This is a genomic window from Actinocorallia herbida, assembly GCF_003751225.1.
In the GTDB taxonomy this organism is placed as follows: domain Bacteria; phylum Actinomycetota; class Actinomycetes; order Streptosporangiales; family Streptosporangiaceae; genus Actinocorallia; species Actinocorallia herbida.
Genome location: NZ_RJKE01000001.1, coordinates 7,598,274 through 7,828,959, shown reverse-complemented (window position 1 = coordinate 7,828,959; position 230,686 = coordinate 7,598,274). Strand labels below are relative to the sequence as shown.

Annotated in this window: 189 protein-coding genes, 4 tRNA genes, 3 rRNA genes, 2 pseudogenes and 1 riboswitch (2 of these 199 only partly in view); of the genes and pseudogenes, 126 read left to right on the top strand and 72 right to left on the bottom strand. The window is 71.7% G+C overall.

Features of this window, described 5'->3' with window-relative positions; translation table 11 throughout:
- On the top strand, positions 1-368 hold the 3' end of the coding sequence (locus EDD29_RS35605) for a serine/threonine-protein kinase (RefSeq protein ID WP_123668623.1). Its footprint begins 1,351 nt before the window's first position; 368 of the gene's 1,719 nt are visible here — the last part of the coding sequence; the start codon falls outside the window, past its left edge; the stop codon is at positions 366-368.
- A gap of 125 nt (positions 369-493) precedes the next feature.
- Here EDD29_RS35605 and EDD29_RS35600 read toward each other — a convergent pair whose 3' ends face one another.
- The 3 genes from EDD29_RS35600 to EDD29_RS35590 form a co-directional block, all read right to left on the bottom strand.
- A complete protein-coding gene (locus tag EDD29_RS35600) occupies positions 494-1,498 on the bottom strand; it encodes an LLM class F420-dependent oxidoreductase (RefSeq protein ID WP_123668622.1) in 1,005 nt (334 codons plus the stop codon).
- 61 nt (positions 1,499-1,559) lie between these two features.
- Entirely contained in the window at positions 1,560-1,736 is a 177-nt protein-coding gene (locus EDD29_RS35595; protein ID WP_123668621.1) for a DUF397 domain-containing protein, read from the bottom strand.
- A gap of 4 nt (positions 1,737-1,740) precedes the next feature.
- A complete protein-coding gene (locus EDD29_RS35590; RefSeq protein WP_123668620.1) occupies positions 1,741-2,571 on the bottom strand; it encodes a helix-turn-helix domain-containing protein in 831 nt (276 codons plus the stop codon).
- A 162-nt stretch (positions 2,572-2,733) separates the two neighbouring features.
- Here EDD29_RS35590 and EDD29_RS35585 point away from each other — a divergent pair, with 162 nt between their 5' ends.
- The 15 genes from EDD29_RS35585 to EDD29_RS35510 all read left to right on the top strand — a co-directional run bounded on the left by EDD29_RS35585 (position 2,734) and on the right by EDD29_RS35510 (position 22,455).
- Positions 2,734-3,156, top strand: a complete 423-nt coding sequence (locus tag EDD29_RS35585; protein WP_170201702.1) for an ATP-binding protein — start codon at positions 2,734-2,736, stop codon at positions 3,154-3,156.
- Between the two features lie 68 nt (positions 3,157-3,224).
- Positions 3,225-3,360: riboswitch (cobalamin riboswitch) on the top strand.
- 36 nt (positions 3,361-3,396) lie between these two features.
- Positions 3,397-5,436: a putative cobaltochelatase gene (locus EDD29_RS35580; protein WP_281280975.1), complete on the top strand. Its 2,040-nt coding sequence runs from the start codon at positions 3,397-3,399 to the stop codon at positions 5,434-5,436.
- Positions 5,437-5,470: 34 nt separating this feature from the next.
- Entirely contained in the window at positions 5,471-6,073 is a 603-nt protein-coding gene (gene cobO / locus EDD29_RS35575) for a cob(I)yrinic acid a,c-diamide adenosyltransferase (protein ID WP_123668618.1), read from the top strand.
- Positions 6,070-7,524, top strand: coding sequence for a cobyrinic acid a,c-diamide synthase CobB (locus EDD29_RS35570; RefSeq protein WP_123670881.1), 1,455 nt, complete (start codon positions 6,070-6,072; stop codon positions 7,522-7,524). The genes cobO and EDD29_RS35570 overlap by 4 nt, the downstream gene beginning before the upstream one ends.
- Positions 7,515-8,705, top strand: a complete 1,191-nt coding sequence (gene cbiE / locus EDD29_RS35565) for a precorrin-6y C5,15-methyltransferase (decarboxylating) subunit CbiE (protein WP_123668617.1) — start codon at positions 7,515-7,517, stop codon at positions 8,703-8,705. The genes EDD29_RS35570 and cbiE overlap by 10 nt, the downstream gene beginning before the upstream one ends.
- A 2-nt stretch (positions 8,706-8,707) precedes the next feature.
- Entirely contained in the window at positions 8,708-9,280 is a 573-nt protein-coding gene (locus EDD29_RS35560; protein WP_170201701.1) for a cobalamin biosynthesis protein, read from the top strand.
- Entirely contained in the window at positions 9,277-9,864 is a 588-nt protein-coding gene (locus tag EDD29_RS35555) for a precorrin-8X methylmutase (protein WP_123668615.1), read from the top strand. The genes EDD29_RS35560 and EDD29_RS35555 overlap by 4 nt, the downstream gene beginning before the upstream one ends.
- A 7-nt stretch (positions 9,865-9,871) precedes the next feature.
- Positions 9,872-11,026, top strand: a complete 1,155-nt coding sequence (gene cobC, locus EDD29_RS35550) for an Rv2231c family histidinol phosphate aminotransferase CobC (RefSeq protein WP_123668614.1) — start codon at positions 9,872-9,874, stop codon at positions 11,024-11,026.
- Between the two features lie 112 nt (positions 11,027-11,138).
- Positions 11,139-12,371 (top strand): uroporphyrinogen-III C-methyltransferase, encoded by a 1,233-nt coding sequence (gene cobA / locus EDD29_RS35545; RefSeq protein ID WP_123668613.1) that lies wholly within the window; start codon positions 11,139-11,141, stop codon positions 12,369-12,371.
- A complete protein-coding gene (locus EDD29_RS35540) occupies positions 12,368-14,125 on the top strand; it encodes an AAA family ATPase (protein ID WP_123668612.1) in 1,758 nt (585 codons plus the stop codon). The genes cobA and EDD29_RS35540 overlap by 4 nt, the downstream gene beginning before the upstream one ends.
- Positions 14,122-16,473 carry a GTPase gene (locus EDD29_RS35535; RefSeq protein ID WP_246053173.1) on the top strand — a complete coding sequence of 784 codons (2,352 nt, stop codon included), beginning with the start codon at positions 14,122-14,124 and terminating at the stop codon, positions 16,471-16,473. Before EDD29_RS35540 ends, EDD29_RS35535 begins: the two co-directional genes overlap by 4 nt.
- Before the next feature lie 132 nt (positions 16,474-16,605).
- Positions 16,606-17,055 carry a single-stranded DNA-binding protein gene (locus EDD29_RS35530; RefSeq protein ID WP_123668611.1) on the top strand — a complete coding sequence of 150 codons (450 nt, stop codon included), beginning with the start codon at positions 16,606-16,608 and terminating at the stop codon, positions 17,053-17,055.
- A 1,756-nt stretch (positions 17,056-18,811) separates the two neighbouring features.
- On the top strand, positions 18,812-20,101 hold the full coding sequence (locus EDD29_RS35520; RefSeq protein ID WP_123668609.1) for a GGDEF domain-containing protein: 1,290 nt from the start codon (positions 18,812-18,814) through the stop codon (positions 20,099-20,101).
- Positions 20,102-20,255: 154 nt separating this feature from the next.
- Entirely contained in the window at positions 20,256-21,917 is a 1,662-nt protein-coding gene (gene ettA, locus EDD29_RS35515) for an energy-dependent translational throttle protein EttA (protein WP_123668608.1), read from the top strand.
- Between the two features lie 88 nt (positions 21,918-22,005).
- On the top strand, positions 22,006-22,455 hold the full coding sequence (locus EDD29_RS35510; RefSeq protein WP_123668607.1) for an acyl-CoA thioesterase: 450 nt from the start codon (positions 22,006-22,008) through the stop codon (positions 22,453-22,455).
- Between the two features lie 6 nt (positions 22,456-22,461).
- Here the strand turns inward: EDD29_RS35510 and EDD29_RS35505 are convergent, their stop codons facing one another.
- Positions 22,462-23,568 carry a hypothetical protein gene (locus EDD29_RS35505; RefSeq protein ID WP_123668606.1) on the bottom strand — a complete coding sequence of 369 codons (1,107 nt, stop codon included), beginning with the start codon at positions 23,566-23,568 and terminating at the stop codon, positions 22,462-22,464.
- Positions 23,569-23,764: 196 nt separating this feature from the next.
- Between EDD29_RS35505 and EDD29_RS35500 the strand changes: the two genes are divergently transcribed.
- Positions 23,765-24,121 (top strand): hypothetical protein, encoded by a 357-nt coding sequence (locus EDD29_RS35500; RefSeq protein WP_123668605.1) that lies wholly within the window; start codon positions 23,765-23,767, stop codon positions 24,119-24,121.
- Positions 24,122-24,182: 61 nt separating this feature from the next.
- Here EDD29_RS35500 and EDD29_RS35495 read toward each other — a convergent pair whose 3' ends face one another.
- The 4 genes and pseudogenes from EDD29_RS35495 to EDD29_RS35480 form a co-directional block, all read right to left on the bottom strand.
- The gene (locus EDD29_RS35495; protein ID WP_123668604.1) at positions 24,183-25,676 is read right to left on the bottom strand and encodes a glycoside hydrolase family 13 protein; all 1,494 of its coding nucleotides are present in this window, start codon (positions 25,674-25,676) and stop codon (positions 24,183-24,185) included.
- Between the two features lie 30 nt (positions 25,677-25,706).
- Positions 25,707-26,066: pseudogene (locus EDD29_RS35490) on the bottom strand (globin); the annotation flags it as partial.
- Positions 26,067-26,088: 22 nt separating this feature from the next.
- Positions 26,089-27,024 carry a mechanosensitive ion channel family protein gene (locus EDD29_RS35485; protein ID WP_123668603.1) on the bottom strand — a complete coding sequence of 312 codons (936 nt, stop codon included), beginning with the start codon at positions 27,022-27,024 and terminating at the stop codon, positions 26,089-26,091.
- Between the two features lie 345 nt (positions 27,025-27,369).
- Positions 27,370-27,651 (bottom strand): hypothetical protein, encoded by a 282-nt coding sequence (locus tag EDD29_RS35480; protein ID WP_123668602.1) that lies wholly within the window; start codon positions 27,649-27,651, stop codon positions 27,370-27,372.
- 344 nt (positions 27,652-27,995) lie between these two features.
- Here EDD29_RS35480 and EDD29_RS35475 point away from each other — a divergent pair, with 344 nt between their 5' ends.
- Together EDD29_RS35475 and EDD29_RS35470 are read left to right on the top strand one after the other, a co-directional pair.
- Positions 27,996-29,615 (top strand): NsdA family TPR-like regulatory protein, encoded by a 1,620-nt coding sequence (locus EDD29_RS35475; RefSeq protein WP_246053171.1) that lies wholly within the window; start codon positions 27,996-27,998, stop codon positions 29,613-29,615.
- A 10-nt stretch (positions 29,616-29,625) separates the two neighbouring features.
- The gene (locus EDD29_RS35470; RefSeq protein ID WP_246053170.1) at positions 29,626-30,168 is read left to right on the top strand and encodes a GNAT family N-acetyltransferase; all 543 of its coding nucleotides are present in this window, start codon (positions 29,626-29,628) and stop codon (positions 30,166-30,168) included.
- Positions 30,169-30,229: 61 nt separating this feature from the next.
- Here the strand turns inward: EDD29_RS35470 and EDD29_RS35465 are convergent, their stop codons facing one another.
- The gene (locus EDD29_RS35465) at positions 30,230-32,302 is read right to left on the bottom strand and encodes a prolyl oligopeptidase family serine peptidase (protein WP_123668600.1); all 2,073 of its coding nucleotides are present in this window, start codon (positions 32,300-32,302) and stop codon (positions 30,230-30,232) included.
- Positions 32,303-32,572: 270 nt separating this feature from the next.
- On the opposite strand from EDD29_RS35465, the gene EDD29_RS35460 reads away from it, so the two are divergent.
- Positions 32,573-33,085: an HNH endonuclease gene (locus tag EDD29_RS35460; protein ID WP_123668599.1), complete on the top strand. Its 513-nt coding sequence runs from the start codon at positions 32,573-32,575 to the stop codon at positions 33,083-33,085.
- 41 nt (positions 33,086-33,126) lie between these two features.
- Entirely contained in the window at positions 33,127-33,345 is a 219-nt protein-coding gene (locus EDD29_RS35455; RefSeq protein WP_123668598.1) for an FmdB family zinc ribbon protein, read from the top strand.
- 175 nt (positions 33,346-33,520) lie between these two features.
- On the opposite strand, the gene ilvD is transcribed toward EDD29_RS35455, so the two are convergent.
- A complete protein-coding gene (gene ilvD, locus EDD29_RS35450) occupies positions 33,521-35,380 on the bottom strand; it encodes a dihydroxy-acid dehydratase (protein WP_123668597.1) in 1,860 nt (619 codons plus the stop codon).
- A gap of 125 nt (positions 35,381-35,505) precedes the next feature.
- The gene (locus EDD29_RS35445; protein ID WP_123668596.1) at positions 35,506-36,270 is read right to left on the bottom strand and encodes a nuclease-related domain-containing protein; all 765 of its coding nucleotides are present in this window, start codon (positions 36,268-36,270) and stop codon (positions 35,506-35,508) included.
- A gap of 139 nt (positions 36,271-36,409) precedes the next feature.
- Here EDD29_RS35445 and EDD29_RS35440 point away from each other — a divergent pair, with 139 nt between their 5' ends.
- A complete protein-coding gene (locus EDD29_RS35440; RefSeq protein ID WP_342774485.1) occupies positions 36,410-37,804 on the top strand; it encodes an amidase in 1,395 nt (464 codons plus the stop codon).
- Between the two features lie 17 nt (positions 37,805-37,821).
- Here the strand turns inward: EDD29_RS35440 and EDD29_RS35435 are convergent, their stop codons facing one another.
- Positions 37,822-38,772 (bottom strand): hypothetical protein, encoded by a 951-nt coding sequence (locus EDD29_RS35435; protein ID WP_123668594.1) that lies wholly within the window; start codon positions 38,770-38,772, stop codon positions 37,822-37,824.
- Between the two features lie 23 nt (positions 38,773-38,795).
- Positions 38,796-39,929 (bottom strand): PP2C family protein-serine/threonine phosphatase, encoded by a 1,134-nt coding sequence (locus EDD29_RS35430; RefSeq protein ID WP_123668593.1) that lies wholly within the window; start codon positions 39,927-39,929, stop codon positions 38,796-38,798.
- A 158-nt stretch (positions 39,930-40,087) separates the two neighbouring features.
- Here EDD29_RS35430 and EDD29_RS35425 point away from each other — a divergent pair, with 158 nt between their 5' ends.
- From EDD29_RS35425 to EDD29_RS35405, 6 genes are all read left to right on the top strand, one after another.
- Positions 40,088-40,786, top strand: coding sequence for an energy-coupling factor ABC transporter permease (locus EDD29_RS35425; protein WP_246053169.1), 699 nt, complete (start codon positions 40,088-40,090; stop codon positions 40,784-40,786).
- Complete coding sequence (locus EDD29_RS47385) at positions 40,783-41,118, top strand: PDGLE domain-containing protein (RefSeq protein WP_246053168.1); 336 nt, start codon at positions 40,783-40,785, stop codon at positions 41,116-41,118. The genes EDD29_RS35425 and EDD29_RS47385 overlap by 4 nt, the downstream gene beginning before the upstream one ends.
- A gap of 1 nt (position 41,119) precedes the next feature.
- Positions 41,120-41,896: a cobalt ECF transporter T component CbiQ gene (gene cbiQ, locus EDD29_RS35420; protein WP_123668592.1), complete on the top strand. Its 777-nt coding sequence runs from the start codon at positions 41,120-41,122 to the stop codon at positions 41,894-41,896.
- Positions 41,881-42,636 (top strand): energy-coupling factor ABC transporter ATP-binding protein, encoded by a 756-nt coding sequence (locus tag EDD29_RS35415; protein ID WP_246053167.1) that lies wholly within the window; start codon positions 41,881-41,883, stop codon positions 42,634-42,636. The genes cbiQ and EDD29_RS35415 overlap by 16 nt, the downstream gene beginning before the upstream one ends.
- Before the next feature lie 128 nt (positions 42,637-42,764).
- Entirely contained in the window at positions 42,765-43,700 is a 936-nt protein-coding gene (locus EDD29_RS35410) for an ATP-binding protein (RefSeq protein WP_123668590.1), read from the top strand.
- Between the two features lie 18 nt (positions 43,701-43,718).
- A complete protein-coding gene (locus tag EDD29_RS35405; RefSeq protein WP_123668589.1) occupies positions 43,719-44,186 on the top strand; it encodes a ribose-5-phosphate isomerase in 468 nt (155 codons plus the stop codon).
- 90 nt (positions 44,187-44,276) lie between these two features.
- Here the strand turns inward: EDD29_RS35405 and EDD29_RS35400 are convergent, their stop codons facing one another.
- Entirely contained in the window at positions 44,277-44,894 is a 618-nt protein-coding gene (locus EDD29_RS35400) for a mycothiol-dependent nitroreductase Rv2466c family protein (protein ID WP_123668588.1), read from the bottom strand.
- Between the two features lie 127 nt (positions 44,895-45,021).
- On the opposite strand from EDD29_RS35400, the gene pepN reads away from it, so the two are divergent.
- Together pepN and EDD29_RS35390 are read left to right on the top strand one after the other, a co-directional pair.
- Complete coding sequence (gene pepN, locus EDD29_RS35395; RefSeq protein ID WP_123668587.1) at positions 45,022-47,589, top strand: aminopeptidase N; 2,568 nt, start codon at positions 45,022-45,024, stop codon at positions 47,587-47,589.
- 125 nt (positions 47,590-47,714) lie between these two features.
- A complete protein-coding gene (locus tag EDD29_RS35390; protein ID WP_123668586.1) occupies positions 47,715-48,362 on the top strand; it encodes a TetR/AcrR family transcriptional regulator in 648 nt (215 codons plus the stop codon).
- A gap of 4 nt (positions 48,363-48,366) precedes the next feature.
- On the opposite strand, the gene EDD29_RS35385 is transcribed toward EDD29_RS35390, so the two are convergent.
- The gene (locus tag EDD29_RS35385) at positions 48,367-49,134 is read right to left on the bottom strand and encodes a hypothetical protein (RefSeq protein WP_148086203.1); all 768 of its coding nucleotides are present in this window, start codon (positions 49,132-49,134) and stop codon (positions 48,367-48,369) included.
- A 141-nt stretch (positions 49,135-49,275) separates the two neighbouring features.
- Between EDD29_RS35385 and EDD29_RS35380 the strand changes: the two genes are divergently transcribed.
- The 3 genes from EDD29_RS35380 to EDD29_RS35370 all read left to right on the top strand — a co-directional run bounded on the left by EDD29_RS35380 (position 49,276) and on the right by EDD29_RS35370 (position 52,959).
- Positions 49,276-49,968, top strand: coding sequence for a L,D-transpeptidase family protein (locus EDD29_RS35380; protein WP_123668584.1), 693 nt, complete (start codon positions 49,276-49,278; stop codon positions 49,966-49,968).
- A 469-nt stretch (positions 49,969-50,437) separates the two neighbouring features.
- Positions 50,438-51,460, top strand: coding sequence for a serine/threonine-protein kinase (locus EDD29_RS47380; RefSeq protein ID WP_123668583.1), 1,023 nt, complete (start codon positions 50,438-50,440; stop codon positions 51,458-51,460).
- Positions 51,461-51,510: 50 nt separating this feature from the next.
- A complete protein-coding gene (locus EDD29_RS35370; protein ID WP_246053166.1) occupies positions 51,511-52,959 on the top strand; it encodes a beta-N-acetylhexosaminidase in 1,449 nt (482 codons plus the stop codon).
- A gap of 15 nt (positions 52,960-52,974) precedes the next feature.
- Here EDD29_RS35370 and EDD29_RS35365 read toward each other — a convergent pair whose 3' ends face one another.
- Positions 52,975-53,724, bottom strand: a complete 750-nt coding sequence (locus EDD29_RS35365; protein WP_123668582.1) for a ZIP family metal transporter — start codon at positions 53,722-53,724, stop codon at positions 52,975-52,977.
- 330 nt (positions 53,725-54,054) lie between these two features.
- Here EDD29_RS35365 and EDD29_RS35360 point away from each other — a divergent pair, with 330 nt between their 5' ends.
- Complete coding sequence (locus tag EDD29_RS35360; RefSeq protein WP_123668581.1) at positions 54,055-54,708, top strand: CoA transferase; 654 nt, start codon at positions 54,055-54,057, stop codon at positions 54,706-54,708.
- A gap of 5 nt (positions 54,709-54,713) precedes the next feature.
- Here the strand turns inward: EDD29_RS35360 and pgfA (EDD29_RS35355) are convergent, their stop codons facing one another.
- The gene (pgfA, locus tag EDD29_RS35355) at positions 54,714-55,685 is read right to left on the bottom strand and encodes a cell envelope lipid trafficking protein PgfA (RefSeq protein ID WP_123668580.1); all 972 of its coding nucleotides are present in this window, start codon (positions 55,683-55,685) and stop codon (positions 54,714-54,716) included.
- Positions 55,686-55,827: 142 nt separating this feature from the next.
- Here pgfA (EDD29_RS35355) and EDD29_RS35350 point away from each other — a divergent pair, with 142 nt between their 5' ends.
- The 4 genes and pseudogenes from EDD29_RS35350 to EDD29_RS47375 all read left to right on the top strand — a co-directional run.
- Positions 55,828-56,910, top strand: coding sequence for a PucR family transcriptional regulator (locus EDD29_RS35350; RefSeq protein WP_123668579.1), 1,083 nt, complete (start codon positions 55,828-55,830; stop codon positions 56,908-56,910).
- 147 nt (positions 56,911-57,057) lie between these two features.
- Positions 57,058-57,186: a hypothetical protein gene (locus tag EDD29_RS47875; protein ID WP_281280974.1), complete on the top strand. Its 129-nt coding sequence runs from the start codon at positions 57,058-57,060 to the stop codon at positions 57,184-57,186.
- The gene (locus tag EDD29_RS35345) at positions 57,183-58,649 is read left to right on the top strand and encodes an MmpA family trehalose lipid delivery protein (RefSeq protein ID WP_483902885.1); all 1,467 of its coding nucleotides are present in this window, start codon (positions 57,183-57,185) and stop codon (positions 58,647-58,649) included. The genes EDD29_RS47875 and EDD29_RS35345 overlap by 4 nt, the downstream gene beginning before the upstream one ends.
- Before the next feature lie 8 nt (positions 58,650-58,657).
- Positions 58,658-60,661, top strand: a pseudogene (locus EDD29_RS47375) (alpha-(1->3)-arabinofuranosyltransferase domain-containing protein); the annotation flags it as partial.
- Between the two features lie 1,842 nt (positions 60,662-62,503).
- On the opposite strand, the gene EDD29_RS47370 reads toward EDD29_RS47375, so the two are convergent.
- Positions 62,504-63,820, bottom strand: coding sequence for an acyltransferase family protein (locus EDD29_RS47370; protein WP_246053165.1), 1,317 nt, complete (start codon positions 63,818-63,820; stop codon positions 62,504-62,506).
- 133 nt (positions 63,821-63,953) lie between these two features.
- Here EDD29_RS47370 and EDD29_RS35330 point away from each other — a divergent pair, with 133 nt between their 5' ends.
- Genes EDD29_RS35330 through EDD29_RS35320 form a run of 3 tightly spaced genes read left to right on the top strand, consistent with a single transcriptional unit; the run spans position 63,954 to position 66,653 of the window.
- Positions 63,954-64,742, top strand: a complete 789-nt coding sequence (locus tag EDD29_RS35330) for a glycosyltransferase (RefSeq protein WP_170201700.1) — start codon at positions 63,954-63,956, stop codon at positions 64,740-64,742.
- Positions 64,739-65,851, top strand: coding sequence for a glycosyltransferase family 4 protein (locus EDD29_RS35325; RefSeq protein WP_123670877.1), 1,113 nt, complete (start codon positions 64,739-64,741; stop codon positions 65,849-65,851). The genes EDD29_RS35330 and EDD29_RS35325 overlap by 4 nt, the downstream gene beginning before the upstream one ends.
- Positions 65,852-65,876: 25 nt before the next feature.
- The gene (locus EDD29_RS35320) at positions 65,877-66,653 is read left to right on the top strand and encodes an FkbM family methyltransferase (protein WP_123668575.1); all 777 of its coding nucleotides are present in this window, start codon (positions 65,877-65,879) and stop codon (positions 66,651-66,653) included.
- Here the strand turns inward: EDD29_RS35320 and EDD29_RS35315 are convergent.
- The 4 genes from EDD29_RS35315 to EDD29_RS35300 all read right to left on the bottom strand — a co-directional run bounded on the left by EDD29_RS35315 (position 66,617) and on the right by EDD29_RS35300 (position 72,028).
- Entirely contained in the window at positions 66,617-67,507 is an 891-nt protein-coding gene (locus tag EDD29_RS35315) for a lysylphosphatidylglycerol synthase domain-containing protein (protein ID WP_123668574.1), read from the bottom strand. The genes EDD29_RS35320 and EDD29_RS35315 overlap by 37 nt on opposite strands.
- Positions 67,504-68,463 carry a cell envelope lipid trafficking protein PgfA gene (pgfA, locus tag EDD29_RS35310; RefSeq protein ID WP_170201699.1) on the bottom strand — a complete coding sequence of 320 codons (960 nt, stop codon included), beginning with the start codon at positions 68,461-68,463 and terminating at the stop codon, positions 67,504-67,506. Before pgfA (EDD29_RS35310) ends, EDD29_RS35315 begins: the two co-directional genes overlap by 4 nt.
- Before the next feature lie 412 nt (positions 68,464-68,875).
- Entirely contained in the window at positions 68,876-71,017 is a 2,142-nt protein-coding gene (locus EDD29_RS35305; RefSeq protein ID WP_148086201.1) for a bifunctional serine/threonine-protein kinase/ABC transporter substrate-binding protein, read from the bottom strand.
- Positions 71,018-71,957: 940 nt separating this feature from the next.
- Positions 71,958-72,028 (bottom strand) — tRNA-Gly (locus EDD29_RS35300).
- A 334-nt stretch (positions 72,029-72,362) separates the two neighbouring features.
- Here EDD29_RS35300 and EDD29_RS35295 point away from each other — a divergent pair.
- A complete protein-coding gene (locus EDD29_RS35295; protein ID WP_148086200.1) occupies positions 72,363-73,334 on the top strand; it encodes a hypothetical protein in 972 nt (323 codons plus the stop codon).
- Here the strand turns inward: EDD29_RS35295 and EDD29_RS35290 are convergent.
- Positions 73,288-74,502, bottom strand: coding sequence for a cation:proton antiporter (locus EDD29_RS35290; RefSeq protein WP_123668570.1), 1,215 nt, complete (start codon positions 74,500-74,502; stop codon positions 73,288-73,290). The genes EDD29_RS35295 and EDD29_RS35290 overlap by 47 nt on opposite strands.
- Before the next feature lie 7 nt (positions 74,503-74,509).
- Entirely contained in the window at positions 74,510-74,986 is a 477-nt protein-coding gene (locus EDD29_RS35285; RefSeq protein ID WP_123668569.1) for a cation:proton antiporter regulatory subunit, read from the bottom strand.
- Between the two features lie 375 nt (positions 74,987-75,361).
- Here EDD29_RS35285 and EDD29_RS35280 point away from each other — a divergent pair, with 375 nt between their 5' ends.
- Entirely contained in the window at positions 75,362-76,741 is a 1,380-nt protein-coding gene (locus EDD29_RS35280) for an MFS transporter (protein ID WP_123668568.1), read from the top strand.
- 100 nt (positions 76,742-76,841) lie between these two features.
- On the opposite strand, the gene EDD29_RS35275 is transcribed toward EDD29_RS35280, so the two are convergent.
- A tRNA-Pro gene (locus EDD29_RS35275) sits at positions 76,842-76,915 on the bottom strand.
- 294 nt (positions 76,916-77,209) lie between these two features.
- Here EDD29_RS35275 and tig point away from each other — a divergent pair.
- The 6 genes from tig to EDD29_RS35245 all read left to right on the top strand — a co-directional run bounded on the left by tig (position 77,210) and on the right by EDD29_RS35245 (position 86,097).
- Complete coding sequence (gene tig / locus EDD29_RS35270) at positions 77,210-78,646, top strand: trigger factor (RefSeq protein ID WP_123668567.1); 1,437 nt, start codon at positions 77,210-77,212, stop codon at positions 78,644-78,646.
- A gap of 277 nt (positions 78,647-78,923) precedes the next feature.
- Positions 78,924-79,505: a ClpP family protease gene (locus tag EDD29_RS35265; RefSeq protein WP_123670876.1), complete on the top strand. Its 582-nt coding sequence runs from the start codon at positions 78,924-78,926 to the stop codon at positions 79,503-79,505.
- Positions 79,506-79,507: 2 nt separating this feature from the next.
- Positions 79,508-80,176 carry an ATP-dependent Clp protease proteolytic subunit gene (locus EDD29_RS35260; protein ID WP_425454995.1) on the top strand — a complete coding sequence of 223 codons (669 nt, stop codon included), beginning with the start codon at positions 79,508-79,510 and terminating at the stop codon, positions 80,174-80,176.
- Positions 80,177-80,349: 173 nt separating this feature from the next.
- Entirely contained in the window at positions 80,350-81,621 is a 1,272-nt protein-coding gene (clpX, locus tag EDD29_RS35255; protein ID WP_123668565.1) for an ATP-dependent Clp protease ATP-binding subunit ClpX, read from the top strand.
- A gap of 109 nt (positions 81,622-81,730) precedes the next feature.
- Positions 81,731-83,548, top strand: coding sequence for an HSP90 family protein (locus EDD29_RS35250; protein ID WP_123668564.1), 1,818 nt, complete (start codon positions 81,731-81,733; stop codon positions 83,546-83,548).
- On the top strand, positions 83,545-86,097 hold the full coding sequence (locus tag EDD29_RS35245) for a hypothetical protein (protein ID WP_123668563.1): 2,553 nt from the start codon (positions 83,545-83,547) through the stop codon (positions 86,095-86,097). Before EDD29_RS35250 ends, EDD29_RS35245 begins: the two co-directional genes overlap by 4 nt.
- Here EDD29_RS35245 and EDD29_RS47365 read toward each other — a convergent pair.
- The 4 genes from EDD29_RS47365 to EDD29_RS35225 are packed head-to-tail and all read right to left on the bottom strand — an operon-like array spanning position 86,069 to position 90,259.
- Positions 86,069-88,012, bottom strand: a complete 1,944-nt coding sequence (locus EDD29_RS47365; protein WP_246053164.1) for a sensor histidine kinase — start codon at positions 88,010-88,012, stop codon at positions 86,069-86,071. The genes EDD29_RS35245 and EDD29_RS47365 overlap by 29 nt on opposite strands.
- Positions 88,002-88,646, bottom strand: a complete 645-nt coding sequence (locus EDD29_RS35235) for a response regulator transcription factor (RefSeq protein ID WP_281280973.1) — start codon at positions 88,644-88,646, stop codon at positions 88,002-88,004. Before EDD29_RS35235 ends, EDD29_RS47365 begins: the two co-directional genes overlap by 11 nt.
- The gene (locus EDD29_RS35230; RefSeq protein ID WP_123668562.1) at positions 88,636-89,391 is read right to left on the bottom strand and encodes a sensor histidine kinase; all 756 of its coding nucleotides are present in this window, start codon (positions 89,389-89,391) and stop codon (positions 88,636-88,638) included. The genes EDD29_RS35235 and EDD29_RS35230 overlap by 11 nt, the downstream gene beginning before the upstream one ends.
- 52 nt (positions 89,392-89,443) lie before the next feature.
- Positions 89,444-90,259, bottom strand: a complete 816-nt coding sequence (locus tag EDD29_RS35225) for a hypothetical protein (protein WP_148086199.1) — start codon at positions 90,257-90,259, stop codon at positions 89,444-89,446.
- Between the two features lie 125 nt (positions 90,260-90,384).
- Between EDD29_RS35225 and EDD29_RS35220 the strand changes: the two genes are divergently transcribed.
- The 20 genes from EDD29_RS35220 (at position 90,385) to EDD29_RS35125 (ending at position 117,347) form a co-directional block, all read left to right on the top strand.
- Entirely contained in the window at positions 90,385-92,976 is a 2,592-nt protein-coding gene (locus EDD29_RS35220) for a valine--tRNA ligase (RefSeq protein WP_123668560.1), read from the top strand.
- A gap of 209 nt (positions 92,977-93,185) precedes the next feature.
- The gene (locus EDD29_RS35215; RefSeq protein WP_148086198.1) at positions 93,186-93,830 is read left to right on the top strand and encodes a hypothetical protein; all 645 of its coding nucleotides are present in this window, start codon (positions 93,186-93,188) and stop codon (positions 93,828-93,830) included.
- A gap of 56 nt (positions 93,831-93,886) precedes the next feature.
- Positions 93,887-95,281: a bifunctional folylpolyglutamate synthase/dihydrofolate synthase gene (locus tag EDD29_RS35210; RefSeq protein WP_123668558.1), complete on the top strand. Its 1,395-nt coding sequence runs from the start codon at positions 93,887-93,889 to the stop codon at positions 95,279-95,281.
- Complete coding sequence (locus tag EDD29_RS35205; protein ID WP_123668557.1) at positions 95,282-95,599, top strand: DUF4233 domain-containing protein; 318 nt, start codon at positions 95,282-95,284, stop codon at positions 95,597-95,599.
- A 132-nt stretch (positions 95,600-95,731) separates the two neighbouring features.
- Entirely contained in the window at positions 95,732-97,120 is a 1,389-nt protein-coding gene (locus EDD29_RS35200; RefSeq protein ID WP_148086197.1) for a hypothetical protein, read from the top strand.
- 26 nt (positions 97,121-97,146) lie between these two features.
- Positions 97,147-97,557, top strand: coding sequence for a nucleoside-diphosphate kinase (gene ndk, locus EDD29_RS35195; protein WP_211360105.1), 411 nt, complete (start codon positions 97,147-97,149; stop codon positions 97,555-97,557).
- 253 nt (positions 97,558-97,810) lie between these two features.
- On the top strand, positions 97,811-98,848 hold the full coding sequence (locus EDD29_RS35190) for a rod shape-determining protein (RefSeq protein ID WP_123668554.1): 1,038 nt from the start codon (positions 97,811-97,813) through the stop codon (positions 98,846-98,848).
- Positions 98,848-99,741: a rod shape-determining protein MreC gene (mreC, locus tag EDD29_RS35185; RefSeq protein ID WP_123668553.1), complete on the top strand. Its 894-nt coding sequence runs from the start codon at positions 98,848-98,850 to the stop codon at positions 99,739-99,741. The genes EDD29_RS35190 and mreC overlap by 1 nt, the downstream gene beginning before the upstream one ends.
- 25 nt (positions 99,742-99,766) lie before the next feature.
- Positions 99,767-100,345 carry a rod shape-determining protein MreD gene (gene mreD / locus EDD29_RS35180; protein ID WP_123668552.1) on the top strand — a complete coding sequence of 193 codons (579 nt, stop codon included), beginning with the start codon at positions 99,767-99,769 and terminating at the stop codon, positions 100,343-100,345.
- Positions 100,342-102,390 (top strand): penicillin-binding protein 2, encoded by a 2,049-nt coding sequence (gene mrdA / locus EDD29_RS35175; protein WP_123668551.1) that lies wholly within the window; start codon positions 100,342-100,344, stop codon positions 102,388-102,390. The genes mreD and mrdA overlap by 4 nt, the downstream gene beginning before the upstream one ends.
- Positions 102,387-103,550 carry a rod shape-determining protein RodA gene (gene rodA, locus EDD29_RS35170; protein ID WP_123668550.1) on the top strand — a complete coding sequence of 388 codons (1,164 nt, stop codon included), beginning with the start codon at positions 102,387-102,389 and terminating at the stop codon, positions 103,548-103,550. Before mrdA ends, rodA begins: the two co-directional genes overlap by 4 nt.
- A 96-nt stretch (positions 103,551-103,646) precedes the next feature.
- On the top strand, positions 103,647-105,578 hold the full coding sequence (locus EDD29_RS35165) for a TIGR03960 family B12-binding radical SAM protein (protein ID WP_123668549.1): 1,932 nt from the start codon (positions 103,647-103,649) through the stop codon (positions 105,576-105,578).
- 263 nt (positions 105,579-105,841) lie between these two features.
- Positions 105,842-106,624: a TIGR03936 family radical SAM-associated protein gene (locus EDD29_RS35160; protein ID WP_123668548.1), complete on the top strand. Its 783-nt coding sequence runs from the start codon at positions 105,842-105,844 to the stop codon at positions 106,622-106,624.
- A gap of 1,060 nt (positions 106,625-107,684) precedes the next feature.
- Positions 107,685-110,600, top strand: coding sequence for an Rne/Rng family ribonuclease (locus EDD29_RS35155; protein WP_246053566.1), 2,916 nt, complete (start codon positions 107,685-107,687; stop codon positions 110,598-110,600).
- 357 nt (positions 110,601-110,957) lie between these two features.
- Positions 110,958-111,269, top strand: coding sequence for a 50S ribosomal protein L21 (rplU, locus tag EDD29_RS35150; protein ID WP_123668546.1), 312 nt, complete (start codon positions 110,958-110,960; stop codon positions 111,267-111,269).
- Positions 111,270-111,281: 12 nt separating this feature from the next.
- The gene (gene rpmA, locus EDD29_RS35145) at positions 111,282-111,539 is read left to right on the top strand and encodes a 50S ribosomal protein L27 (RefSeq protein WP_123668545.1); all 258 of its coding nucleotides are present in this window, start codon (positions 111,282-111,284) and stop codon (positions 111,537-111,539) included.
- A gap of 101 nt (positions 111,540-111,640) precedes the next feature.
- Complete coding sequence (gene obgE / locus EDD29_RS35140; RefSeq protein ID WP_123668544.1) at positions 111,641-113,026, top strand: GTPase ObgE; 1,386 nt, start codon at positions 111,641-111,643, stop codon at positions 113,024-113,026.
- Between the two features lie 71 nt (positions 113,027-113,097).
- Positions 113,098-114,276: a glutamate 5-kinase gene (gene proB / locus EDD29_RS35135; protein WP_123668543.1), complete on the top strand. Its 1,179-nt coding sequence runs from the start codon at positions 113,098-113,100 to the stop codon at positions 114,274-114,276.
- On the top strand, positions 114,273-115,535 hold the full coding sequence (locus EDD29_RS35130; protein ID WP_123668542.1) for a glutamate-5-semialdehyde dehydrogenase: 1,263 nt from the start codon (positions 114,273-114,275) through the stop codon (positions 115,533-115,535). Before proB ends, EDD29_RS35130 begins: the two co-directional genes overlap by 4 nt.
- Before the next feature lie 69 nt (positions 115,536-115,604).
- Positions 115,605-117,347, top strand: coding sequence for a TIGR03767 family metallophosphoesterase (locus tag EDD29_RS35125; protein WP_246053163.1), 1,743 nt, complete (start codon positions 115,605-115,607; stop codon positions 117,345-117,347).
- A gap of 13 nt (positions 117,348-117,360) precedes the next feature.
- Here EDD29_RS35125 and EDD29_RS35120 read toward each other — a convergent pair whose 3' ends face one another.
- Entirely contained in the window at positions 117,361-118,377 is a 1,017-nt protein-coding gene (locus EDD29_RS35120) for a M48 family metallopeptidase (protein WP_123668541.1), read from the bottom strand.
- Positions 118,378-118,436: 59 nt separating this feature from the next.
- Here EDD29_RS35120 and nadD point away from each other — a divergent pair, with 59 nt between their 5' ends.
- Positions 118,437-119,027, top strand: coding sequence for a nicotinate-nucleotide adenylyltransferase (gene nadD / locus EDD29_RS35115; protein ID WP_123668540.1), 591 nt, complete (start codon positions 118,437-118,439; stop codon positions 119,025-119,027).
- A 12-nt stretch (positions 119,028-119,039) separates the two neighbouring features.
- Here nadD and EDD29_RS35110 read toward each other — a convergent pair whose 3' ends face one another.
- Together EDD29_RS35110 and EDD29_RS35105 are read right to left on the bottom strand one after the other, a co-directional pair.
- A complete protein-coding gene (locus EDD29_RS35110; protein ID WP_123668539.1) occupies positions 119,040-121,409 on the bottom strand; it encodes a glycoside hydrolase family 65 protein in 2,370 nt (789 codons plus the stop codon).
- Positions 121,406-122,140 carry a beta-phosphoglucomutase family hydrolase gene (locus tag EDD29_RS35105; protein ID WP_123670872.1) on the bottom strand — a complete coding sequence of 245 codons (735 nt, stop codon included), beginning with the start codon at positions 122,138-122,140 and terminating at the stop codon, positions 121,406-121,408. Before EDD29_RS35105 ends, EDD29_RS35110 begins: the two co-directional genes overlap by 4 nt.
- Positions 122,141-122,247: 107 nt before the next feature.
- On the opposite strand from EDD29_RS35105, the gene rsfS reads away from it, so the two are divergent.
- The 13 genes from rsfS to rrf all read left to right on the top strand — a co-directional run bounded on the left by rsfS (position 122,248) and on the right by rrf (position 136,828).
- Positions 122,248-122,649 (top strand): ribosome silencing factor, encoded by a 402-nt coding sequence (gene rsfS / locus EDD29_RS35100; RefSeq protein ID WP_123668538.1) that lies wholly within the window; start codon positions 122,248-122,250, stop codon positions 122,647-122,649.
- The gene (locus tag EDD29_RS35095; protein WP_123668537.1) at positions 122,646-123,281 is read left to right on the top strand and encodes a histidine phosphatase family protein; all 636 of its coding nucleotides are present in this window, start codon (positions 122,646-122,648) and stop codon (positions 123,279-123,281) included. The genes rsfS and EDD29_RS35095 overlap by 4 nt, the downstream gene beginning before the upstream one ends.
- An 85-nt stretch (positions 123,282-123,366) precedes the next feature.
- Positions 123,367-123,439: transfer RNA gene (locus EDD29_RS35090), tRNA-Ala, on the top strand.
- Between the two features lie 351 nt (positions 123,440-123,790).
- Positions 123,791-124,327, top strand: coding sequence for a DUF4365 domain-containing protein (locus EDD29_RS35085; protein ID WP_342774459.1), 537 nt, complete (start codon positions 123,791-123,793; stop codon positions 124,325-124,327).
- Positions 124,320-125,417 carry a hypothetical protein gene (locus EDD29_RS35080; protein WP_123668536.1) on the top strand — a complete coding sequence of 366 codons (1,098 nt, stop codon included), beginning with the start codon at positions 124,320-124,322 and terminating at the stop codon, positions 125,415-125,417. Before EDD29_RS35085 ends, EDD29_RS35080 begins: the two co-directional genes overlap by 8 nt.
- Before the next feature lie 10 nt (positions 125,418-125,427).
- Positions 125,428-126,108: a hypothetical protein gene (locus EDD29_RS35075; RefSeq protein WP_123668535.1), complete on the top strand. Its 681-nt coding sequence runs from the start codon at positions 125,428-125,430 to the stop codon at positions 126,106-126,108.
- Complete coding sequence (locus EDD29_RS35070) at positions 126,105-129,608, top strand: ATP-binding protein (RefSeq protein WP_123668534.1); 3,504 nt, start codon at positions 126,105-126,107, stop codon at positions 129,606-129,608. Before EDD29_RS35075 ends, EDD29_RS35070 begins: the two co-directional genes overlap by 4 nt.
- A gap of 127 nt (positions 129,609-129,735) precedes the next feature.
- Positions 129,736-130,092 carry an ArsR/SmtB family transcription factor gene (locus EDD29_RS35065; RefSeq protein ID WP_123668533.1) on the top strand — a complete coding sequence of 119 codons (357 nt, stop codon included), beginning with the start codon at positions 129,736-129,738 and terminating at the stop codon, positions 130,090-130,092.
- Complete coding sequence (locus EDD29_RS35060) at positions 130,089-130,580, top strand: SRPBCC family protein (RefSeq protein ID WP_123668532.1); 492 nt, start codon at positions 130,089-130,091, stop codon at positions 130,578-130,580. The genes EDD29_RS35065 and EDD29_RS35060 overlap by 4 nt, the downstream gene beginning before the upstream one ends.
- 82 nt (positions 130,581-130,662) lie before the next feature.
- A tRNA-Ala gene (locus EDD29_RS35055) sits at positions 130,663-130,735 on the top strand.
- An 819-nt stretch (positions 130,736-131,554) separates the two neighbouring features.
- A 16S ribosomal RNA gene (locus tag EDD29_RS35050) occupies positions 131,555-133,065 on the top strand.
- Positions 133,066-133,470: 405 nt separating this feature from the next.
- A 23S ribosomal RNA gene (locus EDD29_RS35045) occupies positions 133,471-136,579 on the top strand.
- A 132-nt stretch (positions 136,580-136,711) separates the two neighbouring features.
- Positions 136,712-136,828, top strand: a 5S ribosomal RNA gene (gene rrf / locus EDD29_RS35040).
- Together the 16S, 23S and 5S rRNA genes form the textbook arrangement of a ribosomal RNA operon.
- Before the next feature lie 118 nt (positions 136,829-136,946).
- Here the strand turns inward: rrf and EDD29_RS35035 are convergent.
- Both EDD29_RS35035 and EDD29_RS35030 read right to left on the bottom strand, forming a co-directional pair.
- A complete protein-coding gene (locus EDD29_RS35035) occupies positions 136,947-137,399 on the bottom strand; it encodes a 2-thiouracil desulfurase family protein (RefSeq protein ID WP_123668531.1) in 453 nt (150 codons plus the stop codon).
- A 59-nt stretch (positions 137,400-137,458) separates the two neighbouring features.
- A complete protein-coding gene (locus EDD29_RS35030) occupies positions 137,459-138,271 on the bottom strand; it encodes an SDR family NAD(P)-dependent oxidoreductase (RefSeq protein WP_123668530.1) in 813 nt (270 codons plus the stop codon).
- Positions 138,272-138,410: 139 nt separating this feature from the next.
- Between EDD29_RS35030 and EDD29_RS35025 the strand changes: the two genes are divergently transcribed.
- Both EDD29_RS35025 and EDD29_RS35020 read left to right on the top strand, forming a co-directional pair.
- On the top strand, positions 138,411-139,625 hold the full coding sequence (locus EDD29_RS35025) for a pyridoxal phosphate-dependent aminotransferase (RefSeq protein ID WP_123668529.1): 1,215 nt from the start codon (positions 138,411-138,413) through the stop codon (positions 139,623-139,625).
- Between the two features lie 131 nt (positions 139,626-139,756).
- Positions 139,757-141,745, top strand: a complete 1,989-nt coding sequence (locus EDD29_RS35020) for an ATP-dependent DNA helicase (protein WP_123670870.1) — start codon at positions 139,757-139,759, stop codon at positions 141,743-141,745.
- Positions 141,746-141,854: 109 nt separating this feature from the next.
- On the opposite strand, the gene EDD29_RS35015 is transcribed toward EDD29_RS35020, so the two are convergent.
- From EDD29_RS35015 to EDD29_RS35005, 3 genes are all read right to left on the bottom strand, one after another.
- Positions 141,855-144,344, bottom strand: a complete 2,490-nt coding sequence (locus EDD29_RS35015) for a penicillin acylase family protein (RefSeq protein WP_123670869.1) — start codon at positions 144,342-144,344, stop codon at positions 141,855-141,857.
- A gap of 72 nt (positions 144,345-144,416) precedes the next feature.
- Complete coding sequence (locus EDD29_RS35010; protein WP_170201698.1) at positions 144,417-145,421, bottom strand: DUF4192 domain-containing protein; 1,005 nt, start codon at positions 145,419-145,421, stop codon at positions 144,417-144,419.
- A gap of 75 nt (positions 145,422-145,496) precedes the next feature.
- Positions 145,497-145,841 (bottom strand): hypothetical protein, encoded by a 345-nt coding sequence (locus EDD29_RS35005; RefSeq protein WP_123668527.1) that lies wholly within the window; start codon positions 145,839-145,841, stop codon positions 145,497-145,499.
- A 123-nt stretch (positions 145,842-145,964) separates the two neighbouring features.
- On the opposite strand from EDD29_RS35005, the gene EDD29_RS35000 reads away from it, so the two are divergent.
- The 5 genes from EDD29_RS35000 to EDD29_RS34980 all read left to right on the top strand — a co-directional run bounded on the left by EDD29_RS35000 (position 145,965) and on the right by EDD29_RS34980 (position 150,957).
- The gene (locus tag EDD29_RS35000) at positions 145,965-146,768 is read left to right on the top strand and encodes a polysaccharide deacetylase family protein (RefSeq protein WP_148086196.1); all 804 of its coding nucleotides are present in this window, start codon (positions 145,965-145,967) and stop codon (positions 146,766-146,768) included.
- Between the two features lie 58 nt (positions 146,769-146,826).
- Positions 146,827-147,318, top strand: coding sequence for a DUF1707 and DUF4870 domain-containing protein (locus tag EDD29_RS34995; protein ID WP_246053161.1), 492 nt, complete (start codon positions 146,827-146,829; stop codon positions 147,316-147,318).
- A gap of 93 nt (positions 147,319-147,411) precedes the next feature.
- Positions 147,412-148,743, top strand: coding sequence for an FAD-binding oxidoreductase (locus EDD29_RS34990; RefSeq protein ID WP_123668525.1), 1,332 nt, complete (start codon positions 147,412-147,414; stop codon positions 148,741-148,743).
- Positions 148,740-150,002 carry an SAM-dependent methyltransferase gene (locus tag EDD29_RS34985; protein ID WP_123668524.1) on the top strand — a complete coding sequence of 421 codons (1,263 nt, stop codon included), beginning with the start codon at positions 148,740-148,742 and terminating at the stop codon, positions 150,000-150,002. The genes EDD29_RS34990 and EDD29_RS34985 overlap by 4 nt, the downstream gene beginning before the upstream one ends.
- Positions 150,003-150,093: 91 nt before the next feature.
- A complete protein-coding gene (locus EDD29_RS34980) occupies positions 150,094-150,957 on the top strand; it encodes a hypothetical protein (RefSeq protein WP_148086195.1) in 864 nt (287 codons plus the stop codon).
- A gap of 73 nt (positions 150,958-151,030) precedes the next feature.
- Here EDD29_RS34980 and EDD29_RS34975 read toward each other — a convergent pair whose 3' ends face one another.
- Positions 151,031-152,278 (bottom strand): cytochrome P450, encoded by a 1,248-nt coding sequence (locus EDD29_RS34975; RefSeq protein WP_123668522.1) that lies wholly within the window; start codon positions 152,276-152,278, stop codon positions 151,031-151,033.
- 79 nt (positions 152,279-152,357) lie between these two features.
- Positions 152,358-153,230: an alpha/beta fold hydrolase gene (locus EDD29_RS34970; RefSeq protein WP_123668521.1), complete on the bottom strand. Its 873-nt coding sequence runs from the start codon at positions 153,228-153,230 to the stop codon at positions 152,358-152,360.
- A 177-nt stretch (positions 153,231-153,407) separates the two neighbouring features.
- Between EDD29_RS34970 and EDD29_RS34965 the strand changes: the two genes are divergently transcribed.
- Positions 153,408-154,769, top strand: a complete 1,362-nt coding sequence (locus EDD29_RS34965; protein ID WP_123668520.1) for an aspartate aminotransferase family protein — start codon at positions 153,408-153,410, stop codon at positions 154,767-154,769.
- Positions 154,770-154,863: 94 nt separating this feature from the next.
- On the top strand, positions 154,864-156,411 hold the full coding sequence (locus EDD29_RS34960; protein WP_123668519.1) for a GMC family oxidoreductase: 1,548 nt from the start codon (positions 154,864-154,866) through the stop codon (positions 156,409-156,411).
- A 66-nt stretch (positions 156,412-156,477) separates the two neighbouring features.
- On the opposite strand, the gene EDD29_RS34955 is transcribed toward EDD29_RS34960, so the two are convergent.
- On the bottom strand, positions 156,478-158,022 hold the full coding sequence (locus EDD29_RS34955) for a long-chain-fatty-acid--CoA ligase (RefSeq protein WP_123670867.1): 1,545 nt from the start codon (positions 158,020-158,022) through the stop codon (positions 156,478-156,480).
- 301 nt (positions 158,023-158,323) lie between these two features.
- Between EDD29_RS34955 and leuS the strand changes: the two genes are divergently transcribed.
- Together leuS and EDD29_RS34945 are read left to right on the top strand one after the other, a co-directional pair.
- Entirely contained in the window at positions 158,324-160,795 is a 2,472-nt protein-coding gene (gene leuS, locus EDD29_RS34950) for a leucine--tRNA ligase (protein ID WP_123668518.1), read from the top strand.
- 96 nt (positions 160,796-160,891) lie between these two features.
- Positions 160,892-161,599: a nucleotidyltransferase family protein gene (locus EDD29_RS34945; protein ID WP_123668517.1), complete on the top strand. Its 708-nt coding sequence runs from the start codon at positions 160,892-160,894 to the stop codon at positions 161,597-161,599.
- A 99-nt stretch (positions 161,600-161,698) separates the two neighbouring features.
- Here EDD29_RS34945 and lexA read toward each other — a convergent pair whose 3' ends face one another.
- Positions 161,699-162,370 (bottom strand): transcriptional repressor LexA, encoded by a 672-nt coding sequence (gene lexA / locus EDD29_RS34940; RefSeq protein WP_123668516.1) that lies wholly within the window; start codon positions 162,368-162,370, stop codon positions 161,699-161,701.
- A gap of 366 nt (positions 162,371-162,736) precedes the next feature.
- On the opposite strand from lexA, the gene nrdR reads away from it, so the two are divergent.
- The 3 genes from nrdR (at position 162,737) to EDD29_RS34925 (ending at position 167,270) form a co-directional block, all read left to right on the top strand.
- On the top strand, positions 162,737-163,192 hold the full coding sequence (gene nrdR, locus EDD29_RS34935) for a transcriptional regulator NrdR (protein WP_123668515.1): 456 nt from the start codon (positions 162,737-162,739) through the stop codon (positions 163,190-163,192).
- A gap of 138 nt (positions 163,193-163,330) precedes the next feature.
- Positions 163,331-166,174 carry a vitamin B12-dependent ribonucleotide reductase gene (locus EDD29_RS34930; protein ID WP_123670866.1) on the top strand — a complete coding sequence of 948 codons (2,844 nt, stop codon included), beginning with the start codon at positions 163,331-163,333 and terminating at the stop codon, positions 166,172-166,174.
- Positions 166,175-166,385: 211 nt separating this feature from the next.
- On the top strand, positions 166,386-167,270 hold the full coding sequence (locus tag EDD29_RS34925; RefSeq protein ID WP_123668514.1) for a MerR family transcriptional regulator: 885 nt from the start codon (positions 166,386-166,388) through the stop codon (positions 167,268-167,270).
- Between the two features lie 77 nt (positions 167,271-167,347).
- Here EDD29_RS34925 and EDD29_RS34920 read toward each other — a convergent pair whose 3' ends face one another.
- Positions 167,348-168,211 carry an oxygenase MpaB family protein gene (locus tag EDD29_RS34920; protein WP_123668513.1) on the bottom strand — a complete coding sequence of 288 codons (864 nt, stop codon included), beginning with the start codon at positions 168,209-168,211 and terminating at the stop codon, positions 167,348-167,350.
- Between the two features lie 302 nt (positions 168,212-168,513).
- Here EDD29_RS34920 and EDD29_RS34915 point away from each other — a divergent pair, with 302 nt between their 5' ends.
- The 3 genes from EDD29_RS34915 (at position 168,514) to EDD29_RS34905 (ending at position 172,659) form a co-directional block, all read left to right on the top strand.
- Positions 168,514-169,218, top strand: a complete 705-nt coding sequence (locus EDD29_RS34915; RefSeq protein ID WP_246053159.1) for a ribonuclease HII — start codon at positions 168,514-168,516, stop codon at positions 169,216-169,218.
- Between the two features lie 264 nt (positions 169,219-169,482).
- Positions 169,483-171,762 carry an AAA family ATPase gene (locus EDD29_RS34910; protein ID WP_246053158.1) on the top strand — a complete coding sequence of 760 codons (2,280 nt, stop codon included), beginning with the start codon at positions 169,483-169,485 and terminating at the stop codon, positions 171,760-171,762.
- A gap of 45 nt (positions 171,763-171,807) precedes the next feature.
- Positions 171,808-172,659, top strand: coding sequence for a 5-oxoprolinase subunit C family protein (locus tag EDD29_RS34905; RefSeq protein ID WP_123668510.1), 852 nt, complete (start codon positions 171,808-171,810; stop codon positions 172,657-172,659).
- Between the two features lie 9 nt (positions 172,660-172,668).
- Here EDD29_RS34905 and EDD29_RS45040 read toward each other — a convergent pair whose 3' ends face one another.
- From EDD29_RS45040 to EDD29_RS34875, 7 genes are all read right to left on the bottom strand, one after another.
- A complete protein-coding gene (locus EDD29_RS45040) occupies positions 172,669-172,914 on the bottom strand; it encodes a hypothetical protein (protein ID WP_148086194.1) in 246 nt (81 codons plus the stop codon).
- Positions 172,915-172,924: 10 nt separating this feature from the next.
- On the bottom strand, positions 172,925-173,527 hold the full coding sequence (gene pxpB, locus EDD29_RS34900) for a 5-oxoprolinase subunit PxpB (protein ID WP_123668509.1): 603 nt from the start codon (positions 173,525-173,527) through the stop codon (positions 172,925-172,927).
- Positions 173,527-174,285 carry a LamB/YcsF family protein gene (locus EDD29_RS34895; protein ID WP_123670865.1) on the bottom strand — a complete coding sequence of 253 codons (759 nt, stop codon included), beginning with the start codon at positions 174,283-174,285 and terminating at the stop codon, positions 173,527-173,529. The genes pxpB and EDD29_RS34895 overlap by 1 nt, the downstream gene beginning before the upstream one ends.
- Positions 174,286-174,338: 53 nt before the next feature.
- Positions 174,339-174,704, bottom strand: a complete 366-nt coding sequence (locus EDD29_RS34890; protein WP_123668508.1) for a hypothetical protein — start codon at positions 174,702-174,704, stop codon at positions 174,339-174,341.
- Positions 174,705-177,056, bottom strand: a complete 2,352-nt coding sequence (locus tag EDD29_RS34885; RefSeq protein WP_123668507.1) for a TY-Chap domain-containing protein — start codon at positions 177,054-177,056, stop codon at positions 174,705-174,707.
- Between the two features lie 3 nt (positions 177,057-177,059).
- Complete coding sequence (locus tag EDD29_RS34880; protein ID WP_123668506.1) at positions 177,060-178,052, bottom strand: TY-Chap domain-containing protein; 993 nt, start codon at positions 178,050-178,052, stop codon at positions 177,060-177,062.
- A gap of 93 nt (positions 178,053-178,145) precedes the next feature.
- Positions 178,146-179,651, bottom strand: a complete 1,506-nt coding sequence (locus EDD29_RS34875) for a hypothetical protein (RefSeq protein WP_123668505.1) — start codon at positions 179,649-179,651, stop codon at positions 178,146-178,148.
- A gap of 127 nt (positions 179,652-179,778) precedes the next feature.
- On the opposite strand from EDD29_RS34875, the gene EDD29_RS34870 reads away from it, so the two are divergent.
- From EDD29_RS34870 to EDD29_RS34855, 4 genes are all read left to right on the top strand, one after another.
- A complete protein-coding gene (locus EDD29_RS34870; protein WP_281280971.1) occupies positions 179,779-180,357 on the top strand; it encodes an HhH-GPD-type base excision DNA repair protein in 579 nt (192 codons plus the stop codon).
- Between the two features lie 277 nt (positions 180,358-180,634).
- A complete protein-coding gene (locus EDD29_RS34865; protein WP_123670864.1) occupies positions 180,635-182,713 on the top strand; it encodes a SpoIIE family protein phosphatase in 2,079 nt (692 codons plus the stop codon).
- A 142-nt stretch (positions 182,714-182,855) separates the two neighbouring features.
- Complete coding sequence (locus EDD29_RS34860) at positions 182,856-184,478, top strand: RNA polymerase sigma factor (RefSeq protein ID WP_123668503.1); 1,623 nt, start codon at positions 182,856-182,858, stop codon at positions 184,476-184,478.
- Between the two features lie 164 nt (positions 184,479-184,642).
- Positions 184,643-185,632, top strand: a complete 990-nt coding sequence (locus EDD29_RS34855) for a hypothetical protein (RefSeq protein ID WP_246053157.1) — start codon at positions 184,643-184,645, stop codon at positions 185,630-185,632.
- 36 nt (positions 185,633-185,668) lie between these two features.
- Here EDD29_RS34855 and EDD29_RS34850 read toward each other — a convergent pair whose 3' ends face one another.
- The 3 genes from EDD29_RS34850 to EDD29_RS34840 form a co-directional block, all read right to left on the bottom strand.
- Positions 185,669-186,412 (bottom strand): YaaA family protein, encoded by a 744-nt coding sequence (locus EDD29_RS34850; RefSeq protein ID WP_123668501.1) that lies wholly within the window; start codon positions 186,410-186,412, stop codon positions 185,669-185,671.
- A gap of 75 nt (positions 186,413-186,487) precedes the next feature.
- A complete protein-coding gene (locus tag EDD29_RS47360; RefSeq protein ID WP_123668500.1) occupies positions 186,488-186,715 on the bottom strand; it encodes a DUF7455 domain-containing protein in 228 nt (75 codons plus the stop codon).
- Positions 186,716-186,863: 148 nt separating this feature from the next.
- Positions 186,864-187,520: a VOC family protein gene (locus EDD29_RS34840; protein WP_123668499.1), complete on the bottom strand. Its 657-nt coding sequence runs from the start codon at positions 187,518-187,520 to the stop codon at positions 186,864-186,866.
- A 230-nt stretch (positions 187,521-187,750) separates the two neighbouring features.
- Between EDD29_RS34840 and EDD29_RS34835 the strand changes: the two genes are divergently transcribed.
- On the top strand, positions 187,751-189,832 hold the full coding sequence (locus tag EDD29_RS34835; protein ID WP_123668498.1) for a DNA gyrase/topoisomerase IV subunit B: 2,082 nt from the start codon (positions 187,751-187,753) through the stop codon (positions 189,830-189,832).
- Positions 189,833-189,927: 95 nt separating this feature from the next.
- Positions 189,928-190,275, top strand: coding sequence for a hypothetical protein (locus tag EDD29_RS34830; RefSeq protein ID WP_211360104.1), 348 nt, complete (start codon positions 189,928-189,930; stop codon positions 190,273-190,275).
- A 135-nt stretch (positions 190,276-190,410) separates the two neighbouring features.
- Here the strand turns inward: EDD29_RS34830 and EDD29_RS34825 are convergent, their stop codons facing one another.
- Positions 190,411-190,968, bottom strand: coding sequence for a thioredoxin family protein (locus EDD29_RS34825; RefSeq protein WP_123668497.1), 558 nt, complete (start codon positions 190,966-190,968; stop codon positions 190,411-190,413).
- 87 nt (positions 190,969-191,055) lie between these two features.
- Between EDD29_RS34825 and EDD29_RS34820 the strand changes: the two genes are divergently transcribed.
- The gene (locus tag EDD29_RS34820) at positions 191,056-191,424 is read left to right on the top strand and encodes a nuclear transport factor 2 family protein (protein ID WP_123668496.1); all 369 of its coding nucleotides are present in this window, start codon (positions 191,056-191,058) and stop codon (positions 191,422-191,424) included.
- 188 nt (positions 191,425-191,612) lie between these two features.
- The gene (locus tag EDD29_RS34815) at positions 191,613-192,131 is read left to right on the top strand and encodes a hypothetical protein (protein ID WP_123668495.1); all 519 of its coding nucleotides are present in this window, start codon (positions 191,613-191,615) and stop codon (positions 192,129-192,131) included.
- A gap of 5 nt (positions 192,132-192,136) precedes the next feature.
- Here EDD29_RS34815 and EDD29_RS34810 read toward each other — a convergent pair whose 3' ends face one another.
- Positions 192,137-192,928: an SDR family oxidoreductase gene (locus EDD29_RS34810; RefSeq protein ID WP_211360103.1), complete on the bottom strand. Its 792-nt coding sequence runs from the start codon at positions 192,926-192,928 to the stop codon at positions 192,137-192,139.
- A 146-nt stretch (positions 192,929-193,074) separates the two neighbouring features.
- On the opposite strand from EDD29_RS34810, the gene EDD29_RS45925 reads away from it, so the two are divergent.
- Complete coding sequence (locus EDD29_RS45925) at positions 193,075-193,248, top strand: hypothetical protein (protein WP_170201697.1); 174 nt, start codon at positions 193,075-193,077, stop codon at positions 193,246-193,248.
- 74 nt (positions 193,249-193,322) lie between these two features.
- Here EDD29_RS45925 and EDD29_RS34800 read toward each other — a convergent pair whose 3' ends face one another.
- Positions 193,323-195,797, bottom strand: coding sequence for a DNA gyrase/topoisomerase IV subunit A (locus EDD29_RS34800; RefSeq protein ID WP_246053156.1), 2,475 nt, complete (start codon positions 195,795-195,797; stop codon positions 193,323-193,325).
- Positions 195,798-195,848: 51 nt separating this feature from the next.
- Between EDD29_RS34800 and EDD29_RS34795 the strand changes: the two genes are divergently transcribed.
- From EDD29_RS34795 to EDD29_RS34775, 5 genes are all read left to right on the top strand, one after another.
- Positions 195,849-196,997 (top strand): lactate 2-monooxygenase, encoded by a 1,149-nt coding sequence (locus tag EDD29_RS34795; protein WP_123668493.1) that lies wholly within the window; start codon positions 195,849-195,851, stop codon positions 196,995-196,997.
- Between the two features lie 53 nt (positions 196,998-197,050).
- Positions 197,051-197,644, top strand: a complete 594-nt coding sequence (locus EDD29_RS34790; protein ID WP_123668492.1) for a class I SAM-dependent methyltransferase — start codon at positions 197,051-197,053, stop codon at positions 197,642-197,644.
- A gap of 107 nt (positions 197,645-197,751) precedes the next feature.
- Positions 197,752-198,321: an ABC transporter gene (locus tag EDD29_RS34785; protein ID WP_123668491.1), complete on the top strand. Its 570-nt coding sequence runs from the start codon at positions 197,752-197,754 to the stop codon at positions 198,319-198,321.
- 486 nt (positions 198,322-198,807) lie between these two features.
- On the top strand, positions 198,808-199,932 hold the full coding sequence (locus tag EDD29_RS34780; protein ID WP_123668490.1) for a sensor histidine kinase: 1,125 nt from the start codon (positions 198,808-198,810) through the stop codon (positions 199,930-199,932).
- On the top strand, positions 199,929-200,534 hold the full coding sequence (locus tag EDD29_RS34775; RefSeq protein WP_123668489.1) for a response regulator transcription factor: 606 nt from the start codon (positions 199,929-199,931) through the stop codon (positions 200,532-200,534). The genes EDD29_RS34780 and EDD29_RS34775 overlap by 4 nt, the downstream gene beginning before the upstream one ends.
- Positions 200,535-200,898: 364 nt before the next feature.
- Here EDD29_RS34775 and EDD29_RS34770 read toward each other — a convergent pair whose 3' ends face one another.
- From EDD29_RS34770 to EDD29_RS34760, 3 genes are all read right to left on the bottom strand, one after another.
- Positions 200,899-201,684, bottom strand: coding sequence for an MBL fold metallo-hydrolase (locus tag EDD29_RS34770; RefSeq protein WP_123668488.1), 786 nt, complete (start codon positions 201,682-201,684; stop codon positions 200,899-200,901).
- Positions 201,685-201,831: 147 nt separating this feature from the next.
- On the bottom strand, positions 201,832-202,422 hold the full coding sequence (locus tag EDD29_RS34765) for a DUF2238 domain-containing protein (protein ID WP_148086193.1): 591 nt from the start codon (positions 202,420-202,422) through the stop codon (positions 201,832-201,834).
- 594 nt (positions 202,423-203,016) lie between these two features.
- Positions 203,017-205,077, bottom strand: coding sequence for a RecQ family ATP-dependent DNA helicase (locus EDD29_RS34760; protein ID WP_123668486.1), 2,061 nt, complete (start codon positions 205,075-205,077; stop codon positions 203,017-203,019).
- 176 nt (positions 205,078-205,253) lie between these two features.
- Between EDD29_RS34760 and EDD29_RS34755 the strand changes: the two genes are divergently transcribed.
- The 5 genes from EDD29_RS34755 to EDD29_RS34735 all read left to right on the top strand — a co-directional run bounded on the left by EDD29_RS34755 (position 205,254) and on the right by EDD29_RS34735 (position 210,207).
- Positions 205,254-206,186 (top strand): STM4015 family protein, encoded by a 933-nt coding sequence (locus EDD29_RS34755; RefSeq protein ID WP_123668485.1) that lies wholly within the window; start codon positions 205,254-205,256, stop codon positions 206,184-206,186.
- A 4-nt stretch (positions 206,187-206,190) separates the two neighbouring features.
- A complete protein-coding gene (locus EDD29_RS34750) occupies positions 206,191-207,243 on the top strand; it encodes an STM4014 family protein (RefSeq protein WP_123668484.1) in 1,053 nt (350 codons plus the stop codon).
- 62 nt (positions 207,244-207,305) lie between these two features.
- Complete coding sequence (locus EDD29_RS34745) at positions 207,306-208,073, top strand: STM4013/SEN3800 family hydrolase (protein WP_123670861.1); 768 nt, start codon at positions 207,306-207,308, stop codon at positions 208,071-208,073.
- Positions 208,070-209,368 (top strand): STM4012 family radical SAM protein, encoded by a 1,299-nt coding sequence (locus tag EDD29_RS34740; RefSeq protein WP_123668483.1) that lies wholly within the window; start codon positions 208,070-208,072, stop codon positions 209,366-209,368. Before EDD29_RS34745 ends, EDD29_RS34740 begins: the two co-directional genes overlap by 4 nt.
- Positions 209,368-210,207 (top strand): STM4011 family radical SAM protein, encoded by an 840-nt coding sequence (locus tag EDD29_RS34735; protein ID WP_211360102.1) that lies wholly within the window; start codon positions 209,368-209,370, stop codon positions 210,205-210,207. Before EDD29_RS34740 ends, EDD29_RS34735 begins: the two co-directional genes overlap by 1 nt.
- 90 nt (positions 210,208-210,297) lie before the next feature.
- Here the strand turns inward: EDD29_RS34735 and EDD29_RS34730 are convergent, their stop codons facing one another.
- The 6 genes from EDD29_RS34730 to EDD29_RS34705 all read right to left on the bottom strand — a co-directional run bounded on the left by EDD29_RS34730 (position 210,298) and on the right by EDD29_RS34705 (position 215,591).
- Positions 210,298-211,401 carry a DUF6745 domain-containing protein gene (locus tag EDD29_RS34730; RefSeq protein WP_123668482.1) on the bottom strand — a complete coding sequence of 368 codons (1,104 nt, stop codon included), beginning with the start codon at positions 211,399-211,401 and terminating at the stop codon, positions 210,298-210,300.
- A gap of 50 nt (positions 211,402-211,451) precedes the next feature.
- Positions 211,452-211,784 carry a hypothetical protein gene (locus EDD29_RS34725; protein WP_123668481.1) on the bottom strand — a complete coding sequence of 111 codons (333 nt, stop codon included), beginning with the start codon at positions 211,782-211,784 and terminating at the stop codon, positions 211,452-211,454.
- 157 nt (positions 211,785-211,941) lie between these two features.
- Positions 211,942-212,748 (bottom strand): MetQ/NlpA family ABC transporter substrate-binding protein, encoded by an 807-nt coding sequence (locus EDD29_RS34720; RefSeq protein WP_123668480.1) that lies wholly within the window; start codon positions 212,746-212,748, stop codon positions 211,942-211,944.
- A 21-nt stretch (positions 212,749-212,769) separates the two neighbouring features.
- Entirely contained in the window at positions 212,770-213,369 is a 600-nt protein-coding gene (locus EDD29_RS34715; RefSeq protein ID WP_123670859.1) for a methionine ABC transporter permease, read from the bottom strand.
- 38 nt (positions 213,370-213,407) lie between these two features.
- Positions 213,408-214,391: a methionine ABC transporter ATP-binding protein gene (locus EDD29_RS34710; RefSeq protein WP_123668479.1), complete on the bottom strand. Its 984-nt coding sequence runs from the start codon at positions 214,389-214,391 to the stop codon at positions 213,408-213,410.
- A gap of 306 nt (positions 214,392-214,697) precedes the next feature.
- Positions 214,698-215,591: a carbohydrate kinase family protein gene (locus EDD29_RS34705; protein WP_123668478.1), complete on the bottom strand. Its 894-nt coding sequence runs from the start codon at positions 215,589-215,591 to the stop codon at positions 214,698-214,700.
- A 257-nt stretch (positions 215,592-215,848) separates the two neighbouring features.
- Here EDD29_RS34705 and EDD29_RS34700 point away from each other — a divergent pair, with 257 nt between their 5' ends.
- The 4 genes from EDD29_RS34700 to EDD29_RS34685 are packed head-to-tail and all read left to right on the top strand — an operon-like array spanning position 215,849 to position 220,924.
- Entirely contained in the window at positions 215,849-218,299 is a 2,451-nt protein-coding gene (locus tag EDD29_RS34700) for a bifunctional acetate--CoA ligase family protein/GNAT family N-acetyltransferase (protein ID WP_123668477.1), read from the top strand.
- A gap of 53 nt (positions 218,300-218,352) precedes the next feature.
- Positions 218,353-218,937, top strand: a complete 585-nt coding sequence (locus EDD29_RS34695) for a DUF5998 family protein (protein ID WP_123668476.1) — start codon at positions 218,353-218,355, stop codon at positions 218,935-218,937.
- Positions 218,934-220,052, top strand: coding sequence for an alkaline phosphatase family protein (locus EDD29_RS34690; protein ID WP_123668475.1), 1,119 nt, complete (start codon positions 218,934-218,936; stop codon positions 220,050-220,052). The genes EDD29_RS34695 and EDD29_RS34690 overlap by 4 nt, the downstream gene beginning before the upstream one ends.
- Positions 220,049-220,924 (top strand): sulfurtransferase, encoded by an 876-nt coding sequence (locus EDD29_RS34685; RefSeq protein WP_123670858.1) that lies wholly within the window; start codon positions 220,049-220,051, stop codon positions 220,922-220,924. Before EDD29_RS34690 ends, EDD29_RS34685 begins: the two co-directional genes overlap by 4 nt.
- Before the next feature lie 78 nt (positions 220,925-221,002).
- On the opposite strand, the gene EDD29_RS34680 is transcribed toward EDD29_RS34685, so the two are convergent.
- The 5 genes from EDD29_RS34680 to EDD29_RS34660 all read right to left on the bottom strand — a co-directional run bounded on the left by EDD29_RS34680 (position 221,003) and on the right by EDD29_RS34660 (position 225,836).
- Entirely contained in the window at positions 221,003-223,210 is a 2,208-nt protein-coding gene (locus EDD29_RS34680; protein WP_123668474.1) for a CHAT domain-containing protein, read from the bottom strand.
- Positions 223,207-223,635, bottom strand: a complete 429-nt coding sequence (locus tag EDD29_RS34675) for a hypothetical protein (RefSeq protein ID WP_123668473.1) — start codon at positions 223,633-223,635, stop codon at positions 223,207-223,209. The genes EDD29_RS34680 and EDD29_RS34675 overlap by 4 nt, the downstream gene beginning before the upstream one ends.
- Before the next feature lie 90 nt (positions 223,636-223,725).
- Entirely contained in the window at positions 223,726-224,253 is a 528-nt protein-coding gene (locus tag EDD29_RS34670; RefSeq protein WP_123668472.1) for an RNA polymerase sigma factor, read from the bottom strand.
- Positions 224,250-225,338: a S8 family peptidase gene (locus tag EDD29_RS34665; protein WP_123668471.1), complete on the bottom strand. Its 1,089-nt coding sequence runs from the start codon at positions 225,336-225,338 to the stop codon at positions 224,250-224,252. The genes EDD29_RS34670 and EDD29_RS34665 overlap by 4 nt, the downstream gene beginning before the upstream one ends.
- Before the next feature lie 84 nt (positions 225,339-225,422).
- The gene (locus tag EDD29_RS34660) at positions 225,423-225,836 is read right to left on the bottom strand and encodes an organic hydroperoxide resistance protein (protein WP_123668470.1); all 414 of its coding nucleotides are present in this window, start codon (positions 225,834-225,836) and stop codon (positions 225,423-225,425) included.
- Positions 225,837-225,912: 76 nt separating this feature from the next.
- On the opposite strand from EDD29_RS34660, the gene EDD29_RS47870 reads away from it, so the two are divergent.
- The 3 genes from EDD29_RS47870 (at position 225,913) to EDD29_RS34645 (ending at position 228,178) form a co-directional block, all read left to right on the top strand.
- Complete coding sequence (locus EDD29_RS47870) at positions 225,913-226,464, top strand: TetR/AcrR family transcriptional regulator (RefSeq protein WP_123668469.1); 552 nt, start codon at positions 225,913-225,915, stop codon at positions 226,462-226,464.
- Positions 226,465-226,490: 26 nt separating this feature from the next.
- A complete protein-coding gene (locus EDD29_RS34650) occupies positions 226,491-227,519 on the top strand; it encodes an adenosine deaminase (protein WP_123668468.1) in 1,029 nt (342 codons plus the stop codon).
- Positions 227,520-227,683: 164 nt separating this feature from the next.
- On the top strand, positions 227,684-228,178 hold the full coding sequence (locus EDD29_RS34645; protein WP_123668467.1) for a DUF3145 domain-containing protein: 495 nt from the start codon (positions 227,684-227,686) through the stop codon (positions 228,176-228,178).
- 55 nt (positions 228,179-228,233) lie between these two features.
- Here the strand turns inward: EDD29_RS34645 and EDD29_RS34640 are convergent, their stop codons facing one another.
- The 3 genes from EDD29_RS34640 to EDD29_RS34630 form a co-directional block, all read right to left on the bottom strand.
- Positions 228,234-229,781, bottom strand: coding sequence for a vWA domain-containing protein (locus EDD29_RS34640; RefSeq protein WP_123668466.1), 1,548 nt, complete (start codon positions 229,779-229,781; stop codon positions 228,234-228,236).
- A gap of 121 nt (positions 229,782-229,902) precedes the next feature.
- Complete coding sequence (locus tag EDD29_RS34635) at positions 229,903-230,364, bottom strand: peroxiredoxin (protein ID WP_123668465.1); 462 nt, start codon at positions 230,362-230,364, stop codon at positions 229,903-229,905.
- An 84-nt stretch (positions 230,365-230,448) separates the two neighbouring features.
- A protein-coding gene (locus EDD29_RS34630; RefSeq protein WP_123668464.1) for a DUF3052 domain-containing protein crosses the window boundary here: on the bottom strand, positions 230,449-230,686 show its 3' portion. It continues 191 nt past the right edge of the window; only the last 238 of its 429 coding nucleotides appear in the window; the start codon falls outside the window, past its right edge — the gene reads right to left on this strand; its stop codon occupies positions 230,449-230,451.

The window sequence follows — 230,686 nt, the reverse complement described above, 5'->3', positions numbered from 1 at the left end:
ACGCCACCGAGATCGACGGCTACCAGTTCCTCCTGCGCACCGACGGCAACGGCGCCGTGCTGCGGCGCGTCGTCTTCCCCGAAGGCGCCACCGAGGAGAGCACCAAGGAACTGGCGGTCTCCGACTCCGTGCCCGGCTTCGACGCGGGCGAGACGAACCGGGTCCAGGCCGCGTGCGAGGCCGACCGGGAGGCGGGCACCATGCGGTTGCGCCTGTGGGTGGACGGCGACCTCGTCCTGGAGCACCTCGATCGGGAGACCCCGCTGCTGACCGGCCAGGCCGGCCTCATCGCCATGCAGGGCGATTGGGACGAGAAGGGGGTCGTCGCGGACTTCGACAACTTCGAGATCCGCGAGATCCGCGACTAGGCGCCGCCTCCCCGGCCGAGCCGCCTCCCCGAGTTCGGCGAAGCACCCGGGGAGGCCACCCGTCGTGTTCGGCGTCGGACGGGACGGGCGGCTCCCGTGCCTCGTCCTCCGCCACTCGTGCCGGGCTAGGCGTCCACGAGGTTGCGGATCGCCTTGAGGGTCGGCTCGTCCTTGACGCCCGCGACGAGCAGGGTCGTCACGGGGCTCGCCTTCCACAGTTCGAGGCGCTCGGCGATGCGCTCCAGCGGGCCGAGCAGCGAGATGGAGTCGGCGAGGGCGTCGGGCACCGCCTTGATCGCCTCGTCGCGGCGTCCGGCCATGAACAGCTCCTGGACGCGCGCGGCCTCCTCGGCGAAGCCGAGCCGGCCGATGAGGTCGAGGTGGAAGTTCTTGTCCTTGGCGCCCATGCCGCCGATGTAGAACGCCAGCGGCACCTTGGCCCACGTCAGGGCCTCTTCCAGCGGGGCCACCACGGTGGTGACCGTCGCGGTGATCTCGAATCCGGGCTTGCGGCCCGCCAGCGAGCCCCCGAAGACCTCCTCGATCTTCTCCGGGTCGCAGAACAGCGGAAGCCACCCGTCCGCCTGCTCGGCCGCCAGGGCGACGTTCTTGGGCCCCTCCGCCCCCAGGTAGACGGGGATGTCGGGGCGCAGCGGACGGGTGATCGACTTCAACGGCTTGCCGAGGCCCGCACCGCCCGGATAAGGAAGCGGGTAGTGCGGGCCGTCATTGACGACGGGCGCCTCGCGCGCCCAGATGTCGCGCACGATGCGCAGGTACTCGCGGGTCCGGGCCAGCGGCCGGGGGAACGGCACGCCGTACCATCCCTCCACGACCTGCGGGCCCGACGCCCCGAGGCCCAGGATCACCCGCCCGCCGGACAGCGCGTCCAGGGTGAGCGCGTGCATCGCCGTCGCGGCGGGGGTCCGGGCGGACATCTGCACCACCGCGGTGCCCAGTCTGATGCGCGACGTGCGCGCGCCGTACCAGGCCAGCGTGGTGAAGGCGTCCGATCCGTACGCCTCGGCGGTGAACACCGAGTCGTATCCCTGCCGCTCGGCGGCCAGCACCGTCTCGGTGGCGTCCTCCGGGTCGCGCTGCCAATAGCCGACGTTGATCCCGAGCTTCACGTGTCCCGCACCTCCAGATAACCCCAGACAACCGCAGTCTGGAGACTAGAACACGTTCCAGTTATTCTGAAACCCCCCGGAGGAGGTCGGTGAATCCGGCGGGGGAGAGCAGCACGGTCGGCAGGGAGGGGTTCTTGGAGTCGCGGATCGCGCACGCGCCACCGGGGAGCGCGGCGACCTCGACGCACTGGTCTCCACTGCCGCTGTACGAGGACTTGCGCCAGATGAGCTGAGCCACGAATTTACTCCTTAGCCGCCTCGGCCAGCAGCCGGACGGATTCTGCGGGGGAAAGCGCCTCGTCTTCGATGCGCTCGAACCGGGTTCTGTGTTGGGTTATTGCCTCTGCGCTCTCGACGTACACGTCGCCCATGGTGCCTTCTACGTAGGCGATATCAGGGTCGGCGGGGTCCTGGAACGACAGAATGGTGAACCGGCCGTCGAGTCCGGCATGGGCGCCGGACGCGTACGGCATCACCTGGATCGTCACGTTCGGCCGGTCCGCAGCCGTCACCAGGGCGAGCAACTGCTCCCGGATGACGGAATCGCCGCCGATCGGCCGGCGTACCGCGGACTCGTCAAGGATGACGTGCAGGTGTGGTGCGTCTTCGCGGTCGAGCAGGGCCTGGCGCTGTTTGCGCGCGTGGATCCTGCGGTCGATGTCGGCCTTCGACGGCAGGAACCGCCCGGCGGTGATCACCGCGCGGGCGTAGTCCTCGGTCTGGAGCAATCCGTGGACGAGCTGGGAGTCCCAGTTGCGGATCTCCGAGGACTCGTCCTCCAAACCGACATAGGAGCCGCTGAAGACGTCCACGTAAGCAGTCCACCAGCCCATCTGGCGGGCTTCGCGGGAAAGGGTGAGCAATGCGTCTCTGTCGGGGCTGGTGACCCCGTACAGGTCCAGGAGTTCGGCGACGTCGCGCGGCCGGGTCTGGCCGGTCTCCAGGCGGGACACGGTCGCGCGCGACCAGCCGAGCCGGTCGGCGACGTCTTGCAGGGTGAGGCCTTGGTTCTCACGAAGGCGTCGAAGCTCGCGCGCCAAGCGGCGCCCTCGTACGGTCGGACGGTAAGTCATAGGGACGAGTGTGCTGCCGTCTTGCGTTTACGTACATAAGAAACCAAGAATCTTCGCGAACTCTGTTGCACCGGTGAGATTCCCACGACAGCCTAACCATCGTGACTGTTCGGGAACGCCGCGTATTCGGCGGCCCGCTACGGCCCCGGCGAAAGGGCGGTTGTGGAGCTGGCAAGGGACCTTGGACGCACCTGGGCGTGGACGCTGCCGACGGACGCGACCTGCGCCCGGACGGCCCGCCGGCTGGTCCGGCAGACCCTGGCGGAGCTGGGCGTCGGCGACGAGGCGGTGGACGACGCGGGGCTCATGGTGAGCGAACTCGCGACCAACGCGCACCAGCACGCGGCCGCGCACGCGCCGCACGAGCTCTGGATCTCCTGTCTCGACGAGTTCGAGTTCTCCTGCGCGATCTTCGACGGCCTGCCGACCCGTGATCTGCCCCTGGAGTTCGGCCGCGGAGACTACGGCAGGGGGCTCAGCATCGTCGCCGAGCTGAGCAAAGGCCGCTGGGGCACCGAGGCGGCACACGCGCGGCTCGATCCCCGGGTCGCGGGGAAGGCGATCTGGTTCAGCTGCCCCCGTTAATGCGAACTTTCTACAGGTAAGGGAGAGTTCCGTCCTGAGTGGTGCACGCCGTCCGATTCGGTGCTGTCTCGTCACTGCGCGGCGCGTGTGGGATGCTCTTTCCGGCGTGTCTCTCCGGAGGAACCCGGTGTGAATCCGGGGCTGTCCCGCAACTGTGACCGGCGTGAGCCGGGAGTCAGGAACTCCGGCCGCCGTGCTCAGTTCACCCGATCGGGCGAGGAAACCCGAGGGAAGGACGCCGTGCCGTCACACCGGTTCGCCGCGTACCCGTTCAGCGCCGTCGTCGGCATGGCCGATCTCAAGCTCGCCCTGCTGCTCAACGCGGTCTCACCCGCCGTGGGAGGGGTCCTGGTCAGGGGGGAGAAGGGCACGGCCAAGTCGACCGTCGTGCGCGCGCTCGCCGCGCTGCTGCCCGACCTGCCCGTCGTCGAAGGCTGCCGCTTCTCCTGCGACCCCGCAGCACCCGACCCCGAATGCCCCGACGGCCCCCATGCCGCGCCCGCCGCCGCGGTCCGCCCGGCCCGGCTCGTGGAGCTGCCCGTCGGCGCCTCGGAGGACCGCCTCACCGGCTCCCTCGACCTGGAACGCGCGCTCACCGAGGGCGTCCGGGCCTATGAGCCCGGCCTCCTCGCCGCCGCGCACCGCGGCGTGCTGTATGTCGACGAGGTCAACCTGCTGCACGACCACCTCGTGGACCTGCTGCTGGACGCCGCGGCGATGGGCCGCGCGTTCGTCGAGCGGGAAGGCGTCTCGGTGCGGCACGCCGCCCGGTTCCTCCTGGTCGGCACCATGAACCCCGAAGAGGGGGAACTGCGCCCGCAGCTCCTCGACAGGTTCGGGCTGACCGTCGAGGCCGCGGCCACCCGTGACCCCGCGGAACGCGCCGACGTCGTGCGGCGCAGGCTCGCCTATGAGGCCGACCCCGAAGGCTTCGCGCTGTCTTACCTGGAGCAGGAGACGGCGCTCAGCGCGCGGATCACCGCCGCGCGTGCGCTGCTGCCCGAAGTGGTGCTCGGTGACGCCGCGCTCGGCGCGATCACCGCGATCTGCGCGGGCTTCGACGTGGACGGGCTGCGCGCCGACCTCGTCACGGCGAGGACCGCGCTCGCGCTCGCCGCCTGGCACGGCCGCCTCGACGTCACCGAGGAGGACGTGCGCCAGGCCGTCCGGCTCGCCCTGCCGCACCGCCGCCGCAGGGATCCGTTCGACGCCCCGGGCCTGGACGAGCAGCGGCTGGACGAACTCTTGGAGGAGAACTCCTTCACCCCCGACGACGACCCCGGCCCCTCGGGTGGAGGAGCGCCTCCGCAGGCCGACGGCGGGGAGTCCGATGGGCAGGACTCCCAGGAGTCCGATGGCCGGGGACCCGAAGGGCAGGCTCCGCAGGACGCCGAAGGGCAGGGCGGTAGAGGAGAGGGCGCCCCGACACCCGTCCCCCAGCAGTCCTCGGCGGGGCGGCCCTTCCGGCCAAGGCTCTTCACCGTGGACGGGGTCGGGGAGGGCGCGCCGGGACGCAGGTCCAAGGCGCGCGGCACCACCGGACGCGTGACGGGCGCCGCCACGGGGACTCAGGGGCCGGTCCATCTGACCGCCACCCTGCGGGCCGCCGCTCCGCACCAGAAGGCACGGGGCCGTAGCGGTCCCGGACTCGTGGTGTCGGGGCAGGACGTCAGGAGGGCGGTCCGGGAAGGCCGTGAAGGCAACCTCGTGCTCTTCGTCGTCGACGCGAGCGGCTCCATGGCGGCGCGCAAGCGGATGTCGGAGGTGAAGACCGCCGTGCTGTCCCTCCTGCTCGACGCCTACCAGCGGCGCGACAAGGTCGGCCTGGTGACCTTCCGGGGGACCGGCGCCGAGCTCGCGCTGCCGCCCACATCGTCGGTGGAGGCCGGGGCGCGGCGGCTGGAGCGGATGCCGACCGGCGGGCGCACCCCGCTGGCCGCCGGACTGCACCGGGCCGCGCGAGTGCTCAGGACCGAGGCCCTGCGCGACCCGTCTCGGCGGCCCCTGGTCGTCGTCGTCACCGACGGCCGCGCGACTCACGGCCCGGTGGTGGGCTCCCCGGCGAAGCCGGGTTCTTCAAGAGCCGACCATCGGGGCCCGGACCTGCTGACGGTCGCGTCGGCCTTCGCGGGCGTACGGACCGTCGTGGTCGACTGTGAGAGCGGCCCGGTAAGGCTCGGGCTCGCCTCGGACCTCGCCATGGCCCTGGGAGCCGAACTCGTGCCTCTGGCCGGCCTGGGCTCCCTCGCCGGAGTCGTCCGGGAGATGCGGGCGGCATGACGCACACCGAGCAGACGAAGGGCGGGGACCGCTGATGCCGCAGGGCAACCCGGAGAACGTGCCGGAAGACGGCCTCACCACCCGGCAGCGCCGCACGCAGCCGCTGCTGATCGTGCACACCGGCCCCGGCAAGGGCAAGTCGACGGCTGCGTTCGGGCTGGCGCTGCGCGCCTGGAACCAGGGCTGGCCGATCGGGGTGTTCCAGTTCGTGAAGTCCGCCAAGTGGCGGATCGGCGAGGAGAAGGCGCTGCTCGCCCTCGGCGCCTCGGGCGAAGGCGCCCCCGTCGACTGGTTCAAGATGGGCGAGGGCTGGTCGTGGATCCAGCGGCCGGGCCGGGAGGCCGACCACGCCGCCGACGCCCGCGAGGGCTGGGACCGGATCAAGGCCGACCTCGCCGCGGAGAAGTACGGCCTGTACGTCCTCGACGAGTTCACCTACCCGATGAAGTGGGGCTGGATCGACGTCGACGACGTCGTGGCGACCCTCGCCGCCAGGCCCGGCCGTCAGCACGTCGTCATCACCGGGCGGGACGCCGATCCGCGCCTGATCGGGGCCGCCGACCTCGTCACCGAGATGACGAAGGTCAAGCACCCGATGGACCGCGGCCAGAAGGGTCAGAGGGGCATCGAGTGGTGACGCCCCGGCTCGTCGTGGCCGCCGCCTCGTCGGGGGCGGGCAAGACGACGATCGCGACCGGCCTCATGGCCGCGCTCAGCGCGCGCGGGCTCGCCGTCTCCCCGCACAAGGTGGGCCCCGACTACATCGACCCCGGCTACCACGCCCTGGCGACGGGAAGGCCGGGCCGCAACCTCGACCCGTTCCTCACCTCCGAGGAAGCCGTCGCGCCCCTGTTCCGGCATGCCGCCGACGGCTGCGACGTGGCGGTCGTCGAGGGCGTCATGGGCCTGTTCGACGGGGTCACGGGAGGCGGCGACTTCGCCTCCACCGCGCACGTCGCGCGGCTCCTGAGCGCGCCCGTGGTGCTCGTGGTGGACTGCGCCTCGGCCGGGCGGTCCATCGCCGCGGTCGTGCACGGGTTCCTGACCTACGACCCGAACGGGCACGGCCCGGTCGGGATCGGCGGGGTGATCCTCAACCGGGTCGGCAGCGACCGGCACGAGGAGATCTGCCGGGAGGCCGTCGCGGAGCTGGGCCTGCCCGTCCTGGGCGTCCTGCGGCGCCGGGCGGACCTGGCGACCCCGTCGCGGCATCTCGGCCTCATCCCGGTCGCCGAGCGGCGTCCGGACGCGTTGGAGGCCGTCCGGCGGCTGGGCGAGACCGTCGCGGCGTCCTGCGACCTGGACGCGCTGCTCGCGCTCGCCAGGACGGCGCCGCCGCTGCACGCCGACCCGTGGGAGCCGGGGGCGGAGGTCGCCCGGGTCGGCGACGGGCCCGTCGTGGCGGTCGCCGGAGGCCCGGCCTTCACCTTCGGATACGCCGAGCAGAGCGAACTCCTGGAGGCGGCGGGCGCGCGCGTCGTCGCCTTCGACCCGCTGCGCGACGAGGACCTCCCCGAGGGAGTCCGCGGGCTCGTCATCGGCGGCGGCTTCCCCGAGATGTACGCGGCCGAACTCGGCGGCAACAAACGGCTCATGGACGCGATCGCCGCCTTCACCGGCTCGGTGGCGGGCTCCCCGGCGAAGCCGGGTTCTCCAAGAGCCGGTCACCGGGCCAATGGGCACGGCTCGGTGGCGGGCTCCCCGGCGAAGCCGGGTTCCCGGGCCGATCGGTACGGCCCGGTCTACGCCGAGTGCGCGGGAATGCTCTACCTCGCCGGGGAGCTGGACGGCGTCCCCATGTGCGGAGTCCTGGACGCGACCGCCGCCATGACCCCGAAGCTGACCCTCGGCTACCGGCGCGCGGTCGCGGTCGCCGACTCTGCCCTCACACGGGTGGGGGAGCGGGTGCGCGGGCATGAGTTCCACCGGACCGCGATGACGCCCCCGCGAGGCGGCACCCCCGCATGGCAGTGGACGGCCGAGGGCCCTGAGGGGTTCGTCCAAGGGAACGTCTTCGCCTCCTACCTTCACCTGCACTGGGCGGGCAGCCCCCGGATCGCGGAAAGGTTCGTGGCAGCATGCGCGTGACGGTCATCGGCCTGGACGGCGGCCCCCTCGACCCGGAGGCGCGGCGGCACCTGGAGAAGGCGACCCTCGTCGTCGGAGGCGCCCGCAACATCGCCGCCGCCCCGGGCGTCCCCCCTGAAGTGCCCACCTATGAGCTGGGCCCTCTGGAACCGGCCTTGGACGCGCTCGGCGCGCACGAAGGCAGCCCGGTCGTCCTGGCCAGCGGGGATCCCGGGTTCTTCGGGATCGTCCGGGCGCTGCGGGAGCGGGGACACACCTTGGCCGTCTTCCCCGCGCGTTCCTCTGTGGCGCTGGCCTTCGCCCGTGCGGGCATGTCGTGGGACGACGCCCTGGTGGTGTCCGCCCACGGCCGGGACCTGCGCCGGGCCGTCAACGCCTGCCGGGCGCACCCCAAGGTCGCGGTGCTGACCGCGCCCGGAGCCGGGCCCGCCGAACTGGGCAGGGAACTCCATCCGCAGACGCCGCGCGCCTTCGTCGTCTGCGAGAACCTCGGGAGCCCCGAGGAGAGGGTCGTCCGGGTCCGGCCCGCCGAGGCGACCACCCGGCCCTGGAACGACCCGAACGTCGTCATCGTCTACGACCCGCGCAAGCCCGTCGGGCCGTCCGGGTGGATCGCGGGGGCGCGGCCCGGGCCCGACGGCTGGGCCCTGCCCGAGACGGAGTTCGAGCACCGGAACGGCCAGATCACCAAGGCCGAGGCGCGCGCGCACATCCTCGCCCGGCTCGGCCCGCGCGTCGGCGACCTCGTGTGGGACATCGGCGCGGGCAGCGGCTCGGTCGGCATCGAGTGCGCCAGGCTCGGCGCGGCGGTGATCGCGGTCGAGCGCGACGAGGAGTCGTGCGCGCGGATCCGCCGCAACGTCCAGCGGCACCACGTCAAGGTCGCGGTGTCGCGCGGAGAGGCGCCCGCCGTCCTTGACCACTTGCCTGTCCCCGACGCCATCTTCGTGGGAGGCGGGGGATTGAGGACGATCGAGGCGTGCGCGCCTCTGGCGCTGCGGGCCATGGTCGTCTCCCTCGCCGCGGTCGAGCGGGTCGCCCCCACCCTCGCCCTCCTGAAGGCCGAGGGGTACAGCGCCGAAGCCGTCCAGCTCTCGGCGGCCCGTTTCGCGCCCCTCCCCGACGGCACCCATCGGCTCCAGCCCACGAACCCCGTCTTCGTCGTCTCCGGAGCCCGCTGAACGTGACACAACTCACGTCGGCGCAAGGCGGGCCCGCGTACGTCCTCGGTGTCGGGGCCCGCAAGGGCGTCTCGGCCGAGGAGGTGGAAGGGCTGGTCCGCCGAGTTCTCGCAGAAGCGGGCGTGCCACCGGACCAGGTGACCGCCCTCGCGACCGTCACCGCCAAGGCCGACGAGCCCGGCATCCTCGCCGTCGCCCGGGCCCACGGGTGGAATGTCATGATCTTCCCGCCCGATACCCTTGCCGCCATGCAGGGCACGGACCGGAGCGAACTCGCGCGAAGGGCCACGGGAACCCCCAGCGTCGCCGAAGCCGCGGCCCTCGCGGGCGCCGCGTCGCCCCACGGAACGCCGCAGCTCATCGGGACCGCACCGTCCGGCGGGGCCGAGGCGCCCGCCGGGACCGCCGCGTCCGCCGGGGCGCCGCGCTCCGGCGGAGACCCGGCGCACGGCTCCGGCCGGGCGGCGTCGTCCGGCGGGACCGCGGCTTCCGGCGGGGGCGGGCTGGCGGTGCCCAAGAGGCGCTCGGCACGGGCTACGGTGGCACTGGCGCGGGTTAGGGAGGAATCAGGATGAACGTGCGACAGCCGCACCCGATCGAGGTCGCCTCGTACGAGATCCTCCGGTCCCGGGTGGACCTGTCGCCGATGCCGCCGCTGTGGCGCGCGGTCGCCGAGCGGGTCATCCACGCCAGCGCGGACCTGGAGTACGCCGTCGACCTCGTGACCGACGAGCGCCATCTGCGCCGGGGCTTCGACGCCCTGCGCGCGGGCGCCCCCGTCGTCACCGACGTGCCCGCGGTCGCCGCGGGGATCACCGAGCGCCCGGCCGTCTGCCCCATCGACGACCCGGCCGCCGTGCGGATGGCCAAGGCCGCGGGGATCACCCGGTCGGCCGCCGCGGTCCGCCTCGCCTACTCCGAGGTCGGCCCCGGCGCGGTCTGGGTCGTCGGCAGCGCCGCCAGCGCGCTTGAGGAGTTGATCCTCCGCGGGGTGCGCCCCAGCCTCGTCATCGGCCTGCCCGTCGGCTTCGTCGGCGCGGCCGAGGCCAAGGCCAAGCTCCGCGGCAGCGGCCTGCCCCAGGTCAGCAACGTGAGTGAGAAGGGCGGCGCGAGCGTGGCCGCCGCGGCCGCCAACGCCCTCCTCTACTTCCACGGCTGATCGATCCATGCCCGGCCCATTCGCCACGGTTCCGCCCGAGCCGGACCCGGCCCCGGAGACCGAACCCGGACCCGGCGGCGGCGGGGGCGCCGCGGTGCTCCCCGGCTCGGTCGAGGCCACGTCCTCCAGGTCCGAGCCGGACCTTCTGCACCACGGCGACGCCGAGGTCGGCGGGGGCCTTGCGGACTTCGCCGTCAATGTCCGGGCGGGGACGCCGCCACCATGGCTCGCTGAGATCGTCCGGGAGTCCCTGACGGGGCTCTCGGCCTACCCGGACGGGACCCGGGCCCGGGAGGCCGTCGCGCGACGGCACGGGCGGCCGGCGGGGGAGGTGCTGCTGACCTCCGGGGCGGCCGAGGCGTTCGTGCTGCTGGCCCGGGTCCTGCGCCCACGCCGCGCGGTCGTGGTGCACCCGCAGTTCACCGAGCCGGAGGCGGCGCTGCGCGCGGCGGGCCACGCCGTCGACCGGGTCGTGCTGGCCGGCGCGTTCACGTTCGATCCCGCGGCCGTGCCCGCCGACGCCGACCTCGTCGTCCTGGGCAATCCGACCAACCCGACGTCCGTGCTGCACCCGGCCGCGGCGATCCGCGCGCTGCTGCGCCCCGGCCGGACCGTCGTGGTCGACGAGGCGTTCATGGACTGCGTGCCCGGAGAGCCGGAAAGCCTGGCCGCCGACTCCCGCCTCGTGGTCCTGCGCAGCCTTACCAAGACCTGGGGGCTCGCCGGACTGCGCGCCGGATACGTCCTCGGCCCTGGCGAGCTGATCACCGAACTGGAGGCGGCGCAGCCGCTCTGGGCGGTCTCCACGCCCGCGCTCGCCGCGATCGAAGCCTGCATGGGCGAGCGCGCGCACGCCGAGGCGGAAGCCTGGGCGAAGGACCTCGCCGTCCAGCGCGAGCACCTTGCGGATGAGTTGCGCGCCCTCGGCCTCCACGTGGTGCCTGAAGCCCGTGCCTCCTTCCTGTGCGTGCGGGCGGGCGAAGGCGTCCGGGAGGCTTTGCGCGAGCGAGGGTTCGCCGTAAGGCGCGGGGACACCTTCCCCGGCCTCGGCCCGGACTGGATCCGGATCGCCGTCCGCGACACCGCCGCGACCCGCGGACTCGTCACCGCGCTCACCGCCGTGCTGCCGGATTCTTCCGAGAACGTCACGATCATGGGCTGAAGGGCCCTTGTGGTGAGTCGGTCGTCTCCGGCCGAGTACCGTTGTCCCTGCGGACGGTCAGCCAGGCCGTCGCAGCCGCCGACCTAGCTTCTGTAGATGGGAATGCCCGCCGGTGCCGCCTTATCTTCTGGGCCTACGCCTCACCGGCCGCCGCGTCGTCGTCGTGGGCGGCGGCAGGGTGGCTCAGCGCCGCGTGCCCACCCTGCTGGCCGCCGGAGCCGACGTCCTCCTCGTCGCGCCGGAGATCACCCCCTCGCTCGAGGGCATGCTCGAAGAACTGACCTGGCACGCGCGGCCCTATCGGACCGGCGATCTCGACGGGGCCTGGCTCGTCCAGGCCTGCACCGACGACCATGCCGTCAACGGGCGCGTCGCCGCCGACGCCGAGTCCGCCCACATCTGGTGCGTGCGGGCCGACGACGCCGAGGCCTCCGCCGCCTGGACCCCCGCCACCGGCTACGTGGGCGAGACCACCGTCGGCGTCACCAGCGACGGCGACCCGACCCGCTCGGCGGGCATCCGCGACGCGATCGTCGACGGCCTGCGCGACGCCACCCTCAAGGCCAGGCACTCCCGGCACAAGCCCGTCGGCGTGGCCCTCGTCGGCGGCGGCCCCGGCGACCCCGGCCTGATCACCGTGCGCGGCAGGCAGCTCCTCGCCCAGGCCGACGTGGTCATCACCGACCGCCTCGGCCCCCGCACCCTCCTGGACGAACTGGCCCCCGGCGTCGAGGTCATCGACGCCGCCAAGATCCCTTACGGCCGGGCGATCCTCCAGGAGAAGATCAACGAGCTGCTCGTCGAGCACGCCAAGCAGGGCAGGTTCGTGGTCCGGCTCAAGGGCGGCGACAACTTCATCTTCGGGCGCGGGGGCGAAGAGGCCATCTACTGCGCCCAGCACGGCGTGCCCGTCACGGTCGTTCCGGGCATCAGCAGCTCCGTCGCCGCCCCCGCCGCGGTAGGCATCCCGGTCACTCACCGGGGCGTCTCCCAGGAGTTCCACGTCGTCTCCGCGCACGTGCCCCCCGGGCACCCGGACTCGACCGTCGACTGGGAGGTGCTCGCCCGGAACGGGGGAACTCTCGTGCTGATGATGGCGGTCGAGCGGATGCGCCTGATAGCGGACACTCTCATGCGCTATGGTCGACCGACTGACACACCCGTGGCCGTCGTCCAGGACGGTACGCTCCCCGGCCAGCGAGCGGTTTTCGCCTCGCTCGGCACCGTGGCGGACGAGATGACGGCGAGCGGGGTGCGGCCACCGGCGATCGTGGTCGTCGGCGATGTCGTACGCGTGGCAGCACAGATCGGCAACCTTACGGCGGATATAGGGCGGGATCCGTGACCTCCCCGGCGGACCAGAGCGCATGGCGCGATGAGTTGATCTCCGCGCCGGCCGAAGGGCCGGTCCCTTTGGGCCGGGTACTGGTCGATCTACGCGACCAGATAGACGCACTGCGGTTCACTCTCGACGTCCCCGGATCCTCCGACGCGGCACTCGCCGCCCGGGAGATCCGCGACCAGCTCGAGGACTACGTGCTCCCGCGGGTGCGGGCCGCCGCCACGCCGCTGCTCGCGGTGCTCGGCGGCTCCACCGGCGCGGGAAAATCGACCCTGGTGAACTCCCTGGTGGGCTCGCGCGTGTCCGGCACCGGCGTGCTGCGGCCCACCACCTCGAGCCCGATCCTGGTCTGCCACCCCGACAACTTCGACTGGTTCATGGGCACCGAGGAGCGTCCCCCGGGCGTCCTGCCGACCATGGGCCGGGTCGAGGGGCCCGCCCCCGACGCCGTCGTCGGCGACCAGCTCGTGGTGATCCGCACCGAGGCGGTCCCGCGCGGCCTCGCGGTGCTGGACAGTCCCGACTTCGACTCGCTGTTCGAGGACCACTTCGAGTTCGCGACCAAGCTCATGGCCTCGGCGGACCTGTGGATCTGCGTCACCACCGCCGCCCGCTACGCCGACGCCCAGGTCTGGAAGATGCTGCAGCGCGCGCGCGAGCAGGGTGCCACCCTCGGCGTCGTGCTGTCCCGGGTGCACGGCGGAGGCGGCGAGGAGATCGCCGAGCACTTCGCCGAGATGCTCGACGAGCGCGGCTTCGGCGCGGCCCCCCGCTTCACCATCCCCGAGACGACGATCACCGAGTCGCGCCTCCCCGAGGAGGACATCGCGACGATCCGGGCCTGGCTGATGGAGCTCGTCGACGACGTCGAGGCCCGCGACGAGGTCATCGCCGAGACCCTCGGCGGCGTCCTGGACAGCTTCCGCACCCGCATCCCGCAGCTCGCCAAGCAGATCGAGGAGCAGGTCGACCGGCGCGACATGCTCGCCCGCGAGGTCGAGTCCGCCTACTCCACCGCCCTCGCCGAACTCGACGAGGCCACCCGCAACGGGGCGCTGCTCCAGGGCGAGGTGCTCGCGCGCTGGCAGGACTTCGCCGGGACCGGCGACCTCCTGCGCACCCTGCACCTGCGCGGCCGGGCCAAGGAGGCCAAGGGCTCGTCCCGGAGGCGCTTCTCCGCGCCCCGCGTACGGGCGCTCAAGAGCGCGCTGCGCTCGGGCCTGGAGTCCCTGATCCTCGCCGGCGCCGAACAGGGCGCCGAGCAGGCCGTCGTGCGCTGGCAGGCCGACCCGGCGGGCGTGCACGTCCTCGGCGAGCTGGCCGGGCAGCTCGGCCATGTCTCGCCGGAACTCTCGCGGCGGATCACCCGCGCGGTCAGCGCCTGGCAGGACCACGTCCTGCAACTGGTCCGCACCGAGGGCGTGATCAAGCGGTCCATCGCCAAGCTCGTCTCCTTCGACGAGGAGGCCCTGTCCGTCGTGCTGATGGTCGGGATCTTCGGCTACGGCACCAGCGACGTCGTCGTCGAGGGCGGCACGAGCGCGGTGCCGCAGCGGCTGCTCAAGTCCCTGTTCGGGCCGGAGTCGCTGCGCGGCATGAGCGCCAAGGCCAAGGCCGACCTCCGCAGCCGCATCACCATGCTGTTCGACGAGGAGAGCCTGCGCTTCACCCAGGCGCTCGACCAGGCGGACATCCCCGATGAGAGCCTGGCCGTCGCCCTCTACCAGGCCACCTACAACCTGGAGGTCGCCCGGTGACCGACCCGGACGAGGTCCGCGACGCCGCTTCCCCGACGCCCCCGCCCAAGGAAGACCCCCTGACGAGTACGGACTTCGGCCCCCGCGGTCTCAAGCTCGCCCAAGGGGAGGCCGCGCGGGAGGAGGGGCCGAAGGTGCCGTCACCCGCGCCCGCCCCGGACGACGACCCGCTCACCTCCGCCGACTTCGGTCCGGGAGGGCTCCGTTCGGCGTGGCCGGCCCCGCCCGGCGCGCAGCCCGGCGAGGACGCCGCGGCCGAGCCCGGGAACGCTGACGACGAGCGGGAGACGGCGTCTGCGGAGCCCTCGAAGGCCGAGGACTTCGCTGCGCGGGCGCTGCGCGCGCCCGTCACCGACGACGATCCGCTGACCTCCGCCGACTTCGGTCCGCGCGGCTCCGCCCGCCGTGCCCGTCAGGCCGACGACGACCCGCTGACCAGCGCCGAGTACCGGGTGCCCCGGGCGTCGGAGCTGGCCGCCCTGCTGGAGGTCAAGGCCGAGGACACCGTCGGACCCCGCTTCGAGGCCCCCGAGCCCCCCGGGTCCGCGAGTTCCTCCGCTTCGACGACGCGCGACGACGAGCCCGTCGTCTCCCCGGCGTCGACCCGGGATGACGAGCCGGTCGTCTCCGCTCCGGAGGACGAGGCCGCAGACGAGGAAGAGGAGTCCGCGAAGGCGGACGCCGAAGAGGCCGTCGAGGACAAGGCCGAAGCCAAGCCCGCGATCGCCGGGGAGCTGGGCGACCGCGTCGCCGCGCTGGAGCGGCTGATCGAGCTGGGCGAGGGCCGCCTCGACGGCGCGCTGCTCGCCGAGGCGCTGGAGCTGATGGAACGCGCGGGCGAGCGGATGCGCCTGTCCGGTGACCACACCGTCGTCACCCTCGCGGGCGGCACCGGCAGTGGCAAGTCATCCTTGTTCAACGCGGTATGCGGCCTTGAGCTGTCGCCGACCGGAATGCGGCGTCCGATGACGTCGCTCGCGCACGCCTGCGTGTGGGGCATGGAAGGCGCGGCCCCGCTGCTGGACTGGCTGAACATCGACAAGAGGTTCCGCTACGCCCGCGCCAGCGCGCTGGACAGGTCCGGATCGCGGGCCGAGGGGTCGCTGCGCGGACTGGTCCTGATCGACCTGCCCGACCACGACTCGATCCAGGCCGCGCACCGCGCCGAGGTCGACCGCTTCACGGGCGTCGCCGACCTGCTGATCTGGGTCGTGGACCCGCAGAAGTACGCCGACGCGTCCCTGCACCACGACTACATCATCCCGTTCGCCCGGCACGCCGCCGTCACCCTGATCGTGCTCAACCAGGTCGACAGGCTCGGCCCGGCCGAGGTCAAGGACTGCGTCACCGACCTGCGGCGCCTCCTGGAGGCCGAGGGGCTGAGCGACCCGCGGATCATCACCACCTCGGCCGTCGCGCGCGGTGGGGTGGACGAGCTGCGCGAGATCCTCGCCGAGACCGTCGCCGGGCAGAGCGCCCGCGCGGAGCGGCTGGGCGCCGACATCGACCGGCTGATCGAGCGGTTCGAGCGGTTCGCCGGACCCGCCGACGCGGGCGAGGTGCCCGCCGAGGTGGACGCCCCGCACGCCGAGGCGCTCATCGACGCCCTGACGGTCGCGGCCGGTGTGCCCGCCGTCGCCGAGGCCATGCAGAGCGCCTTCGAGCTGCGCGCCGCCGACTACGTCGGCTGGCCGTTCGCGCGCTGGGTGAGGCGGTTCCGTCGCGACCCGCTGCGCATGATGCGGCTGTCGGAGCTGCGCGAGGAACTGCGCGACTCCTTCACCGGGCCGCTCGGCGCCCAGCAGGGCGGCGTGGACAGCGCCCTGCACGGCGTCACCGACGGCGTCACCGAGGACCTGCCCGGCCCTTGGCGCCTGTCGGTGCGGGCCGCCGCGCGCACCCACGCCGGACGCCTCCCCGACGAGCTGGGCTCGGCGCTGCGCGCCACGGTCCCCGGCTTCAACCAGGTGCCGCGCTGGTGGTCCCTGGTCAAGATCTGGCAGCGCGTGCTGGTCGGCGGGACCGCGCTCGGCCTGGTGTGGAGCCTCCTGCTCCTCCTGTACGGCGGGTTCGACATCGCCGAGGCGCCCAGCGCGCTGATCGGCGACCTGTCGATCCTGCCGTGGGTGCTGGTGCTCACCGGGTGCATGCTCGGGATGGGCGCGCTCACCGCGGCGGCCTGCCGGAACGTCGTGGCCCTGTCGGCCGCGCGGCACGGCGAGCGGATCGAGGCGGGCATGCGCGAGACCCTCGCGTCGATCGCCGACGAACTCGTGCTGCGCCCGGTGGCCGCGGAGCTGAAGACCTACGCCGACTACCGGGTGACGGTCGACGGCGTCCTGCGCTGACGCACCGCGCCCGGCCCCGGTCCGGGGAAGTTATCCACAGAATCTGATTCTGTCGTCCCGGAGCGGGGTCGGCGGGTGCAGGCTTGAGTGCAGGCGGGCCCGAGGAGGGCTCCGAACCGTACGGAGGCCGTGATGGACGAGGCGCTGACGACCGTGGTCGGCTGGGTGGCCAAACGCCCCATGCTCACCGTTACCCGCAACGGGATCCCCTTCCTGGCTTTACGGGTCGGCGTCACACCGGCCCGGTTCGACCGCACGACGGGCCGGTGGGAGTCCGGTCAGCCCACCTTCCTGGGCGTCACCTGCTGGCGCGCCCTCGCCGAGAACGTGCACGCCTCGGACCTGGTCCCCGGCACCCCGGTGATCGTCCAGGGCCGCCTGCGCGTCCGCGACTACGAACGCGACGGCGAACACCGCGTGTCCGTGGACATCGAGGCCCTGGCCATAGGCCCCGACCTCAACCGGGGCACGGCCCGCTTCCACCGAGCCACCCGCACGTCGGCCCCTTCACCCACCACCCCCCTTGAACCCACCCCCGCACCCCTACCGCCCGGCCACGGGCAGTTCCCCAACGCGGCCTGACCCCGCCCGGCCCCGCCCTGGCCCCTCAAGCACAGAGCCCAGACCCGACCGAGAGCGAGGTGAAACCGCCCCGAAGCGGCATCCCGTGCCCGGCGATTCCGCCGCGCGCCCCGAGCACGGAGCCGAGCAGGCGCACCCGTGCCCATTCCCCGACGCGTCCACCGCGCCTGCACGGTGCGGCACGCCGGCCGTGCCCCGGCCCGAGCGAAGGACCGGCCTCACGCGCATGGACCGCTCTCCCGACGGATCCGCCGTGCCCGTCCCCGGCAAGGCCCGGCCCGGCAAGGCCCGGCCCGGCAAGGCCCGGCCCGGCAAGGCCCGGCCCGGCAAGGCCCGGCCCGGCAAGGCCCGGCCCGGCAAGGCCCGCCCGCCCAGGCGGAGCTGCGGACATCTGTCCGCAAGGCCCCTGCCCGAAGGACCCCCTGTGCCCGGCGGCCCCGGCCCGGAGTCGAGGCACAGGGCGGGGCCGGGTCACGGCCGACCCGGACAGAGCCGTGGGCTCGCCCGCGTCGGCCCCGTTCCCGATAGGTCCGTCGTGTGCGCGGGGGGCGGGTCCGGGGCTGAGGTGCACACGGTCTGGGAGGGGTGTTTTCGTGTGCGGTGGTCCCCTGATAGGTCCGTCGTGTGCGCAGCGGCTCCGGGGCTGGGGTGCACAGAGGTCTGGGAGGGGTGCGTTCGTGTGCGGTGGTCCCGTTGCTGACGGATTCAGTCGGCCTCGGGTCGGGGGCCGAGGCGCAGGGTGGGGAAGGGGCGGGGTCGACCCGGTGGAGGGGTGGGCTTGTTCGGTGTGGGCGTTGTTCCTGATGGGCTTGTTGTGCGTGGGGCGGGCTTGGTGTGGGAGGGGTGGGCTTGTTCGGTGTGGGCGTTGTTCCTGATGGGCTTGTCGTGCGCGGGGCGGGCCTGGTGCGCGAGGGACGGGTTCGTGTGCCGTGCGGTCCATGTTCGACGGGTCCGCCCTGCTCGGCGGGCTCGGGGCGGAGCCCGCGCGGGCGGTCGGAAGGGAGGTGCGGGGTCGAGGAGGCCCGCTCGAAGCGGCCCGTCCGTCCGCCCGGAGCGAGCACATCTCGGACCGCTTTGCTCGCCCGCGAACGGACCGCTGATGATCCACACCTCGTCGTCCTCGTTCCCGCTCTGCTCGTCCGCGCGACCGGATCCGGTCAAGGAGGGCCTCGCACGAAGCGGCCCGCGCCTCCATTCGGGTCGGCCCCTACGGTTCTGATCACAGGGCGGGTCCGGTGGCGGAACCCCCGCGCGGCGACCACTCGGAGGTCGGCCCTGCCCCGCACCTCGGCTCGACCCGTCTGGCCGAACTCCGCCGCTGAGGGCAGAAGCGCACGTAGGGCACATAGGGTGCGCGCGCCGAGTCCGCCGAGGACGGCGGATCGGTGTCGCACGCAAGCCGGGCCGGGCGCGCCCCCGTGCCCGGCGCGGGGCCGCCACGCGTGCCGGCCCGTCGGAGGTGCGCGTGGAGATGATGCCGCCCGGGCACGCGAACCGCGGCGGCCCGGTCGGGCGTACCTCCGGGCCTATGGGCACGATTGACTTCCTGTTGGTCTTGGGGGGTTCTTGGGGCGGGGTGGTGGCTGGATGTGGTCAGAGAGGGTGGAACGGTCTAAAGGGGGTGGGGTGGGCGGGGTGGGGGAGAGGGGGAGGGCGGGGCGGGATGTGTCGAAGAACGTCGGGCTTTTCGCCCCGCACAGCACGCCTTGCAACTATCGTGTTACCTAACGTGATAGGTGGCGGGGGTGGGGGAAGCATGACGGCAGTGCACCAGTCAGCCGCCGATGAGCAGCGCCGGGAGGGCGGGGAGCCCGGGCGGGGCCACGGGAGATCGGCGCTGCTGGCGCAGCCGCCGCGGGTGGTCGCCTATGTGCTGCTGGTCGTGGTCGCCTACCTCACGGTGCTCGTCTGGCAGTTCGCGGTCACCGTGTTCCGGCCGTGGGACGCGCTGACGTGCGTCGCGCTGGCGCTGTGCTGCGCGGTCTGCATCGAGGCGTCCCGGCGGCTCGGAATGCCCGCGGGCGTGGCCCGCGACCTGCTGTCGGCGTGGTGGCTGCCCGCCGCGCTGCTGCTGCCGCCGATCTACGCGCTGCTCATGCCGGTGCCGATGCAGGCGCTGCTCCAGTACCGGGTGCGCCGGGCGCTGCCGCACCGCAGGGTGCTGGTCACCGCGGCGCTGGGGCTGTCGGGCGCCGCGGCTTCGGGGGTCTTCCACCGGTATGTGCCCGAGCCGTTGGAGGCGGGGCCCGGCTGGATCGTCGACCAGCAGGGCGCGATCCTCGTGGCGGTCGGCTGCGCGGTGCTGTTCGCGGTGCTGAACCTGCTGATCGTGGCGGTCGCGGCGCGGGCGAGCACCCCGCAGGGCCGCTGGCGCGACGTGCTGTGGAACCGCGAGAACGTCGAGCTGGACATGGTGGAGCTGTGCCTGGGGGTGCTGATCACGATCACCTGTGTGATCTCGCCCGCGCTGCTGCTGCTCGCGCTGCCACCGGTGGTGCTGCTCCAGCGCAGCCTCATGCACCAGCAGCTCCAGGCCGCGGCCCGCACCGACGCCAAGACGGGCCTGCTGAACGCGAACGCCTGGCAGCGGGAGGCGGAGACCGAGCTGTCCCGGGCCGAGCGCTCGACCGAGCCGCTGGCCGTGCTGCTGATCGACATCGACTACTTCAAGCGGGTCAACGACACCTACGGCCACCTCACCGGCGACCAGGTCCTCGTGGCGGTCGCCACGACCCTGTGCCACCAGCTGCGCGACTACGACGTGATCGGCAGGTTCGGCGGTGAGGAGTTCGCCGTCCTGCTGCCCGGGGCCGACACGGTCGAGGCGTGCCGCGTCGCCGAGCGGCTGCGCGCCCGTGTCCGCCGCCTCGCCGTGCCCGCCGAGGACACCACGGTCTCGGTGACGATCTCCGTCGGCGTGTCCCTGTACCGCACCCACGGCCAGGACCTCATCGAGCTCCTCGCCTCCGCCGACCTGGCCCTCTACCGGGCCAAGGAGTCGGGCCGCGACCGCGTCTGCCTCCCCGCCATCCGCAAATCCACCTGAACCCCGGCCGCCTGGCCGTGCCGCGGGCCCGAGGGGCCCCGCCCCGGGCCGCCGCGTGCCCGCGCCGAGGTCACGGAGTCCTGACCGGCTGGTGAGATGCCGCGCACGACGCGGAGCGGCGTGGGGAAGGGGCGGGAGCCCATAAGGTAGGGGCATGGCCGAGTACATCTACACGATGCAGCGTGTGCGCAAGGCGCACGGCGACAAGGTGATCCTGGACGACGTCACCTTGCACTTCCTGCCCGGGGCCAAGATCGGCGTGGTGGGTCCGAACGGCACCGGCAAGTCGACGCTCATGAAGATGATGGCCGGGATCGAGCAGCCGTCGAACGGCGAGGCGCGCCTCATGCCGGGCTACAGCGTCGGCATGCTCCAGCAGGAACCCCCGCTGAACGAGTCCAAGACGGTCCTGGAGAACGTCCAGGAGGGCGTCGCGGAGACCATGGGCATGCTCGCGCGGTTCAACGAGATCGCCGAGCAGATGGCGACCGACTACAGCGATGAGCTGCTCGCGGAGATGGGCAGGCTTCAGGAGAAGCTCGACCACCGCAACGCCTGGGACCTCGACTCTCAGCTGGAGCAGGCGATGGACGCGCTGCGGTGCCCGCCCGGCGATTCGCCCGTCACCGCGCTGTCCGGTGGTGAGCGCCGCCGCGTGGCGCTGTGCAAGCTGCTGCTGGAAGCCCCCGACCTGCTGCTCCTGGACGAGCCCACCAACCACCTGGACGCCGAGTCGGTCAACTGGCTCGAGTCCTACCTGGAGAAGTACCCGGGCACCGTGCTCGCGGTCACTCACGACCGGTACTTCCTGGACAACGTGGCGACCTGGATCCTGGAACTGGACCGGGGCCGCTGCTTCCCCTACGAGGGCAACTACTCCACCTACCTGTCCAAGAAGGCCGAGCGCCTCAAGGTCGAGGGCAACAAGGACGCCAAGCGCAAGAAGCGCCTGGAGGACGAGCTCGAGTGGGTCCGCTCCAACGCCAAGGCCCGCCAGACCAAGAGCAAGGCCCGCCTGGCGCGCTACGAGGAGATGGCTTCCGAGGCCGCCAAGACCCGGAAGCTCGACTTCGAGGAGATCCAGATCCCGCCGGGCCCGCGGCTGGGCAGCACGGTGATCGTGGCCGAGCACCTGGAGAAGGCGTTCGGCGACAAGGTCCTCATGGACGACCTGACCTTCAACCTGCCGCCGAACGGCATCGTCGGCATCATCGGCCCGAACGGCGTCGGCAAGACCACCCTGTTCCGGATGATCACCGGTGAGCAGCAGCCCGACGGCGGCGTGCTCAAGATCGGTGAGACGGTCCAGATCTCCTATGTCGACCAGGGCCGCGGCGGCATCGACCCTGAGGCGAACGTCTGGCAGGTCGTCTCCGACGGCCTCGACCACATCAAGGTCGGCCAGGTCGAGATGCCGTCCCGCGCGTACGTCGCGGCGTTCGGCTTCAAGGGCCCGGACCAGCAGAAGAAGGCCGGCGTGCTGTCCGGCGGCGAGCGCAACCGCCTGAACCTCGCGCTCACCCTCAAGCAGGGCGGCAACGTGCTGCTGCTGGACGAGCCCACGAACGACCTGGACGTGGAGACCCTGTCGTCGCTGGAGAACGCGCTGCTGGAGTTCCCCGGCTGCGCCGTGATCACCTCGCACGACCGGTGGTTCCTCGACCGCATCGCCACCCACATCCTGGCGTGGGAGGGCGAGTCCCAGTGGTTCTGGTTCGAGGGAAACTTCGCCGACTACGAGAAGAACAAGATCCAGCGGATGGGCGCCGACGCGGCACGTCCGCACCGGGTCACCTACCGTAAGCTGACCCGCTAGCGATCGAGAGGGGGCCGTCCCGGAAAGTCGGGACGGCCCTTTCTTGTACGATCAGGCAGTTCCCGGCCCGAGACCCCCGAGGTAGGACATGGAAGACACCGCTACGCTTCCGGCACGCGACACCTCGTACCGCCACATTTACGAGTTCCGCATTCGTTTTGGGGATATCGACTCCCAGATGCATGTGAACAACGTGAAGTTCCTCGGCTATCTCGAGGACGCCCGGCTGGAGATGTTCCACACCGACCCGGTGCGGTCGGGGCTCGAGCCGGTCCGCGGCATGGTCGTGTCCCGCCACGAGATCGACTACAAGGTCCCGCTGACCGGGGTGATCCACCCGGTCCGCGTCGAGACCTGGGTGACGGAGCTGCGCGCCGCGTCCTTCAAGCTCGCCTACGAGGTCCGCGACGACGCCAACGTCTACGCGACGGCGACCTCGACCCTGGTGGCCTTCGACGTCGAGAACGCCCGCCTGCGCCGGTACACGGCCGCGGAGCGTGAGTACATCGGCCGTTTCGTCAAGCCCGCCGACGTCTGAGGCTCCTCAGAACCCGATCTCGAACGTGACGGACAGGCCCCAGCGGCTCCGTCCGCCTGATTCCTGGTCGGTGCCGTCCCAGTGCGGGTCGACGCGGCCGGTGCCGGGGACGCCCAGCCCCTTGAACAGCGCGAGCGTCAGCGCGTGCTCCTCGCCGGGTCCGCCGCGCCGGTGCAGGGCGATGTCCAGCACCTGCGGGTCGGGGCGCAGCCCGGCGGCCGCCGCCCACCGGACGACCTCGGGGTGGTTCTCGTCGTTGGCGGCGCCCCACAGGTGCCCGGCCTCGTGGGCCGCGTCGAGGCCGAGGTGGAACTCGAAGTGGTGGCCGGGCCGGTAGGTGGCGAAGAACGCGCCGAAGCCGTGGTCGGCGAGCAGCCCCAGCATCGTCGGCCCGCGGGTCTCGTTCGCGAACGCGGCGAGGGCGTGGTCGATGGCGTCGCCGCGGGGCCAGTCGACGGGGCAGGCGGCGCGCCAGCCGTCCTTGAAGCCCATCTCGTCGCCGCCGAGGCCGCCGGGCCAGGGCCGGGCGCAGGCCAGGTCGCGCAGCGGCACGGGTGACCGGGCCAGCAGGACGGGGCTGAGGACGATCTCCGCCTTGATCCTGGAGTCCTCGAGGATGTCCTTGCCCGCGTACCCGGGCAGTCCGAGCCCGGCCAGGAGCGCGGCGCCCAGTTTGTGGACGTCGGTCTCGAAGGTGTACCCGACCGAGGCGAGCATCGCGGAGGACGCGGGCAGCCCGGCCGCCTCCGACCAGCGGACCGCCTCCCGGAAGCCGAGATCCACATCGTCCTCGGAGATCGTCAGGCCGAGCCGGCCCGCCTGCTCGGATCCGCAGTAGATGGGGAAGGTCACCCCGCGCGCGGGGTTGTGCGCGAACGCGACGATGACCTCCGCCTCGGCGTTGATCGCGAGGATGAGCGCGGGCCACCGGGTCTCCTCGCTCACGCGCTGGACGGCGTCGGCGGGGGCGTCGGGCGCGCCGCCGAACTCGGCCGAGCGCCAGCCGTCGCCGAGTTCGTCGTCCTCGGCGGTCCAGCCGGCCCAGGAGGCGCGCAGGGATCCCAGATGGGCGGAGGGAAGATGGCTGCGGTAATAGACGACATAGGTAGACACGCTCCGCCACCCTAGAGGGGGTGCGTCTCGGAAATCGTGTCAAATCACGCAAATCTCAAAGGTAGCCCGCTTCGTCGCGCGCCTTTCCCTTTTCCGGGACGGGGTAAAACGCCGGTATCGGCCGGACCATGACGCCCTTGACGTGACCCGGCCGGGCGTAGCCTGTGGACCTCGCGATCTTCACACGGGAGGTTCCTTGCGACGGATCACACTGGCGTTCGTGGTGGGGTGCGGACTCGTCCTGGGCGTCCAGGGGCAGGCCGCCGCGGCGGGGTGCGTCACCCCGAACCCGCGGCCCTGCACCGGAGTGAAGGGCTGCTCCTTCGGCGGCGACCCCGAGGCCCTGTACGTCACGGTCAAGGCGGCGAGCAAGAAGGCCGCGCTGGCGCGGGCGGACAAGGCCGTGGCGAACCTTCGGAAGGCGAAGGTGAAGCCGCGTGTGATCGACGTGATCGCCCGCGCGGGCAAGAAACAGGTCAGGTCCAAGACCTACCGGCTGCCGGGCAGGCACTGGCAGTTCTCCTATGGGAAGAACTGCTGGATCGTGCGCTGATCTCCGGGGAGGTGCCGGGCGGCCGGGCCCCGTCGCGCGGTCGCGGGGCCCGGTCGGCGGGTCAGTCCTGGAGCCAGACCGCTCCTCCGCCCTGGATCTTGCCGTCGGCGACGTCACCGGCGGCGAGCAGCACCCGGCCGCGGAACGGCACGGGCTGGTCGCCGAAGTTGACGACGCACGTCAGTGGCCCCCTGCGGAAGGCCAGGACGTCGGGTGAGGCGCTCTCCTCCCACGTGACGTCGTGCGGCAGGGTGCCCCTCAGCTCCCTCCTGAGGGCCAGCGCCCGCCGGTAGAAGGCGAGCATGGACTCGGGGTCCCCGTCCTGCTCCTGGACGGTCAGGGACCCCCAGGAGTCCGGCTGGGGCAGCCAGGCCGGCCCGGAGCCGAACCCGTACGGCGCGGCCGCGCCCGACCAGGGCAGCGGCACCCGGCAGCCGTCGCGGCCCTTGCCCTTGCCCTGGAAGAAGATCGGGTCCTGCCTGGCCTCGTCCGGCAGGTCGAACACCTCGGGCAGGCCCAGCTCCTCGCCCTGGTACAGGTAGGCCGAGCCGGGCAGCGCCAGGATGAACATCAGGGCCGCGCGGGAGCGCTCCTCCGGCCCGTAGCGGCTCCGGTGCCGGATGACGTCGTGGTTGGACAGGACCCACGTGGGGGCCTCGCCGCTGGGGGAGGCCAGGCAGGTCTCGACGGTCTCCCGGAAGGCCTGCGCCGACCAGGGCGCCAGCAGCAGGTGGAACTGGAACGCCTGGTGCAGCTCGTCCGGCCGGACGTAGAGGGCGAGGTCGTCGGCCGACTCCGTCCACACCTCGCCGACGGCCATCCGCTCGCCGGGGTAGGCGTCGAGGATCGCGCGCCAGTCCCGGTAGATCTGGTGCACCTCCGGCCGCCCGTACATGGGGCTGCCGACGGCGTGGGTGCCGCCCCGGCCGATGTCGGCGAGGCCGGGGTGCTTGAACAGCCCGGCCGCCACGTCGATGCGGAACCCGTCGACGCCGCGGTCCAGCCAGAACCGGAGGATCCCCTCGAACTCTTTGCGGACCTCGGGGTGCCTCCAGTTCAGGTCGGGCTGGGCGGGGGTGTAGAGGTGCAGGTACCAGGAGCCGTCCTCGACCCGGGTCCAGGCGGGCCCGCCGAAGTTGGACTGCCAGTCGTTGGGGGGCTCGGCGCCCTCCCGGAACAGGTAGCGGTCGCGGCCCGCGCCCGCCAGGGCCTCGAGGAACCAGGGGTGCGCCGAGGAGGTGTGGTTCGGCACGATGTCGACGATCAGCCGCAGGCCGAGCCGGTGGGCGTCGGTGACGAGGGCGTCGAAGTCGGCGAGGGTGCCGAAGCGCGGGTCGACGTCGCGGTAGTCGGCGACGTCGTAGCCGCCGTCGGCGAGCGGGGAGGTGTAGAAGGGCGTCAGCCACAGCGCGTCGACGCCCAGCTCGGACAGGTAGGGGAGGCGGGAGCGCAGTCCTTGGAGGTCGCCCTCGCCGTCGCCGTTGGAGTCGGCGAAGCTGCGGGGGTAGACCTGGTAGACCACGGCGTCGTGCCACCAGGGGGTAGTCGTCGTCATGGGGATCGACCTACCCGCTCACCCCTCGGAGTTCACCAGGCTGTGCGCGGCGCGGGACAGGTACTCCCACAGCATCTCCGCCGCCTGCGGGTGCAGGTCGAGGGAATCGACCGCGGTGCGCATGTGCGCCAGCCAGGCGTCGCGCTCGCGCTCGCCGATGGTGAAGGGGAAGTGCCGCATCCGCAGCCGGGGGTGGCCGCGCTGCTCACTGTAGGTGGACGGCCCGCCCCAGTACTGGGTGAGGAACAGCCGCAGCCGCTCCTCGGCGGGGCCGAGATCCTCCTCGGGGTACATCGGGCGCAGCACGGGATCGTCCGCCACGCCCTCATAGAACTTGCGGACGAGGCGGCGGAAGGTCTCCTCGCCGCCTACGGCCTCGTAGAACGTCACCTGCTGGCTCATCGCTTCCAGCCTATGGCACCAGTGAGCCCAGTGCGATGCCCGCTTCGTCGAACGCCTTCTTGACGCGCACGCGCAGTTCCCTGGCGATCTCGGCCTGTCGGTTGGGGACCGTCTTGATCGTCACGCGGACGACCATCGCGTCGTTGGTGAGCGCCTGGACGCCCCAGACGGACGGTTCCTCCAGGATGAACGGCTTCCAGTCGTCGTCGGAGGCGAGTTCCTCGGCGGCCTTCTGGATCAGGTCGCGGACCTCGTCGATGTCCTGGTCGGGCGCGACGGGCAGGTCGAGCAGGGCCCGGCCCCAGTTCTGGGACTCGTTGCCGAGCCGGGTGATCTCGCCGTTGCGGACGTACCAGACGACGCCGTTGACGTCCCGGAGCCGGGTGATCCGCAGGGAGACCGACTCGACGGTGCCCTTGGCCGTTCCGGTGTCGACGACGTCGCCGACGCCGTACTGGTCCTCCAGGAGCATGAACAGGCCGGCGAGCAGGTCCTTGATGGTGTTCTGCGCGCCGAAGCCGACCGCGGCGCCGACGACGGTGGCGCTGGCGAGGATGGGGGTGAGGTTCAGCCCCATCTCGCCGAGGACGGTGAACAGGGCGGTGCCGAAGATCACGACGGACGCGATGCTGCGCAGCACGGACCCGAGGGTCTCCATGCGCTGCCTGCGCCGTTCGTGCACCAGCAGCTGGGTGCCTTCGAGGCGTTCGCGGAAGCGGCCGGGCACGGCGCCGTTGGCCATCCGCGCGGTGATCCGGGTGATCAGGCGGTGCACGAAGGTCCGGATGATCAGGGCGACGCCGAAGGCGAGGACGGCCCAGATGAGCGCGGTGACGATCCCGTCGAGCCAGGTGTGGAAGAACCGGGTGACGTCGTCGCTGTGCGAGACGTTCCAGACGGTCCGGCAGGCGACGCTGGGCTTGGCGTCGCAGACGTCGTCGGGCATCGGCTGGTCTTTGAAGAACAGAGGAGGACCCTCCCCCCGGGATCGGCCGGCGGCACCGCCGTGGACGTGCGGCTTCGGACTTTACCGATCGTAGGGGACGGAACTGATCGGACCGTACCGAGCCGCTGGGTGAGGCCGGCCGGCCCCGCGGGGGAGGGCCATTTCGGTGGTTTGTCGGCGCTCCCCCCTCCGGAAGGCCGTGACCACCTGGGACGATTCACGACAATCGGGGCGAAACAACTGCCGTGAATCGGTGGGGCTTTTGTCATGTCGCGGACGGATTCCGCGGGGCGTTCCGGCCACCGCGCCTGGTTCCCGGTAGTCCCGCGGAACCCGTCCGGGCTTTTATGGGGTGTGCGGTTCGAGCACGCGCGCGAGCTTGCGGGCCGCCGCGCGCGGGTCGTCGACCCGGTGCAGCCTCTCGCCCCAGCTCCACCAGAACCAGGGCTCGCGGGATTCCGGCGCCGGCGCGCACGTGACGTTCTCGGTGAGGCTCGCGGCGTCGGGGTTGACGACCCTGAGGAAGGCAGGTCCGGAACGGGTCCTGACGACCCGGGCCAGCAGCCCCCGTTCCGCAAGTTCCCGGACGAGCCCTTCCAGGTGGTCGACCCGCTCGTCTCCCGTCACCCGCGCACACCCCCTTGGCTTGAGTCCGTTCCTTGACCTTGCAGCGAGAATTGCAACATGGCGGGGTCGGGTCAAGGTGGTCTACTCACGGGTTCGACTGGGTTTGCCCCTCCCTCGTAGGAGGATCTTTCTACTCCGCATGAGGATTCGTTCTTTCTGGAATCGGTGTTACTCCCGTAGCTCGGTGCAATCTCCCGAGGTGGGTTGGCCGTTCAAGGTGTCCGCCTTACGCTGCGTATGGATATCAATTACGAAACTGACCGAGAAAGCCGGTCGCCAGCGCTCGGGGGCGTGCACAGTAGTGACGAAGCACACAACCGGCAGAGGTGAGGAGGCCGGCACGGATGGCGGAACCCCCCCGTAAGGAAGCCGACCGGGCACGCTGGATTCGCGCGCAGGGCCTGGCGCGCGGCCTCGCCGTCGCACAGATAGCGGCGGAGATCGCCGAGCAGTGCGGCCCTCTTTTCAGCACGAGCCGGATCAAGGCCCATCGGTTGGCCGGTGGGGTGGCGCTGTCAGACGTGGTGGCTCAGATGCGGGCTCTGTACGAGCTGGACGGCAAGCCTCCGCCGAAGATCGGCGAGACCCTGCTCTCCGCGTACGAGAGCGGTTACAAGAGACCAGGACCGGAGTATCTGCACTACATCTGCCTGGTCTACCGCGTCGAACCCGGCGATCTCGGTTACCCGGGCCCCTGCGTGTGCGGGCGGACCCATGACCACAGACCCGGCGGCACTCAGGCAGCTGCCGCCCGGGACGACGCGGAGGCGCTGATCGGCTCGGTCATCGACCGGGCCTGGTTGGTCCGCCAGCAGCTGGGTCAGGGTCTGCCCGGTATCGAGGGACCGGGGTCGTTGGACCTAGGAGAGGAGGACGTCGTGCTCCGCCGGACGCTACTGCAGCTGCTGGCCGGGACAGGCGTGGCCCTGGACGGCCAGTTCCTCGGGGCGGTGGACCAGCTCCGCAGGAAGATGGACGACACCCTCGTGAACGCCACGGTGTCGCCGACCATGCTCGACCAATGGGAAGAGACGATCCTCGGGTACGGCCAGTCGTACCAGTCGACGCCCTCGCTGCGGATGCTGTGCGATGTGCTCTTGGACTTCAGCGAGGTCCGCAGGCTGTGCGACCAGCGCCAGCCGATCGAGCTCCAGGAACGGCTGTGCCGGATCGCGGCCCAGCTCTCCGGGATCTCGGGGCTCATCATGATCAATCTCGGTGACCACCGCCTCGCCCGCTCGTTCTTCCGGACCGCCCGCACCGCCGCCGACGAGACCGGCGACCGGGGCCTGCGGGCCTGGGTGACGGTCCGGGAGTCCCTGCTGCCGCTGTACTACGGCGACCCCAGGGAGGCCCTGCACCTGGCCCGCAAGGCCCAGGACCTGGCAGGGCGCAGCCCCAACGTCGCGGCGGCGATGGCCCCGGCCGTCGAGGCAAGGGCGCTCGGGCAGCTCGCGCTGCGCGGCCGCTCGGACGCCGCCCCGACGGCCCGGCGCGCGCTCGTGCGCGGCAGGGCGGTCTTCGACCAGCTCAGCAAGGCCCAGACGAGCGACCTGGTGTTCGGCTTCACCGACCGCCAGATGTCGTTCTACGAGGGAGACACCTTCACCAACCTCGGCGACCACGCCAAGGGCGAGGAGACGTTGCGCAACGCCCTCACGCTCTATTCGCCGACCGAGATCATCGACCGGACCCTCGTCAAGCTGGACCGCGCGCACTGCGCGATCCACGCGGGCGACGCCGACGCCGCGGCGGTAAGGGCCAAGGAAGCGATCATGGAGCTGGACCCCGAGCACAGGTCCGACATCCTCATGCACCGGGCCCGCCAGCTCGCCACGGCGGCCCACCAGCAGTTCGGGGACTACCCGCTGCTCCGCGATCTGCGCGAGACGCTGGCCTCGGTGCCGTCCGTGCAGAGCCCGATGAACCCGGGGGAGAAATCACCTCCCTCGGATCAGGTCTGACCCGGCTGTGGTGGCCATCGGGAGCGGCGCCAGGACACTCGTCCGGCGCCCAGCCATCATGCCCGAGTGGACGTTCGGCGACCTGACGATCCGCCGCTATCTGGCGGTCGACAACCCGGTGGTGCTGTCGTTGCACCGGGAGGGCCTGGCCCGCATAGGGCTGCGCCCGGGAGACGGCGTCTACTACGAGAACGATCTGCACGACCTGGAAGGGATCTACCTGGCCGACGGCCGGGGCGGCGACTTCCTCGTCGGGGTGGATCCGGACGGTGATCCCGTCGCCATGGGCGGCCTGCGCAGGGTCGACCCGTGCACCGGCGAGATGGTCCGGCTGCGGGTCAGGCACGACCTGCACCGCCTCGGCTACGGGGCGGCGATGCTCCAGGCCCTGGAGCACCGTGCGCTGGAGCTCGGCTACACGCGCCTCATCGGCGACACCACCGAGCTCCAGGGCCCGGCGCTGGAGCTGTACCGCACGTTCGGCTGGGTGGAGCTGCGCCGCGAGATGATCAACGGCATCGTCAACATCTACGGCGAGAAGAAGCTCAGCTGAGGCGGGCCGTCCGGGCGGGGAGGCGAGTTCCCCGCCCGGACGGGCCCTCCGGCGGAGCCGGCTACAGCGTCAGGCCCGTCTGGTGGGCCATGAACGACATGGTGTCCACCGAAAGGTCGACGGTCCGGGAGACCGACCGCGCGCCGTGCCCGACCTCGGCCTCGTTGCGCAGGAGGATCGGCCCGCCCTTCGCCGCGGTGCCCACCGCGTGCTGGAGCGCCGCGGCCATCTTGCGGGCGTGCAGCGGGTCGACCCGGGTGTCGCTCTCGAAGACGGTGAACAGTGTCGCCGGGTAGGACACCCCGGCCTCGACGTGGTGGTAGGGCGAGTAGCCCAGCAGCCAGCCGAACTCCTCGGCGTCCTCGACGGTCCCGTACTCGACGTTCCAGGTCTGCCCGAGGCCGAACCTCTCGTACCTGATCATGTCGAGCAGCGGGGCCGAGCAGACGACCGCCTTGTAGAGGTCGGGCCGCTGGGTCAGCGCCGCGCCGACGAGCAGGCCGCCGTTGGACCCGCCGGAGATCGCCAGCCGGTCGGCGGTGGTCCAGCCGTCGGCGATCAGCCGCTCGGCCGCGGCGTGGAAGTCGTCGAAGACGTTCTGCTTGTGCCCGAGCATGCCCGCCCGGTGCCACTCCTCGCCCTCCTCCGAGCCGCCGCGCAGGTTGGCGATGGCGTAGACGCCGCCGGCCTCGACCCAGGCGAGGATGCCCGCCGAGTAGGCGGGGGTCAGGGAGACGTTGAAGCCTCCGTACCCGTACAGGATGGTCGGCTTCGGGCCGCCTTCGAGGCTGCCGAGGACGAGCATCCGGACCGTCGTGCCGTCGGCCGAGGTGTAGGCGATCTGCCTGGCCTCGACCTCGGGGACCTCGACGGATCCGGGAGGGGCCGCCCACAGGGTCGTCGCGCCGGTGCGGGCGTCATAGTGCTGGATGCCGCCGGGGGTGACGTTGTCGGTGTAGCCGAACCACGCCTCGTGGCCGCCCTCCGGCCGCTCGACGATCCCGCCGATGGAGCCGAGGCCGGGCAGCGGGACCTCGCCGATCCGCTCGCCGGTCTCCAGGTCGTGCACGGTGATCTCGCTGATCGCGTGCCTGGTCCAGCCCGCGAGCAGGATCGGCCGGTCCAGCTCGTCGAGGATGGCGAAGTCGCTGAGCACCGCCTCGGGGTCCTCGGGCAGCAGGTCCCGCCAGGATTCGGCGGCCAGGTCGGCCGGGTCCGCGATCGCGAGGCGGCCGCGCGGGGCGTCCAGGTCGGTGAACACGTAGGCGCGGCCGTCCCTGCCGAACCGGACGCCCGTCTGCGCGTCGACCCCGATCTGGATCGGCTCGAGCGCGGGGGCGTCCGGTTCGCCGGAAGTGAGGTCGGCGTACCAGAGGTCGTTGCGCGGGGCGGTCCCGAGGGAGGCGCTGACGGTCAGGTAGTGCCCGTCGCGGCTCACCCCGACGCCGTAGTACTCGGTCTTCTCCCGGCCCTCGCCGAAGATCAGGACGTCCTCGGTCTCGGGGTCGGTGCCGAGCCGGTGCAGGTAGACGCGGCGGTGGTACTGGTCCTCGCCTTCGGGGACCTGGTCCTTGGGAAGGCGGCGGACGTAGTAGAAGGCCTCGCCTCCGGGCAGCCACGCGACCGCCGAGTACCGGCACCTGTCGATCGGTCCCTCGATGGTCGCGCCGGTGGCCACGTCCATGATCGAGAGCTGGGACTCCTCGTCGCCGCCGATCGAGAGCTGGTAGGCGAGCAGTCTGCCTTCCTTATCGGGCTGCCAGGAGTCGAGGGTGGTCTTGCCGGTCGCGTCGAGCGCGATCGGGTCGATCAGGGCCCGCTCGGTCCCGTCGGGGTCGACGGTGTAGAGCACCGCCAGCTCCTGCTCGGGAGTGCGGCGCATGAAGAAGCGGCGCTCGCCCCGCCAGACGGGGGAGGAGACGTTGCCCGCGCCGAGCAGCTCGGTGATGCGGGCGCGCAGCCGGTCCCGGCCGGGCAGGTCGTCGACCTCGGCGTGGAACAGCTCGTCCTGGGCGGCGAGCCAGTCCTTGGTCTCGGTGCCGTTCGGGTCCTCCAGCCACCGGTAGGGGTCGGCGACCCGCTGCCCGTGGATCTCCTCGACGATGTCCTGCCGCTGTGCCACCGGATAGTCCATGACGATCAGCCTACGACCAAGCAGACCAGGACTGCTGTTGCCCGGATCGGGGCATAAAGGGGTAGCGCGAACCGCATCCCATTGGTCACACTGTTGACAACTTGGGGTTGACTCATCGCCCACAGAGGAGGTCCTCGTGGCGGGTGCGACAGATTCGGCCGAGCCAGGGGCCCGGCCACGGCACGCCATGTCAGGCGTGCCGGAAAAGCCGGGCATACCAGGCAGATCGGGTAGTAGGCATGGCCTCAGCCGAGAGGCGGGGGTCGGCTGATGCGACAGGTCCTTCTCCTGAACGCCACGTACGAACCGCTCACCACGCTCCCGCTGCGGCGGGCAGTGTGCCTGGTGCTCAGGGAGAAGGCCGAAGTCGTCCATCACGACTCTTCGGGCTCCCTCGTACGGTCGGCCAACACCTCCGTCCAGGTGCCGTCGGTGATCCGGCTGCGCCGGTACGTCCGGATCCCCTTCCGGACCAGGATCCCCCTGACCCGGGCGGCGCTGATGCGGCGCGACAACTACCGGTGCGTCTACTGCGGCCGCAAGGCCGAGACCATCGACCACGTCCACCCGCGCAGCCGCGGCGGCAAGCACGCCTGGGAGAACTGCGTGGCCTCCTGCACGCCGTGCAACCACCGCAAGGCCGACCGCCTCCTCGAGGAGCTCGGCTGGTCGCTCGACATCCCCCCGTCCGTCCCCCGCGGCGCCCACTGGCGCCTGATCGGCCTCATCGGCACCGACGGCGACCCCCAGTGGGCCGCCTACGTCACCGAACCCGCTGCATGAGCGGGACCCCGGCTCGCCGGGGTCCCGCCTACACTCGGGGCATGCCCCGTTATGACTTCCGGTGCCGCTCCTGCGGCGACACGTTCGAGCTGTCCCGGCCGATGGCGCAGTCGGCCGACCCGGCCTCCTGCCCCCAGGGCCACGACGACACCGTCAAGCTGCTGTCGACCGTCGCGATGACCGGCGGCGCCGCGGCCCCCGTCCAGCGCCCCGCGGGCGGTGGCGGCGGAGGTTGCTGCGGAGGCGGCTGCTGCGGCTGACCCGGGTCCGGGTGGGGAGCGACCCACCCCGATGTACCTGGAAGAACACGCATCACGTGGACCCCTGTTCGGGCGCCCCGGCGTCTGCCCCATAGGCCGCCAAGGCCGAAGGGGCAGACGCCGGGGCTCGAAAGCGCCCGAACACCGCGGCGGTGAAGGAGCCGCGGCGAGAAGCTCAGCGCAGCTGCGAGATGTCGCGGGCGGCGCCGGTGGAGGCCGAGGTCGCCATGGCGGCATAGGCCTGAAGGGCGACGCTGACCTTGCGCTCACGGTTCACGGGGCGGTAGCCGCCGAGGTCGTGCAGCAGCTTCTCGCGGCGCTCGGCCAGCTCCTCGTAGGAGACGTCGAGCTCCAGGGTGCGGCGCGGGATGTCGATGACGATCCGGTCGCCGTCCTGGACCAGCGCGATCATGCCGCCGGCCGCGGCCTCCGGGGAGGCGTGGCCGATCGACAGGCCGCTGGTGCCGCCGGAGAAGCGGCCGTCGGTGATCAGCGCGCAGGCCTTGCCCAGGCCCCGGCCCTTGAGGAAGGACGTCGGGTAGAGCATCTCCTGCATGCCGGGACCGCCGCGCGGGCCCTCGTAGCGGATGACGACGACGTCGCCCTCCTTGACCTTCTTGCCGAGGATGCCCTCGACCGCGTCGTCCTGCGACTCGAAGACGACGGCCGGGCCCTCGAAGGTCCACAGCTCCTCTTCGACGCCCGCGGTCTTCACGATCGCGCCGTCCGGGGCGATGTTGCCGTACAGGACGGCCAGGCCGCCGTCCTGGGTGTAGGCGTGCTCAACCGCGCGGATGCAGCCCTGCTCGTCGTCGAGGTCGAGGGAGTCCCAGCGGGTGTTCTGGCTGTAGGCCTCGATGGTGCGGACCCCGCCGGGGGCGGCGTGGAACAGCTCGACGGCCTCGGGCAGCGCGTTCGGGGACTTGATGTCCCAGGCGTCGAGGAACTCGCCCAGCGTGGACCCGTGGACCGTCGGGACGTCGGGGTGCAGCAGCCCGGCCCGGTTCAGCTCGCCCAGCAGACGGGGGATGCCGCCCGCCCGGTGCACGTCCTCGATGTGGTACTTGTTCGTCGCCGGGGCGACCTTGCAGACGCACGGGACGCGCCGGGACAGCTCGTCGATCTCCTTGAGGCCGAAGTCGACCTGGGCCTCGTGCGCGGCCGCCAGCAGGTGCAGGATCGTGTTGGTCGACCCGCCCATGGCGACGTCCAGCGTCATGGCGTTCTCGAAGGCGTCGCGCGAGGCGATGGCGCGCGGCAGGACCGACTCGTCGCCGTCCTCGTAGTACCGGCGGCAGACGTCCACGATGGTCCGGCCGGCGCGCTCGAACAGCTCCTTGCGCGCGGCGTGCGTGGCCAGCGTGGTGCCGTTGCCCGGCAGGGACAGGCCGATCGCCTCGGTGAGGCAGTTCATGGAGTTGGCGGTGAACATGCCCGAGCACGACCCACAGGTCGGACAGGCGTTCTCCTCCATCTCGTCCAGGGCCTCCTGGGACACCGACTCGTCCGCCGCGGCGATCATCGGGTCGATGAGGTCGAGCTTGCGGACGGTCTTGGCGGCGCCGTCGACGACGGTGACCTTGCCGGCCTCCATCGGACCGCCGGACACGAAGACCGTGGGGATGTTCAGGCGCAGGGCGGCCAGCAGCATCCCGGGGGTGATCTTGTCGCAGTTCGACAGCGCGATGATCGCGTCGGCCCGGTGCGCCTCGACCATGTACTCCACGGCGTCGGCGATCAGCTCGCGGGACGGCAGCGAGTAGAGCATGCCGTCGTGGCCCATGGCGATGCCGTCATCGACGGCGATGGTGTTGAACTCGCGCGGAATGCCGCCCGCCTCGCGCACGGCCTCGGCGACGACCTGGGCCACCTCGCGCAGGTGCACGTGACCCGGCACGAACTGCGTGAAGCTGTTGGCGATGGCGATGATCGGCTTGCCGAAGTCCTCGCGGGCGACGCCGGTGGCGCGCAGGAGGGCGCGCGCGCCCGCCATGTTGCGGCCGTGGGTGACTGTGCGTGACCTGAGCGGAGGCAAGGGACTCTCCCAACCGTGGATCAAAAGGTGGGTGGCCCCGGGTAGGGGGCGGCGAAGGGACTCGGTGAGTCCAGCCTACTACCCCCGCAAAGGCACCCCGGCTGCTCCGGCGGGGTGCCGTGCGATCACTCGTACTTCGAAGGGAAGACCCGTTCGGCGGCCTCGCCGATCCGCGTGACGTCCTCGGGCGTGAGGACCTTGGGCCGCTTGCGGAGGTACTTCCTGGCCTGGTTCCCGGCGTAGACGTCGACGTTGCGCACCGACATCACCCGCCAGGGGACCGATGGGCCGTAGATGGCCACCGATGGCTGGACGGGGATGTCCGTGGCCATCGCCTTGCTCAGCAGCCGGCTCGCCTGGTTGGCCTCCCAGCGGGCCTCGTCCAGCCGGTCCTTCATCTCGAAGGGTCCGTGGAAGAGGCGGGTGTGGGAGAGGCTGCGGACCGGGAGGCGCTTGTCCCACGACTCGGAGTCGATGGCGTAGACGCCGGTCGGGCCGATCACCAGATGGTCGATCTTGCCGTCGCTCACGCCCTCGCCGTCGCGGGGCACGGCCCTCGCGTGCAGCACCCGCCAGCCGTCCTTGGCCAGCGCGCGGAGCTGCCGCTCGGTCCTCCGCTCGGCTGAGGAGACCGGGTAACCGCGGTCTCCGCCGCCCGCCCGCGCGGTGCGCACGGTGTCGGCGATCATCACCACCACCGCGAGCGTGAGGCCGACACGGGGGTCGAACACGATCGCGAAGAGCACGCCGACGACCAGCGCGACCGCGGTGCGGATCGCCCACAGCCGGGCACGGGGATGTCTCGCCAGCGCGCGGAGGTCGGGGCGTGGACGCTCTTCCGGAGGCTGCCCGCGGGCACCGCCGGGCTCGCCACGGTCGATGATGGCCATAGCTCAACCCCTTATCCTTCTCGCCTTGAGGCGCGTCATCGGTTTACATGCCCCCTCCCGGTGAGGGAAACGCTTACCGGAAGGTAACTCGGTTGTCCTCACCCCACCAGCCCTCGGCTAGGGTGCGGCCGTGGCGGAGATGCATCACCTGACGGCCAGGCGGCAGGCGGCCGCCGTGCGCTCGGGTGAGATCTCCCCGGTGGAGCTCACGGCGCATTATCTCGAGCGCGTCGACCGACTGGATCACCGTGTCGGGGCTTTCGTCACGCACTGCCCGGAAACTGCCCTTGATCAGGCGCGGAAGGCCGAGCGGATCGTCGCGGAGGCCGTCGCCCCGCCCGTCCTGCTGGGGCTGCCGGTGCCGGTGAAGGACCTCCACGTGGCCGCGGGGCTGCCCACCGGGTACGGCAGCCTGGCCCGAGGCGAGCCGCGCTCGCCGGTCGACGGGCCGGTGGCCGCGCTGCTGCGCGCGGCGGGCGCGGTCGTGCTCGGCAAGACGGGCAGTCCTGAGTTCGGGCTGACCTGCTACACCGATTTCACCCACTTCGCCCAGGCCGCTGACCTGGCCGAAGGCGTCGTGCCGCCTACCGTCCGCAATCCCTGGGCGCCGGACCGGCTGGCCGGGGGATCCAGCGGGGGCGCCGCCGCGGCCGTCGCGGCGGGGCTCGCGCCGCTGGCGCACGGCAGCGACGGCGGCGGCTCGATCCGCATCCCCGCGAGCGCCTGCGGCCTCGTCGGGATCAAGCCGAGCCGGCGCGTGGTGCCGGTCGGCGCCGACCCGTTCGGCCTCGCGGTCAGCGGACCGATCGCCCGCGACGTGCGGGACGCCGCGCTGCTGCTCGACGCGCTGTCCGGGCGGGCCGGAACCCCGTTCCTCGACGCCGCGGAACGCCCGCCGGGCCCGCTGCGGATCGCCAGGACGGCCCTGCCCGCCGACCCCGGCACGGTGATCCACCCGGAGTGCCTGGCCGCTTATGAGACCGCCTCGCGGCTGCTGGCCGGGCTCGGCCACGAGATCGTCGAGCTGCCGCCCGTCCGCACCCCGGCACTGGCCCGCCTCTTCGAGACGGCCTGGACCGTGCTCGCCGCGGCCGAGCGCGTCCCGGCGGATCGGGAGCGCCTGCTCCAGCCGCTCACCCGCTGGCTGCGCGAGCGCGGTGGCAGGGTCGGGCCCGCGGCGCTCGCGGAACTGCGGACCGCCCTCGCCGCCGAGGCCGACCGCGCGCTCGCCGTGATGGCGCCCTACGACGCCGTGCTCACCCCCGCGCTGGCCGAGCCGCCCGCACCGGTCGGGCACTTCACGTCGGGTTCGCCCGAGGAGGACTTCGCCCGGCAGAACGCGCACACCCCGTTCGCGGCGCTGGCCAACATCACCGGGCAGCCGTCGCTGACCCTGCCCCTGCACTGGACGCGCGACGGCCTGCCCGTCGGCGTCATGCTCTCGGGCCGCCCCGGCGGGGACGCCGCGCTCATCGCCCTCGCCGCCCGGCTGGAGGCCGCCGCGCCCGCCGGGCCGCCCTTCCCCTTCGGCTGACCCGGACTCCCGGCCGGTCAGGTGTGCAGCAGGGTGATCAGGTGGGCCGAGACGTCGGCGAGGAGGGTGTCCGGGGTGATCGGGACGCCCGCGACGGCGGAGAAGACACGGGGGAGACCGGGGATGGGGAAGTCGGGGCCTTCGGGCTCGTCGCGGAAGAGCGCGTGCTTGTCGAGGGAGCGGCTCGACCGGCCCCAGGCGTCCAGGACCTCCTCCTCGGAGGGGACGCCGAAGCCGTGGCCGACCGGGGCGGCGTGCCGCAGCCGGACGAACGCGCCGTCGGCGTACTCGCGGGCGAGGCGGCAGCGGGCGGCCAGGAGGGCCCGTTCGTCGGCGCGCTGATTCTCGATCACGGCGCACGGCGTGCGGCACTCGAACGCGCAGACGCTCAGCGCCTTGATCACCGTGGTGTGCTGGCGGTCGAGGTAGTTGCGCCAGCCCTCCGGCGGGTCCCCGGCGACGCGCAGGGACCGCTCGCACGCCGCGACCAGGCCCCGGGTGTGCGTGCAGCGGTCGTTCTCGGCGGCGACGCCGAACCGGCTTCCGGCGACCTTCATCCGCTCGGGCAGCCGCGCAGGGTCGGCGGCGTGCCCGAGGACGGGCTCCCAGGCCAGCACGGGCAGGTACTCGGCGGCGATGTGCGCGGCGGCGACCACCCCGCCCAGCTCGCGCCGCTCCCAGTGCACCGCGATCACCTCGAGCAGCAGCCGGAAGCCCGCGTGCATGGAGCCGAGCGCCCCGCGGTCGACCTCGCCGGGCTCCTGCGGCACCCGGACGGCCCTCGCCCGGTCCACCAGCGCGCGAGGCACCGACGGATCCGCGACGCCGAAATCCTCGGCGTCGAGCTGGAGAAGCTGGTGGCCGAACTCCGCGATGCCCTCGATCCGCCGCGGCGCGTGCCCGGACCTGGCCAGCGCGGCGAGGTCACCGAAGGCGCAGCGCCGCGCCAGTTCCGCCAGAACCGCCAACCGATCCCCCTACCGCCAGGTCGTCAGCGCCGCCAGAGCAGGACGAGCGCGCAGTCGTCGTCGTGGGCCGCGGACATCGACTGGACGATCTCCCGCGCGCCCTTGCGGAACCCCTGCGCGACCAGCCGGTCCGCCGAGGCGAGCAGTTCGTCGATGCCCTGGTCCAGGTCGCGGCCCGGCTGCTCGACCAGGCCGTCGGTGTACAGCATGAGCGCGTCGCCGGGGCCGAGTCGCCCGGACTCCGGCTCGCACTTCAGATCGGGCACCACACCGAGCACAACGCCCTTGGCGGTCCCGACGTGCCAGGTTCCGGCACTCGCGTCGAACTTGACGGCCGGAGGATGCCCCGCCGACTCGATCACGTAGTCGCCGGTGCCGAGGTCGAGCACCACGTGGACCGCGGTGACGAAGCCCTCGTCCCAATACTGGCGGTGGAGGTAGGAGTTGCAGGCCCCGAGGTACTGCTCCGGGGGGACCGATCCAAGGAGGCCGCCGAAGGCGCCGGACAGCATCAGCGCGCGGGTGCCCGCGGCGACGCCCTTGCCCGAGACGTCGACCAGCGCGACCTCGAGGAGGTCGCGCTCGCCGTCGGGGGAGAGATGCCGGCAGGAGACGACGAAGTCGCCGCCGAAGGACGATCCGCCCGCCTGGGCGAGTTCGACGTTGCTGTCCCAGGGGCTGGGGATCTCGGGGATCTGCCCTTGCCGGTTCAGCCTGTCGCGCAGTTCCAGCAGCATGGTCTCGCCGCGCAGGCCCTGGACGCCGAGCTGCTGGCGGTTGCGGGACAGCGCGAGCGCCAGCACCGTGGTGAGGCCGACGGTGACGATGATGCCGGGGGAGAAGCCGCGGTCGATGATCGCGGTGTCGGCGGCGACCACGGCCGCGACGACCACGAGCAGCGCGGTCAGCGCGCGGACCCGCAGCAGCAGGCCGCCCGCCAGGACGACCAGGACGAGGGCGCTCGGCGGGAACCACTGCTGGCCGACCCACTTGGTGCCCGCGCACATGCCGAGCGCGACCGCGGAGAGGAAGATCAGGACATACCGCTCACGGATCCGGCCGCGCCGCATCCAGCGATAGAGCGCCACGAGGACCGGCACACGCCGGAGTTGGGCGCGCACCTTGGGCGGCAGGAGGTGAACCAGGCGTTGCAGCATGTCGTCGCCACTGTATCGAGCAAAACCGCCCTGCGGCGTCAATCCGCCCGACCCTCACCCCGAGGACAGCGCCCTGAGATAGTTATTGCGAGGGTCTTGCAACAACGTTTGGTGCGTTACAAAGTAGGATCCATTGGTTCTACCAGGGAGGATCCGCCGTGCATGTACCCGACGGCTTCATCAACGCGCCGGTCTCGGTCGCGACGGGGGTCGTGGCCGCAATCGGCGTGGGCGTCGCCTTGCGCGGCGCCCGTCGTGAACTCGACGACGCCACCGCGCCCCTCGCCGGGGTGAGCGCGGCCTTCATCTTCGCGGCCCAGATGCTCAACTTCCCCGTCGCCGCGGGTACCAGCGGCCACCTGCTGGGCGGGGCGCTGGCCGCGATCCTGGTCGGCCCCTATACCGGGGCCCTCGTGGTGGCGGTCGTGCTCTTCGTGCAGGGCCTGCTCTTCGCCGACGGCGGACTGACGGCCCTGGGCACCAACATCACGATCATGTCCCTGGTGACGGTGCTCGTCGGCTACGGCGTATTCAGGGCCGTCCTCGCCGTGCTGCCCGAGAAGCGCGTGAGCGTCTCCGTCGCGACCTTCCTCGGCGCGGTCGTCTCGGTCCCGGCCGCGGCGGTCGTCTTCACCGGGATCTACGCGATCGGCGGCACCACCGACATTCCGCTCGGCTCGATGCTCACCGCGATGGTCGGCGTCCACCTCCTCATCGGCCTCGGCGAGGCGGTGATCACCACGGCGACCGTCTCCAGCGCGCTGGCCGTCCGGCCCGACCTCGTGTACGGCGCCCGAGGGCTGCGCAAGCCCCTCCAGATCATCAAGGTCTCCGACTCCCAGGGAGCCGCCGCGTGAGCGCAGTCAGCACCGGCCGCCGGGTCGGGACCAAGGTCTTCGTGGCCGCGGGCCTCCTCGTCGCGCTCGTCCTCGCAGGGTTCGTCAGCTACTACGCCTCCGGCAGTCCCGACGGCCTGGAGAAGGTCGCGGCCGACAAGGGCTTCGACGCGGGGGCCGAGGATCACGCCTCCGCCGGTTCGCCGCTCGCCGACTACGGCGTCTCCGGCGTGGAGAATGCCCGGCTTTCAGGTGGCCTGTCCGGTGTGATCGGCGTCGGGGTGGTCCTGGTGGTGGGCGGAGGGCTGTTCTGGGCGCTGCGTCGCCGTCAGGCGCCCGAGGACGCGGCCTGAGATGGGGGCGGGTCACGCGCACGATCTGTACGTGCGCCGGGAGTCGCCGGTGCACGCGCTGCCGCCGCACTGCAAGATCCTCGCGACGGTCGGCTTCGTGCTGGCCGTCGCGGTCACCCCGCGGCACGTGATCTGGGCCTTCGCGCTCTACGCGGTGCTGCTGGGGGCCGTGGCGGCGATCGCCCGCATCCCCGCGGGGACGATCGCGCGGCGGATGGTGATCGAGGTGCCGTTCGTGGCCTTCGCCCTCTTCCTTCCCTTCGTCGCCCGGGGGCCCGAGGTCGAGGTCCTGGGCCTCGCGCTCAGCCGGGACGGCCTGTGGGGCGCGTTCGGGATCCTCGCCAAGGGCACCCTCGGCGTCGTCGCGTCGATCCTGCTGGCCGCCACCACCGAGCCGCGCACGCTCCTGCTCGGGGTCGAGCGGCTCGGCCTGCCGCCGCTGCTCACCCAGATCGCCACCTTCATGTTCCGCTACCTCGACGTCGTGACCGATGAACTCCGCCGGATGCGGGTGGCCAGGGCGTCGCGCGGATTCGAGGCGCGCGACCTGCGCGACGCCAGGATCCTCGCCCGCTCCCTCGGCTCGCTGTTCCTGCGCTGCTACGAGCGGGGTGAGCGGGTTCACCTCGCGATGCTGAGCCGCGGCTACGACGGCCGGATGCCCGTCCTGGCCGAGGCCGGGGCGTCCCGGGGCCAATGGGCGGTCAGCGCGGTGCTGCCCGCGGCAGCCGCCCTGGTCGCGGCGGGTGCTTGGATGGCCGTGTGGACGCTTCACTAGAGCTCTCCGGCCTCGCCTACGCCTACCCCGATGGCACCCAGGCGCTGTTCGGCGTGACCACGTCGATAGCGCGCGGGGAGCGGGTCGCCCTCCTCGGCCCGAACGGCGCGGGCAAGACGACCCTCGTCCTTCACCTCAACGGCATCCTGCACGGCGGCGCGGGCACCGTGCGCGTGGGCGGGATGACCGTGGACCCGTCGGACAAGAAGGCGCTGAAGGAGATCCGGCGGCGTGTCGGAATCGTCTTCCAGGACCCCGACGACCAGCTCTTCATGCCCACGGTCAAGGAGGACGTCGCGTTCGGCCCGGCCAACCTGGGCCTGCGCGGCCGGGACCTCGACCGGCGCGTCGCCGACGCGCTCGAGCGGGTCGGGATGGCGGAGTTCGCCGACCGGGCGCCGCAGCACCTCAGCTTCGGCCAGCGCCGCAGGGTCGCGGTGGCGACGGTGCTGGCGATGGAGCCGGAGATCCTCGTGCTGGACGAGCCGTCGTCCAACCTCGACCCCGCCTCGCGCCGGGAGCTCGCCGAGATCCTGCTCTCCCTCGACGTCACCGTCCTCATGGTCACGCACGACCTGCCTTACGCGGCGCAGCTCTGTCCGCGGGCGCTCGTCCTGTCCGGCGGGGTGATCGCCGCCGACGGCCCGATCCTGGGCCTGCTCTCCGACGCCGACCTGATGGCCGCGCACAGGCTGGAGCTTCCCTTCGGCTTCGTGCCGCAGGCCCTGTCCGGCGCCTGAACCCGGCCGAAGCGTCTTCTCGACCGGGGGAAACCGCGTTCCTGTTGCGCCACGGTGAGTGATCGGCGACACTTTGAAGTGACAACCGTTTTCATTTCACTTCACCACGAGATCCACCGGGGGCCATCGTGAAGGTAGCTTTCGTCGGCAAGGGCGGTAGCGGCAAGACCACCCTGTCCTCGCTGTTCATCCGTCATCTGCACGCCACGGGCCTGCCCGTCGTGGCCGTCGACGCCGACATCAACCAGCACCTGGGCACCGCGCTCGGCCTGTCCGACGAGTCCGTCGCGCCGCCGCTCGGCGACCACCTGGCCCTGCTCAAGGACCACTTGCGCGGCGACAACCCGCGCATCGGCTCGGCCGCGACCATGGTGAAGACCACGCCGCCGGGCCGCGGCTCGCGGCTGCTCCACCTGTTCGGCCGCGACCCGTTCCACACCGACCTGGCGCTGGACGTCGCGCCGGGCCTCAAGCTGCTGGCCACCGGCCCGTTCACCGACGACGACCTGGGCGTGGCCTGCTACCACTCCAAGACCGGCGCGGTGGAGCTGTACCTCAACCACCTCGTGGACGGTCCCGGCGAGTACGTCGTCGTCGACATGACCGCGGGCGCCGACACCTTCGCGTCGGGTCTGTTCACCCGCTTCGACGTGCTGTTCCTGGTCGCCGAGCCCACCCGCAAGGGCGTCAGCGTCTACCGCCAGTACACCGACTACGCCCGCGACTACGACGTCACCATCAAGGTCGTCGGCAACAAGGTGCACGACGAGCAGGACGTGGACTACCTGCGCGAACACGTCGGCGCGGACCTGCTCACCTGGTTCGGGCACTCCCCGGCCGTCCGGGCGATCGAGCAGGGCCGTGAGGGCGCGGCCCTGGAAGAGGCCGGCATCGCCTCCATGGACGTGCTGCGCAAGACCGTCGACGAGCAGGTCAAGGACTGGGGCACCTACCTGCGCCAGGCCGCGGAGTTCCATGTGAAGAACGCGCGGAGCTGGGCCAACCGGGCGACGGGGGAGGACCTCGCCGCGCAGGTGGACCCGGAGTTCGCGTTCCCGGCCTGACCTGGGAGACTGTGCGCCATGCGAGTTTTCCTGGGATCGGACCACGCCGGCTACGAGCTGAAGGAGCACCTGGTCGGCTGGCTGACGGCCAACGGCCACGAGGTCGTCGACTGCGGACCCAAGGTCTACGACGCCGTCGACGACTACCCGCCGTTCGTGCTGCGCGCGGCCGAGGGCACGGCGGCCGAACCCGCCTCGCTCGGCATCGTGCTCGGCGGCTCGGGCAACGGCGAGGCGATCGCGGCCAACAAGGTCAAGGGCATCCGCGCCGCGCTGGTGTGGAGCGAGGACACCGCCACCCTCGCCCGCGAGCACAACGACGCCAACGTCATCAGCATCGGCGCCCGCCAGCACACGCTCGAGGAGGCCACCCGCTTCGTCGAGCTGTTCCTGGCCACCGCGTACTCCGATGAGGCGCGCCACACCCGGCGCATCGACATGCTGAGCGAGTACGAGAACACCCGTCAGCTCCCGCCGCTGCCGTAGCCACCCGTCCGCAGACGACAAAAGACCCCTTCACACCTGTTCTTCAGGTGCGAAGGGGTCTTTTCTCGTTTCTCCGGTCGGGCCGGCCGCTCAGTCGAAGCTCGGCGCGGCGGTGCGGGTGCGCTTGAGCTCGTAGAAGCCGGGGACGGACGCCGCGAGGCGCAGTCCCTCGAAGAGGCGCAGCGCGTCGTCACCGCGCGGGATCGGGGTGATGACGGGGCCGAAGAACGCGGCGCTGCCCTGGATCGCCACGACGGGGGTGCCGACCTCCTCGCCCACCTTGTCGATCCCGACCTTGTGGGAGGCCCGCACGTCGTCGTCGTGCTCCTCGCTGGAGGCGGCCTCCAGGAGCGCGGCGTCGAGGCCCGCGGCGGCGAGCGCCTCGGTGATGACCTCGTCGGTGATCCCGCGGCCCTCGTTGTGGATGCGCGTGCCCAGCTCGGTGTAGAGCGGGCCGAGCACCTCGCCGCCGTACTTCTGCTCCGCGGCGATCGCCACGCGGACCGGGCGCCAGCCGCGCTGGATCATCTCGCGGTACTGCTCGGGCACGTCCTTGCCCTCGTTCAGGACCGAGAGCGACATCACATGCCAGCGCACGTCCAGCGGACGCTGCGCGGCGACCTCGTGGATCCAGCGGGACGTGATCCACGCCCACGGGCACAGCGGGTCGAACCAGAAATCGACGGTGATCGTCTCGTTCTCCGACAAGGGTTACCTCCGGGTGACGGCGTGCGGGTCCACCAAGCCGAACCGGCCATCAGCTCCGTTGATTCCCCGGCTCTGGGTAGACATGAAAAGATCCGGAGATCATACGAACACACATCGGGAGGGGCACGTGGCAGGCAACCTGACGCGCGACGAGGCGCGGGAACGGGCCCGGACACTGGCCGTCGAGGCGTACGAGGTGGCGCTGGACGTCACGGAGGGCAACGGCGCCGGCGCGGTCTCCACGGGCGAGGAGCGGTTCTCGTCGGTCACCACGGTCCGCTTCACCGCGGCCGAGGCGGGCGGCGGCACCTTCATCGACCTGCACGACGCGGTCGTCACCGAGGCGGTGCTCAACGGCACGGCCCTGGACGTCGCCACGTACGACGCCGAGAAGGGCAGGCTGCCCCTTCCGTCGCTGGCGGCGGCCAACGAGCTGACCGTCAAGGCCGACATCCTCTACTCCCGCACGGGCGAGGGCCTGCACCGCATGGTCGACCCGGTCGACGACCAGGTGTACCTGTACACCCAGTTCGAGACGGCCGACGCGCACCGCATGTTCGCCTGCTTCGACCAGCCCGACCTGAAGTCGACGTACCGGTTCGACGTCACCGCGCCCGAGGGCTGGCAGGTCGTCTCCAACACCGCGCCCGAGCAGGAGGCCTCGGCCGAAGGCAAGACGGTGTGGCGTTTCCCGGCGACGGAGAAGATGTCCACCTACATCACCGCGCTCATCGCCGGGCCGTACCACGTCGTGCGCGACTCCTACGACGACGGCCGCATCCCGCTCGGCGTCTTCTGCCGCGCGTCCCTCGCGGAGTTCCTCGACGCCGACGCCATCTTCGACGTCACCAAGCAGGGTTTCGCGTACTTCGAGCGGGTCTTCGACTTCCCGTACCCGTTCGGCAAGTACGACCAGCTGTTCGTGCCGGAGTTCAACGCGGGCGCGATGGAGAACGCGGGCGCCGTCACGTTCCTGGAGGACTACGTCTTCCGGTCGCGCGTGACCGACGCCGCCTACGAGCGCCGCGCGGAGACCATCCTCCACGAGATGGCCCACATGTGGTTCGGCGACCTCGTCACGATGCGCTGGTGGGACGACCTGTGGCTGAACGAGTCGTTCGCCACGTACATGTCGGTGCTCTGCCAGTCCGAGGCCACCCGCTGGAAGAGCGCGTGGACCACGTTCGCGAACGCCGAGAAGGCGTGGGCGTACCGGCAGGACCAGCTGCCCTCGACGCACCCGATCGCGGCCGACATCCCGGACATCCGGGCGGTCGAGGTCAACTTCGACGGCATCACCTACGCCAAGGGCGCCTCGGTGCTCAAGCAGCTCGTCGCCTACGTCGGGCTGGACAACTTCCTGGAGGGCGTGCGCCGCTACTTCCAGCGGCACGCCTGGGGCAACACCGTCCTCGCGGACCTCCTGGACGCCCTGGAGGAGACCTCGGGCCGCGAGCTGACCTCCTGGTCCAAGGAGTGGCTGGAGACGTCCTGGGTCAACACCCTGCGCCCGTCGTACGAGGTGGACGCCGAGGGCGCCTTCACCGAGTTCGCCGTGCTCCAGGAGGCCGTCCCGGACTACCCGACGCTGCGTTCGCACCGCGTCGCCATCGGCCTGTACGACAAGACCGACGCCGGCCTGGTCCGCCGCAAGCGGGTCGAGCTCGACGTGGTCGGCGCGAAGACCGCGGTGCCCGAGCTCGTCGGGGAACGCCGTCCCGACCTCGTCCTGGTCAACGACGACGACCTCACCTACGCCAAGGTCCGGCTGGACGAGCACTCGCTGACCACGCTGGTCTCCTCGATCGGGGAGATCAAGGACAGCCTGCCGCGGGCGCTGGCCTGGTCGGCGGCGTGGGACATGACCCGCGACGCCGAGCTGGCCACCCGCGACTACGTCAAGCTGCTGCTGTCGGGCGTCGGCGGGGTCAGCGACATCTCGGTCGCGCAGACCCTGCTGCGCCAGGCGCGCACCGCGGTCGTCCAGTACGCCGACCCGGCCTGGCGCGAGACGGGCCTCGGCCTCATGGCCGACGCGCTGTCCGACCTGGCGAAGGCGGCCGATCCCGGCTCGGACTTCCAGCTGGCCTACCTCCAGGCGTTCGCGTCCTCGGCGACCTCCGACGAGCACCTCGCCTACCTCGCGGGTCTGCTCGACGGCTCGGTCGCGCTGCCCGGCCTGAACGTCGACACCGACCTGCGCTGGGGACTGCTGCGCCGCCTCGTGGTGCGCGGCAAGGCGGGCGAGGCCGAGATCACCGCCGAGCACGAGCGCGACGCGACCGCCGCCGGCGAGCGGCACGCGGCGGCGCTGCGCGCGGCGATCCCGACCCCGGAGGCCAAGGCCGCGGCCTGGCAGCGGATCATCGGCGGGAAGCTGCCGAACGCGGTGTTCCGCGCCACGATGGGCGGGTTCGTCGAACCCGACCAGGCCGAGCTGCTGCTCCCGTACACCGACGCGTACTTCGCCGAGGTCGGCCGGGTGTGGAAGGAGTGGAGCAGCGACATGTCCCAGACGTTCGCCGAGGTCGCCTATCCGTTCCTGAACATCACCCAGGAGACCATCGACCGGACCGACGCCTACATCGCGGCGGAGAACCCGCCGTCGGCGCTGGTCCGCATGCTGGTGGAGGGCCGCGACGGGGTGGCGCGCGCGCTGCGGGCGCGGGCCAAGGACGCCTCCGCCGCCTCCTAGGGGCCGAAGATCATCGAAGGGGCCGTCCGGGCGTGTTCCGGGCGGCCCCTTCGCCGTGCGGCGTATAGGCTGACCTGGAACGTTACTTATCGGACTAATGCCGCTTAATAGGTAAATGGGGATGTATGGCTGAGCCTGTGCGCGCCGTGCTCTCCCGCGACGCCATCGTGCTCGCCGCCGTCGACCTGATCGAACGCGACGGCGTCGAGGCGCTGTCCATGCGCAAGGTCGCCGCCCGGCTCGGCGTCGCGGCCATGTCCCTGTACCACCACGTGCCCAACAAGGCGGCACTCGTCGACGCCGTCGTGGAGCGGCTGGTCGCCGACCTCGACTTCGCCGACGACCCGGGCGCCGACCCCCGCGAGCGCGCCCGCGGCATGATGCGGGCCTTCCGCAAGATCGCGCGGGACCGGCCGAGGACGGCCAACCTCGTGCTCACCCGCACGTTCGAGTCGCCCGCGACGCTGCGCCTGTACGAGCACGCGATGGAGATCGCCCGCGCCGCGGGGTTCGCCGGCGGCGACGCGGCGCGGATCGCCTCGGCGTTCCTGTCGTACGCGATCGGCTCGCTGCTGCGCGAGGCGCGGTTCGACCGGGCCGCCAAGTCCGGCGGGCAGCCGGGCGGCGACCCCTTCATCCGCGGCGCCGAGGGCATCGACCCCGGCCGCTACCCGAACGTCACCGCGCTGCTCGCCGAGGGCCACGTCTACGATCCCGACGCGGAGTTCGAGGTCGGTCTGGAGATGCTGCTGCGAGGGCTCCCGGAGTCCTAACGCGTCAGAGGGCCTTGCCAGGGCCGAAGAGCCGCTGCGCGGTGAGCGCGATCTCCTGGGGGGAGGCCGCGCCGTCGCCCGCGCGGGCGCGGATCCAGAGCGGGACGCGCCAGGAGCGCATGAGCACGACGCCGCCCGCGGTCATCCGGGATCTGCCCGCCCGTCCGCCGTGCACGGCCACCACCACGGACGCCTTGACGGGCAGGTCCATCTCCTGCGAGAGGGCCTCGGACACCTTGCGGGCCATGGCCTCCCACCCTTCGACGAGGCGGGACTGGGAGTCCTTGCCGTAGAAGAGCCTGCCCCTCACCGCGGTGACGTCGAGGTCGGGGGCGTGCACGACGTTCTGCACGAGCCACAGCCGTCCCGGTGAGGCGACGAGGTGGGAGACGATGCCGTGCCCGGGGATCGCCCTGCGGTGCAGCACCGCGAACCGCCCGCGCCCGGCGATCTCCAGCAGGCGCAGTGCCCGTGAGGTGCCCATCGAGCCGTCCTCGCCGTACCGCCAGACCCGCGACGCGGCCCGCGTGCGCAGGAACCGCACGCCGTCGTAGGCGAGGAACGCGACGGCGAAGCCGATCGCCCAGTAGAAGGCGAGCCCGCCGACGAGGACGCCGAAGAGGTAGCCGACCAGGAGCGCGACCACGGAGCCGCGGCGGCGCGTGCGCTTCCGCTTCTCGGTATCGGCCTCCCAGAGCTGTTCGTACACCTGTTGGCGAGAACCGCCGACAAGGGCGGGGTTCTCCTTTTGGTAGATGTTGTTGCCGAACACACCCCTATGGTGACTTGTTAACCTTCAAATGCAATATATCCGATTGGTAACTGAACGTAGTTACATCTCCGTCAGAGTCCAGGCTGTTGACACATTTCCCCAGCATGTGGTCGGGTTTGCTGGTTGCGTAGATCGTTCTTTATGGGGGTGCGTGTGAGGAAATTTGCCCTTGTGGCGCTGGCCGGGACGCTCGTCGCCGGACCGCTCGCCGGGGGCGCCCAGGCGGCGCCGACGGACACGCCGAACCTCGCGCTCGGCAGCAAGGGCGCCGCGGTGAAGCAGCTCCAGCAGCGCCTCAAGCAGCTCAAGTACGACCCGGGCACGGCCGACGGCAGGTTCGGCGGCACCACCCGCGCCGCGGTCTGGGCCTTCCAGAAGGTCAACGGCCTGGACACCACCTCGACGGGCAAGGTCGGGAAGAAGACCTGGAAGGCGCTGGACGACCCGAAGCTCCCGCCCGTCATCACGGCGAAGAGCAGGCGCGAGCGCAACCGGGTCGAGATCAACATCAAGCGCCAGCTCGTGGTCGTCTACAAGGCCGGCAAGATCGCGCTCATCAGCCACACCTCGACCGGCAGCGGCCGCTACGAGGACGGCGCGGTCTCCACGACCCCGCGCGGCTACTTCCGGGTCGAACGCAAGATCAAGGGAGTCCGCCACGCCCCGCTGGGCACCCTGTACAACCCCATTTACTTCTACCGGGGCTACGCCCTGCACGGCTCACCCAACGTGCCGCTCTACCCCGACTCCCACGGCTGCGCCCGCCTCCCCTTCGGCACCGACATGAAGCTCTTCAACCTGGTCCCGATCGGCTGGCAGGTCCGCGTGAAGTGACCCCGGCGGCGGAAACGGCGAGGGCCCAGATCCCCGATGATCTGGGCCCTCGCCGTTGGTGGTGCCGGTGCCCGCGTGCCAGTACCTCCCACCCCTGGGGCTCTTGCACGCGGGTCACCGATCCGCCGCGCGTCCCGGGTGCACTCACCGTCGTCCGTCGAGGAGGAGCCGACGACGGTCATCGCTTCCGGTCCTGCGCGGCCCCGATCTCTCGGAGCTGACTTCAGCTTAGGACGCGAGATCGCACGGAAGGCTACGTGCCGGTGACGTGTTTGTTTCGTGCCGACGAATCCGGTTCGCCCCGTCTCACCGTGCCGAAGGAGGCGGCACGGGAACGGCGTGATGACGATTCGGCCGAGATGCCCGATACCGCCGCGCGGATCGGGCACGCTTGGACGGCCCGACTGACGGCGCGACAGAACGGACCCAGGTGCAGGACACGTTGCCCGGCGGCATTCACCCGCTCTCATTGGAAGACCCCAAGTCCGTGGGCGGCTACCCCCTTCTCGGCCGGATCGGCTCCGGAGGCATGGGGACGGTCTATCTCGCGGAAGGGGAGGACGGCGCGCGGGTCGCCGTCAAGACCATCCATCCCAGGCTCGCCGCGGACGCGGTGTTCCGGGCGCGCTTCGCCGACGAGGCGGCGCTGGCCGGACGCGTCGCGTCCTTCTGCACGGCGGCGATCGTCTCGCACGGCGCGGACACCGGCCTGCACGAGGCGGGGCTGCCCTACATCGTCAGCGAGTACATCGGCGGCGTCCCGCTCGCCCGGCGGGTGACCGAGAGCGGCCCGCTGCCCGCCTCGGACCTGCACGGCGTCGCGGCGGGCGTGGCGACCGCGCTGGCGGCGATCCACGAGGCGGGGCTGGTGCACCGCGACCTCAAACCGTCGAACGTGGTGCTGACGCTGTCGGGGCCGCGCGTCATCGACTTCGGCATCGCCCGCGCGCTGGACGCCTCGACGAGCCTGACCTCCACCGGGACCGTCCTCGGCACCCCGGGCTGGATGGCGCCCGAGGTGCTGGTCGGCGGGACGGCCACCCCGGCCGCCGACGTGTTCGCCTGGGGGCTGCTCATGGCGTACGCGGGCACGGGCCGGCCGGCGTTCGGCGAGGGCCAGGCGCTCGATGTGGCCCGCAGGGTCGTCCAGGAGGAGCCCGACCTCGAGGGGCTGGAGGACGGCGGGCTCAAGGACCTGGTCCGCGCGGCGCTCGCCAAGAAGCCCGGGGACCGGCCGAGCGCGCCGGAGCTGATGATGCGGCTCGTCGGCCGCGATGAGGCGGCGCCCGCCCCCGAGCCCGAAGTGGTGGTCGAGGGCCGTCCTGGGAGGCCCCTGCTGGTGCTGGCGATCATGGCGGTGGTCGCGGCGCTCGCCCTCGGGGTGGTCGCCGCGCTGTCGGCGGGACCGGTGCCGGAGGCCGGTCCGAGTGCCGGGGAAGTGGCGCCTGCGCCGGCCGCGGGAGACGTCGCGGGCGAGTCCGGTACGGGGTGATCTGGGCGTGCTTATTTAAATAGGAAAGAAACCTGTTTAATATGCGGGATGTGGAACCGAACCTCATCCCCGTCCCGCGCTCGCTCGTGTCCGGGCCCGGCGCGCTCACCCTCGGCGCCGACGCCACGCTGACCGCGCCCGCCGGCCGTGCCGCCGCCTCCCTGCGTGCGCTTTTGGACCGCGCCACGGGCCTGCCGTTCCCGCCCCCGGCGCCCGGCGCTCCCGCGACCGTCGCGCTGACCCTCGACGGGCCCGCCTCGCTCGGCCGGGAGGGCTACCTCCTGGACGTCACCGAGGCGGGCGCCCGGCTGCGCGCGCACACCGACGAGGGGCTCTTCCGGGCCGTCCAGACCCTGCGCCAGCTGCTGCCCCCGGCCATCGAATCCCCGGTCGCGGTCCCCGGGCCGTGGCGGGTTCCGTGCGTCGCCATCGAGGACGGCCCGCGGTACGCCTGGCGCGGCGTGATGCTCGACGTGGCCCGGCACTTCTTCGACGTCGCCGCGGTCGAGCGGTTCATCGACAGGCTCGTCCCGTACAAGTTCAACGTCCTGCACCTGCACCTCAGCGACGACCAGGGCTGGCGGCTGGAGATCGACGGCCACCCCCGGCTCACCGAGCACGGCGCGGCCACGGCCGTCGGGGGACCACCCGGAGGGTTCTTCACCCAGGACGACTACAAGGAGATCGTCGCGTACGCGGCCGACCGGTACTTCACCGTCGTCCCCGAGATCGACGTGCCGGGCCACACCCAGGCCGCGATGTCGAGCTACCCGTACCTGTCGACGCAGGAGTCGCCGGAGCTCTACGAGGGCGTCGAAGTCGGGTTCAGTGAACTCGCCCTGCACCGCGACTCGACCTACGCGTTCCTCGACGACGTGTTCGGGCAGGTCTCCGCCCTCACGCCGGGCGGGTTCCTCCACATCGGCGGTGACGAGGCGCTGTCCACGACCGCCGAGGACTACGCGCACTTCATGTCCCGGGCGCTCCCGCTCGTCGGCGGGCACGGCAAGACCGTCGTCGCCTGGCAGGAGGCCGCCTCCGCGCCCTCACTCCCTCCGGGCGTCCACCTCCAGTACTGGCGGCCGACGGGTGAGGAGGTGCCCGCCGCGCTCGTCGCGGCGGTCCGGGCGGGGGTGAGGCTCATCATGTCGCCCGCCGACCGTGTCTACCTCGACCAGAAGTACGCCGACGACGCGCCGCTCGGGCTCATGTGGGCCGGGACCGTCGGCGTCCGGCGGTCCTACGAGTGGGACCCCGGGGCCCTCGTGCCCGGCGCCGACGTCGCGGGCGTCGAGGCGCCGCTCTGGAGCGAGACCCTGCGCACCCCCGACGACCTCGACCACATGCTGTTCCCCCGCCTCCCCGGCATCGCCGACACCGCCTGGTCGGCGGCACCCCGCGACTGGCCGGGGCATGTGCGCCGCCTGCGCGCCCACACAGCGCGCTGGGACGCGGCGGGCATCACCGCCTACCACCGGGCGCCCGAACTCGAGGAGTAGCGCGGAACGCCCTGGTCAGTGCGCGTGGGTCGGGACGTGGGAGAGGGCCACGACCAGCCACATGGCCAGGGCTCCGGCCACCGTGCACAGCAGGGTGAGACGCGACGGGTGCCGGGCGTGCGCCTCCGGGAGGATGTCGGCGGTCGCCAGGTAGAGCAGGAATCCCGCGAAGTAGCCCAGGTAGAGGCCGATGAGCTGCTCGGGGACGCGGAAGACCGTCCCCAGGAAGGCGCCGACGACCGGGGCGATCGCGTCGAGGGCGACCAGGATGATCGGGAGCATCCCGGGATTGCCGTACAGCGTCGCGAGCGTGAAGGTGTTGAACCCGTCGGCGAAGTCGTGCGCGATCACCGCGATCGCCACCGAGACGCCCACCGCGGTGCCGGCCTGGAACCCGATCCCGATCCCGAACCCGTCGAGCGTCGAGTGCAGGATGAGGCCGCCCGCGCTCAGCACCCCCACCTTCTCCAGTTTGTGCGCGTGCTGCCCGTACTCCGCCTCGTGCGCCCGGTGCAGCGCCACCCCGCGCTCGATCACATGGATCGACAGGAACCCCGCCACGATCCCCACGCTCGCCCCCGGCACCCCCCACACCTCGAACGACGCCTGCTCCATCGCCTCCGGCACCAGATCGAATCCCACCACCCCGAGCATCAGCCCCGCCGCGAACCCGAGCACCAGATGCCGCCGGTCCCGTGTCCGCGCCGCCACCCACCCACCGAACAGCGTGGCGAGCGCGGCCAGCCCGGCGACCAAGATCGGCATGCCCGGAGCATCCCCGCCCCACCGGGCCCCACACGCCCCATCCGGCACAGGCGCGACAGAGAATTTCGCGGCCTGAATCGGGCGTCCCGGCGTCCGGCCCGGGGGTCCCGATCGAGCCGGGAGGGGGGAAGATCCGCAGGCCGGACGGCATCGCGGCGGAAGTGCCCGAGCTCACAGCGACGCGGGGCCGGTCGCCGGGCACAGCTGTGACCTGGGGTTTTAGGCGGGCTCCTATTGACAGAAGAACGGGGTTCTGTCGTAGTTGTCTGTTTAGTGGCGTGAGTCATGTCACGTTTTGGGCGAGAGGGGCCCCCGTTGCTGTTTCAGGAGATGAAAGCGCAGGAAGAGTCGGCCGCCGGACCCGGACCGCTGGAGGGGTTCCGGGTGCTCGAGGTGGCCGGGCCGTATTCAGCGTCCTGGGCGGGCGCGGTGCTGGCCGGGTGGGGCGCCGACCTCGTGGTGGTCGGCGACGCCGGGGCGGCGCGGAAGGATCCGGGCGCGGCGGGCGGCGGGCGCAGACTCGGCCTCGATCTGGAGTGCGCGGGCGGCCGGGGAGTGTTCCACGATCTCGTGGTGCGCGCGGACGTCTTCCTCACCGGGCTGCCGTCGGCGGAGCGGGCGCGGTGCGGCGTGGAGCTGGCCGACGTCCGCCGGGCCAACGCGCGGATCGTCTACGCCGGGGGAGCCGGGACCGCCCTGCACGCCCACGGCGAGGCGGACGCCCTCCCGGGCATCCACCTCGCCGTGGGCGTCGCGGCGGCCCTGCTCCGGCGGGAGCGGACGGGCGAGGTCCCCGCGCTGGACCTCGCGGTCTCCGCCCGGACCCTCGCCTGGTGGACGGAGGGGCACGCCGACGTCCGGGTGCTCGACCGGCCGGCGCGGGTGCCGTCCGGCACCGACGCGCCGACCGACGAGATCCTCATGGACCTCGGGATGGGCTGGGACCGCATCATCGAGCTCAAGGCCTCGGGAGCCGTCGAGTGAACCCGTCAGACGGTCTCGGGGGCCTTCTCCGCGGCGGGCGCCGCCCCGCCGGCCCGGCGCCGGCCGGGCGTGCGGCGCAGCACCACGCCCGCGCCGATCAGGCCGAGGCCGAGGACGAGCAGGACGAGCGGTCCGGTGAGCTTCAGGAGCTGGATCTTGCCGATCGACTCCTCGGCGTTGTCCACGAGCGCCGCGCGGGTCTCGTCGGTCATGCCGAAGTCGCCGGACAGGACGGACACCTCGGCGCCGTCGGCCTGGCTCCGCAGCTTGGTGTCGACCTTCTGCCGCTGGTCGATCGGGGACCCGGTACGGGGCTCCACCCACACGGTGATGTCGGCGGAGAAGACCTTCTCGGCGCTGACCTCGCCCTTGGCGGTCTTGTCGAAGAAGGTCGCGGGGACCTGCGTCGGGGCGCCCAGCACCGCGTTCTCGATCTTCTCGGTGAACTTGTAGGTCTTGACGCCGGCGACGTCCTCCTCGCCGGCGAACTCCGCCGTCCAGGTCCGTCCGGTGGAGGAGTCGAACCGGGTGTAGTCCTTCTTCTCGAGCCGATCGCCGGTCGGGAACATCAACCCGAGGCCGGACTGCGAGACCGCCGAGTTGCCGTTCACATGGGCGCTGCAGCAGGTCTTGAGCTCACCGGTGCGCCGGTCGAAGGCGAGCCGCCATTCGCTGGCGGACATGACCTCTTGGTCGGTCTCCCGCTGGATCGCGGTGAAGGAGTCCCACACGGCGGTGTCGTCGGTGCTCTGCTCGACCACGCCCCGGGTGGTGGCGGTGATGACCAGGGGGACGGTGACCGGCTGGCCGGTCGCCAGGTCGAGATACTGCCCGTTCGGGCTGGTCAGGGTGGCCTTGGCGTACTGGTCGAGGGGCGCCGCGATCAGCTTCGGGGCGAGCTGGAAGCGCACGAGCACCGCGAGCGCCACACCGAAGAAACCGAGGACCAGCAGCACGGTGCCGATGGTTCTGCGCATGCGGGGGACCTCCGGAGAGCCAGGGAGAGGGGGCGACTGACTGGGTCCTGCGATGGTGACGGGGATCTCATCACGTGCCTAGGGCGCGGCTGCCAACCTTGCTTGTCTCCGCACACAACCGCGTTCCCAGGAGGCTTTCCGCATGGACGCTGAGTCCCCTTCGTGGTTCGTGGGCGACGCCGAGCTGGTCGCCTTCATCGACCACTGCCGCGAGGTGCTGTACCGGGAGGTCCCGGAGTACGCGGGCGTCCCGCAGGCGGATCTGCTCGCGGGGATCACCGAGGCGGTCCGCGCCGCCGCGGCCTCGTTCGCCGAGGACCGCCCGCCGACCCCGGCCGAACTCGAGGTCGTCGCCCGGATCGGCGCCGCGCGGGCGCGGTCCGGGGTGCCGTTCTCGGCGTTCGTGCACGGCGCGCGGACCGCCGCGGCGCTGGCGCAGGAGGTCATCGGCACCGAGCCCAGCAGGCTGTGGCCGTGGATCGTGCAGGCGCTGGAGGTCGCCAGCGAGGCGCACCGCCAGGTGGAGCTGGAGATCATGCGGGAGGACAGGTACCGCAGGGCGGCCTTCCTCACCGACCTTTTCGGCAGCCGGCTGGGCGGGGCGCGGCTGACCAAGCTCGCCGCGGAGTTCGGGCTCGACCCCGGCGAGCACTATGCGGCGTTCCGGGCGCGGATCCCCGGGGCGGAGGCACGCCGGAGGTTCGAGGCGGGCGTCGACGGGGCGGGGCTCGCCGAGAGCCATCAGGGCGAACTCGTCGGCCTCATCGCGCACCGGCCCCGGCTGGAGGGCGACGGGCTCGTCGCGATGGGCCAGCGCATGCCGCTGGCATCGGCGTCGTTCTCGTTCGCCCAGGCCTCGACGGTGCTGCGGGTCTCGTCGGCGTTCGGCATGACCGGCGTGGTGCACATCGAGGACGTGCCGCTGCTCGCCGCCGTGCTGGAGAGCCCCAACCTCACCGGCCTGGTCACCGAGCGGTGCTTCGGCGCGATCCCGGCGGCGCAGCGCGACCTGTTCACCGAGACGCTCACCGCCTACCTCGACCGCGACCTCCACATCGCCGAGGCCGCCGCGAAGCTGCACGTCCACCCGAACACGCTGCGCTACCGGATCCGGCGGTTCGAGGAGCTGAGCGGCCTGCACCTGGAGCGGGTCGACGACCTCGTGACGGTCTGGTGGGCGCTCCAGTACGAGCGGATCACCGACGCGGCGCAGGCGGCGCCGTGACGTCCGGGGGCCGACCCGCCCGGCACCCGGGCGAGGACGTCTTGTAAGCGCGGACAAAGGAATTGGGACGCACGGCGATGCATGTCGGGCCGGGCCTTCCCTACGCTCGGGGGACCTGTCGGGACCTGCGAGCGGGCGAGGAAGTCAATGACCACGTATCTGGTTTCTGGCGTGCTGGGGATAGCCCTGGCACTGGGCGCCACCACGACGTTCGTCTACCAGTCGGACAACGTCGCTCCGCCGCGCGCGGAGCTCTACAACTACGGGACCCCCTGAGCCGCTTCTGGCCGTACCTGCTGGGCCTGGGCCTGGGCGCACTCGCGCTCGGGCCCGCGCTCGCCCCGGGGTTCACGCTCGCCTACGACATGGTGTTCGTGCCCCGGTGGCGGTACGACGGCGCGCTGATCGGCCTCGCCGCGGCGCCGCCCCGCGCGGTCCCCAGCGATCTGCTGGCCGCCGCGCTCACCGCGCTCCTGCCGGGTGCGCTGGTGCAGAAGCTCATCCTGCTGGCGATCTTCGTCCTCGCCTGCGCGGGCACGGCTCGGCTCGTGCGGGACCTCCCGCCGGCGGCCAGGGTCGCCGCCGCGGTCCTCTACTGCTGGAACCCTTTCGTCGCCGAGCGCCTGCTGCTGGGTCAGTGGGCGCTGCTGCTCGGCTACGCCGGGCTGCCCTGGGCGGTCGACGCGGTCCGGCGGGGAGGCCGCCGCGCGACGGTCGCGGCGCTGTTGCCCGCCGCCGCCGGGGGCTTCATGGCGATGATCGTCACGCTGCCCGCGGTGCTGGCCTGCGGCAGGCGGCGGCTGTTCACCGCCGGGGCCTGGGCGGTGCTGAGCCTGCCGTGGGTGCTTCCGGCGCTGCTGCGCGGGGTGCCCGCCGACCCGGTGGGCGCCGACGTGTTCGCGGCGCGCGCGGACACCCCGTTCGGCGTCGCCGGCAGCCTGCTGAGCCTGTCGGGCGTGTGGAACGCCGAGGTCGTTCCCGCCGGTTACGCGCTGCCCGCGTTCGCCGTCCCGCGGCTGCTGCTCGCGCTGGCGCTGACCTGGTTCGGCGCGCGGGCCTGCCGTCCGCTGGCGGTCGCCGCCGCGGCGGGGTTCGCGGTCGCGCTGTGCGAGCCGCTCGCGCCGGGGCTGCTGGGCGCGCTCATCGGGTTCTGGCCGGGCTTCGCGGTGCTGCGCGACGCCCAGCAGTACGTGGCGCCGCTGGCGCTGCTCCAGGCGGTCGGGATGGCCGCCCTGGTCGCGCGGCTCCGCGAGGGCTGGGCGCCGCTCGCCGTCGCCGCGCCGCTGCTGCTCCTGCCGGGGCTGCTGCTCGGCGGGATGGGCAGGCTCACGGCCGTCCGGTACCCGGCGGAGTTCGCGACCGCGCGGGAGATCATGGCCGCCGACCGTGTTCCCGGCGACGTGCTGCTGCTGCCGTGGCACGCCTACCGCTCCTACCCGTGGAACGGCGGCCGGGGCTCACTCGACCCGCTCGTCCGGTATCTGCCGCGCCGGGTCGTGTTCAACGACGCGGTCCGGGTCGGCGCCACGACGGTCGCCGCCGAGGATCCGCGGGCCGCGGCGCTGACCCCGCTGGTGGAGTCGGCGGCGCCGCTGACCGAACCGCTGCGGGCGGCGGGCTTCCGCTATGTCGTCGTCGACGCCGAGACCGACGGGTTCGGCGCCAGGTTCCCCGGGCTCGTCCCGGTCCTGACCGGGCCGGACCTCACGCTCTACAAGCTGGACCCCAGGAAGGGCTGACCCTGAGGATGCGCACCGAATCCGCCGGGCCGGCCGTGGAGGCCGCCGCCGTCCCGTTGCTGCGGCACCGGCTGCGGCTGGGCGTCGCGGCCCTCCTGCTGGTGACGCTGACGTTCCTGACGCGGCCGGGCGAGCTCATCGCCGACACCAAGATCGACTTCGCGCTGGACCCGGCCGGGTTCGTCGCCAGGTCGCTGCACGCCTGGGACGTCAACCAGCTCGGCCAGATCCAGAACCAGGCCAACGGCTACCTCTTCCCGATGGCCGAGTTCTTCCTCGGCGGCCGGATGATCGGGCTCGAAGGCTGGGTGGTGCAGCGGCTGTGGATGGCGCTGCTCGCCGTCACCGCCTTCGCCGGGCTCTACCGGCTCGCCGGACGCCTCGGGATCGGCACGCCGGACGCCAGGATGATCGCCGCGCTCTCCTACGCGCTGGCCCCGCGCGTCATGTCCGACCTCGGTGTGCTCTCCTCGGAGGTCCAGCCGGTCGCGCTGCTGCCGTGGATCCTCCTGCCGCTGGTCGCCGCGGCGCGCGGAGGCGGCCGGGTCGGCGCCGCCGCGCGGTCCGCGGTCGCGGTCGCGCTGTGCGGCGGGGTGAACGCCGCCTCGGTCGTCGCGGTGCTGGTCGTGCCGTTCCTCTACCTCGTGACGCGCGACCGGGAGGCCGCCAAGTGGCGGCTGCTGGGCTGGTGGACGGCCATGGTCGCCGTCGCGACCCTGTGGTGGACGGTCCCGCTCGCGCTCATGGGCGGGTACGCGTTCTCCTTCCTGCCCTACACCGAGACCACCGCGACCATCACCCCGGTCACCTCGCTCCTCAACGTGCTGCGCGGCACCCCCGACTGGGTCGCCTGGCTGACCGGCAGCGGCGGCCCGACCCTGCCCGTCGGCCACGCGCTGGCCACGACGCCGTGGCTGGTGGCGCTCACCGCGCTCGTCGCCGCGGCGGGGCTCGCGGGCCTGACCCGGCGCGACGCGCCGGAACGGCTCTTCCTCACGCTCACCCTGCTCACCGGGATCGTCGTGGTCTCCGCCGGCCACATCGGGGTGCTGGAGCCGGCCATCGCCGGGCCCGTCCGGGACCTGCTGGACGGCCCGCTGGCGCCCCTGCGGAACCTGCGCAAGTTCGATCCGGTGCTGCGGCTGCCGCTGGCACTCGGCCTCGCCCATCTGCTCGCCTCCGTCCGGCCGCGCGCGGTCGCCGCCGTCGTCGTCGCGCTGGCCGCGACCGCCGCGCCCGCGGTCCAGCTCGGCCTCGCCGGGCCCGGCCCGATCAGGCAGGTCCCGGCCTACTGGACGGACGCGGCGACCTGGCTCAACGCGAGGACCGGGCAGCAGGCCGTGCTCTCCCTGCCCGGCTCCCGGTTCGCCGAGTACCTGTGGGGACGCCCCCTGGACGAGCCCCTCCAGCAGCTCTCCGAGGTGCGCTGGGTGCAGCGGCAGATCGGCGCCGCGGGATCGGTCGGGCTGACCCGGGTGCTGGACGCCGTCGACCGGCGTGTCGCCACCGGGCGCGGCGGGCCCGGCCTCGCCGACGTCCTCGGCCGGGTCGGTGTCCGCTATGTCCTGGTCCGTAATGACCTCGACCGGGTCGAGCTGACCGGGGCGTGGCCCGCCCGCGTCCACCAGGCCCTGACGGACTCGCCCGGCCTCACCAAGGTCGCCCAGTTCGGCCCGCCGACCACCGGCGGCTACAGCACCGACGACGCGGTGGGCGGCCTCGACCAGGAGTACCCCGCCCTCGAGGTGTACGAGGTGGCGGGGGCCGCCGCGGCGGTCTCCCTCCAGAGCGCCTCCGCGCTCCTGCACGTCGACGGTGCGCCCGAGGCCCTGCTCGACCTCGCCGACGAGGGCCTGCTGGAGACCCACCGCCCGACCGTCCTCAACGACGACGCCGCGGGCCTGCCCGCCGTGCGGGCCGCCGCGACCGTCGGCACGGACTCGCTGCGCGCCAGGCTGCGCCACTTCGGCCTGTTGCGGACCGGGCTGTCTCCCACCCTCACCGACGGCGAGGAGCCGAGGGACTACCTGGAGCCGCCCTGGGCGGACTACCGCACGACGGCCCGGTACACCGGCGTGAAGGCGGTGTCGGCGTCCTCGTCGGCGTCCGATCCCGACGCGCTGTCCGCCCAGCAGCAGACCGGGTCCCTGCCCTTCGCCGCGCTGGACGACGACCTGCGCACCTCCTGGCGGTCCGGCGGCTGGTCCGGCGCCGCCGGGCAGTGGTGGCGGGTCGACTTCGACGCGCCGCGCGAGGTGTCCGGCACCCGGGCCGTCCTCGTGCCGGACGAGGCGCTCGGCCCCGCGCCCGTGCGGATCTCGGTCGAGACCGAGCACGGCGTGCGCACCCAGACGGTGCGCACGGACCGGGAGGAGCAGGTCCTGCTCACCCCGCCGGGCGCGACCTCGTGGCTGCGCGTCCGCTTCATCGGCTTCACCACCGCACAGGCCGCCGAGCTCGGCGCGTCCGTCGCGCTGTCGGAGGTGCGGGTGCCCGGCGTCGTGGCGTCGCGCACCCTCAAGGCGCCCGAGGCGCCCGCGACGTCCTGGGTCTTCTCCCGCGGGTCCGACGAGGCTTCGGCGTGCATGCGCGGCGCCGACCGGTGGATCTGCCACTGGTCGCTGGAACGCGGCGGGGAGGAGGCGTACGGCTTCGACCGGGCCTTCGCCGCGGCGGCCGGGCGGGTACGGCTGACCGGCCGCGCCGTCCTGCGAGAGACCGCGCTCGTCGATCACTACACCAGGCTCAGGCCGCTGCCCGAGGCGGGGGCGAGCAGCCAGGCCGTGGACGGAGCGGCCGCCTGGGCCCGCGCCGCCTTCGACGACGACCCCTCCACCACCTGGCTTCCCGACCCCGACGACGACGAGCCCACGCTGACGCTGCGCTGGTCCGCCGCCCAGCAGCTCACCCGGATCACGGTCGAGCGCCCGCCCGCCGCCGAGGCGCCGATCCAGGTCTACCTCACGGGCGACGACGGGGAGGTCCGCGGCGGCGTCCTCGACGACACCGGGATGCTGCGCTTCGCCGCCCTGCGCACGAAGAGCCTGCGCATCTCCTTCGCCACGGCCGCGGAGAACGTCCAGGTCACCGAGGTCAGGGTGCCCGGCGTGTCCGCGATCGGCACCACGCCGGACGCGGCGTTCGCGCTGCCGTGCGGTTTCGGCCCGATCCTCGAGGTCAACGGCGGCCAGGTCGCCACCCGCGCCGAGGGCACCTACGGCGACGTGCTGGCCGGCCGGCCCCTGCGGTTCACCTCGTGCGCGAAGGTCTCCCTCGCCGAGGGGGAGAACCGGATCACGGTCTCGCGCTACGGGCAGTACCGCATCGACGGGCTCGTGGTCGGCCGCGAGGCGCTGCCCGAGCCGTCCGGCTCGGCGGGGAGCGTCCGTATCGGCTCCTGGTCGGCGACCTCCCGGACCGTCGAGGTCGCCGCCGACGAGGACGCCCTGCTCATGTCCGGGGAGAACTTCAACCGCGGCTGGACGGCCACCGTCGGGGGCGAGGCGCTCAAGCCCGTCCGGGTCGACGGCTGGCGTCAGGGGTGGTGGGTCCCGGCCGGGACGAAGGGGACGGTCACGCTGTCCTTCGGGCCTGACCGGGCCTACCGGACCGCCCTGCTGGCGGGCGCGGCGGGGCTCGTCCTCGTCGCGGGGATCGCCCTGGTCCGGCGCCGCCCGGCCCGTCGCACGGGAACCGCGGCCGCCCCGATCGCGCTGCCGGTGCTCCTCACCGTGCCGCTCGGCGCGGCGGCGGGCTACTGGACCGCCTCCTGGCCGGGCGCGGCGGTCGGGATCGCCGCGGTGCTCCTGCCCGGCCGGCTCCGGCGCCTCGACCCGTCGTGGACGGCGGCCGCGCTACTCGCCCTCGCGGGCGGCGCCGCCGCTGTGCACGGTCTCCTTCCGGGCGGACTCGGCGCGAGCCTCGCCGGCGCCGTGCCGCAGTTGCTGTGCTGCGCCGCGGTCGGCCTGCTCGTCGCGGCGGCGGCGGACCGTCCAGCGGGTGCCGAGCCGCCGGACCGGCTCCTCGAGGAACCGGTGGGACAGCCCGGCGGCCGGGAGGGTGACGAGCAGGGTGAGGGCGAGCAGGACGCCGAAGGCGAAGGGCAGGGTGTGCACCCGCGGTCCGAGCAGCCGGACGAGCACGAGCAGGAGGATCGCGTGCCACAGGTAGATCCCGTAGGAGACGCGGCCGAGCCAGGCCATGGGCCTGCTGCCGAAGAAGACGGCGAGCCTATGGCGGTTGCCGGGGTGCAGGGCCAGCGGGGCGACGAGAAGGACTGAGACCGCGCCGTACAGGACGACCCGGAAGATCGACGGCCAGAACATGTCGTATCCGAAGTTCAGCCCGAACGGCCCCGTCAGCTCGGTGCACGAGATGAGGTAGAGCAGCCCCGCCGCCGTCCAGCACTCGGGCAGCGCGGCGCCCACCCCCGCGCTGAACCGCCGGGCCGGCCCGGAAGGCTCGGCGGCGGCCCACGCCGCCACGACGGACAGGGCCATGCCCAGCGCGAACCAGGGAAGGCTCCGCGGCAGCCACATGCTGAGGGTCGGCCGCCACTCGGGGAAGTAGGTGAAGTACTGGTAGACGAGGTGCAGCGGGTACAGCGCGGCCAGCCCCAGCAGCGCCCTCCGCGCCCGCGCCGCGGGCGCCGTCGCCCGTCCGGCGACCGCCGCGAGGGCCGCGCCGAGCAGCGGCAGGACCAGGTAGAACGACATCTCCAGGGAGATCGTCCAGAGGTGGTAGATGCCGGTCGGGCCGGTGCCGGGCCACCAGGGCGAGAAGTCGTAGATGCTCACCATGCCCAGCAGCTGCGCCCAGGTCCGCCACTCGTCGGCGTGCTCGGGATTGAAGGCGAGAAGGCCGATCGCGACGGCCAGCCAGAACGCCGGGACGACCCGCCAGAATCTGCGCCACAGGTACGGGACGGTCTCGGGCCCGGCCTTCCCGGAGAACAGCGCGGTCGCCCACGGTCGGTACAGCAGCAGGCCGGACAGCACGAAGAAGATCGCGACCCCGATGTCCCCGTGGCCGATGAACCTGGGGATCGCCGACATCCCGGACGTCTCGCCCGTCTCGCCCGCGACGTGCAGCACCACCACCGTCAACGCGGCGGCCGCCCGGATGCCGTCGAGGGAGTCCTGATGGGCTGGTGACGCTGGTCGGGACGACATCAGCCAAGCGTGCCCGCGCGAGATGGTCCGGCTCATTGGTGAACCGACCAAAATTGCTAGTGATGCACCATAGTGACCTCGACGCCGCCGCGTGACTACGTTCAGGCTGCCCCTCATGGAAAAGAGCGCGCCGATGAGCCCGATCACGGTCGAAGTCGTCGTCCCGGCCTTCAACGAGGCCGAACGGCTGCCGCGCGGGCTTGACCTGCTGTGCCGCAGGCTCGCCCAGCTGCCGGTGCACGCCTCGGTGCTCGTGGTCGACAACGGCAGCTCCGACGGGACCGCCGACATCGTCCGGGCGTGGCCGGCCGGACCCGTCGAGGTCCGGCTCGTGCACTGCGCCAAACGGGGCAAGGGGGCCGCCGTGCGGGCCGGCATCCTGTCGTCGCGGGCCGCGATCGTCGGGTTCTGCGACGCGGACATGGCCACCGACCCGGCCGTCCTGCGGACTTTCCTGGCCCTGCTGCGCACCCACCCCGTCGTCATCGCCTCCCGCACCCACCCCGGCTCCGACGTCCAGGCCCGGCACAGCAGGCTCCGTTCCGCCGGCGCGCAGCTCTTCCGGCGGTTCTCCCGCACCCTCGTGCCCGGCGTCGGCGACACCCAGTGCGGCTTCAAGTTCTTCCACGGCGACCTCGTCCGGGCCGCCGCGCGCGGCCAGCGCGCCAGCGGATTCGCCTTCGACGTCGAGCTCCTCGCCCGCTGCGCCAGGCTCGGCGGCGCCCTGCCGCTCGAAGTTCCGGTCACCTGGCAGGACGTGCCCGGCTCGAAGTTCTCCGTGCTCCGCCACGGCCTGCCCGTCCTGGCGGAGCTCGTCCGGATGTGGACGGTGCTGCCCCGTCCGGTCCGGCCGCGGCCCGCGCGCACGGGCGCGGCGGACGAGCTGGCGGCCGCCCCGGCGCTGGTCCGGCCGGCCGCATGACCCGCTCCGCGCGGCGGATCGCCGTCGTGAACTGGCGCGACCCCTGGCACCGCGACGCGGGCGGCGCCGAGACCTATGCCTGGCAGGTGGCGACCCGCCTCGCCGCGCAGGGCGACGCCGTCACCTACCTGACGGCGCGGGACACCGGGCAGGCGCGCACCGACCACGCCGACGGGGTGCGGGTGGTCAGGCTCGGCGGCAGGTTCGGCGTCTACCCGCGCGTCCTGGCCTGGCTGGCCGCCCGGCGCGGCTCCTTCGACGGCGTCGTCGACTGCCAGAACGGCATCCCCTTCTTCACCCCGTGGGTCACCCCGCGCCGGGTGCCCGTCGTCTGCGTGGTCCACCACGTCCACGACCGCCAGTTCGGCGAGTACCTTCCCCCGGCCGTCGCCCGGTTCGGCAGATTCCTGGAGGGGCCGGTCGCCCGGCGGACCTACCGGCGGCGGGCCACCGCGGCGGTCTCCCCTTCGACGGTGCAGGCGATGCGCGCCCGGCTGGACTGGCCCGGCGAGATCCACCTCGTGCCCAACGGCACCGAACCCGTCGCGTCGGGGGTCAGGGCGCCCGCCGAGGCGCCGACGATCGTCTGCGTCGGGCGGCTGGTCCGGCACAAGCGGATCGACCTCGTGATCGAGGCCGCTGTAAGGCTCCGAGAGGACTTCCCCGGCCTCGTCGTCCGGATCGTCGGCAAGGGGCCCGACCGGGCGCGGCTGGAGCGTCTGGCGGGCGCACACGGCCTCGCCGATACCCTTCGGTTCGAGGGATTCGTGACCGACGAGCGCAAGGCCGAGCTCCTGTCCGAGGCATGGCTGCACGTGGCGGCCTCCGCCGGAGAGGGGTGGGGCCTGGGCGTCGTGGAGGCCGCCGCGCACGGCGTCCCCACGGTGGCGCCCGACGTCGACGGGCTGCGCGACTCCGTCAGGGACGGGATCACCGGGTGGCTCGCGCCGACCGCCGAGGCGTTCGGCGAGACCGTGGGCGCCGCGCTGAAGGAGGTCGCCGACCCCGTCCGGAGGGCGGAGCTGGACGCCGCCTGCCGGGAGTGGGCGGGCCGCTTCGACTGGGACTCCACCGCCCGCCGCATCGCCGCACTCCTCGACCCCGCATGACCGACCCACCGCCGTTTGGAGCACCATGACCGCCGGTCCCGCCCTCGCCCGCGTCCTGCCCCGGCCGCTGCTCGGCCGTCTGGTCCGGGCGCTCTACCCCCGGCTGGAGCCCGAACTCGCCAGGATCGACGAGTTCGTCCCGCGCGGCGGCACCGCGGTGGACGCGGGAGGCTGGTTCGGCCCTTGGACGCGGAGCCTGCTGGCGCGGGCCGACCGGGTCGTCACGATCGAGGCGGACCCGACGATGGCCCGGATGCTCGCCAGGACCTTCCCCCGGGCCGAGGTGATCGCCGCGGCCGTCTCGGAGTTCCCCGGCACCGCCGCGTTCGCCGCGACGCCGGGCACCCGCCTGGCCGGGACGTCCAAGGTGACGGGCACCGCCCCGCGCGGCGGGACCGCCGTCCTGGAGGCCGATGTGCCCGGCGGGGAAGGGCAGGCCGTGCCCTGCGTCCGGATCGACGATCTGGGGCTGACCGACGTCGGGTTCCTCAAGCTCGACATCGAGGGGCACGAGCTGCCCGCGCTGCGCGGCGCCGCCGAGACCGTCCGGCGGGACCGTCCGGTGATCCTCCTCGAGCTGGAGGCGCGCCACCAGCCGGTGGCCCCGGTCGTCGCGCTGCTGGAGTCGTGGGGCTACCTGGGCGAGGTCCTGGTGGCGGGGGAGTGGACCCCGCTCGCGGAGTTCGATCTGGAGGGCCACCAGCGCGCCTGCGTGGGCGACCTTGACCGCGGATTCCTACGGCGGGCGCTGCGCCCCGAGCCCCGCTACATCAACTCGGTGCTCTTCCGTTCCCGCGCCTGAGCGGGCACCAGCAGCCCGGCCGCGGCGACCAGGACGTCGGCGAGGATCAGCGCCGCGCGGACCGCGACGGCCACGGCCAGCGCCGCGGAACCGCCCAGGGCCGGGGTCAGCCCCAGCACCAGCGCCCCGTCCAGCACCCCCAGGCCGGCCGGGGCCAGCACGACAAGGATGCCGCCCGCCCAGGCCAGCGCGTAGGCGCAGACGGCGACCGGATACAGCGACCATCCGGTGCCGGCCGGCGCGACCGCGTCCGCCAGCACCCACACCGCGCCGCCCCACAGCAGCCAGCCGACCGCCGTCCAACCGGCCGCCTCGATCAGCCCCGCCCCGCTCACCCGGTGCTCGGGGACCGGGCGGCGCAGCACCCGGAACGGCACCGAGAGCGCCCACGCCAGCACCTTCGGATGCAGCCCGCACACCACGAGCACCAGCACCGGCCAGAACGCGCCGGGCAGCCGGGCCGCCGCGAGGGCGAGCGCGCATCCGAGGGTCAGCGCCAGCGAGATCGTCGCGGAGCCGACCGTCCGGCCCGGCGGCACACCCCGGTCACGGGCGAGATCGGCCATCCCGACCATCGCCCAGACCGAGCCGGGGACGTACTTGCCGAGCTGCCCGGCGAACATGATCCGGGCCGCCGCGGGCACCGGGAGCGGCGACCCGAGGTCGGCCAGCACGGTCCGCCACGCCAGCATCATCGCGACGAGCCCGGCGATGACCAGGGCCAGCGCGGTCCCGAAGGCGGCGGGGGAGAGGGTCGAGAGGGCGGTCGCGAGGTCCGCCCGGTCCAGGTAGATCCGCCTGGCCAGGAAGCCGACCGCGAGCAGGCCGAGCACCGGCCGCAGGAACCGCATCATCCGGCCTGCTCCCGCGCCTTCGGCCTGCGGGCCCGCCACGCGATGGCGGCGCCCGAGACCGCCAGCGAGAAGCCGGCGCCGACCGCCACCGAAGGGATCACGACCTGCACCCTGCGCACGTAGGCCGCCTGGTCCTCGGCCCGTCGCAGGGCGGCCTCGCGGCCGTCCGCGTCCAGCCGGACGTCGAGGCGGGAAAGGACGACGGGCTCGGCGTCCTTCACCTGGACGCGCAGGGTCATGGTCGTCTGCTCACGGCGGTCCACGGGGATGCCCGTCCGCGGGTCCACCCAGACGGTGATCTCCGCCTCGTAGGCCCTCTCAACGTCGTACACGGCGCCCTTCTTCAGTCCGAGGAAGGCGCCCGAGACACCCTTGAGCTCGCCGACCGGCGTTGATGGTACGCGCTCGACGAACCGGTACGTCCGTATCCCGTCGATGGTCTCCTCGCCGGTGAACCCCGCGCCCCAGGACCGCTTCAGCACCGGGTCGAACACCTGGTAGGTCGCCACCCGCACGCCGGTGAACGGCCACAGGTAGCCCAGCCCGGACTGCGGGACCCCGGTGTCCTTGTCGACGTGGGCACCGCAGCAGTTGGCCAGCCGCCCCGTCCGCCGGTCGAACGCCAGCCGCCAGTTCTCCACCCCCAGCACCGTGCCGGTCTCGGCGTCGACGGTCTGCGCGAAGGAGTCCCACACCGCGACCCGGCCGCTGCTCAGCGCCGGCACCGCCGTCAGGCTCCGCGTCTTGGTCACCCGCGCGTTCTCGACCCGCCGCCCCTTCGCCAGATCCAGGTACTCCCCGCTCCCCGTGAGCACCCATTCGTCCTTGATCCACGCGGGTGCCTTGACCATCCGGTCACCCGCCCCGCCCCACACCAGCACCGCCGCCGACACCCCGAACGTCCCCGCCGCCATCAACCCCGCCGCCACCACCCGAACCCGCCCTGACCTGCCCATCCCCCGATCCTCCCGCCCCCCTCCCGCCCCCAGCCTCATCCCCGCACCCAACCTTCTTTGTCCCGACCCACAGCCCGACCCACAGCCCGACCCACAGCCCGATCCCGCCCTACCCGGTCTCGCCCGCGGCCGGGCCGCGGGCAAAAGAAACGCCGGAGGCGAGCCGTATTGCTCGTCTCCGGCGGTGTTTCCTTCTTCTCGCCTTGGCCTGATCGATAGGGACCGTGGCGGCCCTTCTCGCAGTGCCTTTGCGGGGCCGAAATGAGGGAGGGAATATCAACCCGGATGTTCCGGTCCTTCACTTCGACGCCTTCAGTATATGGCGAGGCGTGCGGCGGTAGGGGTGGGGGAGCGCCTGGATGAGGGTGATTGTCGGTCATGTAATGAAGAGAAGGGAAAAGGAGGGGTTTGGTCAGGGGCGTGCTTCGGTGGTGGTGCCGAGCCGGACGAAGGCGCCGTGGTCCACCCGGTAGAGGTGGATCGTGGCGTCCTCGGGCTCGCCGTGCTCCGTGAAGCCGAGCGGGCCCGTCACACCGGCGAGGTGTGCTCCGCCGAGCCAGGCGTTGACGTCCTGGCGAAGGGCCGCCCCGGATCTCACCGCTTCGAGGAAGAGCGTCGCCGCGTCATAGGCCTCGGCCGTATAAGCGTCGGAAGGGGCTTCACCGTACGCGGCGCGGTAAGCCTCGGCGAATTCGCCCGCAGGAGGCGAGGATGTGCCTTCGGGGTCGACCAGACAGGCGCAGGACGCGAATGCGCCTTCGGCGGCATCTCCTGCGGCGCTGATCAATTCCCGCCCGAACGTGCCGTCTCCGCCGACGAAGGGCACGGTCACCTCACCGTCGCGCAAGGCCCTGAGCAGCCTTCCCGCCCCTTGGCCGTGCCCGGCGACGAACACCGCGTCCGGCTTGAAGCCGCGCACCCCGTCCACGAGGTCCCCGAAGCCGGTGTCGGCGAGCTCGTAGTCCCAGGCCCTGGCCTTTCCGCCCCGGGCCTCCACCACCTGACGGACCCGGTCGGCGAGCGGACGTCCGTCTTCGGTGTTGTCGTGGATCACCGCTACGCGTTCGGCCTTCAACCCCGTCCGGAGGAACGTCCCTACGGCCTCGCCCTGCACGTCGTCTCCGGCGATGACCCGGTGCCAGTAGGCGAAGCCCTGGCTTCCGAGGTCCGCCACGGTGGTGCCGTACGCGACGTTCGGAACACCCGCCCCTTCGAGGACGGGCCCGAAGGCAGTGGCGTCATCGGAAGACGCCGGACCGACGATGCCGACCACGCCGTCGTCCACCGCGGCCTGCGCGGCCGCCCGTTCGTCGTCGCCCGCGGTGTCGTACAGCCGCAGCTCCACGCGGACCGCGGGCCGCGTGGCGTTGTAGGCGTCGACCGCGAGGCGTACCGCCTGCACGTCCTCGTCGAAGCCGTCTCCCAGCGCCGTCAGGTGCCCGAGGACGACCGGCGCGGCCGACGCGGGCGAGACCGGGACCGCGGCGGCCGGCGAAGACGGAGCGCCGGACGCGGAGGGGAGGCCCCCGCCCGTCCCGGTGAGCAGATAGGCCGCGGCCGCCGCCGCGGTCAGCCCGGCGACGGGGACCAGCCATAGCGCGCGACCGCGCCGCCGCCTCCCCGGCGAAGGCTCGCTCGCGCCCTTCGGCGCCGCCGGCGCCGCGACCGGACGGTAGGGCGCGGCCACGCGCAGCGGCTCCAGCGCGTCCCGCATGGCCGCCGCGTCGGCGTACCGGTCCTGCGGACGCTTCGCGAGCGCCCGCATCAGGATGGCGTCCCACTGCGGCGAGAGCCCCCGCACGGCCTGGGACGGCGGCTCGGCGACCCGGTGCACCTGCTGGTGCAGCACCCCCTGCACGTCCCCGCGGAAGGGAGGCCGCCCGGTGAGCAGCCCGTAAAGCAGGCACCCGACCGAGTAGACGTCGCCTTCCGGCCCACCCGGCGCGACCTCCCCCACCGGGTTCCACGCGGTCCCGTCCGCACCGCGCTCGGCCTCCTCCGGCGGCGTCCAGGCCGCCCCGCCGATCATCTCCCCCGACTGCGTGAACCGCGTCCCCGTCCCCGACAGCACCCGCACCAGCCCGTAGTCCGTCACCTTCACCCGCAGCCGCCCGCCCCGCCGCACCACGAGCACATCCGAAGGCTTCACATCCCCGTGCACCACCCCCCGCCCATGCCCCTCGGCCAGGACGGCGAGCACCCCCTCGGCGATCTCCAGCACCGCGTCCGGATGCAACCCCCCGTCCGCCAGCCCATCGACCCGCTCCCCGTCCTCGACGAACTCGGTGACCACACAGACCCCGTGCTCCGGGTCGTTCCCCACATCCCGGATCTCCGCCACCCCCGGATGCCTGACCTCCGCGAGCGTCCACACCTCCCGAACGGCGAACGCCGCGGACCCGAGCCCCCGCACCAGCCCCTCATCCACCACCTTCACCGCCACGACCCGCCCGCCCTCCCGGTCCACCCCCCGGTAGACGACCCCGGTGGCCCCCCTCCCCACCGCGTCCCCGAGCTCATACCGCCCCGCCAGCACGCGCACCGCACCGTCCACCCCGAGCCTCCCCCTAAGCCACCGAACCGCCTTCTCCGACGCGCAACCCACGTCGGCCGTTCGCGACCGTACAACGCCGATTCACACCGACGCACCCGTTCCACCCCCGCCGCCCACCATCTCCGTCCATATCCCTCCTCGGCGTCGCTCATCGTCGCATCCGTTGACCCCAGGCCTATGCGGGAAGAGACCGACCAGCACACACGGGCGACCGGCCGTGCGGGCCGTCCCCTCACGGCAGAACTCGAAGCGATGGCAGGCGCCGGCCGCCCGAGGGACGGGCCACGGCCGGCCGCCAGGGCCGCCGCGGCGGCCCGATCCCTTCCGGAGCACGGCACGGAGCAGGAGTTCGCCGCGAACCGGGCGCTGCCCGGCGACACATGGCGGACCGTCTTCGGCGGTCGCCTGGACGCGGACCTGGCCGCGATCACCATGAGGATCGGCACGCCCCGCGCCTTCGCCGACTACGACGACCACGGGCACCATCGACGCCTACGGCCCGCCCGGAGGACTCACCGACCTCGACGAGGCCGGCCGGACGGCATGGCGCACCTTCCTCTCCGACACCGTCGGCGCGGCCATCAGGGGCCCGGACGAGCACACGGCGCCGCACGACGGCCCTCGGTCCCAGTTCCACGACCTCGCCGGGACCCCGACGGAGTCCGACGCGGTCGAGGCCACCGTGCACGGACCGCCTTCCGAGCCTGGTCGAGATCTCGCCGATCAGCGACCCGCAACACCGGGCACACACGCCGACGCCGACCACGACCTGCAGGACAAGCAGTGCGAATGGAGCGTCACCCGCGACGACGGGAAGATCACCCGTGCCACGTCCCCCCTGCGAAAGCCCCGACTGGGACGCCCACGCGCACACCGATCCCGGGAAAGAAGAAAGGCCCGGTCTGAGAAAGGGTCTCCGACCTGGGCCTTTGCTGCTCGGAGCGGATGACGGGAATCGAACCCGCGTAGCTAGTTTGGAAGACTAGGGCTCTACCATTGAGCTACATCCGCGTGTGGCGCCCTTGGGGGCGTACCGGGACAGCGTACAGGGTTTTGGTGGGTGGGTGGTAAGTGGGGGAGGGAGCGGAGGGGGCGGGGGTGTGGTGGGGGGGTCGTGGGGAGGGGTGGGGGTGTTTTTGCTGGTTGGGGGTGGGGTGGGCTACTCATGCGTTCGTCTTGAGGGGTGGACTCGGGGGTTGACTGGAGGGTCGGGGGTCTGTGGATTGTCCGGTGGTGATGAAAAAGGGGTGGGAGTCCTTGGCATGGGTGCGTGCAGTTTTGTCGGTGGGGCGTGTGACCATGTGACTACTTCTGGACCTCCTGATCCACCCCCTCGGAGGAACCAATGCAGGCTGTGTTGCTGGCGTGCGGTGCGCATGTCATTTATCTGATCGGATTCTCGATCTTCAAGGCGACCGGTGGCGAGCTGCCGCCGTTGACGGCGCGCCGGCCGTTTCAGGCGGCGGGGAGGCTGGTGACGAGCCTGCCGTGGCTGGTCGGGCTGGTCACGGTGCTGAGCGGGACGGTCGTGGCGGCGTTCGCGGTGGACACGGCACCGGTCGCGGTGCTGCTGCCGACTTACATGTGCGGGCTCGTGCTGGTGCTCATCGTGGGCGTCTCGGGGTTCGGCGAACGGGTGAGCGGCAGGGAAGGGCGTGTGCTGGCGCTGCTGCTCGGGACGCTGGCTCTGCTGGCGCTGCCCGCGAGCCAGGGGTACGGGGCGATCGCCTCGCGCGGGGCGTCGGCGCCACCGAGCCCCGCCGCCTGGTCGTTCACGCTCGCGGTGCTGGTGTCGATCCTGCTGCCGCTGTGGCTGTTCTGCATGCGCGACCGGAAGGTCGAGGGACGGCACACGCGGCGGACCACCGGCGTCGCCTACGGGATCGGCGCGGGGGTGCTCCTGGGCACCGCGGAGGTCATGGGCATCGGGGTGATCCCCTACATCCCGGACGATCTGACGGGCCTGCTCGCGACCCCGTACCCGTACCTGTTCGTCCTGGCGGGGGCGCTCGGCCTCGGCCTGCTGCACATCGGCCTCCAGGAAAGGAGGCTCATCATCGTCGTCGCGGTGATGAACGTCGTCGGCAAGCTCCACCTCGTGGCCTCGGCGACGCTGCTGTACGGGGAGCCATGGCCGGACGATCCGGTGTGGCTCGGCCTGCTGGCCGGGGGGATGCTCCTCGCGCTGTACGCGGTGCTGCTGCTGCCCCGGCACGAGGGGCGGCGCGCCGCGGCCCCGCCGGTGCAGGCGGGACCGCGTGGCGCGGGCGTCACCGCTCCTGGGCGGAGCTCCGTCGCATCCGGAAGATCGCGATGAGCTTCTCCTCCGGGTGGTCGGCCAGGGCGGTGATGAGCGGCTGGAGCATCCGGGCCGCGAGCGGTCCGAAGGCCGCGAGGATCAGGACGTAGCCCGCGGCGAGCGGGCCCAGGTCCGGATGCGCGCCGGCGGCGACGGCGAGGCCCGCGATGACGATGTTGAACTCGCCTCGCGGGACGAGCGCGATGCCGGCGCGGGCTCGTCCGGCCCGGCCGATCCCGGCCCGCTTGGCCGCGTAGTTGCCGGTGAGCAGCTTGGTGACGATGCTGACGAACGCCAGCAGGACGGCGATCCCGGCCACCGGCAGGATCGTCGCCGGGTCGGTGTTCAGGCCGAAGAAGACGAAGAACACCGCGGCGAACAGGTCGCGCAGCGGGGCGAGCAGCGCCTGCGCCTCGTGCGCGAGCTCGCCCGACAGCGCGATCCCGACGAGGAACGCGCCGACCGCCGCCGACACCTGGAGCTGCTGGGCGATGCCCGCGACCAGCAGCGTCAGGCCGAACACCTTCAGCAGCAGCACCTCGGAGTTCGGGCTCTTGACGAACGCCTCGATGTAGTTGCCGAACTTCAGCGACACCACGAGCACGACGCTGACGGTGCCGAGCGCGATCGCGACGGTCCCCGCGCCCGTGGCGAAGGAGACGCCCGCGAGGATCGCGGTGAGGATCGGGAGGTACAGCGCCATCGTGAGGTCTTCGAAGACCAGCAGCGACAGCACCACGGGGGTCTCGCGGTTACCGATCCAGCCGAGGTCCGACAGCACCTTGGCGGTGATGCCCGACGACGTCGCGTAGGTGACGCCCGCCATGGCGACGGCGGCGACCCAGCCCCAGCCGAGCAGCAGCGCGACGATCGCGCCGGGCGCGGCGTTGAGCACCAGGTCGACGATGCCGCCCCGGGCGTTGCCCTTGAGGCTGGTGAGCAGTTCGTCGGCGTTGTACTCCAGGCCCAGGGTGAGCAGCAGGAGGATGACGCCGATCTCCGACGCCGTGTGGATGAACTCCTCGCTGGTGGCCAGGGGCACGAAGCCGCCGTGTCCGAAGCACAGGCCCGCGAGGAGGTAGAGGGGGATGGGGGAGATTCCCGCGCGGAGCGCGAACGAGCCGAGTATCCCGAGCCCGAGGATCACCGCCCCGAGTTCGAGGAAGAGTATTGCGATTTCGTGCACGCCGCTCCTATCCGCCGGCCAGGATGTGCCCGGCGGCCTCGGTGCTCTCCGGACTGCCGACGACGACCACGACGTCCTGGGCGGCGAAGACGAAGTCCGGGGCGGGCGAGGCGTTCACCTGGCCCGACCGGACGATGGCCACAATGGACGCTCCGGTCTGGGTCCGTACCTGGGCGTCGCCCATCGGACGGCCGGCCCACTGCGCGGAGACGGGGACCTGAAGGCTGACGAGCCCCTCGACCTCGCGGTGCAGGGCGTTGAGCCGCGCCACGATCCGGGGCGCGCCGAGCAGCTCGACGAGCGCGTCGGCCTCCTCGTCGTTGAGTTTCACCGTCTCGCAGACGCGGTCGGGATCCTGGGGGTCGTAGACGACGAGATCACGCCGCCCCGTCCGATAGGACACGACCCCGATCCGGCGGCCGGCCCGGGTGGTGAACTCATGACGCAGCCCGATGCCGGGCAACGCCGTCTGTTCCACGTCCACTTGGCCCCTCCTCGCGGGTCCTTACTAGGTTGATCGAGAGCTTGAAGAGCTCACCCTGGCGCAAGATCGGCCGGGGGACAAAGCGGCCCCCGGTCGAACCGGCACCGGTCCCGCGAGGGTTCCGGAGTGTCCGGAACCACCCAACCGGGTGTGCACTGCCGTCGTTTCACATCCGTGTAACGGCACGGTTAAGCCCTGCGCACGATCGGATCGCACCCCCTGCGGGGTGAGTTGACATCGGCGGGGAGCCGGATGTGCGCGACAGGTAATCGGGGTTTGACGTACCGGCAACAGCGGGCTTTTGCAGGCTACCTACCGTCCTGACCTGTACCGGATTACCGGGATACCCCCATCCGAGCAGCAGGGAGGCAGGGCATGTCCGCTCTGACCGCACAGAAGCCCGAGGCGGCGCCGGCCGCCGGCGGGCGTTGGATCGAGCACTGGGCGCCCGACGACGAGGTCTTCTGGAACACCACGGGCAAGGCCGTCGCGCGCCGCAATCTCGTCTGGTCGATCGTGACCGAGCACCTGGGCTTCTGCGTCTGGCTGCTCTGGAGCATCGCGGTGATCAACCTCGGCAAGGTCGGGGTGACCCTTGACGTCGGGCAGCAGCTCTGGCTGACGACGGTGCCGAACCTCGTCGGCGCTTTCATGCGCGTCCCGTACACCTTCGGCCCCGCGCGCTTCGGCGGCCGGAACTTCACGATCATCAGCGCGACGCTGCTGCTGATCCCGTGCGCGCTGTTCGTCTACGCGATCGGCAACCCCGACCTCCCGTTCTGGGCGCTGCTGCTCATCGCGGCGACGACGGGCCTGGGCGGCGGCAACTTCGCGTCGTCCATGTCCAACATCACCCACTACTACCCGAGCCACAAGCAGGGCCTCCCGCTCGGCCTGAACGCCGCGGGCGGCAACATCGGCACCAGCGTCACCCAGCTGACGATGCCGCCGCTGATCGTCGCGTTCGGCCTCGTCGCGGTCGGCTGGGTGTGGATGCCGCTGGTCCTGGTGGCCGCGGCCGGCGCGTACTTCTTCATGAACAACCTGCGGACGGCGACGAGCGCCTACACGATCCGCGAGATGGGCCGGATCTCCCGCGAGCGGCACACGATGATCATGTCGATCCTCTACATCGGCACCTTCGGGTCGTTCATCGGGTACTCGTTCTCCTTCGGCGTGCTGATCAAGAACCAGTTCCCCGAGGTCCAGGCGGCCCACTTCATCTGGCTGGGCGCGCTCGTCGGTTCGGTGGCCCGGCCGATCGGCGGCCTGCTCGCCGACCGGATCGGCGGCGCCCGGGTGACGTTCTGGAACTTCCTGGTCATGGCGGCCGGCATCGCGGCGGTCTGGTTCGCGGTGAACGCCGGGAGTTGGGGCCTGTTCCTCGCGGCCTTCCTGCTGGTCTTCGCCACGACCGGCATCGGCAACGGCTCGACCTACAAGATGATCCCGGCGATCTTCCGCAGGAAGGCGCTGGAGGGGATCGACGAGGCCGACGGCACCGCGGTCGAGTCGGCGGTCGCCACCGCCCGCCGCAAGGCCGCCGCCGCGATCGGGATCTCCTCGGCGGTGGGCGCCCTGGGCGGCGTCCTCATCCAGCAGACCTTCCGGATCTCGCTGACCGAAGCCAAGTCGGTGGTCCCGGCGCTGCTGGTCCTCGCGGCCTTCTACTGCGTCTGCGTGGTCCTCACCTGGGCCGCCTACCTGCGCAAGACCGGCCCGGACCGGCGCAGCCTCGCCGACGCGGGCGTCTGAGAAAGCCGCCGGCGAGCCCGCGGGCACGGGCGAGCGCAAGCGGCCGCGCGCCGGTACGGAGAAAGGCCCCGGACACCTGGTCCGGGGCCTTTCGTCGCGGTCGGGCTGGACGGATTTGAACCGACGACCCCTGCCACCCAAAGGCAGTGCGCTTCCAAGCTGCGCTACAGCCCGCCTGCCGTCAGATTTCAGACAGCAGCCGCCAGTCTAGCCCTCTTGGCGGCCAACATGAGGGCCAATAATCTCCGCGTGCCCGCCTTCGTGTGAAGGCAGGGGCTGACGGACGGGGGACCATGTCACGTCCGGTGGGCTCCACCCTCTAGACTTGACGGCGCATAGGCATGTGTTGCCGCCCGAATCTATCGAGTGAGACCGGCGGCCGCTCGCGCCGCGCGGGGCACGTCGATGAGTACGGGCCTCCGGCGCGCCGAGCCGTGTGTATCCGCCGGATCAAGGAGACCTGCCCCAGTGAAGACCGCTGTCGAGGAGCTGACCCCGACCCGGGTGAAGCTCACCATCGAAGTTCCGTTCGAAGAGCTCAAGCCGAGCCTCGACAAGGCTTACAAGGAGCTCGCCAAGCAGGTGCGGCTCAAGGGCTTCCGCCCGGGCAAGGCGCCCGCCGCCCTCATCGACCAGTACGTCGGCCGCGGCACGGTCCTCCAGGAGGCCGTGAACGACGCCCTGCCCGGTCTGTACGGCGCGGCGATCGAGGAGAAGGAGCTCTTCGTCCTCAGCCAGCCCGAGGTCGAGGTGACCCGCCTGGACGACGGCAAGGAGCTGGAGTTCACCGCCGAGGTCGACATCCGCCCGAACTTCGAGGTCCCCGAGTACGACGGCCTGCCCGTCACCGTCGAGGAGGCCGTGGTCACCGATGAGGAGATCGCGCAGACCGTCGAGAACCTCCGCGACCGCTTCGGGACGCTGACCGTCGTCGAGCGCGCCGCCGCCGAGAAGGACAACGTCACCATCGACCTGTCCGCCGCGATCGACGGCGAGGACGTCGAGGACGCCGCGACCAAGGGCTTCACCTACGAGGTCGGCGCCGAAGGCGCCATCGACGGCCTCAACGAGGCCGTCACGGGCCTGTCCGCGGGCGAGACCGCGACCTTCAAGTCCACCCTCGTCGCGGGCTCCCGGGCCGGCGAGGAGGCGGACGTGACCGTCACCGTCCAGACGGTGAAGGTCAAGGAGCTGCCCGAGGCCGACGACGAGTTCGCGCAGCTCGCCTCGGAGTTCGACACCTTCGAGGAGCTCAAGGACGACGTCCGCAAGCGCCTCGAGCGGCAGAAGAAGCTGAACCAGATCTCCGAGGCGCGCGACAACGCGCTGGAGGCCCTGCTGGAGAAGGTCGAGATCCCGGTCCCCGAGTCCGTGGTCAACACCGAGCTCCAGCGCCGCAACGAGCAGCTCGACCAGCAGCTCGGCTTCTCCGGCATGACCCGCGAGGCCTACCTCGAAGAAGAGGGCAAGACCGCCGAGGAGTTCGAGGCCGAGCTCGCCGAGGCCGCGGCCAAGGCGGTCCGGGGCGGCTTCATCCTCGACCAGCTCGCGGTGAACGAGGAGCTGGGCGTCGAGAACGAGGAGCTCAGCGAGTACGTGGTGAGCCAGGCCATGCAGATGGGCCTCCCGCCGCAGCAGCTCGCGCAGTTCCTGACCGAGAACAACCAGATCCCGGCGCTGGTCGCGGAGGTGCTGCGCTCCAAGGCGCTGAACCTCGTGGTCGAGCACGTCAAGATCAGCGACTCGGCCGGCAACGAGCTCGACATCGAGAGCCTGCGCCGCGAGATCAACGGAGAGACGGACGAGGCGACGGAGGAGGCCGAGGAGGCCCCCGCCGAGGCCGCCGCCGAGGTCGCCGAGGACGCGGCGCCCACCGCCGAGGACAAGGACTCCACCAAGGAGTAAAAGGTCGGAATCATCACCGCACGCCCCGTGTTCCGGTAATGGAGCACGGGGCGTTCGTATTAGGGGCCGGGGGCCCTCGCCGCTAAACCCAGGCCGGGTAAAAGAGGCGAGGATACGCCGCCAGCGAAAAGACCGCCCGTATGGCGTGACCCCCCTGCGGGGCGCGTTAGTGTCCAAGCATCCGAATGTTCAGGGACTGAACGCTAGACACCTACGGAGGAACAGGGTGAGCAAGCCTCCGACTTTCCACGAGCCGGTCGTCGCCCGCGAAGGCGGGATGCCCGCGATCATGGCGCAGGAGGCACTGCACCAGCAGCTGCTGCGCAAGCGGATCGTGGTGCTGGGCCAGCAGGTGGACGACGACATCGCGAACCGCCTCTGCGCTGAGCTGCTGCTGCTGTCGGCCGAGGACGGAAAGCGCGACATCACGTTCTACATCAACTCTCCGGGTGGCTCGGTGACCGCCGGCATGGCGATCTACGACATCATGGAGTACGTGCCCAACGACATCGTGACGGTCGGCATGGGCCTCGCGGCGTCCATGGGTCAGTTCCTGCTGTGCGCGGGCACCCCGGGCAAGCGCTACGCCCTGCCGCACGCGCGCATCATGATGCACCAGCCTTCGGGCGGCATCGGCGGCACCGCCTCGGACATCAAGATCCAGGCGGAGCAGATGCTCTACGTCAAGAGCACGCTCGCCGAGCGCATCGCCTTCCACACCGGTCAGAGCGTCCAGCAGATCACTGCGGACTCCGACCGCGACCGCTGGTTCACCGCCGAGGAAGCCCGCGCCTACGGCCTGGTGGACGGTGTGATCACCAGCGCCAACGAGGTCCCCTCCGAGGGCCCGGTCTCTTGATGATGGAGAGGTATCGTCAGATGGACATTCGCGCAGGCGGCGTGCAGCCGGTCGACAGCCGGTACATCATCCCGTCCTTCGTCGAGCGCACCGCGTACGGCGTCAAGGAGATGAACCCGTACAACAAGCTGTTCGAGGAGCGCATCATCTTCCTCGGCGTGCAGATCGACGACGCCTCCGCCAACGACGTCATGGCGCAGCTGCTGACCCTGGAGTCCATCGACCCGGACCGGGACATCAGCATCTACATCAACTCGCCCGGCGGCTCCTTCACGGCGATGACGGCCATCTACGACACGATGCAGTTCGTCAAGCCGGACATCCAGACCGTCTGCATCGGTCAGGCGGCCTCCGCGGCCGCGGTGCTGCTGTCGGCGGGCACCCCGGGCAAGCGGGCGGCCCTGCCGCACTCGCGGATCCTGATCCACCAGCCGGCCACCGAGGGCACCTACGGCCAGGGCTCGGACATCGAGATCCAGGCGCGCGAGATCATGCGGATCCGCGAGCAGCTGGAGACGATCCTCGCCCGGCACAGCGGCAAGACCGTCGAGGACGTCCGCGGCGACATCGAGCGCGACAAGATCCTCACCGCGGATGAGGCCAAGGCCTACGGTCTGATCGACGACGTCTTCGTCAGCAAGAAGCGCCGAGTGGAGGTAGTGTCTTCGTAAGACGGCGCTAAGTTCGGGAACCCCCCGGCTTCGTGGTCACCGCCCCGGAGCCGGGGAGGTGGCCCGGCGCCCCGGAGACGGTACCGTCGAAGCAGCCTCTCCCGATGGCCGCGGCACACAAGGCGCGCGGCTCACCGGGTCCCCAGGCGGCCCCATGAAAAGGAGACAACCGGGTGGCACGCATCGGTGACGGTGGCGACCTGCTGAAGTGTTCCTTCTGCGGCAAATCCCAGAAGCAGGTCAAGAAGCTCATCGCGGGCCCGGGTGTGTACATCTGCGACGAGTGCATCGATCTCTGCAACGAGATCATCGAGGAAGAGCTCTCGGAGAGCTCGGACCTCAAGTGGGACTCCCTGCCCAAGCCGCGCGAGATCTACGAGTTCCTCGACGGCTACGTGATCGGGCAGGAGAAGGCCAAGAAGGCGCTGAGCGTCGCGGTCTACAACCACTACAAGCGGATCCAGTCCGGTGACTCCCGTGATGACGCCGTGGAGCTCGCCAAGTCGAACATCCTGCTGCTCGGCCCGACCGGATCCGGCAAGACGCTACTCGCGCAGACCCTCGCCAAGCTGCTCAACGTGCCGTTCGCGATCGCGGACGCCACGGCCCTGACCGAGGCCGGCTATGTCGGCGAGGACGTCGAGAACATCCTGCTCAAGCTGATTCAGGCCGCGGATTACGACGTCAAGAAGGCCGAGACCGGCATCATCTACATCGACGAGGTCGACAAGATCGCTCGCAAGAGCGAGAACCCGTCGATCACGCGCGACGTGTCAGGTGAGGGCGTGCAGCAGGCCCTGCTCAAGATCCTTGAGGGCACCACCGCCTCGGTGCCGCCGCAGGGCGGGCGCAAGCACCCGCATCAGGAGTTCATCCAGATCGACACCACCAACGTGCTGTTCATCTGCGGCGGCGCGTTCTCCGGTCTCGAGAAGATCATCGAGGGCCGGGTGGGCAAGCAGGGCATGGGCTTCGGCGCGGTCATCCGCTCGAAGGTCGACTTCGCCAAGAACAGCGACGTGTTCAGCGAGGTCATGCCCGAGGACCTGTTGAAGTTCGGCATGATCCCCGAGTTCGTCGGGCGGCTGCCGATCATCACCAGCGCGCACAACCTCGACCGCGACGCGCTGATCAACATCCTGACCGAGCCGAAGAACGCGCTGATCAAGCAGTACCGGCGCCTGTTCGAGCTGGACGGGGTGGAGCTGGAGTTCACCGACGACGCCCTCGAGGCCGTCGCGGACCAGGCGATCCTGCGCGGCACCGGGGCCCGGGGCCTGCGCGCGATCCTGGAAGAGGTCCTGCTCTCGGTGATGTACGAGGTGCCGTCCCGGCAGGACGTCGCCCAGGTCATCATCAACCGCGAGTCGGTCCTGGAGCACGTCAACCCGACGTTGGTCCCGCGTGAGCGCGCCAAGCGCGAGCCGCGCGAGAAGAGCGCCTGAGGCCTGCGGGTCCGTTCGTCCGAAGCCCGGTCCCGGGGGGACCGGGCTTCGTCGTGCCCGGGGCGAAATGGGAGATCGGGGCGGGAGCCGTTCGCTACAGTTGCCCGCTATGTCAATGGATCAGCCGGGCGGGCACACGTTCCAGGTCGACCTGCGCGGCCTGGTCGACCTGCTGTCCCACCACCTGTACTCGAGTCCGCGGGTGTACGTCCGCGAACTGCTGCAGAACGCCGTCGACGCGGTCACCGCGCGAAGGCGCGCCGAGCCGGACGCGCCGACCGGGATCACCCTGACCGCCGACGGCACGGGCCTGCGCGTCGACGACCCGGGCATCGGCCTGACCGAGGCCGACGTGCACCGGTTCCTGGCGACGATCGGCCGCTCGGCCAAGCGCGACGAGATCGAGGGCGCCCGCCGGGAGTTCCTCGGCCAGTTCGGCATCGGCCTGCTCGCCTGCTTCACCGTGGCCGAGGAGATCCGGGTCGTGACGCGGTCGGCGGCCGATCCGGCGGCGTCCGCCGTGGAGTGGCGGGCGGCTTCCGACGGCACCTACGAGGTGCGCCCCGCCCACCGGGACGAACCCGGCACCACGGTCTTCCTCACCCCGCGCAGGGGCGCCGAGGACTGGTTCGCGCCCGCCCGGGTGGCCGAGCTGGCGCGCGACTACGGCTCGCTGCTGCCTTTCCCCGTGACGCTCGTGGGCGGCGGCCGCACCGTCGCGGTGTCCGGTGGCGGCGGGGTCTGGGACCGCGCGTTCGCCTCGCCCGCGGAACGCCGCGCCGCCCTGCTGGAGTACGGCACACCGACGCTGGGCTTCGCGCCCCTCGACGTCATCGAACTCGACGTCGCGCTGGCGGGCGTGCGCGGCGCGGCCTACGTGCTGCCCGGCCCCGCGGGTCCGGCGGACACCGGACGGCATCGGGTCTACCTCAAGGGCATGCTGCTCGGCGACGCGGTGACGGGCCTCCTGCCGGACTGGGCGTTCTTCGTCAGGTGCGTCATCGACACCGACACGCTGCGGCCGACCGCGTCCCGTGAGGGGCTGTACGAGGACGAGACGCTCGCCGCGGTACGGGACGCGCTGGGCGCCCGGCTGCGGGACTGGCTGACGGGCCTGGCGGCCCAGGAGCCGGACCGGCTCGCCCGGTTCCTCGCCGTGCACAGCCTCGGCGTCAAGGCGCTGGCCCGGCACGACGCCGACCTGCTCACCATCATGCTGCCGTTCCTGCGCTTCGAGACCACCGACGGGCCGGTGGCGCTCACCGAGTTCGTCAGGGGCCGCGACGTGGTGCATGTCGCCCCGACCGTCGAAGAGTTCCGGCAGGTCGCCGCGATCGCGTCGGCGCAGGGGCTCGGGGTGGTGAACGGCGGCTACACCTACGACGACGAGCTCGTGGCGCTGCTGCCCCGGGTGCTGCCCGGCACCGTCGTGCGGGAGCTGGGCGCCGAGGCCGTCACCGCGGCCCTCGACCCGGTGGACGCCGCCGACGAGCTGGCCCTCGCGCCGTTCCTCACCGCAGCCCGCGCCGCGCTCGATCCGCTGGACTGCGACGTGGTGCTGCGCTCCTTCGCGCCCGCGGCGGTGTCCGCGCTGCACCTGGACTCGCGCGAGGCCCGGCAGGAGCGGGCTCGCGCCGACGTCGAGGCCGAGTCCGACGACCTGTGGGCGGAGATCCTGGGATCGCTGAAGGCCACCGCGCCCCGGACCCGGCTCGTGCTCAACCACCGCAGCCCCGCCGTCCGGCGGCTCGCCGCGATCGCCGAGCCCGGCCTGCTCACCGCGGCGGTCGAGGCGCTGTACGGGCAGGCGCTGCTGATGACGGGCCGGCCGCTGCGGCCGGCCGACACCGCACTGGTCAACCGGGCGTTCGACGCCCTGCTGGGCTGGGCCGCGCGCACCGCGGGCCCCGAGGGAGGACGGGCATGACCGTCGAGGAGATCGCACGCGCGCTGGAGGGGACCGGCGCGCTGCGCGGCCGCCAGCGCCTGGAGCGGCTGGAGCGGCTCGCCGAGCACGCGCGGGCCTGCCCGTCGCGAGCGCTGGAGGCCGACGTCCTCATCGCGCTCGCCCAGGCCCACGAGTACTCCGCCGAGCGGGCCAGGCTCCCGGTCGTCATCGGCCGCCTGCTCCAGCTTCTGGACGCGCACGGGGCCGAACTCCCCGGGCTGGACCGGAACGTCTACTGGAACCTCAAGTGGATGACGTCGGCGCTGATCAACAACCCGGCGGTGCCCGTCCCGACGGTCCTGCGGTGGATGGACGAGCTGGAGCGCAGGTACCGGGAGCGCGGCATCAGCCTCCGCCCGGCGCACGGCCTGCGCGGGCACCTCGCCCAGATGGGCGGGGACGAGGAGGCGGCGGCCCGGCACTTCGAGGCCTCGGTCGCGGCGGTTCGCGACGAGTACGCCGACTGCCACGCCTGCGAGAACAACGCGCTGGGGGACTGGCGGGCCTGGCTCGGCGACGACACCGGGGCGCTGCGGTACTGGGCCCCGCTCCTGGACGGCGAGCTGACGTGCGCCTCGGAGCCGCACGCGACGCTCGGGCAGGCCCTGCTGCCCCTGGTGCGCGGGGGCAGGGCCGAGGAGGCCCGCTCGGCGCACCTCAGGGGCTATCCGATGGTCCGCAGGGCCGAGAACCTGCGCGGCCCGGTCGGCTGCCACATCGAGTTCTGCGCGCTCACCGGCAATGAAGGGCGCGGGCTGGAGATCCTCGCAGAGCACGCCGAGTGGCTGACCTTCAGGGGCGAGGACGCCAGGCCGCGACTGGAGTTCCTGACGGGCGCGCTGGTGCTGCTGCGTCGCCTTGCCGTGCTGGGCCTCGCCGACCTGCCGCTGGCCGACGGGACGGTCGGTTCCGTCCTCGCCGAAGCAGAGCCCGAGACCCACGGGCTCGCGGGCCGTTTCGACGCGCGGTTCGGCGGTGACCGCTGGGCGCGCGGCCTCGCGGCGCGGCTCGCCGCGGCACCGCTGCTGGAGAGCCTGCCCCTGGGCACCCGCACGCGCCTGCCCGCGCCCGTCCCCGACCCCGCGCCGGTCCCGGCCGTCGGCGCCGACCTCGACGCGCTCGTGGCCGAGGCCCGCCGGATGTCCGACCTGCGCCACCCCCGCACCGACGCCGCCTGGGAGCGGGTCGCCGCGCTGCCCCACGGCCCGGAGATCGCGCTCGAAGTGCGGATGCAGCGGGCCAAGTCCGCCGGAACGGTGGCCGCCGTCGCGGACCTGCTTCCCGACCTGGAAGACCGGCCCGCGCTGCGCGCCGAGGCGCTCGCCGTCCTGTCCGTCGCGCTCGTCCGCGGCGGCGACCTGGCGGGCGGGACCGAGGCGGCCGGGGAGGCCGCGGCCACCGCCGAAGCGCTGTGGAGCGACGGGGTCCTCACCCCCGAGCAGTACCTCGCGGCGCGGCGCGCGGTGCCGTTCGCCGTCCTCAACGCCATCGACCTCGCCGACCCGGCGACGGGCGCGCACGCCCTGCACGTGCTCGTGCGGGAGACCGCGCTCGCCGAGGATCTCGGCGTCCCCTCCCGGGTCGCCCAGTACCTGGAGATGTCCGGCCGCGTCCACGCCGGGCTCGGCGACGTCGCCGAGGCGCTGCCGTACGTGGAGGCGGCCCGGGAGGGCTACCTCAAGGCGGGTCAGCCCTGGTTCCTCGCCGGCCCGGCCCACCTCCTCGCGCAGGTCGCGCTCGAGGAGGACGACGCGGCGCGCGCGGAGGCTCGCGTCGCCGAGGCGCTCCGGCTCGGCAGGGCGGCGCTCGGCCCGGAGGATCTGGCCCGGACGGCGTCGCTGCTGGTGGAGTGCCTGCTGAGGCAGGAGGGCCGGGAGACCGACGCGATCGCGGCCGCGCTCGACGCCGCCCACCTGTGGGAGGGCGTGCACGAGCCCGACCACGTGCACAACATCTGCCACGCGGCCCGCGCCTACCTGCGGCTGGACCGGCCCGGGGAGGCCGTCGGCCTGTTCGAGCAGGTCGCCGACCGCTTCGAGGTCTCCTACGAGGAGATGTCGCTGGCGCTGACCCGTCGGCAGTACGGCGAGGTCCTGCGCCGGACCGGGGACCACCGGCGCGCGGCCGAGCAGTACCTCGCCGCCGCCGCGGTGGCCGCCGCCATGGAGGGCCAGGCCGAGCTGGAGGGCGACCTCGCCTGGTACGCCGCCGAGGAGCTGGACAACGCCGGGCTGCGGCCGGAGTCGCTGGCCGCCTACCGGCGGGCCGCCGCGCTGTGGCGGGACCTGGGCGCCTTCGACGCGCGGGTGCGCTGCCTGCGCGCCGCGGCCTGGGCGGAACTCGCCCTCGACGAGGGGCCCGAGCCGGGCGCCCCCGAGGCCGCCGGCCCCGCGGCGATGAGCGCGGTCCTGGCCGAGGTCGAGGCGCGGGCCGCGGCGGAACCGTCACCCGAGCTGGACGAGCTGCTCGCGGACACCCGCGGGCAGCTCGCCGCGATGCTCACGATCCCGGAAGGGGAAGCCGGGTAGTCAGCGTGGTGCCGGTGGTCGGGCGGGACGCGATCGTGAACGTCCCGCCCAGCTCGGTCGCCCGCTCCCGCATGGAGGTGAGGCCGAGCCCGGAGTTCGGCTGCCGGGGCAGGCCCCGGCCGTCGTCGCTGATCACCAGTTCCAGGTGGGTCGTGGTGCGGGTGAGCCGGATCTCGGCGCTGGTGGCGTGCGCGTGCCTGCGCACGTTCGTCAGGGCCTCCTGGACGATCCGGTAGACGGTCACCTCGAGGACGGGCGCCAGCTCGCCGAGGTCGTCGGCGGCCACGTCGACCCGGGGCTCGGGGAGGTCCGAGGCCAGCGCCCTGACCGCGCCGAGGAGGCCGAGCCGGTCCAGCGCGGGCGGGCGCAGGCCGTGCACGAGCTCCCGGATGTCGCCGATCGCCTCGGTCATCCGCTCCCGCAGGGCCGTCAGGGACGGCTCGACGGCCTCGGGATCGGTGGTCAGCCTGACCCGCGCGGTGTCCACCGACAGGGCGAGCGCCGCGAGGGTGGGTCCCAGGCCGTCGTGCAGGTCGCGGCTGAGCCTTCGCCGCTCGGCCTCCCGGGTGTTGATCACCGTCTCCTGGGAGACGCGCAGCAGCCGGACGGTGTGCGCGAGGTCGGCGACATGCCGGGTGAGCACTCCGACGAGCCGGTGGTCGGCCCTGCCGCGCCCGTACAGGAGGAGCCTGCCGATGGGCTCGCCGTGCCACACCAGCGGGACCTCCTTCGGCTTGTCGGCGAGCAGCCCGTCGGTGTGCACCACCGATCCGTCGATCTCCACCGCGACGCCCGAGACGCCGAGGCCGCGGCGCACCGACCGGACCGCCGCCCCGAGCGCGGCCGACGGGTCCTCGGCCCGCTGGACGGACCTGCTCAGCCGGTCGGCGAGCCGGTAGGGGTCGCGTTCGATGCCGAGCATGAGGTCGACCGACAGCTGGACCCTGCTGCGCACCGGCTGGAACAGCGCGCCGACGGTCAGCGCGCCGAACAGGCCCGCGGCCTGGGTGGCCACGGCCAGGCTCACCACGAAGATCAGCCCGAAGTAGACCGCGCCGAGTATCACCGTGAGGGTGGCGTAGACCAGGGTCCGGTTGACGATCACGTCGAGGTCGTAGAGCCGGTACCGCAGGATCGCGACGGCCAGGGCGACCGGCACGAGGGTGACCGCCGTGCAGGTGAGGGTGGCGAAGAGCCAGAACGGGATCTCCTTCCACAGCATGTCGGCGAATCCGGCGATCGCGGTGCCGAGCAGCGGGTAGGCGATCAGCGCGATCTGCCGCCGCGCGATCGGGTCGCCCGCCTTGAACCTGGCGGCCAGTGAGCCGATCGCCAGGAACGCCACGGCGACGGTGATCGGCTCCATGACGTGCGGGTGGATCCAGTCGAGCCGGCCCACGAACGCCAGCCCGAACGGGTTGACCGCAGGGTACGGCCCGACCCGGAAGTCGACGGGCCGCAGCCATGCGTACAGGACGTTGTAGGCGATCAGCGCCACCGACAGCCACAGGACCGGCCGCCACCGGCGCGAGGGCGGCTTCCCGTCGGGGAAGAGCAGCGACACGATCATGAGGAGGGGCAGGAACTCGACGAGGAACAGCCAGCTCGCCGTCCAGCGCAGCAGGACCGCGCCGGGCCAGCCCTCGATGAGGGCGAGCCGCGACAGCGGGATGAGCAGCCAGTAGGCCGCGGCGAAGAGCCCGATCACCCAGAGCAGGCGGCCGACGACGAGGCCCGGCCGCCGGCTCAGCAGGAACGCGCCGAACACCGGGTAGAGCACGCCCATGATCACTTCGGGGCGCCAGGACTGGCTCGTCCGGTACTCCGCGGGCGCCTCGAACCGGAACCAGTACGCGAGCAGCACGAACAGCGGACCGGCGAGCGCGCCGGACCACAGGAGCGTCCTACGTGCCAAGGCCGGCCTCGCGCGCCAGCACGATCGCCTGGGCACGGTCCGCCACGTGCAGCTTCATGAAGATGTTCGACACGTGATTGCGGATGGTCTTGGGGGACAGGAACAGGATGCCCGCGATCTCCCCGTTGTTCCGGCCCTGGGCGATGAGTTCGAGCACCTCCCGCTCCCGGTCGGTCAGCTCGGGGAAGGCCGATTTGCGGGGGTCGGGCATGTCGGTGAAGTAGGTGAGGACCCTGCGGGCGATCTCCGGCCCGTAGATCGCCTCGCCGGCGGCGACCGCGCGCACCGCGCGGGCGATCTCCTCGGCGCCGGACTCCTTGAGCAGGTAGCCGCGGGCGCCCGCGCGCATGGCGGCGAACACCGAGTCGTCGTCGCGGAACATGGTGAGCACGAGGACGCCGATGTGGGGGCTCGTGCGGGTGATCGTGCGGGTCGCCTCGATGCCGTTGCCGCCGGGCATGTGCAGGTCCATCACCACGACGTCGGGCTGGACGTCGTGCGCGAGCTGGACCGCGGCCGGGCCGTTCTCGGCCTCGCCGACCACGCCGATCTCCAGTGCCTCCAGCAGGGCGCGCAGGCCCTGCCGGAACATGGGGTGATCATCGGCGATGATCACGCGGATGTCATCGGACACGGGGGTTATCCTCCGGGAGCTTGGTGAGGGGGAGCCTCGCCACCACGGCGGTGCCGCCGCCGGGTCGCGGGCCGATGGTGCACACGCCGCCGACCTCCGCCGCGCGTTCCCGCATCGCCGCGATCCCGGCGCCCTCCGAGGCGCCCGGAACGAGACCCCTTCCGGGGTCGGAGACGACGAGGTGGACGGCCTCGGGGCCGCGCTGCAGCCGCACGGTCGCGGTGGGGGCGAGGGAGTGGCGCCGGACGTTCGTCAGCGCCTCCTGGACGATCAGATAGGCGGCGACCTCGACGGCGGCGGGAAGGTGGCCGAGGTCGTCGGTGATCCGGACCCGCACCATGACCCCGTCCGCGCCGTCGGCGAGGCCGTGGATCGCACCGGCGAGTCCCAGGTCGTCGAGGGCGGGCGGGCGCAGCCCCGCGACCAGGTCCCTGATGTCCCCGACGGCGCCGGCCAGCCGCCCGCGCAGATCGGCGAGCAGCGGGCCGACCTCCTCGGGTCTGCGGGCCAGGGTGATCCGTGCGGTGTCCAGGGCCATGGCGAGGCTGGCGAGGGTGGGTCCCAGATCGTCGTGCAGGCTTTGGCGCAGCCGCCTCCGCTCCTCCTGGACGTCCGCGACGATCCGGGCGCGGGAACGCTGGAGGGCGCCCGCGCGGTCGTCGCCGGGCGAGGCCCGCAGCCGGGTCACGGTGACTCCGGCCGCGAGCCCCAGGAGGAACGCGCAGAGCGCGGTGAGGCCGACCATGGGGGAACTCTCCCGGATCGGACGCGGTCGCGACAGGGACGGGTGTCCCGGATCAGGCGGGCTTCTCCACGTCGGGACGCATCTGCCGCATGACGTTCGACAGGTCGTTCCAGGTCATCAGCGGGGTGCCGCTGGTCATGGAGTCGACGTCGGGCATGACCGTGAGCATGCCGAGCGTGGAGCCGGTCGCCCAGTAGCAGAACGGGAGGGTGACGGTGCCCGCGGTGATCTCGGCGCAGCCGGCCGAGCCCGCGCCGCCCGCGTCGGTCTCGTGGATGGTCACCGCGGCGCCGCCGCTGGACATGCCCTGGGTGAAGTCGTCCTCGTGCAGGCCGTCGCCGGTGACGCCGGTGAAGATGACGTCGGTGCCGTTGACGTCGTAGGTGGCCGACACGACCGTGCCCGCGCCGGCGAAGGCGCCCTGGTAGGGGTTCGACTCGGAGGAGGTGGCCTTCGGGTAGCCGCCCGCGCTCTCAGGGGCGCTCAGCGTGTACTTGTCGCCGCCGAGGCCGCCACCGCCGTCGCCGCCCGACAGGGCCATGATCGCGACCCCGAGGAGGACGACCGCCGCGACGCATCCGGCGAGGACGATCACGACCGCCTTGCTGCTCAGCCGCTTGGGCGGCCCGGGGGGCGCGCCGAAGGGCTGCGGGCCGCCGAACGGCGGAGGGGTGCCGGGGGCGCCGAAGGGCGGCGGGGTGCCGTATCCCTGGGGCTGCGGCTGGCCGTAGGGCCCCGGGGGAGGGGTCGGCTGGCCGTAAGGCTGCTGAGGCTGGCCATAGGGCTGCTGGGGCTGTCCGTAAGGCTGCTGCGGCGGCTGGGGCCCGCCGTAGCCCGGGCCCTGAGGCGGGGGGTTCCAACCACTCATGTGCTTCTCCAGTGCATTTTCGGCTTTGATTCCGTAGACGCATTCTGTCGCATCGTGGTTCGGATGTCCGCTGGCAGACCTCTTCCGCCCTGGGCAAGGGTTGACAACCCGTAGAATCGGGGTTCGTGACCGAGTCCCAGTTGCCCACCCAATACACCCCCGCCGATGTCGAGGGCAGGCTCTACGAGCGCTGGACCTCCGCGGGCCTGTTCGAGGCCGACGCGGCGCGCGACGCCGAAGCCCCGGCCTACACCATCGTCATCCCGCCGCCGAACGTGACGGGATCGCTGCACATGGGCCATGCCCTGGACCACTCCATCCAGGACACCCTCGTACGGCGCCGGCGCATGCAGGGGTACGAGGCGCTGTGGCTGCCGGGCATGGACCACGCGGGCATCGCGACCCAGAACGTGGTCGAGCGCGAGCTCAAGAAGGAAGGGCTCACCCGGCACGACCTCGGCCGGGAGGCGTTCCAGGAGCGCGTCTGGAAGTGGAAGGCCGAGTCCGGAGGCCGGATCCTCGGCCAGATGCGGCGCCTCGGCGACAGCGTCGACTGGTCCCGTGAGCGGTTCACGATGGACGAGGGCCTGTCCCGCGCCGTCCTGACGATCTTCAAGCGCCTCTACGACGACGACCTGATCTACCGGGCCGAGCGGATCATCAACTGGTGCCCGCGCTGCCTCACCGCCCTGTCGGACATCGAGGTCGAGCACAGCGACCGCGAGGGCGAACTCGTCTCCATCCGCTACGGCGACGGCGACGCCTCGCTCGTGGTCGCCACCACCCGGGCCGAGACGATGCTCGGCGACACCGCGGTGGCCGTCCACCCCGACGACGAGCGCTACACGCACCTCGTCGGCACCCAGATCGAGCTGCCGCTGACCGGCCGCAGGATCCCGGTCGTCGCCGACGAGCACGTCGACCCCGCGTTCGGCACCGGCGCGGTGAAGGTCACCCCCGCGCACGACCCGAACGACTTCGAGATCGGCCGCAGGCACGGCCTGCCGACCCTGGTCGTGCTCGACGAGCACGCCACGGTCATCGCCGAAGGCCGGTTCTCCGGGCTGGGCCGCTACGAGGCGCGCGCCGCGGTGGTCGAGGCGCTGCGCGAGGAAGGCCGGATCGTCAAGGAGGTCCGCCCCTACGAGCACTCCGTCGGCCACTGCCAGCGCTGCCAGACCGTCGTCGAGCCGCGCGTGTCGCTCCAGTGGTTCGTGAAGGTCGGGCCGCTGGCCAAGGCCGCGGGCGACGCCGTCCGCGACGGCCGCGTCCAGATCCAGCCGCCGGAGCTGTCCTCCCGCTACTTCGCCTGGGTCGACAACATGCACGACTGGTGCATCTCCCGGCAGCTGTGGTGGGGCCACCGCATCCCGGTCTGGTACGGCCCCGACGGCGAGGAGCGCTGCTTCGGCCCGGACGAGGAGATCCCCGAGGGCTGGACCCAGGACGGCGACGTCCTGGACACCTGGTTCTCCAGCGCGCTGTGGCCGTTCTCCACCCTCGGCTGGCCCGACCAGACCGCGGACCTCAAGCGCTTCTACCCGACCTCCGTCCTGGTGACGGGCTACGACATCCTGTTCTTCTGGGTCGCCCGGATGATGATGTTCGGCCTGTACGCCATGGACGGCGTCGAGCCCTTCAAGGTCATCGCCCTGCACGGCATGGTCCGCGACCAGCACGGCAAGAAGATGTCGAAGTCGTTCGGCAACGTCGTCGACCCGCTGGACTGGATCGACCGCTACGGCGCCGACGCGACCCGCTTCACGCTGCTGCGCGGCGCCAACCCGGGCGGCGACGTGCCCGTCGCCGAGGACTGGGCGCAGGGCTCCCGCAACTTCGTCACCAAGCTGTGGAACGCCACCCGCTTCGCGCTGATGAACGGCGCCCACACGACGGGCCCGCTGCCCGAGGCCGTCTCCACGACCGACGCCTGGGTGCTGTCCCGCCTCCAGACCGTCATCGCCGACGTCGACAGGTACATCGAGTCCTTCGACTTCGCCAAGGCGTGCGAGACCCTCTACCACTTCGCTTGGGACGAGGTCTGCGACTGGTACCTGGAGCTGTCCAAGGTGCCGCTCGCCGAGGGCGGCGTGGCCGCCGAGACCACCCGGCGCGTGCTGGGCGAGGTCTTCGACCGGCTGCTGCGCCTGCTGCACCCGATGACCCCGTTCGTCACCGAGGAGCTGTGGACCGCCCTCACCGGGCAGGAGACCGTGGTGCGCGCGCCGTGGCCGGTCGCCGACCCCGCGCGGGCGAACGCCGGGGCCGAGGGCGTCGTCGCCTCGCTCCAGCGGCTGGTCACCGAGGTCCGCCGCTTCCGGTCCGACCAGGGCCTGAAGTCCGGGCAGCGGGTCACCGCGGCGCTGGAGCTCGCGGGCAGCCCGCTGGCCGCCTACGAGGAGCAGATCCGCTCGCTGCTGCGGCTGACCGTGCCCGAGGGCGCGTTCACCGCGACCGCGTCGCTGCCGGTCGAGGGCGTGGTGGTCAAGCTGGACACCGCGGGCGCGATCGACGTCCCCGCCGAGCGGGCCAGGCTCACCAAGGACCTTGCGGCGGCCCGCAAGGAGGTCGCCCAGACGTCCGGGAAGCTCGGCAACGCCGACTTCGTCGCCAAGGCGCCCGAGGCCGTCATCAACAAGAACAAGGCGCGGCTGGAGGCGGCCGAGGCCGACATCGTCCGGCTGGAGGCCCAGCTCGCGGCGCTGCCGAGCGGCTGACGCGCACCGCCTCTGAGGCCCGGTCCCGCGCTTGCGGGGCCGGGCCTCAGGCGTCTGCCGGGGCCTTCTCAGCGCGCTCTCATCGAGCGCTCAGCGGTGCCTCAGGGCGCGGTTGCACGGTGGACAGCGCCCTGCCATAGGTCCCCGGACCGGCCGGGTCCACCGACCCCGCGGCCCCCGGCCGCGGACCGACTCTTCAGGGGGAAGAGATGAGCGAGGAGCGTCCCGTGCAGGCCGACCCGAACGCCGACACCGCGATCCAGCCGCAGGTCACCGAGCCGGCCGAGGCGGCTCCGGCCGTCGAGGCGGTCCGGCCCGAGCCCGTCGGCGTCCCGGCGGAGCCCGTCGCGCAGGATGCGCCGCAGGAGGCGGCCGCGAACGCGGCGTGGAGCGTGCCCGCGGAGGCGGGGACCCCGCAGCAGGACCCCTTCCCGCAGCCGCCGTTCGCGCCCGGCTACGTGGTGCCGCCCGCGCCGAAGGAGAGCGCCGTGTCGCGGCTGCTGCGCAAGCCGTGGGCCCACGTGCTCGGCGCCGGGATCATCGGCGGCCTGATCGGCGGTGTGATCATGGCGGGCGCGGTCACCCTCTTCGACGGTGACGACACCGCCGGTCCGGCGCGGGTGTCCCGGTTCGACGACCAGGGCGGCCAAGGCGGCCAGAGCGGGTTCCCGTTCGGCGGCCAGGGCGGCCAGAGCCGGCAGGGCGGCCAGGGCGGCGGCTGGCAGCTCCCCGGCCAGGACGGCACCCAGCAGGACGGGACTCAGCAGGACGGGACCCAGCAGGAAGACCTGCCGCAGGGGGACACCCAGGAGAGCAGCGGGAGCGCGATCACGGGAGGTCTCCAAGGGGCCTGACCCGGGGCCCGACCCGGAACACGGTGGTCCCGGACGCGGGATAGCCTCTCAGTGTGATGGATTATCGGGCCGCCGTAGCGGCGGTCATGGCGCGCGGGGTCGAGTGGGAGTTCGACCCCACCCTGGACCGCATCCAGGACCTCCTGGACCTCCTCGGCGAGCCCCAGCGGGCCTGCCCGGTCATCCTCGTCGCGGGAACCAACGGCAAGTCCAGCGTGGCCCGCATGATCGACGCGCTGCTGACCGAGCGCGGCCTGCGCGTCGGCAGGTTCACCAGCCCGCATCTGAGCGCGCTGCGCGAGCGCATCGCGATCGACGGCGAGCCGCTGAGCGAGGAGCGCTTCGCCGAGGTCTACGCCGACATCGAGCCCTACCTCCAGATCATCGACGGCAAGCACCCGGTGCGCCTGTCGTTCTTCGAGACGCTCACGGCGATGGCCTATTCGGCGTTCGCCGACGCGCCCGTCGACGTCGCGGTCGTGGAGATCGGCATGGGCGGCACCTGGGACGCCACCAATGTGGTCGACCCCGCCGTAGCCGTCGTCACCCCGATCGGGCTCGACCACACCGACTACCTCGGCGACACGATCGAGGACATCGCCCTGGAGAAGGCCGGGATCATCAAGGCGGGATCCGTCGCGGTGATCGCCCAGCAGCCCGTCGAGGCCGCCGAGGTGCTGCTGCGCCGGGCCGCCGAGACCGGGGCGCGGGTCGTCCGCGAGGGCCTGGAGTTCGGGGTGCTCCGGCGCGAGCTCGCCTTCGGCGGCCAGCGGCTCGACCTGCGGGGCATCTACGCGCCCTACGACGAGGTGTTCCTGCCGCTGTTCGGCGAGCACCAGGCCGCGAACGCCGCGGTCGCGCTGGCCGCGGTGGAGGTCTTCGCCAGCGGCGCGCCCACCAACGCCGTGCTGGACCCCGACGAGGTCACCCGCGGCTCCCTGACCGAGTTCGCCAGGGAGGGCGCCGCCGAGGGCGCGCTCGATCCCGAGCTGGTCCGCGCCGGGTTCGTCCGGGTCTCCTCGCCCGGCCGCCTCGAAGTGGTGCGGACGGGCCCGACCGTCATCCTGGACGCCGCGCACAACCCGGCCGGGATGGCCGCGACCGTGCGCGCGCTGTCGGAGGCGTTCGGGTTCAACCGGCTGATCGCGGTCGTCGCCGCGGCCGCCGACAAGGACGTCGAGGGCATGCTCGAAGAGCTGGAGCCCATCGTGTCCGAGGTCGTGGTGACGGTGAACTCCTCGCCCCGGTCCATGCCGGTCGCCGATCTCGCGGAACTGGCCGGGAGCGTTCTGGGAGCCGAGCGGGTCCGCGCCGCCGAGCGGCTGGACGACGCGATCGACCTCGCCGTCGGACTCGCCGACGAGGAAGGCGAACTGGGCGGCGCGGGAGTGGTCATCACAGGGTCGGTCGTGACGGCCGGCGACGCACGAGTGCTGTTGAGGGTGAAGTAGATGCGACGGATGCTGGCCACGATCCTCACGTGTGAGGCGATCATCTTCGGCCTGTCGATCCCGGTGGCGATCTCGGTCGCCGACGTGGACGGCAAGACCGCGGGGATCGTCGGCGGGGTCCTGGTCGTGCTGTGCCTGGCGCTCGCCGGGACGCTCGGGCGCCGCTGGGGCGTCCCGCTGGCGACCGGTTTCCAGGCCGTGGTGATCGCGCTCGGCGTCGTGGTGCCGACGATGTTCATTCTCGGTGTGGTGTTCAGCGCGCTCTGGGCTTATGCGATTTGGCTCGGACGGAAGTTCGAGGGGCGTCCGGTCGGCTAAATTCGTCGTTTCCGGCGGCGTCTCCGAGCGGTACGACAAATGCCAGCAGTGCGAGAATAACCGACAGTTCGGAAATAACAGTTCGGTCCGAATTCTTCTGTCGGAGTCGCCGGTGCGATTCGACAGGAGCCGATGTTGTCCTCTTCCGCCCGCGCGCGAAACGGCGCCGGGTTCGCCGTCGCGGCCGCGGTCTGCCTCGCCGTGCCCGCGGCCGCACTCACCGTCCCGAACGCCGTCGCGTTCGTCGCCGACCCGGCACTCGCCGAGTTCGGTGGCGGGCCCGTCGGGCTGGTGCAGGCCGCGGGCGCGGCACTGCCCGCGCTCGTCCTGACCGTCCCCGGCGCCGCCGTGCTCGTCCGGCTGCGGCCGCCCGGGCCGCTGCTGGCCGCCGGCCTCGCCGCGCTGCTGCTCGGCGGACTGCTGGCCGGGCAGGCCGGCAGCACCTGGGCGCTCGGCGCCGCCCGCGCCCTCGCGGGCTGCGGCGCGGGCCTCGCGCTCGCCGCGGCCGCCGCCCTCGCGCTGCGCCAGCGGTCGCCGCTGCCGACCGCGGTCTTCTCCGGCACCCTCGTCGCCGGGCTGCTGCTGGCCATGCCCGCGGTGCTCCGCGCGATCCCCGACCGGCCCGAGGACTGGCGCGAGCCGCTCACCGGGCACCCGTGGGCCGCGGCCGCCGCGCTGCTCGCCGCGCTGCCCGTGCTCGCCCTGCGCGGGGTCCGCGCCCCGGTCCCGCTGCCCGCCGCCGAACGGGCCCAGCTGACGCTGCCGCTCGTGCCCGCGGCGGGCCTCGCGTTCCTCGCGGTGCTCGCCGTCGAGCGGGCGTGGGCCCCGGGCGTCAACCTGATCGTCGCCGCGCTGGGCCTCGCCGCGCTCACCGGCATGGCGCTGGCCGCCGGACGCGACGCCTCGGGACCGCTCGCGCCCGGACCGGTCCTGCTGCTCGTCGGGGTGCTCGTGCTGCCGGTGAGCGCGCCGCTCGCGGGGCTCACCGCCACCGCCCGCGGCGTCGGCGCGACCGAGCTGTGGCCCTTCGGCGCGGGCGCGTTCGCCGCGCTCGCCGCCGCCCTGTCGACCGTGCCCCTCGACGCGCGGGGCGCGCGCACCGCGGTCGGTGCGGGCTGCGCGCTGATGGTCGGGGGGACCGGCCTGCTGCTCGCCTACGACCCGCTGTCCGGCGGCCCGCTGCTGGGCCCCGCGCTGGTCTCGCTCGCCGGAGGCGCAGGGCTCGCCCTCGCCTCCTCGCTGCGCGACGCCCCGCCCGGCGCCTTCGGATTCGGGCTCGCGCTGTGCTTCCCCGCGCTGCTGAGCGGCAGCCTCATCGCCGGGTCGCTCCAGCTCGCCGGTCTCGGCCACGCGGGCGCCGGAGACGGCCCGCTGGACTCCCTCGCCTCCGCCCAGCGCGCTTGGACGGCGACCGCCCTGGGCCTCGCCGTGGCCGCGACGTGCCTGGTCCCGGCCGTGCAGGCCGCGGCCCGGCGCCGGGACGCACAGGACACCGATAGGCTTTCCCACCTACCCACCTGATCTGAACAACACTGGAGAACACAGTCGTGTCCGAGCGCACCCTGATCCTGGTCAAGCCCGACGGCGTCCGCAAGGGCCTGGTCGGCGAGGTCCTCTCGCGCATCGAGAACAAGGGCCTGAAGCTGGTCGCGCTCGAGCTGCGCACCCTGACCCGCGACGTCGCCGAGGACCACTACGGCGAGCACCGCGAGCGTCCGTTCTTCGGCGAGCTCGTCGAGTTCATCACCGGCGGCCCGCTCGTCGCCCTGGTCGCCGAGGGCCCCCGCGCCATCGAGGCGTTCCGCGCCCTGGCCGGTGCGACCGACCCCGTCAAGGCGGCCCCCGGCACCCTGCGCGGCGACTTCGCCCTCGAGATCGGCGAGAACATCGTGCACGGTTCCGACTCTCCCGAGTCCGCCGCGCGCGAGGTCAAGCTGTTCTTCCCCGAGCTGGGATGAGCCGCGGCGGGACTCCCGCCGCGCGATACGCACCCGCGAACGCACCGTCCGCCGTATGATCGGCGCGCGGTGCGTTCGCGTTTCCGGTCGTGTGGTTCCGTTTCGCTGTGCAATAGTCGAATCACGCGCGGAATTTCCGATGGCGTCCGCGGCCCGGTGACTGCCGCGGTCGTTGCGGTCGCGTTACGATGAACTCGCCGCTCCGACCGTCATCTCTGGTGCCACTGCCAGTAGGAAGGGCCCCCTTTTCTCCATGGGTAACAAGCTGTCGTTCCTAGGCCGTGATATGGCGGTCGACCTCGGTACCGCCAACACGCTCGTCTATCTGCGTGGCCGCGGGATCGTGCTCAACGAGCCGTCCGTGGTGGCCATCAACACCCACACGGGCAAGATCGTCGCGGTCGGGATCGAGGCGAAACGGATGATCGGCCGCACTCCCGGCAACATCGTCGCGGTCCGCCCGCTCAAGGACGGCGTGATCGCCGACTTCGACGTGACCGAGCGGATGCTGCGGTACTTCATCCAGAAGGTGCACAAGCGCCGGCACTTCGCCAAGCCCCGCATCGTCGTCGCGGTCCCGTCCGGCATCACCGGGGTGGAGCAGCGCGCGGTCAAGGAGGCCGGCTACCAGGCCGGCGCCCGCCGCGTCTACATCATCGAGGAGCCGATGGCCGCGGCGATCGGCGCGGGCCTGCCCGTCTACGAGCCGACCGGCAACATGGTCGTGGACATCGGCGGCGGCACGACGGAGGTGGCCATCATCTCCCTCGGCGGCATCGTCACCAGCCAGTCCGTGCGGGTCGGCGGCGACGAGCTCGACCAGGCCGTCATCACCTTCGCCAAGAAGGAGTACTCGCTGATGCTCGGCGAGCGCAGCGCCGAGGAGATCAAGATCGCGATCGGCAGCGCGTTCCCGACCGGCGGCGAGGACGAGCCCAACTACGAGATCCGGGGCCGCGACCTGGTGTCGGGGCTGCCCAAGACCGTCGTCATCTCCTCCGAGGAGGTCAGGCGCGCGATCGAGGAGCCCGTCAACGCCATCGTCGACGCGGTGAAGACCACCCTCGACAAGTGCCCGCCGGAGCTCTCCGGGGACATCATGGACCGGGGCATCGCCCTGACGGGCGGCGGCGCCCTCCTCAAGCACCTGGACGAACGCGTCCGGGAGGAGACGGGCATGCCGATCCATCTCGTCGACAACCCGCTCGACTCCGTCGTGCTCGGCACCGGCAAGTGCATCGAGGACTTCGAGTCGCTGCGCCAGGTCCTGGTGCCCGAGCCGCGGCGCTGATGCGTGACACCGGCAAGAACCGGCTCGTGCTGGGCGTCCTGCTCGTCGCGTCGCTGGTGCTCATCACCCTCGACTTCCGGGGCGGGGAGAACTCCCCGCTGAACGTGCTGCGCGGGGTCGGTGCCGCTGTCTTCGGCCCGCTGGAGCGGGTCGCGGCCGGCGTCGTCCGGCCCGTCGGCAACACCTTCGACGCGATCCGCGACGCGCCCGGCCAGCGCAGCCGGGCCGAGGACCTGGTCAAGGAGAACCAGGAGCTGCGCGAGCAGCTCCGCTCCACGACCGTCGACAAGGGCCGTGCGGCGCAGCTGGAGAAGCTGCTCGGCAGCGCGGGCCTCGGCGGCTACAAGATCGTCGCGGCGAACGTCATCTCCGCGGGCCAGGGCTTCGAGGACACCGTCACCATCGACGTCGGCACCCTGAGCGGCGTCAAGCCCGACATGACCGTCATGACGGGCGACGGCCTGGTCGGCCGCGTCATCAAGGCGGGACCCGCGTCCGCGACGGTCCTGCTGGCCACCGACTCGGCCTCGACCGTCGGCGCCCGGATGGAGACGTCCAAGGAGATCGGCTCCGTCACCGGCACCGGCCGCCGCGGCTTCGGCGTCGGCGCCGCCACGCTCCGGCTGGAACTGCTCGCCCCCGACGCGCGCCTGTCGCCCGGCCAGCGGGTCGTCACCCTCGGCTCCAAGGACGACAGGCCGTATGTGCCCGGCGTTCCGATCGGGGTCGTGGACCGCGTCGAACAGACCCCGGGAGCCCTCACCCGCACGGCCCTGATCCGGCCGTTCGTCCACTTCTCCGGCCTTGACGTGGTCGGCGTCGTCGTCGCGCCGCCCGCCCGGGACCCGCACGACGCGGTGCTGCCGCCCCGGCCGTCCACCCCGTCCTCCTGAGAACCCGCAGGGGAGCTAGAAAAGCGTGCTGAACTCCGCAGAGGAGGCCCAGGGGGTCAAACTCCGGGCCTTCATCGTCATCGTCGCGGCCATCCTCGTGCAGGTCACCGTGGCCAACCGGCTGCCGCTGCCCGGGGGCGTCACGCCCGACCTCGTCCTGCTCACCGTCCTCGCGCTCGCCCTGTTCAGCGGCGAGCGCGTCGGCATGGTCGCGGGGTTCTGCGCGGGCCTCGCGGTCGACATCGCGCCGCCCGCCGACCACACCATCGGGCGCTACGCCCTAGTGTACTGCCTCATCGGCTACGGCTGCGGCCTGCTGCGGCTCGACGTCCAGCGCTCGCCGGTGCTCCCGTTCTTCATGGTCGCCGCGGGCGCGCTGCTCGGCAACCTCGCCTACGCGCTCGTCGGAATGCTGCTCGGCGACCCGCGCACCTCCTGGGAGGCGGTGACGAGCGTGGTGCCGCTGGCCGTGCTGTACGACCTGCTGGCCAGCCCGTTCGTCGTCTGGGCCGTGCTGCGGTTCTCGCGCCGTGGCGAACGGCGCGAGCCGCGCGGCGGCCTGTCGGTGCCCGGGTACGCGCGGTTGGGCAGGCAGTCCCGGTGAACGGGCGGACCCGATCGCGGCTCGTGGTGCTGCACGTCCTGGTGGCGGCGCTGCTGCTCGTGCTGGCCGGGCGCATGTGGGTGCTCATGGTCGTCAACGGCGAGCACTACCGGACCGTCGCCGCCGAGAACCGCACCCGCGACATCGTCGTCCCCGCCGTCCGCGGCTCCATCCTGGACGTCGAGGGCCGCCCCCTGGTCCGCAACCGCACGGCCCTCGTGGTGTCGGTCGACCTGACCGTCCTCGGCAGGCTGCCCGACCGGGGCAAGAGCGTCGTCGCGGAGCTGGCGAAGGTGCTCGGCACCACGCCGGAGGACCTCCAGCAGCGGACCCGGCTGTGCTCGCCGACCGTCCCGCGGCCGTGCTGGCCCGGCTCGCCCTACCAGCCGATCCCCGTCGACGACAGGGTCACCGCCAAGGAGGGCCTCCAGATCCTGGAGCGCCAGGAGGAGTTCCCCGGCGTCATCGCCCAGGTCCAGGCGGTGCGCGAGCACCCCGAGCCGGACGGCGCCAGCGCAGCCCAGACGCTCGGCTACCTCCAGCCCATCACCCAGGAGGAGATGGACCAGCGCGAGGGACTGCGCGTCACCGGGTTCGCGGGCGTCGACCTCATCGGCCGCGACGGCCTGGAGGCCACCTACGACGCGGACCTGCGCGGCAGCCCCGGCGTCCGCAAGGTGAACGTCGACGCGCGGGGAAGGGTCACCGGGATCGCCGGCGAACAGGCTCCGGTGCCGGGCTCGCACCTGGTCACCAGCATGGACGCGGGCGTCCAGGCCGCGGTCGAGAACGCGATCGCCGAACAGGTCGACAAGGTCAAGAAGGCGGGCGGCAAGCCGGCCGCGGCGGGCGTCGTCCTGGAGGTGAACACCGGCCGGGTCGTCGCGCTCGCCAGCTACCCCACCTATGACCCCTCGATCTGGACCGGGGGCATCTCCCAGGAGGAGTACGACGCGCTGCTCGGCAAGAAGCGCGGCGAACCGCTCATCTCCCGGGCGATCTCGGGCCAGTTCCCGCCCGGCTCGACCTTCAAGATCTCCTCGGTGGCCGCCGCCGTCAACGACGGCAACTCGCTGAGGGGCACCTACGACTGCCCCGGCTCCTTCATGGTCGGCGACCGGGCGTTCCAGAACTTCGAGGGCCAGGGGCACGGCCCGATGAGCCTGCACACCGCCCTCGTGGTCTCCTGCGACACGATCTTCTACAAGTTCGCCTACGACGCCTGGCTCAAGGACGGGTCCACCAAGCCGGTCAAGAACCCGAAGGACCCGATGGTCGGCATGGCCAGGAAGTTCGGGTTCGGCACCAGGACCGGGGTCGACCTGCCGGGCGAGTCCCCCGGCCGCATCCCCGACCGGACCTGGAAGAAGGACTACTGGGCGGCGACGAAGACCGAGAACTGCAAGCGGGCCAAGACGGGCTACCCCGAGGTCAGCAGCCCCACCCGGGCCGCCTACCTGAGCGCGATCGCCAAGGAGAACTGCCTGGAGGGCTTCGTCTGGCGGGCCGGCGACGCGGCGAACTTCTCCGTCGGCCAGGGCGACGTCCTGGTCACCCCGCTCCAGCTCGCCCGCGCGTACGCGGCCATCGCCAACGGCGGCACCCTGGTCACCCCCCACGTCGGGACCGCCCTGGTCCGCCCCGACGGAACCGTCGTGCGGCGGATCGAGCCGAAGCCCGCGGGCAAGCTGCCCGTCGACGGCAAGACCATCACCTACATCCGCAAGGCGCTCGCCGAGGTCACCACGCAGGGCACCGCGGCGGGGGCCTTCGGCGGCTTCCCGATGGACAAGGTCCACATCGCGGGCAAGACCGGCACCGCGGAGGTCTACGGCTACGACGACACCGCGTGGTTCGCCTCCTTCGCGCCCGCGGAGAAGCCCGAGTACGCGGTCGTCGTGATGGTCACCGACGCGGGCACCGGTGGCGCGTTCGCCGCCCCGGCCGTCCGCAAGATCTACGAGGCGATCTACGGGCTCGGCGGCGTGAAGGCGTCCCTGCCCGACGGCCACCTCCCGACGAGCCTGCCGGAGGTGGCGCCATGAGCGCCGGGTACGGAGCGGCGCGCCAGCCCTGGCCGCAGCGGCTGACCGAGCACAGGTCACTCCTCCGCCGCCTCGACTGGGGCCTCATCGTGCCGGTGATCGCGCTCGGCGTGATCAGCTCGCTGTTGGTGTACTCCGCGACCCGGGCCGGACTGCGCGCCGACCCCGAGGCGTTCCTCAAGAAGCACGTGCTGAACCTCGCGATCGGCGCGGTCCTGTACGCGGCCGTCGCGGTGTGCGACTACCGCCTCCTGCGCGCCTACGCGCCGATCCTCTACGGGCTCTCGATCGTCGGCCTCATCGCCGTCCTGACGCCGCTCGGCGACACCGTCAACGGCTCGCACTCCTGGATCGTCATCGGGGGCGGCTTCCAGGTGCAGCCGTCGGAGTTCGCCAAGGTCGGGCTCGTGGTGCTGCTGGCGATGATCCTCGGTGAGCCGCGCGACGGCGAGGTCGGGCCCGGCCGCAAGGACATCCTCATCGCGCTCGGCCTGGCGGGCGCGCCCGCCGCGCTGATCATGCTCCAGCCCGACCTCGGCACCACGATGGTGCTGTGCGTCGTGGTGATCGGGATGCTCGCGCTGTCGGGCGCCTCGAAGATCTGGACCGTCGGGCTGGTCGGCGCGGGCGTCGCGCTGGCCGTGGGCGCGATCATGGCGGGGGTGCTCAAGGCCTACCAGATCGCCCGGTTCACCGCCTTCGTCGACCCGACGGCCGACCCGCGCGGCGCCGGATACAACGCGGCCCAGGCCAAGATCGCGGTCGGGTCCGGCGGCCTGTTCGGCAAGGGCCTGTTCCACGGGGAGCAGACCACCGGGCAGTTCGTCCCCGAGCAGCAGACCGACTTCATCTTCACCGTCGCGGGCGAGGAACTCGGCTATCTCGGCGGGCTCGTGATCGTCGCGCTCATCGGGGTCATCCTGTTCCGCGGCCTGCGGATCGCCGCGCACGCCAGCGACCCCTTCGGCACCCTCGTGGCCGCTGGAGTGGTGTGCTGGCTGGGGTTCCAGACGTTCGAGAACATCGGCATGTGCATCGGCATCATGCCGATCACCGGCCTGCCGCTGCCGTTCGTCTCCTATGGTGGATCGGCGACGTTCGCCGCGATGATCGCGCTCGGCCTGCTCCAGGGTGTCCACGTCCGAGGCAGGAGCGCCTGAAGCCCGGTAGCCTGGGGTTTTGACCGGGCGTCCCGGAACATCCCCGCGATTCCCGCATTCGTTGATCTTGCCGTGTAACGATCTGGAAGGTCCGTCATGTCTGTTGAGTCGGTGTTCGCGCGGCTCGAGCCGCTGCTGCCGTCGGTGCAGAAGCCGATCCAGTACGTGGGCGGCGAGCTGAACTCCACGGTCAAGGACTGGGATTCGGCCGAGGTGCGCTGGGCCCTGATGTACCCGGACGCCTATGAGGTCGGCCTGCCCAACCAGGGCGTCCAGATCCTCTACGAGGTGCTGAACGAGCGCGAGGGGGTGCTGGCCGAGCGGACGTACTCGGTCTGGCCCGACCTCGAGGCGATCATGCGCGAGCACAAGATCCCGCAGTTCACCGTCGACGGCCACCGCCCGGTCGGCGCGTTCGACATCCTCGGGGTGTCCTTCTCCACCGAGCTCGGCTACACCAACCTGCTGACCGCGCTCGACCTCGCGGGGATGCCCCTGCTCGCCGCCGACCGGCGCGAGGAGGACCCGATCGTCCTGGCGGGCGGCCACGCGGCGTTCAACCCCGAGCCGATCGCCGACTTCGTCGACGCCGCGGTGCTCGGCGACGGCGAGGAGATCTCGCTCAAGATCACCGAGGTGATCCGGGAGTGGAAGCGCGAGGGCCGTCCCGAAGGCCGCGACGGCCTGCTGCACCGCCTCGCGGTGTCCGGCGGCGTCTACGTGCCGAAGTTCTACGACGTCACCTACCTGCCCGACGGCAGGATCCAGCGGGTCGCGCCGAACCGGCAGGGCGTGCCGTGGCAGATCGTCAAGCACACCGTCATGGACCTCGACGCCTGGCCCTACCCGAAGAACCCGCTGGTCCCGCTGGCCGAGACCGTCCATGAGCGCTTCTCGGTGGAGATCTTCCGCGGCTGCACCCGCGGCTGCCGGTTCTGCCAGGCCGGCATGATCACCCGTCCGGTGCGCGAGCGCTCGATCACCACGATCGGCGACATGGTCCAGCAGGGCCTCAAGGCGTCCGGCTTCAACGAGGTCGGCCTGCTGTCGCTGTCGTCGGCCGACCACAGCGAGATCGGCGAGGTCGCCAAGGGGCTCGCCGACCGCTACGAGGGCACCAAGACCTCGCTGTCCCTGCCGTCCACCCGGGTGGACGCCTTCAACATCACCCTGGCCAACGAGTTCTCCCGCAACGGCCGCCGCTCCGGCCTGACCTTCGCGCCCGAGGGCGGCTCCGAGCGGATGCGCAAGGTGATCAACAAGATGGTGTCGGAGGACGACCTCATCCGCACCGTCACCACCGCGTACGAGAACGGCTGGCGCCAGGTCAAGCTCTACTTCATGTGCGGCCTCCCCACCGAGGAGGACGAGGACGTCATGGCGATCGCCGACATGGCCAGACGGGTCATCCAGGCGGGCCGGGACGCCACGGGCAGCCGTGACATCCGCTGCACCGTGTCCATCGGCGGGTTCGTGCCGAAGCCGCACACGCCCTTCCAGTGGGCCGCGCAGGCCGATCATGAGACCGTCGACCGGCGGCTGCGCGCGCTGCGGGACGAACTGCGCAACGACAAGCGGTACGGCCGCGCCATCGGCATGCGCTACCACGACGGCAAGCCCTCGGTGATCGAGGGACTGCTGTCACGCGGCGACCGCCGGGTCGGCGCGGTGATCCGCGCGGTGTGGGAGGACGGCGGCCGGTTCGACGGCTGGTCCGAGCACTTCTCCTACGAGCGCTGGATGGCCAAGGCCGCCGAGGTCTTCGAGGAGGGTCCCGTCGACCTCGACTGGTACACCGTGCGCGAGCGCGAAGAGGTCGAGGTCCTGCCCTGGGACCACCTGGACGCCGGACTCGACCGCGAGTGGCTCTGGCAGGACTGGCGCGAGGCCATCGACGACGGCGCCGAGGTCGAGGACTGCCGCTGGACCCCCTGCTACGACTGCGGGGTCTGCCCGTCGATGGGCACCGAGATCCAGATCGGCCCGACCGGCCGGAAGCTGCTGCCCCTCAGCGTCGTGAACGGCTGAGGAGACCGGTGGGTCTCCGCGGTCTCCTGAGATCGCGGAGACAGGGCGGTTGAGATCCCCGTCACAGGGGAACAGCTCGGGTGGAACCCCGTTCGGGGGACGCGCTGGACAAAGGCGTTCGCCGCGCACCGTACTCTAGGTTCAGACACTCGTTGTACGACGGTGGTCGCATCGAAGGGCGGACCGATGAAAATCGGTCTGATTCGGAGCACCGGGCCGCCGAGAGAGAACGTGCTAGTAGGAAGGACAGACCACTGGCCCCCATGCCGGACGGTCCTGCACCGGCCCCGGTGACCCAGAAGCTGCGGATCCGCTATGCCAAGCGCGGCCGCCTCAGGTTCACCAGCCACCGTGACATCTCCCGGGCCGTGGAACGCGCAGTGAGGCGCGCCGGGATCCCTGTCGCGTTCAGTGCCGGATTCACTCCGCACCCGAAGATCTCTTACGCGGGTGCGGCGGCTACGGGAACGGCCAGCGAGGCTGAGTACCTGGAGATCGGGCTCACCGAGAACCGCGACCCTGCGCGGATCCGGGCCGAGCTCGACGCGGCGCTGCCCGGCGGCCTCGACGTCATCGACGTCGTACCCGCCCGGGTCGGCACGGCCTTGGCCGACCGCCTCGAGGCCTCCGAATGGCTGCTGCGGCTGGACGGCGTCCCTGTGGACGCCGCCGAGTCTGCCGTGGCGGCGTTCTTGGACGCCGAAGTGATCGAGGTGGAACGCCTCACCAAGAAGGGCCGGCGCCGGTTCGACGCGCGCGGCGCGGTAGCCGCGCTGAGCGTCGAGACCACGGACGCCGGCAGCGCAGCGGTCCTGCGCATGGTCGTACGGCACGCCACACCCGCCGTACGTCCGGACGACGTTCTCACCGCCCTCCGCGAAGTGGCCGACCTCGCGCCGCCGTCGCCGCCCCTGGTGACGAGGCTGGCGCAGGGACCCCTGACGGAGGACGGCGGCATCGGCGACCCGTTCGATGGCGACCGCGACCCGGAGCTCTCCGGTGCCGCGGCCCTATCGGCCGCCGGGCCGGACGCCGTCGGCGCCTGAACCTCGTGGCCCCGCCCGTACGGGCGGCGGCCTCCAGGGCAGGGTCTGGCGCAACCGTGAGCCGACCAGGCTCACTGAACAGACTTCGTCGTGGCGACGCCACGACGCCGAGAGAACGGAGAGCTCCTGTGCGGCGCACCCCGAGCCACGCCTGCGGCAAGGCCGCCGGCGCGCCGGGTGCTGCCCGGGAGCCTGACGGGAGACTGCCCGAATGCTCGACAACGACAACGAACCGATCGCTGATGTGACAGAGGATGCGGCCGGAGCACAGGCCGCCCGACGCCGGGCGGCCCGCCCGGCCGGTCCGCCGCCGGAGGACGAGGCCCCCGCCGCGATCACCGCCGCGACACGACCCGCCGTCGCGGCGGCGCCCGTGCCCGCGGCGCTGGCCGCGCCGGTGGAGGTCACGGCTTCCGTGGCGGTTTCCGCGACCGCGGAAGCCGACGAGCCGGTCACCCAGGACGAGCCGCCCGCCGAGACCGACGCGGCGGACGCCGACGTGACCGACGTCGACCTCGCGGCCGCCGAAGCGGTGGCCGCCGAGGAGGAGGCCGCCGCGGCACAGGAAGCCGCCGCCCAGGCCGAGGCCGCCAAGGAGCGGGAGGCCGCCGCCAAGGCCGAAGCCGAGGCGCAGGAAGCCGCTGCTCAGGCCGCCAGGGCCGAAGCCGCTGCGGCGGAAGAGGTCGCTGAGACCGCCAAGGCCGCTGAGGCCGACGAGGTCGCTCGGCCGAGCAGGGCCAAGAGCCGTCCGGCGCGCGCCGCGCGTCCGGCGGGTCCGCCGCCCGAGGTCGAGGAAGAGCCGGTGCCCGTGGTGATCACGGTCGCCGCCAAGGACGCCGCTCCGGCCGCGGCGCCCGCTCCGGTGGAGGCCCCGGCCGCCGAGGAGCCCGCCGCCAAGCCGAAGCGCGCCGTGCGCGAGCGCCGCGCCGCCCGCCCCGCCGGTCCGCCGCCGGAGGTCGAGGAGGCGCCCGCCGTCGTGACGGTGCCCGCCGCGACCGCTCCCGTCGAGGCCGTGGAGGCCGTCGAGGAGAGCGCCCCCGTCGCGGAGCCCGCGGAGGCCGTGGAGGCCGTGGAGGCCGAGCGCCCCGCGCCGCGCCGCAGGGCCGCCGCCAAGGGCACCCGCCGCTCCGCCCGTCCGGCGGGTCCGCCGCAGGACGCCGCGGACCTCGACGCCGAGGCCGCCGCCGAGGTGGGCCCGGACACCGAGCTCGCCGAGCCGTCGGAGGACCTGGGCGAGGTCTCCGGCGAGGCCGCGGCCGTGCTGGAGTCCGCCGTGACGACCCCCGAACCCAAGACCCCGGTCAAGCGCACCCGGACCCGGTCCCGCAAGGCGGCCGTCGAGGCGGTGCCCGAGGCCGAGCAGGCGGAGGCCGCGCCCGTCGAGGCCCCGAGCGCCGCGCCCGCCGCGCCCGCCGAGGAGGCCGTGCAGGCCCCCGAGCAGCCCGCCGCGGCGGAGGCCGCCGCCGCGGAGGCCGCGCCCGAGGCCGAGGAGCCCCGCCGCCGCACCCGTCGCCGCCGCGCCGAGGAGCCCCCCGCCCCGCTGGTCTCCGACCCCTTCTCGATGAGCACGCCGTTCGCCACGCCGTTCGCGGCGCCCGCGCGGCCCGCCGTCGAGCCGGAGCCCGAGGCCGAGGCCGCCGCGTACGACGTCGTCTTCCAGCCGCCCATGGTGGTCTTCCAGCCTCCGTCCGAGGTGGCCCGCGCCGAGCGTGCGGAACGCGCCGAGCGCGCCGCGGCCCCGGCCGAGCCCGTCGAGGAGATCGCCGAGGAGACCGAGGCGGAGGCCGAAGCCGAGGGCGAGGGCGAGGAGTCAGAGGACGCCGAGCGCCCGAGCCGGCGCCGCCGCCGTCGCGGCGGCCGCGGCCGTGGCCGCGCCCGCGACGAGGCGGGCGAGGACGAGGAGCACGGCGAGGCCGAGGAGGCCGAGCAGGGCGCCGAGACCGAGGCCGAGGGCGAGGGCGAAGAGCACGAGGACGAGGACCACGGTGACGAGGAGGCGCAGGGCTCCAGCAGCCGCCGTCGCCGTCGCCGTCGCCGCCGTTCCGGAGGCGACGAGGACGAGCCGCAGCCCGACGACCCGCCGAACACCGTCGTGCGGGTGCGCACCCCGCGCGTCACCCGGCTGGAGGACGAGGTCCAGGCCGTGCGCGGCTCGACCCGCCTCGAGGCCAAGAAGCAGCGCCGCCGCGAAGGCCGCGAGCACGGCCGCCGCCGCCCGCCGATCATCACCGAGGCCGAGTTCCTGGCCCGGCGCGAGTCGGTCGAGCGCGTCATGGTCGTCCGCCAGGAGGGCGAGCGCACCCAGATCGGCGTGCTGGAGGACGGCGTCCTCGTCGAGCACTACGTCGACCGGGCCAGCCACCAGAGCTACGTCGGCAACGTGTACCTGGGCAAGGTCCAGAACGTGCTGCCCTCGATGGAGGCGGCGTTCGTCGACATCGGCAAGGGCCGCAACGCGGTCCTGTACGCGGGCGAGGTCAACTGGGACACCGCCGGCCTCGTCGGGCAGCCGCGCCGGATCGAGGCGGCGCTCAAGTCCGGCCAGTCGGTGCTGGTCCAGGTGACCAAGGACCCGCTCGGCCACAAGGGCGCCCGGCTCACCAGCCAGGTCTCGCTGCCCGGCCGCTACCTCGTGTACGTGCCGGACGGCTCCATGACGGGCATCAGCCGCAAGCTCCCGGACAAGGAGCGCGCCCGCCTCAAGTCGATCCTGCGCAAGATCATGCCGGAGAACGCGGGCGTGATCGTGCGGACCGCGGCCGAAGGCGCCTCCGAGGAGGAGCTGGCCAACGACGTCGCCCGGCTGTCGGCGCAGTGGGAGCGGATCCAGAAGCAGATCAAGGCCGCGAGCGCCCCGTCGCTGCTGCACGGTGAGCCCGACCTGACGGTCCGGGTGATCCGCGACATCTTCAACGAGGACTTCGTCAAGCTCGTCGTGGCGGGCGACAGCATCTGGGACCAGGTGCAGGACTACGTCGAAGGCGTCGCCCCGCACCTGGCCGACCGCACCGAGAAGTGGGACGGGGACGGCGACGCCTTCTCCCACTACCGGATCGACGAGCAGCTGGCCAAGGCGCTGGAGCGCAAGGTGTGGCTGCCCTCGGGCGGCTCCCTGGTGATCGACCGGACCGAGGCGATGACCGTCGTCGACGTCAACACCGGGAAGTTCACCGGGCAGGGCGGCAACCTCGAGGAGACCGTCACCCGCAACAACCTCGAGGCGGCCGAGGAGATCGTCCGGCAGCTCCGGCTGCGCGACCTCGGCGGCATCATCGTCATCGACTTCATCGACATGGTGCTGGAGTCCAACCGGGACCTGGTGCTGCGGCGGCTGCTGGAGTGCCTGGCCCGGGACCGGACCAAGCACCAGGTCGCCGAGGTCACCAGCCTGGGCCTGGTGCAGATGACCCGCAAGCGGGTCGGCAGCGGCCTGCTGGAGGCCTTCTCCGAGGTCTGCGAGTGCTGCAACGGGCGCGGCATCCACGTCCAGCTGACCCCGGTCGACGACTCCAAGAAGGAGGACTCGGGCGGCTCCCAGAGCGGCGGGCGCAAGCGCAAGCGCAAGGGCGAGATCGAGCGGGTCGTCGAGGCCAAGGTCTCGCGGCACGACGCCGAGACCGCCAAGGAGGCCAAGGAGGCCGTCGTCGAGACGGTCGCCGCCGAGGAGGCCGAGGCCCCCGCGGAGCCGAAGCCCAAGCAGCGGACCCGCACCCGCCGGACCCGTCCGGCCGGGCCGCCCCCGGAGGACTTCGAGGACGCCGGCACGATCGCGCTGACCCTGGAGAACGGCGAGACCGTCCGGGTGGAGGCCGTGGTCGACGGCGCGAGCTCCGACCAGGACGCCGACGCGTCCGGCGACGAGGGGCCCAAGCGGCGGCGCACCCGCCGGCCGACCCGCGCGGAGAAGATCGAGGCGGCCAAGGCGATGGAGTCAGGGGAGCCCGCTGAGGCCCCGGCGCCCGCCGACGCCGAGTAGTCCCGGGCGGTAGCGCCCGAGCGAGATCATGTCGCCGGGGTCGTCGCGCAGAGATGCGCACGGCCCCGGCGTACTACTTCGTGGCCCTGCGGGCCGCCTGGGGCCCGGTTTCGCCGGGTGCCCGGCCCGCAGGGCCGATTCGCGTTCTGGCCGGGGGTTCGGTTACCCTGGCGTCGGACGTGTTCCAGCACGTCCGCCTTTTCGCGCCTCATAGGCGCGGTTGCCTCATCCGAGGCGAGCAGAGAGCGCCGCGGTATCCGCGGTGTGCCGTCCCCACCGCGATCCGGCCTCCCGGCAGGCGCGCGGGGACAGGCCCTCACGCAGGGGCTCTGGAAAGAACAAGCGAAAGGTACCGCTGTGTACGCGATCGTCCGTGCGGGCGGGCGTCAGGAGAAGGTCGCCGACGGCGACGTCCTGAACGTCGACAAGCTCGCCGCCGAAGTCGGCGCGACCGTCACCTTCCCGGCCGTGCTGGTCGTGGACGGCGACAACGTCGTCTCCGCCGCCGCCGAGCTGGCCAAGTACGAGATCACCGCCGAGGTCCTCGGCGCGATCAAGGGCCCGAAGATCCACATCATGCACTACCGGAACAAGACCGGGTACAAGCGGCGTCAGGGTCACCGCCAGCCGTACACCCAGGTCAAGATCACCGGCATCTCGGCCAAGTAAGGAGTCTCGGAAATGGCACATAAGAAGGGCGCATCGTCCAGCCGTAACGGCCGCGACTCCAATGCCCAGCGCCTCGGCGTCAAGCGTTACGGTGGTCAGCTGGTGAACGCCGGCGAGATCCTCATCCGCCAGCGCGGCACCCACCACCACCCCGGCCTGAACGTCGGCATCGGCAAGGACGACACGCTGTTCGCGCTCGTCGCCGGCACCGTCGAGTTCGGCCGCTACCGCGGCCGTCGTGCCGTGAGCATCGTCCCGGCCGCGGAGTAGATCCGCACGGGCACTCGTTGTACCAAGGGCGGACCTGATCCCGGGTCCGCCCTTGTCCTTTGCCGGGGAAGTTCCCGGCACCCAACCGGAAGGGACCTTCAATGGCCGACTTCGTGGACCGCGTCGTCCTGCACATCGCGGCGGGCAACGGCGGGCACGGCTGCGCTTCGGTGCACCGTGAGAAGTTCAAGCCGCTGGGGGGCCCTGACGGAGCCACCGGAGGCCGCGGCGGCGACGTCATCCTCGAGGTGGACTCCAACACCTCGAGCCTGCTGGAGTACCACCGGCGCCCGCACCGCAAGGCCGGCAACGGCAAGCCCGGCGCGGGCTCGCTGCGCAACGGCGCCAACGGCGAGGACATCGTGCTGACGGTGCCGAACGGCACCGTGGTGAAGACCCAGGGCGGCGACGTGCTCGCCGACCTCGTCGGCGAGGGCACCCGCTTCGTGGCGGCCCAGGGCGGCGCGGGCGGCCTCGGCAACGCGGCGCTGGCCTCGGCCAAGCGCAAGGCGCCCGGGTTCGCCCTGCTCGGCGAGCCCGGAGACGCCCTGGACGTCGTCCTGGAGCTGAAGACCGTCGCGGACGTCGCGCTCGTCGGCTTCCCCAGCGCGGGCAAGTCCTCCCTCATCGCGGCGCTCTCCGCGGCCAAGCCCAAGATCGCCGACTACCCGTTCACCACGCTGGTGCCGAACCTCGGCGTGGTCAGCGCGGGCGAGACCGTCTTCACCGTCGCCGACGTGCCCGGCCTGATCGAGGGCGCCAGCCAGGGCAAGGGCCTCGGCCTGGAGTTCCTGCGGCACATCGAGCGCTCCTCGACGCTGGCGCACGTGCTGGACTGCGCGACGCTGGAGCCCGGCCGCGACCCGGTCACCGACTTCGAGATCATCGAGCGGGAACTCGCCGCCTACGACGAGCTGTTCGCCGGCGACGACACCGTCGCGCTGGGGGACCGGCCCCGCGTCGTCGTCCTCAACAAGATCGACGTCCCCGACGGCAAGGACCTCGCCGAGATCGTCCGGCCCGAGTTCGAGGCGCGCGGCCTGCGCGTGTTCGAGGTGTCGGCCGCCGCGCACATGGGGCTCAGGGAGCTGTCGTTCGCGATGGCCGAGATGGTCGCCGCGCACCGCGCCGCCCAGCCCGCGCAGGAGCCGACCCGGCTCGTGCTGCGCCCCGCGCCCGTCGCCGGGCCCGAGTTCGAGGTCAAGCGGGTCGGCGACAACGACTTCCTGGTCACCGGCACCAAGCCGGTGCGCTGGGTGCGCCAGACCGACTTCCAGAACGAGGAGGCCGTCGGCTACCTCGCCGACCGCCTGAACCGCCTCGGCATCGAGGACCAGCTGCGCAAGGCGGGCGCCGAAGAGGGCGCCACCGTCATGATCGGCTCGGCCGACGACTCGGTCGTCTTCGACTGGCACCCGGACATCTCCTCGTCCGGCGAGGTGCACATGGGCCCGCGCGGCACCGACCAGCGCCTCTCGGAATGGTGACCGCGGCCCCCTAGGGGCGGTTCTCCGAGGGCGGCCCGACAGCGGCAACGAGGCAGGAGCAGACGCGGAGTATGGAAACGCTCAGGTCGGCGGTCGCCGACGCGCGCCGGATCGTGGTGAAGGTCGGCTCGTCCTCCCTCACCACGCCCGATGGCGCGATCGACGAGGACCGGATCGACACCCTCGTCGATGTGCTCGCCACGCGCCGCAAGGCGGGCAGCGAGGTCGTGTTCGTCTCCTCCGGCGCGATCGCCGCGGGGCTCGGCCCGCTCGGCCTCAGCAGGCGCCCCCGCGACCTGGCGACGCAGCAGGCCGCCGCGTCGGTCGGGCAGGGCCTGCTCGTCGCCCGTTACAGCGCCTCCTTCCACCGGCACGGCCTGGGCGTCGGCCAGGTCCTGCTCACCGCCGACGACATGATGCGGCGCGCGCACCACGGCAACGCCCAGCGCACGCTGCGGGCGCTGCTGCGCCTCGGCGTCGTGCCGATCGTCAACGAGAACGACACCGTCGCGACCGACGAGATCAGGTTCGGCGACAACGACAGGCTCGCCGCGCTCGTCGCCCACCTCGTGCAGGCCGACGCGCTCGTGCTGCTGTCGGACGTGGACGCGCTCTACACCGGCGACCCCCGGCTGCCCGGCTCGCTGCGCATCAGCGACGTCCGCTCGCCCGCCGACCTCGCGGGCGTGCAGACCGGCGCCGCGGGCACCAAGGTCGGCACCGGCGGCATGGTCACCAAGGTGGAGGCCGCGAGGATCGCGACGGGCGCGGGCGTCCACACCGTGCTCACCAGCGCCGGGGCCGCCGAGCAGGCGCTCGCGGGAGAGCCGGTCGGCACCTACTTCCACCCGAACGGGCAGCGGCCCCCGACCCGGATGCTGTGGCTCGCGCACGCCACCACCGGCCAGGGCAAGATCGTCATCGACGACGGGGCCGTGCAGGCGGTCGTCCACCGGCGCAAGTCCCTGCTCCCGGCCGGGGTCGTCGGCGTCAAGGGGGACTTCGCCGCGGGTGATCCGGTCGACCTGTGCGACTCCGCCGGACGGACCGTCGCGCGCGGGCTCGTGCACTACGACGCCGCCGAGATCCCGGACCTGATGGGCCGCTCCACCCGCTGGCTCGCCCGCGAGCTGGGCCCCGAATACGAACGCGAGATCATCCACCGCGACGACCTCGTGATCCTGGACCCGCCGAGGTCCGAAACCACCCGCACGGCCGCAGCGCCGGACGAGACAGGAGATGGGCGATGAGCGAAGGCACGCGCGATCAGGTTCTGGAGGTGGCGGCGCGCGGGCGTGCCGCGGCGGCTGACCTCGCGCCGCTGCCGCGCGGTGTCAAGGACACGGCGCTGCACGCCATCGCCGACGCGCTCCTCGAGCGCGCGGCGGAGATCCTCGCCGCCAACCGCGTCGACGTGGAGCGCGCGCGAGAGTCGGGCACCGAGGAGTACATGCTGGACCGGCTCAGCCTCGACGCCGACCGGCTGGCCGCCATCGCCGCGGCGGTGCGCAACGTCGCGGGGCTGCCCGACCCGGTCGGCGAGGCCGTGCGCGGCTACACCCTGCCGAACGGGCTCGAACTCCGCCAGCTGCGGGTGCCGCTCGGCGTCGTCGGCATCATCTACGAGGGCCGGCCGAACGTCACCGTCGACGCCGCCGCGCTCACCCTGAAGAGCGGGAACGCGGTGCTGCTGCGCGGCTCGTCCTCGGCGTACGACTCCAACACGGCGCTGGTGAACGTCATGCGCGACGCGCTGGCCGGCACCGAGGTGCCCGCCGACGCGATCCAGCTCGTGCCGGGCCGCGACCGAGAGTCGGTCAAGCACCTGATGCGGGCCCGCGGCCTGGTCGACGTGCTCATCCCGCGCGGCGGCGCCTCCCTCATCAACTCGGTGGTGGAGGAGTCGACGGTCCCGGTCATCGAGACCGGCGTCGGCAACTGCGCCGTCTACGTGGACGCCTCGGCCGACGTGGACATGGCGCTGAGCATCCTCGTCAACGCCAAGACGCAGCGCCCCTCGGTCTGCAACGCCGCCGAGACGCTGCTGGTGCACGCCGACATCGCCGACGTGTTCGTGCCGCGCGCGCTGGAGGCGCTGAAGGACCGCGGCGTCACGGTGCACGGCGACGAGCGGATCGCGGCGTTCTCCGCCGACGTCGTCCCCGCGACGGTCGAGGACTACCGCACCGAGTACCTGTCGCTGGACATCGCCGCCGCGATCGTCGACTCCCTGGACGAGGCGGTCGCGCACATCCGCGCCTACGGCTCCGGCCACACCGAGGCGATCGTGACCAGCTCGCAGCCCGCCGCGCGCCGGTTCACCGCGCTGGTGGACTCCGCCGCGGTCGCGGTGAACGCCTCGACCCGGTTCACCGACGGCGAGGAGTTCGGCTTCGGCGCCGAGATCGGCATCTCCACCCAGAAGCTGCACGCGCGCGGCCCGATGGGCCTGCCCGAGCTGACCTCGACCAAGTACGTGTTCGTCGGGGAGGGCCACGTCCGCGGCTGACGACCGTGACACGTGAGTGACACTCCGACCCTTGATGTCACAGGCGGGGGTGTGCTCTGATAAGGCGTTGTGACGCATGCCACGCGCCCTCAGGGCACCCCCCGCCCCCCGTCCATCGGCCGCAGGTCCCTGCTCAAGGGCATCGCGCTCGGCGCGGTCACCTCCGGGCTCGTCGCCTATCCTTCGCGGCTCGCGCTCGCCGCCGCGCCTGACCCGCTCGGCCCGGTCGAAGGCACCACGCTCGCCGCGACCCTGCGGCTCGGCGCCCCCGGCGCGGGCGGCTACCGGACCGTCGTCTCCGGCCCCGGCGAACCGCACGTCTTCCGCGACGACCTGGGCGGCGCCACCGGCGCGGGCCGCGTCGCGCGCCGCACCGACCTCCTCACCTTCGCGCACTTCACCGACGTGCACCTCATCGACGCCCAGTCCCCGGCCAGGATCGAGTACCTCGACCGGCTGAGCGACCCGGGCGACCTCCTCGGCGCCAATCCCATCGCGGGCGCCTACCGGCCGCAGGAGATCCTGACGACCCAGGTCGCCGAGGCGATGGTCCGGGCCGTCAACCGGCTCGGCCGCGGCCCCGCGCTCGGCGCGCGGCTGGCGTTCACCATCAACACCGGCGACGCCGCCGACAACGCCCAGTTCAACGAGGTCCGCTGGATGATCGACCTCCTGGACGGCGGCCGGACGATCCGCCCGGACTCCGGCGACCACTCCCTGTTCGAGGGCGTCATGGCGTGGCCGGACGACAGGTACTGGCACCCCGAGGGCGGCACCGACGTGCCGACCGAGAAGTACGGCTTCCCGAAGGTGCCCGGTCTGCTCGACGCCGCCCGCCGCCCGTTCGAGGCGACCGGTCTGGACACCCCCTGGCTCGCGGTCTTCGGCAACCACGACGGGCTCGTCCAGGGGAACCTGCCGACCTCCGTGCTCAAGTCGATCGCGATCGGCGACGTGAAGATCACCGCCCCGGCGTCGGAGGCGGAGCGCAGGGAACTCGCCGACGTCCTCGGCAAGGGCGGTCCCGCGGCCGTCAGGGCGATGGCCGACAGCAGGTCGGCGCTGTTCCGCACGGTCGCGCCCGACCCGGACCGGCGACTGCTCACCCGGGCCGAGATCGTCGCCGAGCACGGCGCGGGCCACGGGTTCACCGAGGCCAACCGCAGGAACGGCACCGCTTACTACGGCTTCGACGCCGGGCTCGTCCGCGGGCTCGTCCTCGACACCGTCAACCCCTACGGGTACGCCGAGGGATCCCTGGACCTCGTGCAGTTCACGTGGCTGAGGTCCGAACTGCTCAAGGGGTCGAGCCGCTACCTGAACGAGGCGGGCGAGGTCGTCGCGAACAAGGCGACCGACCGCCTCTTCGTCCTGTTCAGCCACCACACCATCGACACCCTGACCAACCCGATCGGGCTCGTCCGGATCCTCGGCGCGGAGGTCGAGAAGCTGCTCCTGCGCTTCCCGAACGTCGTGCTGTGGGTGAACGGGCACACGCACGTCAACGAGGTGGTGCCGCACCGTCGCGAGACGGGCCCGGAGGGCGGCTTCTGGGAGGTCAGCACCGCCGCGCACATCGACTGGCCGCAGCAGAGCCGCATCATCGAGATCGCCGACAACCGCGACGGCACCCTCTCGGTCTTCGGCACGATCATCGACGCCCACGCGCCCGCGGTGTCCGGCGGGCTGGGCGTCCCGGGCCTGGCGTCCCTGTCGCGCGAGCTGTCGGGCAACGACTGGCAGGAGAAGCACCTCGGGCCGGGAACGGCGGAGGACCGGAACGTGGAACTGCTCGTCCCGGCCCCCTTCTAGCCGTCCGGCGTGCCTAGTTCTGCGAGCGGCGGCCGAACCTGTCGAAGACCGCGCCCGCGAGGTCGGCGGCGCCGCCCGCGGCGTCCCGGACCCTGCCTACCAGCGGGTCGCCGGACTGCTCCCAGGACTCCTTGTAGGACCGGGCGGCGTTCTTCACCTCCTCGGTGAAGGACGCCGTGCCGTCGTCCTCGCGGCGCGGGTACTCCCCGGCCATGATCGCGGTGTACTCGGGGGTCTGGTGCCAGCGGTGCAGCTCGCCGAAGCGGATCACCGCGAACGGGTGGCTCTGCTTCATCAGGTTGAGGAACTTGAGCACCCCGTCGCGCAGGTCGCCTGACTCCTCGTACTCGCGGGCCTGGGCAAGGAACGCCTCGGTGGACATCTCGTGCAGGCGGGAGCCCCCGGCGAGCTTCATCAGCGCGCGCTTGGCGGCCTCGACGTCCTGCCCGGCCAGCAGTCCCGCCCGGTCGGCCGACAGCTCGGATTTGCGCTGCCACTCCTGGAGGCCGATGAGGATCGCGCCGATGGCCACGTTGCCCAGTGGCAGCCACGACAGCCGCGAGCCGAGCCCGGTGAGGATCAGCGCCATCTGCCGGTAGACCGCGTGCCCGGACAGGATGTGCCCGGCCTCGTGCGCGACGACGAACCGCAGCTCCTCCTCGTCCATGAGGTCGAGGAGCGCGGTGTTCACCACGATGAACGGGTTGTCCGTGCCCACCGCCATCGCGTTCGGCATCGGGCTCTGCGTGACGTACAGCTCGGGGACCTTCGGCAGGTCGAGGATGTAGCAGGCGTCCCGCAGCACCTCGTGCAGATGGCGGAACTGCTGCTCGTTCGCACGGACCGCGCCGCTGAGGAACATCAGCCGCAACTGGCGCTCGCTGATCAGCCCCGCCAGCTTCCGCAGGATCGTGTCGAACCCCGACAACGACCGCAGCGCCACCAGCGCCGACCGGTCGAGCGGATGCTCGTACGCGCGGGAGGAGATACCGGGGAATCTACGACGTGCACGATCGGGTGTCTGCGTCATAACCGGCACCCTAACCCGGTGCGGGGGGCTCTGACCGGGTCCGTCTAGTCTTGGTCAGCATGAGCGAAAGGCGCGTGGGGATCATGGGCGGGACCTTCGACCCGATCCACCACGGGCACCTGGTCGCCGCCAGCGAGGCGGCGCACCTGTTCGGCCTGGACGAGGTGGTCTTCGTCCCCACCGGGCAGCCCTGGCAGAAAGCCGACAAGAAGGTCACCGCGGCCGAGGATCGCTACCTCATGGCGGTCATCGCCACCGCGTCCAACCCCAGGTTCCGGGTCAGCCGCGTCGACATCGACCGCAGCGGGCCCACCTACACCTACGACACGCTCCTGGACATGCGGGCCGAACTCGGGCCGGACACCGAGCTGTACTTCATCACCGGCGCCGACGCCCTGGCCCAGATGCTCACCTGGCGGAACGCCGACCGGATGTTCGAGCTCGCCAGGTTCGTCGGCTGCACCCGTCCCGGGCACGTCCTGGCCGACCCGGGGCTCCCCGAAGGCCGGGTCGACCTGGTCGAGGTGCCCGCTCTCGCGATCTCCTCCACCGAGGTCCGGGACCGGGTCCGCGCGGGCGAACCCGTCTGGTACCTGGTCCCGGACGGGATCGTGCAGTACATCAACAAGAACGGGCTCTACACGGAGTGATCCCGGCGTGCCTCACACCGTGCCCTGGTCGTGGAACGGGTCGTGGGTGTGCCGCCGCGGGGACCGTCCCGGCGGCTGGTGCGGCGCCGGAAGGTTCGGGGTGATCTTCGGGATCGTCAGCGTGATCTCCTTGTCCAGCAGGTGCTCCTCGCCGTGGTGGCTGATCTGCACCGGTTCGCCCTCGTACAGCGCGTACGTCGCCGCGTTGGGCCGGACCGTGACGCAGATGAGCGACCCCCGGTAGCGCAGCCGGAAGCTCAGCTTGCCGAGCGTCTCGGGCAGCCTGGGGGAGAAGCACAGCGTCCCGTGATCGGGCCGCAGGCCCCCGAACCCCGACACCAGGGCGTTCCACGCGCCCGCCAGCGACGCCAGATGCAGCCCGTTCGCGGTGTCGTGGCCGAGATCGCGCAGGTCCATCAGCGCGGTCTCGGCGAGATAGTCGTGCGCCAGTTCCAGATACCCCACCTCGGCCGCCATGACGGCCTGGGTCTGCGCCGACAGCGAGGAGTCCCGGACCGTCAGCGCCTCGTAGTAGGCGAAGTTGCGCTCCTTCTCCTCCGGGGTGAACGCGTGCCCGCACAGCTGCATCGCCAGCACCAGGTCGGCCTGCTTGACCACCTGCTTGCGGTACAGGTCGAAGTACGGGTAGTGCAGCAGCAGCGGGTAGTCGCCGGGCGGCGTGTTGAGGAAGTCCCACGGCGCGTGGTCGGTGAACCCCGCGCTCTGCGGATGCACCCCGAGCCGCTCGTCGAACGGGATCAGCATCTTGTCGGCCGCGTCCCGCCACGAGGCGGCCTCCTCGGCCGTCACCCCCAGCCGGGCCGCCTCCTCGGGCATCGCCAGCGCCACGTCCGCGGCGTCCCGGAGGTTCGCCTGCGCCATGAGGTTGGTGTACACGTTGTTGTCGGCCACCGCGCTGTACTCGTCCGGGCCGGTCACCCCGTGGATGCGGAACTTGCCGTTGAGGTCGTGGTGGCCGATGCCCCGCCACAGCCGGGCGGTGTGCACCAGCAGGTCCACCCCGATCTCGCGCGCGAAGGCCTCGTCCTGGGTGGCGTCCACATAGCGCGCGACGGCCTCGGCGATGTCGGCGTTGATGTGGAACGCCGCGGTTCCGGCGGGCCAGTACCCCGAGCACTCCTGGCCGCTGATCGTCCGCCACGGGAACGAGGCCCCCGGCAGGTTCAGCTGCGCCGCCCGCTCCAGCGCCTGCGGGATCGTCGAGTGCCGCCAGCGCAGCGCGTCGGCCGCGGCGTCCGGGAGCGCGTAGGTGAGGACCGGAAGGACGAAGGTCTCGGTGTCCCAGAAGGTGTGGCCGTCGTAGCCGGGGCCGGTGAGCCCCTTCGCCGGGATCATCCGCCGCTCCGCGCGGGCCCCCGCCTGGAGGATGTGGAACAGGGCGAACCGGACGGCCTGCTGCACCTCCGGGTCGCCCTCCACCTGCACGTCGGCGCCCCGCCAGAACTCCTCGAGATAGGCGCGCTGCTCCTCGACGAGGCCTTCCCAGCCCGTCAGCTCCGCGCCCGCGAGCGCCGCCGCCACCTGGTCGTGCAGCGCGGCCCGGGTCCGGTGACTCGACCAGCCATAGGCGACGTACTTCACGAGGGTGAGCTTCTGGCCCGCCTTGAGCCGGGTCGCCACCGTCACCCGGCCGATGTCCGGCTGCGCCTCGGCGTCGACCGACATCTTGCCCGGCGCCTCGATCTCGTGGCTCATCGCCGCGGCCATCCGCAGCCCGCTCGCCCGCGTCTCATGGACCAGGACGACCCGGTCGTCGTTGGCGAAGTGCTCGTCCTCGACCAGAGGGGCCATCAGCACCGCGGACACCCGCGGATCGGCCCGCCCCGGCCCCGGCAGCGGCTCGTTGGCCACCAGCTCGGACTGGACGACGAACTGGGTCTCCTCGTCCAGCGCCTCCACCTCGTAGTGGATCGCCATGATCGCGCGCTGGGTCAGCGAGACGATCCGGGTCGAGGTCAGCCCGATCCGGGCGCCCGCCGGCGACTTCCAGACCATCCGGCGGGTCAGGGTCCCGGCGCGCAGGTCGAGCACCCGCTCGTGCGACTCCAGGTCGCCGAAGCGGACGTCGAGGGGCTCGTCGTCCACCAGCAGGCGGATGATCTTGCCGTTGGTGACGTTGATCACCGTCTCGCCCGACTCCGGATACCCGTACCCGGCCTCGGCGTGCGGCAGCGGGCGCTGCTCGTACAGGGAGTTCAGGTAGGAGCCCGGAAGGCCGCTCGGTTCGCCTTCGTCAAGATTGCCCCGGACGCCGATGTGCCCGTTCGACAGGGCGAAGACGGACTCCGTCTGGGCGAGGCGGGCGAGATCCAGCTCGGTTTCCCGGATTCGCCAGGGGTCCACCTCGTAGGGAGGATTCATTGCTGCTCCACAAGCTCGCGCAGATCGGTCACCACGACATCGGCACCGTTTTCGGCCAAAGAGGGGCCGTGCGCCCCGTCCTTGACCCGGTCCACCCCGACTACTAGCGCGAAACCACCCGCCCGTCCCGCCGCCACCCCGGCGAGGGCGTCCTCGAATGCGGCACAGGCCGACGGAGGCAGCCCCACCGCCTCCGCGCCCGCCAGGAACATATCGGGCGCGGGCTTGCCCGGCAGGCCCCGTTCCCGGGCCGTCACCCCGTCGATCCGGGCGTCGAACAGGCCCGTCAGGCCCACGGCCTCCAGGACCGCCTCCGCGTTCGCGCTCGACGACACCAGGGCCGTGCGGCCCCCCGCCGCGCGGACCCGCTCCAGCAGGGCCACCGCGTCCGGGAAGACCGCCACCCCGTCCTCGGCGATCAGCGTGAGCACCAGGGCGTTCTTGCGGTTGCCCAGCCCGTAGACCGTCTCGGCCTCGGGCGGATCATCCGGATCGCCGTCGGGCAGGACCACGCCCCGCGACTCCAGGAACGATCTCGTCCCGTCCTCCCGTTTCTTGCCGTCGACAAAGCGCGTGTAATCCTCCGGAAGTTTGAAGGGGTCCAGATTCCTCTCGGCGAGGAATGTGTCGAACATCCGCTTCCAGGCGGCCGCGTGCACCGCAGCGGTGTCCGTCACGACCCCGTCCAGGTCGAAGAGGAAGCCGTTGATCTCGTCGGGGAGCGCAAGCATGTGCACAGCCTTACCCCGGCCCGGGCCCGTTAAGTCGTTCGGTGATTCCGGAGGGTCCGGATACGCTGAGAGCGGCAGTACCAGGCTACGAGAGGGACCACGACTCAGTGTCCGCATCCGAAAGGGCCGTCCAGCTCATCACCCTCGCCGCGCAGGCGGCGGCGGACAAGCTGGCCGACGACATCATCGCCTACGACGTGAGCGAGCAACTGGTCATCACCGATGCCTTTCTGCTGTGCTCCGGGACCAACGACAGGCAGATCCACGCCATCGTCGACGAGATCGAGGACCGCCTCCGCGAAGAGGCGGGCGCCAAGCCCGTCCGGCGCGAAGGGCAGCGCGAAGGCCGCTGGATCCTCCTCGACTACATCGACGTGATCGTCCACGTCCAGCACGAGGAGGAGCGCAGCTTCTACGCCCTCGAGCGGCTGTGGAAGGACTGCCCGCCGGTGGAACTGCCCGCCGACATCAACGCGCACATGGCCCAGCGCGCGCGAGGCACCGCGTGAGGCGGAAGATCGTGCTGTGGAGGCACGGCCGCACCACCTGGAACCTGGAGAACCGCTTCCAGGGCAAGACCGACATCCCGCTGGACGAGGTGGGCGTCGCCCAGGCCCAGCGGGCCGCCCGCCTCCTCGCCGCCTACGGCCCCACCGCGATCGTCGCCTCGCCCCTCCAGCGGGCCGCCCGCACCGGGCAGAGCCTCGCCGACCTCGTCGGCCTCCCGATCTCCTACGACGATGACCTCGTCGAACGCGACGGCGGCCTCTGGGAAGGCCTCACCGGCACCGAGATCCGCGAGCGCTACCCCGCCGAACACGCCGTCTGGGAGCCACCCGGCGGTGAGACCGGCGCCCAGGTCGCCAAGCGCGTCTCCGGCGCCCTCGAGCGGGCCATGGCCGCCGTCCCCGACGGCGGCCTCCTCGTCGCCGCCTCCCACGGCGCCGCCCTCCGCCTCGGCATGCTCCACCTCATGGGCATGCCGGAAGCCACCTGGGACCGCTTCGGCGGCCTCTCCAACTGCTGCTGGTCCGTCCTGGCCGAAGGCCGCTCCGGCTGGCGCCTCGTCGACCACAACGCGGGCACCCTCCCCGAACCCGTCCTCAGCGACGACAAGGCAGCGGTCACCGACCAGCCCTGACGCCCGCGGACACAAAGCGTTCGAACCGCCCCCCGGCGTCCGATACACTGAACGGGCGCCGAGGGGCGAACAACCCACCGGTTGCGGGGCTATAGCGCAGTTGGTAGCGCGCCTCCATGGCATGGAGGAGGTCTGGGGTTCGAATCCCCATAGCTCCACGTTTGAGTGTGATCAAGGGTCCCGGACTTCGTCCGGGGCCCTTTTCCCGTTCTCGGAGCCCGGGTTCGTCGAGGGGCGCCCCCTGGCCCCCGAGGGCGGCCGCGGTCGGGTCCGGGCCCGAGCCCACCGCCCACTTCGCTGCGCTTTCAAGACCCGGGCCCCGTGATCAGCGGTAGTGGATCAGGGGTCGGGCCCTCTGCGGGGCGGGGGCGACAGGAGTGCGTTTTCGGGGTTATTGACGGGCTGGGTCAAGCGGGGTGGGTCGCGAGGTGTTTTCGATTTGTGTCCTTGGGGTGGGGGGAATGTCGGGGGTGGGAGGGTGTAGGGCGGTTTACTGAGGGGGGATTCAGGTGGCAGAGAGGGGCGCGGGGGTGGGGTTGGGGGGTGGGAACCGGCAGGGGAAGTTCGCTGAGGATTATGTGCGGGTGTTGGCTTCGGCGGCTGGTTTGTTGGTCTATACGTATGATCTTGATTTGGATGGGATCGATCTTGGGCTGAGGTATCCGGGGCGGGCGGGGAGGGTGGCTTCGCCGGCGATCGAGGTGCAGGTGAAGTCGTGGTCGCGGCCTCGGGTGGGGGAGGGGCGGCTGGTGTACGACGGGTTGGACGAGGTGCAGTTCAACAAGCTGGTGGACGGGCCGTTCAGCGTGCCGCGATTTCTGTTCCTTGTGGTGATGCCGCGTGCGGATGGGGCCTATACGCGGGTGGAGACCGATGGGCTGATGCTTCGGCAGCTTGCCTACTTTCATGACCTGTCGGGAGAGAGAGCCGTCGCACGGCCGGACAAGGGGAAGCAGCGGCGGGTGCGGGTGCCGTTGGGGAACGTGTTGACCGAACGCAGCCTGCGCGCGCTGGTCGGTGCGCCGGAAAGGGCCGCCGATGGGTGAGCTGCCTACGCCGGACGACGTGGTCGGATACCTCGCCGCCTCCGGATGGGTCCGTACCGGGGAGCGGCCTGGGGCGTCCTTCTGGGTGCACAAGGGGGACCACGAAGTCCTCGTACCGGAAGATCCGGCTCTCAAGGACGCGTCTCGCCGGTTGCGTGAGCTCCTCGCCGTCCTGGGGGCCGTAGAGGGGCGGCCCCTTTCCGCGATAGCCGCCGACGTCGCCGCGCCCGCGGCCGATGTTCTGTGGTACCGCACCGCTTCCGACGACGCCCCGGAGACGGCCCTCACCAGCGCGCTGGCCACCCTGGAAGGGGTTCACGGAGTCCTCGGCGCGGGTGCCCGGGCCGTCCTCACCGGGCCGCGCGCCGCGTTCGACGGGCCCGCCCCCAAGGCCGCGCGCGAACTCCTCGCCCGCGTCACCGTGGCCAGGCCGTCCCCGGACCTGCTCACCGTGCGGATTCCATTGCGCGTCCCCGACGCCGGACCCCTCGGCCGCCGCGTGGGACTCCTCCTTCACGGGGCCGTCTCCCGGCTCAGTGAAGGCGTCGCCTCCGGGGACCTCGCGGCCTTCGACGGGCTCGTCCCCTTCGGCGTCTCGGCCGACCTGTGCAAGGCGCTCGCCCGGTTCGCCGGCCCCGACCCGGGGACCCCGTTCGAGACCGGCTTCCGCTGGGCCCGCTCCGTCCCGGTCCCGGCCACTCCCGCGAGCGCGGCGTTCGGTCCCGGCGCGGGCAAGCTGCTGCGGCACGGAGCCTTCCGGCTGCGCCGCCTGCGGCACACCGGCGCCGCCGAGATCACCGGCCGCATCACCGCACTCGTCGACAACGGCGGCCAGGACCGCTTCCGCGTCCACGTCCAGGGCGAGGCGACCGGCGCCGACGGCACGGTCCGCCGCGCGCTCTGGGTCCGCCTCCCCGACGCGGTCGCCTACGCCGCCGCCATCGCGGCGCACCGGGACGAAAGCCCCGTCCGAGTCCGAGGCGTCCTCGTGCCGGTCAACGGCCGTCCGGAACTCGTCGCCGGCCCCGGCGAGCTCCATACCCTCCGGGACGGGCCAGCCCCCGCCCCGACGACCCCCCGCACCCCCTGAGGAGTACGAAGTGGCACACATCGAGTTCGGCGTCCCCGAGCGGGCCCTGCTCCTGGCCCTCATGGCCCTGGGCGGCTCCGCCGACAACCCCACCCTGAAGGCCCGCGTCGGCACCGCGCTCGACGGTGCGTCCCGCCGCAGGCTGAACGACCTGAAGCTGGTCACCAGCGTGAAGGAGGGCCGGGCCTACCGGCACACGATGGAGGACGCGGGCTGGGCCTGGTGCGCCGGGGAGATGTCCGCCGAGCCTCCGGCGGGCAGCACCCTCGGCCGCGCGCTGTACGTCGTCCTCGGCATGCTCGGCGAGAAGCTCGATCGCACCGACCTCAGCCTCGCCGAGTTCGTCACCGAGGACCTCGTGCTCGACGCGGAGGCGACCGGGCCAGAGCCCGTGGAGCCCGCCCGGGTCACGGCGCGGATCTCCGACGCGGAGCTCGAAGAGCGCGTCCGGACCGCCTACCTCCAGGTGGCCGCCCGTCCGGGCTCCTGGGTGCCGCTGACGGCCGTGCGGCCCCTCCTCGGCGACGCGCCCCGCGACCAGGTCGACGACGTGCTGCGCCGGATGGAGCGGGGCGCCGACGTGTTCATCGCGCCCGAGGCCGACCAGAAGTCCCTGACCGACCAGGACAGGGCCGCCGCCGTCCGCGTCGGCGATCGGGACAAGCACCTCCTGGCGATCGAGGTCCGATGAACGAGGCAGAACGCAGGGCGCTCAAGGAGCTGAAGGCGGGCCTGGACTGGGCGGCCACCGCGGAGCACGCCTGGCGCCCGTCGCCGTACCACGTCGACGGCCTGCACCCGCGCGCCGAGGAGATGATCACCGACGGCATCGCCGCCGCGGCGCGCTCCCGCGACGCGAGCCCGCTCGGCGTGGCGGTCCAGGGCGAGGGCGGCACCGGCAAGACCCACCTGCTCGGCTGGGTCCGCCAGACCGCGGAGCGGCGCGGCGGCTACTTCTTCCTCGTCGACTTCAGCTTCGGCGCGGGCGAGGGCTTCTGGCCGCGCGTCGCCCGCGCGATGGTCCAGGACCTCGACCGCGTCGGACCCGGCGGCCTCGCCACCCAGGCGGCCACACTCCTGCGCAGGCTCTCCCTTCTCGCGGACCTGGACGAACGGCAGTCGGCCGCGCTCTCGGGCGAGCACCCCTGCACCAAGGACGACGTCGAAGCGCTCGTCAGGGGTCTGTACCGGCGCGACCGCGCCCTCATCGCGCGCTGCGCCGACACCCTGCGCGCGCTGGCCCTCGTGGTGTCTCCGGATCTCGAAATGGGCGACATCGGCCGCGACTACCTGGGGTCGGTCGAGGAGTCCGAGCCCGGAGAGCGCCAGGAGTGGGGGATCGGCCGGAGGATCCCGAGCCCCCAGGACGTCGTGGTCGACCTGTCGGCGGTCCTCGCCCTCACCGGCCCCAGCGTCATCGCCATCGACCAGATAGACGCGCTGCTGGAGCACTCCTCGCGTACGTCCGTCCAAGACGGCGACCTCCAAGGCCAGGAAAAGACGCTCCTGGAGGAGGTGGCGGGCGGGCTGATGGAACTCCGCCACGTCACGCGGCGCAGCCTCTGCCTCGTCGCCAGCCTGCCCACTTCGTGGCTGCTGGTGGAGCGCCAGGCCGTCACGACGGTGCAGGACAGGTTCCGCACCTCCCTCATGCTCGGCACGATCACCGACGCCGCCACCGCGCAGGCGCTCGTCGAGCGTCGGCTGTCAGCGGCACTCGAAGACTCCGGCTTCACTCCGGCGTGGCCGGGCTGGCCCGTCACGCCGGAGGCCTACGCCACCGCCGAGGCGCGGACCCCACGCGAGCTGATGAAGAGGATCGACGCGCACCTCCAAGCGTGCCTGCGCGACGCGGAGCTCAGGCCGCTCACCTCCTTCGCGACCGGGTCCGGGTCCGTGCCCTTGACTCCGGGGCCGCCCGCGCCCGACCGGCGGAGCACCGCGGCCTTCGCCGACCTGGACGCGCGCTTCGCCGAGCTCAAGGCGGGCGCCTCGGTGGAGGCCGCCTTCGACCACAAGGCCGAGGACGTGCTCGCCCCCGGACTGCTCGCCGCGGGCCTCACCGCGTGGATCCGCGAGGCCGGTCCCGCGGGTCGCGCCTTCTCCGTGGACCCGCCGCCCGGCCGCCGCCCCGTCCTGCACGCAAGGCTGCGGCAGACCCTCGACCCGGTGACCGAACGGCAGCGGCACTGGTCGTTCCGGATGATCGGCGCGGCCCACCACGGCTCCGCGCTCAAGCGCCTCCGCGACGCGCTCACCGAATCCGGCCGAGGCGCCGCGGGGGAACGCACGCTCATCATCGTGCGCAACCTGGACTGGGCCGAGGGCCCCGCCACCCGGGAACAGCTCGGGGTGCTCACCGAGTCGGGCGGCAAGTCCCTGACCATCGGCAACGAGGACCTGCGCACCTTCGCCGCCCTCGCGGGGCTGCTCGCCGAGCCCCACCCCGACCTGGACGACTGGCTGGCCGCCCGCCGTCCGGCCGGCCGCACCGAGTTCCTCACCGACGCGCTCGCCGGCGCCGTGCCCGAGGAGCCGGGACCGGCAGGAGAGCCGGACGAGGCCGAGGAGGAGTCCGCGAACCGGGTACTTCCCTTGCCCTTGCCGTCGCCCGAACCGGCATCAGGTCCATACGCTCCAGCGCCTTCACCACCGTCGGGCCTCGGCGGTCCCGAGAGCGTGCCTCCGTTGGCCTTCCCCGTGCCCCAGGAGAGGGCGGAGCCTACGCGGACGAACGGAACGGCGCGCCCGGGGCCGCAGGGTGCGACCGTCATCCCGTTCTCCCAGCACCGGGCCGGCCCCGCCCACGTCACCGAGCCGTCTTTGGGCCCTGCGCCCGGCGCGCCCTTCGTCGTCCCCTTCCCTCCGCCCGGAGACTCCCCGGCGCCTCCGCGGACGTTCGTGCCCTCTCCGTCGGTGCTGCCCTTCGCGCCCCCGCCGCCCGCCGTACGGCTCCCGCGTGAGGACGAGCCCATCCGCATCGGGATGCGCGCCGGAGGCGAGGCCGCGGTGACGCTCGACCCGGCGGTCCTCACCCGGCACACCGCGATCTTCGCGGGGTCGGGCTCGGGCAAGACCGTGCTCATCCGCCGCCTCGTCGAGGAGTGCGCGCTGCGCGGGGTCTCCTCGATCGTCCTCGACCCCAACAACGACCTCGCCAGGCTCGGGGACGCCTGGCCGGCCCCGCCCGAAGGCTGGACGGACGGTGACGCCGGACGCGCGGCCCTCTACCACGAGGGCACCGAGGTCGTCGTCTGGACGCCGGGGCGCGCCGCGGGCAGACCGCTCAGCTTCCAGCCGCTGCCCGACCTCACCGCGGTCCAGGACGACCCCGACGAGTTCACCTCCGCGCTGGACCTGGCCATGGAAGAGCTGTCCCCCAGGGCCGGCACGGAGGCGAACACCGCCCAGGCCCCGGTGGCCAAGGCGGTGCTACGCGAAGCGCTCGCCCACTTCGCACGGCGCGGCGGAGGCAACCTCACCGCTTTCCTCGCCTTGCTCGGCGACCTGCCTTTCGAGGCGAGCCGCATCGCGGGAGCCGACGAGTTCGCACTGAAGCTGGCCCAGCGGCTCACCGCCGCGACGATCAACGATCCGCTGTTCGCGGGAGACGGCGAACCCGTCGACCCCAGAAGCCTGCTCACGCCCGGCGAGGGCAAACGGGCGAGGATCTCGGTGATCAGCCTCGCCGGCCTCACCGAGGAGCGCAGGCCCGACTTCGTACGGCGGCTCCAGATGGCCCTGTTCTCGTGGATCAAACGCAACCCCGCCCGTGACCGGCCCCTGGGCGGCCTGTTCGTCATGGACGAAGCACAGACCCTGGCTCCGGCCACTCCGCGCACCCCCGCCTTGGCGAGCACCCTCACCCTGGCGTCGCAAGCGCGTAAGTACGGGCTCGGCCTCGTCTTCGCCACCCAGGCGCCCAAGGGCCTGCACAACCAGGTCTCCGGCAACGCCACGACGCAGTTCATCGGCCGCCTCAACGCGCCCGCGCAGATCACCGCGGCCAAGGAGCTGGCGCGGGCCCGCGGTGGCGGCGCGGCCCGCGTAGGCAAGCTCCAGAGGGGCCAGTTCTACGTCGCGAGCGAGGGGCTGCCCGAGGCGCTGACGCAGACACCGCTGTGCCTCAGCCACCACCCGGCGGGACCGCTCAACGAGTCGGAGATCCTGGCGCGCGCACGCCGGAGCTGACGCACCGGGCCCGGTGCGGCGGGCAGGCCGGCGCCGCACCGGGTTTTATCAACCGATGGGTTGAATACGTGGTGGCGGAGTCGTAGTCTTGTTATCAACCAGAAGGTTGAAGACGCAGGTGGGAAGTATGGAAGACGCAAGGCTGTCCGCGGTGTTCGCGGCGCTGGCCGACCCGACGAGGCGCGACATCATCACCCGTCTCGCCACCGCGGACGCGACGGTGGGGGAGCTCGCCGCCCCCTACGACGTGTCCGTCCAGGCCGTCTCCAAGCACGTCAAAGTGCTCGAAGAGGCGGGACTGGTCAGCCGGACCAAGGACGCCCAGCGACGCCCGGTCCACCTCGAAGCCGAAGTCCTCGACCTGATGACCGGATGGCTGGAGCGGTACCGCAGAAGGGCGGAAGAGCGGCACACGCGCATCGACGCGCTCCTCGCCGAACTCCAGCAAGGCACCGACGACCACAGAGAAGGGGCGGCATCATGACCGCGACCACCAACAAGACCCAGATCGAAGCGGACCCCCGGCTGCCCACGATCAAGATCATCCGGGACTTCGACGCGCCGCCCGAACTCGTCTACCGGGTCTGGGCCGATCCCGAGCTCGTCGCGCGGTGGCTCGGCCCCCGCGACATCCAGAACCACATCGACACCTGGGACCTCCGCCGCGGCGGCAGCTGGCGCTACGCCTCCACCCGCGAAGGCGAGGAGATCGCGAGCTTCTACGGCTCCTTCCACGAAGTCCGCGAGAACGAGCGCATCGTCCAGACGTTCACCTACGAAGGCTGGCCCGACGGAGTCTGCCTCGAGACCGTCACCTTCGAAGACCTCGGCGACGGCAGGACCCGCACCGTCGCCTTCAGCGTCACCGACACCATGGAAGCCCGCGACGGCATGATCGCCAGCGGCATGGAGACCGGCGTCGTCGAGGGCTACGAGAAGATCGACGAGATCCTCGCCGAAGGCGCCGCCTGACCGGCCCATCACCGTCGATTCGCATCCGACCCGCCACCCGTGTAACCTTTCACCTCGTTGCCGGAGAGCGATCCCCGGCGGCGGGGCTATAGCGCAGTTGGTAGCGCGCCTCCATGGCATGGAGGAGGTCTGGGGTTCGAATCCCCATAGCTCCACGTTTGAGTGTGATCAAGGGTCCCGGACTTCGTCCGGGACCCTTTCTCGTTCTCGGAGCCATGGCTTGTCGGGGGGACGACGCCCCGGGCCCCTCGAGGGCGGGGGGCTATGGCCGTTCCCCGCACCCCCGGAAGGCGCAGGGGATCCCTGCACGATCGAGGATCGGGTCCCGTGCGGAGCCTTGGGCCGCTGCGGGCGGGGGGCTGAGGCCCTGGTCCCTGGTGCCCTCTAATGCCCCCGGTCTCCCTGAACCTAAGGCTGGTCCTCTTGGTCCTTGGTCCCCTGAACCTTGGTGGCTGGGCTCGTTGGGTCCGGGAGTTCGGGTTTGCCGGGTGGGCGGGATTCTTGGGGGGCCGGGTGGGCGGGCTGGGGGTGAGGGAGGGGTTCGAGGTGGGTTTTTACCTTTGGGGGAGGGTTTGCGGGGGCGGGGAGGTTTCGGGGCGGTGGAGCTGGGGAGAATCCTTGGTTTGACGGGGGTTCCGGGAGGGCGTAGTGTTCTTCTTGTTGGCCCGAGAGGCCGACGGAGGCCCCGGCAGCCCGGGATCCGCTCTAAGGCGGATTTGACAGGGTGAATGAGGCTGGTAAGTTAGAAGGGTTGCTCCGAAAGAAGCCCGAAAGGGCGAGAGTCGGTGCGAGTCCGTTTCTTGAGAACTCAACAGCGTGCTAAAAGTCAGTGCCAAATTAGGCCAGGACTTCGGTTCTGGTCATCCTCGTCTGAGGATTTCTTTGAGGCAAATGACAAGGTCAGCCAAGACCTTGTTCTTGCCAGTTTCAACACCTTTAGGTTTGGCTCGGAGCTTGCTTCGGGTCGGTAGACCTTAATGGAGAGTTTGATCCTGGCTCAGGACGAACGCTGGCGGCGTGCTTAACACATGCAAGTCGAGCGGAAAGGCCCTTCGGGGTACTCGAGCGGCGAACGGGTGAGTAACACGTGAGCAACCTGCCCCCGACTCTGGGATAAGCCCGGGAAACTGGGTCTAATACCGGATACGACACCGATCGGCATCGGTTGGTGTGGAAAGTTTTTCGGTTGGGGATGGGCTCGCGGCCTATCAGCTTGTTGGTGGGGTAGTGGCCCACCAAGGCGACGACGGGTAGCCGGCCTGAGAGGGCGACCGGCCACACTGGGACTGAGACACGGCCCAGACTCCTACGGGAGGCAGCAGTGGGGAATATTGCACAATGGGGGAAACCCTGATGCAGCGACGCCGCGTGCGGGATGACGGCCTTCGGGTTGTAAACCGCTTTCAGCAGGGACGAATCAAGACGGTACCTGCAGAAGAAGCGCCGGCTAACTACGTGCCAGCAGCCGCGGTAATACGTAGGGCGCAAGCGTTGTCCGGAATTATTGGGCGTAAAGAGCTCGTAGGCGGCTTGTCGCGTCGGGTGTGAAAGCCCACGGCTTAACCGTGGGTCTGCATCCGATACGGGCAGGCTAGAGGCAGGTAGGGGAGAACGGAATTCCCGGTGTAGCGGTGAAATGCGCAGATATCGGGAGGAACACCGGTGGCGAAGGCGGTTCTCTGGGCCTGTACTGACGCTGAGGAGCGAAAGCGTGGGGAGCGAACAGGATTAGATACCCTGGTAGTCCACGCCGTAAACGTTGGGCGCTAGGTGTGGGGACCTTCCACGGTTTCCGCGCCGCAGCTAACGCATTAAGCGCCCCGCCTGGGGAGTACGGCCGCAAGGCTAAAACTCAAAGGAATTGACGGGGGCCCGCACAAGCGGCGGAGCATGTTGCTTAATTCGACGCAACGCGAAGAACCTTACCAAGGCTTGACATCGCCGGAAAACTCGCAGAGATGCGGGGTCCTTTTGGGCCGGTGACAGGTGGTGCATGGCTGTCGTCAGCTCGTGTCGTGAGATGTTGGGTTAAGTCCCGCAACGAGCGCAACCCTCGTTCCATGTTGCCAGCACGTAATGGTGGGGACTCATGGGAGACTGCCGGGGTCAACTCGGAGGAAGGTGGGGATGACGTCAAGTCATCATGCCCCTTATGTCTTGGGCTGCAAACATGCTACAATGGCCGGTACAGAGGGCTGCGATACCGCAAGGTGGAGCGAATCCCTTAAAGCCGGTCTCAGTTCGGATTGGGGTCTGCAACTCGACCCCATGAAGTCGGAGTCGCTAGTAATCGCAGATCAGCAACGCTGCGGTGAATACGTTCCCGGGCCTTGTACACACCGCCCGTCACGTCACGAAAGTCAGCAACACCCGAAGCCCGTGGCCCAACCCGCAAGGGAGGGAGCGGTCGAAGGTGGGGCCGGCGATTGGGACGAAGTCGTAACAAGGTAGCCGTACCGGAAGGTGCGGCTGGATCACCTCCTTTCTAAGGAGCACGAGCTCAAACAGACCGGGCCACAAGGTCCGGCAGATAGAGCTGCTCGTTAGTTCGTGGAGCACTGACTATTCGGCCAGACCAGGTCGTCACACAACAAGTACTTCCCCTCGGGGAGTGGAACGGGGTGTTCTGAGGGTCTGGACTGGTCGAGCACGCTGTTGGGTCCTGAAGAAACGGGCGACCGTTTTCTTCGGTATCACACGGGCCAGGCCGATGAAGAGAGTGTTTCTCTTCGGATGCCTGGTAGCCGTCTGTTTTTTGAGAACTGCACAGTGGACGCGAGCATCTTAAGCAATTAAGAGCCTGAAATATCTGTTGCCGGACCCGTTGGGGTTCGGCGTCTGCAGAGTTTTTCAGTTCACATCTATGTCTTGGTATGGGCCAATTGTGTTTGGTCAAGTTTTTAAGGGCATACGGTGGATGTCTTGGCATCAGGAGCCGATGAAGGACGTGGGAGCCTGCGATATGCCTCGGGGAGTCGGCAACCAGACTTTGATCCGGGGATTTCCGAATGGGGAAACCTGGCACCTTTCATGGGGTGTCGCCGCCTGCTGAATGTATAGGCAGGTTGGTGGGAACGCGGGGAAGTGAAACATCTCAGTACCCGCAGGAAGAGAAAACAATAGTGATTCCGTGAGTAGTGGTGAGCGAAAGCGGAAGAGCCTAAACCGATCGTGTGTGATAGCCGGCGGGCGTTGCACGGTCGGGGTTGTGGGACCATCCCGTTGCCTCCGCTGGGGTAGCAAAGAGTTACAAAATCTCGTGGTAGTCGAACGGCATGGGAAGGCCGACCGTAGACGGTGAGAGTCCGGTAGACGAAATTGCGAGGTCTCTTGGGTGTGTTCCCGAGTAGCACGGAGCCCGTGAAATTCCGTGTGAATCTGCCACGACCACGTGGTAAGGCTGAATACTCCCTGATGACCGATAGCGGACAAGTACCGTGAGGGAAAGATGAAAAGTGCCCCGGTGAGGGGTCGTGAAATAGTACCTGAAACCGTGTGCCTACAAGCCGTCAGAGCGTCTCCAGTGGCTTTTGCTGCTGTCCGTGATGGCGTGCCTTTTGAAGAATGAGCCTGCGAGTTATGGTGTGTGGCGAGGTTAACCCGTGTGGGGGAGCCGTAGCGAAAGCGAGTCTGAATAGGGCGAACTTTAGTCGCATGCTGTAGACCCGAAGCGGAGTGATCTAGCCATGGGCAGGTTGAAGCGCCGGTAAGACGGTGTGGAGGACCGAACCCACCAGGGTTGAAAACCTGGGGGATGACCTGTGGTTAGGGGTGAAAGGCCAATCAAACTCCGTGATAGCTGGTTCTCCCCGAAATGCATTTAGGTGCAGCGTCGTATGTTTCTCGCCGGAGGTAGAGCTACTGGATGGCCGATGGGCCCTACAAGGTTACTGACGTCAGCCAAACTCCGAATGCCGGTGAGTGAGAGTACGGCAGTGAGACTGCGGGCGATAAGGTTCGTAGTCGAGAGGGAAACAGCCCAGATCATCGACTAAGGCCCCTAAGCGTGTGCTAAGTGGGAAAGGATGTGGAGTTGCGATGACAACCAGGAGGTTGGCTTAGAAGCAGCCACCCTTGAAAGAGTGCGTAATAGCTCACTGGTCAAGTGATTCCGCGCCGACAATGTAGCGGGGCTCAAGCACACCGCCGAAGTCGTGGCAATCAGTCTTATGGCTGGTTGGGTAGGGGAGCGTCGTGCAGCCGGTGAAGCCGCAGCGTGAGCTAGTGGTGGAGGCTGTACGAGTGAGAATGCAGGCATGAGTAGCGAATGAGCAGTGAGAAACTGCTCCGCCGGATGACCAAGGGTTCCTGGGGCAGGCTAATCCGCCCAGGGTAAGTCGGGACCTAAGGTGAGGCCGACAGGCGTAATCGATGGACAACGGGTTGATATTCCCGTACCCGCTGGTACGCGCCAACGCTGAACCTCGTGATACTAACCGCGCGAATCCCTCTCTGGATCCTTCGGGTGAAGGGGATGTGGGCTAGTCCGGGACCTGATCGGGTAGTAGGTGAGCGATGGGGTGACGCAGGAGGGTAGCTCAGCCCGGGCGATGGTTGTCCCGGGGTAAGGATGTAGGGCGAGAGATAGGCAAATCCGTCTCTCATGTGCCTGAGATCTGATGCCGAGCCGTTTTAGGCGAAGTGAGTGATCCCATGCTGCCGAGAAAAGCCTCTAGTGAGTGTACCGGCGGCCCGTACCCCAAACCGACTCAGGTGGTCAGGTAGAGAATACCAAGGCGATCGGGTGAACTGTGGTTAAGGAACTCGGCAAATTGCCCCCGTAACTTTGGGAGAAGGGGGGCCTTGAATGGTGATGGGACTTGCTCCTTGAGCTGTTCGGGGTCGCAGATACCAGGGGGAAGCGACTGTTTACTAAAAACACAGGTCCGTGCGAAGTCGTAAGACGCTGTATACGGACTGACGCCTGCCCGGTGCCGGAACGTTAAGAGGACCGGTTAGACCCGTGAGGGTCGAAGCTGAGAATCTAAGCGCCGGTAAACGGCGGTGGTAACTATAACCATCCTAAGGTAGCGAAATTCCTTGTCGGGTAAGTTCCGACCTGCACGAATGGCGTAACGACTTCCCCGCTGTCTCAACCACAGGCCCGGCGAAATTGCACTACGAGTAAAGATGCTCGTTACGCGCAGCAGGACGGAAAGACCCCGGGACCTTCACTATAGCTTGGCATTGGTGTTTGGAATGGCTTGTGTAGGATAGGTGGGAGACTGTGAAGTCCGGACGCTAGTTCGGGTGGAGTCATTGGTGAAATACCACTCTGGTTGTTTCGAATGTCTAACCCGCGCCCCTTATCGGGGTGGGGGACAGTGCCTGGTGGGTAGTTTAACTGGGGCGGTTGCCTCCCAAAGAGTAACGGAGGCGCCCAAAGGTTCCCTCAGCCTGGTTGGTAATCAGGTGGCGAGTGCAAGGGCACAAGGGAGCTTGACTGTGAGACCGACGGGTCGAGCAGGAGCGAAAGCTGGGCCTAGTGATCCGGCACCTACGTGTGGAAGTGGTGTCGCTCAACGGCTAAAAGGTACCCCGGGGATAACAGGCTGATCTTCCCCAAGAGTCCATATCGACGGGATGGTTTGGCACCTCGATGTCGGCTCGTCGCATCCTGGGGCTGGAGTAGGTCCCAAGGGTTGGGCTGTTCGCCCATTAAAGCGGCACGCGAGCTGGGTTTAGAACGTCGCGAGACAGTTCGGTCCCTATCCGCTGCGCGCGTAGGAGTCTTGCGAGGATCTGTCCCTAGTACGAGAGGACCGGGACGGACGGACCTCTGGTGTGCCAGTTGTTCTGCCAAGGGCACGGCTGGTTGGCTACGTTCGGAAGGGATAACCGCTGAAAGCATCTAAGCGGGAAACCTGCCTCTAGATGAGGACTCCCTCCACCTTACGGTGGGTAAGGCCCCCAACAGACTATTGGGTTGATAGGCCGGAGATGGAAGCACTGCAAGGTGTGGAGTCGACCGGTACTAATAGGCCGAGTGACTTGCCTACAACACATCCATGCTGCAAGACGTAACATGTGTGCTCGCGTCCCTGTGCGGTTCCCGGAAAACAGCCGGCCGAACCGCAACACCAAAAAAAGAGAATACTTTCGCTGACCGTTTGTGTCCGCGAGCTGAGGCTTGCGGCGGTTATGGCGGAGGGGAAACACCCGGTCCCATCTCGAACCCGGAAGTTAAGCCCTCCAGCGCCGATGGTACTGCACGGGAGACTGTGTGGGAGAGTAGGACACCGCCGCAATTGTTGTGAGGAAAGGCCCCGAACCACAGGTTCGGGGCCTTTCCGCATTCCCAGAGGTCCTTGCATTCCCGGGGACTCCTCAGAGGTCTTCGTATTCGGGGTGGTGCGCATTTCTGCGTCAGCGGGTCAGCCATCTGTCGGCTTCCTCGAGTTCGTTCTCGCTGAAGACGTGGATGCCGTGAGCGCGGAGAAGGTCCGTGGTGATTCCGGATCCGGGGATCTTGGTGCCGGTGAAGGTGCCGTCGGCGATCTGGTGGCTACCGCAAGAGGGACTGCCCTCCTTCAGGACGGCGACCTTGACACCGGCTCGCTCGGCGGCCTCCAGGGCCTGGCGGGCACCGCGTCGAAAGGCCTCGGTCACGTCTCCGCCGGCCTCCGTCACCACGCCGCCGTCGCGGAGTTCGGCGGGTGGCCGCGGCACCCCGAGCCCGCCCGCCAGCTCGGGACAGAATCCAACGATCCGCCCCTCGGCGCGCCACCTGGCGAGAATGGCCGACGTGTTCGTCTTGGCCCGCCCGTCGTAGCGCACCGCGGCCCCGAGAAGGCAGGAGCTCACCAGCACCCGTTCCATGCCCCAAGCCTAGGCCGCCGACCCCGATGGCCGTCGGCCTGCCTTCGAGCAGGTGATCCCTAGATCCCGTGTTCCTTGCGATAGCCGTCGGCGGCGAGGCGGGAGGCGCGGACGGCGCCGGCGGGGGAGAGACGGGCGCCGAGCCAGGCGAGGCGGCCGTAGGCGGGGGCGACGATGACCGCCTTGTTGCGGCGCACGCCCTTCATCACGACCTTGGCGAGTTTGTCGGCGGGATAGATCTTGGGCACCTCGGCGTCGGCCTTGCTGCTCATCCCGGTCTCCGGCAGGCCCGCGTTGACGGTCCGCAGGAGGTTCGTGGCGATGAAGCCGGGGCAGAGCGCGCCGACCCTGATGCCGAGCACGGCGGCCTCGGCGCGCAGGGCGAGGGTGAGGCCGACGACGGCGTGCTTCGTGGCGGTGTACGGGATGCCCATCGGCATGGGGACCAGCCCGGCGAGGGACGCGGTGTTGACGATGTGGCCCCGGCCCTGCCCGCGCATGATCCGGTAGGCGGCGTCGACGCCGTGGACGACGCCCTTCAGGTTGATGTCGATCGCCCGGTTCCAGTGGTCGAGGGTGAGCTCCTCGGCGAGCCCGGCGATGGCGATGCCCGCGTTGTTGAAGACCAGGTCGAGCCCGGCGTGGTCGCGGGCGACCCCCTCGTACAGCTCGCGGACCGCGGCGGCGTCGGTGACGTCGAGGGCGGCGCCGAAGGCCTTGCCGGGACCGGCCGCGGTGAGCCGCTCGGCGACTTCGGCGGCGCCGGTCCCGTTGAGGTCGGCGAGGACGACGGTGTCGCCGCGCGCGATGAGCTCGGCGGCGATCGCGGCGCCGATACCGGAGGCGCCCCCGGTGACGATGGTCGTGGTCATGGGGACCTCTCGGCTCAACTCGGGCTCAGCGGACGGGCGGAATCCCCGGATTGTAGGGCGAAGCCCCGGCTGCCACCAGTGTTCCGCCCAGCGGTAACACGGGCGTCATCTCTCTCAGGGCTGCCACTAGTGTTGTGTCATGCCGGTGAAACAGTCGGACAAGCTGACCAACGTCTGCTATGAGATCAGGGGCCCGGTCCTCAAGCGCGCCAAGCAGATCGAGGACGCCGGGCATCCGGTGCTGAAGCTGAACATCGGCAATCCCGCGCCGTTCGGCTTCGAGGCGCCGCCGGAGATCCTCCAGGACGTCATCCAGAACCTCGGGCAGGCGCACGGGTACAGCGATTCCAAGGGGCTGCTGTCGGCCCGTCGCGCGGTGGTGCAGCACTACGAGGGCCAGGGGTTCACGGGTCTCGACGTCGAGGACGTGTATCTCGGCAACGGGGTCTCCGAGCTGATCGTCATGTCGCTCCAGGCGCTGCTGAACAACGGCGACGAGGTGCTGATCCCGGCGCCGGACTACCCGCTGTGGACCGCGGCGGTCGCGCTGGGCGGGGGCACCCCCGTTCATTACCTCTGTGACGAGTCCGAGGACTGGCAGCCGTCACTGGAGGACCTGGAGCGCAAGATCACCGCGCGGACCCGGGCGATCGTGCTGATCAACCCGAACAATCCGACGGGCGCGGTGTACTCGCGGGAGACCCTGGGCCGGATCGCGGAGCTGGCCAGGCGGCACGATCTGATCCTCTTCTCGGATGAGATCTACGACCGGATCCTCTACGACGACGCCGTCCACACCTCGATCGCGACGCTGGCGCCGGACCTGCTGTGCCTGACGTTCAGCGGCCTGTCGAAGTCCTACCGGGTCGCCGGGTTCCGATCGGGCTGGGTGGTGCTGTCCGGACCGAAGCGCGGGGCCGCCTCCTATATCGAGGGCCTCGACCTGATCGCCAACATGCGGCTGTGCCCGAACGCGCCGGCGCAGCACGCGATCCAGGCGGCGCTGGGCGGCCGGCAGAGCATCCGCGACCTGGTCCTGCCGGGTGGGCGGTTGCTGGAGCAGCGAGACAGGGCGGTCAAGCTACTGAACGGCATCCCGGGGGTGAGCTGCGTCGAGCCGAAGGGGTCGCTGTACGTCTTCCCCCACCTGGATCCGCTGGTCTATCCGATCGCCGACGACGTCAAGTTCTGCCTTGACCTCCTGGAGGAGCAGAAGCTCCTGATCGTGCACGGCAGCGGGTTCAACTGGCCGCGGCCGGATCACTTCCGGTTCGTCACCCTGCCTTACGCCGATGTGCTGGAGGAGGCCATCGGGCGGTTCGCGGAGTTCCTGGAGCCGCGCATGCTGCGCTGACGGGACGGGCCCGCCCCGTCGGGGGCTGTGGACAACGGGCGGCGGCTGTCGGCGGCGGCCGGTACGGTGTCGGGGTGTCTTCTCCGCAGCCCCGTATCGCCCTGAAGGATGTGCCTCCGCTGGAGGACCTCATGTCGGCGGGGGTGGCCGCCGTGGGCGGCAGTGAGCGGCCGGGCCAGGTGAAGATGGTCGAGGCGGTCGACCAGGCGCTGCGCCGCCGGGAGCATCTCGCGGTCCAGGCGGGCACGGGCACGGGCAAGTCGCTGGCCTATCTGGTGCCCTCCATCCGGCACGCGGTGTCCAAGGGCGTCACGGTCGTGGTGTCCACGGCGACCATCGCGCTCCAGCAGCAGCTCGTCGACCGGGATCTGCCGCGCCTCGCCGGCGCGCTGGAGCCGCTGCTCGGGCGGGAGCTGCGCTATGCGATCTTGAAGGGCCGCCGCAACTACGTGTGCCTGAACCGGATGTCGGTGGGCGCGCCGGAGGACCCCGAGGAGGGGCTGTTCGACACCGCCCAGGTCTCGACGCTGGGCCGTCAGGTGCAGCGGCTGCACGAGTGGGCGGAGAAGACCGAGACGGGCGATCGGGACGAGCTGGTGCCGGGCGTCTCGGAGCAGGCGTGGCGGCAGGTCGCGGTGTCGGCGAAGGAGTGCCTGGGCGGCCAGCGCTGCCCGCAGGCGCAGTCCTGCTTCTCGGAGCTGGCGCGGGCCGAGGCGGCCGAGGCCGACGTGGTGGTCACCAACCACGCGATGCTGGCGATCGACGCGCTCGAGGAGTTCCAGGTCCTGCCCGAGCACGACGCGGTGGTGATCGACGAGGCGCATGATCTGGTCGACCGGGTCACCTCGGTCGCCTCCGGGGAGCTGTCGGCGAACGCGGTGGAGGCGGCGGCGCGGCGGGCGGCCAAGCTCGTCCCGGATCGTACTGCCGAGCGGTTGAAGGAGCTGGCCGAGGATCTCCGAGCCGCCTTGGACGAGGAGTCGGCGGCCCGGCTCGACGTGCTGCCCTCGCACCTCGGCAACACCCTGGCCGCGGTGCGCGACGCCGCGCAGGCCTGCCTGACCGGGCTCGGTCCGGAGCCGAAGGACGCCGATCCCGCCGTCGCCGGCGCCAGGCGGGCCGCCAAGAGCGCCCTGGACGACGTGCACGGCGATGCCGTGCGGATGCTCGCCGCGTTCGAGGTGCCGATCACCGAGCGCTGGGAGGTGGTGTGGCTGGCGAAGTCGTTCGACGGCAAGTGGCCGCCCTCCCTGCATGTCGCGCCGATCGCGGTGGGCGGGCTGTTGCGTGACGCGCTGTTCCGGACCCGCACGACCATCCTCACCTCCGCGACCCTCACCCTCGGCGGGTCGTTCGAGCCGCTGGCCCGGCAGTGGGGGCTGCCCGCGCCGGGAGGGCCCGTTCCATCGGTGCCCGCCGCGCGCGACGGGGAGGCGGCCGAAGACGACGAGACGCCGATCATCTGGTCGGGGCTGGACGTCGGATCGCCGTTCGACTACCCGCGCAGCGGCATCCTCTACATCGCCAGGCACCTGCCGCAGCCGGGCCGCGACGGCCTGGCGAAGGAGGTGCTGGCGGAGCTGAAGTCGCTGATCGAGGCGGCGGGCGGCCGGACCCTCGGGCTGTTCTCCTCGATGCGGGCGGCCAGGCAGGCCGCCGACGAACTGGACATCGACTACCCGGTGCTGTGCCAGGGCGAGGACTCCACCTCCCAGCTCGTCAAGCAGTTCGCCGCGTCGCCGGAGACCTGCCTGTTCGGCACGCTTTCGCTGTGGCAGGGCGTGGACGTCCCCGGGCCGTCGCTGTCGCTGGTCGTCATGGACCGGATCCCGTTCCCGCGCCCGGACGACCCGGTGGCGTCGGCGCGGCAGCGGATGATCGACAGGCGCGGCGGCAACGGGTTCATGCAGGTCGCCGCCGCCCAGGCGGCCCTGCTGCTCGCCCAGGGGTCGGGCCGGCTGCTGCGCAGCGGGTCGGACAAGGGCGTGGTCGCCGTCCTGGACTCGCGCCTGGCCACCCGAGGGTACGGCTCGTTCCTGACGGGCAGCCTGCCGCCGTTCTGGCCGACCAGCGACCCGGAGCAGGTCAAGGCCGCGTTGAAGCGGCTCACCGCGAGCTGAGCCCCGGGAAGGGGCTGCGCCGCGCGCCGCCCGCCTGACGTTCCTCGCCCGTCAAAGGAAAGGGCGGCGTCCCGGGGGGAACGCCGCCCTTGCCGGGGGTGGGAGGAGGTCAGGGCTTGAAGGTGAGCGTGTGCTCGGCGGACTTCTCCACCGCCTTCGCGGTGAAGGGCCAGGGGATGGTGTCCCCGCGCGCCCACAGCTTGGTCTGGTCCCAGTAGTACGGGGAGAACGCGTGGCCTGAGGAACCGGTGAGGTTGATGTAGCGGGAGGCGTCGAGGTCGGCCAGGTCGGCGACGAGGCGCAGCGACGGGACCGTCTTGACCTCGTAGCCTTCCTGGGCGTCCCAGCCTGCGGCGTTGACGACCGACTTGCCGCCGCCGACCTCGATCGGGCCCCGGTTGAAGATCTTCTCGATGGGGGTGATCCCGGAGGTGCCGAAGCTCTCGTTGGTGAGCGTCAGGGTGTGCAGTTCGCCCCAGCGCCAGCCGGAGGGGTCGGCGCCGAGCCGCTCGACCAGTTCGGCACTGGCCTCGCGCAGCGCGCGCAGCAGGATGTCGTCGCGCTGCTCGGTCGCGTTCGCGGTGGCGGCGTCGTCCCAGTACGGGTCGGCCGGGCGGTCCAGGAGGGTGCGGACCACCTCGAACCAGCGGTCGCCGCCGTCGGGGCGGGCGCCTTCGGGCAGTTCGTCGTTGAACGTGCGCAGGAGGAGCTGCCGCCAGACCGCGTTGAAGAACGCGGCGGGCGCGGAGTCCACGGGCTGGGAGTAGTCCCAGGTGCGGAGCAGTTCGATGCCCTTGACGCCGGCGCCGAGCCGCAGCAGGTGCGGCACGAGGATCGGCGCGAAGCCCTGCCTGCCGTCCATCTGGATCTCGCCCATGGCCGCGGCGTCGAGGCGGCCGCCGTTGCGGACGAGGTCGTCGATCCGCTGGGCCCGGTAGCCGTAGGCCCAGTCCTTGGTGAGCAGGGGCTCGTAGGAGTCGCCGATGACCGCGTTGTTGGCGGTGACGATGTAGCCGGAGTCGGGGTTGAGCACCGTCGGCAGTTCCTCGAACGGGAGGAAGCCGTCCCATTCGTGGACGCCGTCCCAGCCGGGCACCGGACGGGTGCCGTCGCCCTCGGTGCGGATCGGGATCCGGCCGGGGGACTGGTAGCCGATGTTGCCCTCGACGTCGGCGTACACGAGGTTCTGGGCGGGGACCTCGAAGGACGAGGCGGCCGCGCGGAAGGTGGTCCAGTCGGTGGCCCGGTTCATCTGGAAGATCGCGTCGGCGGTCTTGCCCGGGTCCAGGGCGGTCCAGCGCAGCGCGACGGCCTCGCCGCCCGGTGCGGCGGCCTCGGCGTCGGACATCACGTCGGAGATGATCGGGCCGTGCCGGGTGGCCCGGACCGTCAGCTCGACGGGCTTGCCGCCGGCGACCTCGATCTTCTCGGTGCGGATCTGGAGAGGCTCCTGGACGCCCTTGTACTCGGCGGTCGTCGCGGTGGTCTTCTCCAGGTAGAGGTCGGAGACGTCGGGGGCGAGGTTGGTGAAGCCCCAGGCGACCTTGTGGTTGTGCCCGATGACGACGCCGGGCAGCCCCGAGAAGGTGAAGCCGGTGACGTCGTACGGGCAGGCGTCGGTGACGGTCCGGCAGTGCAGGCCGGTCTGGTACCAGACCGACGGCATCTGGGCCGACAGGTGCGGGTCGTTGGCGAGCAGCGGCTTGCCCGTGGTGCTGCGCTCACCGGAGATCACCCAGGAGTTCGAGCCCAGCTCGGCGTCGCCGTTGCCGAGGTCGTCCGGCATCACGCGGATGGCCTCCAGCACCGAGGTGAGGGCCCGCGCGGGCGCCTGCGCCGCGTCGTCGGTCTTGGCCCTGGTCCCGCCCCCGGTGAAGGAGCCGTCGGTGACCTCGCCGCCGGTGACGATCGTCGGCATCCGGCGGAAGTCGTAGCCCGGGTAGAGCTGGTCGACCCGCTCCGTGGGCAGCTTGGCGTCGGCGATGGCGCGGCCCAGCTCCTCCTCGATGTTGGAGCGCAGGTCCCAGGCCATCGCCTTCAGCCAGGCGACGGAGTCGACGGCGGTCCACTCCTCCGGCCGGTAGCCGGTCCGCTGGAAGCCGAGCACGGAGTACTCCAGCGACTGCTGTGCGGTGTCCGGGTTGTCCTTGAGCCAGGTGTTGACGCCCGCGGCGTAGGCCTCGAGCAGCTGCCGGGTCTCGGGCTCCAGCAGCGGCAGTTCGGCCTCGGCGGTCTTGCGCCAGCCAAGGGTGCGGGTGACCTTGTCGGTGTCCAGGGTGGCCTCGCCGAACAGCTCCGACAGACGGCCCGCGGTGATGTGGCGCCGGAAGTCCATCTCCCAGAACCTGTCCTGGGCGGTGACATAGCCCTGGGCGCGGAAGAGGTCCTCGGGGGAGTCCGCGTAGATCTGGGGGATGCCATAGGAATCCCGGTGCACGGTGACCTCTCCGACCAGACCGGGCATCTTGATCTGCCCGTCATAGGTCGGGAAGGCCTTGCGGACCGTCCAGACGAACCAACCCGTGGCCACGAGGACCACGACCATCACCAGGGCGAGTGCCCGCACGCCCCACCGCAGCGGCCAGGGCCATTGACGCATGAACTTCACGGCCAGCACTCTATGGCGCAGGTCACGTAAAAGGGCGTGCGGGCCTCATTACCAGGACATTCGTCACTGCTTTGTTGTCAAGGAGTCAGGATCACCCCCTCCCGGATCCGGGGGATCGGCGTAGGCGCGGGCGAGATCCTCGGGCGTCATGCGCATGCGCACCGCCGACGGGTGCACCCCGACCTCCATCATCTGGCGCAGGAGATCGCCGAGGGTGTAGGCCGGATCGGCCTCCTCGGCGACGTCCAACGCGACGTTCGCCAAGGCGCCGTCCCCCGAGAGGAAGGCGCAGTAGGCGAGCAGGCAAGCGGGCGCCGGGCGATAGGCCCTGGCCGTGCGGCGCAGGACGTGCAGCCAGAACTCCCGCTGGGCGTACAGGTCCTGCGGGTCGATCCGCACCCACGCCTCGTCGCGCAGGCGGACCGCGCCGAGCGCGACGGTGAACCGCGCGATCTCGGGCAGGTCGGGCGGCGGCCGCCCGCTGCCGACCCCGGCCATGACCTCGCGCACGAGCCGCAGGCCCGCGGTGGGATCGAGCGGCAGCCGCGCGGCCCGCGCGGTCTCCCTGGCGACCGCCGCGGCGACGGGATCGGGGAGCGGCGCGACGGAGGCGGTGAGCTCCTCCCGGGAGGGCAGCGCCACCAGCCCGTTCACCACGGCCTGCACCTCGACGGTGGTGGGCCGCAGCGGCACGTCCGCGATCCTCCGGTCCAGGTAGGACCAGAAGCCGCCGTCGTGGACCCGCAGCGCGTCGCCGATGTCGATGCCCGCCTCGGCGAGCGCCGCACAGGTGAGGTCCATGGCCGGATCGGCGGCCTCGGGCGGGCCGTAGCAGACCAGCATCACCTCGGTGAAGCCGTGCGCCCCGAGCAGCGCCGCCAGATGTGCCGCCGCGTCCGCGGTGACGTCTAAGCCGAGCCGGACCGCGCATGCGCCTCCGGGGCCGTCGATGCCGATGCCGACGACGCTCATCGCCGGGTGGTAGCCCAGCATGTAGGGGATCGCCGCGATGAGTTCCGCGGGACCTCGGATGACCAGGGGAGCGGCACCGCCGCGTGTCTCGTCCATGCCCGAACGCTCGCACATTCGACGCGGGCCCGCAGAACGGCCTGTGGATAACTTTTCCGGTGGCCGGCGCGGCGCTCAGAGGTAGCCGCGGGCGCCCTTGTTCCGCTCGTTCCACGCCCGCATCCGCGGCGGGTACCCGACGATCTGGACGTCGTACACCGGCAGGCCAAGGTCGCGGGCGACCTTGGCGATCACCGCGGGGGCGCCGACGCGGCGCCGGATCCACTCGCCGTCGTGCGCGACGGCCACCGCCGTGGTGTCGGTGGCGAAGGTCTCGGGTTCGACGAAGAACTCCACGCCGCGCCGGTCCTTGGCGAAGGCGATCAGCGCCTTCACATCGGCGTTCGTGGCCTCGCGGTCGAACCGCTGGATCGCACCGCCGCGGTGCCTCTTGAGCCCGAAACGATCCCAGAACCTCATCGCCGTCCGATCATCACCATGGGGAAAAGCGCACGGAAAACGATAACGAAGAAATCCGACATCAGGTTCCTGTAGATCATCACAAGGGCATCTCACCAGCGTTTCCAGCGACGGGGGTGCACAGTGAAACGGCTCATGGCGGCGCTGGTCGTACTGGTCGCGCTCGCGGCCTGCGGCGAGGCGCCCGACCGGGAGCACACGCGCGCGGTGGCGGACGTGCCGGTGCTGGTGCGGCCGATGGTCTACCGCGAGCCGGACCCGGAGACGCGCCGGGGGCTCGGCCCGGACGGCCGTCCCGACCTGTGCGTCCGCGCCAAGTGCGTCGCGCTGACCTTCGACGACGGCCCGATGGAGCACACCGAGCGCCTGCTGGAGATCCTGGCCCGCTATGACGCGCTGGCGACGTTCTTCGTCGTCGGCAAAATGGTCGAGGAGTTCCCGGACGTCGTCCGCAAAGAGGTGGCGGCGGGGCACGAGATCGCCAACCACAGCTGGGATCACTCCGACCTCGCGAGCCTGTCCGCCGAAGGCGTCACCGCGCAGATCCAGCGGACCCAGGACGCCATCCTCCGGCAGTCCGGCTACCGCTCGGTCCTGCTGCGTCCCCCTTACGGCTCGTCCAACGAGCGGGTGGCGAAGGTCGCCGCGTCGTTCGGGCTTCCGGAGATCATCTGGGCGGTCGACCCGATGGACTGGCGGGACCGGAGCTCGTCGCTCGTCACCCGTCGCGTCCTCTCCGAGACGCGCCCGGGCGGTGTGGTGCTCATGCACGACATCCACGCCACCACCGTTGACGCGGTGCCCGCGATCCTGGAAGGGCTCGCCGCCAAGGGCTACCGGTTCGTGACGGTCAGCAGGCTCTTCCAAGGGACGGTGCTCAAGCCGGGCCACCAGTACCGGGAGCGGAAGACGTCGGTCGCGCGCTAGGGGGATTTTCAGGGTTCTCCCCGATGCGGAGGACGGGTCCTGCGGCGACGATCGGAGTATGGACACCACCCAGATGCGCGTCGGCCACGCCGAGCGCGAATCCGTCATCGACGTCCTCCAGACCGCCTACGCCGACGGGAGGCTGGACACCGAGGAACTCGACCAGAGAGTCCACCTCGCCATGACCGGCAAGACGCGGGGCGACCTTGAACCGCTCACCCGCGACCTGTCTCCGCGGCTCCCGCACGACGCCGAGGAGACGAGCGAGGACAAGGTCCTCGGCGCGCTCGCGCACGCCGCCGGGATGCTCACCAGCTTCGTCGGCCCGCTCGTCCTGATGCTCGTCTCGGGACCGCGCTCCGCACGTGTGCGGGCACACGCCGTGGAGGCGCTCAACTTCCAGCTGACGCTCCTGATCTTCACCATCGTCACGCTCGGTGTCGGAGGTGTCGTGTTCGCGGTGGCCTGGATCGCGTCACTGGTCGCGGGGCTCGCGGCTCTGACGGGCGGTTCCTTCCGATACCCGCTGACACTCAGGCTCATCAAGTGATCTGAGTCTCAGAAGTAAAGGACCTGGAATATTTACGGGACGGAAAGGTTTACCGCATGAGTTGTGCGTGAAGATCGAGTGAGGGAGGCGCCCATGCCAGTGACCGAGTCCTCACATGACGCAGCGGTGGCCGCGCTCCGCGCGTCCTACGCCGCCATCCCGCCGGGAGCCCCCGTGCGGCTGGCGAAACCGACCTCGAACCTCTTCCGGTTCCGGGACAGCCCGGGCACGCCCGGCCTCGACGTGAGCGGGTTCGACGGAGTACTGCGGATCGACGGGACGACCGCGGTGGTCCAGGGGATGACGACCTACGAGGACCTCGTGGCGGCCACCCTGCCGCACGGGATGATGCCCACGGTGGTCCCCCAGCTCAAGACCATCACGCTCGGCGGCGCCGTCACCGGTCTCGGCATCGAGTCCACGTCGTTCCGCCTCGGACTGCCGCACGAGGCGGTCCGCGAGATGGACATCATGACCGGCGACGGCGAGATCGTCACCGCGAGCCGCGACAACGAGCACGCCGACCTCTTCTACGGCTTCCCCAACTCCTACGGCACCCTCGGCTACGCCGTGCGGCTCACCATCGACCTCATCCCGGTGAAACCGTTCGTCAAGGTCCGGCACGTCCGCTTCACCGACGCGGCCGAGGCCGCCCGGGCGATGGCCGAGGTCACCGACGCCGACTTCCTGGACGGCACCGTCTTCGGCCCCGACGAGATCTACCTCTCGATCGGCACCTTCACCGACGAGGCCCCCTACACCTCCGACTACACCGGACAGAAGATCTACTTCCGGTCCGTCCAGGAGCGCTCGGTCGACTATCTGACCGTGCACGACTACCTGTGGCGCTGGGACACCGACTGGTTCTGGTGCTCGGGCGCCTTCGGCCTGCACCGGCCCGCGGTCCGCCGCCTGTGGCCCGCCGCCAAGAAGCGCTCCGACGTGTACCGGAAGATCGTCGCCTGGGACAAGCGCGTGCACGTCACCGCGCGCCTCGACCGCTGGACGGGCAAACCGCCGCGCGAGGACGTCATCCAGGACATCGAGGTCCCCACCGAACGTCTCCCCGAGTTCCTTGAGTTCTTCCACAAGGAAGTAGGCATGAGTCCGATATGGCTCTGCCCGCTCAAGGCACAAGAGAAGTGGCCGCTTTATCCGCTCGAACCCGGACGCAGCTATGTCAACGTCGGCTTCTGGGGGACGGTCCCGCAGCAGCCCGGCAGCCTGCCCGACCATTACAACCGCCGCGTCGAGCGCGTGGTCGACTCCTTGGACGGGCACAAGTCCCTGTATTCGACGTCCTTCTACGCGCGGGACGAGTTCTGGCGCCACTACGACGGGAAGACGTACCAGGCCCTCAAGGAGCGCTATGACTCCGGGGGCCGCTTGTACGACCTTTACGACAAGTGTGTGAGGGGCACATGACCCTGGCGAAAGTCTTTGAAAGAGTCACTCACGGGGCGGACGTCCCCGTCGAGTTCGCGGCCTACGACGGGAGCCGGGCAGGACGCCACGGCTCCGACATCAGAGTGGAGATCCGCAGTCCCTACGCGATCTCCTACCTCGTGCGCTCGCCAGGCCTGCTCGGCCTGGCACGGGCGTACGTATCGGGCCATATCGAGGTCCGTGGAGACATGTACACCACGCTGAGCACGCTCTCGCAGACGCTGGAGAAGATCTCGGTGGGGGACCGGCTGCGGGTGCTCGCGGGCGTCCTGGACGACCCGCTCCTGCGCGCGGCCGCCGCCACGAGGCTCGACCCGCCGTCGGTCGAGGCGCCGAAGGGCGGGAAGCTCCGCCGCCACTCCAAGCGGCGGGACGCGAAGGCGATCCACCACCACTACGACGTCTCCAACCGCTTCTACGAGTGGGTGCTCGGGCCGTCGATGGCCTACACCTGCGCGGTGTACCCCGAGCTGGACTCCTCGCTGGAGGAGGCCCAGTTCACCAAGCACGAGCTCGTGGCGCGCAAGCTCGGCCTGGAGCCGGGCATGCGGCTGCTGGACGTCGGCTGCGGCTGGGGCGGCATGGTGATGCACGCCGCCCGCGAGCACCGGGTGAAGGCGCTGGGCGTCACGCTGTCCAAGCAGCAGGCGGAGTGGGCCCAGAAGGCCATCGCCGAGCAGGGGCTGAGCGACCTCGCCGAGGTCCGTTACATGGACTACCGCGACGTCGTCGAGAGCGGCTTCGACGCGGTCAGCTCCATCGGCCTGACCGAGCACATCGGGCAGGCGAACGTCCCCGGCTACTTCGCGTTCCTGAACGGCAAGCTGCGGCCGGGCGGGCGGATGCTGAACCACTGCATCACCCGGCCGGACAACCTCCAGCCGTCGATCAGGCCCGACGGGTTCATCAACCGCTACGTGTTCCCCGACGGCGAGCTGGAGGGCCCGGGGTACCTCGTCACGGAGATGAACGACAACGGGTTCGAGATCCGCCACGAGGAGAACATCCGCGAGCACTACGCGATGACGCTGCGGGACTGGTGCCGGAACCTCGACGAGCACTGGGACGAGGCGGTCTCGGAGGTGGGGCCGGAGATCGCCCGCGTGTGGCGGGTGTACATGGCCGGCTGTCGCCTCGGCTTCGACCGGAACATGATCCAGCTCCACCAGGTGCTCGGGGTGAAGCTCCCGGAGTCGAACGACGCGGGCATGCCGCTGAGGTCCGCCTGGGGCATGTGACGGGCTGAGGTCCGCTTCGGGGCGGCGATCCGGACACCGGGTCGCCGCCCCGCTCCGTGAAATGTCGGTGGCGGGGCGTAGCGTGCGCGGCATGGACAAGACATTTGTGCTTCCGGTCCCCGCCGAACTGCGCGCGGTGTGCGTGGTCGCCGCGCCGCTGAGTCTGCCCGTGGGATTGGGGTCCGGTGCGTTAGCGCTGGTCGAGCTGGTCACGGCGGGGGTGCCGCCGCTGCCGTGGCTGATCGGGCCGAGCGCGCACTGTCCGCGCTGCGTGCCCGGCGGGCTCGACATCGACAGCGGTCTGGTGCGCCGGATGCGCGCGGCGGACTTCCATCTGCGGGTCAGCGCGGTGGGCGGTCCGCGCTGGCCGCCGCGCCATCTCACCGAGGCCGCGGCGCTCGCCTTCGTGCTGGCCGAGGAGACCGGAGGGATCCTCCTGGACGCGGTGACGGGCGACGTGGAGCCGTGGTCGGGTCCGCCGGAGCCGTTCGACGACGGGCCCGGGGAGTTCGCGGCGGCCGAGTGGATCGGCGTGGTGTCCGTCCCGGAGGACCGCGGTAGGGGCTGGACCCTGACGACCGCGGGGCTCGCCGTCCTCGGGCTGCCCGAACTGCGCGTCACGCGGATCCCGGAGGAGTTGCGCCGGCCGTGGTCCGACGTGCTGTCAGGGCTCGCGCAGCACCTGCTGCTCGAGCAGTGGGCCGATCTGGAGGCGGCGCCGGCTAGCGCCTTCCGGGAGATCCCGGCCGAGGTCGGGCTCACCGCCGCCGAGGTCGGCCGGGCGACCGCGGGCTGCCCGCACCGCCGCGGCGCCGCGCTCCTGGCGCTCCGCCTCGACCCCGGCACCCCGGGCGGCCCGCCCACCCTCCTGTCGGTCGTGGCCCCCGCCCCCCGTGGCCCTGCCCGCCGCACAGGCTCCTGGAGGGAGGACGTGGTGACCGAACTGGCATGGTGACGCGGCCCGCTGAGCCGAGCCGCCCCGGACCGGGTGACCGGCCGGGGCGGCATCGGACGCGTGGGGTGTGGGTTCAGGAGAGGGTGTAGGGGAGGTGCTTGATGCCGTTGATGAAATTGGAGAAGAGGCGGTCGGGCTCACCGGAGCGGATTTCGGGGAAGGCGGCGAAGAGGCGGCGGAACATGACGTTGACCTCGCGGCGGGCGAGGTGCGCGCCCAGGCAGAAGTGCGGGCCGGGGCCGCCGAAGCCGATGTGCGGGTTGGGCGAGCGGGCGATGTCGAACTCGTCGGGGTCGGTGAAGACCGTCGCGTCGCGGTTGGCCGAGCCGTAGTACAGGACGAGCTTCTCGCCCGCCTTGATCTCGTGGTCGTTGAGCGTGGTGTCGCGGGTGGCGGTGCGCCGCATCCAGATGACCGGGGAGACGAACCGGACGATCTCCTCGATCGCGCCGGGTGCGTGCGCCTCGTAGTCCGACAGCAGCAGGGCCCGCTGTTCGGGGTGCTGCGTGAACAGGTGCAGGCCGTGCGAGATGGCGTTGCGCGTGGTCTCGTTGCCCGCGACCGCCAGCAGGATGAAGAACGAGCCGAGTTCCTGCGGGGTGAGCGACTCGCCGTCGATGTTGGCGTTGATGAGCAGCGAGATGAGGTCGTCGCCGTCCTTGCCCTTGCGCTCGCGGCTGAGATCCTGCACGAGGTTCTGGAGGGTCTCGCCCGCCGCGGCGAGCTTGAGCATGATGCCCTCGAAGTCGTTCGACGGCAGGTACTCGGGGTCGTTGCCGGCGAGGATGACATTGGAGGAGTCCAGGACGTCCTGGTAGGCCGACTCCGGAATGCCCATCATGTCGCAGATGATCTTCAAGGGGAGGCGGCAGGAGACGTCGAGCACGAAGTCGCCGGTGCCCTTGCCCGCGCGGAGGTCGTCGACGATCAGCTCGGCGACGGTCTCGACCTGGTCCTCGAACCGCTGGATCATGCGCGGCGAGAAGGCGCGCGAGACGATCCGGCGGATCTTGGCGTGCCGCGGGTCGTCCATGCTGATCATGGAGCCGAAGTACTCGTTCACCTCGGTCGGCATGTCGGGGATGCTGATCGCGCCCTGTCCGGAGCAGAAGTCCTGGGGGCGCCGCGAGGCCTCGACCACGTCCGCGTAGGTGACCAGGGCCCTGTAGCCGGGTCCCGGGTCGCCGAAGCCCGCGGGGAGCTCGCGGAAGTGCCGAGGGGAGCCGTGCTCGCGCAGGAGGCGGAAGCCCTCGTTGCGTTCCGCGAACGGACGCTCCCAGAAGGCCCATTCGGTCAGGTCGATGTCCTCGACGTTGAGCATGTCCCGCCCCTCGGCTTTAGAACAACATTCGGTTCGTGCATCATGCCAAACCTTCTACGTACACTGTATGTTACCTGGGTCACAGCCACTCAAGGATCGCGGCGTTCACCGCCTCCGGCTGCTCCACCTGGAGGAAGTGGCCCGCGCCGGGCACGATCCGGGCGCGCGAGCCCGCCGGAAGGTGCGCGGTGATGGTGGAGAGGTCCGGCGTGCCGTCGGCGCCGGCCGGGCCGACGGCGTCGAGGCCGAGGCAGCCGTCGTCCGCGCCGTGCAGGTAGAGCAGGGGTACGTCGACCGCGCCCGCGGAGGCCGTCGCCTCCGCGCCGAGGTTCTCGGGGGCGAGCATCGCCCGGTAGTACCCGAGGGCCGCGGCGATGTTCTCCGGCGTGCCGAGCGCGTCCATGATGTGGCCGACGTCCTCGGTGTGCCCGGGGGACCAGTCGCGCCACAGCCCCTCGACGAAGGGGCGGTCCAGGGCCATCTCGGCGAGCGGCGTCTGGAACAGGAAGATGTAGAAGGACCGCTTGAGCTGGGGATAGGTGAAGAAGCCGGACAGCAGCGCGGGCAGCGGCGGCAGCGCGAGGGTGGCGCCGCGCCGCCACCGGGACGGGTCCTGGCGGATCGCGGCGTAGACCGAGGCCGCGCCCCAGTCGTGGCCCACCAGTACGGCCGAGGAGTCCCCGCCGAGCGCCTCGTGCAGGGCGTTGGCGTCGGCTCCGAGCGCGCCCGCCCGGTAGTCGCCGTCCGGCGCGGTGCCCGTCGGCGCGTAGCCGCGCATGAAGGGGGCCGCGACGCGGAATCCGGCGTCGGCGAGTGCGGGCATGAGGAAGCGCCAGGAGCGAGGGGTGTCGGGGAACCCGTGCAGGAGGAGGGCCAAGGGGCCGTCGGCGGGACCGGCGGTGCGGCAGGCGAACTCGATCCCATTGGCCTTGATCGTCGTCGTCTCGGTCATGGCGGCGACGGTACTGCGCCCGGCGCGCCTCGGCTAGAACCCGATTCTGGTGTGGGAGCGGGGCTCGCCGCGCTGGAGAACTTCGGATACCGTTGTGGAATCAGGCTACGGCGCGGGAATCAGTGTCAAGTGTCCGTAACGACGACGAAATAAGTTGATGTCGCCCAAGGATGAGAGATGACGGACCTACAGGCAGCGGCTCGCGACAACCTCTGGTTGCACTTCACCCGGCACTCCGTGCACGAGAACGGCGCCGCGGTGCCGATGATCGTCCGCGGTGACGGCGCCTACATCTACGACGACAAGGGCAAGCGGTACCTCGACGGCCTCGCCGGGCTCTTCGTGGTCCAGGCCGGCCACGGCCGCGAGGAACTCGCCGAGGCCGCGGCCAAGCAGGCGAGGGAACTCGCGTTCTTCCCGCTCTGGTCTTACGCCCACCCCAAGGCCGCCGAACTCGCCGAACGGCTCGTGGCGGCCGCCCCCGGCGACCTCAACCGCGTCTTCTTCACCACCGGCGGCGGCGAGGCCGTCGAGTCGGCCTGGAAGCTCGCCAAGCACTACTTCAAGCTGGTCGGCAAGCCGCTCAAGCACAAGGTGCTCAGCCGCCAGACCGCCTACCACGGCACCACCCAGGGCGCGCTGTCCATCACCGGCATCCCCGCGTTCAAGCAGCCTTACGAACCGCTCGTGCCGTCGACGTTCCGGGTCCCCAACACCAACTTCTACCGCGCGACCGAGCACGGCGAGGAGGTCGAGGCGTTCGGCCGCTGGGCCGCCGACCGGGTCGAGGAGGCCATCCTCTTCGAAGGCCCCGACACCGTCGCCGCCTTCTTCGTCGAACCCGTCCAGAACGCGGGAGGCTGCTTCCCACCGCCCCCCGGCTACTTCCAGCGGGTCCGCGAGATCTGCGACAAGTACGACGTCCTGCTCGTCTCCGACGAGGTCATCTGCGCCTACGGCCGCCTCGGCACCATGTTCGGCGCGCAGAAGTTCGATTACCGGCCCGACATCATCACCAGCGCCAAGGGCCTCACCTCCGGGTACTCCCCGCTCGGCGCGATGCTCGTCAGCGACCGGCTGTTCGAGCCGTTCAAGCACGGCGACACCATGTTCGCCCACGGCTACACCTTCGGCGGGCACCCCGTCTCCGCGGCCGTGGCCCTGGCCAACCTCGACATCTTCGAGCGCGAGGACCTCCTCGGCCATGTCCTGCGCAACGAGGGCCCCTTCCGCGCCACCCTGGAGAAGCTGAGCGACCTGCCCATCGTCGGCGACGTGCGCGGCGACGGCTTCTTCTACGGGATCGAGCTGGTCAAGGACAAGGCGACCCGGGAGACCTTCAACGACGACGAGTCCGAACGGCTCCTGCGCGGTTTCCTGTCCAAGGCCCTGTTCGACATCGGCCTGTACTGCCGGGCCGATGACCGGGGCGACCCCGTCATCCAGCTGAGCCCGCCGCTCATCTGCGACCAGTCCCACTTCGACGAGATCGAGCAGAAGCTCCGCGCCGTCCTCACCGAGGCCTGGACGAAGCTGTAGTGGATCCGGAACCTCCCGGGAAGCCGTAGACACCACCGCCGCGCGCGGTGTTCACTCCGGGGTGTCGGCCCGCCCCACACCCCGGAGGACCCCCTTGGACTACGACTACGTGATCGTCGGCGCCGGATCGGCCGGGTGCGTCCTGGCCGCGCGGCTGTCGGAGGACCCTGCGGTCACGGTCGCGCTCATCGAGGCCGGGGGCGGCGACGACGCCAAGGAGTTCCACATCCCCGCGGCGTTCCCCAAGCTGTTCAAGACCGACGCGGACTGGGACTACAAGACCGCCGCCCAGAGCGCGTTGGACGGCCGTTCGCTCTACTGGCCGCGCGGCAAGGTCCTCGGCGGCTCCTCGAGCATCAACGCGATGATGTGGCTGCGCGGCGGCCGGGCCGACTACGACGGCTGGGACGTGCCCGGCTGGTCCTACGACGACGTCCTGCCCTACTTCCGGCGGGCCGAGCGCCGGGTCGGCTCCAACGAGGGCGGCGTCTACGGCACCGACGGGCCCCTGCACGTCGAGGAGCTGCGCGACCCGAACGTCACCACCGCGGCGTTCCTCGCGGCGTGCGCCGAGGCCGGGCACACCCGCCTCGCCGAGGTCAACGGCGCCGACGCCGAGGGGTTCGGGCCGACACCCGTCACGCAGAAGCGCGGCAGGCGCTGGTCGGCGCACGACGCCTACCTCAAGCCCGTCCTCGACCGGCCCAACCTCACCGTCATCACCCGCGTCCAGGTCGCCAAGGTGCTGATCACGGACGGGCGGGCCGTCGGCGTCGCCTACGGGGGGCAGGAGGCCCGGGCACGGCGCGAGGTGGTGCTGTGCGCCGGGGCCATCGGCTCCCCGCACCTGCTCCTCCTGTCCGGGGTCGGCGACCCCGCTCACCTGGCCGAGCACGGCATCGCGGTGGCGCACCCCAGCCCGTCCGTGGGGCAGTACCTGGAGGACCACCTGTCGATCCCGGTGCTGCGCGCCTGCCCGCGCAAGGTGACGCTCGCCAGCGCGGGCACCGCGAGCGGGCTCGCCCGCTACCTCGGCCGGCGCAAGGGGCCGTTCACCTCGAACGTCGGCGAGGCCGTCGCCTTCCTGCGCAGCGACGACGCGCTGCCCGCGCCCGACCTCGAACTCATCTTCGCGCCGGTGCCGTTCGTCGAGCACGGGCTGCGCGAGCCGTCCGGCGACGCGCTGACGATCGGGGTGGTGCTGCTCCAGCCGGACGGCGTCGGGTCGCTCCGGCTCGCCTCGGCCGATCCGGCCGCGCACCCCGAGATCGACGCCGCCTACCTGACCGGCGACACCGACCTCGAGCGGCTCGCCTTCGGGATCCGCGAGGCCGAACGGCTCTTCGCGACCGAGGCGCTGGCGCCCTACACCGCCGAGCCTTACGCGCCCTACACGGGCGCCGACGACCCCGCGGCCCTGCGCGCCTACATCCGGGCGCACGCCGAGACGCTCTACCACCCCGTCGGAACCTGCCGGATGGGCGTGGAGGAGGCGTCCGTCGTGGACCCCGAACTCCGCGTGCGCGGGATCGACGGCCTGCGCGTCGCCGACGCCTCGGTGATGCCGCGCATCATCCGGGGCCACACCAACGCCCCCGCGATCATGATCGGCGAGAAGGCCGCCGACCTCATCAAGGGCTGATGGACGGGACCCGGCCCGGACGCGGCACGTACCGGGGGTCCGGCGCGGGCCGGGCCCCCGGTACGGCTAGCGCAGCTCGCGCTTGAGGATCTTGCCGGTGGCGGTCATCGGCAGCGCGTCGCGGAACTCCACGATGCGCGGGTACTTGTAGTTCGCGAACTGCTCCTTGCCCCACGCGATGAGCTCGGCCTCGGTGATCTCGGCGCCCGGGGTCTTGATGATGTACGCCTTGACCTCCTCGCCGTGGCTGTCGTGCGCGACGCCCACGACCGCGGCCAGGGAGACGGCCGGGTGCGTCATGAGGATCTCCTCGATCTCGCGCGGGTAGACGTTGTAGCCACCGCGGATGATCATGTCCTTGGAGCGGTCGACGATGTAGTAGTAGCCCTCGTCGTCGCGCTTCGCCAGGTCGCCGGTGCGGAACCAGCCGTCCTTGATCGCGTCGGCGGTCGCCTCGGGCCGGTTGTAATAGCCCTTCATGATGTTGTGGCCGCGGATCGCGATCTCACCGGGGCCCTCGCCCTCGATCGTCTTCCAGTCGTCGTCGATGAGCCTCAGCTCCACGCCCCAGACCGGCAGGCCGATCGAGCCGGCCTTGGTCTCCCGGTCCGGGCGGTTGAACGCGGCCACCGGGGACGTCTCGGACAGGCCGTAGCCCTCGAGGATGTCCGCGCCGAACTTCGCCTTGACGCCCTTGATGACCTCCAGCGGCAGCGCCGCGCCACCGGAGACGGCGACCCGCAGGTTCTCGGTGATCGCGGCGACGTCGTCGGCCGAGGTGTCGTCGGCGGTCAGCGCCCACCACATGGTCGGGACGCCGGCGAACACGTTCACCTTCTCCTTGACCAGGAGCTCGACGGCGGCCTTGACCTCGAAGCGCGGCACCAGGACCAGGGTCGCGCGGCGGTAGATGCCGACGTTCATGACGCAGGTCTGGCCGAAGATGTGGAACAGCGGCAGCGCGACGAGGAAGGTGTCGTGCAGGGACTTCTCGAACAGGCCGTCGGCGACCATGGCGTTCATCATCATGTTGCCGTGGGTCAGCTCGGCGCCCTTGGGCTGGCCGGTGGTGCCGGAGGTGTAGAGCACCACCGCGGTGTCGGTCGCCTCGGTGATGACCGGCTCGAAGGTCGAGGCCTGGCCCGCCAGCGCCGCCCAGAACAGCTCGGCGCCCTCGATCGCGGGCTCGGTCGCGGCGGGGTTGGCGGGGAGCAGGAAGAAGTGCTCGCAGTCCGCGGCCTCCTTGAAGCCCGCGTAACCCGCCTCGCCGATGGGCAGCTCGGGGGTGCCCTCGAAGCAGAAGAGCGCCTTGGCGTCGGAGTCGGCAAGGTGGTAGGCGACCTCGCGGGGCTTGAGCAGGACGTTCAGCGGGACGACCACGGCGCCCGCCTTGAGGATGCCGAAGTAGACCATCGGGAAGTAGGGCAGGTTCGGCGAGGAGATCGCGACCTTGTCCCCCGGCTGGATGCCCCGAGCCACCAGGAGGTTGGCGACCTGGTTGGCGACCGTGTTGATGAACGCGTAGGAAAGGCGCATTTCGCCGAAGACGACCGCGTCCCGGTCGGGGGTCTCGCGGGCGGCGTCCTCGATCAGCACGGACAGGTTGAGCATGGACTTGACTCCTCGCGCCAGGGGCTGGTCGGTGAACTTCATGTGGGGGTGACCACATCCAACCGTGGAACATGATCCACATCTAGAGGCGGAGCGCAGGCCGTCAAGGAAAACCCGAGGTTTCTTGCTCTTGCGCTATTCTTGGGCTATGCGATCGTGGCTGCTTCTCAGCCGGCCGCGTTGACCGAGGTCCCGGGCACGCCGAAGGCGTTTTCCGGGCGGACCAGGTCGGCGCGGCAGCCCCTCCCTGTGTGAGGGGCTTCTTCATTGCTAGAGGCAGCGAACCGGAAAAGGACACCCAGTGAGCGACGAAGAGCAGCAGTACGACGTCCGCGCAGTCCAGGACAAGTGGCAGGACCGCTGGGCCGAGCTCGGCACCTTCGCCGCCAGTGACGACCCCGCGGACCCGCGCGAGCGCCGCTTCGTGGTGGACATGTTCCCCTACCCGTCGGGCGACCTGCACATGGGCCACGGCGAGGTCTTCGCGATCGGCGACGTGATCGCGCGCTACTGGTTCCACAAGGGCTACAACGTCCTGCACCCGATCGGCTGGGACTCCTTCGGCCTGCCCGCGGAGAACGCCGCGATCAAGCGCAACGCCCACCCCGCGGAGTGGACTTACGCCAACATCGAGACGCAGGCGAACTCCTTCCGGCGCTACGGGATCTCCTTCGACTGGTCGCGCCGCCTGCACACCAGCGACCCGGACTACTACCGGTGGAACCAGTGGATGTTCACCCGGTTCTTCGAGCGCGGCCTGGCCTACCGCAAGGGCGGCCTGGTCAACTGGTGCCCCAACGACCAGACGGTGCTGGCCAACGAGCAGGTCGTCGCCGGCAGGTGCGAGCGCTGCGGCGCCGATGTCGTGCGGCGTGAGCTGACCCAGTGGTACTTCAAGATCACCGACTACGCGCAGCGGCTGCTGGACGACATGAAGCAGATCGAGGGCGGCTGGTCCGACCGGGTGCTGACCATGCAGCGCAACTGGATCGGGCGCTCCGAGGGCGCGGACGTCACCTTCGAGATCGAAGGCCACGGGCCCGTCACCGTCTACACCACCCGCCCCGACACCCTGTACGGCGCGACCTTCTTCGTCGTGGCCGCCGACGCGCCGCTGGCCGAGCAGATCGTCAGCGATGAGCAGCGGGCGGCGCTGGACGCCTACCGGGCCGAGGTCGCCAAGCTGAGCGACATCGACCGGCTGTCCACCGAGAAGGAGAAGACCGGCGTCTTCCTGGGCGTCCACGCGGTCAACCCGGTGAACGGCGAGCGGATTCCGGTGTGGGCCGCCGACTACGTGCTGGCCGATTACGGGCACGGCGCCATCATGGCGGTGCCCGCGCACGACCAGCGCGACCTGGACTTCGCCCGCGCGTTCGGCCTGCCGGTCAAGGTGGTGCTGGAGACCGGCGCCGAGGACCCGAACGCCACGGGCACCGCCACCCCGGGCGAGGGAAGGCTGGTCAACTCCGGTCCGCTGGACGGGCTGACCAAGGCCGACGCCATCACCAAGATCATCTCGATCCTGGAGGACAAGGGCCTGGGCCACGGCACCGTCAACTTCCGGCTGCGCGACTGGCTGCTGTCCCGGCAGCGGTTCTGGGGCACGCCGATCCCGATCATCCACTGCCCGGACTGCGGCGAGGTGCCCGTCCCGGACGACCAGCTGCCGGTCACCCTGCCCGACGACCTGCGCGGCGCCGACCTGGCCCCCAAGGGGATCTCCCCGCTGGCCGCGGCCACGGACTGGGTCAACGTCGACTGCCCCAAGTGCGGTGGCGCCGCCAAGCGGGACACCGACACCATGGACACCTTCGTCGACTCGTCCTGGTACTTCCTGCGCTACACCTCGCCCGGCTACACCGGCGGCCCGTTCGACCCGGCCAAGGTCAAGCAGTGGATGCCCGCCGACCAGTACATCGGCGGCATCGAGCACGCGGTGATGCACCTGCTGTACTGCAGGTTCTTCACCAAGGTGCTGTACGACATGGACATGATCGACTTCACCGAGCCCTTCACCCGGCTGCTGAACCAGGGCCAGGTGATCAACCAGGGCAAGGCGATGTCCAAGTCCCTGGGCAACGGCGTCGACCTGGGCAAGCAGATCGACGAGTTCGGTGTCGACGCCGTCCGGCTGACCATGCTGTTCGGCGGCCCGCCGGAGGACGACATCGACTGGGCCGACGTCTCCCCGGCCGCCTCTCAGAAGTTCCTGGCCCGGGCCTACCGGGTCATGACCGACGTGACGAGCGAGCCCGGCGTCGATTTCGCCGCGGGCGACACCGACCTGCGCCGCTTCACCCACCGGACGGTCGACGAGGTCACCCGGCTGGTCGAGGGGCACCGGTTCAACGTCGCCATCGCGCGTCTGATGGAGCTGACGTCGGCGGCCCGCAAGGCCATCGACAGCGGCCCCGGTGCGGGCGACCCCGCGGTGCGCGAGGCGGCCGAGGCGCTGGCGATCATGCTGTCGGTCGCCGCCCCGTACATCACCGAGGAGGCCTGGGAGAAGCTGGGCCACGGCGCCGACACCTCCATCGCCCGGGTCTCCTGGCCCGTCGCGGATCCCGCGCTGCTGGTGCAGGAGTCGGTGACCTGCGTGGTGCAGGTGAAGGGCAAGGTCCGCGACCGCCTGGAGGTGGCGCCGGACATCGCCGAGGACGAGCTGGAGAAGCTGGCACTGGCCTCGGCGAAGGTCCAGGCCGCGATCGGCGACGCCGCGGTGCGCAAGGTGATCGTGCGCGCGCCGAAGATCGTCAACATCGTCGTCTGACCGCCTCGCCGACTTAACAAACCGTCGGCGGCGGGTCACCCGGACGTAACGTCGGCCGGGCACGCTGGGACCTTCCCGACGACAGGAGGTCCCAGCGTGACCCAGGTGAGGCAGGCCGTCATCCTGGCCGGAGGCAACGCCACCCGGCTCAGGCCCTACACCGACCGGGTGCCCAAGGCGCTCGTCGACGTCGGCGGCAAGCCGATCCTCGAGCACCAGCTCTCCTGGCTGGCCGACGAGGGGGTCGAGCACGCCGTGCTCTCCTGCGGATACCGCGCGGACGTGCTCCAGCGGCACCTGCTGGGCAGGACGCTGCCGCTGGAGGTGACCGTGGTGGTGGAGGAGCGGCCGCTCGGCCGCGGCGGCGGGCTCAAGTACGCCGCGCGGGCCCTGCCGCTGGCGGACGAGGCCTGGCTGGCGCTCAACGGGGACATCGTCACCCGGTTCCCGCTGGCCGGACTCGCCGAGCGGCACACCGCGTCGGGCGCCGCCGCGACCCTGGGGGTCGCCGCGCTCCGGTCGCCCTACGGGATCGTCGACGTGGGGGCGGACGGGCGGATCCACGGCTTCGAGACGGCGCCGGTGCTGCCGCAGAAGGTCAATGCGGGAGTGCAGCTGTTCGCGCCCGAGACCACCGCGCTGTTGCCCGACCTCGGCGACCACGAGGCGGTCACGTTCCCGCGGCTCGCCGCGCAAGGCCGGCTCGCCGCTTACGACATCGACGGCTACTGGCGCGCGATCGACAGCGCCAGGGACCTGCAGGAGGCCAACCGGGAGCTCAAGCTCTTGGACTGGGCCGCCTGACGCGGGCGCGGACCGGGGAGCGGATACGGCCTCGCCCCGTCGGCGACGCCGACGGGGCGAGGGGCGCGGAAATGCGAAGAGCCGCCCGCGGGCGACTCTTCAGATCTTGCGGAGAACCGCCACGACCTTGCCCAGGACGCTGGAGGAGTCGCCGGGGATCGGTTCGTAGGCCGAGTTCTGGGGGAGCAGCCAGACGTGCCCGTCCTTGCGCTTGAACGTCTTGACGGTGGCCTCGCCGTCGATCATCGCGGCGACGATGTCGCCGTTGTCGGCGTCGGGCTGCTGGCGCACGACCACCCAGTCGCCGTCGGCGATGGCCGCCTCGATCATCGAGTCGCCCTGCACCTTGAGCAGGTAGTGCTCACCCTCGCCGACCAGCTGCTTGGGCAGCGTGAAGACGTCCTCGACGGACTCTTCGGCGAGGATGGGGCCACCGGCCGCGATACGGCCCACGAGGGGCACATACGCGGGCTCAGGGCCCCGCGCGAAGGATTCTCCCTCGGCAGGAGTGGGCTTGCCCTGCATCCGGACCTCCACCGCGCGCGGGCGGTTGGGATCGCGGCGCAGGAAGCCCTTGCGCTGGAGTGTGCGCAGCTGATGGGAGACACTGGACGTGCTGGTGAGGCCGACCGCTTCGCCGATCTCGCGCATCGACGGCGGGTAGCCGCGGCGCTGGACCGAATCCCGGATCACCTCGAGTACCATGCGCTGGCGCTGGGTGAGGCCGCCTTCGTCCAGGGGTCCCTCAGGCGTCTGGGAGACCTTGCTCATGGCGCCTTCCCCTTCCTTCGTGCACGAGTTCGCTTGCCTGGTCTTCGCCGCCGCACAAAGCGCACGGCGTCGCCACGGAGCGTCGCCACGAAGAACGTTAGCGTGTCCGCGGCCACCATCGTACATCCGTTCTATCGAATCTGCATTCGAGGGGTGCGGGAAGCCGCGGGAAGATCGCCACTCGACACGCCGGTGGACGGTACGTGACGGGCGCTACAACGTCTCGGGCCGGTTCGGCTTGCGTTGCCAAGATCATAGGCTTAGGTTTAGTGACCACAACATCTAGTAGTTACATGGATGTAGTTCACCACAGATTGTGTTCTGTCGGTGAACGGTTGACGCCGGAGGAACGGGAAGGAGACGGACGTGCACTGCCCGTTCTGCCGTAACCCTGACAGCCGGGTCATCGACAGCAGGTCCACGGAGGACGGCGCCGCCATCCGCCGCAGGCGCTCCTGCCCGGAGTGCAACAAGCGCTTCACCACCCAGGAGAACGTCCTCCAGATGGTGGCCAAGCGCAGCGGCGTGACCGAGCCGTTCAGCCGGGAGAAGATCATCGCCGGGGTTCGCAGGGCCTGCCAGGGCCGCCCGGTCGACGAAGACGCGCTCGCCGCACTGGGGCAGCGGGTCGAGGAGTCGATCAGGGCGACCGGCGCCGCGGAGATCCAGTCCCATGAGATCGGACTGGCGATCCTGGGGCCGTTGCAGGAGCTGGACGAGGTCGCCTATCTGCGCTTCGCCTCGGTCTACCGGGGATTCGAGTCGCTCGACGACTTCGAGAAAGAGATCAACGCGCTGCGCCGGATCGCGCCGCCGGAATGAGGAAGCCGGCGGACGCGCTGTAACCGACGCGAGCGCACACCGAACAACCACGCCCCTTCCGGGATGCCCGGAAGAGGGCGCGATCCGTCATGTGCGAGCACGGGCCCTTGCGGGAGGGCCCAGATGAAGGGGGAAGACATGACAGAGACGGTCAGCGGACCGGCTCGTCGTGGCAAGACCACGGTGCGCAAGGGGTTGAAGATGCGCCGCATCTTCACCAAGCCCGGCGTGCACCCGTACGACGAGATCACCTGGGAACGCCGTGATGTCGTCATGACCAACTGGCGCGACGGCTCGATCAACTTCGAGCAGCGCGGCGTGGAGTTCCCCGATTACTGGTCGGTCAACGCGGCGAACATCGTCACCACCAAGTACTTCCGCGGCGCGGTCGGCACCCCGCAGCGCGAGTGGAGCCTCAAGCAGCTCATCGACCGGGTGGTGCGGGTCTACACCGAGACCGGCCGCGAGCACGGCTACTTCGCCACCGACGAGGACGCCGAGATCTTCGACCACGAGCTGAAGTACACGCTCGCCCACCAGGTCTTCGCGTTCAACTCGCCGGTGTGGTTCAACGTCGGCACCAAGTCGCCGCAGCAGGTCAGCGCGTGCTTCATCCTGTCCGTGGACGACCAGATGGAGTCGATCCTGGACTGGTACAAGGAAGAGGGCGTGATCTTCAAGGGCGGCTCCGGTTCGGGCGTCAACCTTTCGCGCATCCGCTCCTCCAAGGAGCTCCTGTCCTCCGGGGGCACCGCCTCCGGCCCCGTCTCGTTCATGCGCGGCGCCGACGCGTCCGCCGGGACGATCAAGTCGGGCGGCGCGACCCGCCGGGCGGCCAAGATGGTCGTCCTGGACGTCGACCACCCCGACATCGCCGAGTTCATCCAGACCAAGGCCCGCGAAGAGGACAAGATCCGCGCGCTGCGGGACGCGGGCTTCGACATGGACCTGGGCGGCAAGGACATCGTCTCCGTCCAGTACCAGAACGCGAACAACAGCGTCCGGGTCTCGGACGAGTTCATGCGCGCGGTGGAGACCGACGGCGAGTTCGGGCTGCGCGCCCGGCTCAACGGCGAGGTCATCGAGACCATCAAGGCCAAGGACCTCTTCCGGCTCATGGCCCAGGCCGCCTGGGAGTGCGCCGACCCCGGCGTCCAGTACGACGACACGATCAACGACTGGCACACCTCGCCGGAGTCCGGCCGGATCACCGCGTCGAACCCGTGCTCGGAGTACCTGCACCTGGACAACTCCTCGTGCAACCTCGCCAGCATCAACCTGCTGAAGTTCCTGCGCGAGGACAACACCTTCGACGTCGAGCCGTTCCGCGACCTCGTCGAGCTGATCATCACCGCGATGGACATCTCGATCACCTTCGCGGACTTCCCGACCGAGCGGATCACCGAGACCACGCGGGCGTTCCGCCAGCTCGGCATCGGCTACGCCAACCTCGGCGCGCTGCTCATGGCCACCGGCCACGCCTACGACTCCGAAGGCGGCCGTGCCCTCGCCGCGGCGATCACCTCGCTGATGACCGGCACCGCCTACCGCCGCTCGGCGGAGCTCGCCGCGGCCGTCGGCCCGTACGACGGCTACGCGCGCAACGCCGACGCGCACAAGCGCGTCATGCGCAAGCACGCCGCGGCCAACGACCAGGTCCGCACCCTGGACGAGGTGGACAAGGCGATCCACACCGAGGCCACCCGCGAGTGGGCCGAGGTCCTGCGCCTCGGCGAGAAGAACGGCTACCGCAACGCCCAGGCCTCGCTCCTGGCGCCGACCGGCACCATCGGCCTGATGATGGACTGCGACACCACCGGCATCGAGCCGGACCTGGCGTTGAAGAAGTTCAAGAAGCTCGTCGGCGGCGGCTCCATGGAGATCGTCAACCACACCGTGCCGCGCGCGCTGCGCAAGCTCGGCTACCCCGGCGAGCAGGCCGAGGCGATCATCGCCTTCATCGCCGAGCACGGCCACATCGTCGACGCCCCCGGCCTCAAGCGCGAGCACTACGAGGTGTTCGACTGCGCGATGGGCGAGCGGTCGATCAGCCCGATGGGCCACGTCCGGATGATGGCGGCGACCCAGCCGTTCCTGTCCGGCGCGATCTCCAAGACCGTCAACATGCAGGAGACGGCGACCGTCGAGGACATCGAGAAGGTGTACTTCGAGGGCTGGAAGATGGGCCTGAAGGCGCTCGCCATCTACCGCGACAACTGCAAGGTCGGCCAGCCGCTGTCGGTCGCCAAGAAGAAGGCGGAGCCTGTCGCGGCGGCCCCGGTCGTCGCCGCTCCCGCTGTTCCCGCGGCCCCGGCCCGTCCGGTGCGCAAGCGGCTGCCGAAGAAGCGTCCGGCCACGGTCACCCGCTTCTCCGTCGCGGGCGCCGAGGGCTACATGACCGCTTCGTCCTACCCCGACAACGGGCTGGGCGAGGTGTTCCTGAAGCTCGGCAAGCAGGGCTCCACCCTTGCGGGCGTCATGGACGCGTTCTCCATGGCCATCTCCATCAGCCTCCAGTACGGGGTGCCGCTGGAGACGTGGGTCGAGAAGTTCACCAACATGCGCTTCGAGCCCGCGGGCATGACCGACGACCCGGACATCCGGATGGCGACGTCCTTCATGGACTACATCTTCCGCCGGCTGGCGCTGGACCACCTGCCGTACGAGTCCCGCGCCGAGTTGGGCATCTTCTCGGCCGAGGAGCGCGCGCTCCAGGTGTCCGGTGAGGACCCGGCGTCCCTGCACACCACCGAGGACGTCGCGGCCCTCGCCCAGTCGGCCCCGGTCGACCAGGCCCCGGCCCAGCCCGCCGTGGCGGCCCCGCCCGTCATCCAGATCCAGTCCGCCCCCGTCGACGCGACCGAAAGCCACGGCCGCCGCACCGCCGACGCCCCGATGTGCATGACCTGCGGCACCAACATGCGCCCCGCAGGCTCCTGCTACGTCTGCGAAGGCTGCGGCTCCACCAGCGGCTGCAGCTGACCGTTCCCGCACCACCCGAAGGGGCGCCGACGACCGTCGGCGCCCCTTCGCCGTCTCTCCTCGGCAGTCGAGGAAGTGGCTCGGTCGGTCAGGAGATCCGGCGTATCCGCCCGAAACGCTTCGGGCGGGGAGACATCCGGTCGCCTTGTGCGGGTGTTCGGGTTGAGGTGTCAGTGGGTGGGAGGGAGAGGGTGGGGGCGTGGATGAGGGGATGACCGTGGCGCAGGTGGCTCGGCTTGTCGGGGTTTCGGCTCGGACCTTGCGGTTCTGGGCTGAGGCCGGGGTCGTGGAGCCTTCCGGTAGGTCGGGAGGCGGGTATCGGCTGTTCGATGCCGAGGCCGTGGCCCGGGTGGAGCTGGTGGCGACGCTGCGAGGGCTGGGGATCGGGCTGGACGAGGTCCGGCGGGTGCTCGCGCGGAACGCGACCGTGGCCGAGGTGGCGAGCGCGCATGCGCGGGCGCTGGACGCCGAGATCCGGGTGCTCAGGCTGCGCCGGGCGGTCCTCTCGTCCGTGGCCCGAAGGGACGGAACCGTGGAGGAGATGAGAGTGGTGCACGAGTTGGCGCGGCTGTCGGCGCGGGAGCGGCAGCGGATGATCGACGGGTTCGTCGCGGAGATCGTCGAGGGGATGGCGGCGGACGCGCCCGCGCGGGGCATCGCCGAGAGCATGCGGCGGCTGCCCGCGGACCTGCCCGACGACCCGACGCCCGAGCAGGTGGACGCCTGGGTGGAGCTGGCCGGGCTGGTCGGCGACCCCGCGTTCCGTGCCCGGGTCCGGGAGATGGCCGTCGCCGGGAAGGGCGCCGAGGAGCTGGAACACGGGCCGGACCACCACCTGGTGGTCGAGCACGCCGGGAAGGCGCTGGCCGACGGGGTCGCGCCGGAGTCGGCGGCGGGCCGGGAGGCGCTCGGGCGGATCGTCCCGGAGGACACCCCGGCCGAGGTCAGGGCCCGGATCCTGGAGCAGCTCGAGCTGTTCGCCGACGCGCGCGTCGAGCGGTACTGGCAGCTGCTCGGCGCGCTCAACGGGTGGCCGCCGCGGGAGCCCGCGGTCCCGGCGTTCGCCTGGTTGATCGAGGCGCTGCGCGCGCACTGAACGCGGGAGGAGAAAGGAGCCCGGCGCCGGGGAGAGTGCGGCGCCGGGCCCCGCCCCCCGGCGGCTCGGAGGGGGTCTCAGACGACGGAACGGCCCAGGCGCATGCGGCGCCGGAAGTCCCAGAGGTAGACGTTGAAGGGGAACCGCCGGGCGACGGGCGGAAGCGCGCGGTTGAGGCTCGCCGAGGCGTGCACGAACTTGTCGAACAGCGCCTGGGACCGGGCGGTCCAGGGGAGGCCGAGCTCGTCGCGGAACTCCTGCGGGAGGAAGCCCGTGGTGATGAACCGGGAGAGCGGGCCGAGGGCCGCGCTGACGGGTCCCGGCAGGAATTCCAGGCCCGCGAGGTCGCGGAGGAAGCCCCGCGTGTACTCGTCGGTCGTCAGCGCGCCCAGGGCGTCGTTCCAGTACTTGGCGAACGCCTCGCGGTCGGCCGGCCACAGGTCGCGGGGGACCTGGAGGCTGGTGGCCAGGCGGGAGGAGTGCTGGTACAGCTCCTCCCACTCGCCGTCGGTGAAGGTCAGCTCCAGGGCGGTGATCATGTCCTCGGTGCCCTTGTAGAGGCACGCGGCGACCCACAGCTGGAGTTCGCGGTCGAACGCGTTGTACTTGACCTTGTCGCCGGGCTTGGAGACGACCTGGCGGTGCGCCCGGTTGATCTCCTCGCGCATGTAGGCGCGTTCGGCGGAGGTGCCGTGGGTGGCGACGGCGAGGAAGGTGAGGGTGGTGCGCAGGCGCTTGATCGGATGCCTGTCGATCCGGCCGCTCTCCACCCGGCTCTCCGCGACTCCGTAGCCGACCTTGATGTTGGACAGCTGCATCAGCACGTTCGGGAGACCGAGAGCCATGGCGTACCAGCTCAGGGTCGCCTGGACCGCGCGGGGGACGGGACCGTCCTCCTGGACGGGCTGGTCCTTCGGCAGGGGCGAGACGGGGCTCGTCATGTGGATTCCTCCGGGTGGGGTGGCACCGGACGGACTCACGGTCACATAGTAAGTGACCACTTGCAACATGGTCCGCGTCACACTTCCATGCCATTACGGAGTGTCTTCGCTTCATGTCGGTGTGTGGTCGCCGTAGGATGGCGGGCGACGCGGGGCCGTGCATGGCGCGCTACGGCTCCGGGTGCTATTTAAGGGGGCGTGGGTGTCCACGCCCCCTTTTCCCTTTTCTTCCCCTAGGGGCGTTCTCCTCCTCCAGGGTTCCCGGGCGTCCCTATGTCGCGCACTCCTCGGGCCCTGGGATGATGGCCCGCGTGGCTGCCGGATACGAGGTCGAGGAACAACTGCGCGCGGCGGGCGCGAAGCGCGTCGCCGGGATCGACGAGGTGGGCCGCGGCGCCTGGGCGGGACCCGTCGTGGTCTGCGCGGCCGTCACGGACTTCGGCCCGCCGCCCGAGCTGCCCCGCGGCAAGCGCCCGCCGGTCCGGCTCACCGACTCCAAGCTGCTCAGCGCCGCGCACCGGTCCGCCTTCGCCGAGGTCCTGCCCGGCTGGCTGAGCGGCTGGGCGCTGGGCGAGGCGTCCGCACGCGAGATCGACGAGCTGGGCATGACCGCGGCCCTGCGCAAGGCGGCCGTGCGCGCGCTGGAAGCCCTTCCCGAACGCCCCGACATGGTGATCGTCGACGGCGGGCACGACTTCCTCGGGGCTCCGTGGAGGGTGCGCACCGAGGTCAAGGCCGACCAGCGGTCGGTGACGGTCGCGGCGGCATCGGTCCTCGCCAAGGTTTACCGCGACAGGTACATGGCGGAGCTGCCCGGCGGAGCCGAGTACGGCTTCGCCGACGGCTCGGGTTATCCCTCGCCGGTCCACACCGCCGCGCTGGAGCGGCTCGGGCCCACCGAGCACCACCGCCTCTCCTGGTCGTATCTGGACGATCTGCCCCGCTGGCGCCATCTCAGGGTGCACCGGGATCCACTCGCCGGAGAGGGACAGCTCAGCCTCATGTGACGCCCGGGACACGCCCCTGGCACGGTTCGCCGGACCACCCCGGAGATCGCCCGATGGTGCCCGTGGGACGGGTGTGGCCGACGATCCGATCGCGGAGTGATCCAGCCTACGAAAATCGCGGTAGCGGGGTGTGGCGCTGGACTCGCGGCCGGTCAGGGGTCAGGCTGTCGGTTCAAGATGGGAGCGTCGGGACGAATCGTGATCCGCCCGCCCACAAGAGCGGCGCGGGACCTTTTCGAGCGCGCCCGAGGCGGATATTTTCGGATGCACTCTGGTCTCAGGCGGCTCGCGGGGATCTTGTTGCTGGCGGTCTGCCTCACCGTCGCGGTGACAGCGGAACTGCCGGTGCCGGGCACCCTGGTGGGAGCCATCGTCGCGCTGGTGGTGGTCGATCTGACGCTTCGCTCCCCGGCCGGAACCGCCGTGCTGGCGGTGACGGCATGCTGGCTCGCCCTCGTGGTGCCGCTTTCGCGGATGTACCCCGAGGGGGCCTATCAGGGTCTCGTCCTCGCCCTGCTCGCCCTTCCCGTCGCGGTGGCCTCCCTGCGGCTGCGCGGTTATGTGCCCTGGCGGAGCGCGCTGTGGGCGCTGGCGGTCGCCGGGCTGCTCACCGCGGCGCTCGCCGATCTGGCGCCCCGGCTGCACGCCGGACCGGCCTGGGCGGGCGCGGTCCTGGTGCTGGCCTACCGGTGGGACCGCGCGCGACGGGTCGTCGCGGCCGACTCCTACGACTCCGGCTGGGTCGAGGAGGCGGCGCCCGCGCCGGTTCCCGTGCGGGCGCCCGTGCCGGAACCGCCGCCCGCGCCGCCCCCGATCCTCGTCCCGGCGCCGCGGCCGCCCGCCGCGGAGCCGCGGCCCTCGGTCGCCGCGGCGCTCGCCGAACTCGAGGACATGATCGGGCTGGCGCCGGTGAAGCGGCAGGTCCGCTCCATCGCCGCCTCGATCGAGGCCGCGCATCTGCGGGCCGAGGCCGGGGTGCCGATCGAGAAGCCGCTGCGGCACCTGGTGTTCGCCGGGCCCTCCGGCACCGGCAAGACGACGGTCGCCCGGACCCTCGCCACGATCTTCTACGCCTTCCGGCTGCTCCCTTCCGCCCGGGTCGTCGAGGTGCACCGGGCCGACCTGGTGGGGGAGTACCTGGGCGCGACCGCGATCAAGACCAACGAGGTGGTGGACTCCGCGGTCGGCGGGGTCCTGTTCGTCGACGAGGCGTACTCGCTGGTCAACGCGGGCGACGGCCAGGCCGACAGATTCGGCAACGAGGCGGTCCAGGCGCTGCTGAAACGCGCCGAGGACGACCGGGACAACCTCGTCATCATCCTCGCGGGCTACGAGACGGAGATGGACGAGTTCCTGGACTCCAACCCGGGGCTCGCCTCCCGGTTCGGGACCCGCGTCCTGTTCCCCAGCTACCTGCCGGAGGAACTGCTGGCGATCTGCCGGACGCACACCGAGGCGCGCGGCGACCGGCTGTCGGCCGACGCGCTCGACCATCTCTCCGGGTGTTTCGAGGAGATCCGCCGCCGCGGCATCGTCGACCAGCTCGGCAACGGCCGCTTCGTCCGCTCGCTCGCCGAAGGCGCCTCGCGCGCCCGCGACCTGCGCGTGGTCTCCCGCAGCGCGCACCCTTCGGCCGCCGAACTCGTGACGATCCGGGCCGAAGACGTGCGGGCCTCCTACGACGAGCTGACCGCCCGCTACCGCGGCTACGCCGAGACCCCGACGCTGGAGGAGGCGCTCGGTTCGCTCGACGGCATGATCGGACTGGAGCCGGTGAAGCGCCAGGTCCACCAGATCGCCGCGCAGCTCCAGGTCAGGAGGCTGCGCGCGGCCCAAGGTCTGCCCGCCCAGCCGCCGATGCGGCACTTCGTCTTCACCGGCCCGCCGGGCACCGGCAAGACGTCCGTCGCGCGGGTGCTCGGCCGGATCTTCGCCGCGCTCGGCCTGCTCAGCCGGCCCGACGTGGTCGAGGTCAGCCGGGCCGACCTGGTCGGCGAGCATCTGGGCGCGACGGCGCTCAAGACGAACCGGGTGATCGACTCCGCGCTCGGTGGGGTGCTGTTCGTCGACGAGGCCTACAGTCTGATCGGCACCGGGTACTCCGGCGGCGACGCGTTCGGCCAGGAGGCGGTGCAGACCCTGCTGAAACGTGCCGAGGACGACCGGGACAACCTCGTCGTGGTCCTCGCCGGCTATCCGCCGGACATGGAGCGGCTGCTCGCGGCCAACCCAGGGCTGGCCTCGCGCTTCGACACCCGCGTGCCCTTCCCGTCGTACGGTCCGGACGAACTGCTGCGCATCGCGGTGACGCTCGCCGCGGAGAACGGCGACCACTGGGCCGACGACGCGCTGGACGACCTCGCGCTGGTGTTCCAGCGCGCGTGCGGCCAGGGCGCGATCGACACGCTCGGCAACGCGCGCTTCGCCAGGACCGTCTACGAGCGGTCCTGCGCGGCGCGCGACGTGCGGGTCTCCGCGCTGCCCGCGCCCACCACCGACGACCTGACGACGCTCGTCCAGGGGGACATCCGCGGCGTCGAGTGACGTGCCTGTGCGCTCTCCCGCGGCCGGGCGTTGTACCGTTCGCCAATGATCGAGGTGCTGGCGGGCGGGGCGCTGACGACGGTGCAGGACCTGGGACGGACGGGGCTGGCCCATCTGGGCGTGCCCCGGGCGGGCGCGGCGGACCGGGAGAGCCTGGCGCTGGCCAACCGGCTGGTCGGCAATCCCGAGGACGCCGCGGGCCTGGAGCTGACGTTCGGCGGCGCGCGGCTGCGGTTCGTGCGCCCGGCGTGGGTGGCCGTCACCGGTGCGCCACTGGAGTGGGCGGTGGACGGCAGGGGGCAGGGCTGCCTCGGGCCGTGCTTCGTGCCCGGGGGCGCGGTGGTGCGGTTCGGGGCGCCGGAGCGGGGCCTGCGCAGCTATCTCGCCGTGCGCGGAGGCATCGCGGTGCCTCCGGTGCTCGGCAGCAGATCGACCGACCTGCTCTCGGGACTCGGTCCGAAGCCGCTCGCCGAAGGCATGACGCTGCCGGTGGGCAAGGTGGTCGGGGGCTTCGAGGGGGTGGACGTCGCCCCGCGCGCGCCGCTGCCCGCCGCGCCCGTGCTCGCGGTGGTGCCGGGACCGCGGGCCGACTGGTTCACCCCCGGCGCGCTCGGCACCCTGCTCGGCGCGCGCTACACCGTGACCGACCGGAGCAACCGGGTCGGGGTGCGGCTGGACGGCCCGGTGCTCGCCAGGGCCCGTACGGACGAACTGGCGAGCGAGGGCATGGTGACGGGCGCGCTCCAGGTGCCCCCGGACGGCAAGCCGATCCTCTTCCTCGCCGACCACCCCACGACCGGCGGCTATCCGGTGATCGCCGTGGTGGCCGAGGCGGATCTGGGGCATGCGGCGCAGCTGCGGCCGGGCGACGAGGTGTCGTTCCGCCGCGCCCGCTGAGCGGTCTCTTCAGGGTTCGGCGGGCCAAGCGCGCAACGAGGCCCGCAGCGCGGCCGCACGGATCCGCTCCCGCGCGCCACGGGCCCGCAGGGCGGCTCCGCGAGCGTGCGACGAGGCGGACAGGGCCGTTCCCCGGATCCGCCCCCACAGGGCGGTCTGGGCCGCCCGCAGAGCCTGGGCGCCCGCGCCGCGGGCCTTGCGCGATACCGTGCGGCCGATCCGATGCGCCGCCCGGTCACCTGTCGTCGAGATCATGCGCGCGACGCTACGTGACCCCTCCGACACTTTCGCGGAACCGCACCCGGTCACCCGGCTCCAGCAGGGACGGAGGGTCGCGGTCGACGTCCCACAGCCGCAGGCCGGTGCGGCCGATCAGGCGCCATCCGCCCGGCGACGCCGACGGGTAGACCGACGTGTACGGCCCGGCGATCGCGACGGATCCGGCCGGTACCGACGTGCGCGGGGTCTCCTTCCGGGGCACGGTCAGCGAGCCGTCCAACCCGGTCAGATAGCCGAAACCAGGAGAGAACCCCAGATAGGCCACGGTGTACTCGGCCGCGGCATGCCGCCGTACGACCTCCGGGACCGACAGGCCCGTCAGCTCGGAGACCTCGGCCAGATCGGCCCCGTCATAGACGACGGGCACCTCGACGAGCCGTCCGCCGGCCTCGGCCGCGCGGACCTCCAGCGCGGCGATGCGGCCCGCCGCGTCCCCGACCGGCCCGGTGAACACCACGAGGAGGGTCCGCTCGCCGGGCACGATCTCCGCGACGCCGGGGAGCCCCGCGGCCGCCACCGCGGCCCGCAGCGCGTGCGGCGCGTCCGTCTCCACCAGCAGCGCGCGGTCGCCCGCGGGCCGGATGTCCATCAGGCGAACGGGATGATCTGGACGCCCGCGTCGCTCAGCGCCCGCCGCACCGACCTGGCCAGCTCCACCGCGCCCGGGGTGTCCCCGTGCACGCAGATCGACCGCGCCGAGACCGGCACGACCGTCCCGTCGATCGCCTCGACCTCCCCCGAGACGGCCATGCGCACCGCGCGCTCGGCGACCTTCTCCGGATCCCGGACGACGGCCACCGGGGAACGCCGAGAGACCAGGGTCCCCTCCGGCGTGTAGGCCCGGTCGGCATAGCACTCGGCGACGGTCTGGAGGTCGTCGTGGACCTCGGCCAGCACCGATCCCGGCAGGGTCAGGACGGGCAGCGAGGCGTCATAGGCCAGCACCGCCTCGGCCACCGCCATCGCCTGTTCCCGGTCATGGACGATCCGGTTGTACAGCGCGCCGTGCGGCTTCACGTAGGAGACCCGCGTGCCGCAGCTCCGGGCGATCCCGTCCAGGGCCGCGAGCTGGTAGAGGATCTCCGCCGCCAGTTCCTCGAACGGCACGTCCATCGCGCGGCGGCCGAACCCGGCGAGATCCCGGTAGGAGACCTGGGCGCCTACCGTGACGCCCCGCGCCTGGGCCGCCCGGCACACCGTGCGCATGATCAGCGGGTCGCCGGCGTGGAACCCGCAGGCGACGTTCGCGCTCGTGACGACCGACAGCAGCGCGGTGTCGTCGCCCAGTTGCCAGGCGCCGAAGCCCTCGCCGAGATCGGCGTTGAGGTCGATGGTCCGCAGGTCCATGACGGTGGGCCTCCTGCCCAGGTCGACGGCCCTGCCCGCGACCAGCCTGTCGCTCATCCGTACACCTCCTCGCGGACCTGGCCGACCTCGGTCACCGGCGCCCACGCCTGGTAGACGCCCCGGTCGAAGTACTCCAGGCCGAGCGCCTCGGCCGTGAGGGCGCTGCCGCCGGTGTACTCCACCCGCAGCCATCCGTCGTGCTCGCCGATGATGAGGAACGGCTCGTCCCGCCACACGCAGCGGGTGACCACGTACTTGAGCTGGTCGACCTCCCACGCGGGGACGACCTTGACGAACCTGCCCGGAGCCGCGGCGGTGAAACCGATCCGGGGGTCCGCCGAGTACAGCCTGACCTCGCCCTCGCCGGGCGCGCAGGCGTACTCCTCGCCGTGCCACATCGTGAAATATCCGTCGCGCATCTACACCGCCGCCCATCGCGTGCCGTCGGCGTCGAACAGGGCGACCAGGACCCGGCGGCCCGACCTGTCGAGCCGGTAGATCTCGGCGCCGTGCGGCAGCCGCTGGCTGTCGACCTTGAACTCGGGGATCGCCGTGCCGAGGCCCGGCGCGAACCCGTTGCCCTCGAACGGCGGATGCTCCACCACCCAGCCGCCGGGCATGCGGCCCATCGCCGCCTCGTCGGGGCCGCCGAACGGGGTGCGCAGGGGGCCGCCGAACCTGGCGTGCCAGCGCAGCACGTGCACCGCGTCGTCGTCGGGGGAGAAGGTGGACGCCCGCCCGTGGCCGAGGCCGAGCGCCGCGTACAGCTGCTTGGGCGTGGTCAGAGTCAGGACGTCGGCCACGCGGTGGACGTACCCGGCGACGCGGTCGTACCCGCCCTCCAGGTAGTGGACGACCAGCGGGTGCGGCAGCACCTTCTGCATGACGAGCCGGGAGGAGACCCCGCCCGCGAGGCGCGTGAGCGTCAGCGAGTCCAGGTATCCGGCGCTCGGGAGACCGTCGTCCACGGCGAGCTGCCAATGCGGCTGCGGCCAGTCGGCCACCAGCGCGCGCAGCTCCGTGGCCGCGTGCGGCTCGTCAGGCGGCGAGGTGAACGCGCGCAGGTACACGCCGTCGGAGTAGATGACGGTGCCCGTGACGTACAGCTCCGCGCCTTCCAGGACGTTCAGGTAGCCGTCCCGGTCGGAGTTGGCCTTGGCCTCGGCCAGGCGCAGCGCCGTGCGGTTGGGCGTCTTGGCGTGACCGCCCGCGACGGGCACGTCCCCGGCGGGCGGCTCCGCGTGACGCGCGTCGGGGCGGGGGACGTCGGCGAGGGTCGCGCCGGCCGGGGAGGGGCCGTCCGTGACGGCGGCGAACCGCGCGGTGTCCTCCCCGGGCCCCGAGGCGGCTTCGTCGCGGGGGAACCCGCGGTCGGCCATGGTGACGCCCGGGTCGCCCGACGACGGGAAGGCGAAGGACCCCGACGTGAGGGGGTCGTCCTCGCGGGAGGGCTCGGCGGCGGGTCGCGGGAAGGAGAACGAACCGGACGTGAGGGGGTCTTCGTCCGGACCGGGGCCGGCCGGGCGCGGCACGTCGGCGGTGGTCATGCCCGGGTCCCCCGACGGCGCGGGAAAACCGAACGAGCCCGACGTGAGGGGGTCGTCCTCCGGGTAAGGCGGCCGCGCGTACAGGTCGTCGGTGACCGGAGGGAAGGAGTACGACCCGGACGCGCCGGGGTCGCCCTGCCCGGACGGCGTCGTGGGCGGGAAGGAGTAAGCGCCCGACGTGAGGGGGTCGTCCTGCGCCGGCGGCTTCGAAGGCCGGAAGGAGAAGGACCCGGACGTCAGGGGATCCTCCTGCGCGGGCGGCGTCGTGGGCGGGAAGGAGAAGGACCCGGACGTCAGAGGGTCTTCCTGCGCGGGCGGCCTCGTCGGCGGGAAGCTGAACGAGCCCGAAGCCAGGGGGTCGTCCAGGTCGGAGGTTCCGTACGACGGCAGCGCGTAGGGGTCCTCCCGAGGGACGCTGAACGAGCCCGAGGTGAGGGGGTCGTCGTCGAGGGGAGGGAGAGGCGGAAGGGAGTAGGCGCCCGTCGAGGAGTCGAACTCCGAAGGCGCGGCAGACCGCGGTGGGGAAGGCGAGACCGGACGGGTCGCCGGAGGGCCGTCGTCGGCGCGGACCGCCGGGAAGTGCGACGTGTCCGCGGTCGTCAGCAGCGGGTCGTCCTCCGGACGGTAGGGCACCGAAGGCTCCGGCGCGGGGTCCGCCCAGGAGACGTCGCCGAACGGGGACCCGTAGCCGGGCGCGGGGGACGCCGCCTCGGGGAAGGGATCCCGGACCGGGGGCACGGCCGACAGCCGGGGCGGGACATCGGGCAGCGGCGGCGGGACGTGCTTCTCCGTGGCGCGTCCGGCCTCGGCCGGCTCGATGCCGAACTCCGTCAGCTCGAGGAAGACGCCCCCGCGGAACGACTCGTAAGCGAGCTCGTCGGGGCTGTCGGCCCGTTGGACATCGCGCAGCGCGATCGTCATCAGGGTCGCCACCTCGCGGAAGCCGTCCGGCGGCGAGGAGAAGGTCAGGTCGAACGACCAGTTGCCGAAGGTCTCGGGCCGCTGCCAGCCGATGTCGGCGAGCCTGTCCTCGGCGACCGGGTCGAAGCGAAGGGCGGCGCTGAGCACGGAACTGCTGACCGCCTCGGCGTGGAGCAGGTCGCCCGTACGGAACGCCTGCACGTAGTGGCTGCCCTCGGCGCGCCGGTGGACGACGAGGACCATGTGCGAGTCGAGTCCGGCAAGCTCGCGGGCCAGCCGCTCGGCGAATTCTCCCCAGTCCATGGCCTACTGCGCCCGGGAGGTCTCGGTCCAGCGGCCGCTCACGCCGTCGAACACGGCGATCAGGCCGGTGTCGGACCACAGCTGCGCGCCGTGCGGCAGCCGGATCGGCAGCCCTGGCGCGGGTGGCAGCACCTGGGCGTCCACCGCGGACACCCGGCCCGCGGTGCGGCGCATGTCGGCGAGCCGCTGGACCGACGTCGCGTCGAAGCGCATCTCGCTCGGCAGCCCCGGGTTGACGGTGAGCTGCCAGGCCGGATCGGGCCAGCCTCCCGCCAGCCCCAGCACGTCGGTGCGGTGGTGCGGCCCGGCGTATCCGGCGGCGTCCTGCGCGGCGGGCGAGGTGAACGCCAGGACGTGCACCGCCCCGTCGTGCAGGACGGTGCGATAGCCCACCTGGCCCGCCCCGGTCAGCGGCAGCAGCAGCTCCGCGCCGATCAGGACGTCGAAGTAGGTGACGTGGTCATCGCGTCTTCGGGCGTCGGTGAGGACGTCTTCCACGGTCGGCTCCCGGGTAGGGACGGGCGCGGAGATGGGCGCGGGCGCGCGGCGGCGGCCCGCCGCCTGGGCGGAGGCGATGCCGAAGCGCGGCAGGTCGATCTGCCCGGTGCCGTGCCGATGGAACGACTCGTACACCAGGTCCAGAGGCCGCCGGACGCCTTGGACGTCGCGCAGCGCGGTCACCATCATGTCGGCGAGCAGGGTGAACGCGCCGGGCCCGGAGTCGGGCGGCAGCTCCGTCCACCAGTTGGCGGGCGACCAGTCGGCCGTGGGGGGCCGCCAGCCGGCCTCGGTGAGGATCTCCTCGTCCGACGGGCCGAGCAGCAGCGGGCCGTCGAGGAAGTTGTTGCTGACCGACTCGGCGTAGAGCCTGTCGGGTTCGCGCATCGCCTGCACGTAATGACGGCTCTCGTCGTGCTCACGGACGATGAGGATCGTGTCGCGGTCGAGGGTCGACAGCTCAAGGGCGAACCGCTGGGCGAACTCCGACCACTCCAAGGCGATTCTCCCTTTCACGCTGTGGGGCATCCCCCTGGACGTCCAGCGAATGATCCCGATGCGCTGTCACTCTGGCAACCGGGCGGCCACAGTCTAAAGGTCTTCCGCCCGTATCTTCCGGAGAGCCCGTCGCAGACCGGGACGGTCTCGGTCGAAACGCACGACGAGGCGCATCAGCCCGTGCACCACGAGGTGACGCTGGCCGCCCTCGTCGAGCAGTCGCTGCGTCGTCTCCCACAGTTCGGGAGGGTCACCTTTCCACAACCGGTCGGCCAGCCGCTCGTATCCGTCGAGTTCGGCCTCGGTCGCGCCCGGATGCTCATAGGCGAGCATGACCCTCCGGTCGGCGGCGTCGGCGGGATCGAGCCCGGCCAGCTCCCCGGTGAGGAACGGCAGCGCGAAGGCCCGCCGGGGCAGCGCCTCCAGATCGCCGTCGGGCAGCAGCTTCTCCACCAGCGCCCGGTCCAGTCCGGAGGCCGCCGGATCCCGGTAGGCCTCGCCGAACTTGTGGGTGGCGTCCCACACGGCGTCCAGGGTCGCCCGCACGCCCTCGTCGGGAAGATTCGTGCGGCGGGCCGCCCAGCGCACCCACGCCGCCAGCACGTGCGGCATCGCCTCCTGCTCCGACGGGCTGAGGAACACCTTGCGGGGCAGCCAGTCCAGCAGGAACATCTCGCACTTGATGGGGCTGACGCGCAGCGGACGGCCGAAGTCGCGGGCGCACCCGTAGTCGATGATCCGGTCGACGCACCGGCCCGCGGCGGCGAGGTCGGACAGTTCGCCCGCCTCCTCCGACGCCAGGAACCGGGCGCCGATCGTGGCCCTGCGGTCGGCGCTCCACCTCGGGAGCGGCGGCTTGAACCCGCCGAGAGGCAGCACCTTCACCCGGGCGCGCAGCAGCGCGTTATAGGACGCGAAGGAGTCGCTCACCGGAGCGTCGCGCAGGGATCCCGTCAGTTCGAGCGCCGGTTCCAGCAGTGCCCTGGCCTCACGCGGGTCGATCTCGGTGAACTCCATGAGCGGGCTGGACCGTGCCTCCGCACGGCAGTGGTCGAGCAGGCGTTCCACCTGAGAGGACACCCACGCGTCCCGGACGAGGCCGTTGTCGGCCGGGGCGTCGAAGCGCCCGCCCATGTTCTCGTCCACCAGGACGACGAGCGCGTGCTCTTCCTCGCCCCCGTACGTGAAGGTGCAGATGACCGTCTTCTGGTCGCCGTAGACGTCCCGGGAGAGATAGGCGGCGGCCGGCGCCACGAGACCCATCCGGTCCGCCCAGGTCGGCCTCGCCACGCCCATGCCCATCAACCGCAGCGCGCCCCGTTCCGCCTTCGGCGCCTGGCGCGGCGTGCCGAGATTGGCCACCCCGGACAGCAGCGCGAGCGCCGCGGGAGTCGCCGAACGGATCGCGTGGTCGAGCAGCGCCTCGCCGACGACCTTCTCCAGATCGCCCTGCCCGGATCTGCCGCCGTACCAGGCGCCCAGGATCTCGCTGACGATCAGCTCGGCGTCCAGCGGACTGCGGACGGCGAGCAGTTCGCGAGCGTGCACGAGCATGTCGTCGAAGATCCCCGAGATCTCCTCGGCGCGGCGCGGACTCACGTTCAGCCACTGTACTTGGTCACGGCCGCGCCGCTCCGGCGATCGGGCGCTTTCCCGCCCGGTGGGCGGGGTGCTGGATCAGCGGGGGTTCCGGACAGGAGCGGGGGAGCGCTTCATAATGGAGGGCATGGTGGAACTGCGACTTGCCCAGGATCCGGAGGCCGACGCGCTGCTGGCGCGCAGCCCTCTCGCGGCGCTCACCGGCATGCTGCTCGACCAGCAGGTGCCGATGGAGCGGGCGTTCGGCGGGCCGCTGACGATCGCGCGCCGGATGGAGGCCGCGGATCTGGACGCGCACGAGATCGCCGCGTGCGATCCCGAACGGTTCGCCGCGCTCATGGCCCGGACGCCGGCGGTGCACCGCTACCCGGGGTCGATGGGCAAGCGCGTGCAGCAACTGTGCGCCTACCTGGTCGAGCACTACGACGGCGACGCCTCGGCCATCTGGGCGGACGTCCCGGACGGGCGCACCCTCCTGCGCAGGCTCAACGAACTGCCAGGTTTCGGCAAGCAGAAGGCACAGATCTTCCTGGCGCTGCTGGGCAAGCAGTTCGGCGTGACGCCGGAGGGCTGGCGCGAGGCGGCGGGCGCGTACGGGGAAGAAGGGTCTCACCGTTCGGTGGCCGACATCACCGGCCCGGAATCGTTGGTCAAGGTGCGGGAGTTCAAGAAGGCGGCCAAAGCCGCGGCCAAAAGCCAGGGCTGATCCCGATACCGGCGAGTTGGGGGTACCGGGGACGTCCCGCGTTCTAGGATCTCGGGGCGGTTCGCGCCATGGCGCCCGTAGGAGGGGACGACTAGGGTGACATTGACCGGCTGGGCCCGACGAGACGGGTGGTTGTGCAACCGCGCGCACCTCGGGATGATGAAGTGACTCCGACCGCTGTTGTGATGGAGGCGGGAGCGCTAACCTGCTCCCATTCACCCATAGTGATGGAAACTTGCCTCGCCGTAGGGCGTGAGTGGCACCGGAGGTGGCGGCGATGAGCACCGATACGTCTGTGCCCGGCCCGCGGGTCTCGGGCCTGGCGGCGTCCGACTCGGCGCTCTTCTCGACGCTGGTCCGCGAGGCGCCCATGGGCTTCGCGTTCTTCGACGCCGAGATGCGCTGCCGACGGGTCAACGACACCCTGGCCGACCTCCTCGGCGTCCCGGCCGATGATCTCGTCGACACCCTTCCCGCCGACCTGCTGCGCGAGGACATCGCGGCCACCGTGACCGCGCAGGTCGCCGAGGTCGTCTCCACCGACCGCGCCGTGGTGGACCGTGACTTCCGCTTCGCCGGCCCGAACGAGGGGGACACCGTCGGCTGCTGGGCGACGAGCTGGTTCCCCTCGCACGGCCCGGACGGCAAGGTGCTCGGTGTCGCGCTGATCGCCGTGGACGTCACCGAGCGCCGGCTGGACGAGGAGCAGATCCGTCGCAAGGAGGAGCGGTACAGGTCCCTGGTGGAGGCCTCCTCCCAGGTGGTCTGGGTGACCTCCCCGCGCGGCGAGGCCGTCGACGACGCGCCCGAGTGGCGCGCGATCACCGGCCAGACGCTGGAGGAGTACCGCGAGGGCGGCTGGCTGTCGGTCGTCCACGAGGAGGACCGACAGCGGGTCGAGACCTCCTGGCTGGAGGCGCTGGACGACAACCGCACCTTCCAGATCGCCTATCGCGTCCGCACCAAGACCGGCGCCTTCCGCCAGTACGAGGTGCGCGCCGTCCCGATCAAGCGGGGCGAGCAGGTGGTCGAGTGGGTCGGCGCCAACACCGACGTCACCGGCCAGCGCGAGGCCGACGAGATGCGCGGCCGACTCACCGAGCAGCTCTCCGCCGCGGCCCTGCGCACCGCGCGCCTCCAGCAGGCCACCTCGATGCTGGCCGAGGCGCTGACGGTCTCCCAGGTGGTCTCGGTGATCACCGAGGTGGGCAGGTCGGCGATCGGCGCGGACCGCTCGTCGGTGGCGCTGCTGGACCACGACAAGTTCCGCCTCACCCTGATCTCCCCGGACGGCGCCGTGGAGGGCGAGGCGCCCATGGTGATCCCGGTCAGCGCGTCCACCTCCATGTCGGTGGCGGTCCGTGAGAGCCGCCCGTTCCTCGCCTCCACGCCCGCCAGCCTGCGGCAGCAGCTGGGCGGCGACGCGGATCTGGAAGGCTACCTGGCCGAATCCGATGAACGGGCCTGGGTGGGCCTGCCGCTGCTGATGGCGGGGTCGGCGATCGGCGCCCTGCGCTTCACCTTCACCCGCCCTCGGGAGATCACCGAGGAGGAGCGGGTCTTCCTGGAGGCCCTGGCCGGCCAGTGCGCGCTGGCGGTGGGCCGCGCGACCCTCTACGAGCAGGAGCACAAGACCGCGGAGACCCTCCAGCGCTCCCTGCTGCCCGACAGCCTGCCCCAGCTCGCCGGGATGCAGCTGGCGGCCCGCTACCACCCCGCGACCCGCCACGTGCAGGTCGGCGGCGACTGGTACGACGCCTTCCGGCTGGCCGACGACCGCCTCGCGATCGCCGTCGGCGACGTCATGGGCAAGGGCGTCCTCGCCGCGTCGGTGATGGGCCGGGTGCGCAACGCGCTACGGGCCCTGGCGCTCAACGACCCGCGCCCGGCGGCCGTGCTGGCCGGACTCGACCGCGTCTTCTCCGCGACCGAGCCGGAAGAGCAGTTCGTGACCTTGGCCTACGCGGTGATCAACCCGGAGACCGGCGCCGCGGTCGTGTCCAATGCCGGACACCCTCCGGCCCTCGTGGTCCGCCCCGACGGGCCGCCGTCGCTCGGGTTCGCCGAGCCAGGGACCCCTCTCGGATGGCCCTCCCAGCGACAGCAGTCAAGTTTTTCGGTCGAACCAGGCAACACTGTCGTGTTCTATTCCGATGGACTTGTCGAGAACCGTCGGCGCGGGGTCGACGTGGGCCTCGAGGAACTTCTCGGGGTGGCCGGGAACGCCCCGCCGGACGTCGTCCGTGACCCCGAGATCCTCGTGGATTACCTGGTCGACCAGATGCTCGCCGGGTATGACCAGGATGACGATGTCACGGTGCTCGCGCTCCATGTTCCACCCAGAAACACGGCGTAGTCCGTACGAAGGACCACTGGACTCCCCCTAAGGTGGTGTGTTAGCGGGCTCCGGGTACGATGCTCCTTCCCTGACGGGCCTGAGGAACGTGTCTGCAGTAGACACGGGCCGTCAAAGCCACACGTTCGTTCGAGAGGTATTTGTGTCGCCTGCCAGTTCTACCTCGAAGCCGTCCGAGCTGCACGACCTCGTCATCGAGCAGCTCCTCGAACGTGCCAGGACGCAGGGCTACATCGAGGCTGACGATGTACGCCGGACGTTCGAGGAGGCCGACATTCCGGTGTCGAAGGCCCCCGCCATCCTGCGGAGCCTGAGCAAGGAGGGTGTGACCGTCATGGTGACAGCTGCCGACTCCGCGGCGCCCAAGCGTCCGCGCAAGGCCGCCGCTCCACGCCGCCCCAAGACAGCAGCCGCCGCCAAGGAGAAGCCGGAAACGGTGACCGCGGTGGTGGAGGAAGGCGCGGAGGACAAGCCCGCCGCCGCCAAGCCGATCGCCAGGGCGGCGCGCAAGCCCAAGGCGCCTGCCGCCAAGCCGGCTGCCGCTCCCGGGGCGAAGAAGGCCGCTCCGGCCAAGCCCGTCAAGGCCGTCAAGAAGGCCGGTCCCGACGGGGAGGACGACGCCGAGGACCTTGAGGAGATCGAGGACCTCGACCTGTCCGACCTCGAGGCCGACGACGCCGTCGAAGAGACCGTCGAAGAGACCGAGGAGTCCGAAGAGGACGAGGAGCCCCAGGCCGGGGCCGAGGTCCCCAAGCCCCGCGCAGCGGGGGAGAAGGACGAGGAAGAGGGCTTCGTCCTCACCGACACCGACGACGACGAGGACGCCCCCGTCCAGCAGATCGTCGCCGCGGGCGCCACGGCCGACCCGGTCAAGGACTACCTGAAGCAGATCGGCAAGGTGCCCCTCCTCAATGCCGAGCAGGAGGTCGAGCTCGCCAAGCGGATCGAGGCCGGCCTGTTCGCCGAGGAGCGCCTGGCCAACGAGGTCGGCCGCCTCTCGGAGGAGGACCTCGAGGACCTCGAGTGGATCGCCGAGGACGGCCGTCGCGCCAAGAACCACCTGCTGGAGGCCAACCTCCGCCTGGTGGTCTCCCTCGCCAAGCGCTACACCGGCCGCGGCATGCTGTTCCTGGACCTGATCCAGGAGGGCAACCTCGGTCTGATCCGCGCGGTCGAGAAGTTCGACTACACCAAGGGCTACAAGTTCTCCACGTACGCCACCTGGTGGATCCGTCAGGCGATCACCCGCGCCATGGCCGACCAGGCCCGGACCATCCGCATCCCGGTCCACATGGTCGAAGTGATCAACAAGCTGGCCCGCGTGCAGCGGCAGATGCTCCAGGACCTGGGCCGCGAGCCCACCCCGGAGGAGCTGGCCAAGGAACTCGACATGACCCCGGAGAAGGTCGTCGAGGTGCAGAAGTACGGCCGCGAGCCGATCTCCCTGCACACCCCGCTGGGCGAGGACGGCGACAGCGAGTTCGGCGACCTGATCGAGGACTCCGAGGCGATCGTCCCGGCCGACGCGGTCAGCTTCACCCTGCTCCAGGAGCAGCTCCACTCGGTGCTCGACACCCTGTCCGAGCGCGAGGCCGGTGTGGTCTCGATGCGGTTCGGCCTCACCGACGGCCAGCCGAAGACCCTCGACGAGATCGGCAAGGTCTACGGCGTCACGCGTGAGCGGATCCGGCAGATCGAGTCCAAGACCATGTCGAAGCTCCGCCACCCGTCGCGTTCGCAGGTGCTGCGGGACTACCTCGACTGATTCGTCACCCGACGAACGATTCGATCACGGCGGGCCGTCTCCTGGAGACGGTCCGTCGTATTTTTTCGGATCATGCTCTCCAAAGCGGGGCGATTTACATGCTGTTTACGTAAGCGCACTTACCGAAGCTCCCGTGCTCCCTAGTCTCAGATTTCATGGGAGTGATGGAGGTTGACAGGGTGCACTTGCAGCCCGCGGGACACCGTCCTCGGGCCGAGCGCGTCATAGATGGACGCCCCTGGCATGACCCGATTCTGGATCAGGCCTGTGATGCCGTCCGCGAACGCTATCTGAGAGTCGCGGTCTCCGCCCTCTGGGAGACCCGAACCGATCCCGAGCTGCGCTCGTTGCGCGTGGAGTACCTGGCGAAGGCCGCGGTGGGCTGGAGCAAGGGCATCGAAGCGCTGCTCGCACACGATCCGCACAACCCCGACCTGCATCTCTGGCTGGGCCGCACGCTGATCGAGGAGGCGTGGCAGATCAGGCCCGCCGCCCGGTCGCGGTCGCAGCAGGCGGGCGGATACCAGGCGTTCACCAAGGCCCTGCACGAGGCGAGGATTCCGCTGAAGACGGCGGCCGAGCTGTTCCACGACGATCCGGTGCCGTGGGAGTCGATGCAGTGGCTCGCCCTGGGCCTGGAGACCGACGCCGACGACAAGACCGAACTGTGGAAGCAGGCGTCGTCCCGCTGGCCGACCCTTTATGGCGCGCACGTCGCCCGGGTGATCAGCCTTTCTCCGCAATGGGGAGGGGTCGCCGAGGAGATGTTCGATTTCGCCAGAGTGGCGATGAGCATGTCCTCGCGTGAAGATCCTCGTGCGGCTTTGATGCCTCTCGCATATTTCGAGTACTTCGTCCAGGAACGTTCCGGAATCATCAAGGGCTCGTCGTCCTGGTTCTCCGGCTCCGAGATCCGCGACGTGGAGGCCGCGGCCCGCGGCTGGCACGAGGGCCCCCGCCCGCACCCCCGCACGATCGAGGCGCACAACCTCTTCGGCGCGGCCTTCCACCTGGCCGACGCCCGCCGTCCCGCCCGCAACCACCTGCTGCGGACGCAAGGCAGGCCCGCTTCTCTGCCGTGGACCTACATCGGCGGAAACGTCGTCGACCAGTACGCCAAGGCGTGCAAGCACCTGAACCTGATGGACGGCTGAGGCCGGGCACCAAGGGCCCCGGAACCCGGGACCCCTTCACGGCAAGGGATCGCTGATCACCACGTCGATCCCGCCGCTCGTCGGCTCGACGGCATAGCCGAGCCGGGACAGGGCCTTGACCAGCTCTTCGACGGACGTCGCCGCGACGCCGTTGACCAGTAGGTCGCGGGCCACCGCGCCCCGGGTCGCCTTCGCCATGTGGCTGACGACCGAGCGCTTCACCACGCCGTCGACGACGCGCTCGCGGAGCACCCGTACGCCCACGGAGGGCCGCTTCCAGGCGGCCGCGTACGGTGCCGAGCGCATGTCGACCACGAGTTCGCCGGGCTGGATCGCCTCGTGCAGCGCCGGGCGCCACACGCCCGCGAGCGCGCCGAGTGACGGCGGCTTGACGCCCATCGCCAGCCGGTACGGCGGCACCCGGTCATCGGGCCGGAGCACCCCCCACAGCCCTGAGAAGATCAGGATCTTCGCGCGCGCCGCCTCGTCGAGGTCGGCGAGGCGCAGATTGTCGTAGAGCACGCCCGTGTAGAGCTCGGCGGCCCGCAGGGTCGGGGCGGTGCGCAGCTCCCGGTTGCGGGCGATCGCGTCGCGCTGCCCGTCGGTGAGGCCCAGGACGGCCTGAGCGTGCGCCTCGGGGCCGGAGCAGAGCTCCGTGAGCGACGCCAGGACCTTCGCCCGGACGGGCGTCAGCGCGGCGTAGGAGAGCGTCGAGAGGTCGAGGGGCGGGCCGGTCCCGGCCGTCGCCTTCCCCTCTGACGGCGGCAGGAGGATGAGCATCAGAAGATCTTAAAGCAGCACGAAGGGCCGTCCGGGGCGGACGGCCCTTCGTTGACCTGTCGGGCTGATCAGGACTTATGCGTGGTCGTCGCCGCGCAGTCGGTTCTCGGTCAGCTTGTCGGTTTCGTCATGGAGCTCAGCCCCCGAAGCACGGAGGGTCTCCCCGTACTTCCGGCCGTGGTGGGCGCAGAACAATAGATCCGCGCCACCGCTCAGGGTGGCACGCACATAAGCCTGGGCCCCACAGCGGTCGCAGCGGTCCTGCGCGGTGAGCGGCTTGGTCGGGGCAAGGGTTCCAGTCACGGCACCTTCCTCTGTACTCGGGGGTCGGTACTTAGGAGAACATCTAACCCGACCTGGGCGTTCCCAAAACCTCCTGCGCTACGCCGACAGCAGAAAGTGCCTTCTCCACCGAGGGTTCGCCACGATCCCACCACGCCCATGGCTCGTTTCAGTGACCGAAGACACAGAACTCGTTGCCCTCCGGATCCGCCATGACGGTCCAGCGGATCTCCGCGTCCTGCTCCCGGAGAACGCGCGCACCCGCTCTGACCAGGTCGGACACCTCTCCGGTGACGTCCCAGTGCAGCCGGTTCTTGAGGGTCTTGGGCTCCGGGACGGGCACGAAATCCCATGAGTCGAAGGGGGACTCGGGGATCTTCCGGACGGACCACCAGCCGTCCTCCTGCGCCGCCTCGGCGCCGAGGGCCGCCGCCCACCAGGCCGCCTGCGCGGCGGGGTCGGCGCTGTCGATGACGAGGGACCTGATCCGGCCCTCCGCCGGGCCGGGGAAGACGCAGAACTCCCCGCCCTCGGGATCGGCCATGACGGTCCATTCCGGTTCCCGCGCGAGGACCCGCGCCCCCAGGGCCTCCAGGCCCGCTATGCCGGTCGAGGGGAGGACGTCCAGGTGAACGCGGTGTTTGACGGTCTTGGCCTCGGGCACCCGGTTGATCCAGATCGTCTGCCGAGGGTCCGGGCCGCGCAGGACGGAGTCGCCCTCCCCGTCCGGCTCGTCGGCGAGCCCGAGCAGCCGCCCCCAGAAGGCGCCGAGGGCCGCCGCGTCACCGGCGTCCAGGCACAGGTCTTTGAAGGTCGCGATCGTCATGCGATCCACCCTAGGCAGGGCGCCGGAAATCCGCAGAACGCGGACGGCGCTCGTCCGTCGGCCGGACGGGGTAAGGTCTTGCGACGACGATGCAATGCATGTTCGAACCCGCGGCTAGGTTAGAGCCTGGGTTTCGAGCGGGGTTCGCGCCGGATTCCGGCGCCGAGGTCGTCCGGTCCGCCGGGCCCCGTCGCGGGACATCGTGTCTGAGGAGCGTTTGAGGGAGCGTCGTGACCACCGCCGTCGAGGAAAACGTGGACGCCGCCGGCTACTCCGCCCGGCACCTGTCGGTGCTCGAGGGCCTGGAGGCCGTGCGCAAACGCCCCGGTATGTACATCGGGTCGACCGACAGCCGCGGTCTCATCCACTGCCTGTGGGAGATCGTCGACAACTGTGTGGACGAGGCGCTCGCCGGGTACTGCACGAAGATCGACGTCGTGCTGCACGCGGACGGATCGTGCTCGGTCGCCGACGACGGGCGCGGGATCCCCGTCGACATCGAGCCCAAGACCAAGCTGCCCGGCGTGGAACTGGTCATGACCAGGCTGCACGCGGGCGGCAAGTTCGGTGGTGTCTCCTACACCGCCTCCGGCGGCCTGCACGGGGTGGGCGCCTCCGTCGTGAACGCGCTGTCCGCGCGCCTGGACGTCGAGGTCGACCGCTCCGGCAACACCCACCACATCTCCTTCCGCCGCGGCATCGCCGGGATCTTCGACGGCGACGGCCCCAAGGCGTCGTTCAAGAAGAAGTCGGGCGTCGTGGAGGGCGCGAAGATCCCCCGCGGTCGCGCGGGCACCAGGATCCGCTTCTGGCCGGACTTCCAGATCTTCCTCAAGGACGCCACGATCGCCACCGAGCCGGTGCTCGACCGGATGCGGCAGACCGCGTTCCTGGTCCCCGGCCTGGAGATCACGGTCACCGACGAGCGCGCCGAGACCCCGCTGTACGAGGTGTTCCGCTTCGAGGGCGGCATCAGCGAGTTCACCGGCTTCCTGGCCAGGGACCCGGAGATCTGCGATGTCCTGCGCATCCAGGGCAGCGGCCACTTCACCGAGACCGTCCCGGTCCTGGACGACCTCGGCCACCTCGTGCCCACCGACGTCCCGCGCGAGCTCGACGTGGACGTCGCGCTGCGCTGGGGCACCGGCTACGACACCGTGGTCCGCAGCTTCGTCAACGTGATCGCCACGCCCAAGCACGGCACCCACGTCCAGGGCTTCGACCGGGCGCTGGTCCGGGTGCTCAACGAGCAGCTGCGGGCGACCAAGCTGCTCAGGGTCAACGACGACAACGTGATCAAGGAGGACGTGCTCGAGGGCCTCACCGCCGTCGTCACCGTCCGTCTTCCCGAGCCGCAGTTCGAGGGCCAGACCAAGGAGATCCTCGGCACCTCCGACGCCACCCGGATCGTCAACCAGGTGGTCGGCAAGCAGCTCAAGGAGATCTTCGAGAACCCGACGCGCGGCCAGAAGCAGCAGCTCCGCACGGTGCTGGAGAAGATCGTCGGGGCCGCCAAGACCCGGATCGCCGCCCGCACCCAGCGCGACACCCAGCGCCGCAAGAACGCGCTGGAGTCCTCCGCGCTCCCGGCCAAGCTGGTCGACTGCCGCACCACCGAGGACCGCAGCGAACTGTTCATCGTCGAGGGCGACTCGGCGCTGGGCACCGCCAAGCTGGCCCGCGACTCCGAGTTCCAGGCATTGCTGCCGATCCGCGGCAAGATCCTGAACGTGCAGAAGTCGTCCGTGGCCGACATGCTGAAGAACGCCGAGTGCGCCGCGATCATCCAGGTGCTCGGGGCGGGCTCCGGCCGGACCTTCGACGTCGAGGCCGCGCGCTACGGCAAGATCATTCTGATGGCCGACGCCGATGTCGACGGCGCGCACATCCGCACGCTGCTGCTCACCCTGCTGTTCCGCTACATGCGGCCGATGGTCGAGGCGGGCCGGGTGTACGCGGCGGTGCCGCCGCTGCACCGGATCCAGCTGACCAACCCCAAGCGCGGCCAGGACAAGTACATCTACTGCTATTCCGACGCCGAGCTGCGCCGCAAGCTGGTCGAGCTGGAGCGCAGGAACCTGCGCTGGAAGGACCCGGTGCAGCGCTACAAGGGCCTGGGCGAGATGGACGCCGACCAGCTCGCCGAGACCACGATGGACCCGCGCCACCGCACCCTGCGCCGGATCCGCATCGAGGACGCCTCGGAGGCGGAGCGCATGTTCGACCTGCTCATGGGCAGTGAGGTGCCGCCGCGCCGGGACTTCATCATCGCGGGCGCCGCGGAGATCGACGAGACGCGGATCGACACCTGACGGGTGCGGCGGGCCGGTCAGGAAAGCGTGCGGGGCGCGTCAAGGTAAGGGCAAGCGGCCCGCGCCGGGCCGCGCCCACCGGCACCCTGATCGTCGTGCAGAAGAGTGCGATGGTCGCCGACTACCTTCAGCAGTGCGCCCGCTGGCGGCTGGACCGCGCCGGGACGGCCGACGACCGCCGTGACGCGCGCAGTGCCCTGGCCCTGCTGGACGCCGCGGCGCATACCCGAGCGCTGAGCGACAGCGACCGGAGCATTCTGCGCCTGCACGCCGCGGGCTGCTTCGTGCTCGGCCGCTACAGCCCGGGCGTCGAGGGCGAGAAGCTCGTCCGCTTCTGGCACTACGACACCCCGGGCGGCGAGCCGGAGGAACTGCTCGCGCTGCTCGTGGAGTGCGCCGAGCGAGCCAGGCTCCCGATCCCGGCTCAGCGCGCGCCGAGCTGAGCGCCCCGGGCCGGTCCGGCCGCCGGCGCCCCTGGCCCCTGGGGTCCCGTGCGGGCGCGGCAGCGCCCGCAGGGCCCTCCTGGAGGGCCGGGAGTGCCGGATGCGGGACCGGGGCGGGGTGCGTGGCGGGGTCGGTCAGCCCTCGGGCCGCCACTTGATGCCGCAGCCGAGGCTGGGCGTGTGCGGCTCGGGGACGGGATGGCCGGTGAGGGCCAGATCGAGTGCTTCGCGCAGGGTAGAGCCGGTCGCCGGGACCGTGTTGGACGGGCGGGCGCCGTCGAACTCGCCCCGGTAGGTCAGGGTGCGGTCGGGGGCGAAGAGAAAGAAGTCGGGCGTGCAGGCGGCGCGGTAGGCGCGGGCGACGTCCTGGGACTCGTCGTAGAGGTAAGGGAAGGTGAAGCCGGCGCGCTTCGCCTGCTCGGCGAGATGGGGCGGGGAGTCGTCGGGGTAGGCGTCCGCGTCGTTGGACGCGATGCCCAGCGTGGCGACCCCTCGCGCGGCATAACGCGACGTCAAGGCGCCGAGCGCGCTCTCTATCCGCCGTACGTACGGGCAATGGTTGGACAGGAAGACCACGAGCAGGAGCGGGTGCTCCTCGACTGAGGCGAGGGTGACCGTCGTTCCGTTCAGGTCGGGCAGCGAGAACGCGGGCGCGGGCGTACCGAGAGGAACCAGGAAGGACTGGATGGCCATGGGGACATCGTGGCATCCTTCGGCACGGGAGATGTCCTTGACGGCCCGCCCTGGAGCTGCGACCAAGCGCTTGGTACGCTCGCGCCCATGCCCACCCAGGATGAGATGAAGGCCGCGCTGCGCGCCTACGTGGACGGCTTCGCCAACGGAGACGCCGAATCCGTCATCGCACTGTTCGCCGAGGACGCCGTCGTCGAGGACCCCGTCGGCACCCCCGAGAGGCACGGCCTCGAGGAGATCGGCAAGTTCTACCGCGACGCCGTCGAGTCCGGCGCGAAACTCGTCCTCGACGGCCCGCCCCGCGGCTCGCACGGCAACGGCGCCGCGATGGCCTTCACCATCGAGCTCCCCGCCCTGAACCTCACCATCAAGGCCGTCGACGTCTTCACCTTCAACGACGCGGGCGAGATCGTCACCATGCGCGCCTACTGGGGCCCGGACGACATGACGAGCTGATCGCCCGATCCTTCGTCGGGGGCGATGATCGGGCGCTTGGGGACGCCGGCGCCCGATCGCTCCCGGGTCGTCGCCCGGCGAGGTCCGCGACCGGATGCGGTACGCCGAGTAAGGGCGTCGAGGGCGACCGGTACGGGTTCCCGGGCGTTCGAGAGCCTCCTGTGATCGGCGATGGTTAGAGTGCGCGGATGATCGTCAAGGCTTCGGTGTGGTGGCTCGCGGTCCTGCCGGCGGGGGCGTCGGTGGCGGTGCTGTACTCGCTGGCGTTCCCGTCGGGGAACTCGGGGCCGTTCCTGCTCGGCGGGCTGGCCTGGGTGCTGCTGGGGCTCGTGTGGTTGGGGAGGCTGGTCTGGCGGAGGGACCGGTGGTTGTGGGCGACGCCCGCGCTGGCTCTGCTGCTGGGCGTGTGCGCGTGGCTCGATCTGCCGGTGAAGGCGGCGTTCGCGGCGGGAGAGGCGAACCTGGCGCGGCAGGTCGAGACGGGGAGGCCGGCGCGGGCGGGGATCTACGAGATCGCGAAGGTCGAGAGGATCGAGGGGTCGGACATGACGCGGCTCCGGCTCGCGGGCACGGGCGGTCCCTATTACGAGGAGACGGGCTTCCTGTACGCGCCGTCGGGGGTCCCCACGCAGGCGGAGGGCATGAACGGCTTCGTCTACCGCCCGATCAAGGGCGCCTGGTACTGGTACGACATCCCGACCCGCTGACCCTGTCACCCGCGCCGGAAGCCGCCCTCGGTGCTGAGGTGCTGGCCCGCCATCCAGGCGCCCTCATCGGAGACGAGCCAGGCGACGAGGCGGGCCGCGTCGTCGGGGGCGCCGTAGCGGCCTAGCGGGAACGCGACGTCGAAGCCGGGGAAATCCTCCTTGGGGGGAAGATGCCCGGTGTCGACGGGGCCGGGATTGACCGCGTTGAGCAGGATGCCGCGCTCGGCGAGTTCGGCGGCGACGGTCGGCAGCGCGCCGATCAGGGCGCCCTTGGCCGCGGTATAGGCGACCTCCGACGGCATCGGCCCGAGGTGCTGGCCGGATCCGAACCAGACGACGCGGCCCCCGGGGCGTCCGTCGTGCTGCGCGGCGAAGTGGCGGGTGAGCAGGAGCGTGGAGCGCGCGTCGACCTGCCAGTGCGCGTCGAGCCAGGCCGGGTCCAGCGCGCTGAGCGGCCCGTCGGAGCCGCTGCGGGCGTGCACGCACACGAGTGCGTCCACATGCCCGTAGGCCGCGACGGCGGCCTCCACGACCGCCTCAGGGGCCCCGGGGTCGGCGAGGTCGGCCGCGAGGTCCGCCACGCGCGGCGCGGCCTCTCGCAGCGAGCCCAGGACCGCGGACAGGTCGTCGGCGCCCCACGGCTGCGCCTCGTCGTGCGCCCGGTGATGGGTGACGAACAGGCCCGCGCCCATCCCGCCGAGCCGCCTCGCGACCGCGTGCCCGATGCCCCGCCTGCGGCTGACCCCGGTGACGAGCACGACCCGCCCGGCGAGCGGCGCGGAAGGCATGGCGTCCATCCCGGGATGGTCGCACGCCCGCACCGCGGCACGCACCGGGTTTCACACCGGAGATCACGAACCTGGGACGCCGCGCCGGGGTCTCAACGCAGAGAACGGGCAAGGAGAATTGCGCCCGGAACTGCGGTCACGCCGTGGAGGTCAGCATGCTCCGTGTTCTCGCCTATCTGCTCGCCGGCCTCGTCTTCGCCTTCCTGTCCTGGCTGCTCGCCGAGGTCGGCGGCGACGGCCTCGGCCTCGTCCCGCTCGTGGTGTCGGCGGTGCTGTGGACCGCGATCGTCGGCGCGGTCCTGGAGCTCCTGCGCCGACGCCGGTCCTGACCGCCGACCGCCCGCACGACGCCGAAGCGCGCGGCGGCGCTCCCGGGGGCGGCGGGCCGCCCCCGGGAACCGGGTCACTCCGCGGGTGTGCGCGGGCCGATCGAGCCGCCGATGGCGGTGAGCGCGACGGGCAGGGGGGTGCCCGAGCCGTCGCGGCGGCCGAGCTCCGGTGGGAGGTCGGCGGGCTGGCCGGCGGCGGTCGCGGCCGAGGCCGGCATCGGGCCCGCCCAGGCGAGGATCACCGTGTTCTCGCCCTTGAGGAAGCGGTGCGAGCGGACTCCGCCCGTCGCGCGGCCCTTCGGCGGGAACTCGGCGTAGTCGCTGACCTTCGCCGCGCCGAGCTGGGTGCCCTCCAACGCGTCGGTGCTGCCCGCGACCGTCACCACGACCGACGGACGGTCCGGGTCGAGCACGCCGAAGAAGATCACCTTCGCGCCGGGAGTGAGCTTGATGCCCGCCATGCCGCCCGCGGGACGCCCCTGCGGACGGACGTTCGAGGCCGGGTACCGCAGCAACTGGCTGTCGTCGGAGATGAAGACCAGATCGTGCTCTTCCGATTCCAGTTGCACGGCGGCGACGACGCGGTCGCCGTCCTTGAGGGTGATCACCTCGAACTCGTCGCGGTTGGCCGGGTAGTCGTTCAGCACCCGCTTGACGACGCCCTGCTCGGTGCCGAGCGCGAGGCCCGGGCCGTCCTCGGACAGATCGCCGAGGCCGACGACCGTCTCCTCCGGCTCAAGGGTGACGAACTCCGCCACCGGGGCGCCGCCCGCGAGCGACGGCGGCGAGGCCGACGGCGGAAGGGTCGGCAGATCGATGACGTTCGCCTTCACCAGGCGCCCGGCGCTGGTGACGATCCCGAACTCGCCGCGCGCGGTCGTCGAGATCACCGAGGTGAGCACGTCGTGCGCGGCGCGCGGGCCGTCGTCTGGCAGCGGGTTCGGCTCGGTGGTGCGGGCCAGCAGGCCGGTGGACGACAGCAGCACCAGGCACGGGTCGTCCTTGACCTCCAGCGGCATCGCCGCGACCTGCGCCTGCCCGCCGGACTCCAGCAGCACCGTGCGGCGCGGGGTGGCGAACTCCTTGGCGACCGCGGCGAGCTCCTTGGAGACCAGCGCGCGCAGCTTGGGCTGCGACTCGAGGATCGCCGTGAGCTCGGCGATCTCCTTCTCCAGCGTCTCCCGCTCCTTCTCCAGCTCCAGCCGGTCGAAGCGGGTGAGGCGGCGCAGCGGGGTGTCCAGGATGTACTGGGCCTGGATCTCCGACAGCTCGAACACCTGCATCAGGCGGGTCCGCGCCTGGCCGGTGTCGTCGGAGCTGCGGATGACCTGGATGACCTCGCCGATGTTGAGCAGCGCGACCATCAGGCCGGCGACGAGGTGCAGCCGCTCCTCGCGGCGGCGGCGCCGGTAGGCCGAGCGGCGGCGGACGACCTCGAGCCGGTGGTCGACGTACACCTGGAGCAGCTCGCGCAGGCCGAGGGTCTTCGGCTGGCCGTCGACCAGGGCGACGTTGTTGATGCCGAAGGTCTCCTCCATCGGCGTCAGCCGGTAGAGGTCCTCCAGGACGGCCTCGGGGTGGAAGCCGTTCTTGATCTCGATGACCAGGCGCAGGCCGGTCGTCCGGTCGGTGAGGTCCTTGAGGTCGGCGATGCCGTTGAGCTTCTTCGCCTGGACCATGTCCTTGATCTTGGCGACGACCCGCTCGGGCCCGACGTTGTAGGGCAGCTCGGTGACGATGAGGCCCTTGCGCCGCGGCGTGACGGACTCCACGTGGACCGTCGCGCGGGTCTTGAACGTGCCGCGGCCCTTGGCGTAGGCGTCACGGACGCCGTCGAGGCCGACGATCCGGCCGCCGGTGGGCAGGTCGGGGCCCGGCACGAAGCGCATGAGGTCTTCGAGCGTCGCGTCCGGGTGCGCCAGCAGATGGCGGGCCGCGGAGACGACCTCGCCGAGGTTGTGCGGGGCCATGTTGGTGGCCATGCCGACCGCGATGCCGCTGGCCCCGTTGACGAGGAGGTTCGGGAACGCGGCGGGGAGGACTTCCGGTTCGAGCTCCTGGCCGTCGTAGTTCGGCCGGAACTCGACGGTGTCCTCGTCCAGGCCGGTGACCATGCTCATCGCCTGGGGCGACATCCGCGCCTCGGTGTAGCGCATGGCCGCGGGGGCGTCGTCGCCGCCGAGCGACCCGAAGTTGCCGTGCCCGTCGACCATCCGCATCCGCATCGCCCACGGCTGGGCCAGGCGGACCATCGCGTCGTAGATCGCGCTGTCGCCGTGCGGGTGCAGCTTGCCCATGACCTCGCCGACGACGCGGGCGCACTTGACGTGACCGCGGTCGGGGCGCAGGCCCATGGAGTTCATCGAGTACAGGATGCGCCGCTGCACCGGCTTGAGGCCGTCGCGCGCGTCGGGCAGCGCGCGGGAGTAGATCACCGAGTAGGCGTACTCGAGGAAGCTGCCCCGCATCTCCTCGGCTACGTCGATGTCGACGATGTTCTCTTCGAAGTCCTCGGGGGGAGGGGTCTGCGCTGAACGACGTGCTGCCATGGTGGCTATTCTCGCGGTTCCCAGCGACAGTTTTGTACAAGGAGGGCCCCGTTGAGCCTCGCCGACTTCCAGAACGAGATTTACCTGAACGGTTTGTCGGACATTCGTCCTGTGCTGCCGACCGACTCGTCCCGGCTGGAGGCGCTCGCCCAGGAGAAGCTCGGAGGCCAGGCCTTCGGCTATGTCGCCGGGGCCGCGGGCACCGAGGCGACCGCGCGCGCCAACCGGGCGGCCTTCGACCGTTGGCGCATCGTGCCCCGGATGCTGCGCGACACCTCGAAGCCCGATCTCTCCACGACGGTCCTGGGTACTCCGATGCCCGCGCCCGTCATGCTGGCGCCCGTCGGCGTGCTGTCGATCGTGCACCCCGAGGGCGAGATCGCGGTCGCGAAGGCGGCGAAGGAACTCGGCGTCCCGATGATCCTCAGCACCGCGGCCTCCCGCACGATGGAGCAGGTCGCCGAGGTCGCCGGACCGCGCTGGTACCAGCTGTACTGGCCGAAGGACCGGGAACTCGCCGAGAGCTTCCTCTCCCGCGCAGCGGCCTCCGGATACGACGCGCTCGTCGTGACCCTCGACACGTTCAAGCTCGCCTGGCGCCCCCGCGACCTCGACACCGCCTACCTGCCGTTCCTGCGCGGGATCGGCGTGCAGAACTACTTCGCCGACCCGGTGTTCCTGCGCGCCGTCGGCGGCGAGATCACCGAGGAGAACCGGATCACGGCGATCCTGCACTGGGTCGCGAACTTCGGGAACCCCACCCTCACCTGGGACGACCTGGCGTGGCTGCGCGAGCGCTGGGCGGGCCCGATCGTCCTCAAGGGCGTCCAGCACGTGGACGACGCGCGCAAGGCCGTCGACGCGGGGATGGACGGCATCGTCGTGTCCAACCACGGCGGGCGTCAGGTGGACGGCGCGGTGGCCTCCCTGGACTGCCTCCCGGGCATCGCCGACGCGGTCGGCGACCGGGTGTCGGTGCTGTTCGACAGCGGGATCAGGACCGGCGCGGACGTCGCCAAGGCGGTCGCGCTCGGCGCGGACGCGGTGCTCATCGGCCGCCAGTACGCCTACGGCCTGGGGCTCGGCGGCGAGGCCGGAGTGAAGCACGTCCTGCGCTGCCTGCTCGCCGAGCTGGAGCTGACCGTCAGCCTTTCCGGGCTGAACCGGGTCGAGGACCTGACCCGGGACGTCCTCGCCTGACCATGGCGGAAGGTCCGGGCGGGGGAGGTGCGCCGCGGTCGTAGGCTGCGGGCATGAACCGATGGGAAGAGCTGACCGGGGGGACGTCCGGCGAGGGCTACGCCGCGAGGTTCGCGGCGCTGGCCGAGTCCGGGAAGGACGTCCACGGGGAGGCCGGCTTCTGCGCCGCCCTTCTGCCCTCCGGAGGCCGCGTCCTCGACGCGGGATGCGGCACCGGAAGGGTGGCGATCCGCCTCTCCGAACTCGGCCATGACTGCGTCGGGGCCGATGTCGACGCGTCGATGCTCGCCGTCGCCCGGACGGCCGCCCCCGATCTGACGTGGATCGAGGCCGACCTCTCGAGGTTCTCCCCGCCCGGTGACTTCGACCTGATCGTCGCGGCGGGCAATGTCCTCCCCCTCCTCGAGACGGGCACGGAGGCCGAGACCGTCCGGCGGCTGGCCGCCGCGCTCCGTCCGGGCGCCCTTCTCGTGGCGGGCTTCGGCCTCGACCGGGCGCACCTCCCCGTGCCGCCTTCGCTGACCCTGGAGGAGTACGACTCCTACTGCTCGGACGCGGGCCTGATCCTTGACGCCCGTTACGCGACGTGGGAGGGCGACCCGTACGACGGGGGCGGCTACGCCGTCTCCGTGCACCGCGCCCCCTGAGCGGCACGACCCGTGACATCTGTCATGGGTCGTAGGTGAGAGCTTCAGGGACATGTCCTGACGGTCGGCACTGACCGCGGCCCGCCTTTGCCCGGCAGGCTGGAGGCATGGACGAACGGGCGAACGTGATCGAGATCGGCGGGGGCGGCACGGTCGGTCCCGGCGAGGTCGTCGGGGTGTGCGGGCCGGACGCGCGGGGCGTGCTGGAACTCGTCTGCGGACAGCGCCCGGGGGCGCCCGGCGCGGTGCGCGTCGAAGGCGCCGACCCGTACCGGGACCGCACGGTGCTGGTCGGCGCGCTGTGGGCCGAGGACGGCCTGTACGGGGAGCTGAGCCTGCGCGAGGTGACCGGAGCCTGGCAGCGCTGGTCGGCCCGCCCCTTCACCTCTGACGCCTCGACCGTCCTGGCCCTTCTGGCCCCCCGCGCCGCCGTCCCCTACGAGCGCCTGCCCTCGGGTGACCGCCGCCTGTTCGACCTGGCCCTGGCCCTCCTCGCGGCCCCCGCGGCCCTGGTCGCCGACGAGCCCTGCACCGATCTGGATCCCTCCGAAGCCGACACCCTGTGGACGGCCCTGCGCTCCCTGGAGCTCCCCGTCCTCGTCGCCGCCCGAGCCCTCCCCGACCTGACCGGAACCGACCGGATCATCCCCTCCGCGTCCTTTCTCCTGGCCGCCTGAGAACCCAGCCCCAGGAGCCTCCGCCCACCTCGGCGAGGGGAGTGGCCCGCCGCCGACCCCGACCATCCCTCCGCCCCCTCCCGGCCACCCGAAGCGGGCGACGCCGCAACCCCCCTCCCGGCACGCGGGTCTGCCGGTATGGCCGGCGCCGAGCAATTCGCCAGGCCCGCCGGCCGCCCGATGCGGGCGATCGTGGAACTCCCGTCCTGGCACGCGGGGTCGGCCGGTGCGGCCGGTGTCGAGCAGATCATCCGCTCCGCGGCTCTCCTCCGGGTGGCCGCGGGGGCAGAGTCCGGGAGGTGTCTCATTTTTGGCGGAATGTGCAGGTTTCCCGGTGGGGGAAGGATCGTCTGGCTTGTGGTCTCCTTTTGGGCGGGAGCCCGGAGATCGCGCCGTCGTTCGGTCGGGTGGGGGCTTCCGTGGTGTTCTGCCTGGGGGTCGGGCCTTGCGCGTACGCTGTGGAGCCCCGGACCAGGGAGGTGGGCCGTGCGCCCGCGGCTGCCGCGCGAGACCACGATCGTGGGGTTCGTCGTCGCGCTGTCCACGGTCGCGACCTGCGGGCTGTTCGTCCAGGGCGTCGCCGGGGCGATCGGCGAGGCGGTCTCCGGTGGGCCGCTGCGGCCCGCCGCCGGCGGCACCGCGGCGGCGCTGCTGGTCGTGGTGCTCCAAGGCGGGCTGATGTGGCAGTCGGCCACCCGGCAGATCGGCGCGCGCAGCCGGATCGCGCTCGCCGTCGTCGCCGCGGTCTGCTTCGCCCTCCCGCCGCTGCTCGGACCCGCCTGGAACGCGGGCATGCTCGCGGTCGGCGGGATGCTCGCGGTGACCCTGCCGGAACGGCTCTCGGTGCCGCTCGCCGCGGCCGCCGCCTTCCTCGCCGGCGGGATCACCCTGGCGACCGGGGCGGACGGGCTCCAGGCGGTGATCGCCGGGCTGGGCCTGCCCATCGCGGGCCTGTCCGCCTACGCCACGGTCTGGCTGTGCCTCGCCGTCGGCGAACTGCGGGACGCCCGCGCCGAACTGGCCCGCAGCGCGGTGGGGGAGGAGCGCATCCGCTTCGCCCGCGACCTGCACGACGTCCTCGGGCACAGCCTCCAGGCGGTCGCGCTGCGCGCCGAGCTCGCCGAGCGGCTGCTGCCCCGCGACCCCGACCGGGTGGCGCGGGAGCTCGCGGAGATCCAGGCGATGGCGCGCGGCGCGGTGCAGGAGATGCGCGAGGTCGTCCGCGGCTACCGGATCACCTCGCTGCGCACCGAACTCGACGGCGCGACCGCGGTCCTGCGGGCCGCGGGGATCGACTGCGAGGGCGCCGCCCTCCCGGCCGACCTGCCCCGCCACGTCCACGAGACGCTCGGCTGGGTGGCGCGCGAGGCGGTGACGAACGTGCTGCGGCACAGCGGCGCGACCCGGTGCGCGATGGCCGTCCGGACGGACGGGGCGCGCGCCGAACTGGAGATCGTGAACGACGGGGCACGCCGGACGGCGGGCGCCGGGAGCGGGCTCGCCGGGCTGCGCGAACGGCTCGCCGCGGTGGGCGGCGCGCTCCAGGCGGGTCCCGCCGACGGCGGGGAGTTCCGGGTGCTGGCGACGGTGCCCCTGAAGGAGGCGCAGTGATCAGGGTCCTGCTGGCCGATGACCACCACCTCGTCCGGGAGGCGCTGGCGCTGCTCCTGGACACCGTGGACGGGATCGAGGTCGTCGCCGACGTGGGCCGCGGAGACGAGGCGGTCGCCCGCGCGCTGGCCGAACGCCCTGATGTGGCGGTCCTCGACATCGACATGCCGGGCCTGGACGGCCTTTCCGCGGCCGAACGGCTCGCCGCCGAGCTGCCCGGCTGCCGGGTCGTGATCGTCACCGGCCACGGCAGGCCGGGCAACCTGCGCCGCGCCATGGCCGCGGGCGTCCGCGGGTTCCTCGGCAAGGACGCGTCGGGCTCCCGCCTCGCCGAGGTGATCGAGCAGGTCCACGCGGGCGCCCGCTACATCGACCCCCAGCTGGCCGCCGACGCCCTCGCCGCCGAGGAATGCCCCCTGACGCCGCGCGAGCTCGACGCCCTCCGGGCCGCCTCCGACGGCTCCCCCGTCTCCCGGATCGCCCGTGCCCTCTCCCTCTCCGAAGGCACCGTCCGCAACTACCTCTCCTCCGCCGTCACCAAGCTCGACGCCGCCAACCGGCACGCCGCGGTCCAGGCCGCCCAGGACCGAGGCTGGCTTTGACCCTGCCCCGACCACACCGCCTTCCCGACACCACGCCGCTCCACGCCGCACAGGACCGGGGCCGGCCCTGACCTTGGCTCGGCCGCGCGGCCTTCCCGGTGCCGCCGCGTTTCCAGACCGCGCAGGACTGGGGCTTGTTCTGGCCCTGGCCCGATCACATGGCCTTCCCGGCGCCACGGCGCGTTCGGGCCGCGCGAGACCGGGTCGGCTCCGCCTCCGGCCTTGGGGACTCCCCGGCACCACGCCGTATACGTGGGGGGATCGGCGTTCTTTCCACGCGAGGGGGGTGGTTCTGGGCGGGGCCCGGTGTGACGGTCCGGGGCGCTGGAGGTTCCGCGACAGGGGGGCCCGGTGGGGGCGCGGGTCAGGAGGACAGGGCGGCGGCCACGGCGGCGGAGATCGGGGTGCGGTGGACGGGGCCGTGGCCGGGCAGGACGGTGTCGGCGGGAAGGGGGGCGAGCAGGGAGAGGGCGGCGCGGGTGGCGCGTTCGTCGTGGTTGAAGATCGGGTGGAGGAGCTGGGGGCCGCGGCGGCGCGAGGTGGGGTGCGCGGTGGCCAGGGCGTCGCCGGTGACGACGGCGCCGAGGTCGGGCAGGTGGTAGCAGGTGTGGCCCGAGGTGTGCCCGGGGGTGAGCACGGGCACGGGGCGGCCCGGCACGTCGAGGGCGCCGGTGGTGGGCAGGCCGGAGACCGGGTCGCGGACGAGGTCGTCGTGCGTGTGCGGGCGGGCCTCGGGGACGCGCGGGTCGCTGAGCGCCCCGGCGCGCAGGATGTGCAGGGTCCAGCCGAGGAAGCCGGGCCGCCACAGGTTCGCCGCGACGTCCTTCGGCGCGGCCTGCTGGAGGTACTCGCGCCGGACGTGCGGCGCCTCCTCCGCCGAAGTGATCACCTGGGCCTTGGGCGCCAGCCGCAGCAGCGCCGGGATCGCCCCGATGTGATCGACGTGGGCGTGCGTGACGAGGATCGCGGTGATCTGCTCCGGCCGGTGCCCGACCGCCTCAAGGCTGTACCGCACGGTCTCCAGATCGCCGGGGTAGCCCGCATCGATCAGGGTGACGTCGTCGCCCTCGGCGAGGATGGTCCAGTTGACGGCGGCGGCCTCCACGAAATGGGCGTCGTCGGACAGCCGGGTGATGCGTGGGGCGCGCACGGGCGGTCTCCTCGGCGGGTCGGGGTCGCCGCGACTTCCGTCACGGTGCTGCCAAGCAGCGGCAAACACCTCCACCCTATCCGGAAGACCCTTCCAAAACTACTCAGCGTGACCGAGTCAACAGAGAACAAAACCGACGAAAGACCGTCAAGCGGAGGTCTGTTCGGGCTCCCGACGGGGGATCCACGCGGTGATCAGGCCCGCGCAGAGCGCGCCGAGGGTGCCGAGCGCCTCGTCGCCGAGGGTGTCCCGGTAGATCCCGACGCTCTCGGGCGTGTCGAGGATGAACGCGCCGTACTCGGCGATCTCCCAGCCGATCGCGGCGATCGCCCCGATCCCCGCGCACAGCAGCACATGGGTCCACCGCGGCAGGTCGAGCGACGCGCGGCGCAGCGCGACCCCGGCCGCCGACACCAGCAGCACCCAGTTGAAGAAGTGGCAGAAGTCGTCGAACCAGGAGACCGAGTCGTAGAGGTCGGCCGCGTTCCCCGCCACGTCGATCACGAACGGCGCGGTCAGCAGCGCGTCCACATCCCACGGGAACGGCCCGGCCTTGCGCAGCGCCTTCCGCACCCACCACACCGCCGGAACCAGGAGCGCCGCCAGCGGGTACGCGACGGCCCGCGCACCCATCGCCTTGTCGGCGAACCTCTCCCACTCGGGGAAGGCCACCGCCATCCCCAGCAAGATCACCAGCGCGACCTTCAGCCCGACCGAGACCACCCGCCATCCACGCATCCCGCCACCTTCCACCACACCCGCCCCCCACGCCACCCCTCCCCGCGAATTCCCTGCCCCGCTCCCGAACCCGTCCCCCGCCACCGCGCCTCCACCCGAATTCCCCGGCCCGCTCCGGCCCCGGACCCCCGTGCCCGCCCTTGACCCCCGCGCGCTCCAGCCGGGCCCCGCGTCCGCTCTGCCCCGCGTCCGCTCTGCCCCGCGTCCGCTCTGCCCCGCGTCCGCTCTGCCCCGTGTCCGCTCTGCCCCGCGTCCGCTCTGCCCCGCGTCCGCTCTGCCCCGTGTCCGCTCTGCCCCGCGTCCGCTCTGCGTGCTCCAGCCAGGCCCGCGCCCGCCCTGACCAGTCGAGCCCTGCGCCCGTTACTCCCCGCGTGCTCCGGTCGGCCCCGCGCTCGCCCTGCCCCGCGTGTGACCTCTGCGTGGTCCAGCCGGGCCCCGCGACGCCCTTGACCGGGGCGTCCGGCGGCCTCCGCCCGCCTCGGCCGAGTCTCACCGGGCGTGCGCGGCTCGGCCCGGATCCGCGGTGCCGGGCGCGTGGCGGCTCGGCCCCGGACGGCCGGGTGGGCGGTTCGGGGCCGGCGGGCGAGGCGCGGGTCAGGTCGGTGTGGCGAGGACCAGGGGCAGGACGGCCGTGGCGCCGGATCCGCGGAGGAGGCGGGCGGCGACGGTGAGGGTCCAGCCGGTGTCGGAGAGATCGTCGATGAGGAGCACGGGGCCGGTCGGGGCGGGGAAGTCGAGGGTGAGCGAGGCGAGGACGGCGCGCAGGCGCATCGCGCTGTTGTGCTGGACGGGTGGGACGGGGCCGGTGGAGGTGAGGGCGCCCAGGTAAGGGAGGCGGCCCACGCGGCAGATGTGCTCGGTCAGGGAGCCGACCAGCTCGGGACGGGTGCGGGAGGCGATCGAGGCGACCGCGACGGGGCGCTCGGCCCACTTCCAGGAGGCGAGCACCTTGACGGCCTCGGCGAGGATGTCGTCGGGCACGGGGCCGTCCGGGGCGTGCGGATCGAGCAGGGCGCGCAGGCGCGGCCCCCAGCCGACCCCGGTGAGCCGCCCGATCGCGCGGCCCTCCTCGGCCTGCGCGGAGGCCGGGATGCGCCCGGCGAGCCCCAGGTCGTCCTTGAGGCCCGTGGGCCACATCTTGCGCGGCGCGAGGGCGACCCCGGGCCGGGCCAGCCGTTCCCTGGTCCCGGCGACGGAGTCCTCGGCGACCTCGGCGGACCACGGCTCGCCGGTGCACACGTCGCACCGGCCGCACGGCTCGGCGGAGGCGTCGTCGAGGGTGCGGCGCAGGAAGACCATCCGGCACTCGTCGGTGTCGGCGTAGGCGAGCATGGTCCGCTGCTCGCGCTCCCGCGCCTCCTGGACGCGGGCGTAGCGTTCCGCGTCGTACTCCCAGGGCTCGCCCGTGGCGATCCAGCCGCCCTTCACCCGGCGGACCGCGCCGTCGACGTCCAGCACCTTCAGCATGGTCTCCAGCCGGGACCGGGAGAGATCCACCAGCGGTTCCAGCGCGATCGTGGACAGCGGGCGCTCGCCGAGCGCGCCGAGGGTGGCGCGCACCAGCGGCTCGGGCGGGAAGGCCAGCGAGGCGAAGTAGGCCCAGATCGCCTTGTCCTCCGCGCCCGGCAGCAGGATCACCTCGGCGCGGTCGACGCCGCGCCCGGCCCTGCCGATCTGCTGGTAGTAGGCGACGGGCGAGGCCGGCGCGCCCAGGTGGACGATGAAGCCGAGGTCCGGCTTGTCGAACCCCATGCCGAGGGCGCTGGTGGCGACCAGGGCCTTCAGCCGGTTGCCGAGTAGATCCTCCTCGGCGCGCAGCCGTTCGGCCTGCTCGGTCTGCCCGGTGTAGGCGGAGACCTCGTATCCGCGTTCGCGGAGCAGCGCGGCCACCTCGTGCGCGGCGGCGACGGTGAGGGTGTAGATGATCCCCGAGCCGGGCAGCTCGGCCAGGCGTTCGGCCAGCCAGGCCAGCCGCCGCTCGGGGGTGGGCTGCTTGACCACCGCGAGCCGCAGGGAGTCGCGCTCCAGGGTGCCGCGCAGTACCAGGGTGCCCTCGCCGAGCTGCTCGGCCACGTCGGTGGTGACACGGGCGTTGGCGGTGGCGGTGGTGGCCAGCACCGGGACGCCCGGGGGCAGTTCGTCGAACAGGGTGCGCAGCCGCCGGTAGTCGGGCCGGAAGTCGTGGCCCCAGTCGGAGATGCAGTGCGCCTCGTCGACGACGACGAGCCCGGCGTCGACGGCGAGCTTAGGCAGCACCCGGTCGCGGAACTCGGGGTTGTTCAGCCGTTCCGGGCTGACGAGCAGGACGTCGACCGCGCCGGAGGAGACCTCGCCGTAGACGGCCTCCCAATCCTCGATGTTGGCGGAGTTGACGGTGCGGGCGGTGATCCCCGCCCGCGCGGCGGCCTCGATCTGGTTGCGCATGAGGGCCAGGAGCGGGGAGACGATCACCGTGGGGCCCGCGCCGCGCGCCCGCAGCAGCGCGGTGGCGACGAAGTAGACGGCGGACTTGCCCCACCCGGTGCGCTGGACGACCAGCGCCCGGCGGCGGTCGGAGACCAGCGCGGAGATCGCCCGCCACTGGTCCTCGCGCAGCCGGGCGCCCTCCCCGGCCAGCGCCCGCAAACACCTCTCGGCTTCCTCGCGCAGTTCCATATCCCCATGACTACCAGCCCGCGCCGACACCCGCGGACGAGCCTGTGGACAACTCTCCGGCACGCCCGGAGAACCGGCGATTGATCCGTTATGCGCCGGCCACGCGTCCGACTGCGGTCTGTCGGCCCCTGCTGATAGACCTTTCGCGTCAGTTCCCCCAGAGAGGCCGATCGACGATGATCAACGGATTCACGGAGTCCTTCGCCGGTCTCCCGGTGTTCGACATCACCGAGGAGAGCGAGTTCACCGGGCTGCCCGATCCGGCGTCCGTGGCGTGGCGCCTGCGCATCGACGACTATGTCGAGGCGTTCGAACCCTTCGAGACCCTGTTCGCCGGCTTCCTCGAGCACGTCGACACCGCCCGGGTGCGGGCGCTGATCTTCGGGAACTGGGGCCCGACCTACGAAGTGACCTCCACCAGGCCGCTCGCCCTGCTCACCGACGCGGCCGTGCGGTTCCCGGACCTCAAGGCGTTCTTCCTCGGCGAGTACCTCCAGGAGGAGTCCGAGATCTCCTGGATCATGCACGGCGACATCACAACCCTGTTCACCGCCTTCGAGGGACTTGAGGAGGTGGTCGTCCGGGGTGGGTCCGACCTCGCGCTCGAGCCGCTGAAGGCGCCCGCGCTGAAGTCGCTGCGGTTCGAGGCGGGCGGCCTGCCCGGCCGGGTCGTGCGCGCGGTGGCCGCCTCCGAGCTGCCCGCGCTGGAGTCCCTGGAGCTGTGGCTCGGCGTCGACGACTACGGCGGCGACACCACGGTGCCCGACCTCGCCGGGATCCTCAGCGGCGAGCGCCTGCCCTCGCTGCGCGCCCTCGGCATCCAGAACTCCGACTTCCAGGACCCGATCGCGGCCGCCGTCGCGGGCGCCCCGGTCGTGGCCCGGCTCGAGGCGCTGTCGCTGTCGATGGGCTCGCTCACCGACACGGGCGCCGAGGCTCTGCTGTCCGGCCAGCCGCTCGGCCATCTCGCCCGGCTCGACCTGCACCACCACTACATGTCCACCCCGATGATGGCGCGGGTCGTCGCGGCGCTGCCCGGTGTCGCGGTCGACGTGGCCGACCAGAACGACGCCGAGGACGAATGGCGCTTCGTCGAGGTCTCGGAGTAGCCGGGTGCGCCTCACCGTCGTCGGCACCCCGGGCGACCGCCGCGTCGGCCTCTTCGCGGCGGCCTGCGCCCGGGCAGGGCTCGCGGCGCCCTCTGTCGTCCCCTGGCGGGACGTCCTCACGGGACGTCCCCTCGCCGTCGAAGGGATGCTGCGGATCGACTCGCCGGGAGAGGACGCCGAGGCCAACACGCTGCTGCGCGGCCCCGGCGACCCGTCGAGGCTCGGTGGGGGAGCGCGCTGGTACCGCACCTTCCTCGACGGCCTGGAACGCCTGCGGCCCTATCCGTCGTCCGGCGACGTCGACGAGATCGCGGTGTTGTTCGACAAGCGGGCGACCCATGCCAGGCTCGCGGCCGCCGGGGTGCCGGTGCCGCCCGCGCTCGGGCCGGTCGGCGGGTACGCGGAGCTGCGGGAGCGGATGGCCGAGTCCGGGTTCCACCGGGTCTTCGTGAAGCCCGCGCACGGGTCGTCGGCGGCCGGGGTGATCGCGCTCCAGGCGGCGGGCGGCAGGATCCGGGCGCAGACGTCGGCGGCGCGCGACGCGGCGGGCTGGTACAACGCGCTCGGCGTGCGCGCCTACACCGGCGAGCACGAGGTGGCGGCGCTCGTCGACGCCCTCGCGCCGGACGGGCTGCACGTCGAACGCTGGTTCCCCAAGGCCGCGCTGGGCGGCCGGGTCTTCGACCTGCGCGTGGTGCTCGTCGCGAGCGTGCCGACCCACGTGGTGGCGCGCACCGCGCGGGCGCCGATGACCAACCTTCACCTCGGCGGCCGCCGCGGTGATCTCGCCGCGGTCCGGGCGGCGCTGCCGTGGGCGGAGGCGATGGACGTGTGCGTCCGGGCCGCCTCCTGCTTCCCGCGCAGCACGATGGTCGGCGTGGACCTCCTCGTCGGGGTCGGCCTGCGGAGGTTCGCGGTGGCCGAGGTCAACGCGTTCGGCGATCTGCTCCCGGGCCTGCCCGGCCTGCCGGGCACCCCCGCGGAGGGCATGGACACCTATGACGCCCAGGTCGCGGCCTATCTCCAGACCCGCCACTCGGTACCGGTGAATGGGTGAGATGTCGGTATGCCTGGTAGAACGGGGAATTCCGTCAACCCCGGAGGCCGCCTGTGCCCGACATGAACGCGGTCGTCGGCACCCATGACATCGTGCTGGTGACCCTCGACACGCTGCGCCACGACGTCGCGGTCCGGCTCGCCGCCGAAGGCCGCACGCCGCGCATGGCCGAGCGGTTCGCCTGGCAGGAGCGGCACGCCCCGGGGAACTTCACGTTCGCCTCGCACATGGCGATGCTGAGCGGGTTCCTGCCGACCCCCGCCGGCCCGGGACCGCATCCGCGGCTGTTCGCCGGGGCGTTCCCGGGCAGCGAGACCACCGCGCAAGGCACCTGGACGTACGAGCAGGCGGATCTGCCCGCAGGGCTCGCCGCGGCCGGATACCGCACGGTGTGCGTCGGCGGCGTCGGGTTCTTCAACGGGCTGACGCCGCTCGGCTCGGTGCTGCCCGGCATGTTCGCCGAGGCGCACTGGACGCGCGAGTTCGGGGTGACCTGCCGGGAGGGCCTCGACCACCAGCTCGACACCGTCGCCGACGTGCTGGCGCGCACCTCCGAGCGGCTGTTCCTCCTGCTCAACGTGGCCTCGCTGCACCAGCCTAACCACTTCTACCTGCCCGGCGCTTCCGGCGACTCGCTGGAGACCCACGCGGCGGCCCTGGAGTACGTGGACGCGAGGATGGGCCGGCTGTTCGCGATGCTGCGCAGGCCGTCCTTCGTCATCGTCTGCGCCGACCACGGGACCGCCTACGGCGAAGACGGATATGTCGGGCATCGACTTGGGCACGAGGTCGTCTGGACCGTGCCGTACGGGGAGTTCGTGATCGCTTGACGCCCTCAGGTCCTTACCAGGGTTACGTGTACGCCTATCCGCACAAGACCGCCTACCGTCCCCTCGACCCGGCCCCGGCCCTCGCCGACGTCTGGGCGGGCGAGGACACCTCCGCGCTGTTCCTCTATCTGCACATCCCGTTCTGCGAGATCCGCTGCGGCTTCTGCAACCTGTTCACCCGCACGGGCGCGCCCGAAGACCTCACCTCCGCCTACCTCGCCGCCCTCGAACGCCAGGCGGACGCGACCTTGGACGCGCTCGGCGACGCCGCCTTCGCCCAGGCGGCCTTCGGCGGAGGCACCCCGACCTACCTCACCGCCGCCGAGCTGGAACGCCTCTGCCTGCTCACCCGCAGGCTCGCCGCGCGCGATGGGACACGGGACGGGATCGGCGTGCCCCTGGGCGTCGAGACCTCGCCCGGCACGGCGACCCCCGACAGGCTCGCCGTCCTGCGCGACTTCGGCACCACCCGCGTCTCGATCGGCGTGCAGAGCTTCGTGGAGGCCGAGGCGCGCGCCGCGGTCCGCCCGCAGCGCGCCGCGGAGGTCGTGACGGCCCTCGACGCGATCCGCGACGCGGGCTTCCCCGTCCTGAACATCGACCTGATCTACGGCATCGAGGGGCAGACCGAGCGGACCTGGATCGCCTCGATCGACCGCGCGCTGGAGTGGAAGCCGGAGGAGCTGTACCTCTACCCGCTGTACGTCAGGCCGCTGACGGGCCTCGGCAGGCTCGCCGGAGACTGGGACGACCAGCGCCTCGGCCTGTACCGCGCGGGACGCGACCACCTGCTGTCCCTCGGGTACGAGCAGGTGTCCATGCGGATGTTCCGGCGGCCGGGCGGGGGCGGCGGCACCGAATACTCCTGCCAGGAGGACGGCATGGTCGGCCTCGGCTGCGGCGCCCGCTCCTACACCTCGCGGCTCCACTACTCCTTCGAGTACGCGGTGCACGCCGCCGAGGTCCGCGCGATCATCGACGAGTACGTCCGCGCCGAGGACTTCGGCCGCGCCCGGGTCGGGTTCCGCCTCGACGGCACGGAACGCCGCCGCAGGCACCTGCTCCAGTCCCTGCTCCAGGCCGAGGGTGTGGACACCGCCGCCTACACCCGCAGGTTCGGCACCGACCCCGCGGCCGACGCCGACCTGACGCCCTTCGCGGAGAAGGGGTGGCTCGAGCGCATCTCGGGAAGGATCGCGCTGACCCCCGAGGGACTCGCCCACTCCGACGCGATCGGCCCCGCCCTCTTCTCCCCGGAGACGCGGCGGCTCATGGACACCTACGAACTGCGCTGATGCTGACGATCCTCTACCGCGGCCCCCTGGCCAGCTGCGACTACGACTGCCCCTACTGCCCGTTCGCCAAGCGCCGCGACAGCCGTGCGCAACTGCGCGCCGACCGGGCCGCCCTGGCCAGGTTCGCCGCCTGGGTCGCCGCCCGAGAGGGCGACACCGCGGTCCTGTTCACGCCGTGGGGGGAGGGCCTGGTCCGCTCCTGGTACCGGGAGACGATGATCGAGCTGAGCCATCTGCCGCAGGTGCGGCGGGTGGCGATCCAGACCAATCTGGGCGGCCGGACGGCCTGGACCGCCCGCGCCGACCTCGACGCCCTCGCCCTGTGGACGACGTACCACCCCGGACAGGTGTCCCACGAAAGGTTCCTCGCCAAGAGCCGTGAGCTCACGGCCCTGGGCGTACGGCACAGCGTCGGCGTCGTCGGGCAGCCGGAGCACCTGGAGGCGGCCCGGCGCATGCGCGCCGACCTGCCGGGGGAGACCTATCTGTGGATCAACGCCGCCGAGGGCCTGAGCTACACCGATGCCGAGGCCGCCGACTGGACGGCCCTGGACCCCCTGTTCTCCTACAGCCGCCACCCCCACCGCAGCCTCGGCCTGCCCTGCCGGACCGGCCACGACGTCGTCTCCGTCGCCGGGGACGGCACGGTCCGGCGCTGCCACTTCGTGAAGACGCCGCTCGGCAACCTCTACGACGGCACCTTCATCCCGGACAGGGCGCCCTCGGCCTGCCCCAACACGCTGTGCGACTGCCACATCGGCTACCTGCACCTGGAGCCGCTCGGCCTCTACGACGTGTTCACCGACGGCCTTCTGGAGCGCATACCCGCACACCTGTAGACCGCCCGGCAGGGCGGCCCGCCTTCGACGTCCGCGGCGCCCCGGCCCCTGTTGCGGGGCGCCCCGGCTGGATTCGGGATCAGATGCCGATCAGGTCTCCTTCTCCGGGTGGTACTCCTGCGCGGTCAGGCCGAAGGTCCAGGCGACGCCCTCGCGGGCCGTCCGGACCTCCGGTGGCACCCGCAGGTAGTAGGTGCGCACCGAGCCGTCCGGCTCCGGGGTGGAGTTCAGCACCTCGACCATGACGACGGGCTCGTCGAAGGGGAGCTCGATCCGCCACAGGGTGCCGGTCTCGTCCTTGTGCACGGGAGCCGCGCCGGACTCGGCGAGGTACCTGTCGTAGCCGAAGTGCTCCAGCATGATCCGGCGCAGCTCGGTGTTGTCCTCCGCGCGGATCTTCGCCGGGGTGAGCGCGGCGAGCGTGTCGACGAACCCGGCGGGGAAGGGCATGCCGCGCCACGCGTGCAGGGCGAAGCCGTCGGGATAGGCCAGGGCGGGGCCGTCGCCGCTGTGCAGGCGGCCCGGCTCGTCGCGGCACAGCCGGGACGGGCGCTCGGAGAGGATCACCAGGTTCTCCCGCGGCCACCACCAGCCCGCCGACGCGGCGACCTCGGCGAGGCCGTGCAGCGGCGCGAGGCGGCCGAGGGAGGCGAACAGGCCGAGCCAGGGCGCGTCGTGCTGGCCCAGGACGGCGTCCAGGCTCGCGCCGCGCAGCCGGCTGCCGTGCTCCTCCCCGCCCAGCTCGCCGAGGGCGGCCCGGATCCGCGCGACGAGCCCGTTCACCGGCTCCCAGGTGGGCCCGCCCGTCCGCGCCCAGGTCTCCGCCCAGCCCGCCGGGCCCAGCTCGGCGTAGGCGGCGGCCCGTTCGGCCTCCCAGGGCAGGGAGCGCACCCGCTCGCGGACGGGTGCGCCGGCGCCGAGCCGGGGAAGGAGCTCGGCCGCCTCGGCGGACGGTAGCGCGCGCTCGGGGACGCCCGGGGAGCGCAGCGTGCAGGTGCCCGCCGGGATCAGGGAGGCGAGTTCCGCCCGCGTCTCCGGCAGTTCCGGATCGAGCAGGGCGGCGAGGACCGCCCCGGTGAACGGGGAGGGGACCCACAGGATGTGGGACGGCTCGGGCAGGCCCGCCGCGCGGTAGGCGGCGGCCGCCCCGGCCTCGGCGCGGGGGCGGTCTGCGGGGGTCGCGGTGAAGGGCATCGTCGGGATCGCCGTTCTCTCAGGGCAGGGGAGCAGGGGAGGGGCCGGCGTCAGTCGGCGACGGCGCGGGCGGTGAGGGACGCGGCCACGTATTCGCGCTGCCGGACGACCTGGAACCAGCCCGCCGGCAGGGTGATCGGCCCGTGCTCCTCGTGGACGAGCCGCCCGCCCTCCGACAGGTGGAGGTAGTCGGGGCTCATCGGTTGCGGGGTCCGGTACAGCGTGCCCGGACCGGTGAGCGCGTGCGCGTGGCCGGTGGCCTCACCGAGGGCCAGCACGACGCGGCCCCGGGAATCGCGCGCGACGGGCGGCAGCGCGAGGACGGACGGCGGCACGGCCGCGCCGTCGACCGGGCGGATGAGGATGTCTCCCTGGCGGTACATGGGCCGAACGTAACCGCCGCCACTGACAGAATCCGGCCCCGCGGACGGGGCGGCCGGAGAAATCCGCCCGGAAGCACATCGAGGCCCCGCGCGGGCGAGCGCGGGGCCTCGATGTGGCTGGGGGCGCCGGGGGAGACCCCGGCGCGGATGGGGAAGGTCAGCTCGCGGGCAGGACCGAGCCCTTGTACTGCTTCTCGATGAAGGCGCGGGTCTCGGGGGAGCGGAGCAGCTCCATCAGCTTGGTGATCTGCGGGTCGGTCTCGTCACCGGTCTTCACCACGAGGCCGTTGGCGTACGGGTTGCCGTCGGCGGACTCCAGCGCGAGGGCGTCCTCGGACGGGACCAGGCCGCCCGCGATGGCGTAGTTGCCGTTGATGACGGCGGCGTCGACGTCCTGGAGGGAGCGCGGGAGCTGCGCGGCCTCCAGGGCCTTGAACTCGAGGTTCTTGGGGTTGGCGGTGACGTCCTTCTCGGTGGCGGTGACGCCCGCGCCGTCCTTGAGGGTGATGACGCCCTGGTCGGCGAGCAGGGTCAGGGCCCGGGCGCCGTTGGTGGCGTCGTTGGGGATCGCCACGACGGAGCCGCTCTTGAGCGCGTCGAGGGACTTGGCCTTCTCGGAGTAGACGCCGAGGGGCTCCAGGTGCACGTCGCCGACCCAGGTGAGGTCGAGGCCCTTCTCGGCCTTGAAGTCCTCGAGGTAGGGCTTGTGCTGGAAGTAGTTGGCGTCGAGCGTGCCGTCGCTGAGCGCGATGTTCGGCTGGACGTAGTCGGAGAACTCCTGGATCTCCAGGTCCAGGCCCGCGTCCGCGGCGAGGTTGTCCTTCACGAAGGTGAGGATCTCGGCGTGCGGGGAGGGGCTCGCGCCGATGACGAGGGCGTCGTCGTTCGACTCGGCGGCGCCGCCGCAGGCCGCGGTGAGCGCCAGGGCCGCGGCGGACAGGGCAACGGTGATCTTACGGAGCACGGGCTGTGCCTTTCGGGTTTCTTACTTGTGGGAGAGCCGCCGGACGAGGAGATCGCCCAGCATCTGGATGACCTGGACCAGCACGACCAGCACCGCCACGCAGGCGATCATCGTGCCGGTCTCGAAGCGCTGGTAGCCGTAGCGGATGGCGAGGTCGCCGAGGCCGCCGCCGCCGATCGCCCCGGCCATGGCCGAGTAGCCGATCAGGGTGATCACGGTGACGGTCAGGCCGGCCACGAGACCGGGCCGCGCCTCGCGCAGCAGGACCTTGCCGACGATCTGGCCGCGTGAGGCGCCCATGGCACGGGCCGCGGCGACCACACCGGGGTCGACCTCGCGCAGGGCGGTCTCGGCGAGCCGCGCGAAGAACGGGATCGCGCCGATGGTGAGCGGCACGATCGCCGCCTCGGTGCCGATGGTGGTGCCGACGACCGCCCTGGTCAGCGGCAGGACCGCGACCATGAGGATGATGAACGGCAGCGACCGGCCGACGTTGACCACGAGGCCGAGCACCCGGTTGACCGGGACGCAGGGCGCGAGCCCGCCGCGGTCGGTGAGGATGAGCAGGACGCCCAGCAGGAGCCCGCCCAAGGCGGTGAGCACCGCGGAGACCCAGACCATCTGGAAGGTCTCCTGCAGCGCGAGGACGAGGTCGGCGCTCAAGCCGCGATCTCCAGGGTCAGGCCGCTCTCGCGCAGGTGCGCGATCTGCGGGGCGTTGAGTTCGGGGGTGCCGGGCAGCTCGATGCGCAGCCTGCCGACGCGGGTGTCGCCGACCTCCTCGATGGCGCCGCCGAGCACGTTCACGTCGATGGAGTACGTGCGGGCGAGGGAGGAGATGAACGGCGTCGAGGCGTCGTCGCCGATGAAGGTGACGTCGAGGACCGTCGTGTCGGGCCGCACGGTCGGCGCGGGCAGCGGGAACAGGCCGCGCGCGAGTTCCGAGCCGGGACTGGCCAGCAGGTCGAGCACCGGGCCTGTCTCGACGATCGCGCCGTCGCGCATGATCGAGGCGGAGTCGCAGATCTTCTTGACGACGCCCATCTCGTGCGTGATCAGCAGGATCGTCAGGCCGAGGTCGCGGTTGAGGTCGCGCAGCAGGTCGAGGACGGAGTCGGTGGTCTCCGGGTCGAGCGCGGAGGTGGCCTCGTCGGACAGCAGCACCTTGGGGTCGGCGGCCAGCGCGCGGGCGATGCCGACGCGCTGCTTCTGGCCGCCGGACAGCTGCGCCGGGTGCGCGCGGGCGTGCTCGGTGAGGCCGACGAGCTCCAGGAGTTCGGCGACGCGGCGCAGGCGTTCGCGGCGGGGCACTCCGGTCACCTCCAGCGGGAACGCGACGTTGCCGGTGACGTCGCGGGAGCCGAGCAGGCCGAAGTGCTGGTGGATCATGCCGATGCGCTGCCTGGCCTTGCGCAGGTCGTCGCCGCGCAGGGCGAGCAGGTCGGCGCCGTCGACGAAGACGCGGCCGGTGTCGGGCCGCTCCAGCACGTTGACGCTGCGCAGGAGGGTGCTCTTGCCGGCGCCGCTGCGGCCGATCACCCCGTGGATCTCGCCTTCGGCGACGTCGAGGCTGACGCCGTCCAGCGCGGTCACGGTGCGGCCGCGGGCGCGGTACACCTTGGTGAGGTCGTCGAGCTTGATCAAGGGTTCTCATTCCCGGGCAGGGCCGCGTTCGGGCGCACCGCGGTAGTGGGGCTTACAGGGGCGGGAGCGCGCGGAGCACCGGTGGACCGGGACCGCGTCAGGGCCTCAACCGCACATTCGCCGACACGCGACGCGCACGGCCCGCAAGGGGCGGCGGTCTCTCGGGTCGGCGGTCATGGACATGAGCTAATCACAAGACGGTCATGTCCGCCAAATCGGACCGTAGTCGATCATCACCCACGGTGATCTAATACGGCATGCCGAAAGGGCGGGACCCGAAGGTCCCGCCCTTGATGAAGCCGGTGCTTACAGAGCCGGGCGCGCGCCCAGGTGCGTGATGGCGCGCGCGGCGAGGCGGTTGCCCGCGGCGAGCGCCTCGGCCGGGGGCTTGCCGTCGAGCCACGCGGGCAGGAACCCCGCGGTGAAGGCGTCGCCCGCGCCGGTGCCGTCGACCACCTTCTCGACGGGTTCCGCGGGCACCACGATCGGCTCGGGGCGGCCGTTGGTGTACCACAGGGAGCCCTCGTCGGCCATCTTGATGACGACCTGCGGGTACCAGGCGGTGAGCACCTTGGCGGCGAGTTCGGGCTCGTCCCTGCCGGTCAGCGCCTCGGCCTCCGAGGTGCTGACGATCAGCAGCTTGGTGCCGTGGGTCCACTCGAAGAAGGGCTCGGCCCCCGCGCGCTTGAGCGGCGAGGAGGAGGCTCCGTCGACGGAGACCGACATGCCGGCCTTGCCCGCGAGGCGCAGCGCGTGCAGCGCGGCGTTGCGGGAGCCTTCGTTGAGCAGCGAGTACCCCGAGACGTGCAGATGGCCGCCGGGCGTGAAGAGGTCCGCGGGGATGTCGTCCGGCAGCAGCGCGCCGTTGGCCCCCGGGTCGGACATCATGGTCCGGTCGCCCTTGTGCGTGATCAGGATCACGCAGGTGCCGGTCGGCCGCTCCGGGTCCATGACGAGCCGGGCGTCGACGCCGTAGCCCATCAGTTCCATGTCCCGGTTCCGGCCGTTGATGTCGGAGCCGCGGCGGCCGACGAACGCTACGTCGACCCCCTCGACCGCGAGCCAGGCCGAGACGTTCGCCCCCGAACCCCCGCCGTGCATCGTCACGCTGGCCGGGGTGTCGCTCCCCTTGGCCAGGGGGTACGCGGCTCGTGCCACGGCGTCGGTCATCAGATCGCCGACCACGACCACGCGTGTCATGATTCACCTCGCTCTTACGCAGCTCCGCCTTACGACAGACCCGCACCATTCTGCCTGGGCGTGGCGACGACCGTAACAGCTTCCACGCTCGGATTTGGTCTCGAACGCGCAGCGAAACGGGTAACGGCCCGACCTCTTGTCCGGACCGTTCACATGCGCCCACTCCAGTAAACCCCGGAACCCGGGGGCCCGAACCGGTCAGGTCCACCCCGTGACCCTCGCGTGACCGTTATTCGGTTGTCGCCTACGCTCGACTTGTGACCGATCATCCCTATCCCGATCACTGGGAGGCCGACGTCGTCCTCTCCGACGGCGGGACCGCCCACCTGCGCCCCATCAAAGCCGAGGACGCGGAGCTGCTGCGGGCTTTCTACTCGCGGGTCTCGGCCGAGTCGATCTACTACCGGTTCTTCTCCCCGCGTCCCCACCTGAGCGAGAAGGAGATTCGGCATTTCACCACGGTCGACTATTCCGACCGGGTGGCGTTGATCGCCACGATTGGTCAGCAAATGGTGGGCGTGGTCCGTTATGACAGGACAAAGGATCCCGACCAGGCCGAGGTGGCGTTCCTCGTCGAGGACGCCCACCAGGGCCGCGGCGTCGGCTCGGTCCTGCTGGAGCACCTCGCCGCGGCGGCCAGGGAGCGCGGCCTCGCCCGCTTCGAGGCCAACGTGCTGCCCGACAACCGCAAGATGACCAAGGTCTTCAAGGAGGCCGGGTACGCCGCGGTCCAGCGGTTCGAGGACGGGATCATCCAGCTCACCCTGGACCTCTCGCCCACCGAGACCTCCGTGGAGGTCATGGCCGCCCGCGAGCACCGGGCGGAGTCCCGGTCCATCCGGCGGCTGCTGCACCCCGCGTCGGTCGCGGTGATCGGCGCCAGCCGCGTCTCGCACAGCGTCGGCCAGACGGTCCTGCGCAACCTCCTCGGCGCGGACTTCACCGGACCCGTCTACCCGGTGCACCCCGAGGCGCACGCCGTCGCCGGCGTGCGCGCCTACCGGGCGGTCGCCGAGATCCCCGACGAGGTGGACCTCGCGGTGGTCGCGGTGCCCTCCTCGGCGGTCCAGGACGTGATCGCCCAGTGCGCGGCCAAGGGCGTGCACGGCCTCGTCGTCGTCTCCTCCGGCTTCGCCGAGATGGGCGAGACCGGCCGCTCGGCCCAGCAGGACCTCGTCCGGGTCGCCCGCGCCAACGGCATGCGCGTGGTCGGCCCCAACTGCCTCGGCATCGCCAACACCGACCCCGCGGTGCGGCTGAACGCCAGCCTCGCCCCCGTGCTGCCCTACCGGGGGCCCGTCGGCTTCTTCTCCCAGTCCGGCGCCCTCGGCATCGCCATCCTCCAGCGGACCGCCGAGCGCGGCCTCGGCCTCTCCACGTTCATCTCCGCGGGCAACCGGGCCGACGTCTCGGGCAACGACCTCCTCCAGTACTGGGAGGCCGACCCCTCGACCACCGCCGTCATGCTCCACCTGGAGTCGATAGGCAACCCCCGCAAGTTCACCCGCCTGGCCCGCCGCGTCTCCCTCAGCAAGCCGATCGTCGCGGTGAAGACGGGCCGGTCGCTCCAGGGCGTGCCCCTCGGCCACTCGGTCCGCCGGATCGAGCTGCCCGACCACGCGGTCAGCGCGCTCTTCGAGCAGGCGGGCATGCTGCGGGTGGAGGACCTCGGCGAGATGTTCGACGTCGCCCAGCTGCTCGCCTACCAGCCGCTGCCCGCGGGCAACCGTGTCGCGATCATCGACAACGCCGACTCCCTCGGGCTGCTCGCCCAGGACTCCGCCGCGGCCCACGGGCTCGTCGCGGGCCCGCTCGCCTCGCTCGGCCCGAACGCGGTGGCGGCCGACTACACCCGCGCGCTCACCGAGGCCCTGGAAGACAAGTCCTGCGACGCGGTGATCGTCATGTACACGCCCCCGGTCCTCGGAGGGGCCGAGCTGATGCTGTCCGGCGTACGCGAGTCCGAGCCCGTCGCCGAGGCGATCTCCGCCGTCGCCCGGGAGTCCTCCAAGCCCATCCTGGCGACCTACCTCGGCCAGAAGGGCATGCCGCGCGCCTTGCGGGTGCTGTCGCCGACGGGGGAACCCGGTCCGGGCTCCGTGCCTTCTTACTCCGCCCCCGACGACGCGGTTCGCGCCCTGTCCTACGCGTCCCGTTACGCGTCCTGGCGGCGCCGTCCGCACGGCCACGTCCCCGACCTGGAAGGGATCGACCAGGAACGGGCGCGTGATCTCGTCGCAGGGTGGCTGGCCAGGGGCGAACGCGGAGACGCCGAAGAACTCCTCGCCTGCTACGGCGTCTCCGTAGGGGGACAGCGCGGTGGCGTCGCGGTCCACATCGTCACGCAGGAGGACCCGTCTTTCGGGGCGGTCGTGTCCTTCCGCCTGTCGGACATCGCCGCGGCGCTCCTCGACGACCGCGCCTACCGCCTCGCCCCCCTGACCGATCTTGAGGCCGCCGACATGGTCCGGGCCATCCGGATGGCCCCTTTGCTCTTCGGCCACCAGGGCGCGGACAAGGTCGCCGTCGAATCCCTGGAGGAACTGCTCATCCGGGTCGCGCGGCTGGCCAGCGACCTGCCCGAGGCGGCAAGGCTGGAGCTGGAGCCGGTCATGGTCGACGCCACGGGCGTCACGGTCACCGACGCCCGTCTCACCCTGGCCCAACCGCCGGGCCCGCGCCTGCCCCTGGAGCCCCGCCGGATGTGACGCCTCGGGCCGCCGGGATGCGCTCGGGCTCTGGAACAGGGCAGGATGGGGGAATGAGGGAAACCCGAGCGAAGGACGACCACGGGTTGCGCAGCGCGATCGAGCGCAGCGGCTACTACCCGGAGCTGGTCGCCGGAGCCGTCGAGTCGGCAATGGGCACCGAGGAAGTACTCGCCTACGTGGTCCACCACGAGGCGGCGTTCGACCCCGGCATGGAGGTGCGCAGGCACGTCACCGTCCTCGTCCTGTCGCCGACGCGGCTGCTGTTCTGCCACACCGACGAGCACCCGCCGAGCGACCTCGTGCCGCAGCCGCACTGCTCGACCACGACCGAGGCGGTCAAGCTCGACCGCATCTCCTCGGTCGCCGTCACCAGGGTCGTGCCGCGCCCGGAGCGCTATGTGCCGGGCGTGCCGCCCACCGAGGTCGTGCTGACCCTCGGCTGGGGCGTGAACTCCCGGATCGACCTGGAGCCGGCCGGCTGCGGCGACGAGAACTGCGACGCCGACCACGGCTACACCGGCGCGGTCACGTCCGACGACCTGTCCCTGCGCGTCAGCGAGGCGGCGGACGGCGCGGAGGCCGTCAGCCAGGTGCTGGCGTTCGCCGAGGCGCTCACGGCGGTGACGACCGTATGACGGGCCTCGGGGAGATCCCGGTCCCCCGCTACGGGGAGACGGCGCTCGCCGACCTCTCCTCGTCGGTGCTGGGCTCGCTGGGCGTGGCCGGCGCGGCGAACGTGCTCGACCTGCCGGAGCTGCCGCGCGCCTGCGTGCTGCTCATCGACGGCATGGGCTGGGAGCTGCTCAAGGCGCATCCGGAGGAGACGCCCTTCCTGAGCTCCCTTCCCGGCCGGGCTCTCACCGCCGGATTCCCGGCCACCACCGTGACGAGCCTCAGCTCCCTGTCCACCGGCCTGCCTCCGGGCGCGCACGGGATGCTCGGCTACCAGGTCGCCGTTCCCGGGGAAGGGAGGCTGCTCAACTGCCTCCGCTGGGACAACGGGCAGACCGACCCCGAGTCCTTCCAGCCCCGCCGCACGGTCTACTCCCGGGCCGCCGACGCGGGCATCACCTCCAGCTACATCGCCTCCGGCGCGTACATGGGCAGCGGCTTCAACTCGGCCATCACCCGGGGCGTGAAGTACGTCCCCGCCGACGGCATGGGCCAGCTCGTCGCGCGCGCCGAGGAGGCCCTGGAGGGCAAGCGCGCGCACGTCACCGTGTACCACTCCGACCTGGACACCGCGGGCCACATGTACGGCGCGGGCTCCAAGACCTGGCGGCACCAGCTCAGGTTCGTCGACCTGCTGGCCGAACGGCTCGCCGAGGTCGTCCCGGCGGGGACCGGCCTGTACGTCACCGCCGACCACGGCATGACGAACCCGGACGAGAAGGTCGACATCGACGACCACCCGGCGCTGACCGAGGGCGTCGCGCTGTTCGGCGGCGAGGCCAGGGCCCGGCACGTCTACACCGTCGACGGCGCCGCCGACGACGTCCTCGCGGCCTACACGGAGTTCTTCGGCGACCGCGCGTGGGTCATGTCCCGCGCGCAGGCGGTCGCCGCGGGCTGCTTCGGCCCGGTCGACCCGGCGATGCTGCCCCGCATCGGCGACGTCGTCGCCGTCGCGCGCGGCGGCCTGGCGATCGTCCGTACCGCGGTCGACCCGATCGACGGCCTCATGGTCGGCATGCACGGCTCGCTCGTGCCCGAGGAGCAACTGGTGCCGCTGCTGTGGGAGGCGCGATGAGCACGGGACATCAGCCCCTCCCCGAACGGGACGGCAGCGGTCACACTGACGAGGTGCGCCCCCTCATCGACGCGCAGGGGCTCGCCCGCCTGCGCGACCAGGCAGTGATCCTCGACGTCCGGTGGCGCCTGGGCGGCCCGCCCGGCGTCGAGGCCTACCGCGCCGGGCACATCCCCGGCGCGGCCTACGTGGACCTCGACACCGAGCTGGCCGCGCGGCCCGGCGCGGGCGGGCGGCACCCGCTGCCGGCCGCCGCGGACTTCCAGGCGGCGATGCGGCGGGCCGGGGTCTCCGACGACTCCCTCGTCGTGGTCTACGACGACGCCGACGCCACGAGCGCCGCCCGCGCGTGGTGGTGCCTGCGCTACTTCGGCCACCCGCGCGTGCGCGTCCTGGACGGCGGCTTCACCGCCTGGACCAGGGCTGGCCTGCCGGTGGCGACCGAGTCCGCGGCGCCGGAGCCCGGCGGCTTCACCGCCCGGCCGGGCACGTTGCCGGTGGTCGACGCCGAGGGCGCGGCCGCGCTCGCCAAGGCGGGGGTGCTGCTGGACGCGCGCGCCGCCGAGCGGTTCCGGGGCGAGGTCGAGCCGGTCGACCCGGTCGCGGGCCACATCCCCGGTGCCGTCAACGCGCCCACCTGGGCCAACGTGGGCGGCGACGGCAGGTTCCTGCCTCCGGCGGTGCTCCGCGAGCGGTTCGCCGCCCTGGGCGCCACCGACGCCGCCGACGTCGCGGTCTACTGCGGCTCCGGCGTCACCGCGGCCCACGAGATCCTCGCCCTGACCCTCGCGGGCGTCCCCGCCGCGCTCTACCCGCCGTCCTGGTCCGGCTGGATCACCGACCCGTCCCGTCCCGTGGCCAAGGGCGCCTGACACCGCGCGTCGCCGAAGCCGCGGGCGCGTCCACGACGCGCCCGCGGCTTCAGGGCATGGTGCGGTAAGGCTTCGCGGTCAGGTGCCGGCGCCGTAGGACTGGAGACCCAGGCGGCCGGGTGTCCGGGGAAGGGCGGCCAGGGCCGCGGTGGGGGTGGCTCCGTCGGAGAGGTGACGGTGGAGGTCGGCCATGAGGGCCGGGGCCGCGGCGTCGGGCAGCGGCGTGACCGAGGCGATGACGGTGCGGACGCCCACCGACAGGAGGATGCCGGGGAGACCTGGCAGGTCGTTGCCCTGGCCGGTGTCGCAGGCCGACAGGACCATGACGGACGGGGGAGGTTCCAGGGTGTTGAGGTCGTGGCCGGTCAGGGGGCCGGAGCACAGGTCCAGGTGGGAGCCCATGGGGTCGTCGTGAAGGTGGACGCCGTGGGCCGCGATGTGGGCGAGGCGTGCTCCGGCGAGCGCCCCGGCGTCGGTGTGGATCCGCGCGTCGGGGTAGAGGGCCGCGATGGAGGCGAGCTCGGAGTCGGTGTGCCGCAGGCCGGGCCCGGAGAGCAGGACGACCGGGCCGGGTTCAGCACGCCGTTCTTGGGCGAGCAGCCAGGCCGTGGCCGAAGGCACGACGGTGAAGGGCGCTTCGGTGACCGTCGTCCAAGGCAGCCCGTACAGGGATCCCGTAGGCGCGATGACGAGTTCCAGTCCGTCGAGGAGCGTGAGGGCGGGTGCGAACCGGGTGCGCAGGGACGCGATCGGGGTGGCCGGGGAAGAGCCGTCCGTCATGGCCCGGGTCAGGGCGGCGCAGATCAGGCGGGTCTCCCGCACGGCCGCGTCATAGGAGCCCAGGGCCGCCCGCCGGACGCGGCCGTCGCGCACGGCCAGGGCGAGGAGGTGGTCTCCGGCCCGGACGAGCTCCAGCAGGCCGATCCCGTGCAGCCCGGCCAGCAGGTCGGACGTCGTCACCGTGGGGCGCGTGGTGGCGGCCCCGGTGCTCAGCGCCCTGGCGCGGCCGGACAGCCGACCCGTCGGCGGGCGGCGTGCCGGCGCGGGGAACAGGATGCTCCGGCGGAGCTCCTCGAGTTCCAGGAGTTCCCGGTCCGTGCGGGCGAGGCGTACGGCGAGCGGAGACAGGTCCGCGCAGGCGCCGCCGAGGACGCCGCGGAGTTCCACCGAGTCGCCGGAGGCCCCGAGGGACGCCGCCGTGCGCAGCGCGTCACGCAGGGCTTTGCGCGCCTGCGTCTCCTCACCCCGAGCCCAGTGCACGTGCGCCGTCGTGCGGTAGGCCCGCAGCCTCAGCGCCGCGGAGGCCGCGGTGACCGGCCGGGGGAGGAGATCGGGTTCGGCGGGGAAGGCCAAGGCGGCCTCCACCCTTGTCCGCAGCGCGGGGTCGGTCCAGCCGAACGCCTCGAGCCGCGCGGCGGTGGTGCGCACCGAGACCAGCAGCGAGGCCGAGCGCTCTCCGCGGGCGGCCTGGGCGCGCAGCAGCACGCTGCGGGCCTGGGCCTCCCAGCCGGGCCTGGACTGCGCGGCGAACGCCAGCTCGGCCTCTCGCGCCGACTCGGCGGCGAGGGCGGCGTCCCCGCAGGCCAGTTCGGCCTCGGCCCGGGCGAGCAGGGCGGTCGCGGCATCGGCGGCGAAGCCCGCGCGGGCCGCCGCCCCGACGGTCTCGGCGAGCAGTTCCCGCGCGTCGCCGCACAGTCCGGCCGCCAGCAGCGCCGAGGCGTGGTCGAGCCGGTGCTGGGCGCGGCGCTCCCCGGTGAACTCGGGCGCGATCTCCGCGAAGATCCCGAGCGCGCGCGAGAACTGCCCGCGCAGGCCCGCCAGATGCGCCTCGTTGTGGCGGACCATCAGCTCGAGGCGGCGCGGCCCGGTACGCGCGGCCAAGGACGCGGCCGCCCCTAGCGCGCTTTCTGCGGCCTGGAAGCGGCCCGCTTGGGCGAGGGAGATCCCGTTCGCCATGAACCGCGCGGCCCGCCATACGGGGTCGTCGCTCCCGGGCCGTGCCGGACGGTCGACCTTGCCCTGGCTGGCGCGCGCGTAACTGCGGTGCAGAGACAGCCGCTCGAGGTCGGCGCCCGCAAGGTGCGGCTCGGCGCGGTCGGCCAGGACGAGCGCTTCGGCGGTCCGGCCCGAGGCGGTCAGCAGCGCGACCATGACGGCCTGGACCCGGGCCGTCAGCGCCGGGTCGCCCGCGCAATGGCGGAGCGCGGTTCCCAGCAGCCGGTGGCCTTCGGTGAGGTCGCCCGTCTCCTTGGCGTCCAGCGCACCGGCGAGGAGGGTGTCGATCACAAGGTGGTCCAGCTCGTGACGATCGACGCCCCGTCCGGCAGGGCGAAGTGCAGCATCACCGGGCCGGGCGCGACGCCGTCCGCGAGGAAGGAGCCCGTCGCGTCCACCGGGGCGGCGGTCTCGCCGCCCGCGTGCCGCACGGTGAGGCGCGCCGGACGGGCCGGGGTCACCCGCCCGGTCAGGCACAGCCGGCGCGCGCCCGCGGAGACCTCCACCTCGACCGCGAGGCCCGGCGCGTCGAACGTCAGCATCCGGGCCGCGCCGCGGAGCCCCGCGGCGGCCGGGGTGAGCGACGCGACGAGTTCGGCGAGCGCCGCGTCGGGGTCGCGGAACGCCAGGGCCGCGCGCGCCGCCTCGAAGGAGCGGTCGGGCGGCGGGTCGAGCAGGGCGAACGCGCGTTGGATCTCGTGCAGCAGGTCGTTCATGGCAGAAGGTCCCTTCGGCTCCCGGCCGGTGCGTCGCACCGGCCGGCCGCGGATGGAGAGCCGCCGTCGCGGCGGAGGTGAGGGTGCGGCTCAGTCGCCCAGGGCGGCCCGCAGAGCGCGCAGGCAGCGGGCGCGCGCGGGGCCGACGCCGCCCGGCGCCAGGCCGAGCGCGGCGGCGACCTCCGCATAGGGCGCCGCGGCGGCGAGGAGCCGGAGCATCCTTCGGCAGGGCTCGGACAGCGACTCCAGCGCGGCGGCGACCCGGGAGACCTGGTCGCGCGCGACGCACACCGGCTCGGGCCCCGGCCGCGGATCGGGCCGGTCGAGCGGCGGACGGGGCGCGGGCACCGGGACGCGGGGCACGCACTCGCGGCGGCAGGTCGTGGCCAGCCACGCCCCGACCCCGTCCGGCGAGCGCAGGTCCCCGAGGTGCTGGACGAGCCGCAGCCACGTCGTCTGGACGACGTCCTCGGCGGCGGGCCCGGACAGCCCGTGGGCACGGGCGATCGACCAGAGCATCGGGTGGTAGCGGGCGACCAGCGCCTCCCAGGCGGCGGTGTCGCCGTCCCGGGCGCGTTCGAAGAGCGCGCCCGACGTGGCGGTGACGGGTTCGCTCATGCGACGAGCGTGCCGAGACCGGGGCGCACGGGCCCGGAGCCGAGCACGGCGTCGGCGGCGTCGGCGGGCGCCATGCCCCGCGCGACTCGGGCGGCGACCTCCCCGGCGACGGCAGGGGCCGCGAACGAGGTCCCCGACCAGGCGGCGTAGCCCTCGAACTCCCCGAACCGCACGAAGGTGCTGTGCACCGCGGTGCCGGGGGCCGCGGCGTCGACCCACCAGCCGTGGTTGGAGAACCAGGCGCGCTCCGCGCCGTCGAGCGCGGCGACCGCGACGGCCTGCTTGAGCGCGGCGGGCCAGAAGGGCCGGTCGGACGCGGTGTTGCCCGCGCAGGCGATGACGACGGTGCCGCGGCCGAGCGCGGCGACGGCCCGCTGGAGCAGCGGGGAAGGCCGGTCGTCGAAGGTGTGGCAGCCGAGCGACAGGTTGACCACGTCGGCCTTGAGCCCGTGCAGCGCCCGGATCACGTGGAGCTCGTCGCCGACCCCGTCGCCGCCGATGACCCGGCGCGCGACGAGGCGGGCGGACGGGGCGCGCTGGAGGACGACGCCGGCGATGAACGTCCCGTGGCCGGACTGGGCGTCCAGCTCGTAGTCGAGGTCGGCGTCCAGGACCTCGCGGTCGGCCTCGGCGTGCTCGGCGAACCAGTCGGCCGCCGCGTACCACGGGTGCGGGTCGAGGCCGGTGTCGAGGATCGCCACGGTCACGCCGTGCGCGCCGCCGCCCGTCGCCGCGGCGTCCGGGACGGGGAGCGGCGGGACGGGCAGCGGCCGGTCGGCCGGGCCCGTCCACCACATCGGCTGGCCGTAGACGAGGTGGTTGGGCGAGACGCTCAGGCCGCGGTCGCGGGCGAGCAGGCTCAGCTCGCAGACGTCGACCCTGGCCGAGCGGTTCAGCCGCAGCCGGGTCAGTCCGGGCCCGGGCTCGCTTCCCGCGGTCCACCGGCGCAGCAGGTCCGCGGCGCGGCCCACGTCGGAGTCGGCGACGAGGACCTCGTCCCGGCGCAGCAGCGCCCCGGTCTGCACGACCGATACGTCGCGATGGCGGGCGAGCAGCCGCTCCACCCGTGCCCCCTGATCGAACATGGCGCACAGTGTGCCGCCCCGGAAGGACCGGGCCGCCCGACCTGGCGCTACCTTTCCCGCGCGTTTACCGCACGCCGCCGGGGTTTACTCGCGGACGAGGGAGACGGGGATGTTGCCGCGCGTGGCGTTGGAGTACGGGCAGACCTGGTGGGTGGCCTCCAGCAGCCGGGTGCCGTCCTCCTCGGACAGGGCGTCGGGCAGCTCGGCGCGCAGCGCGACCTCGAGGCCGAAGCCGCCGGACCCGTTCGGCTTGAGGCCGACCTCGGCGGTGACCGAGGCCTCGGAGACGTCCAGGCCCAGCTTCCCGGCGACGAGGTTCATCGCGCTGGCGAAGCACGCCGCGTAACCGGCGGCGAAGAGCTGCTCGGGGTTGGTCCCCGCGCCGTCGCCGCCCAGCTCCTTGGGGCGGGCCAGGGTGACGTCGAGCAGCCCGTCGTTGGTGACGGCCCTGCCGTCGCGGCCGGACGCGGTGGCGATGGCGGTGTAGAGAGCGCTCATGGGAAAGACCTCCTGAACAGACCTGTCTGTATGAACACGCCCCACCCTAGACAGACCTGTCTGGTACTGTCAACACATGGCACCCACGGCCCCCGGCGCCCGCGCCCGCATCCTGGACACCGCGACCCGGCTCTTCTACGCCGAGGGCGTCCACACCGTGGGGATCGACCGGATCATCGCCGAGGCGGCCGTCGCGAAGGCGACGTTCTACCACCACTTCAAGTCCAAGGACGCCCTGGTCTGCGCGTACCTCACCGAGCAGTACGAGCTCCAGCGCACGGCGTTCGCCGCGCTGCCCGGCCAGGGCAGGGAGAAGATCGAGGACGTCTTCGCGCGCATCGCGGAGGTGAGCGAGCAGCCCGGGTTCCGCGGCTGCCCGTTCCTCAACGCGGCGGCCGAGTTCGCCGACCCCGGACATCCCGTCCGCGCGATCGTCACCGAGCACCGCGCCTGGTTCGAGTCCCTCATGCGCCGGCTGCTGGAGGAGGCGGGTCACCGCGACCCCGGCGGGGGCGCCAGGTTCCTGCTCCTGCTGCGCGACGCCGCGGCCGTGAGCGGCGCCCTCGACCCGGCCGGGCGGACCCGCGAAACCGTCGACGCCGCCCTGCGCAGGCTGCTGACGGCATAGGATCTTTCCGACGAAAGGAAGGTCGGATGTCGCTGCGCGACTTCATCGCCGGGATGCCCAAGGCCGAGCTGCACGTCCACCACGTGGGCTCCGCGTCGCCCGAGGTGGTCGCCGAGCTCGCCGCGCGCCACGAGGGCAGCACCGCGGTCCCGGCCGATCCCGACCTGCTGCGCGACTTCTTCGACTTCCGCGACTTCGCCCACTTCATCGAGGTCTACGTCGCGGTCGTCGACCTGCTGCGCGACGCCGAGGACATCCGCGCGCTCACCTACGGCGTCGCCCGCGACATGGCAAGGCAGCACATCCGCTACGCCGAGCTGACCGTCACCCCCTACCTGACCCTGATGAAGGGCATCCCCGAGCCGGCGTTCATCGAGGCGATCGAGGACGCGCGGCGCACCGCCGAGCGTGACTTCGGCATCGTGCTGCGCTGGTGCTTCGACATCCCCGGCGAGGAGGGCCTGCCGGCGGGGGAGGCCACCGCGCGCTTCGCGGTCGAGCACGCCCCCGACGCGCTGGTGAGCTTCGGCCTCGGCGGTCCCGAGGCCGGGTGGCCCCGGCCGCAGTTCAAGCCGTTCTTCGACCGGGCCCGTGCCGCGGGGCTGCACAGCGTCCCGCACGCGGGCGAGACCACCGGCCCCGAGACGGTCTGGGACGCGCTCACCTACCTCGGCGCCGAGCGGATCGGGCACGGCATCGCCGCCGCCCGCGACCCCCGGCTGCTCGACCACCTCGGCGAGCACGGCATCGCGCTGGAGGTGTGCCCCACCTCCAACATCGCCACCCGCGCGGTCGCGACCCTGGCGGAGCACCCGCTGCGCGAGCTGGTCGACGCGGGGGTGCTGGTGACCGTCAACAGCGACGATCCGCCGATGTTCGGCACCGACCTGACGAACGAGTACCTCGTCGCGGCCCGGCTGCTCGGCCTCGACGAGGCGGGCGTCACCGGGCTGGCGAAGAACGCCGTGCGCGCGTCGTTCCTCGGCGAGGCCGACAAGGCACGGCTGACCGCGGAGATAGACGGCCATCTCCGCGCGGCCACAGGACACTCCTGAGGGGGCAAGGTCGCGGATTGTTGCCATGAGGTTTCGTTTGGTCAATGGCGCTGGTGCACGGGGGGCCCATCGGGCACAATGAGGGACGCACGGTCCATCTTGGCCACCGCTGCTCCAGGCCGTAGGGGAAGACGCGCCTAGAAAAGCACCACCAGGAGGACCGAGTGACCGTACGCGGTGTGTTTCACGTCCACTCCGCGCCACCTGCGCTGTGCCCGCACATCGAATGGGCGACCGCGGGTGTGCTTGGCGTGCCCGTCAAACTACTGTGGACAGACCAGCCCGCTGCCCCCGGCAGTCAGCGGGCCGAACTGTGCTGGGAGGGCAAAGCCGGCATCGCCGCAGCCATCACCTCCTCCCTGCGCGCCTGGAAGCTGGCGCGCTTCGAGGTGACCGAGGAGGCGTCTCCGGGCGCCGACGGCATGCGCTACTGCTTCACCCCGACCCTCGGCGTCTTCACCGCGACGGTCGGCGCGAACGGCGACATCATGATCCCCGAGGACCGGCTGCGCCATGTGATGGCGAACGCCGCGAACGGCCGGACCACGCTGGAGCTCGAACTCGACAAACTGCTGGGCACGCCGTGGGACCACGAGCTCGAACCGTTCCGCCGGGCCGGCGACGGCGCCCCCGTCCGCTGGCTGCACGCCGCAGGCTGAGCAGGCATGCGTCCGGCCGCCGCCCACGGGCAGGGCGGCGGCCGGACGGCACCGGTCACTGGTAGCCGCGGATCTCCTTGAAGACCTCCTGCAGCGACTGCTTGCGCGCGTCGAACGACCTGCCGCCGGTGAGGTCGGCGAGCGCCTTCATCTCGTCCTCCTTGGCCTCGCCGAACAGCACGGGGTACACGGGCACCCCGAGCTCGGCGAAGGCGGAGTAGCGCGCCTTGAACTTGGCGAAGTCCATGCCGCCGGTGTTCTCCCCGTCGGTCATGAGCACGATCGAGGTGAACCTGTCGGGGTCCGCCGCGATCTTGCCGTTGAGCAGCTGGTACGCGCTCGTCAGGCCGTCGTAGATCGCGGTGCCGCCGCCGACCTGGAGGTCCTCGGCGTAGCGGCGGATCTGCAGCAGCGCGGAGTCCGGATCGTCGGCGGGGACGGTGAACTCCTTGGCGGCGTGCGGCTTGGTGCTGAACGGGACCACGGTCACCTCCTCCCGGTTGTGGAACCTGTCGAAGGCCGCGGTGTCCCCTCCCGTCAGGGAGACGAACGCGCGCTTGAGGTCCTCGATCCTGTCGCCCGTCATCGAGCCGGAGAGGTCGACGACGTAAGCGGTCCGTGACGGCCTGCGCAGTTCGTCGTAGAAGGCCGCCAGAAGCCCGTCGACGGTCTGGGGAGCGCCGGGGAAGGGGAGCTCCTTCACGTCGGCCACGCCCTCGAACGGGACGCCCTCGGCCTTCGGCCTGCGATGGGTCGTCTCCACGATCCGGCGCTGGGTCTCGGGCTTGAGGAGGTACTCGGTGATCTTCTTGTAGGCGCTCTGGGTGGCCTCGGACGCCCCGGGCAGGAGCGTCAGCGGGTAGTCGGCGGTGACGACGCCGTCCGACGGGTAGACGAGCGTCAGCGGCTGGGGGAGCCTCCCGGAGGCGTTGAGCGACTTCAGGACCGACTCGTAGTTGACCAGTCCGTCCACCTCGGCGCCCTTGCGCACGAACGCCTCCGACAGCCAGCCGGACGACCCCGCCGTCAGGGTCTGGGCGGAGAAGAAGTCCCGAAGGCCCGGGGCCACCTTCTCGACGCTCGCCGGGTCGAGGTCCTGCCCGGCGTTGAGCGCCGTGGCCACACCGACGAGCGCGGAGAACCCGGAGTTCGACGCGGCGGGGCTGGTCATCCCGTAGGTGAAGTCGCGGTTCACCGCGGCCTTCGCGATGTCCGCCCACGACGGTCGCCGGCCGGTCCAGCCCAGGCGCTGCGCGGCCTCGGGCCGGACGCCCAGCACGACGGGCGAGGACATGATCGGGGTGGCGGTGCCGGCGGCGGAGCTCTTCTGCAGCTCCAGGTAGCGGTTGGAGGCGAACCAGATCGCCTCGTGATCGCGTCCCGCCTCGCCGGAGACCACCCGGCGGACGCCGTCGAGCGTCCCCGCGTAGGTGAACTGCACGCTCACGCCGGTCGCCTTGGCCGCGTCCTTGAGCACGGGGTCGAGGTCCGCGAGCTCGCTGCCGGCGAGGACGTGGAGGACGGAGCCTTCGGGGGGCTCGGAGGGGGAGCATCCCGCCGCCAGGAGGGCGGCGGCCGTGATCGCCGCGAAGATCCTTCTCATGGCGGTTAGGACGCGTGAGGGACCCCCGGAGGAGGCGAACGCCAGATGGCCATCCGGTGAACGTGAAGGGCCGGACCCCGGCAGGGTCCGGCCCTTCACACGTCACGTGGGACGGACGGTTTCAGGCGATCTCGGCGAGTGCCTTGCGGTACGCGTCGAGGTCGCGCGCGTTGGGAATGTCGTTGTCGACCTTCCACTGCACGACGCCCGCCTTGTCGATGATGAAGGTGCCACGGCGCGCCAGGCCCTTCTCCTCGTCGAACACGCCGTAGGCGGCGGCGACGCCACCGTGCGGCCAGAAGTCCGAGAGGAGCGAGAACTGGTAGCCCTCCTGCTCGGCCCACGCGCGGTGCGTGAAGACCGAGTCGACGGACACCGCGAGCACCTGGACGTCGTCGCCGCCCAGGGTGGGCAGCTCGTCCCGGATGGCGCACAGCTCACCTGTGCAGATGCCGCTGAACGCCAGCGGGTAGAAGACCAGGACGACATCCTTCTCGCCCGCGAAGTCCGACAGCTTGACGGGCGTGCCGTGCTGGTCCTTCAGTTCGAAGTCCGGCGCCTTGTCTCCGACCTCAACGGCCATGTGGATTTCCCTTCGAGGAGACTTGAGATCATGCCTGGGCAGGCCAAGTCTGCCACCTGTCCGCCGCCGAAGGGGCACCCGCCTTTACATGCGGCCCTTCGGTGCGACGAGCCGTGAACCCGACCATTCGGGGGCGGCGCTGACGCTCTTGGTCTGGGCGAGGCCCGCGGTGGGCGCCGCCTCGGAGATGTCGCTGGGCTCCACATGGCCTTCACGGCCGGCCTTGGGGGTGAGCAGCCAGATGTGCCCGCCGCCGGCGATGGAGGACAGGGCGTCGACCAGGCCGTCGACGAGGTCGCCGTCTTCGTCGCGCCACCACAGC

Bases quoted from the DNA above. Each gene is read 5' to 3' on its own strand.
- EDD29_RS34735 (WP_211360102.1), top strand. From the start codon at position 209,368: ATGCTGACGATCCTCTACCGCGGCCCCCTGGCCAGCTGCGACTACGAC.
- EDD29_RS35200 (WP_148086197.1), top strand. From the start codon at position 95,732: ATGTTGTCCTCTTCCGCCCGCGCGCGAAACGGCGCCGGGTTCGCCGTC.
- EDD29_RS34995 (WP_246053161.1), top strand. From the start codon at position 146,827: ATGGACACCACCCAGATGCGCGTCGGCCACGCCGAGCGCGAATCCGTC.
- EDD29_RS34985 (WP_123668524.1), top strand. From the start codon at position 148,740: ATGACCCTGGCGAAAGTCTTTGAAAGAGTCACTCACGGGGCGGACGTC.
- EDD29_RS35405 (WP_123668589.1), top strand. From the start codon at position 43,719: ATGCGAGTTTTCCTGGGATCGGACCACGCCGGCTACGAGCTGAAGGAG.
- EDD29_RS34785 (WP_123668491.1), top strand. From the start codon at position 197,752: ATGGACGAACGGGCGAACGTGATCGAGATCGGCGGGGGCGGCACGGTC.
- nadD (WP_123668540.1), top strand. From the start codon at position 118,437: ATGAGCGAAAGGCGCGTGGGGATCATGGGCGGGACCTTCGACCCGATC.
- EDD29_RS34695 (WP_123668476.1), top strand. From the start codon at position 218,353: ATGAGGGAAACCCGAGCGAAGGACGACCACGGGTTGCGCAGCGCGATC.
- EDD29_RS34970 (WP_123668521.1), bottom strand. From the start codon at position 153,230: ATGACCGAGACGACGACGATCAAGGCCAATGGGATCGAGTTCGCCTGC.
- EDD29_RS35510 (WP_123668607.1), top strand. From the start codon at position 22,006: ATGGAAGACACCGCTACGCTTCCGGCACGCGACACCTCGTACCGCCAC.
- pgfA (WP_170201699.1), bottom strand. From the start codon at position 68,463: ATGGGCAGGTCAGGGCGGGTTCGGGTGGTGGCGGCGGGGTTGATGGCG.
- pgfA (WP_123668580.1), bottom strand. From the start codon at position 55,685: ATGCGCAGAACCATCGGCACCGTGCTGCTGGTCCTCGGTTTCTTCGGT.
- EDD29_RS34640 (WP_123668466.1), bottom strand. From the start codon at position 229,781: ATGAGAAGGATCTTCGCGGCGATCACGGCCGCCGCCCTCCTGGCGGCG.
- EDD29_RS34810 (WP_211360103.1), bottom strand. From the start codon at position 192,928: ATGGACGCCATGCCTTCCGCGCCGCTCGCCGGGCGGGTCGTGCTCGTC.
- EDD29_RS35380 (WP_123668584.1), top strand. From the start codon at position 49,276: ATGGGGGTGCGTGTGAGGAAATTTGCCCTTGTGGCGCTGGCCGGGACG.
- EDD29_RS45925 (WP_170201697.1), top strand. From the start codon at position 193,075: ATGCTCCGTGTTCTCGCCTATCTGCTCGCCGGCCTCGTCTTCGCCTTC.
- EDD29_RS34685 (WP_123670858.1), top strand. From the start codon at position 220,049: ATGAGCACGGGACATCAGCCCCTCCCCGAACGGGACGGCAGCGGTCAC.
- EDD29_RS34675 (WP_123668473.1), bottom strand. From the start codon at position 223,635: ATGAACGACCTGCTGCACGAGATCCAACGCGCGTTCGCCCTGCTCGAC.
- EDD29_RS34850 (WP_123668501.1), bottom strand. From the start codon at position 186,412: ATGCTCATCCTCCTGCCGCCGTCAGAGGGGAAGGCGACGGCCGGGACC.
- EDD29_RS35530 (WP_123668611.1), top strand. From the start codon at position 16,606: ATGGACGAGGCGCTGACGACCGTGGTCGGCTGGGTGGCCAAACGCCCC.
- EDD29_RS34910 (WP_246053158.1), top strand. From the start codon at position 169,483: ATGCACTCTGGTCTCAGGCGGCTCGCGGGGATCTTGTTGCTGGCGGTC.
- EDD29_RS34930 (WP_123670866.1), top strand. From the start codon at position 163,331: ATGACAGAGACGGTCAGCGGACCGGCTCGTCGTGGCAAGACCACGGTG.
- EDD29_RS34870 (WP_281280971.1), top strand. From the start codon at position 179,779: ATGGTGGAACTGCGACTTGCCCAGGATCCGGAGGCCGACGCGCTGCTG.
- EDD29_RS35455 (WP_123668598.1), top strand. From the start codon at position 33,127: ATGCCCCGTTATGACTTCCGGTGCCGCTCCTGCGGCGACACGTTCGAG.
- EDD29_RS35465 (WP_123668600.1), bottom strand. From the start codon at position 32,302: ATGGACTATCCGGTGGCACAGCGGCAGGACATCGTCGAGGAGATCCAC.
- EDD29_RS35330 (WP_170201700.1), top strand. From the start codon at position 63,954: ATGAGCCCGATCACGGTCGAAGTCGTCGTCCCGGCCTTCAACGAGGCC.
- EDD29_RS35060 (WP_123668532.1), top strand. From the start codon at position 130,089: ATGACCGCGACCACCAACAAGACCCAGATCGAAGCGGACCCCCGGCTG.
- EDD29_RS35390 (WP_123668586.1), top strand. From the start codon at position 47,715: ATGGCTGAGCCTGTGCGCGCCGTGCTCTCCCGCGACGCCATCGTGCTC.
- EDD29_RS34650 (WP_123668468.1), top strand. From the start codon at position 226,491: ATGTCGCTGCGCGACTTCATCGCCGGGATGCCCAAGGCCGAGCTGCAC.
- EDD29_RS35080 (WP_123668536.1), top strand. From the start codon at position 124,320: ATGGGTGAGCTGCCTACGCCGGACGACGTGGTCGGATACCTCGCCGCC.
- EDD29_RS34635 (WP_123668465.1), bottom strand. From the start codon at position 230,364: ATGGCCGTTGAGGTCGGAGACAAGGCGCCGGACTTCGAACTGAAGGAC.
- EDD29_RS35485 (WP_123668603.1), bottom strand. From the start codon at position 27,024: ATGCCCGACGACGTCTGCGACGCCAAGCCCAGCGTCGCCTGCCGGACC.
- EDD29_RS34980 (WP_148086195.1), top strand. From the start codon at position 150,094: ATGGACAAGACATTTGTGCTTCCGGTCCCCGCCGAACTGCGCGCGGTG.
- EDD29_RS34670 (WP_123668472.1), bottom strand. From the start codon at position 224,253: ATGAGCGAACCCGTCACCGCCACGTCGGGCGCGCTCTTCGAACGCGCC.
- EDD29_RS35205 (WP_123668557.1), top strand. From the start codon at position 95,282: ATGCGACGGATGCTGGCCACGATCCTCACGTGTGAGGCGATCATCTTC.
- EDD29_RS34895 (WP_123670865.1), bottom strand. From the start codon at position 174,285: ATGGACCTGCGGACCATCGACCTCAACGCCGATCTCGGCGAGGGCTTC.
- EDD29_RS34765 (WP_148086193.1), bottom strand. From the start codon at position 202,422: ATGCGTGGATGGCGGGTGGTCTCGGTCGGGCTGAAGGTCGCGCTGGTG.
- EDD29_RS34660 (WP_123668470.1), bottom strand. From the start codon at position 225,836: ATGAGCGCTCTCTACACCGCCATCGCCACCGCGTCCGGCCGCGACGGC.
- EDD29_RS35350 (WP_123668579.1), top strand. From the start codon at position 55,828: ATGGACGCTGAGTCCCCTTCGTGGTTCGTGGGCGACGCCGAGCTGGTC.
- cobC (WP_123668614.1), top strand. From the start codon at position 9,872: ATGCCCGGCCCATTCGCCACGGTTCCGCCCGAGCCGGACCCGGCCCCG.
- cbiQ (WP_123668592.1), top strand. From the start codon at position 41,120: ATGGGGGCGGGTCACGCGCACGATCTGTACGTGCGCCGGGAGTCGCCG.
- EDD29_RS34920 (WP_123668513.1), bottom strand. From the start codon at position 168,211: ATGACGAGCCCCGTCTCGCCCCTGCCGAAGGACCAGCCCGTCCAGGAG.
- obgE (WP_123668544.1), top strand. From the start codon at position 111,641: ATGGCCGACTTCGTGGACCGCGTCGTCCTGCACATCGCGGCGGGCAAC.
- EDD29_RS34705 (WP_123668478.1), bottom strand. From the start codon at position 215,591: ATGACACGCGTGGTCGTGGTCGGCGATCTGATGACCGACGCCGTGGCA.
- EDD29_RS34955 (WP_123670867.1), bottom strand. From the start codon at position 158,022: ATGCTCAACCTGTCCGTGCTGATCGAGGACGCCGCCCGCGAGACCCCC.
- EDD29_RS35260 (WP_425454995.1), top strand. From the start codon at position 79,508: ATGGAGAGGTATCGTCAGATGGACATTCGCGCAGGCGGCGTGCAGCCG.
- EDD29_RS35105 (WP_123670872.1), bottom strand. From the start codon at position 122,140: ATGCTTGCGCTCCCCGACGAGATCAACGGCTTCCTCTTCGACCTGGAC.
- EDD29_RS35020 (WP_123670870.1), top strand. From the start codon at position 139,757: ATGTCGGCGGGGGTGGCCGCCGTGGGCGGCAGTGAGCGGCCGGGCCAG.
- EDD29_RS34990 (WP_123668525.1), top strand. From the start codon at position 147,412: ATGCCAGTGACCGAGTCCTCACATGACGCAGCGGTGGCCGCGCTCCGC.
- EDD29_RS35460 (WP_123668599.1), top strand. From the start codon at position 32,573: ATGCGACAGGTCCTTCTCCTGAACGCCACGTACGAACCGCTCACCACG.
- EDD29_RS34730 (WP_123668482.1), bottom strand. From the start codon at position 211,401: ATGCCCTTCACCGCGACCCCCGCAGACCGCCCCCGCGCCGAGGCCGGG.
- EDD29_RS34815 (WP_123668495.1), top strand. From the start codon at position 191,613: ATGATCGTCAAGGCTTCGGTGTGGTGGCTCGCGGTCCTGCCGGCGGGG.
- EDD29_RS34820 (WP_123668496.1), top strand. From the start codon at position 191,056: ATGCCCACCCAGGATGAGATGAAGGCCGCGCTGCGCGCCTACGTGGAC.
- EDD29_RS35025 (WP_123668529.1), top strand. From the start codon at position 138,411: ATGCCGGTGAAACAGTCGGACAAGCTGACCAACGTCTGCTATGAGATC.
- EDD29_RS35325 (WP_123670877.1), top strand. From the start codon at position 64,739: ATGACCCGCTCCGCGCGGCGGATCGCCGTCGTGAACTGGCGCGACCCC.
- EDD29_RS35120 (WP_123668541.1), bottom strand. From the start codon at position 118,377: ATGACGCAGACACCCGATCGTGCACGTCGTAGATTCCCCGGTATCTCC.
- EDD29_RS35010 (WP_170201698.1), bottom strand. From the start codon at position 145,421: ATGGACGAGACACGCGGCGGTGCCGCTCCCCTGGTCATCCGAGGTCCC.
- EDD29_RS34905 (WP_123668510.1), top strand. From the start codon at position 171,808: ATGATCGAGGTGCTGGCGGGCGGGGCGCTGACGACGGTGCAGGACCTG.
- ettA (WP_123668608.1), top strand. From the start codon at position 20,256: ATGGCCGAGTACATCTACACGATGCAGCGTGTGCGCAAGGCGCACGGC.
- EDD29_RS34790 (WP_123668492.1), top strand. From the start codon at position 197,051: ATGAACCGATGGGAAGAGCTGACCGGGGGGACGTCCGGCGAGGGCTAC.
- EDD29_RS35225 (WP_148086199.1), bottom strand. From the start codon at position 90,259: ATGAGTGGTTGGAACCCCCCGCCTCAGGGCCCGGGCTACGGCGGGCCC.
- EDD29_RS34665 (WP_123668471.1), bottom strand. From the start codon at position 225,338: ATGTTCGATCAGGGGGCACGGGTGGAGCGGCTGCTCGCCCGCCATCGC.
- EDD29_RS35005 (WP_123668527.1), bottom strand. From the start codon at position 145,841: ATGAGGTTCTGGGATCGTTTCGGGCTCAAGAGGCACCGCGGCGGTGCG.
- EDD29_RS34855 (WP_246053157.1), top strand. From the start codon at position 184,643: ATGGAGGTTGACAGGGTGCACTTGCAGCCCGCGGGACACCGTCCTCGG.
- EDD29_RS34755 (WP_123668485.1), top strand. From the start codon at position 205,254: ATGATCAACGGATTCACGGAGTCCTTCGCCGGTCTCCCGGTGTTCGAC.
- EDD29_RS35315 (WP_123668574.1), bottom strand. From the start codon at position 67,507: ATGATGCGGTTCCTGCGGCCGGTGCTCGGCCTGCTCGCGGTCGGCTTC.
- EDD29_RS34840 (WP_123668499.1), bottom strand. From the start codon at position 187,520: ATGACGATCGCGACCTTCAAAGACCTGTGCCTGGACGCCGGTGACGCG.
- EDD29_RS35495 (WP_123668604.1), bottom strand. From the start codon at position 25,676: ATGACGACGACTACCCCCTGGTGGCACGACGCCGTGGTCTACCAGGTC.
- EDD29_RS35030 (WP_123668530.1), bottom strand. From the start codon at position 138,271: ATGACCACGACCATCGTCACCGGGGGCGCCTCCGGTATCGGCGCCGCG.
- proB (WP_123668543.1), top strand. From the start codon at position 113,098: ATGGAAACGCTCAGGTCGGCGGTCGCCGACGCGCGCCGGATCGTGGTG.
- EDD29_RS35280 (WP_123668568.1), top strand. From the start codon at position 75,362: ATGTCCGCTCTGACCGCACAGAAGCCCGAGGCGGCGCCGGCCGCCGGC.
- EDD29_RS35445 (WP_123668596.1), bottom strand. From the start codon at position 36,270: ATGGCCATCATCGACCGTGGCGAGCCCGGCGGTGCCCGCGGGCAGCCT.
- EDD29_RS35130 (WP_123668542.1), top strand. From the start codon at position 114,273: ATGAGCGAAGGCACGCGCGATCAGGTTCTGGAGGTGGCGGCGCGCGGG.
- EDD29_RS35190 (WP_123668554.1), top strand. From the start codon at position 97,811: ATGGGTAACAAGCTGTCGTTCCTAGGCCGTGATATGGCGGTCGACCTC.
- EDD29_RS35520 (WP_123668609.1), top strand. From the start codon at position 18,812: ATGACGGCAGTGCACCAGTCAGCCGCCGATGAGCAGCGCCGGGAGGGC.
- EDD29_RS35015 (WP_123670869.1), bottom strand. From the start codon at position 144,344: ATGCGTCAATGGCCCTGGCCGCTGCGGTGGGGCGTGCGGGCACTCGCC.
- rodA (WP_123668550.1), top strand. From the start codon at position 102,387: ATGAGCGCCGGGTACGGAGCGGCGCGCCAGCCCTGGCCGCAGCGGCTG.
- EDD29_RS34745 (WP_123670861.1), top strand. From the start codon at position 207,306: ATGAACGCGGTCGTCGGCACCCATGACATCGTGCTGGTGACCCTCGAC.
- EDD29_RS34800 (WP_246053156.1), bottom strand. From the start codon at position 195,797: ATGGCAGCACGTCGTTCAGCGCAGACCCCTCCCCCCGAGGACTTCGAA.
- mreC (WP_123668553.1), top strand. From the start codon at position 98,848: ATGCGTGACACCGGCAAGAACCGGCTCGTGCTGGGCGTCCTGCTCGTC.
- EDD29_RS35165 (WP_123668549.1), top strand. From the start codon at position 103,647: ATGTCTGTTGAGTCGGTGTTCGCGCGGCTCGAGCCGCTGCTGCCGTCG.
- EDD29_RS47370 (WP_246053165.1), bottom strand. From the start codon at position 63,820: ATGTCGTCCCGACCAGCGTCACCAGCCCATCAGGACTCCCTCGACGGC.
- pxpB (WP_123668509.1), bottom strand. From the start codon at position 173,527: ATGGACATCCGGCCCGCGGGCGACCGCGCGCTGCTGGTGGAGACGGAC.
- EDD29_RS35320 (WP_123668575.1), top strand. From the start codon at position 65,877: ATGACCGCCGGTCCCGCCCTCGCCCGCGTCCTGCCCCGGCCGCTGCTC.
- EDD29_RS35245 (WP_123668563.1), top strand. From the start codon at position 83,545: ATGACCGTCGAGGAGATCGCACGCGCGCTGGAGGGGACCGGCGCGCTG.
- EDD29_RS35430 (WP_123668593.1), bottom strand. From the start codon at position 39,929: ATGCTGCAACGCCTGGTTCACCTCCTGCCGCCCAAGGTGCGCGCCCAA.
- EDD29_RS35295 (WP_148086200.1), top strand. From the start codon at position 72,363: ATGCAGGCTGTGTTGCTGGCGTGCGGTGCGCATGTCATTTATCTGATC.
- EDD29_RS34715 (WP_123670859.1), bottom strand. From the start codon at position 213,369: ATGGTCTGGGTCTCCGCGGTGCTCACCGCCTTGGGCGGGCTCCTGCTG.
- EDD29_RS34690 (WP_123668475.1), top strand. From the start codon at position 218,934: ATGACGGGCCTCGGGGAGATCCCGGTCCCCCGCTACGGGGAGACGGCG.
- EDD29_RS34965 (WP_123668520.1), top strand. From the start codon at position 153,408: ATGACGGACCTACAGGCAGCGGCTCGCGACAACCTCTGGTTGCACTTC.
- EDD29_RS34890 (WP_123668508.1), bottom strand. From the start codon at position 174,704: ATGCGCGACGGATATTTCACGATGTGGCACGGCGAGGAGTACGCCTGC.
- EDD29_RS47875 (WP_281280974.1), top strand. From the start codon at position 57,058: ATGACCACGTATCTGGTTTCTGGCGTGCTGGGGATAGCCCTGGCACTG.
- EDD29_RS35475 (WP_246053171.1), top strand. From the start codon at position 27,996: ATGGCGGAACCCCCCCGTAAGGAAGCCGACCGGGCACGCTGGATTCGC.
- EDD29_RS35265 (WP_123670876.1), top strand. From the start codon at position 78,924: ATGCCCGCGATCATGGCGCAGGAGGCACTGCACCAGCAGCTGCTGCGC.
- EDD29_RS34760 (WP_123668486.1), bottom strand. From the start codon at position 205,077: ATGGAACTGCGCGAGGAAGCCGAGAGGTGTTTGCGGGCGCTGGCCGGG.
- EDD29_RS34925 (WP_123668514.1), top strand. From the start codon at position 166,386: ATGACCGTGGCGCAGGTGGCTCGGCTTGTCGGGGTTTCGGCTCGGACC.
- cobO (WP_123668618.1), top strand. From the start codon at position 5,471: ATGCCGCAGGGCAACCCGGAGAACGTGCCGGAAGACGGCCTCACCACC.
- EDD29_RS34865 (WP_123670864.1), top strand. From the start codon at position 180,635: ATGAGCACCGATACGTCTGTGCCCGGCCCGCGGGTCTCGGGCCTGGCG.
- EDD29_RS35365 (WP_123668582.1), bottom strand. From the start codon at position 53,724: ATGCCGATCTTGGTCGCCGGGCTGGCCGCGCTCGCCACGCTGTTCGGT.
- EDD29_RS34825 (WP_123668497.1), bottom strand. From the start codon at position 190,968: ATGGCCATCCAGTCCTTCCTGGTTCCTCTCGGTACGCCCGCGCCCGCG.
- EDD29_RS34725 (WP_123668481.1), bottom strand. From the start codon at position 211,784: ATGTACCGCCAGGGAGACATCCTCATCCGCCCGGTCGACGGCGCGGCC.
- EDD29_RS47870 (WP_123668469.1), top strand. From the start codon at position 225,913: ATGGCACCCACGGCCCCCGGCGCCCGCGCCCGCATCCTGGACACCGCG.
- EDD29_RS35035 (WP_123668531.1), bottom strand. From the start codon at position 137,399: ATGGAACGGGTGCTGGTGAGCTCCTGCCTTCTCGGGGCCGCGGTGCGC.
- EDD29_RS35110 (WP_123668539.1), bottom strand. From the start codon at position 121,409: ATGAATCCTCCCTACGAGGTGGACCCCTGGCGAATCCGGGAAACCGAG.
- EDD29_RS35215 (WP_148086198.1), top strand. From the start codon at position 93,186: ATGAGCGAGGAGCGTCCCGTGCAGGCCGACCCGAACGCCGACACCGCG.
- EDD29_RS35590 (WP_123668620.1), bottom strand. From the start codon at position 2,571: ATGACTTACCGTCCGACCGTACGAGGGCGCCGCTTGGCGCGCGAGCTT.
- EDD29_RS34885 (WP_123668507.1), bottom strand. From the start codon at position 177,056: ATGGACTGGGGAGAATTCGCCGAGCGGCTGGCCCGCGAGCTTGCCGGA.
- EDD29_RS35070 (WP_123668534.1), top strand. From the start codon at position 126,105: ATGAACGAGGCAGAACGCAGGGCGCTCAAGGAGCTGAAGGCGGGCCTG.
- EDD29_RS35210 (WP_123668558.1), top strand. From the start codon at position 93,887: ATGGATTATCGGGCCGCCGTAGCGGCGGTCATGGCGCGCGGGGTCGAG.
- EDD29_RS35065 (WP_123668533.1), top strand. From the start codon at position 129,736: ATGGAAGACGCAAGGCTGTCCGCGGTGTTCGCGGCGCTGGCCGACCCG.
- EDD29_RS35440 (WP_342774485.1), top strand. From the start codon at position 36,410: ATGCATCACCTGACGGCCAGGCGGCAGGCGGCCGCCGTGCGCTCGGGT.
- EDD29_RS45040 (WP_148086194.1), bottom strand. From the start codon at position 172,914: ATGATCTCGACGACAGGTGACCGGGCGGCGCATCGGATCGGCCGCACG.
- EDD29_RS35250 (WP_123668564.1), top strand. From the start codon at position 81,731: ATGTCAATGGATCAGCCGGGCGGGCACACGTTCCAGGTCGACCTGCGC.
- cbiE (WP_123668617.1), top strand. From the start codon at position 7,515: ATGCGCGTGACGGTCATCGGCCTGGACGGCGGCCCCCTCGACCCGGAG.
- EDD29_RS34915 (WP_246053159.1), top strand. From the start codon at position 168,514: ATGGCCCGCGTGGCTGCCGGATACGAGGTCGAGGAACAACTGCGCGCG.
- EDD29_RS34975 (WP_123668522.1), bottom strand. From the start codon at position 152,278: ATGCTCAACGTCGAGGACATCGACCTGACCGAATGGGCCTTCTGGGAG.
- lexA (WP_123668516.1), bottom strand. From the start codon at position 162,370: ATGAGCAAGGTCTCCCAGACGCCTGAGGGACCCCTGGACGAAGGCGGC.
- rpmA (WP_123668545.1), top strand. From the start codon at position 111,282: ATGGCACATAAGAAGGGCGCATCGTCCAGCCGTAACGGCCGCGACTCC.
- EDD29_RS35360 (WP_123668581.1), top strand. From the start codon at position 54,055: ATGAAAGCGCAGGAAGAGTCGGCCGCCGGACCCGGACCGCTGGAGGGG.
- EDD29_RS35230 (WP_123668562.1), bottom strand. From the start codon at position 89,391: ATGGTCGGCCTCACCGCGCTCTGCGCGTTCCTCCTGGGGCTCGCGGCC.
- EDD29_RS35555 (WP_123668615.1), top strand. From the start codon at position 9,277: ATGAACGTGCGACAGCCGCACCCGATCGAGGTCGCCTCGTACGAGATC.
- EDD29_RS35160 (WP_123668548.1), top strand. From the start codon at position 105,842: ATGCCGGACGGTCCTGCACCGGCCCCGGTGACCCAGAAGCTGCGGATC.